The sequence below is a fragment of the Rathayibacter festucae DSM 15932 genome (genome assembly GCF_004011135.1).
Taxonomy (GTDB): domain Bacteria; phylum Actinomycetota; class Actinomycetes; order Actinomycetales; family Microbacteriaceae; genus Rathayibacter; species Rathayibacter festucae.
In genome coordinates this window covers 3,682,496-3,905,242 of record NZ_CP028137.1, presented here as the reverse complement: position 1 = coordinate 3,905,242, position 222,747 = coordinate 3,682,496, and the positions used below count along the sequence as shown (strand labels likewise).

Sequence of the window (222,747 nt, the reverse complement as noted above, 5' to 3'; positions counted from 1 at the left end):
ACCGCGCTCGCGGTCATCATCGACTGGAGCCTGCTGCACCTGTAGCGGGGCACGCGGAGGGATCCGCGCTCAGGGTTCGGGCAGGAACCGCACCGGCAGATCCGCGATGGACAGCCCGGACTCGCGCAGCGCCTCCTCGACGGCGGCGTGCTCGCTCTCGGGGGCGGTGACCTGGACCTTGTCGACGCCGTCCGTCTGCGTGCCGTCGCTGCTGTCGAAGAAGCCCGTCACGCCGTGCCGCCCCAGCAGCTCGGCGAGCAGGGCGGCGTAGCGCTCCTGCTCCCCGGGCCGGACCAGCGCGCTGATCCGGGAGCCGCTGATCTCGACCGGGCGGTCGCCGACGACCCCGGCGGCGGCGCGGAGGTCCTCGGCGTGCGCGACGAGCGGCAGGAGGGCGTCGGGGGCCTCGGGGTCCTCGATGGCCAGGAGCGAGAACCGGCCGGCCCGGCCGTCGGTGCCGTCCCAGACGGCGGCCTGCAGGTCGAGTCCGCTGACGACGCCGTCGAGGGGACCGAGGAGACCGGCGGGATCGACGTCGAGTTCGGGGCAGCGGCTCGCGCCCCCGGGGCCCTCCCACGGGCCGTGCACGGAGACCGCGTTGCCGCCGTCGGTCAGCACGCGGAACGACCAGGCGACGTGGTCGGCGTAGTCGGTGGAGCAGGCGGTCTCGAGCACCGCGGGGAGGCTCGCCTCGTCGACGTCGAGGACGAGGCGGGACGTCGGGTCGAGGAAGACCGGCGCCTCGACCCAGCGGGCGGACTCCCGCACCTCGACGCCGGGGACGCTCGCGACCTGCGCCGTCAGCCGGTCGAAGCCGGGGTCGGGGCGGTCGAACGGCGTCTCGCTGATCGTCCAGCTGAACAGGGTCGCCCCGCCGACCGCGAGACCGGTCGCGGCCACCGCCGCCAGGGAGAGCCACCATCGCCTCGTCATGCGACCAGGGTGCCTCGCCGGCGCCCGTCCCACCAGTGCTGAGGGCAGCGCTCGGGCGAACGCGGGGTGAACAGACGTCGCCGGGCACAATGGGAGGGTGCCGCCCACCCCCGCCGACCCGCGCTCGGATCCGCAGCCGGACCCCGCCGCCGACCCGCGCGACGACCTGCCCGGCGACGGCCGCGACGAGACCGAGAACGAGCGGCTCGACCGCAACTGGAGCGAGATCCTGCAGGAGCTGCGGGTCATCCAGACCGGGACGCAGATCCTGACCGGGTTCCTGCTGGCGATCGCCTTCCAGCAGCGCTTCGAGGACCTCGACCTCTTCCAGACCGACGTCTACCTGGTGCTGATCAGCGGCTCGGTGCTCGCGACCCTGCTCGGGCTCGCGCCGGTCAGCCTGCACCGCGAGCTGTTCCGCCGCCGGGCGAAGCGGACGCTGGTGCGCGCGGCCGACGTCCTGCTGCGGCTGACGCTGATGGCGGTGGCGCTGGTGCTCGTGGGGACGGTGCTGCTGATCTTCGACGTCGTCACGACGCGGCCGCTGGCGATCACGATGGCGTCGGTCACGGCGGTGCTCATCGTCGGCATCTGGCTGGCGCTGCCGTGGCGGATCCGGCGGCGCGGGTAGGCGCACGGAGCTGGGTCGGCCGGGGGATCTCGATACGCCCGCTGCGCGGGCTGCTCGATCAGCATGAAGGCGCGGATCTCCTTGGAAGAGACACCCGCAGGCATGCTGGTCGAGTAGCGCGCAGCGCGCATCGAGACCCCGCATCGGCGCAGGATGACGGACGCGCGGCGCGCGCCCCGCCCGGGCCGACCGCGCCGTCGCGCCAGTCGTCTGCGCATCCCCGCCAGCGCCGGGGCTTGCGCCCGCCGCTCCGCTCCGGCACGCCACCGCCTGGTCCGCCCCGCGCGGTGGCGGCTCGCCCGCCGCCGCTCCCCCGCGCCGACCGCGACGACACGTTGATCCCGCGGTCCGCCGCCACCACCCGCGCCCGCCCGCAGCGCGCCCGCCGCCCGGCCCGCGCGCCGCGGCCGCCGCGCGTCGCCACCGGCGACCACTCGCCGCTGAGCACAGCCTGCACACCGCCTGAGAGCACGTCACTGGATTGGACCCGCGCGTGCCCAGTCCGGGGGTCAAGGCGCCTCGACCCGAAACGTATCTTGATGCCTGCTCCACCCGGACCGCCCGCCGGAGCAGCCCGGAGGGATCGGATCATGACGGAGGTGCGCGCGCTCGCCCGCCACCGTCGCCCGACCCCGCAGACCCCGACCGGGGCAGCACCGCGCCCGCTCGCCCTGACGCTGATCCTCGTCCTGCTCGCCGCTGTGCTTGTCGTCCTCCCCGCCCCGCGCGCCGAGGCCGCCACCGTCCTGCTCCAGGAGGGCTTCGGCGGCACGAGCGTCGTCGACCCCGCCTGGCAGGCCCTCGACAGCGCCTGCATCACCCGCGCCACGGCGGCCCCGCCCGCCGGCACCTCGACCCTCGGCGTCTGCGCCAACCGCACGCAGGCTCCCGCCGCCGCGACCACCCCCGGCTTCCTCCAGCTCACCGACACCCGCACCAACGCCAAGGGCGGCGCGGTCTTCAACCGCCCGATCCCCGCGACCGGCGGCCTCGACGTCCAGTTCGACCAGTACCAGTACCAGGCGGTCCTCGGCCTGCAGGGCGCCGACGGCATCGGCTTCTTCCTCACCGACGGCTCGCGCAGCCTCACCGCGGCGGGCGCTCCCGGCGGCTCGCTCGGCTACGGCCAGTCCACGACGGTCGACGGCGTGAACGGCGGCTACCTCGGCATCGGCCTCGACGTCTTCGGCAACTTCTCCAGCACCGGCGGCGGTCTCGGCGCGGGCTGCGCCACCCCGCCCACTCCTCCGGGCACGACCGCCAACCGCATCGTCGCCCGCGGCCCCGGCCAGGGAAAGACCGGCTACTGCTACATCGCGGGCACCGCCCCGCCCGGAACGCTCGCCTCCCTCCGCCCGACCGTCAACCTCAGCGACACGAGCGCCCCCGGCACCGGCGCCGGACGCACCATCCGCGTCACCGTCTCGTCGGCCGCCTTCCCGGTGGTCACCGTCTACTACGGCGCCACCGCCGGCATGGCCGCCGCCTCGCTCACCCAGGCGCTGCAGTTCACGATGACCACCGCCGCCCCCTCCACCTACAAGCTCGGCTTCACCGCGTCGACCGGCGGATCGAGCGACACCCACCTGATCCGCAACGTCTCGGTCTCCTCCATCAACGACCTCGACGACATCTCGCTCGTCAAGCAGATCGACCGCACCACGACCCAGCCCGCCACCTACAACGAGGGCTCGGTCATCCCCTACCAGTTCGTCGTCACGAACGGCTCGGTCACCGGCACGCTCAGCGGCGTCGCCGTCTCGGACCCGAAGGTGCCGACCGTCACCTGCCCGACGACCACCCTCGCCCCACTCGCGTCGGTGATCTGCACCGGCTCGCACACCGTCACGGCGGCCGAGGCGGTCGCCGGGAACCTCGTCAACACGGCGACCGCCTCGGCCACCAAGACGGCTCCGGGCCAGACGACCGTCACCGTCACGAGCCGCACCGCGACCGTCACCGCCCCCATCACCACGCCCGCCCCCGCCATCACCCTGGTGAAGTCCGGCGCCCTCGCCGACACCAACGGCAACGCGCAGGCCGACGTCGGCGAGCAGATCGTCTACACCTTCCGCGCCACCAACACCGGCAACGTCACGCTGCAGAACGTCGCCGTCACCGACACGAAGGTCGCCTCGATCACCCCGGCGACCGCGACGATCGCCCCCACCGCGCAGGCCGTCTTCACCTCCGCCGCGTACACGGTGACCCAGGCCGACATCAACAGCGGCACCGCGATCCCGAACACGGCGACGGTCACCGGCCGCACCCTCGCGGCCAGCCCCACGATCGTCACGGCGACCTCGAGCACCACCACGCCCATCCGCTACGCCCCGGCCCTCGCGCTCACCAAGACCGGCGCGCTCAACGGCGCCGCCGCGGTCGGCTCGACGATCACCTACTCCTTCTCCCTCACGAACTCCGGCAACGTGCCGCTGACGTCCGTCGCGATCACCGACCCCAAGGCGACCGTGGTCTACGGAGCCTGGCCCGGCACCGCCGGCCAGCTCGGCATCGGCCAGACGGTCACCGCGACCGCGACCTACACGCTCACCCAGGCCGATGTCGACGCCGGCTCGGTCGTCAACACCGCCACCGCGACGGGCACCCCGCCCACCGGCGCCGCCGTCACCACCACCGCCACCCGGACGATCACGCTCACCCGCGCCGCCGACCTCGCCTTCACCAAGACCGCGAACCCGGCCTTCATCAGCACCGCCGGCACCGTCGTCACGTACACCTTCCGCGCCACCAACACCGGCAACACGACCCTGACGAGCGTCGGGATCACCGACCCCAAGTCCGGCCTCTCCGCCCTGACCTTCACCTGGCCCGGCACCGCCGGCCGGCTCACCCCCGGCCAGGTCGTCACCGCGACCGCCACCTACCCGACCACCGCGGCGGACGTGACGGCCGGCACGATCTCGAACACCGCGACCGCCACCGCGACCCCGCCGACCGGCTCCGCGATCACCCGCACCGCCTCCGTCACGATCTCAGTGATCCCCGACCCGCTGCCCGACGCGGCGACGGTCGTGCAGGGCGGCTCGGTCGTCGTCGACGTCCTCGCCAACGACGGCGCCGCGGCGACCGGTGCGACCTTCTCCCGGGCCCAGCTCTCGGCGACCCCCAAGGTGGTCGGAGGCGCCGCCACCCCGGCCCCCGCGACCCCGGTCTTCGGCTCGGTCACCTGCGTCGACAGCGGCGCCACCCGCGGGCAGTGCACCTACCGCCCGATCACCGCCTTCGTCGGCACCGACGTCTTCGACTACGCGCTCTCGGGCACCTACGGCACCTGGAACGTCCGCGTCACGATCACCGTGACCGCCCTCAGCCGCGCGCCGATCGCCCGCCCGGACCGCGCCGTCGCGACCGCCGGCGGCCCCGCCGTCACCGTCTCGCCGCTCGCCAACGACACCGACGAGGACGCCGGCACGACGCTGACCCTGAGCGCGGTCGGCAGCGCGAGCAGCGGCACCTTCTCCTGCACGGGCGCGACCTGCACGTACACGCCGGCGGCGGCCTTCACCGGCACCGTGCCGATCGCCTACACCGCGAGCGACGGTGCGCTCACCGCGAGCAGCACGATCACCGTGTTCGTCGATCCGGCACCGCTGGTCCCCCGCGGCTTCACCGACACCGACACGACGAGCGGAGCGATCGGCCTCGGCGCCTGGACCCGCTCCTCCGTCGTCGCCACCCCCGTCGCGAGCTGCACCGCGAACCGTCCGAGCACGCTCGTGAGCTGGTCCGCCGCGCCCGGCGCCACCGGCTGGACCCTCGAGCGACGCCTGGCCGGAGCGACGCCCGGCGCCTGGACCGTCGTCGCGACGCCCGCGGCGAGCGCCACCTCCTTCACCGACGACCGACTCGGCGAGGGCCGCAGCTACCAGTGGCGGGTCCGACCCGACCTGCAGCGCTGGCTCGGCGTCGCGTCGGCCCCCTCGACCGCCGTCGCGCAGCCGGCCGTCACCACCGCGAGGGGCTGCTGATGCCGCGGCCGCCTCGCCCCACGAACCCTCCCACCCGTCCTGCACACGCCCGCGTGAGGGAGACCAGGCCCGCACCGGGCACCCATCTGAAAGGAACCGTCATGACCGCCACAGCCTCCACCGAGAACGACTCCCGCAAGCGCGCCCCCTGGAAGAGGATCGCCCTCACCGGCGGTGTCCTCCTCGCCGCGGGCGCCCTCGCCGGCGCCGGCGCCTTCGCCGTCTTCACCGACTCCGGCACCGCGGTCGGCAACGTCGACGCCGGCCAGACCGACATCAACGTCACCGGCGGCTTCACCGTCACCGACATCGCGCCCGGCGACACGATCCAGCGCCCGCTGACCCTCGTGCTGCCCAACGCGACCAACGACGGCGACCTCGTCTCCACCGTGCGCTTCTACCAGGACGTCACCTCGGAGACCGCCGGCACCGACGACCCGCTGCTCGCCGGCCCCGGCGAGTCGCTCGTCACCGGCACGGACGGCCTCAACTACCGCCTGCTGACCTGCACGGTGGCGTGGACGACCGCCGCGACCGCCCCCGCGGTGAACGGCCCGTACACCTGCGCCGGAACCACGACGACGACCGGCAGCGGCAAGCTGTCGACCATCGGCGGAGTCGCCAACGCCGCGAACTTCACGCCGGCGAACTTCGGCCTCACCCCCACGGCGACCGGCACCTTCCCGTCGGACGCCGGCGACGTCTCGCTGAACACGCTGATCGAGCTCGTGCTGCCCACCGCGGCCGACAACGACTACGAGAACGCCGCCGCGCAGATCACCTTCACCGCCGCCGCCATCCAGCGCGCCGGCATCCAGAAGTAGCCGACCGCTCCCGCCCCGGCGCCGTGCCCGCCCGCACGCGCGGCCGGGGCGGGAGCTCCTCCTCCTCTTCCTCCCCTCTTCTCCCCCTCCCCTTCTTCCCCCCGGAGCCCCATGCCAGCCCTGCGCGCGATCGGCGCCGTCCTCGCGGCGGTCCTCCTCGCGCCTGCGGTGTCCGCGGCGTCGGTCGCTCCGCCCGCCGCCCTGCTCGACGTGCGCGAGCTGACGGCTCCCGCCGCCCTCACCGGCCTCGCCCCCGGCGACACGACCGAGTGGGCCGCCGAGGTCACCAACGTCGGCGCGTCGGCGCACCAGGTGTCGGTCGCCTTCGCGGTCGACGGCGGCGACGCGCTCGCCACGGACCCGCGTGCCGGGCTCCAGCTGGTCGTCGACCTCTGCCCCGCCGCCTTCACGATCGACGACGTCCTGGTCGTCGACGGCCGCTCCGTCGAGCGCTACCGCTGCCCCGAGGGCGTCGAGCCGATGGGCACCGGACCGGCCGCGTCGCTCGGCCGGCTCGACGGGTCCCGGGCGCTCGACCGCGGCGAGACCGTCGGCGTCCGCGTCCGGGTGAGCTTCCCGAGCGGATCGGGCAACGCGCTCGAGAGCACGTCGGCCGCCCTGCGCGTGCTCGTGCGCGAGACCGGGGCGATCGACGACTCCGGCGCTCCCGGGGGCGGCCCGTCCGGGAACGGCGCAGTCGGTGACGGAGCCGCCGGGAACGGCGCCCTCGGGAACGGCGGACCGGGGAACGGCCTCGCCGTCACCGGCCGCGACGTCGGCGCCGCGCTGCTCGGCGGCCTGCTCGCCCTCGGCGCCGGGCTGCTGCTCGCCGCCACCGGCCGCCGGCGGAAGGAGGCTCGATCGTGAGCAGCCCCGTTGCGAGCAGACCGGTCGTCACCGGCCTCCGCCGCCTCCTCGGCCTGGTCGTCGCGCTCGTCGCGATCGCGGGCGTCGCCGTCTTCGTCGCGTCCGCCCTCGGCGTCGTGCGCCTCGTGCCCGTGCTCTCGAACTCGATGGCGCCGGACATGCCCGTCGGCTCGCTCGCCGTCACCCTCCCCGTCGACCAGGCCGCGGTGCGCGCCGGCGACGTGATCGTCTTCACCGACCCCGACGTGCCCGAGCGCCGGGTGATCCACCGCGTCACGCTCGTCTACTCCGAGGCCGAAGCCGCCGAGCTGCGCGGCTGGTCGCCGGGGCTCCTCGCGCTGACCACCAAGGGCGACAACAACCCGCAGGCGGACCCGTGGATCGTCACCATCGCGGATCAGCGGATCTGGCGCGAGGAGTCGGTCGTGCCGCTGCTGGGCTGGCCGAGCATCGCGCTCGCGCAGCCCCAGGCGCGCTTCGCGTTCTTCGCGGTCGGCGGCGCGCTCGTCGTCGGCGCCGTGCTCGTCGTCATCTGGCGCCGGCCCGCGGAGGTGCGGTCGTGAGCGGCTCGGTCGTGAGCGGCTCGGTCGTGAGCGGCTCGGTCGTGAGCGGCTCGGTCGTGAGCGGCTCGGTCGTGAGCGGCACGCCCGCGACCCGCGCGCACGGCCGTCGGCGCGCGGTCCAGGCCCGCCGCCGCTCCCGCGCACCGCTCGCCCTCGCCGCGGCGATCGCGCTGGTGCTCGGCGCCGGCGCCTCCGCCTCCGCCCTGTTCCTCGACCGCGCGACCGCCGGCGCCCAGGTCGGCGCGGGCACCGTCGTCGCGGAGTTCGACGCCACGGGAGTCACCACGGTGCAGGTCCCCGTCGCCGATCTGCTGCCCGGCGGCACGGCCCGGCGCCTCGTCGACCTCACCAACGCCGGCACCGTCTCGATGGGCGCCCTGCAGCTCGAGTCCGCCGCCACGACCGTCGGCGCGAGCGCCTCCGACGGCCTGCAGCTCGCCCTCGAGCGCTGCTCGGTGGCCTGGTCGTCCGACGCCGCCACCTGCCCCGGCACCACGACCACCGTCGCGGCCGACCGCCCCGCCACGGCCCGCATCGACCTGCCCGCCTCCCCCGCCTTCGCCATCGGAGCGACGGATCACCTCCGCCTCACCCTCCGGCTCCCGGAGTCGTCCCCGTCCGCCGCGCAGAGCACCTCCGGCATCCTGACCCTCGCCGTCCTCGGCGTCCAGGCCCCGGGCAAGCACCGCTGACGCCGCCGCCGACCATGCTGGTCGAGCAGCCCCGACAGGGGCGCATCGAGACCCACCCTCCCCAGCACGGCGGGCCCGGCGACCCCACTCCAGGCGCCGCCGGATCTCGATACGCCCGCTCCGCGGGCTACTCGATCAGCATGGAGGGCACCGCGCCACCGACGGAGTCGCTCGCCAGCATGCTGGTCGAGTAGCCCCGCAGGGGCGTATCGAGACCCACCGTGTCCAGGACGGCGGACCTGACGACCCCACTTCAGGCGTCGCCGGATCTCGATACGCCCGCTCCGCGGGCTACTCGATCAGCATGGAGGGACGCGAGCACCGCACAACATCAGCTGAGAAGGGGTGCCCTCCGCTGACAGAGGAGGCCCACCCGTCTCAGCTGATGTTGTGCGACGCCCACCACCGCCTGCACGCCCCATGCCGGTCGAGTAGCCCCGACAGGGGCGTATCGAGACCCACCCTCCCAGCACGGCGGACCTGGCGACCCCACTCCAGGCGTCGCCGGATCTCGATACGCCCGCTCCGGGGGCTACTCGATCAGCATGGAGGGCACCGCGCCGCCGACAGGGCAGCCGCCCACCAGCATGCTGGTCGAGTAGCCCCGATAGGGGCGTATCGAGACCCACCGTGTCCCGGACGACAGGGCAGCCGCCCACCAGCATGCTGGTCGAGTAGCCCCGATAGGGGCGTATCGAGACCCACCGTGTCCCGGACGGCAGGCCTGCAGACCCCACCTCCAGGCGTCGCCGGATCTCGGTGCGCCCACTGCGCCGGCTGCTCGATCAGCAGGGGGGCTGCAGGGTCGCGAGTGCCTCGTCGAAGCTCTCCGCGGAGGCGAGCACGCCCTCCGGGCCGATCGCGATCCAGCGGCCGCGATCGCGCAGCAGGAGGCCGAGCTCCTCGGCCGGCCGGCGGCGGGTGCGGCGCAGCTCGAGGACGAACGCGCCTGGGCCGGTCTCGCGGATCTCCGGCGTCCGGCGGTCGGGCAGTCTCAGCGGTACACGCTCCACTCCTTCTTCATCACGCGGGTCTCCTGGCCGTCGACCGCGACGATCCAGGCGCCGTCGGTCTTCGCCAGCACGCGGCCGCGCAGGTACTGCGGCTCCCAGCCGTCGGCACGGTGCACCCACTTCACGAAGCGCGCGAACCGGCCCGGCATCACATCGTCTCTGGACATCTGGTCCTCCCCGTCGTCGGGGCCGCGCCCGCAGCCGTCGCGGGACGACGGAGTCTCCGGATGCGGCCGGATGACAGGACTGTAGGACGCGCTCAGCGGCCAGGAGGAGACCCTTGACGGATCCGCCGACGTGGGCAACAGCTGTCGGGGAGCGCCGCACTCAGCGCCCGAGCAGCCCCAGGACGCGCCGCTTGAGCGGGTGCAGCCGGTACGCCGTGTACCGCACCGCCGGGTGGGCCAGCGCGCGCAGCCGCCGCCGCAGCGTGCTCCGCGCGGCCACCGCCTCCGCGTAGATCGCCGCCTGGGTGCGCGCCGCCGCCGCGAGGCTGAAGCGCTCGACGACCACCCCGCGCCCGAGCGCGCCGAGCCGCTCCCGCAGCTCCGCGTCGGCCGCGAGAGGCGCGAGGATCCCGGCGAGGCGACCCGGCCCGTCGACGCCGTCGCCGAGCGAGTACCAGCCGCCGTCGAGGAAGAACGGCAGCGACTCCGGCGTCAGCAGCCGCCAGAAGGCCTTCTCGCCCTGCACGACCAGCGGCTTCGCGAACGCCATCCCCCGCAGCGCACTGCTGCCCATGCCGAGCACGATGTCGGCGACCGCGTAGGCGTCGCGCGGGTCGAGCATCTGCCCGGTCAGCGTCACCAGCTCGCGCGAGCGCCCGGCGTTCACCCGGTCCGCCGTGGCCTGCAGCTCGCCGCGGACCGGTCCGTCGCCGACGACGATCAGGCGCAGGCGGTGCTCGTCGCCGATCGCGCCGACCGCCTCGATCGCCGCCAGGATCCCCTCGCGCTTGAGGTCGACGACCAGCCGCGCCACCGTGACGACCGCGATCTCGCCGTCCTGCACGTCGAAGCGTTCCCGCAGCTCCGCCGTCCGCGCCGCGTCCGCGACCGGTGCGTTCAGCTCGGTGTCCACCGGCGGCTCGATCAGGTGCAGCGTCGGCCGGCGCCGCGACTCCTCCTCGAGCAGCTCGACCACGCCGACGATCATCGGGAAGGCCGCCGGCACGAAGTCCGGCACCTCGGGCGAGAGCACCGTGGTCACCACGGGCACGCCGTCGATCAGGTGCGGCCCGAAGGCGGCGTCCATCGTCGGCGCCCACTCGTAGGCGTGGATGAGATCGATCCGCCGCTCGCGGACGATGCGCCGCAGCCGCGCCATGCTCCGGAAGGACAGGCGGGGCCCCTTCTCGGGCGCCTCCTCCCAGTCCAGCCCGAGCTCGGCGACCAGCGGGCGCAGATCGCCGTCCGGCCCGTAGACCACCGCCTCGTGGCCGAGCGCGGCCATCCGCCCGGCGAGCTCGATCCCGTTGATCTGGCTGCCGCCGACCTCCATCGTGTGCAGGCAGGTGAGGATGCGCATCAGACGGCCGGAGCGGGAGACACGGCCGGGGTGGACGGGGCCGCCTGCGCCTGCGCCTGCGCCGCGACCTGGCGCCGGGCCTCGTCGATCGTCGCCAGCACCGAGACGACCTCGTGGTGCGGGTGCACCGGCGACTCCACGAGCCCCGCGGCGACGTAGGAGGCGAACGCCGTCGCCTGGAAGGACAGCGCGCCGTAGGGCCACGGCCCCTCGTCGGTCCAGACCTCCGAGTCCTGCCCCGAGCTCATGCTGCCGAGCGTCAGCGTCACGCCGCTCGGGCCGAAGAACGGGCTGTGCACCGCGAGCCGCCCCTCCGAGCCGAGGACCATCGCCTCGACCGGCAGTGAGGTCTGGAGCGAGGTCGACAGCAGCGCGCGGGCGCCGGAGGCGGTGGTCAGCAGCAGGTCGGCGCTCGCGTCGACGCCCGTGCCCGGGTCGACGGTCCCGGAGGCGACGACCGAGACGGGCGCGCCGAGCACCGAGGACGCGAACGAGATCGGGTACACCCCGGCGTCCAGCAGCGCGCCGCCGCCGAGCTCCTTCGCCCAGAGCCGCCCGGTCGGATCGACGGGGACGGAGAAGCCGAAGTCGGCGGTGACCAGGCGGAGCTCGCCGAGCACCCCGCTCTCGACGACCTGGCGGATGACGTCGGCCTGGGGCAGGTAGCGCGCCCACATCGCCTCCATCACCAGCAGGCCGGCGGCGCGGCCCGCGTCGGTGATCTCGCGCGCCTCGTCCGCGGACATCGCGATCGGCTTCTCGATCAGCACGTGCTTGCCGGCCGCGAGCGCGGCGAGCGCCTGCGCGCGGTGCAGCGGGTGCGGGGTCGCGATGTAGACGGCGTCGATCCCGGAGTCGGCGACCAGCTCCTCGACCGTCGCGTGCACCGTCGCGATGCCGTGCTTGTCCGCGAAGGCGCGGGTCTTCTCGGCGTCCCGGGCGGTGACGGCGACGGCGCGCTGCACCGAGCGCGAGTGGATCGCGGCGACGAAGGCGTCGGCGATGCCCGTGCCGATCACTCCCCAGCGCAGGGCGGGGACGGAGGCGGGGTCGATCGTTCGCGGAGCGGGGAGGGTCACGGGCACCGCTGCATCCTACGGGCGCGGCCCCGCGGGATCGAGGGACGGGGCGGCCCCCGAGGGCTCCGGCCACGGGATCCGCTCGAACAGGGCCCGCAGCCTCGCTCCGCGGCCGGGATGCACCGCGCTCACCCAGGCGATCCGGCCGAGGAGGTGCGCCCGGAGGTCGGGCACGCCCGCCCGGTTCTGCCCGGCCGGCCCGTGCACGGCGCAGTTGTGCAGGATCGCGTGCAGCCGGTCGACGTCGGCCCGCCGGACGGCCGGGTGCGCGTTGACCACGATCCCGGTCACGCTCTGCCGCGTCGAGGCGGGCCGCAGCCGCGTCTTCCGCGGGTTCACGGCGTAGCCCGCGTCCTCCACGATCCGCGCGGCCCCGCGGGCGAAGGCCTCCGCCCGCCGGGCGAAGCGCGCGTCGCCGCTGAAGGCGAGGTCGTCGGCGTAGCGGGTGTAGCGGGCGCCGGCCGCCTCGGCGTAGCCGGTCAGTCGCGCGTCGAGGCGACGCAGCGCCAGGTTCGCCAGCGCGGGCGAGGTCGGCGCGCCCTGCGGCAGGTGCGCGAGGGCGAGGGAGCGGCGGAGCGCGGCCCGCTCCTCCGGCGCGCCGCCGGCGGGCATCCGGTGGATCGCGGCGACCGGCACGGCGTGGGTGCACAGCCCGGTCAGCGCGAAGGCGACCGCCTCGGTCAGCCCCTCGCCGCGCAGCAGCCGGAAGACCCGCGCCGCGGTGACCTGCGCGAAGAAGCGCTGCAGATCGAGGGTGATCAGCATCGCCGAGCCCGCATGCACGGCCGCCCCGGTGATCGCGCTGCGCCCCGGGACGAAGCCGTGCGCGGCCGGATGCACGGGGGCGAGGCCGACGATCTCGTCGAGGACGCTCCGCTGCACCGCCCGCAGCCGCGAGCGCGGCACCTCGAGCAGCCGCGGTGCCCGGCCCGGCCGCTGCCGCCAGACGTGGTCGTAGTTCTGGAGAGCGCCGGGGTTGAGAGCACCGTGCGGCGTCCGGCGGTTCCACTGCCCGAGGTCGGCGAAACCGTCCAGCTGCGCCGGCGCGAGCCCGAGCAGCCGCGCGAGGTCGTCCCTTCCGTCGATCGCCGGCACCGGCGAGGAGGAGGGCACGGCCCGCGCGGGAACGGGCGCGAGGTGCGCGACCACCGGCTGCGCGCGCTCCGGGAGCAGCCCCGCGACCACCTGCGCGAGCTCGCGCGGCGCGTCGAGCGGCGGATGCGGGAAGGCGACGAGCACCGCGGTGACCAGCGGGCCGATCCAGCGGCGGCGGGCGCCGAGGGAGTCGGCGGCCGCGGCGCGCAGCCCGGCGGGGGTCCACTCCGCGCCGAGGAACGCGTGCGCGAGCGCCTCGACCACCGCGTCCCGTCCGTGCACGACGACCCCCCGCCTCGTGCGCTCCAGCCTAGGCTGGGCGGCACCGCCCCTCCGGGCGAGGCGGACGGGGCACGCGCTGCTCCGTCCTCTCCGGGGTCACCCCGGGGCACGTGGATCGACCAGGCATCACGCCGCAGGCACCCACCCGCGCTCCGCGCGGCACAGCGCCCGCACAGCTCGACAGGTCGCCCGGAGGGACGGCCTCGCCGCCCCCGACCGGAGTGGTCCCGAAAACGCACTCCCTCGATCCGGGGGTCGACGCGCGCGGGGGCCCGCTCTAGCCTTCAGGCACGTGCACGTCGTGACGACGCCGTGAACGATCACGGAAGGAGCCCGGATGGACACCTGGAGGCACCGTCTCCCGATCGAGGACTGGACCCCGCTGTTCTCCGGCCCCGTCGACTCCGTGCCCGCCGAGGCGCTCGACGCCGCGGCGCGCATCCTCCGCCTCCTCCCCGACATCGAGCGGCTCACCATCGGCACCCCCGACGGCCCGATCATCGCCGAGCGCGGCTCGTCGGCCTCGGCCTGGCAGGCGGCCGACCGGGTCGCGATGGCCCTGCTCGCCTCCTCCCCCGCGGTGACGGGCATCACCGCCTCCGCGTTCGACGCCCGCGACGGCGTCCGGCACGCCACCCCCGCCGACCCGTTCCTCACCCGCGAGGGCGGCCGGGCCGCGGCCCTGCGCGCCTCGATGGACCTCGGCGAGATCTCCGCCGAGGAGGCCGAGCGCCGGCACGCCGAGCTCCTGGCCGGCGAGGACGCGGACGACCCGCTCGAGGCCCTCTGGGACGCGGACTCCGCCTCGCGCCACTGACGCGCGCCGGCGGGGCCGGTCGCCCCGCCGCTCCGGACACCCCGCCGCTCAGGACAGCCCGCCGCTCAGGACCCGCGCCGCTCAGGACCCCCGGCGGTCGAGCCGGTCCAGCCGCGCGTTGTACGCCGCGAGCTCGGCCTCGCCGTCCCGGTCGGCCCGGCGGTCGTAGCGCTTGGCCGTCCGCTCCTCCGAGCGCACCCATTGCGCGACGACGACCAGCGCGATCAGCACCATCGGGATCTCGCCCGCCGACCAGGCGATCCCGCCGCCGACGCCCTGGTCCGCGAGCAGAGCCTCCGTGTCGGTGTACCCGAGCGCCGTCCACCAGGGCGCGGCGAGGACGGTGGTCTGCGACATGATCGCCAGGCCGAAGAACGCGTGGAAGGCCAGCGTCGCGAGCATCACCAGCAGCCGCAGCACGTGCCCCGGGCGGTCCGGCCCCGGGTCGACGCCGATCAGGACCCAGAAGAAGAGGTAGCCGGTCGCGAGGAAGTGCAGGGTCATCAGCACGTGGCCCTGGTGGCTGAACATCGCCCACTCGAACCAGCCGGTGTAGTAGAACGCGACGAGGCTGCCCGCGAAGAGCACGGCGGCGACCGGCGCCTTCGACAGCACGGCGAGGTAGCGCGAGTGCACGACCGCGAGGATCCACTCGCGCAGCCCCCGCCCGCCGTCGCGGCGCACCGGCAGCACCCGCAGCGCGAGCAGCACCGGCCCGCCGAGCACCAGCAGCGGCGGCACGACCATCATCAGCAGCATGTGCTGGATCATGTGCGTGCTGAAGTGCACCTGCCCGTACACGCCCGGCCCGCCGCTGGTCGTGTAGGCGAGCGCGGCGCAGCCCGCCACCCAGGCGAGCGTGCGGCCGAGCGGCCAGGCGTCGCCGCGGCGCCGGAGCTTCAGCACCGCGTGCACGTAGAGTGTGGCGCCGACGACGGCGATCCCGAGCCACACGGCGTCGAGATGCCACTGGTCGAGCATCCGCTCCGGCGTCACCTCGGGCGGGTAGCGGAAGCCGAGCAGGCTGCGCCGCGCGTCGCCACTCACCGGGTCCTGCGAGACCGGTGGCGCGCTGTTCGAGAGCGCCACCGAGACGCCGATCGTCAGCGCCATCACCAGCACCTCGCCGACCGCGACCGCGGTGAACGCGCGGCGATCGGCCGGGTCCGCGCGCAGCCGCGGGATCAGCCGCAGCCGGTGCCAGGCGCCCGCGCCACCGAGCGCGAGCAGCGCGACGGCCTTCACGATCAGCAGCTGCCCGTAGGGCGTGCCGAGGTCCTCGAGCCCCTCGATCCGGAGCGACGCGTTGACGAGCCCGGAGAAGGCGACCGCTCCGAACGCCCAGCCGGCCAGCACCGAGTAGCGCGCGACGACCGTGCCGATCTCGCCGCCGACGGTCCGCCGCAGCAGGATCACCGCGGCGAGCCCGCCCGCCCAGGCCGTCACTCCGATCAGGTGCACCGCGAGGCTGTTCACCGCGTTCGCGTGCTCGTCCGCGCCGGCCGCGTGCCCCGAGAGCGAGAGCGGCAGGAGCGCCAGCACGGCGATCGCGGTCGCGGCCGCCACCCAGCCGAGCCGCCGAGAGAAGAGGGTGAGCAGCAGCACCGCCGTCGCGCACGCCGTGGACGCCACGAGCGTCTGCCCCAGCTCGAGCTGCGTGGCGTAGAAGACGAGCTGGGTCCGGAAGCCCGGCGCGTCCAGCGGCTGCCCGATCGCGTTCGCCGCCGTGAAGACGAGCACGGCGAGCGCCGACGCCACCCAGACGGCCGCCGACCAGGTCGCCCAGCGCAGCGCCCGGTTCTGCGAGTACGAGACGATCCCGGGCGCGATCCGCTGCCCGGGCAGGAGGAAGGTCGCGGCCGTGAGCAAGCCGATCGTCAGCGACGCGGCGTTGTCGTGCACGACCCGCGCGATCGGCAGGCCGCGGGTGACCAGCTCGCCGGGGTCGATCAGGCGCGTCTCGGTCGAGAACGCGCCGGTGTACGTCAGCCCGGCGAGCGCGACGGCGACCGCCGCGGGGACGGCGAGCAGCAGGGTCGCCTCCGCCGTGCGGAGCGGAGCGGCGGCCGGCCGCCCGGGCGGGAGGAGGTCGTCGTCGGGGCCTTGACAGTCGGGGCCGCCGTGGCCGCCGGGGCCGTGGTCGTCGTGGCCGAGGGGTGTGGAGAACGGTGCGTGCGCCACTGCAGTGGCTCCCTTCGCGCGGCCGGTCCGGGGGGACGGGGCATCGCGCACAGACCCCGCCCGCGGGCAGGGGTCGATGAGGACGCGCAGCGCGCGTCGAGGATCAGGAGGCGGGGGCGGCGGGCGGTCCGCGGCGGGGCACGGCGTCGGCGAGCACGTCCGCCACGACCGGGAGGATCGCGCGCGGCGCGGACGACGAGCGGCGCCCGGTCGCCGACGCGAGGACCGGGACGGCCGGCACCCGCACGAGTCGCGCGGCCGCGTGGGCCGTCGTCGCGGCGACCGCGATCAGCAGCGCCTCGCCCCGGTGCAGGACGGCGATCGTGACGACCGCCGCGAGCAGGTGCGCGATCCCCATCGAGGAGTCGTGCCCGCCCGCGTGGGCCGTCGCGGCGCTGACGTCGATCGGGCCGCCGTGGGCGTGCGCCGCACCGGCCGGCCCCGTCGCGGCGCCGATCTCGAAGAGCGCGTGGAAGAGCAGCTGGCTCACTCCGACCGAGACCGCCAGGCGCGCGAGCGAGAGCCCGCGGCCGGCGAGCGCGACGCAGACCGGCACCGACAGCACGAGCGGCACCGCGAGTCCGAGGAGGCCCGGCACGTCGCCGCCGCCCGCGACGTGCGAGAACAGGGCCGTGAGGGTCGCCACCGTCGCCGCCACGACACCGCGGAGGGTGCGGAGTGAGCGGGAGGACGACACCTCTCCAGTGTCGCAGGCGGATCGGCGCGGGCACCCTTCGCATCCGAGCCGATATGTGCAAGAGTGTGCATACGACAATACGTCCGCGGTCGTCGCGGCGAGCGGAGCACGGCGAGTGGGGCACAGGGAGTCGCATGGGACACGACCACGGGCACGCCGGCTCCGCCGCCGCCCGCCACCGGCGCCCCCTCGTCATCGCCTTCGCCCTCACCGCCGCCTTCGCGGTCGTCGAGTTCGTCGTCGGCCTCACCACCGGCTCCCTCGCGCTGATCTCCGACGCCGCGCACATGGGCACCGACGTGATCGCGCTCGGGATGTCGATCGCCGCGATCTCGCTCGCCGCCCGCCCCGCCGCGAAGGCCCGCACCTACGGCTCCTACCGGCTCGAGGTGCTCGCCGCGCTCGCCAACGGCGTGCTGCTCTTCGGCGTCGCCGGCGTCGTGATCGTGGAGGCGGTCCGCCGCTTCGCCGAGCCGCCCGCGGTGCCCGGCGCGCCGCTCCTGATCACCGCGATCATCGGCCTGGCGGTCAACCTGGTCAGCCTGCGCCTGCTCTCGGCCGGCGCGAAGGAGAGCATCACCCTGCGCGGGGCCTCGCTCGAGGTCCTCGGTGACGCCCTCGGCTCGATCGGCGTGATCCTCGCCGCGATCGTGCTGCTGACCACCGGCTGGGCCTGGGCCGACCCGATCGTCGGCGTGCTGATCGGCCTGCTGATCCTGCCGCGCACCTGGTCGCTGACCCGCCAGGCCCTCGGGATACTGATGGAGTCGGCGCCCGCGCACGTCGACCTCGCCGCCGTCGAGCGCGACGTCCGCGCGGTCCCCGGCGTGCTCGCGCTGCACGACCTGCACGTCTGGACCATCACCTCCGGCATGGAGAGCGCCACCGGCCACATCGTCGTCGCCCCCGACGCAGACTACCGCGAGGCCCTCGCCGGCGTGCTCGCCGTCCTGCGCGAGGACCACGGCATCGACCACGCCACCATCCAGTGCGAGCCCGAGGCGTTCCCGGAGCGCCCGCACGCGATCTGAGCGCCGCCCCGCCGCCTCTCCGCCACTCCTCAGAAGTCGTCGTACTCGGAGCTCCAGTACGACGACTTCTGCGGAGTCGCGAGCACGCCGACCGCCCTTCCGCCTGTTGACGTCAACATGTACAGTCGGAGGCCACGGGCGTGTTCACGTGAACAGCTCCCCTTTCAGAGTTGAAAGAGAGACGCATCGATGTCGATGTCCACTGCTAGACGCACTCGCCGGAAGGCGGGCCGGATCGCCGCGCTCGCCACGAGCGCCGCCCTCGCCGCCGGAGCGCTGCTCGCGCTCCCCGCGGCCGCCGCCCCCGCGCAGGCCGCCGACGCCTTCCGCATCACCCCCAACCCCGCCGCGGCGGGCGAGTCGTTCGAGGGCTGGGGCACCAGCCTGGTCTGGTTCGCCAACGCCACCGGGAACTACCCCGAGGCCCTCCGCGAGGAGCTGTATCAGAAGGTCTTCGGCGACGACGGCCTCGACCTCAACATCGCCCGCTACAACATCGGCGGCGGCAACGCCTCCGACGTGAAGGACTACCTCCGCCCCGGCGGCGCGGTCGAGGGCTGGTGGAAGCAGAACCCGGCCGGCGACGCCGCGACCTACGGCGGCACGAGCACGAACTACGCCGACCGCGACGCTCTCCTGGCCAAGTGGAACGCCGGCGACGCCTCCTCCTACGACTGGACGAGCGACGAGACGCAGCGCTGGTGGGTCGAGAAGCTCGCCGAGGAGAAGCAGATCTCGCACTGGGAGGCGTTCGCCAACTCCGCCCCCTACTTCATGACCGAGAGCGGCTACGTCTCCGGCGGCTTCAACGCCTCGAGCGAGCAGCTGAAGCCCGCCGCGGAGGCGAAGTTCGCGCAGTACCTCGCGACCGTCACCGCGCACATGGAGGACGAGTACGGCATCGAGTTCGACACCCTCGACCCCTTCAACGAGCCGAACACCAACTACTGGGGCACGCAGCTCACCAACGGCGTGCCGACCGGCGGACGGCAGGAGGGCATGCACATGGGCCCGACCCGCCAGGCCGACCTGATCCCCGACGTCGCCGCCGCCCTCGCCGCCTCGTCGAGCGACGCCGGCATCGCCGCGATGGACGAGACCAACCCCAGCATCTTCAAGACCAACTGGGCCGCCTACTCCGCCGCCGTCCGCGCCGAGGTCGACCGGATGAACGTGCACACCTACGGCACCTCCGACCGCCTCGCCGTCCGCGACCTCGCCAAGCAGGCCGACAAGGACCTCTGGATGAGCGAGATCGAGGGCAACTGGGTCGCCGGCTACGACCCGGTCAACATCGAGAACGGCCTCGGCATCGCCGGCCGCATCAACGACGACCTGCGCGAGCTCGAGCCGAAGGCCTGGGTGCTCTGGCAGCCGGTCGAGGACCTCTACAACATGAGCCCGAAGGGCGAGAACCTCAACTGGGGCTCGATCTTCATCGACCTCGACTGCACGCCGTACCAGGAGGCCGGCGCCGAGGTCTGGAAGTCCGCGCGCCGCGTCGCGGACGCCGGCGGCGACTCCACCAAGGCCCCGGTCTGCGGCGTCGAGACGAACTCGAAGTTCAACACGATCCGCAACTTCACCAAGTTCGTCCACGAGGGCGACCACCTGATGCCCACGAACGACACCTCCTCCACCGCCGCCGTCCGCGGCGACGGCAGCGGCGCGACCGTGGTGCACACCAACACCGGCGCGACCGCGAAGACCGTCGTGCTCGACCTCTCCCGCTTCGGCAGCATCGCCGCCGGCGCGACGGTCACCCCCTACGTCACGACCCAGGCCGCCTCGGCCGCCGCGCCCACCGGCAACGCGCTCGTCGCGAAGCCCGCGGTCGCCATCGACCGGGAGTCGCGCACCGCGACCGTCACGGTGCCCGCCAAGTCGGTCACCTCCTTCTCGATCGACGGCGTCTCCGGCGTCGCCGACTCCGCCCCGGCGCTGCGCGACGGCCACCGCTACCAGCTGGTCGGCACGCAGAGCGGCAAGGCGCTGACCGGCAACCCCACCGGCGCCGCGACCACGATCACCACCCTCGCCACCGACTCCACCGCCGCCGCGAAGCAGAGCTGGACCGTCCGCGAGGTCGCCCCCGGCGAGCGCGAGGCCACCCGCCGCGTCGTGCTGCAGAACGCCGACGGCCGCGTGCTCGGCGCCACGAGCGCCGGCACCGACCTGCGCACGCTCTCGGTCGACGCCGCGAAGGCCGACGCCGCCACCCGCTGGATCGTCAGCACCACCGACGGAACCGCCTACACACTGGTCAACGAGTCGATCGGACTCTCGCTCGACGTCAACGGCCAGTCCAGCACCGAGAACACCACGGTCGGCGTCTACGGCTCGAACGGCGGAGCGAACCAGTCCTGGACGCTGCGCGACCTCGCCCCGTCCGCCGCGCAGACGGTCGCCGTCCGCACCACCGTCGGCGTCGCGCCGACCCTGCCCGCGTCGATCGCCCCGCAGTACGCCTGGGGCACCGGCGCACCGGTCGCCGTCACCTGGCAGCGCCCGGCCGACTCGGCCTACGCCGCCGCCGGCCGCGTCGAGGTGACCGGCACCGCGACCGACCTCTTCGGTCAGTCGATCCCCGTCACCGCGCTCGTCGACGTCGGCGGCCTCACCGCCACCGACCCGGCGTCCCTCACCGTCGCCGCCGGAGCCTCCGTCGCCGCGGTGCAGGCCGCGGCCCCCGCCACCGTGCCGGCCCGCGTCGGCGCCTCGACCAGCACCTTCGCGGTACCGGTCACCTGGGACTGGACGCCGCTGACCACCGCCTCGCTCGCGGCGCCCGGATCGGTGACGATCTCCGGCACCGCGACGGCCGACGGCCAGACCCTCCCCGCGACGCTCACGGTGCTGGTCACCGCGGGCACGCTGCGGAACTTCAACCCCGATGCGGGCATCGTCGCGACCGCGACCTCGTCGGAGTCGGGCTACGGACCGGAGCGCACCCGCAACGGGGTCGACGGCGACAAGGGCTGGTCCAACTGGACGAGCGGCACCAAGGCCGCGCAGAGCAGCCTGACCTACACCTTCCCCAGCACCCGCCAGGTGCAGCAGGTGTCGGTGCAGTTCCAGCGCGACGGCGGCACCAGCTGGGCGCAGAGCTACCAGCTGCAGTACCAGGGCGCCTCGAGCAGCACGTGGACCGCGGTTCCCGGCTACGAGTCCGCGGTCGCCCTGGCCGCGCCCGCCGACGGCACCGCGCCGACGCTGACCGCGACCTTCGCGCCGGTGACGGCCAAGGCCTTCCGCATCGTGATGAACGCCTACGCCAACACGCACCTGATCGTGTCGGAGACGAAGCTGTACGAGTCGGTGGCCTCGCCCGCCGCGGTCGCCACCCTCGGCGCCCTGCGCGTGAACGGAGTCGGCGTCGCCGGCTTCGAGCCGGCCCGCGGCTCCTACGCCGTGACCGTCGACGGCACGACGATGCCGGTGCTCACCGCGGTGGCCACCGACTCGGCGGCCCGCGTGCGCGTGACGCAGCCGACCACCGCGAACGGCGGAGTGGGCACCGTGGCGATCACCTCGGCCGACGGCACGGTCTCGCAGACGACGACCGTGACCGTGACACTGAAGGCGCCCGCCGCCCTCGCCGTCGCGGTGACGGCCACGACCCGCTGCATCGCCGGCAAGGTCACCCTGACGGTCACGGCGCAGAACAACGCGACCGTCCCCGTCTCGATGACCGTCGCCTCCGCCTACGGCTCGAAGGAGTTCACCGGCATCCTGCCCGGCAAGAACGCCTCCGCCGCCTTCTCGACGCGCGCCGCCTCGGTGCCCGCCGGCCAGGCCACCGTCACCGCGACCGCCACCGTCGACGGCGCCCCCGTCACCACGGTCGTCCCGGCCGCGTACGGAGCCCGCACCTGCTGACCCGCGTGCCGGCCCCCTGCATGCTGGTCGAGTAGCCGCGCAGCGGCGTATCGAGACCCACCCACCGAACACGTGGATCTCGATACGCCCGCTCCGCGGCCTACTCGATCAGCATGAAGACGCGGCCGCACGCGAACGCGGACCGCGCATGCTGGTCGAGTAGCCGCGCAGCGGCGTATCGAGACCCGCCGCGTCAAGGACGCCGGCCCGTCAGTCCGTCGCCGCGTCGTAGACCGCGAGCAGGCGGTCGAGGAAGGCCTGCACCGTCGCGCGCTCGGCCTCGTCGAGGTCGGCGACGACCGCCTCGACGCCCGCGATCAGCGGGGCGACCCGCTCCTGCGCGCGCCGCGCCGACTCCTCCGAGGCCGTGACGATCAGCTTCCGCCCGTCCGTCGGGTGGCGCTCGCGGCGGACGTGCCCGGCCGCCTCGAGGCGGTTCAGCACGAGGGTCGTCGCCGCCGTCGAGACGCCGAGGCGCCCCGCGAGCTCGGTCGGCGTCAGCGGCCCGCTCGACATCAGGTGCGTCATCGCGTCGAGCCCGACGGCGTCGACCGCGAGCGCGCGGGTCAGCGACTGCTCGAAGAGCCGCTGCCGCTCCGTCACCTGGCGCACGCGGGTCCGGATGCCGAGATCGGGCGCGCTGTCACTCATGCCTCCACGATAACGGTGTAGATTGCCAATCTCATTGATTATCAACGAAAGCGGCAACCATGACCCGTGTCCTGATCTCCGGCGCCAGCATCGCCGGGCCCGCCCTCGCGTTCTGGCTGCACCGCTACGGCGTCGAGACGACGATCGTCGAGCGCGCGCCCGCCCTGCGGCTCGGCGGGCAGAACGTCGACGTCCGCGGCGCCGGCCGCGAGGTCGCCCGCCGGATGGGCCTCGAGGACGACATCCGCGCCGCGACGACCGGCGAGGTCGGCACCCGCTTCGTCGGCCGCGGCGGACGCACCCTCGCCGAGTTCCCGGCCGGCACCACCGACAGCGGCGGCGCGACCGCCGAGCTCGAGATCCTCCGCGGCGACCTCGCGCGGCTCCTGGTCGACCGCACCGTCGAGCACACCGAGTACCGCTACGGCGACCGCATCACCGGCCTCGACGACCACAGCCACGACGACACCGGGAGCGGCGTCACCGTCTCCTTCGAGAACGCCCCCGACGAGCGCTTCGACCTCGTCGTCGCCGCCGACGGCATCGGCTCGAGCACCCGCCGCCTCGTCTTCGGCGACGAGCCGGAGATCCGCTCGCTCGGCCTCGAGACCTCCTACGCCACCATCCCGCGCACCGCGGCGGACGACGACTGGTGGCGCTGGTACAGCGCGGCCGGCGGACGCAGCATCACCCTCCGCCCGGACCCGCACGGCACGCTCCGCGTCGCGCTCTCCCAGGTGATCGACCGCCGCCTCGACCGCGCGAGCACCGAGCGCCGCTCGCTCGACGAGCAGCGCGCGCACCTCCGTGCAGTCTTCGGCGACGCCGGCTGGGAGGCGCAGCGCGTCCTCCGCGGGCTCGACGAGGCCGACGACCTGTATTACGAGCAGATCGGGCAGGTGCACGCCCCGCGCTGGTCGAGCGGACGGGTCGCGCTGGTCGGCGACGCCGCCTACTGCGCCTCCCCGGTCAGCGGGATGGGGACGAGCCTGTCGCTCGCGGGCGCGTACGTGCTCGCCGGCGAGCTCGCGGCGCACGTGGATCCGCGCGACGGCTTCGCGGGGTACGAGCGGATCATGCGGCCCTACGTGACGCAGGCGCAGGCGCTGCCGCCGGGCGTGCCGCGGGTCGCGAACCCGGTGTCGCGGCTCGGAGTGGCGGCGTTCGGGCTCGCGGTGAAGGTCGCGGCGACGCCGGTGATCGGGCGGACGATGGGGCGCTTCTTCACGCCGCCCGCGGATGCGATCGAGCTGCCGGAGTACTCGCACCTGGAGCGCTGAGGACGCGGGATCTCGATACGCCCCTGCGGGGCTACTCGATCACCATAGAGGTGCGCCCCAGCGGGGCTACTCGATCGACATGGAGATGCGCCCCAGCGGGGCTACTCGATCACCATGAGGAGGCTCGCGGGCCTCCTATGTTGGTCGAGTAGCCGCGGAGCGGCGTATCGAGACCCGGCGTCCTCAGCAGAGCAGGTCTGCAGACTCGACTTCTGAAGCCGGTGGATCTCGATACGCCCGCGGCGCGGGCTACTCGATCAGCATGCGGTGGTCAGTGGGCCTCGGCCGGCTCGCCGCGCTTCAGGACGCGGCGGACGCCCGTGACGGCGGCGACGACGATCAGGCCGAGCACGAGGCCGAAGATCATCGAGACGAAGGTGTCGGCGATCCAGACGACGACCGGGCCGGCGCCCTCCACCGCGTGGGTGACGACGTGCACGAGGTCGTACGGACCGTGCCAGAAGGTCTCGGCCAGGTTCGCGGTGACGAGGTGCCCGCCGACCCAGAGCATCGCGAGCGTGCCGATGATGCTGATGGTGCGGAAGACGGCCGGCATCGAGGCGACGATGCGCACGCCGAAGCGCCGGACGCCGCGAGCCGCGTTCTTCATCAGCCGCAGCCCGACGTCGTCGATCTTGACCAGCAGCGCGACCGCGCCGTAGACGAGCAGCGTCATGCCGAGGCCGACCACGGCGAGCGCGCCGAGCGTCCCGCCGAAGCCGAGGTCGGTGTCGAGCCCGTCGAGCGCGATCAGCATGATCTCGGTGCTGAGGATCAGGTCGGTCCGGACGGCGCCGAAGACGAGCTTCTTCTCGTCGCGCGCCTCCGTCTCGCCCGCCGCGTGGTGCACGCCGAACCACTCGAGCACCTTCTCCGCGCCCTCGAAGCAGAGGAAGGCGCCGCCGACGATCAGCAGGTACGGCAGCACCCAGGGCGCGAACGAGGAGAGCAGCAGCGCGATCGGGATGATGATCACGAACTTGTTGACGAGGCTGCCGAGCGCGATCCGCCCGACCACGGGCAGCTCGCGCGCCGGGGTCAGCCCCTGGACGTACTGCGGAGTGACGGCCGCGTCGTCGATGACGACACCGGCCGTCTTCGCGCTCGCCTTCAGGGCGGCGGTGAGGATGTCATCGACGACGGCGAGCAGGCCGACCGACATGGGTGCTCCTTAGCGAGGACGGGTGAGAAGCCTCACAGTATCGCCCGCAGCCGACACCTCCGAGCGGCCCGGGCGGCCCCGAGGGCCTCAGCGCGGCGCCGGCCCCGTGCTCTCGCGCACGACGAGCTCCGTCGGCGTCAGCGTCACGCCCGAGCGCTCGCCCGACTCCAGCTCGCGCAGCAGGATGTCGACCGAGCGGCGCCCGGTGTCGCCGAACGACTGATGCACGGTGGTCAGCGGCGGCCAGAAGCTCGCCGACTCCTCCATGTCGTCGAAGCCGACGACGCTGACCTCGCCCGGCACCGCCCGGCCCGCGTCGTGCAGGGCCCGCAGCACGCCGAGCGCCATCTGGTCGTTCGCGGCGAAGACCGCCGTCACAGCGGGATCCGCGGCCAGCTCCCGGCCGATCCGGTACCCCGACGCGCTCGACCAGTCGCCGACGAGCGCCTCGGGCACCGGGGCGCCCTGCGCGCGCAGCGTCGACTCCCACGCCTCCCGGCGCCGCTCGGCCGAGTAGGAGCGCTCCGGCCCGGCGATGTGGTGGACGGTGCGGTGGCCGAGCCCGAGCAGGTGCTCGACGGCCTGGCGCGCGCCGGAGACCTGGTCGGTGTCGACGACCGGGTAGCGGTCGCCGCCGGCCGAGTCGACGACCACGACGGGGAGATCCGGCGGCAGCACGATGTCGGCCTCGTCGAGCAGGTGCGCCTCCATCACGATGATGACGCCGTCGACCGCCTCCTCGCTCAGGCGGTGGAAGGCGACGGACACCTCGCCCTGGGTCGGGTGCGGGACGGGGATGAGGGTGATCGAGTACCCCGCGTCGGCCGCGGCGACCGCGATGGCGTCGAGGGTGCGCATGTTGCCGAAGGAGGAGAGCGTGAACATGATCACGCCGATGCTGTGGAAGCGGCCGGTGCGCAGGGCCCGCGCGGCGCTGTTGGGCCGGTAGCCGAGGGCGCGCATCGCCTCGAGCACGCGCTCGCGCGTCTCGGTGTCGACGTTCTGCTTCCCGTTGGACACCCGCGAGACGGTCTGCCCGGACACGTTCGCGCGTCGCGCGACGTCGGCCATCGACACGCTCCGTCGGCGTGGGACGGCGGTCGCCGCGTTCGTCTCGATGGCCATGCCGTCCCTCCACGAGTCCCGCGCCGGTGGCGGAACATCGTTTCCCCATCGAAACCTAACGGATCGTGCGCGTGTTGACGTGGCCATGCTACGGTGGCGTCCTGCCATGTTGACGTGAACATGTCGGAACCGACCCCGAACGGAATCTCCTCGATGACGACGACGTCTCCCCCTGTCCCGCTGCGCGAGGTCACCCCTCCGGCCGCACCCCTCGCCGTTCCGCGCAGTCGCGCGAAGAGCGAGTGGAAGGGCCTGGCCTTCGTGGCCCCCTTCCTCGTGGTGTTCCTGCTGGTCTTCATCGCGCCGGTGATCTACTCGATCTACCTCAGCCTCTTCCGCGAGCAGCTCATCGGCGGCAACGCCTTCGTGGGCTTCGAGAACTACCTCGCGATCTTCCGCGACCCGAACTTCTGGGAGGGCTTCGGCCGCGTCCTGCTGTTCCTGGTCGTCCAGGTCCCTGTGATGCTCGTGCTCGCGCTCGTCGCGGCCCTCGCGATCGACAGCGGCCGGCTGCACGGCACCGGCTTCTTCCGCATCGTCGTCTTCCTCCCCTATGCGGTCCCCGCGGTCGTCGCGGTCCTGATGTGGGGCTTCATCTACGGCGACAACTTCGGCCTCACCGCCAACGTCAACGACCTGCTCGGCTCCGACCTCATCGCGCCGTTCTCGCGCGACTGGATCCTGGTCTCGATCGGCAACATCGTCACGTGGGAGTTCGTCGGCTACAACATGCTGATCTTCTACTCCGCGCTGAAGACCATCCCCGGCGAGCTCTACGAGGCCGCCGAGATCGACGGCGCCGGCCCGCTGCGGGTCATCCGCTCGATCAAGCTGCCCGCCCTGCGCGGCGCGATCGTGATCGCCTCGATCTTCTCGATCATCGGCAGCTTCCAGCTGTTCAACGAGCCGAACATCCTCCGGACGCTCGCGCCGAACATCATCACCACCTACTTCACGCCGAACATGTACGCCTACAACCTGTCCTTCGCGGGTCAGCAGTACAACGCGTCGGCCACGGTCGCCATCGTCATGGGCGTGATCACCGCGGTGATCGCCTACGTCGTGCAGCTCCGCGGCGCGCGCAAGGAGAACTGATGGCCATCGCAACCGCACCCCGCCCCACGAAGGCCGCCCCGGCGAAGCGCCCCGCCCGCCGCGGCTCCTCGGTCGCCCCGAAGAAGTCGATCGCCTTCACCCTGCTGATGTCGGCGTTCATCCTCTACAGCCTCGTGCCGCTCGCCTGGCTCGTGATCAACGCGACCAAGACCCAGGCCGGCCTGTTCTCGAGCTTCGGCCTCTGGTTCGACGGCGACTTCGTCCTCTTCCAGAACATCGCCGAGACGCTCACCTACCGCGACGGCATCTTCCTCCGCTGGCTCGGCAACACGCTGCTCTACGTGGTGGTCGGCGCGGGCGGAGCGACCCTGCTCGCCACGCTCGCCGGCTACGGCCTCGCGAAGTTCCGCTTCGCCGGGCGCAAGGCGGTCTTCGCGGTCGTCCTCGGCGCGATCGCCGTCCCCGGCACCGCGCTCGCCGTCCCGACCTTCCTGATGTTCAGCCAGCTCGGCCTCACCAACACCCCGTGGGCGATCATCATCCCCTCGCTGATCAGCCCCTTCGGCCTGTACCTGGTCTGGGTCTACGCGGTCGAGTCGGTGCCCACGGAGCTGCTCGAGGCGGCGCGGATGGACGGCGCTGGCGAGTTCCGCACCTTCTTCACCATCTCGATCCGCCTGCTCGCCCCCGGCATCGTCACCGTGCTGCTGTTCTCGGTCGTCGCGACCTGGAACAACTACTTCCTCCCGCTGATCATGCTGAGCGATCCGCAGTGGTACCCGCTCACCGTCGGCCTCAACCAGTGGAACGCGCAGGCCACCGGCGTCAGCGCCCAGCCGATCTACAACCTGGTGATCACCGGCTCGCTGCTGACGATCATCCCGATCGTCGTCGCGTTCCTCGGCCTCCAGCGCTTCTGGCAGTCCGGCCTGAGCGCCGGCAGCGTCAAGGGCTAGGCCCTCCCCCGTACCCACTCCCCGGTCGGAGCGTCCTGCCCCGCACCACTCCACCCGCACCACCCCACAGCACGAAGAAGTGAAGGGAATCACCATGAAGATCGCCCACTCCGCCCTCCGGCGGACCCTGACGGTCGTCGCGGCCGCAGCACTCGCCGCGGGCTCGCTCGCCGCCTGCTCGTCCGGCGGCACCACCGGCGGCGGCACGACCGCCTCCGGCACCGCGGCCGACCTCGACGCCGCGCTCGAGACCGGCGGGAAGATCACCTACTGGAGCTGGACCCCCAGCGCCGAGGCCCAGGTCGCCGCGTTCGAGAAGGCATACCCGAAGGTCGACGTCGAGCTGGTCAACGCCGGCACGAACAAGGACGAGTACACCAAGCTCGAGAACGCGATCAAGGCCGGCTCGGGCGCCCCCGACGTCGTCCAGATCGAGTACTACGCCATGCCGCAGTTCGCGCTGTCGGACTCGCTGCTCGACCTCTCCCAGTACGGCATGGGCGACCTCGAGGACAAGTTCTCGGCCTCCACCTGGGGCAGCGTCAACATCGACGGCAAGCTCGTCGGCCTCCCGCAGGACTCGGGCCCCATGGCGATGTTCTACAACAAGACGGTCTTCGATCAGTACGGCATCGCCGTGCCGACCACCTGGGACGAGTACATCGCCGCGGCGAAGTCGCTCCAGGCGGCCGACCCGTCGAAGTTCATCACCGCCGACACCGGCGACGCCGGCTTCGCGACCAGCATGATCTGGCAGGCGGGCGGCGAGCCCTTCACGACCGACGGCACGAACGTCACCGTGAACCTCAAGGACGAAGGCACCGAGAAGTGGACCGGCGTCTGGAACCAGCTCGTCGAGGGCGGCCTCCTCTCCGACACCCCCGCGTGGGGCGACGAGTGGTACAAGGGCCTCGGCGACGGCTCGATCGCCTCGCTGATCACCGGCGCCTGGATGCCCGGCGTGCTCGAGTCCAGCGTCCCCGACGCCTCCGGTGACTGGGCCGTCGCGCCCATCCCGACCTACGACGGCACCGCCGTCAGCGCCGAGAACGGCGGCGGCGGCCAGTCCGTCACCAAGCAGAGCGAGAACCCGGCGCTGGCCGCTGCGTTCCTGCGCTGGCTGAACAGCGACGAGGCCTCGGTCGACGTCTTCCTCGAGAGCGGCGGATTCCCGTCGACCTCGGCCGACCTCAGCAGCCCGGACTTCACCGGCGCCGAGTCCGAGTACTTCGGCGGCCAGAAGATCAACGAGGTGCTGACCCAGGCCTCGACGGACGTCCGTCCCGGCTGGTCGTACCTGCCCTTCCAGGTCTACGCGAACAGCGTCTTCGGCGACACCGTCGGCCAGGCCTACGCCAACAAGTCGAGCCTCGACGACGGCATCGCCGCCTGGCAGAGCAAGCTCGTCGAGTACGGCAACGCTCAGGGCTTCACCGTCTCCGAGTAGCACTGTTCTCAAGCAGCACTGGCGGCGCTCGAGGCCGGTCGGATCGCTCCGGCCGGCCTCGACCCGTCCCACGATCCTGAGGGGGATCCCGCATGACCACCGCTCCCGACTCCGCCGCGCCGGCCGCCGTGCCGACCGGCGCGACCCAGAGCCGCTTCGCCATCGGCGCGACCGACTTCGAGCTCGACGGCAGGCCGCACCGCATCCTGTCGGGAGCGCTGCACTACTTCCGGATCCACCCGGACCTCTGGGCCGACCGGATCCGCAAGGCCCGCCTGATGGGCCTGAACACCATCGAGACCTACGTCGCCTGGAACGCGCACGAGCCGCAGCGCGGCGCCTGGCGCGAGGACGCCGGGCTCGACCTCGGCCGCTTCCTCGACCTGATCGCCGCCGAGGGCCTGCACGCGATCGTGCGCCCCGGCCCCTACATCTGCGCGGAGTGGGACAACGGCGGCCTGCCCGCCTGGCTGCTCCGCGACCCCGAGGTGGGCGTGCGCCGCTCCGAGCCGCACTACCTCGCCGCCGTCAGCGACTACCTCCGCCGGATCTCCGCGATCGTGGCGCCGCGCCAGATCGACAGCGGCGGCCCCGTCGTCCTCGTGCAGATCGAGAACGAGTACGGCGCGTACGGCTCCGACAAGGAGTACCTCGCCGAGCTGGTCCGGGTCACCCGCGACAGCGGCATCACGGTGCCGCTGACCACGATCGACCAGCCGACTCCGCAGATGCTCGCCGACGGCAGCCTGCCCGGCCTGCACCTGACCGGCTCGTTCGGCTCGCGGACGGCCGAGCGCCTCGCGACGCTGCGCGAGTTCCAGCCGACCGGCCCGCTGATGTGCATGGAGTTCTGGTGCGGCTGGTTCGACGACTGGGGCACCCAGCACCACACCACCGATGCGGCGGCGTCGGCGAGCGAGCTCGACGCGCTGCTCGCGGTCGGCGGCTCGGTCAACATCTACATGTTCCACGGCGGCACCAACTTCGGCCTGACCAGCGGCGCGAACGACAAGGGCCGCTACGCCGCCATCACCACGAGCTACGACTACGACGCCCCGCTGAACGAGAGCGGCGACCCGACGGCGAAGTACTGGGCCTTCCGCGAGGTCATCGCGCGCTACGCGCCGGTGCCGGAGGAGGTGCCCGCGGTGTCCCCGCCGGCTCCGGTGCTCACCGCGCCGCTCGTGCCCGGCCCCGCGCTGCTCGGGCTCGACGCGGTCTTCGGGCCGGCGACGCGCCTGGAGTCGATGGCGAGCTTCGACGACCTCGGGCTGGCCGGCGGGTTCGCGCTGTTCACGACCACGCTGGCGGCGGGCGACGCTCCCGCCCGGCTCGTCGTCGGCGAGGAGGTGCGCGACCGCGCCTGGGTGCTGCTCGACGGCGTCCCGGTCGGCGTGCTCGCGCGCGACGACCACGAGCGGGCGATCACCCTGCCCCGCGGCACCGGCGAGCTGGCGGTCCTGGTCGAGGACCAGGGCCGGGTGAACTACGGCGAGCGGATCGGCGAGCACAAGGGGCTGATCGGCGGCGTGCGGATCGACGGCGCGGAGCTTCGCGGCTGGGTCGCCCGGCCGCTCGCGCCGGAGTGCCTGCCCGAGTGCGGCCGGGTGCCCGGCAGCGGGGCGTTCGCGGCCGGACCGGGGCTCGCCTCCGGCTCCTTCGAGCTCGACGCGCAGGCCGACCTGCACCTCGACACGCTGCACTGGGGCAAGGGCCTGGTCTGGGTGAACGGCTTCCTGCTCGGCCGCTACTGGCGGCGCGGGCCGCAGCGCACGCTGATCGTGCCGTCGCCGGTCACCCGGGTGGGGCGCAACGAGGTGGTCGTGCTGGAGTTCGAGTCGATCGCGGAGCCGGAGATCCGGCTGCTCGCGCACGCGGACCTGGGGCACACGGAGATCTAGCGGGCGGGCGGTGGTGCGGCGGGAGTGTCCGAGGCCTCTGCTAGCCTCGGGCCGCTCCGCCCCGACGCACGGCGGGGCAGAGGGGGAACCACCATGACGCACACCACCGCCGCCCGAGCCGGAGTCGCCCTCGCGGGCGCCCTGCTGCTCGCGCTGACCGGCTGCACCGCCGCCGCCGAGCCGGAGCCGACCGCCGAGGCTCTGCCGCAGCACACCGACGCCGAGCTGGCGACGATCTTCGACGACATCCAGTTCGTGCCCGCGGAGTTCACCAGCACCGAGGAGATGCTCGGCTCGGTCTACCCGGGGCTCACCGCGACGGACGCCTCCTGCCTCGCGCCGTTCGGCGTCGGCTGGGACGCGGACGACACGCTCACCGACGCGGGCCTCGCCTACGGGACGAGCGCCGACCGCTCGATGACCTCGGTCGTCGCGAGCACCGGCGACGCGGACACCGCCTCCGCCCTCGTCGCCTCCGCCGAGGACGCGCTCGAGCGCTGCGCCGACGGCTCCGAGCTGTTCGCCCTGCAGGGCACCCCCGTGCAGACCACCGTCGAGCAGACCGAGCCGACGATCACCGGCACCGACGAGGCCGTCGGCTGGACCGTCACCGGCGACGTCGGCGGCGCCCCCTTCACCCTCGTCGGCATCACCACCCGCGTCGGCGGCGACGTCGTCGCCCTCGTCGGCTGGGACCCGTCGACGAACACCTCCTACGTCCCCCAGGCCACCCAGCTCTTCGTCGACGCCCTGTAGCAGCGCGGCTCAGTGGCGAGGGAGAGCGCTCGAGCGCTGCAGAACATCAGCTGAGAAGGGGTGGCCTCCGCTGTCAGACGAGGCCCCCTGCTCTCAGCTGATGTTGTGCGCATCCCTTCCGGTCGAGCAACGCGCAGCGCGTATCGAGCCGCGAAGCCGCTTCTCGTCTCGGTGGTGAGGGAAAGGACGCGGCGGCGCCGCGCCATGGTGGTCGAGTAGCCCCGCAGGGGCGTATCGATCAGCATGCTTTTCCCCATACGGACTGGGTGATCGTTCCTAGGAGACCCGCGTGGTCGGCGTCAGCTCAGCCAGGAGAGCCGGCCGCCGTGCGGCGCCGTGAAGGCGAGCGGCACCCCGTCCGCCGCGAGCAGGAACGGCGTGCGCTCCGGCGCTGTCAGCGAGGCGGCCTGCACCCGGAGCGACGGCAGCAGCGCCTCCGCCTCGAGCGTCACCAGGCTCGCGCCCGACTCGGCGACCGCCGCCAGCACGCGCTCCCGCGCGGCCCACGGCAGGTACACCAGCGTCCCGAGGGACACCACGACCGCGCGCAGCCCGCGCGGCACCGCGGCGAGCACCTCCGGCAGCGCCTGCGCCGCGTCGCCGGCGACGATCGCGGGCGGGTCCTCCCGCAGCGTCGCCACGGCGGCCCGGAGCCGCTCGGTGCGCTCCGGCCGGTCCGGCGGCAGCAGCGCCTCCAGCCAGGCACGGTCCTCGGCGGAGCCGACGTCGAGCGGACGCAGGTCCAGCCCGCGCCGCCAGGCCACGACGGGGAGCCGCGAGGGCGCCGCTCCCCCGGTCACCGCGCACTCGAGCACCGGCTCGCCCCGCCCCAGCCGAGTCGTCCCCTCCGCCCCCGCGAACACGTACGAGTACCGCTCCGGCGCCAGGCACAGCCCGGCCGAGGCGCCGATCTCGATCAGCGCGACCGGCTCCCCCGGCTCCGTGATCCGCTCCAGCGCCGCGACCAGCGGGGCGCAGCGCAGTGCCTCGTTCGTCTGGGTGAGCCGCTCCGCCGCCACCGGCGCGACCCGCGGCCACTCCCGCCGCAGCCACTCCGCGAAGCCCGAGCCGTCCACCGCGGGCACCCCGAGCAGCCGGGCCACCGAGAACAGCAGCGACGGCTGCCGGTGGGCGGGCGGCAGCTCGTCGATCAGCGCCAGCAGCGCCTCATCGCCGGCGACGGCGAGCGCCCACTCGACCTGCAGCTCGGAGGTCTGCGCCAGCTCGACGGCGGCGCGGCGGTAGCGGTCGGCGGTCGGCTCCATGCCTCCATCCTCCGCGATGCCCCGCGAACGGGATGCCCTCACCACGCACCCGCGCCGCTACGGTGAGCGGACATCCACCCCTCCGAGAGGACCCCGCCGTGCTCGACGCCGTCATCACCCTCGCCCAGACGTCCCTGCTCAGCCAGAACGACGTCCCCAGCGGCCTCAACGCCGCGACCTCGGTCGGCAGCTTCTTCGGCGGTCTGATCGGCTACGTGATCGCCGTCGTCGCGCTCTGGCCCGTCTTCACCAAGGCGGGCCGCCCGGGCTGGGGTGCGCTCATCCCGATCTACAACACCTACCTGCTGACCAAGATCGCCGGCTACCACGGAGCGACGGTGCTGCTCTTCCTCATCCCGTTCGTCAACGTGATCTGGGCGATCTTCATCGCCCTCGGGGTCGGCCGTTCGTTCGGCAAGGGCGCGCTGTTCAGCATCGTGCTGCTCTGGCTGCTGGCGATCATCGGCTACCTGGTCGTGGGCTACGGCTCCTCGCGCTACATCGGCGACGGCGGGAACCCCGCCCGCCGCCCGCGCTGACCTCAGCGCTCCAGGTGCGGCGGGTGGTCGCCGTGCCGGTGCACGATCCGCCAGCCCTGCCCGTCGATGCGGCGGTAGACGTGGGTGACCCGGATGATCAGCGGAGCCGTCTCGCGCCCGTCGATCCGCGTCGCGCCGATCTCGCGGCCGACCGTGTAGGCCAGATCGCCGGCGACGTGGATCAGGTCGTAGTGCGGCGTCAGCCCGCCGCCGGCGAAGCGGCCCGCGACCCAGCCGAGCGTCTCGTCGATCGCCGCGCGGCCCCGCTCGATCGTGCCGAACGCGCCGTAGAGCGTCGAGTCCGCGGTGTCGGCCCAGCAGCGGCGGTACGGCTCCGCATCGCCCGCGGCCATCGCGGCGAGCGCCTCGCCGACGGCCTCGAGGGCGAGCACGAAGTCGGGCGGCAGCTCGGTGACGGCGGCGGCGCCGATGGCGGAGGAGGCGGCGGCGTCCATGCGCGGGACTCTACTCCCGAGGACTGTCGGTGGTCGCCGGTAGAACGGACGCATGTCCGGCACCCGTCAGCGCACCCTCCTCGACGTCCGGCGCGGGAAGGCTCCTTCAGCGGCGTCGTCGATCGCGGCCGTCCGGTCGATGCGCCGCGCGAGCGAAGAGCCTGGCCGATCCGGATATTCGAATCACGATGCATGATCCGAAAAAACGGATCACAGAGAGTGATCTGAATTTCCGGATCGCTGCAGTGCTCCGGAACGAACGTGCACTGTCCCGGAACGAACCGACGAAGAGCGATCGTGGGGCCTTCCGGCCCTACCCGCAGAGTCCCGGCGGCTGGGGCGGTCCGGTCAGCCGCTGAGACCGTCGGACACCAGCAGGGACGATCGCTGTCGGTGGTCGCCGGTAGAACGGACGCATGTCCGGCATCCGTCAGCGCACCCTCCTCGACGTCCGGCGCATCTACGCCGAGCCGGCCGCGCTCGAGCTGCCCCGCGGGCAGGAGATCGTCGAGCGCTGGCCCGCGGCCGAGATCGTGCCGGTCGACTCGCACTGGAACATCCCGGAGGTGCACGGCGACGAGGCGAACGTCGCGCGCTGGGTGCGGATCAAGACGGAGGCGCTCGTCGTGGGCGTCAAGAAGTCGCTGGTGACCCGCCCCAACGGCCGCTCCGCCGACTTCATCGCCCCCTCCTCCGCCAACGGCTGCGCGATGGCGTGCGTCTACTGCTACGTGCCGCGGCGGAAGGGCTACAGCAACCCGATCACGGTCTTCGCCAACATCGAGCAGATCCAGCGGCACCTCGCCCGCCACATCGCGAAGCAGGGCGTGAAGGCCGAGGCGAACCAGTGCGACCCCGAGGCCTGGGTCTACGACATCGGCGAGAACAGCGACTGCTCGGTGGACGCGCTGCTGAGCGACAACGTCCGCGACCTCTGCGACCTGTTCCGGATGTCGCCGACCGCCAAGGCCTCGTTCGCCACCAAGTACGTCAACCGCGAGCTGCTCGAGTGGGACCCGCTCGGCCGCACCCGCGTCCGCTTCTCACTGATGCCCGCCGAGACGGCGAAGGTCACCGACGTGCGCACGTCGCCGATGGCCGAGCGGATCGCCGCGATCAACGACTTCGTCGACGCCGGCTACGAGGTGCACGTCAACTTCTCGCCGGTGATCCTCACCGAGACCTGGCAGCGCGACTGGACCGAGCTCTTCGAGCAGCTCGACGCGGCCCTGCACCCGCGGGCGAAGGCGCAGCTCGCCGCCGAGGTGATCCTGCTCACCCACAACGCGGGCCTGCACGAGGTCAACCTCGGCTGGCACCCGAAGGCCGAGGACCTGCTCTGGGCGCCCCGGATGCAGGAGTCGAAGGTCTCCGAGAACGGCGCCGTCAACATCCGCTACCGCCGCGACCTCAAGCGCGCCGCCCTCGACCGCTTCCTCGCCCTACTGGCCGAGCGCCTGCCCTACTGCCGCGTCCGCTACGCGTTCTGAGCACGCGGCATCGCGTTCCTGGGAGTCCGCCCGCGGCACCCGGGTGCCGCTTCGCAAAGCGGATAGCGGCCCCCGTTCCAGGGCCGCTCCCCGTACCTTCGGAGAACGGTCGTTCCTGCGACCACTCGCTCGACTCCCCCCTCCGCCCGGCACCCGGCAGAGGGAGTCGCCGCCAGGGCCCTCCGAGCCCGGCGGTGGGTCGGCCTCCTCCGACTCGCACGACGTCCCGGCGCTCCGCCGGTTCCCCCACGTCCCGTCGCGGCCGACACCGCGACTCCCACACAGAACGGCGGCTCCGCACATGGGCGCTCTCCTCTACGGCACTCCGGCCACCTCCCACGAGATCGACGACCGCGCGCTCGCGCACCTGCAGATCGTGATGATCAACAAGTTCCGCCGCAACGAGGCCTTCGCCTTCCAGCTGGACGCCTCGAGCGCGCACGGCACCGGCCGCCAGACGCTCTGGCTGCACCCGACCATCCCGCTGCAGTTCTCCTTCCACGGCAGCCGCGTCCCCGCCATCAACGCCGCCTGGGTGCGCGCGCTGATGGAGGAGGCCAACAGCGGCCGCGGGCTGCGCATCGTCCCCGAGCCGGCGCAGCAGCCGGACTCCGCCGTCGCCACCGCCGCGGCCTGATCCCGTCACGCAGCCGGGGGGCGGGGAGACGATGATGCACGGAACCGAGCACTGGGCCCCCGACTTCCTCCGGCTCGCCGGGCCGGCGCACCATGACGCGGACTTCGCCTGCTCGACCACGCTCGACGGCGTCACCGGCTCGCTCTGCGTCACCGAGGGACTGCTGGTCCTGGGCGGCACGCAGCCGACCGTCCGGCTGCGGGCGCTCGACATCCGCTCCTGGTGGGACACCTCGACGGGCGGCACGTTCTCCCTCGCCGTCGAATCCGGGGCCCGGCACTCGGTCGTGCTGCTCTCGCAGTTCCGCGGCGCCACGGTGGTCGCCATGACGCAGGCCTTCGGGCCGCGGAAGCGCCGCGCCGCCGCCTAGGTCGTCTCCGCAGGCCGTATCCGCCCAGCGAACTTCCGCGCCGCTGCTCTCGACGTCGATGCGCACGCATGCGACGCTGGTGGCGATGGACGACTCGAACGGCGAGGTCATCCGCTCCGACATCGGCGGGCGGGACTTCGAGCAGGCACGCGCACTGCTCGAGTCGGTGTACAACGGGCACCGCTTCTCGGTGGAGCCGGGCGAGGACTTCTCCTACCGCTACACCTCGGTCGGCGACAGCGACGTCACGCTCCGCGGCAGCCAGTTCGCCGGCTCGATCGAGGGCCGGATCCAGACCGACGGCGAGTACGTCGTCTCCTGGCTCACCGCGGGCGAGGGCGTCACCGACCTCGACCACGCGCCGATGCGCCAGATCTACGGCCGCCCCGCGATCTTCGTCACCGGCCGGCCGAACGCCTTCGAGTTCCACGACTACCGGCAGAACCTCATCCACTTCGACGGCGGCTACCTCGAGGGCGTCGCCCAGGAGGTGGAGGGCACGGCGGGCGGACCACTGCTGTTCGACACCACCGCGCGCCCCGAGGGCGAGGCGCTGCGCCGCTGGTCGGCCACGGTCGCCGCGGTCGCCCGGGTGATCTACGACGTCGACAGCTCCGCGCTCCTGCGCCAGGAGGCCGACCGCGCCGTCGCCGTGGCGCTGCTCGAGACGTTCCCGCACGAGTCGCTCGCTGCGCCGACCGACCTCGCCGTGCCGCGCAGCGGGCGCCTGCGCACCGCGATCGAGTTCATGTACGCGCACGCGCACGAGCCGATCCGCACCGAGACGATCGCCGAGGCCTGCGGCGTCGGCCTGCGGACCCTGCAGTCGGAGTTCCGCCGCGAGTTCGGCTTCACCGCCGTCGACTACCTGCGCCGCATCCGGCTCGACGCCGTGCGCAAGGAGCTGCGCGCCAAGGCCTCGGGCGAGGTCAGCGTGACCGAGGTGGCGCACCGCTGGGGCTTCGCGCACCTCGGCCGCTTCTCGGCGTCGTACGCGCACCGCTTCGGCGAGCGGCCGAGCACGACGCTCGAGAAGTGACGCGCGCCCGAGTGACCGGCGCCTAGAAGAAGTCCCCGCCGCTGTCGTGGTCCTCGCTGGCGCGGGCCTCCGTGGTGGGCCGGGCCGGCAGCAGCCGCCGCGTCTTGTCGCGCATGGACTCGACCGCCTCGTCGTCGTCGAGGTCGATCCCGCGGTCGAGTGCCGGGCTGGTGAAGAGCTGGCTCGCGGGCCCGAGCAGCAGGCGGGTCTCGCCGCGCAGCCCCTCGTCGGAGAGCCCCGGGACGACGACGAGGTCGGACTTCCCGACGTTCGCCAGGGCCTGGGCGTACTCGACGACCGCGGTGCACACCGCGTCCCCCAGCAGCACGAATCCGCTCGCGTAGTACAGCTTCTGCATCGTCTTCCCCTCTCGCGCGCACGACCGCGCCGAGATCCGACGCTAGAACGCGGCGCTGAGAGCTCCCACCCCCTTGACGGAGGGCCCGAGAACTCCCCTCCCCCTACTCCTCCGCGCCGCCGACGGGCGTGCGGTTGAGCGTGTAGGCCTGCTCGCTGCCGGCCACGCCGGCGACGATCACCGTGATCGGCGCCGTGTAGGTGCCGAGCGGCCAGGTCAGCAGCAGGTCGGCGGTCTGCTCCTGGGTGCGGCCGTCGACCGGGACCCAGGCGATGGTCTTGCGGTACGAGCCGTCGGCGAGGTCGCGGTTGGTGCGCAGCAGGAGCGTCTGCGAGCCGTCGGAGCCGACGCTCGAGGAGACGACCGAGAAGTTGGGGCCGTCGGCGGCGGTGATGCGCAGCGGAGTCGCGCGCGAGTCGCCGGAGCCGGAGCGGGTCATCCGCGGCGCGACGGTCAGCGTGACGAGCTCGCCGGCGGTGAGCTGCCCGGTGATCGCGATGGCGAGCGGGCGGTTCACGTTGATCTGCTCCTCGCGGAAGCTCTCGGCGGTGAAGGAGGTGTACTCGACCGAGCGGACCGACGGCGCGGGCGGCGGGGTGGTCGAGGCCGCGGCGAGCGGAGCGGCGGCGGCGACCGCGACGATCGGGACGCTCCAGGCGGCGGCGGTGGTGAGGGTGCGGCGGGGGATGGTGCGGGATGCGGTGGTGCGGCGGGAGGGGGCGGTGGTCATGTCGTCTCCAGACGTCGGCGCGGTGCGTCCCCCTTCCGGGGACACGCGCTCACGCTAACCGACACCTGATGGCCAGCCGAGTCCCTGCGAGCCCTCTCAGTCCGGATGCCACCCCTACGGGGGAGGCGGCGCCCGGGAGCCCCGCCGGGAGCGCTACTGCTCCGCCGCGCGCGCCACCGCCTCCAGGCGGGCGACGTGCTCCGGCCACCACTCGGCGGGGACCGGCGGCAGGTTGTCGCCCGGCGTGCGCAGCCCGACCCGGCCGTCGATCAGCTCGCGGACGATGTCGGCGTGCCCCGCGTGCCGGTGGGTCTCGGCGGTGAGGTGCACGAGGATCCGGTGCAGCGTCACGTCGCGGTTCGTCCACCACGGCACGACGCCCGGAGCGTCGAGGTCGAGCGCGGCGACCGTCGCGTCGGAGTGCGCCCAGACCCGGCGGTACTGCTCCACCACCTGCTCGCGCGACTCCTCCGCCGTCGCCCACATGTCGGAGTTCGGCTCGGACTCCTCCTCCATCCAGGGCATCGGCTCGGGGAACGGCCGGCCGAAGACGGCGCCGAGGTAGCCGGCCTCCGTCCCCGAGACGTGCTTCACCAGGCCGAGCAGGTTGGTGCCGGTGGGCACCAGCGGCCGGCGGAGGTCGTACTCGCCCAGGCCGTCGAGCTTCTGCAGGAGGGCGTCGCGGCCCTCCTGCAGGTAGCGGAGGAGAGTCTGCTTCTGATGGGCGCTGCTCTGATCGATGGGGCTCTGATCACTGCTCATCGCTCCAGCCTGGCCCGGCTGTCAGAGCACCGCCACCCGAGCGTCCTCGCGCACGACCTCGGTCAGCACGGTGCGCCGGGTCTCGGCGCCGACGGGCGACACCTCGCCGGTCAGCACGACCTCGGCCGTCGCCTCCTTCGAGGCGCAGTCCGGCCCGACCCAGAGCTCGACGAGCCCCGGCTCGACCGAGCGCACGCCGCGGCGGTCGGTGAAGGCGAGCCGCGCTGCGGGGACGTCGAAGCGCACCAGCGCCTCCTCCCCCGCCGCGAGCTCGACCCGCGCGTAGCCGAGCAGCTGCGCGACCGGCCGGGTCACCGAGGCGACCACGTCGCGGGCGTAGAGCTGCACGACGTCGACGCCGTCGCGCTCCCCCGTGTTGCGCACCCGCACGGTCGCGGTGAAGGCGCCGTCGGTGGGTGCCTCGCCTGTTCCGAGATCGGTCGACTCGAGCGCCAGCTCCGACCGGCTGAACGTCGTGTACGCCAGCCCGTGCCCGAACGGCAGCACGGGCGTGCTGTCGGCGCTGGTCACGTCGGAGGGCCCGCCGAGGATCGGGTGCAGGTAGGAGAACGGCTGCGCGCCGGCCGAGCGCGGCAGCGAGACCGGCAGTCGGCCGGACGGCGAGACGCGGCCCGAGAGGACGCCCGCGATCGCGCCGGCCCCCTCCTCCCCGGGGAAGAACGCCTGCAGCACCGCCGCGGGCGCGGAGTCGCCGCGGACCGCCCAGTCGATCGCGTAGGGGCGGCCGGTGAGCAGCACCAGGGCGACCGGCGTGCCGGTGGCGACGACCGCCTCGACCAGCTCGCGCTGGCGGCCGGGCAGCTCGAGGCTCTCGACGTCGTTGCCCTCGCCGACGGTGCCGCGGCCGAAGAGCCCGGCCCGGTCGCCGACGACGACCACGGCCACCTCGGCGCCGCGGGCGGCCTCGACGGCCTCGGCGATCCCTGCAGTGTCTCCGGCGGGGTCCTCGCCCTCCACCGAGCAGCCCTCGGCGAGGAGCAGCTCGCTCCCGGGGAACTCGGCGGCGAGCGCCTCCCGCACCGTGCGGATCTCGAAGCCGAGCGGCACGCCCTCGTGGTGCGCCAGCACGTGGTTGGCGAAGGAGTAGCAGCCCATCAGGGCGGGCGCGCTGTCGGCGTTCGGGCCGATCAGGGCGATCCGGCTCGGCTGGGCGAGCGGCAGTCGCCCGTCGTTCGTCAGCAGCACGAGCGACTCCTCGGCCAGACGGCGGGCGAGGTCGCGGTGCGCGGGCGAGTCGAGGTCGATCGACTCGGGCGCGTCGTCGAAGCGGGCGTCGAGCAGGCCGAGCCGCTCCTTCTGCGCGAGCACCCGCAGCAGCGCGCGGTCGACGATCGCCTCGTCGGCGCCGCCGGAGCGGATCCGCTCGGCGAGCGGCGCGAGGAAGGCGTCGCCGGTCGGCAGCTCCACGTCGATGCCGGCCTCGAGCGCGAGCTGGGCGGCCTCGCCGAGGTCGGCGGCGACGGCGTGCATCAGGTGCAGGAAGGCGACCGCGAAGTAGTCCGCCACGACCACGCCGTCGAAGCCCCAGCGCTCGCGGAGCACGCCGGTGAGGTAGGCCGGCGTCGCGCCGACCGGGTCGCCGTCGATCTCCGCGTAGGAGTTCATCACCGAGCGCGCCCCGCCGTCGCGGATCGCCATCTCGAACGGCGGGAGCAGCACGTCGGCGATCTCGCGCGGTCCGGCGTGCACCGGCGCGTGGTTGCGGCCGCCGCGCGAGGCGGAGTAGCCGATGAAGTGCTTGAGCGTCGCGTCGACGCCCGCCGACTGCAGCCCGCGCACGTAGGCGGTGCCGATCGTGCCGACCACGTACGGGTCCTCGGCGATGCACTCGTCCACCCGGCCCCAGCGGGGGTCGCGGATCACGTCGAGCACGGGGGCCAGGCCCTGGTGGATGCCGAGCTCGCGCATCGAGCCGCCGATGGCCGCGGCCATCTCCTCGACGAGCTCGGGGTCGAAGGAGGCGCCCCAGGCCAGCGGCGTCGGGAAGGTCGCGGCCTTCCACGCCGCCAGCCCGGTCAGGCACTCCTCGTGCACGATCGCCGGGATGCCCAGCCGGGTCTCCTCGACCAGCCGGCGCTGCTCGGCCCACAGCCACTGCGCGCGCTCGACCGGGTCGACCGGGCGGGTGCCGTAGACGCGGGTGAGCTGGCCGATGCCCTCGCGGGTCGCGTCGGCGTAGCCGGTGGAGGTGGCCATCTCGCCGGCCAGCGGCGCGACGACCTCGCCGCCCTGGTCGACCCAGTAGCCGACCAGCTGGGTCAGCTTCTCCTCCAGCGTCATCCGGCCGATCAGGTCGGCGACGCGCGCGGACGGGGCGGGAGTCTCGGTGGTCGGGCTCTCGTTCATGGGGGTCATCCCTTCACCGCTCCGGTGAGTCCGCCGACGATGCGGCGCTCGAAGACGCTGAAGAAGATCAGCGCCGGGATCATCGACAGCGACACGAAGGCGAGCACCTTCGCCGTGTCGACGGAGTACTGCGACGAGAAGGCCTGCACGCCCAGCGGCAGGGTGAAGCTCGACTCGTCGCTGAGGATGAACAGCGGCAGCAGGTAGCTGTTCCAGCTCGCGATGAAGGCGAGGATGCCCGTCGTGATCACGCCCGGCATCGCCAGGCGGACGACCATCCGCCAGAAGAAGCCGATCCGGCTGCAGCCGTCGATGAAGGCCGCCTCCTGGATCTCGTCGGGGATCGCCCGCAGGAACGGCACCAGGATGATGATCGTCGTCGGCAGGCCGAACGCGATCTGCGGGAGCACGACGCCGGCGAGCGAGTTCATCAGGCCGAGGCTCTTGATCACCAGGTAGAGCGGGGTGATCGCGACGGTCATCGGGAACATCAGTCCGGCCGCGAAGAGCGCGTAGAACACGCCGCGTCCGCTGAAGCTGTAGCGGGCGAGCACGTAGCTCGCCATCAGCCCCAGCACGACGACGCCGAGGGTGGTCGCTCCGGCCGCGATGGCGGAGTTGCCGACCTCGCGCCAGAAGATGCCGCCGGTGATCACGTCGAGGTAGTTCTGCACGTTCCACGGCGCGGGGAACCCGGACGGGTCCGTGGTGATCTGCGCGTTCGTGCGGAACCCGCCGATGATGATGTACGCCACCGGCGCCAGCATCAGGGCGATCACGACGATCGCGACGACGTAGGCGATGATCGTGCCGCGCCCCAGCGGGCGGCGGCGGGGCCTGGGCGGACGCGGCGAGAGCGGCGTGGTCGCGGTGGGCGGCTTGGTGCCCGGGGGCACCGCTGTCAGGGTCGTCATCTCTTGGCTCCGGCCTTCCTCGTGTCTCCCGTGAGGGCGCCTTCGGTGTCCCGCCGCAGCACGAAGCGCTGGTAGAGCAGCGCGACGATCAGCGAGACGAGGAACAGGACCACGGCGACCGCGTTGCCGTAGCCGTAGTTGCCGGCGTTGCGGCCGTTGGTGACGAGGTACGTCGCCATGGTCGAGGTGCCGGCGGTCGAGGACACGTACTGCCCCCAGATGATGTAGACGAGGTCGAACAGCTGCAGCGCGCCGATGATCGACAGGAACGCCCAGATCCGCAGGGTCGGGGCGAGCAGCGGCAGGGTGATCCGCCGCTGCACCTGCCAGTAGGACGCGCCGTCGATCGACGCGGCCTCGGACAGCTCCTCCGGGATGCCCTGGAGGCCCGCGAGGAAGAGGATCACGGCGAAGCCGATGTACTTCCACGTGATGATCAGCATCAGGGTCCAGATGGCGATCGAGGGGTCCGAGAGCCAGTCCTGCTTCAGTGCGCCGAGCCCGACCTTCTCGAGGAAGCCGTTGACGGCGCCGCTGGTCTGGAGCATGAGGCTCCAGCCGGTGCCGACGACGACCTCGGAGATCACGTAGGGCACGAAGATCAGCACGCGGATGATCGACTGCCCGCGGAGCTTGCGGTTGAGCAGCAGCGCGATCAGGATCGCGGCCGGCCCCTGCAGGACGAGCGAGAGCACCACGATCGTGCCGTTGTGGCTGAGCGCCTCGTGGAAGGTCGGGTCCTGCAGGATCGTCAGGTAGTTCTTGAACCCGACGAAGTCGGTCGGGACGCCGTAGCCCTGCCAGCTGAAGAAGCCGTAGTAGGCCGCCATCACGACCGGGAAGATCACGAAGGCGAGGAAGACGATCAGCGCCGGGCCGACGAGGATCGCGACCTCGAGGCGGCCCGACCAGCCGAGGCCCCGGCGGCGTCGCTTCGCCGCCGGGGCCTCGGGGCGCGCGTCCTCGCGGAGCGCAGTGGTCGTCACGGTCAGGCCTTGGCCGCGGCCGCGTCGACAGCCTCGACGAGCTGCTCCGGGTCGCTCTTGCCGGCGAGCAGGTCGACGACGGCGACGTTCAGCGCGTTGCCGACGTTCTGGCCGTAGACGGTGTCGAGCCACTGCGAGACGTAGGGCGCCGAGTTGTACGCGGCGAGGATGTCCTTCAGGTACGGCTCGGTGACGGCCTCCTGCGCGACGGTGTTCACCGGCGGCGCGTTGAAGGCGGCGTAGTACTCCTTCTGCACGTCGGAGGTGGCGAGGTAGTTCAGGAAGTCGACGCACTCGTCGGGCGCCGCGGTGGAGCAGGAGTAGCCGTCGACGCCGCCCATGATCGACCCGGGCGCGCCGGCGCCGCCGTCCACCTCGGGGAAGGGGAACCAGCCGAGGTCGGGCAGGGGCTTCTCGTCGGGGGTGAGCGAGGCGATGACGCCGGGGTTCCAGGCGCCCATCAGCTCCATGCCGGCCTGGTGGTTGGCCAGGAGTCCGGCGGAGGATCCGGCGCCCTGCTGGGCGGCGGTGGTGAGGAAGCCCTCGTTGAACGGCTCGGTGCCGGCGAAGGACTGCAGGTCCTCGCCCGCCTTCAGCCAGCAGTCGTCCGAGAAGTCCTTGGAGTCGGCCGCCTCGGCCATGGTGTCCGCGCTGCACTCGCGCAGGGCGAAGAAGTAGAACCAGTGCGCGGCGGGCCAGGCGTCCTTCGCGCCGAGCGCGATCGGCTGCGCTCCGGCGCTCTTGAGCGCGGTGACCGCGGAGTCGAGCTCGTCGAGGGTCTTCGGCGTCTCGGTGATCCCGGCCTCGGTGAAGAGGTCCTGGCTGTAGAAGAGGCCACCGGGGAGCACGGCCACGGGCATCGCCCAGACCTTGTCGTCGAGCGTGTTCGCCAGGAACGAGCCCTCGGGGATCTCGCTGCGCGCCTGGTCCGAGATGCCGCCGGTGAGGTCCTTGACCAGGCCGCCCGCGACCATCGCCGCGAGCTTGCCGCCGCCGCGCTGGAGGAAGATGTCCGGGGCGTCGCCCGAGTTGAGCGCCGTCTGCAGCTTGCCGTCCAGGTCCTCGTTCTGGATGGCCTGCGACTCGATGGTGACGCCCGGGTTGGCGGCCTCGAAGTCGGCGATCGTCTTCTCCCAGAACTCCTGGCCGGGGCCGGTGGTGGAGTTCTGCCACAGGGTCATCGCGACGGTGCCGTCGGAGGATCCCGCGTCCTGGGCGGAGCAGCCGCTGAGGGCCGCCGCCGCGCCGAGCAGGGCCACGCTGGCCACCGCCGTCTTCCTGAATGCTGTTCTCGTGAACTTCATCGTTCGAACCGTTCTCTTCGCTGAGAGGCGCCGCCAGGGAGAGCGGCGCCGAGGTGCACCCGTCCAGGACGGGCCCGATCAGTCTCAGAGCGGCCGAAAGGATCGGCAAACGTTTTCGAAACCATTTTCGAAGTGCCGGGTCAGGGATCCGGATCGCGCTCTCATCGGCGCGCTTCCGGGGTCTAGGGTCGACCGCATGTCTCTCCGCCCGACCATCCACGACGTCGCCGCCGCCGCCGGCGTCTCGGTCGCGACCGTGTCGAAGGCGATGAACGGCCGCTACGGCATCGCGCCCGCGACGGCGAACCGCGTGCTCGAGATCGTGCGCGAGCTCGGCTACGAGTCGAGCCTGGTGGCCAGCAGCATGCGCTCGCGGCGCACCGGGGTGATCGGCGTGCTGGTCGCCGGCTTCGAGCCGTTCAGCGCGGAGATCCTCAAGGGCGTCGGCTCGGTGCTGCGCCGGTCGCGCTTCGACCTGCTCGCCTACAGCGGCTCGCACGAGGGCGAGCAGGAGGGCTGGGAGCGGCGCTCGCTCAGCCGGCTCAGCGGCACCCTGATCGACGGCGCGATCGTGGTGACGCCCTCGGTGGTGAGCACGCCGTCGGACATCCCGCTGGTCGCCGTCGACCCGCACACGGGCCGCGCCGACGTGCCGACCGTCGAGTCCGACAGCTTCGGCGGCGCCCTCCAGGCCGTGCGGCACCTCGTCGCCCTCGGCCACCGGCGCATCGGCTTCGTCGCCGGCCGCGTCGACCTCCGCTCCGCCCGGCTGCGCGAGGCCGGCTACCGCGCCGGGCTCTCGGAGGCGGGGATCGCGTTCGACGAGCGGCTGCTCCGGGTGGGCAGCTACCACCACGACACGGCGCGGCTGCCGGCCTCGACGATGCTCTCGCTGGCCGACCGGCCGACCGCCGTCTTCGCCGCGAACGACGTCTCGGCCCTGGCGATCATCGAGACGGCCGCGCACCTCGGGCTCGACGTGCCGCGGGACCTCTCGGTGGTCGGCTTCGACGACGTGCCCGAGGCGGCCCGCTTCGACCCGCCGTTGACCACGATCCGGCAGCCGATGCAGACGCTCGGCGCGACGGCCGCCGAGATGCTGATCACGCTGATGGCGGGCGGCACCCCCGCCTCGCTGCACGTCCAGCTGCCGACCCAGCTGGTGCGGCGCGCGACGACCGCGCCGCCCTCGATGCGGAGGACACCCTGATGCCGGACGCCCTGACACGGGGCGAGGGCGGGGCCGAGCCCCGCGACGCGCACGACGAGCTCTTCGACGCGCTGGTGTTCGTCGACCTCCCCGTGCTCGACGCGCTGCTCGACACCCGATTCGTGATCGAGCACCCGACCGGGCTCGTGCAGTCGAAGCTCGACTGGATGGACGACATCGCCGAGGGCCTGAAGGAGTACCACGCCATCGACCACGTCGAGAGCGCGGTCTCCGGCACGGCCGCGCACCCGGTGCTCGTCTCGCGCACGCTGACCGAGGCGACGATCGGCTCGCTGCACGCCACCTGGCGCCTGCAGCTCACCAGCCGGCTGGTGCCGGTCGGTGACGAGTGGGTGATCACCCGCACGACCGTCACCACCTGGTGAGCAGGCAGCCTGGTGAGCGCTCGATCCGACGGGCCTCAGGCCTGCAGGATCACCGCGCCGTAGTGCGTGCCCGCGCCGGTGCCGACCAGCAGCACCGACTCGCCCTCCTGCAAGCGGGCGCGGTGCAGCGCGAGCGGGATCGCCGCGCCGATGGTGTTGCCGACCTCGGGGAGGGTGATCACCATCCGCTCGCGGCCCCAGAGCCGGGCCATGCCCTCGAGGCCGGCCTTGCTGGTCTGGTGCGGCACGACGCGGTCGATGCCCGGCAGGCCGGTGCCGAGACCGGGCCGCACCCGCTCGAGGAAGGCCGGGAAGTGCCGGAGCGCGTCCACGAGCAGCGCGCCGCCGTGCATGTCGAAGCGGAAGTCGTCGAGCCGCCCCGGGGCGTCCTCGATCCGGATGCGCGAGCCGAAGCCGCGGATCTCGGCGTGCCGGACGCCGCTCGGCCGGGTCTCGAAGCGCGAGGTGACGATGCCCTGGTCCGGCCGCTCGGCACGGCCGAGGACGACGGCGGCCGCCGCGTCGCCGAAGAGCAGCGCGCTCTCGGGCTGCCGGACGTCGATGCCGCGGCTGCCGCCCTCGGTCGAGACGACGAGCACCCGCTCGGCGCGGCCGGTCGCGAGCAGGAAGCCGGCCTCCTGCAGTGCGAAGAGGAACGAGAGGCAGGTCGCGTTCAGGCTGTAGGCCGAGACGTCCTCGAGGCCGAGGCCTGCGGCGATCAACGCCCCGCCGTCGGGGATCGCCTGCAGCTGGGTCCCGGAGGCGTTCAGCACGACGTCGACCTCGCGCGCGTCCATCCCCGCCGCGTCCAGCGCCCGCCGGGCGGCGAGCAGGCCGAGCTCCAGCGGATCCTCGTCGTCGGCGAGCCAGTGCCGGGTCAGCACTCCGGAGCGGCGCGCCGCCTCCTCCGCGTCGATGCCGCAGACCGCGGCGACCTCGGCGGTGGGCACGACACGCGACGGCAGGGCCTCGCCGGTGCCGAGGACACGGACGGGCAGGAGGAGCGGGAGCGCGTCGGCCACGGTCCTGTATAGCGCCGATGAGTCCGCGCCCGCTCGCGCTAGGCTCCGGCGGGACGGAAGGGGGGTCCGGCGTGACCGAGTCGACGAGTGGCGCGTTCTGGGTGGTCGTGCCCTTCTACGACGAGGAGAAGCTGCTCGGCGGCGCCCTCGACGCCCTCGCCGACCAGACCGATCCCGGCTTCACCCTGCTGCTCGTCGACAACGGCAGCACCGACCGCTCCCGCGCGGTGATCGACGCCTTCCGGGCCCGGCGGCCCGACCGCCCGGTCCTCGTGGTCGACGAGCCGCAGAAGGGCACCGGAGCCGCCTCGGACACCGGCTTCCGCCATGCCGTCGCGCACGGCGCCGCGACGGTCGCGCGCACCGACGCGGACTGCCTGCCCGCCCCGGACTGGGTGGCGCGCCTGAAGGCCGACGTCGCCGACGGGGTCCGCTTCATCGGCGGGAGGCTCGTGCCCCGCACCGACGAGCCGGTCTACCGCTGGTACGACGGCGTGATCGGCACCGCGATGATCCGCCTGATGGAGCACGCCCCGGGGATCTTCTACCGCCGGCCCGGCCAGCGCTACCGGATGTTCATGGCGGCCGGCTCGAACCTGGCGATCGACGCCGCGCTCTACCTCGAGGTCGGCGGCTTCCCGCGCTCGAGCATCGACGACACCGACGAGGACCTGGAGCTGCACCTGAAGGTCTGCCGGGTGATCCCGCGCTCGCAGGCGCGGCTCGACCGGAAGGCCGTGGTGCGGATGTCGATCCGCAAGGGCAAGGCGCTCGGCTACCTCGGGATCCTGCTCTGGTACTGGGGCCGCAAGCGCTGGGGCCGCGCGGGCGTCGCGGAGGTCGTCGATGTCCGCTGACGCCCGGGAGTCCGCTGACGCGCGGGAGCCCGCAGAGCTGCCCGGGCCCCGCCGCGTCCTGATCACCGGCGCGACCGGCTTCCTCGGCGGCCACGCGGTCGCCGAGTTCCTGGCCGCGGGCGACGAGGTGATCGCGACCGGCCGGAACGCCGACGCGCTCGCCCGCCTGCGCGCGACGGGCGCCGAGACGATCGCGGCCGACCTCGCCGAGCTCGCGACGCAGGACGTCCGCGCCGACGTGCTCGTGCACGCCGCCGCCCTCTCCAGCCCCTGGGGCCGCTGGCGCGAGTTCCACGCGGCGAACGTCGCGGGCACCGCGGCGATCATCGACCTCGCCGAGCGCTGCGGCATCCGCCGCCTCGTCTTCGTCTCCTCGCCGAGCATCTACTCGGCCCGGCGCCACCGGCTCGGCATCCGCGAGGAGGACGTCGACACCCGCAGCCGGATGAGCCTCTACATCCGCAGCAAGATCGCCGCCGAGCGGCTGCTGCAGGAGGCGCACGCCGCCGGGCGGATCCCGGAGCTGGTGATCCTGCGCCCGCGCGGGCTGATCGGCGTCGGCGACCCGAGCCTCATCCCGCGCTTCGTCGCCGCGAGCCGGCGCCGCGGCGTCCCGCTCTTCGACGGCGGCCGGAACCCGGTCGACATCACCTGCGTGGAGAACGCGGCCCTCGCGCTGCGCCTCGCCGCCGACGCCCCGGTGGCGACCGGCGGCGTCTACAACATCACCAACGGCGAGCCGGCCCCGCTCGGCGAGCTGCTCGACCGCTTCTTCGCCGCGATGGGCGAGGAGCCGCGCTACCTCACCGTGGATCTGCGGGTGCTCAGCGCGCTCGCGGCCGTCCTCGAGCGCGTGTACGCGGTGCTCCCCGGCGGCGCGGAGCCGCCGTTCACCCGCTACACGGTCGCCACCCTCGCCTACGCGCAGACGCTCGACATCTCGCGGGCGCGCGCCGAGCTCGGCTACGCGCCGCGGGTGCCGCTCGCGGAGGGCCTGCAGAGGGTCGGCGAGCACTACCGGGGGACTGCATGAGCGAGCACGGGCCGGCCCTCCAGGTCTTCGCCTGCGGCGAGACGAGCTTCCCGCTCTCCCGCGTCTTCCGCGGCGGGAGCCCCGCCCGCCGCACGTTCCCCTCCGCCGCCTTCCTCTACACGCACCCGAGCGGCCGGCGCGTGCTCTTCGACACCGGCTACCCGCCGACCCTGCGCGGGACGGGCGCCGTCGGCGCGCTCTACCGGCGGATCCTCCCGGCCCGCGTCGGCGCCGACGAGACGATCGACCGGCGGCTCGCGGGCATCGGCCTCGCGCCGTCCGACATCGGCACGGTCGTGCTCTCGCACCTGCACCCCGACCACGTCGGGGGCCTCCGCTGGTTCCCGGACGCGACGCTCGTGCTCTCGCGCGGCCAGCTCGAGACGATCGAGCGGAGCCGGATCACCGACGGCGTCTTCGCGGCGCTGATCCCGACCCGGGCGGACACGGCGACGCTCGTCGACGACCAGCCGGTGGCGACCACTCCCAGCGGCGTCGCCGGCTACGACCTCTTCGGCGACGGCCGCTTCGTGATCACCCCGCTGCCCGGGCACGCGAGCGGCCACCTCGGCGCACTGGTCGAGGGCCGCGTGCTGCTGGCCGGCGACGCGGCCTGGGGCCGCGAGTTCCTGACCTGGTCGGACCGGCTGCGCTTCCTCCCCCGGCTGATCAGCCACGACGCGGAGGCACACCACCGGACGTCGCGCGAGCTGGAGCGCCTCGAGGCCGCCGGGCTGACGCTGTGCTTCAGCCACGACCCCTACCCGGAGCGCGTGCTGCTGGCCTGAGCCGGCTGCACCCTCCCGCTCAGCTCGCGAACTCCTCCGGCCGGTCGTGCTCGGCCAGCGAGAGCCGGACCCGCTCGATGTCGGCGTCCGACGGCAGCTCCGAGGTGACCGCGGCGATCGCCGTGCCGACGTCGACGCGGCTGGCCGGCAGCCCGCCCTCGGCGGCCAGGCGCGTCGCGACCTCGGCGACCTCCTCGTCGGAGAGCCGGCGGCGCAGCAGCGCGATCAGCGGCACGAAGTCCTGCTCGGGCAGCCCCGCGGGGTAGCCGGCGCGCAGCCAGCGGACGACGCGGGTGACGAGTCCGGCGCGCTCCGAGGCCGGGCGCTCCGGCTCGGCGAGCTCCTCCGGCCGGGCGAGCGGCCAGCCCGCGCTCGCGAGCCGTGCCGAGACCCGGACGAGGTCCTCGGGCAGCGCGGGGCCGAGGAGCGTCTCCTCGATGCGCTGGCGCATCCTCGCGGCGGAGAACTCCTCGCCGGCCGCGTCGGCGCGCACCGCGTCGGACAGCAGCTGGCGGACGACCTGCTCCAGCTCGTCGCGGGTCAGGCTGCGCTGGAGGAGGCCGAGCAGCGGAACGTAGTCGGTCTCCGGCACTCCGGAGGGGTAGCCCGCGCGGAGCCAGCTGACCACCCGGGCGACGACGCCGTCCGCGGGAGCGGGAGCCGCCGCGTCGGGCGCCGCCGGGTCGGTCGCCGCCATGGTCAGCCCTTGGGGACGAACGTCGGGAAGACGTGCTCGAAGCTCACGGCCTGGCCGAGGCCGGTCGCGATGATGATGCTCAGGCCCACCGCCACGGCGGCGACCACGATCACGAAGCAGAGCACGCCGAGCGCGCGGAGCAGCGGCGCGGGGAGGCCGGGAGCCTGCGCGGTCGAGGCCGCGGTTCCACTGGCTCCGTCACCGCCGGCGAGGGCGAACGAGCGGACGCCGACGGCGAAGAGCACGGGCAGGCCCGCGCCGAGGAGCACGGCGATGAGCGCCACCTGGCCGGCGGCACTGAAGAAGAGGGAGAGCACGGGTCGGTCCTTTCGAGTCGGTGCGGAGGGATCCGGGCTAGACGCCGGCGGTCTGCTTCGCTGCGGTGCCCGCGTCCGACCACTCGTCGTTGACGTTGTGCGCACCGATGCTGTCGCGGCGCGAGCGGACGTAGATGAAGATCGCGACGGCGACGAGGACGGCGGTCATCAGGATGCCGCCCCCGGCCCCGCCGACCAGGTGGCCGATCCACCACATCACGGCGCCCATCAGCGCGGCGGCGGGGAGCGTGATCACCCAGGCGATCACCATCCGCAGCGCGACGCGCCAGCGGACCTGCGCGCCGGGGCGGCCGACGCCGGAGCCGAGGATGGAGCCGGTCGCGACGTGCGTGGTCGAGAGGGCGAAGCCGAGGTGGCTGGAGGCGAGGATGACCGCGGCGGAGGCGCTCTCGGCGGCCATGCCCTGCGGGGTGTCGATCTCGACGAGGCCCTTGCCGACGGTGCGGATGATCCGCCAGCCGCCGATGTAGGTGCCGAGCGAGATGGCGAGCGCGCAGCTGAGCTTGACCCAGAACGGGACGGACTCGGTGTCGCTCCAGCCGCCGGCCGCGATGAGCGCCAGCGTGATGACGCCCATGGTCTTCTGCGCGTCGTTGGTGCCGTGCGCGAGCGAGACGAGCGAGGCGCTGCCGATCTGGCCGATCCGGAAGCCGCGGTGGATGCGGCGATCGGCGAGGTTGCCGATCACGCGGAAGACGAGCCAGGTGCCGATCGCGGCGACCGCGCCGGCGAGCACCGGCGACATCAGCGCGGGCAGGATCACCTTGCCGACGACGCCGTCGAGCTTCGAGCCGTCGCCGGCCCAGTTGACGCCGTTGAGGCCGAGGCCGGCGAGCGCCGAGCCGATCAGGCCGCCGAAGAGGGCGTGCGACGAGCTGGAGGGCAGACCGAGCAGCCAGGTGAGGAGGTTCCAGACGATGCCGCCGATGAGGCCGGCGAGCACGATCAGCAGGAGCGCCGAGCCGCCGCCCTCGAGCAGCGCCGGGTCGGGCGCGCCGGTGGAGTCCTGGATCTTGACGACCGCGTTGGTGACGGTCAGCGCCACCTCGATGCTGAGGAACGCGCCGACCAGATTGAGGACGGCGGAGAGCGTGACGGCCACCTTCGGCTTCAACGCGCCGGTCGCGATGGACGTGGCCATCGCGTTCGCCGTGTCGTGGAAGCCGTTGGTGAAATCGAACGCCAGAGCGGTGACGATGACGAGCGCGAGAAGGATGAAGGGATCCACGGAGGAGATCCTCCCGCCCGCGCAGGCCGCTCGGAAGGGTTCGCCGGGGCGTTCACCGGCTGTTCACCTCTCCGAGCGGCGCGCCGGGCTACCCTGTGCAGTTTCTCAGGGTAGGGGCGTCCCGCGGGGCTCGCTCAGTGCGAGGAGTGCGGCAGCGGGGGCGTGAGGTCCGGCACGTGCTCGGGGTCGGCGTCGGGCTCGGGCTGCTCCTCGGCCTGCTGCTCCTGGGCCTGCCCCTCCGGAGCCTGCTCCTGGTCCTGCTCGTCGTGCGCCGCGCTCGGCAGCGGCGGCGTGAAGTCGGGCGTGACCGACGGGTCGGCCGCGCCGACGGCGACGTGCTCGCGCTCGACCACGTGCTTGGGCGCGGAGGGCGCGCTCCGCTTATCGGCCTGGGCGGCCTTCTTCGCGGCCTTCTCCTGCTGGCGCTTCAGCTTGTCGGTCTGCTCGGCGAGCTTGCGGGCCTTCTTGCGCAGCTTCTTGCTGGAGTCGCGGACGGCGTCGTGGGCCGCGCGGACCGACTTCTCCGCCTTGGCCAGAGCCTTCTTCGCGCGCTTCTGCGCGGCCTTGTCGTCGGTCTTCTGCGACGACTTCTTCGAATCGGACTTCTTCTTCTGCGCCATGCCGGCTCCTCACACTCGTCGACCCGATCGGTCGTGGGTCCACCGTAGCGAGCGGGCACCGCACGGGGCCTGGGCAGAACGGCCGGCCGGGGAGTACAACTGCCGCATGACCGATGCGATCTCCCCGCGCGACTTCCGCGCCGCCCCCGGCACCGCCGACTGGCGGGTCGTCGGCGACGGCGCCCGCGCCTACTTCCGCACCGGCGACCGCGGGGCCGGCTCCTTCGCCGCGGGCGCCGCCCTGGTCGCCGCGATCGCCGTCCTCGCCGAGCAGGCCGGCCACCACCCCGACGTCGATCTGCGCTACGGCGGCGTCGGCGTGCGCCTGATCAGCCACGACGTCGGCGACATCAGCGAGCGCGACCTGGCCCTCGCCCGCGAGATCTCGGCCACCGCCCGCGCGCTCGGCCTCCCCGCCGAGCCGGCCGCGGTGCAGAGCCTGCAGATCGCGATCGACGCCGTCGACGTCGCCGCGGTCCGCGCCTTCTGGCGGGCCGTGCTCGGCTACTCCCCCGTCGAGGACGCCGACCTCGCCGATCCGCGCGCCCTCGGCCCGAACGTCTGGATCCAGAGCATCGAGGAGCCGCGCCCCGAGCGCAACACGATCCACCTCGACCTCTACCTGCCGCGCGATGCCGTCGACACCCGCCTCGCCGCGGCCCTCGCCGCCGGCGGCCGCCTCGTCGACGACTCGAACGCCCCGGAGTGGTGGACTCTCGCGGACCCGGAGGGCAACGAGGTCGACCTCGCGCCCTGGCGGGACGACAGCGAGTGGAGCGCGTGAGGCCGTGACCCGGCGAGCCTGGTGAGGCAGGCTGGAGTCATGGTCTTCACTCCCAACCACGGCGGCTACTCCGGCAGGCACGGGCTGCGCCGCCCGATGCGCGGCCCCAAGCGCGACCGCTGGATGTGGTGGCGCCTCGGCTCCGGCGTCGCCGCGACCGTCGCCGGCCTGATCGCCCTGCTGGTCTTCACGAGCGGCCGGTACTGATCGTGTCGCGCGAGAGGGTCACGGGCATCGGCGGCTTCTTCTTCGCCGCGCGCGACCCGGAGGCGCTGGCGCACTGGTACGCCGAGCACCTCGGCATCGACGAGGTGCCGATGGAGTACGGCGCCCCGTCGTGGCGCCAGGACGCCGGCAGCACCGTCCTCGCCCCGATGCCGGCCGGCTCCGAGCCGCTCGGCCCCGCCGGCTGGACCCTGAACCTCCGCGTGCACTCGCTCGACGCGCTCGTCGCCCAGCTCCGCGCCGCGGGCATCACCGTCGAGATCGACCCCGAGACCTACCCGAACGGCCGCTTCGCCGACCTGCACGACCCCGAGGGCAACCGCCTCCAGCTCTGGCAGCCGGCGGGCGCGGACGCCTAGCGTCTCGCAGTCGCAGGTGCGTCAGGCGCGGTCGTGGAGGGTGATCAGGTAGCCGTCCGGGTCGGCGAAGGTGAAGGTCAGGCCGAAGGGGCCCTCGGCGGGGGCCGACGCGATCGGGACGCCGGCGGCGGCGAGGGAGTCGTGCAGGGCGGCGACCTCGGTGGCGTGCAGCCAGAGGGCGACGCCGCGGCCGGGCTCGGCGGGGAGCTCGGTGCTCGGCGTCACGTCGCGGATCGCGAAGGGGATCGGCGCGGTGTCGAAGACGACGGCGTGCGGCGGGCCGGGGCGGCGGGAGATGCCGAGGCGGGTCTCGTAGAACTCGCCGGAGCGCTCGAGGTCGCGGACCTGGAGGGAGAGGAAGTCGGGGCCGGTGATCGCCATGGGAGCGCCTTTCGTCGGGGTCGGTGTCAGTTTCCTTACATGGAGCGTATGTCAGACTACTGACATGAGTCAACAGGGCGAGAACACGGCACGGATCGAGTTGGACACCTCCGTCGGCTACGTGCTGAAGGAGGCGTCGAGCGCCCTGCGCGTCGCGATGGAGGCGGCGCTGCGGCCGCTCGGGATCACGGTCACGGCCTACTCCTGCCTGGAGCTGCTGGCGCACCGGCCGGGGCTGTCCAGCTCCGAGCTGGCGCGGGGCGCGTTCGTGACCCGGCAGTCGATGCACGTGCTGCTGCAGTCGCTCGAGCGCGACGGTCACCTGATCCGGGCCGAGACGGCGCCGAGCGGCCGGGCGCTGCCGATCCGGCTCACGGCGTCCGGCGAGGAGCTCCTCGGCGAGGCGAGCGCGGCCGTCCGGGCGGTCGAGGAGCGCATGCTGACGGGGCTGGACGGGGCGCGGATCCGCGAGCTGCACGCCCTGCTCCGCCACTGCGCGGAGGCGCTCGCCTGAGCTCGAGGCATCGATACCGTGCACCGCTCGGCATTCTCCCAGTGGCGTTCCGGAGCTGCGCAGGTACTCTGGAGGGTCGCCGCGCGGTCCCCTGAGCCCCGGCTGACACCCCCCTGAGCACCACCTGCTAAGCGCTGCCGAGCGCTCCGCCGCCCCGACCCGCCCTGCCGCGCCCCCGTTCCCCCGCGGCGAACGACCCGGAAAACCACGACTGCATGCACCACTCCGACCACGCCCCGGCCCCCGTCTCCGCCGCGACCGCGCAGGCCCTCCCGACCCGCCGGCAGCTGCGCGAGCAGCGCGAGGCCGAGCAGGTCGCCGCGCGCAGCGTCGCCCGCACCGCCGCCGCCCGCACCGCCGCCGCGCGCAGCACGGCCCGGAGCACCGCCGTCCGCCGCCCCTCGACGCGCCGCGTGTCTGCCTTCGCCGCGATGACCTTCGTGGTCGGCCTGGCCGTCACCTCGACGATGCCTGCCTTCGCCGTCGGCGACACCCCGGAGTCCGCCGTCGCGACCGACACCGCGAACGCCGTCGCCGCAGCCCGCCCGCAGAGCTTCGTCGCCGCGGGCGTCGTGCAGCAGAGCGTGACCCGCGACGCCTTCGCCGCCGAGGCCAAGCCCGAGGTCCTCGTGCCCACCGCCTCGCTCGACGCGATCACCGCCGGCGCGGGCGAGTCGACCGCCGCGGCCGCCGGGGTCTCCGGCACCTGGGTGCTCCCGATCGCCGGCCACATCAGCAGCAGCTACGGCCCCCGCCCCGACCAGCCGGTCGCCGGCGTGAACCTCTTCCACAAGGGCACCGACCTCGCCGGCGCCTGCGGGACCCCGGTCCTCGCGGCGGCGAGCGGCACCGTCGAGGAGGCGGCCTACTCCGGCAGCTACGGCAACTGGATCCTGCTCGACAACGGCGGCGGCATCGAGACCGGCTACGCGCACAACACCGACCTGCTCGTCGACGTCGGGGACACCGTCGTCGCGGGCGAGGTCATCGCGACCCGCGGCTCGACCGGCGCCTCCACCGGCTGCCACCTGCACTTCGAGACCCGCGTCGACGGCGAGGCGGTCGACGCCGTGCCGTTCATGGCCGCGCTGGGCGTGCCGCTGGGCTAGAGCCGAGCCGGACTGCGCGTCAGCCCAGCGGCACGGTGCGCGGGCCGGTCGAGACCGCGCCGGACCAGTGGGCGTCGGCGGGGTCGGTCGTCACGGTGATGCGCGCGTCCTGGTCGACGGCGATCTCCATCGAGCCGGTGTTGCCGCCGCCGTTGCTCGTCGTCCGGGTGGTGCCCGGGTCGTAGACGCAGGACGAGCCGGTGGTCATCAGGCCCTCGACCTCGACGGTCACCTCGGCGTCGGCGGTGTCGCAGACGACCGAGACGGTCACGTGCAGCGGCTCGCCGGTGAGGCGCACGGTCTGCGGCTCGACCGCGCCGGTCTCGTCGACCCACTCGACGGCGGCGGTCGCCCCCTCGGGCAGCCGGACGGGTCCGATCGGGCGGTCGCCCGGCGAGGCCGAGGCCGAGGAGGCCGCGGGCGCCTCCGAGACGGTCGGCGTCGCCTCCGCTCCGCTCTCCGCCGGGGCGGTGCAGGCGGCCAGCGCCAGCCCGGTGAGGGCCAGCGCGGCCCCCGTCGTCATCGTTCTTCTCCTGCTCTTCACGGCTCCCCCTGCTCGTGTCGGCGGTCGTGCCGGTCCCTCCGGTCTACCCGAGGCGGCCGCCGAGCGGGACGGTCTCTGCGGCGGTTGCCAGGGACGCGGAGCACCGGACGCGGCGGTTCCGGGCATCGGATCCACGGAGCCCGCGCCCAGATTCCCGAATACCACTCGGTATATAGTGCACCTATGGATATCAGCAGCACCCGCTTCACCGATCGCGTCGTCCTCATCACCGGCGGCGGCTCCGGCCTCGGCCGCGCCACCGCTGTCCGCCTCGCCGCGGAGGGCGCGAAGCTCGCCCTCGTCGACGTCTCCGAGCAGGGACTCGCCGCGACCGTCGAGGCGCTCCCCGAGGGCACCGAATCGCTCACCGTGATCGCGGACGTGTCGAAGGCGTCCGACGTCGACGACTACGTCGCGCAGACCCTCGCCCGCTTCGGCCGCATCGACGGCTTCTTCAACAACGCCGGCATCGAGGGCCGCCAGAACCGCACCGAGGACTTCACCGCCGACGAGTTCGACAAGGTCGTCGCGATCAACCTCCGCGGCGTGTTCCTCGGCCTCGAGAAGGTACTCAAGGTGATGCGCGAGCAGGGCTCGGGCATGGTCGTCAACACCGCGAGCGTCGGCGGCATCACCGGCATCGGCAACCAGTCCGGCTACGCGGCCGCGAAGCACGGCGTCGTCGGCCTCACGCGCAACTCCGGCATCGAGTACGGGCAGTACGGCATCCGCATCAACGCGATCGCCCCGGGCGCCATCTGGACGCCGATGGTCGAGAACTCGATGAAGCAGCTCGACGCCGAGAACCCGCGCAAGGCCGCCGAGGAGTTCATCCAGGTGAACCCGACCAAGCGCTACGGCGAGGCCGCCGAGATCGCCTCGGTCGTCGCCTTCCTGCTCTCGGACGACGCCTCCTACATCAACGCGGTCGTGCTGCCGATCGACGGCGGGCAGTCGATCAAGTACTGAGCCCTCACCTCGAAGCCGTCGCGGCGCGAGAGGATGGTCGGATGAACCCCACCGGGCGCCTCCGCGCCGCGCGCGACACCCTGCTCGAGCACCGCACCGACGCGGCGGCCGCCACGGACGCCTTCCGCTGGCCGGACGTCGGCCCGCACTTCAACTGGGCCGTCGACTGGTTCGACGAGATCGCCATCGGCAACGAGAAGACCGCCCTCCGGATCGTCGAGGAGGACGGCTCGGAGACGAAGGTCTCCTTCGACGAGATGCGCTGGCGCTCCGACGAGGTCGCCGCCTGGCTGCACTCCGTCGGCGTCGAGCAGGGCGACCACGTGATGCTCATGCTCGGCAACCGGCTCGAGCTGTGGGAGTCGATGCTCGCGATCATGAAGCTCGGCGCGGTCATCCTGCCCACCACGACGCTCCTCTCCCCCGCGGACCTCGCCGACCGGCTCGAGCGCGGCGAGGTCGCGCACGTGATCGCGGACGCGACCGAGACCGCGAAGTTCGAGGGCCTCACGGAGGACGTCGGGCTGATCGCGGTGGGCGGCGCGGCGGGCGTGCCGGACGGCTGGCTCGACTACGCCGACTCGATCGAGGCCCCCGGCATCGCGCCGAGGGTCGTCGTCGACAGCACCGACGCCTGCCTGATCTACTTCACCTCGGGGACCACCTCGAAGCCGAAGATGGTCGTGCACACCCACGAGTCCTACCCGGTCGGGCACCTCAGCACGATGTACTGGCTCGGCGTGCAGCCGGGCGACGTGCACTCCGCGATCAGCTCGCCGGGTTGGGGCAAGCACGCCTGGAGCTGCTTCTTCGCGCCGTGGAACGCCGAGGCGACGGTCTTCGTCTACAACTACTCCCGGTTCTCGCCGGTCGCGCTGCGCGAGCAGCTGGACCGCGCGGGCGTCACCACTTTCTGCGCGCCGCCGACGGTCTGGCGGATGCTGATCCAGTCCGACCTCGGTGCCCGGCCGCGCGCGCTCAGCGAGATCCTCTCGGCCGGCGAGCCGCTGAACCCCGAGGTGATCGCGAAGGTCGAGCGCGACTGGGGCCTCACCATCCGCGACGGCTACGGCCAGACCGAGACCACGGCGATCATCGCCAACCCGCCCGGCGCCGAGGTCGTCTCCGGAGCGATGGGCCGGCCGCTGCCGGGTGTCGCGATCGCGCTGATCGACCCGGTGACCGGCGAGTCCTCCTCCACCGGCGAGATCTGCCTCGACCTGTCCACCGAGCCGGTCAACCTGATGTCCGGCTACCACGGCGACGACGAGCGCACCTCGCGCGCGCGGGCCGACGGCTACTTCCACACCGGGGACGTCGCCGTCCGCGCCGTCGACGGCACCATCACCTTCCTCGGTCGCACCGACGACATCTTCAAGTCCTCCGACTTCAAGATCTCGCCCTTCGAGGTCGAGAGCGTGCTGCTGCAGCACCCGGCCGTCGCCGAGTCCGCGGTCGTCCCGGCGCCCGACCCGACCCGGCACAGCGTGGTCAAGGCCTACGTCGCGCTGGCGGACGGCTGGGAGCCGACCGCCGAGACCGCCGCGGCGATCTTCCGCCACACCGACGAGCTGCTCTCCTCCTTCGAGCGGGTGCGCCGGATCGAGTTCCACGAGCTGCCCAAGACCATCTCGGGCAAGATCCGCCGCGTCGAGCTGCGCGAGCGCGAGGAGCAGGCCTTCGCCCGCGGCGAGGAGCTCGCGGCGGAGTGGCGGAGCGACCGGCTCTAGCGCCGGTGCTGCGTGCTCAGTCCTCCGTCGGGCGGCGGCGCTGCTGCTTCGTGGCGGAGCGCTGCTGCTTGCTCGCGAGGTGGCGGCGGCCGGAGCCGCGGGTGGGGCGGGTCGGCCGGCGCGGGGCGGCGGGCGGGGCGAGGGCCGCGCCGACGAGGTCACGGAGGGTCGTGAGGGCGACCTCGCGGTTGCGCAGCTGCGAGCGCTCCTGCGAGACCGTGACGGTGATCGCTCCGGAGACCAGGCGCTGGGCGAGCCGCTGGAGGAGGCGCTCCCGCTGGTCGTCCGTGAGCGCGGCGGACTCCGCGACGCTCCAGGTGAGCTGCACGCGGCTGTCGGAGGTGTTGACGTGCTGCCCGCCCGGGCCGGAGGAGCGGGAGAACCGCCACTGCAGCTCGGACGCGGGGATCGTCAGGCGCGCGGACACCTCGAGATCCGCACCCACCTCGACAGCCATGCGGCAAGCCTGGCACGCCGAGCGCCGTCAGGCCGAGGGCGGACGTCCCCCGCCCGCGCCGCCGCCGCCGCCGCCCGAGGGCACCGACCCGCCGGTCGGCTCCGTCGTCGTGTCGACGCGGACCGTGAGGGCGAAACGGTAGCCGGAGGTGGCGTCGCCGGTCGCGGTCGGCAGCTGCAGCTCGCCGCCGTCGTCGCCGAAGACGTTGTCGTCGTCGAGGCTCACCTGGGCGAGGTTCTCGCTCGAGCCCTCGTATCCGCTGAGCGCGTAGACCGCGGTGCAGGCGTCCTCGGGGACGGCCAGCTGCGAGGTCGCGATCGCGTTGCCGGAGTCGCTGATCGAGTCGACGTCGGGGTAGACCTCGAAGTGGATGTGCGGCCAGCGGCCGGAGTAGCAGGCCGGGAAGATCGAGGTGTAAGTGACCTCGCCGTTCGCGTCGGCGACCTGCACGCCGCGGAGATAGGTCTCCTCGGTGATGCCGTCGGAGTACATCGAGTAGCCGCCGGACGCGTCGCAGTGCCAGACGTAGACGGCGGCGTTCTCGAACGGGACGCCGCCGTTCGCGGTGTCGAGGATCGTCAGGGTGAAGGCGAGCGGCAGGCCGGCCGCGGTGGCGCCGCCGTCGATGCTCGAGCGGATGTCGCTGCGGACGATGCCGGAGTCGCTCAGCACGTCGGGGCCGTTCGAGCCGTCGCCGGGATAGGGACCGGCGGTCTCGTCGGGGATCTCGCCGGTGGTCGCGGCGGCGCTGCTGCTCGCGCTGCTCGTCGCGGTTCCGGAGGCGCTGCCCGCGACGGCCGAGCACGCGGCCAGCGCCGTGGTGGCGGCGCCGACCCCGATCAGGCCGAGCACGCGGCGCCGATCGAGCATCCGGCGGCTCAGCAGGGTGCCGACGTCGAAGGAGAGGCCCTGGTCGACGACCTCGTCGTCGGGGCGGACGAGGGCGCGGCCCTCGTAGCGGAGGCCGTCGGGGGTGCGGTCGGGCTCGGGGATGCGGGACATCGGGGGATCCTTGTCACTCGGGGGCTCGGGGAACCCCAGAGTGACCGGCGCGGCAGGCGGGAGCCTTTGCGTCGCCTATGAGCCTCCGATGTCAGGAGCCTCCGATGTCCCGGCGCGAACGCCGCCAGAAGGCCTTGAGCCGGTCGACCTGCCGGTCGGTCCACGCGTTCGACAGAGCGAAGGCCGCGGCGGCGGGATCGCCTCCGCTGCTGATCCGCTGGATCGCCTCGAGCGCCTGCTGGGCGGGGTCGCGGTCGTCGGGGACTTCGGGATCGTGACGCGACTCGGTCACGATGCGCTCTCCGGGTACGGCGTGCTCGCCGCCGGCCAGTCCGAGGCCAGCAGCTCGCCGCGCAGCCGGTGGTACTGCTGCACGGCGCTGAGCGAGTCGGTGCGGAACGCGATCGCGACGGCGGCGTCGCGCCAGTAGCCGTCCCAGCCGCTGTACTGCGCGAAGACGCGGGAGCCGATGCTCTCCAGCAGCGCCCAGGCCCGGTCGGCGGTCAGGTAGCCGGCGACGTAGGCGTAGCGGATCGCTCCGATCGTGCGCTCGGCGTCGCCGGCGAGCAGCAGCACGGGCGGGCGGCCGCCGACCGGCTGCGCGCGCTCGAGGAGGTGGAACTCGCTCTCGCCGGTGAGGGCCGCGATCCGGGAGCGCATCCGCTCGGCGTCCTCCGAGGCGGAGACCTCGGCGAAGCGCGTCGACAGCGGACCACGGGAGAGGACGTCGGCGACGAACAGCTCGACGTCCTCGGCGGAGGCGATGCGGAAGTCGCGGTCGAGCGCGCCGCGCTGCTCGGTGAGCGCGGGCATCGGCAGCTCCGGCCAGGGCGAGCCCTTGGCGCCGTCGGCGTAGCGGGCGCGCAGCTCGGCGGGCAGCTCGGCCCAGGTGGGCTGGAAGGCGAGCGAGGAGTTCCAGCCGCCGAAGGAGAAGTCGCTGACGGCGTCGAGGGCGAGCAGCTGCTGCTGGCGCAGGGTCGGCGCGGGCGTCCGCGCCTCGGCGCGGTAGGCGAGCTGCTGCCGGCGGGGCGCTCCGGCGTCGTGGATCTGGAAGGCGATCGACGCGAGGGCCAGCCCGAGGACGAGGCCGATGCCGAACGTGAAGATCGGCAGTCCGGTGCTGCCGCCCGCGCTCGCGAGACCGAGCACGAAGCCGACGATCCCGAGCGGAGCGGCGACGGCCGTGACCAGCAGGGCGCGACGGCCGATCCCGCCGCCGGGAGCGCGCCGGTGGGCGTCCGCGGCACGCGCGTAGCGCAGGCGGGAGCGCACGGGGAACTCGACGTCTCCCGGGTGATTCTGCAGCGGCACGATCGGCAGCCTAGACGGGCAGCGAGGACGCCGCGCGTGTGGTTGCCTGGGGGCATGAAGCTTGCCGAAGCACTCCTCGAGCGGGCCGATCTGCAGAAGCGGATCGAGGCCCTCCAGTCGCGGATCGTCGCGAACGCCTCCTATCAGGAGGGCGAGGAGCCGACGGAGGACCCGTCGGAGCTGCTGGCCGAGTGCCTGCGCGCGCTGGACGCGCTGGAGCGGCTGGTGACCGCGGTCAATCTGACGAACACGACGGCGACCACGCCCGACGGCGTGCGGCTGACCGCGGCGCTCGCCCGGCGCGAGGCGCTCCGGTCGCAGCACAGCATCGTCGTGCGCGCGACCGACGCGGCGGCGGGCGACCGCGGCTACCGACAGCTGCGCAGCGAGCTGCGGCGGCTGCCGGCGCTGCCGGTGCGCGAGCTGCGCGCCCGGGCCGACGTGCTCGCCCGTGAGCTGCGCGACCTGGACGCGGCGATCCAGCGCACCAACTGGGAGGTCGATCTGCTGCAGGAGTGAGCCGGAGCGCCCTGTGGGGCGCAGTCGGGCGGTGAGTCGGTAGGCGCACCGGAGCGAGCACACACCGTCGGGCCGGCGGTCAATCCGGCCCACTGTCACGCGGTGGGCAGCGTACGGCTCCGGCCATCACTCACAGCCCAGCACCGACGACCGGTGACCGCGCAGACAGGACATCTCATCACCACGTGCTGGCCGGGGCGCCGAGGGCGGGTTCGGGGACCTCACCGCCTGTCCTGCGTCAGCGCGCGCAGCCGGGCTGCGAAGAAGGCGAGCGAGCGGTCGACCTCGGGCAGCGCGGGCGTGCGGTTGAGGTGGCCGTGCGGCATGCCCTGCGCGAGGTAGCCGGTCGCGGCGACGCCCGCCTCCGCGAGCTGCCGCATCAGGAGCTCGGCCGAGCCGCGGAGCTCGTCGAACTCGTTGACGAGGACCGAGGTCGGCGGCAGTCCGTGCAGCGGCGCCGCGCCGGGGAGCGCGTGCGGGGGCAGGTCGGAGATCCGGCCGACGTAGGTGCGGACCATGCCCTCGATGCCGGCGGTCGGGAAGCGCAGCAGCGGCGGGAGCGGCAGCAGCTCACGGATCACGGCGTCGTCGAGCGCCGGGTTGGGGAAGTGCGCGAACGGGTAGGCGAGCAGCACGTGGTCCGGGAGGCGGGTGCCGGCGTCGCGCTCGCGGAGCGTCGCGGCGAGCGCCAGGGCGGCGCCGGCGCTGGCGCCGCCGATGGCGACGGGCAGCGGGTCGGGGGTCTCGGCGCGGAGGCGGCGCCAGGCGGCCTGCACGTCGTCGAGCGGGACGGGGAAGCGGACGTCGGCGCTCGCGAGGCGGTAGCCGACCGAGACGACGCGAGCGCCGGCGCGGGCGGCGAGCTCGGCGGCGACGACGTGCGACTCGCGCATCTCGAGGTCGCCGGCCTGGAAGCCGCCGCCGTGCACCCAGAGCAGCGCGGAGGTAGCGGGCTCTGCGGGCGCGTAGACCCGGATCGGGATCGGGCCGTGCGGGCCGTCGATCGAGGCGTCGGAGACGGTGACGCCCTCGGGGAGCGACCACGGGCCGGGGTCCTCCTCGAACTCGGCGACCTTCGCCGCCTGCGCCGCGTCGAGCGGGTAGGCGACTCCGTCGAGCAGCGGCAGGCGGGCGGCGAGGTAGGGATCGAGCGGCAACGGTGCCTCCTGGAGGGTGCGGGGTACGGAGACCACGGTAGTCAGCGCTCTGCCGGGCGGTGGATCTCGATACGCCCTCTCCGAGGGCTACTCGATCAGCATGGATCGCTCCAGCCCGGTGTGCGCTGGGCGGAGCATGCTGGTCGAGTAGCGCGCAGCGCGTATCGAGACCCGCGTTCGTCAGAACGGCGGGACGTCCTCGAAGCGGGGGCCCGGCGGCGCTCCGGCCAGGGCGGGCGGGCGGATCGTGACGGTGCGGCCGGTCGGGGTGGTCCAGACGATGCCGCCGTCGGGGCGGGGGACGTATTTCCACCGGTCACCGTGGCGGACGTGGTGGTGGCTCACGCACAGCGAGACGAGGTTCTCGAGCGATGTCTCGCCGCCGTTGCGCCACTCGATCGTGTGGTCCGCCTCCGACCTCGATGCGGAGCGGGTGCAGCCCGGGAAGCGGCAGGTCTGGTCTCGGAGCTGCAGATGCAGGCGCATCTGCGGGGGCGGGACCCGGCAGGTGCGGCCGACGGAGACGACCGCGCGGGTGTCCGGATCCGTCAGAACGCGGGTGAAGGAGGCGCCGGTCTCGACCAGCGCGCGGGCGAGGTCGGCCGGGATGAGGCCGTAGCCGTCGAGGTCCGCTGGTGCGTCGTCGAGTCCCGCGGCGGTCGACGCGGCGAGGGTGAGCCGCACCTTGGCTCGGATCCCGGGGACGTACGACTCGGACACTCGAGGACCGTCGCTCGCGGGAGTGGTGCCGGCGATGTCGCCGTCGCGCAGCAGATCGGTGAGGGCATCGGCCCTCAGCTGAGCCAGGGTGCGCTCGTCGCCGCCCTCCCGGAGGGAGCGGGCGATGCGGTCGAGACGATCTCCGACGCCCATCGCGTCCGGTGCGGGGAGGAGCGCGCAGAGGGTGGCCATCCCGTCGATCTCGGGCGAGATCCACACGGCGCGGTCCTGGCGGGCGCGGGCGTGGCGCTGAGCGAACGGCTCCTCGTGCAGCTCGTCGCGGAGCCGGGCGACGATCCGCCTGAGCTGCGTCGGCGTCACGTCCGGCGCGACGCCCGCGGCGCGCTCGTCGAAGGCGGCGCGAGAGGCGGCGGGCAGAGTCGCGGCGGTCGCGCAGATCACCTCGCTCGACTCCCAGAGGAGGCGTCCGTCCGCCACCGCGGCGCGCGTGCACGGCAGCTCCTCGACCAGCAGGATCGCGTGATCGATCACCTTCGACGCCGCCCGCTCCGACAGGCGCAGCGCGACCGCGAACTGCGCCCGGATCGACCGCTCGACGAGGCTGCTGGCCTCGCTCCGGGACAGGCCGCCGCCCCGCGCGAACTCCTCGGGAGCGGTGAGCGCCGTGCGGTACGCCAGGTGCACGGCCTCGGCCCGCGTGAGCAGGAACCGCGCCGACGTGACACCGAGATCGGCGGCGACGCCGAGCACCGCGCCGACCGCGGCGACCGGCCCGGTCGGTTCCTCCGCGCTGCTCGCGCTGCTGATGTCATCCATACGGGTATCGAAGCAGGGACCGCCGACACCCGCGGGGCGGTGTCGATCAGCCCGAAGACAACTCCGCGAAAGAGCTCCTGTGGAGGAGCGACGGCACCGGCTCAGGCGCCTCAGCGCGCAGGCGCCGCGCGCTCGAGGAGGAGGACCCCGTCCAGGAGGACCGTGTCCTCGCCGTCGGGTCCGGTGGCCGTCCGCTCGCGGGTCTCGACGAGCCGGGGCGTCCACTCGGCCGGATCGAGGGCGAGGGCGGCGAGCTCCTCCTCGGGCGAGGCGAGGACGGGTCCGCCCTCGTGCCGGTGCGAGTGCGCGGACCAGGGCGGCGCGGCGGCGTGCGAGACGACCGCGAGGACTCCGCCGGGCGCCACGAGCTCGGCGGCGCGGCGCAGGATGGGGATCCGCGGCAGCTCCACCATCGAGTGCAGGAAGCTCGACGCGACCAGGTCGAAGACGCCCTCGACCGGCCAGTCGGCGCCGAGATCCGCCTGGCGGACGTCGATCACGAGCCCTCGGGCGAGCGCCTCGGCCCGGGCGCGCTCGAGTGCGGTCTCGGAGAGGTCGAGGCCGGTGACGGTCCAGCCCTGCGCCGCCAGCCAGAGGACGTCGCCGCCCTCGCCGCAGCCCAGGTCGAGGGCGCGGCCGGGGGTGACGTCGCCGACGAGCTCGACGAGGGTCGCGTTCGGCCGGCCCGACCAGACGCGGTCGGAGTCGGAGTAGCGCGCCTCCCAGTGCTCGCGGGCGGTGCCGGGCTCGGCGCCGTGCTCGGTGTCGTGCTCGTGCTCGCTGCTCATGTCGTTCCCTCCGGCGAGCGCGGCGCGTGCGTCCGGCTCCGCTCGAGGATGCCGGACCGCGCGCTCCGGAGCCAGCCGTCGTGCCGCTTCGGCACGGGCTCCTCCCCAGGCGCCGAGTCCGGGGCTCTCTCCACCGATCTCCGCGACCCCTTCCGCGACACCGCGGACGCCGATTAGCGTCGGCGGCATGAGCCTGAGCTTCGAAGAGATCATCGTCGACTGCACCGACTTCCGCGCCCTGGGGCACTGGTGGCAGGAGGCGCTCGGCTGGGACGTCGTCGACGAGGACGACGAGGGGATCGAGCTGCTGCCCGCGTCCGGCCGCGGCCCGAGCCTCCTCTTCCTCGACGTCCCGGAGCGGAAGACCGTGAAGAACCGCCTGCACCTCGACTTCGTGCCCGACGATCAGGCCGCGGAGGTCGACCGGCTGATCGCGCTGGGCGCCACCCGGATCGACGTCGGCCAGGGCGAGCAGTCGTGGGTGGTGCTCGCGGATCCGGAGGGGAACGAGTTCTGCATCCTCTCCGCGCGCGAGTGACGGAGGGCAAGGATGCGTATGTATCGATAATCGTCTGTGTATGTCAAGGGTAGAACGATCGTTCTCGACACCCCTAGCATCGGCTTCGACGCGAGCCCGGCTCGGCCGCGCAGAGACGAGGAGAGACCCGTGAGCGCGAACGCCCTGCCCTCGAAGGCCCAGCCCGCGAGCGCCCTGCCCGCGACGGCCCAGCCCGCGAGAGCGGAGAAGGCGCAGTCCCCCGCGCTGAACCGCACCGCCGGTCTCTACGCCTACGCCTACCGGCTCACGCTCTCGGAGTCGATGGCCACCGCCGCCCTGCACCAGGCCGCGGTCACCCTCCGCTCGGGATCACCGCGGGTCGCCGACGAGCAGTCGGCCCTCGAGATCGCACGGACGGAGATCGGCCGTCACAGCGTCGGCCGCCGCGCCGCGCTCGTTCCGGCGTCCGCTCCGGTCGGGCTCCGCGAGGACGACCTGCTCCGCTCCGCGTTCCACCGCCGCCTGCACGGCCTGCCCGCCCTCGAGCGCCAGTGCTGGCTGCTGCGCCACACCGGCGGGCACGACGTCGCGGTGATCGCCGACCTCCTCGAGATCAGCGCCGAGCAGGTGCGCTCGGCCCTCGGCAGCGCTGCAGCGATCCTCGTCGCGGGCGAGCTCGCCGACGCCGGCGCGGAGGACGCCGAGCCCACCGCCCTCTGACACGCGGATCGCAGCGGCGGGTGCACGGGAGGAGCCCGAGGGACGCCGGGTCCAGCCGGCGGCGCCCCTCAGGCGTCTGAGACCGCGCGGGCGGCGCTCCCTCGGGAGGCGTCCGGGCGGAGGTTCGGGGTCAGTCGAGGTAGTCGATGTCGTCCCACGGCTCCTGCAGGTCGCCGGTGTCGCGGTCGTCGTCGGGGACCTGGACCTCTTCGAAGATCACCGGCACGCCGGAGGAGATCAGCACGCTGACCTGGCGGTTGCCGACCACGACGAAGTCGATGAGTCCGCCGCCGGCCTGGGTCGCGCGGGTCGCGGACTCCTTGAGATCGTCGACGTCCGTCCCCTGGGAGAGTCCGTAGGTCTTGCCCTCGATGGTGACGGTGGTTCGGATCATCTGGCGCGCCTGCTCCTCGACTCGGGAGCCCTCACCCTACGAATCGCGCCGAAGTGCGGCCAGGCCTTGCGGAGGAGGCGGCGGACTGCCACGCGCGCTCGCGGACTCAGCGCGGGACACGCGCGGAACGGCCCCGCTCACGCTCTCCCCGCTCGCGTCAACGGGGGTCACGGCGGGCCGGGCGGACCGTAGCGTGGCCGACGCACGATCCGAACACCCGCGGGAGCAGGACCGACCGCGGAACGAGCAACGAGGAGGATCCCATGACGGACAAGAGCACCCCCGACACCGAGCCGGTCGAGCCCGACGAGGTCGACCCCGAGACGGCGACCGACCCCGAGGGCGACCCGGTCGAGAACCCGTCCGGCTGAACCGGGCGCGCGCCGCACGGCGCAGAGAAGGCTGAGAGCGCCGGACCCCCTGCTAGTCGGGGATCCGGCGCTCTCAGCCTGTGGTCTGCGGGTGCCGCGGTGCTGTCACCACGGCACCCGCCGGCCGGGAGGGGGAGGCTCGGCTCCCCCTCTCAGCGGCAGCGCCGCGTCGCGGTGATCAGCTGCGGTTGCGGCGTCGTGCTCGTCGCTGCTGGAGCAGCAGCAGTGCGCCGCCACCCAGGGCGAGGAACGCGAGCGACAGACCCGCACCGGTCTCGACTCCGGTCGAGGCGAGTCCGCTGGTCGGCGGCGTCCCGAACTTCGCCGGGATCACCGGCGGAGTGGAGGCCCGGGGCGTGGGCTGGACCGTGGGTGTGGGCGTCGGGGTCGGCGTCGGGGTCGGCGTGGGCGTCGGGGTCGGCGTGGGCGTCACGACGGGCGGGGTCGTCGGCGGCGTGGTCGGCGGGGTCGTCGGCGGCGTCGTGGGAGGCGTCGTGGGCGGGGTCGTCGGCGGCGTGGTCGGCGGCGTCGTGGGCGGGGTCGTCGGAGGGGTCGTCGGCGGCGTAGTCGGAGGCGTGGTCGGCGGCGTGGTCGGCGGCGTAGTCGGCGGCGTCGTCGGAGGCGTCGTGGGCGGCGTGGTCGGCGGCGTAGTCGGCGGCGTCGTCGGAGGGGTCGTCGGCGGCGTAGTCGGCGGCGTCGTGGGCGGCGTCGTCGGCGGCGTCGTCGGCGGCGTCGTCGGCGGAGTCGTCGGCGGCGTCGTCGGCGGCGTCGTCGTCGGCGGAGTCGTGGGCGGCGTGGTCGGAGGCGTCGTCGGCGGCGTGGTCGGCGGAGTCGTCGGCGGGGTCGTGGGCGGCGTCGTCGGCGGAGTCGTCGGCGGAGTCGTCGGCGGGGTCGTGGGCGGCGTCGTCGGCGGAGTCGTCGGCGGAGTCGTCGGCGGGGTCGTCGGAGGGGTCGTCGGAGGCGTCGTCGGAGGCGTCGTCGGAGGCGTCGTGGGCGGCGGCGTGGTCGGCGGCGTCGTCGGAGGCGTCGTCGGAGGCGTCGTCGGAGGCGTCGTGGGCGGCGGAGTCGTCGGCGGCGTCGTCGGCGGAGTCGTGGGCGGGGTCGTCGGCGGAGTCGTCGGCGGAGTCGTGGGCGGCGTGGTCGGCGGCGTGGTGGGCGGGGTCGTGGGCGGCGTCGTCGGCGGGGTCGTCGGCGGCGTCGTCGGCGGGGTCGTCGGCGGGGTGGTCGGCGGAGTCGTGGGCGGCGTGGTCGGCGGCGTCGTCGGCGGCGTGGTCGGCGGGGTCGTGGGCGGCGTAGTCGGAGGCGTCGTCGGCGGCGTGGTCGGCGGGGTAGTCGGAGGCGCCGTGGTCGGCGCGGTCGTCGGCGGGGCGGTGGTAGCCGGGGTGCAGGAGGACGAGACGAAGGTGTCGTCGTCGAGGGTCACGGCGCCGTTGCGGGCGAGGGCGCGGCCGTCGACGGTGACCGCGTTGGTCACGGTGATCGAGGTCAGCGCGAGGATCGAGCCCGCGAAGTCGGAGGAGGTGCCGAGGGTCGCGGAGCTGCCGACCTGCCAGAAGACGTTGCAGGCCTGCGCGCCGTTGGTCAGCACGATGCGGCTCCCGGGACCCGTGATGAGGGTCGAGGCGGCCTTGAAGACGAAGACGGCGCCGTTCGCACCCTCGGCGTCGAGGGTCACGGTGCCCGTGACTCCGATCGGGCCGGAGGCGGTGTAGACGCCGGGAGTGAAGGTGCGGCCGACGAGGTCGCCGGCGACGGACTCGGTGGTGGCCTGCGAGGTCAGCTGGTCGTACGCCTTGACCAGGTCGGACTGGGCGCCGATCGCGTCGGCGTCCGCGGCGTGCGTCGCGCCGAGGACCTCGCCGGGCGGGAAGCCGGTGATCGCGGTCCCGGGGCTCACGCCGAGGTCGAGCGGCAGGAGCGTGTCGCCGGTGTTGGTGACGGTCGAGCCGCCGAGGACCGAGAAGTTCCCGGCCCTCCCGAGGGTCGGCGCCGTGGCCGCCTGAGCGGCGGTGGCGGAGAGGAGCCCCGCGGACAGGAGCAGGATCCCGGTCGACGCCGCGATCCCCACCTTCCAACGGGCCCGGTCTCGTCGAACGTGGGAAGGAGTTCCGTGCGGCATCGTTGCGCAGCGTTCCGCCCACGACAGCGTGGGCTCGTGACACCCGAGGTGAGTGGAGTCGAACCGTAGCCCCGGGCCTGAGCAGGAGTACAGATCGCGATCATCGGTCCGACGCGGATCCCCCGGGAATCCGGGCGCGGATCGACGGAATGACACCCTAAGGGGGGACCCGGGACCGACGCGCCGGTGTCCCCGCCGTCGGGACGACGGACGCTTGCCCAGCCCCTCCGCGAGTGGGACCGTGGGCCGCAGCCGCCGACGCAGAGGAGCGCACCGTGGGAAGCATCGACATCGATCTGTTCAGCACGCTCGACGGGGTCGCGCAGGCACCCGGCGGACCCGAGGAGGATCCGGGCGGCGGCTTCGCGTTCGGCGGCTGGCAGGCGCCGCTGGTCGACGAGACGGTCGGCGAGCAGGTCCTGGACGGGATGGCCGGCATGGACGCGCTGCTGCTCGGCCGGCGCACCTACGAGATCTTCGCCGGCTACTGGCCGCAGCAGCGGGGGCCGATCGCGGAGCTGTTCGACCGGATCCCGAAGTACGTCGCCTCCCGGGGCACCCCGCCACTCCCTTGGTCCGGATCGGTGCAGCTCGGCGCCGACCTGCCGGCCGCCGTCCGCGAGGTGCGCGAGCGCCACTCCGCCGTGCACGTGATCGGCAGCCTCGACCTGGTGCAGACGCTGCTCGCGGAGCAGCTCTTCGACCGGCTCACCCTGTGGCTGCACCCGATCCTGCTCGGCTCCGGCAAGCCGGTCTTCGGCGGCGGTGCCGTGCCCACGAACCTGCGGCTCGACGGGCCGGCCGTCACCTCGCCGCGCGGAGTCGTGCGCCTGCAGTACCTGCGGGTCGACGGGACGCCCGGCACCGGGACGATGGGGCCCTGAGCCGCCGATCGACCCGCCGGCCTCGCGACCCTCCGGCATACTGACGGCGTGCAGGACGAGGACGACGAGCGCCAGGATCTCGAGCGTGCGCTCTACGCCCGCCCGACCGGGGACGACCGCGACGAGGCACTGCGGGCCGAGGCGCAGCGGGCCGAGGCGCAGCGGGCCGAGGCGCAGCGGGCCGAGGCACTGCGGGCCGAAGCGCAGCGCCGACACCTGGCCGCCGCCGCCCCGGAGGCGCAGCCCGCCCCACGAGCGGCGAGACCCGCGCGGACGACCGGCGAACCCTCGACCGCCGCACCCCCTACCCGGTCGCGCCTCGTCCTCCTCGGCGCCGGGCTGCTCGTCGGCGGCCTCGCGATCGGCGCGGCCACCGCCTCCGTCATCGGCGCGGCCGCCCCGCAGCCGTCCTCGAGAGGGCCCGCAACGGCGACCGGGACCCCGACCCCGCGCGCGACCGACCGCTTCGCCGCGATCGTCGAGGGCTGGGCCGTCACCACCGACATCCCCACCGGCCTCTCGCTGATCTCGGGCGACGCCGAGGTCTACAGCCCGACCTTCGAGACCACCCAGAACGACCGGCTGCTGCTCACGGCGCCCGACGCCACCCGGATCTGCCTCGCCCTCGAACGCCCCGACGGCTCGCTCTCGGCGGGCTGCACCGGCCTCGAGGCCTTCTTCGCCGGCGACGCCCTCGACGTGGTCGGCACGGCCACCGGCGACGACACCCCGGTCTACACGCGCGTCACCCTCCGCCCCGACGGCAGCATCGAGGGCGGCTTCCAGCTGGTCGCGACGCCGGGACCGGAGGCGTGAGCGGCGAATCCGCAGCTGCAACCCCTCACCGGGAGCTGCTCCTCCGCGCCCGGCGGTCCTGACGGCGCGAGCACCGAGCGCTGAACGCGCCTGTCAAGCCTGCGCGGGCGCTCAGAGAAACCGAGGGCGCGGGCGCCAGGATGCGGGGACATCCGCCCGCTCCGCCGAGCACCGACCTGAGAGGCCCCGCCGTGCCCGCCAGCACCGAGAACGCCACCACCGCCACCGACTCCGGCACCACCGCGCCCCAGGAGTACGACGTCGCCGTGATCGGCGCGGGCCCGGCCGGCACCGCCGCCGCCCTCCGCGCGGCCGAGCTCGGCGCCAAGGTGGTCGTGCTCGAGGCCGGCCGCGTCGGCGGCACCTGCGTCAACACCGGCTGCGTGCCCACCCGCGTGCTCGCGAAGACCGCGCGCATCGTCCGCGAGGCCCGCACCGCCGGCGACTACGGCGTCGACGTCGGCACGCCCGTCGTCGACTGGGCCGCGACCGTCCGCCACGTGCACGCGCGGGTCGACAAGGTCCGCTCGATCAAGCGCGAGGCGCAGCGCTTCGAGGAGGCGGGAGTCGAGCTGATCCACGAAGGCCGCGCGCGCTTCGTCGACGAGAGCACCCTCGTCCTGGACAGCGGCCGGCGGATCCGCGCCCGCTCGATCCTGATCTGCGTCGGTGGCCACTCGCGCCGCCTGCCGATCCCGGGCGCCGAGCTCGCCACCGTCCCCGAGGATGTGCTCGGCCTGCCCGCCCTCCCCCGCCGGGTCGCGGTCATCGGCGGCGGCAACACCGGCGCGCAGCTCGTCACGGTGTTCAACGCCTTCGGCTCGGAGGTGACGCTGCTCGACGTCGCGCCGCGGATCCTGACCACCTCGGACGCGAGCATCTCGGAGCACGTCGCCGGCGCCTTCGAGCGCCAGGGCGTGCGCGTGCACCTGGGCATCGAGACGATCGAGCGCCTCGAGCGCGCGGAGGACGGCTCGATCGACATCACCTGGCGCGAGGCCGGCTCAGCGCGCACCGAGGGCGTCGACGCCGTGATCATGGCGACCGGCTGGCCCGCCGACGTCGAGGACCTCGGCCTGGAGAACGCCGGCATCGAGGTCGTCCGCTCGGCGATCCCGGCCGATCAGTACTTCCGGACGGTCGTGCCGCACGTCTTCGCGGTCGGCGACGCGAACGGGCGCGACATGCTCGTGCAGGCGGCGCAGTTCGAGGCCGAGGCGGCGGCCGAGAACGCCGTGCTGGGCGCCAACCGGCGCACTCCGCAGTTCCTGCTGCCGGCCGGCGGCTTCACGGACCCGGACTACGCGGGAGTCGGCTTCACCCAGGAGCAGGCGCGCGAGCGCGACCCGCAGTGCATCGTCGCCTCGGTGCCGTTCTCGAGCGTCGACCGCGCCGTGATCGACGACCGCGAGGGCGGGTTCCTGACGCTGATCGCGGACCGGCGCCGCGAGCTGCTGCTCGGCGCGCACGCCGTCGGCGAGAACGCGATCGAGGTCGTGCAGTCGGTGACGACGGCGATGGCGGCCGGAGTCGACGTCGCGACCCTCGCGAACGTGCGCTTCGCCTACCCGACGTACAGCGCGGTGATCGGGATGGCGGCGCGCGCGCTGCTGGCCGAGCCGGCGCGGCCCGCCGAGCTGGAGTGAGCGGCTCTACCGGATCCCGGAGCGCGGCGCCAGCCCTCACCGGGTGCGGCGCCCGCTCCGAATCATGAAGGCAGGGCGACTTCGCCCTCCGCTCCCGAGAGGAACCCCCGTGCCGATCCCCGCTGTCGACTACGCCCACATCCGCCTGACCGTCCGCGACATCGCCGTGTCGCGCGCCTTCTACGACTCCGTCTTCGGCTTCGACGTCGCCTTCGAGGCGCCGCCCGCCGACGCCCCCGAGGAGCAGAAGGAGCAGCTCGCGTTCCTCTTCGGCGGCGTGATCTACCAGTTCCCGGGCGGGCTGCTGGGCCTGCGCCCGGTCGCCGACGCGGGCGACCGCTTCGACGAGGACCGCATCGGCCTCGACCACCTCAGCTTCGCCGTCGCCGACCTCGACGCCCTGAAGGCCGCCGCCGCCGCGCTCGACGAGCTCGGCATCGCGCACGAGCCGATCAAGGACGCCGGCGGCCAGAGCATCCTCGAGTTCCGCGACCCCGACAACATCGCGCTGGAGATCAGCTCGCCGAGCTGAGCGCAGCGCATGCCGGTCGAGTAGCCCCGCAGGGGCGTATCGAGACCCGGCGTCTCCAGGACGGTGGATCTCGATACGCCCTCTCCGAGGGCTACTCGATCAGCATGAGACGGGCCCACTGCTTCATCAGCAAGAAATGCCGCGCGGATCGCGCGTCCATGCTGGTCGAGTAGCCCCGGAGGGGCGTATCGAGACCCCACGTCTTGAGGACGGCGGATCTCGATACGCCCTCTCCGAGGGCTACTCGATCAGCATGTGCCTCTCACGGGCGGCGCCAGAGGTACGGGGTCGTCGTCGACACCTTCACGAGGCCCGAGCGCTCGAGGATCGGGCGGGAGTACTCCGTCGAGTCGCTGTGCACGAGGGTGCGGCCCGCCGCGAGCGCGGAGGCGGCGCGCGCGGCCGTCAGCGCGCGGTACAGGCCGCGGCCGCGGTACTCCTCGAGCACGGCGCCGCCCCAGACGCCGACGACGTCGGAGTCCGCGACCGGCTCGAGCCGGCCGCCGCCGACCATGCGGCCGTCGACCTCGGCGACCCACAGCTCCATGCCGTCGCCGCGAGCGAGCCGTGCGACCAGCGCGTCGGCGATGTCCGTGTCGACGTCCTCGCCGAAGGCGGCGTCGATCATCGCGCTGAACGCGCGGACGTCCGGCTCGTCGACGACGCGGCGCAGGGTCGCGCCGTCGGGCACCGGGGCGTCGCGGGTGAGCGCCTCGAGCGGGCCGATCATGATCGACTCCGTCTCCTCCGCGACGAAGCCGTGGCGCAGCAGCGCCTCGTGCAGCCCGGGCGCCCGGTCGTGGCCGCGGGTCTTCCACTCGACCTTCCGGATCTCCGCGTCGGCGTCGAAGTGCGCGCGGGCCGCGGCGACGAGGGCATCGATCGCCACCTCGTCCGCCCCGCCGAGGTCGCGGTAGGTGACGAAGCCGCGCCCGCCGGCGAAGGTGACCAGCCGGAGCGGCCCGGCGAGAGTCACCGCCACGGCGCTCGGCGTCTCGGCGTCGGTGCGGAGCTGCTCGTCGTAGACGCGCAGGTACTGCGCGCGGAGGTCGTCGGGGTGGGTGCTGGTGGTCATCCCGCCACGCTACGGCCGGACGGCGCAGATCGCCTCGGGGTGCCGATGCTGATCGAGTAGCCCGCGGAGCGGGCGTATCGAGATCCAGCGACGTCAGAACGTGAGTCTGCAGACCCGCCGCGCTGAGGACGGCGGGTCTCGATACGCCCCTGCGGGGCTACTCGACCAGCATGTTCGCCGGCGTCTCTTCCCTGTGGATCCACCGATGTCAGAACACGAGTCCGCAGAGCCGCCGAGCTGGTGGCGGCGGGTGTCGAGACGCCCCTGCGGGCTCCTCGACCGGCAGGGGTGCGCACAACATCAGCTGAGAGCAGGGGGCCTCCCCTGACAGCGGAGGCCACCCCTTCTCAGCTGATGTTCTGCAGCGCTCGAGCGCTCCACACCGTTCGAGCGGGCCCTCCGCTGGTCGCACAGCACGCGCAGCGGGCGTGTCGCGGTCCGCTCGCGTCGGGAGACGAGCCTGCAGACCGCCGTGCGGATGACGGTGGGTCTCGATACGCCCCTTCGGGGCTACTCGACCAGCATGAAAAAGGGCGGCCGCCGCGTCCACTCCCCATCGCGGAGGCTCGAAGCGGCTTCGCCTGCTCGAGCGGCGGGATGCGGAGCGGGGTCAGCCGGTGACGCGGGCGATCAGGTCCTGGATGAAGGGGATGACGTCGCCGGCCTGGTCGACGCTCGCGAAGGCGGTGGCGAGCAGCGGCCAGAGCGAGCCGACGAGGGTCGCTACGACGGCGGCGACCGCGGCGACCCAGGCGAGGGCGGCGTTGCGGGAGACGAACGCCAGCGCGAGGAACGCCAGGGCCACCAGGTAGCTGAGCACGATCGACAGGGTGATCGCGCCGACCGGGACGTCGAGGACCCCCGCGGTCGTCGCGTCGGCCGCGCCGATCAGGCCGAGCACGGGCAGCAGCACGCCGACGACGATCAGGAAGCTGACGACGACGCCGGTCGCGAGGGCGGCCCAGGCAGCGCGCGGCTTCCGGCGCGAGCCGTAGGAGCGGGTGCGCACGGCCTACTCCGACCCGCGGCGCTCGGCGTCGGCGACGTCGGAGCCGTCGGCAGAGGTGTCGGCGGCCGATGCAGCGTCGGCAGAGGCGGAGTCGTCCACCGGCTCGACCTCGACGCGGACGACGAACTCGGCGGCGGGAGCATCGGCGGTGACGACGACGGTCTCGACGGCGTCGGAGTCGGAGTCCGCGTCCGCGTCCGCGTCGGCGTCGCGCTCCACGCGGGCCGGCCGCGTCGCGACCTCGTCGGACAGCGAGTCCGCGGTGGCGTCCGACTCGGCGGCGCGGTCGGCGGCCTCGTCGAGGCGGTCCGAGGCGTCGTCGAGCGCGTCGGCGGTCCGCTCGCGGGCGGTGTCGAGCGCCGCGGCGCCCTTCTCCCGGGCGGAGTCGAGGGCGGCGCCGCCCTTCTCGCGAGCGGAGTCCATCGCGTCGCCGGCCTTCTCGACCAGCGAGGGGCCGTCCTCGCGCTCGGAGTCCGGCACCTCGATCGGGTCGAAGGGGCCGTGCACGTCGGTGACGTTGACGTTGACGACGACGCGCTCGTGGGTCAGCTGCGCGGCGGCCTTGCCGACCTGCTCGCGGACGGCGTCGATGACCTCCTGGACGGGGCGCGGGTACTCCGACACCAGGTCGAGGTCGAGGACGAGCGCGCCGTCGACGCGGGCGATGCTCACACCCGGGCTCGTGCTGGTGCCCAGGACGGCGCGGGTCGCGCGGTCGAGGGTGCGGGCGGCGGCGCCGCCGAGGTGGTGGACGCCGGTGACACCGGCGGTGGTCTCCGCGGCGGCGGTCGCGAGCAGTCGCTCGATCGACTCGTCCTCCGGGTGCGCGCCGTCGATGGCGCGGAGGTCGTTCGTTCCGACGGTGTCGGTCATGGGGTACTCCTCAGTGGTCTTCCGGCCCTCCCGAGCGGGAGGGCCGGATCGTCCGGTGCGGCGGGTGCGCGGCACGGGGCGGCGCGGACGCCGCTACTGCACGCGGGCGCTGCTGCTCATCCTGGTGCGGATTCCGCTGACGATCTGGATGACCACGGGGGTCTCCTCGCCCAGCACAGCGTCCCAGCTCTTCACCGCGTCGTCGATCGCGCGGCGGGTCCGCATCGGCGAGACGCCGCGGCGGGTGTGCGCGGTGACGCGGAGGACGGTGCGGTGCTTGACCTCGAAGGCGGTGACGTCGAGCGCGACGATCGAGGGATCGTGCGACAGCGCCTCCTCGAGGACGTGCTCGGCGACCTTCGCGTCGATGGTCACGGAGCCGCCGGTCGGCGTGCCCGCGCCCGAGCCGGAGCCCACGCGCAGCAGCGTCGACGTGCGTCCCCGGCCCTGGCGCACGATGAAGCGCACCAGCAGCAGGATCAGCACGAGGGCGACCACGGCCGTGACCCAGAGGATCCACGGCTGCCCGCCGGAGAGGGCGTCGCTGGTGGGCTGCGTCGCGTCCTCCGCGCCGGTGGAGACCGTCTGCTGGACGTCGGGGAACAGCGCTCCCGCCGCGACGGCACCGCCGGCGAGCAGGAGCACGAGGCCCACGACGAACAGGAGGAGGCGGTTGAGGAACCGGTTGGTGGTGGTCATCGGACCGTCCCCTTCTCGGACAGGCGCACGCGGGCCGTGAGCTTCGGGCTGATGTCGTAGCCGGCGAGCTCGGCGTCGACCGCCGCGCGGATGGTGCCGACGTCGAGGCTGCGCCCGGAGGTGCGGCCGACGGTGACTCCGGCCGTGCGTCCGCCGATCGAGACCGACACCTGGTCGGGGTCGACGTCGCCGGCGTAGGCGGCGGTGCGGGCGAGGCTCTGCGCGATCACGCGGTCGTCGATGACGGCCGCGGTGCGGTCGGCGGCGGCGCGGCGGCGGCCGCGACGACCCGGGGAGAAGGACACGACGATCAGGACGAGCCCGATCAGCGCGGCGACCGCTCCGCCGGCGACGATCAGCGGGACGGGAGCGCTCGCGGCGCCGAGCACCGCGGCCGCGCCGTCCTGCGGGGCGACGAGCAGCGCGGGCTGCCCGAGGGCGGCGAGCACCGCCTCCGTGCCGATCCACGCGAAGACGAGGATGAGCAGGACCGCGAGGACGATCGCCGAGGTGGAGCGGGACGAGGTGATCTCGCGCCGGACGAGCCGGGGGTACAGCGAACCCGTGGAGCGGGTCCCTGAGGCTGCGGGGGTCGTCACGAGACTCTCCTTCGCTCGCGCAGGTCGGCCCCGGTGATCCGGAGGTCGACGCGCCCGATGGTGGACCCGGTCAGCTCGAGGCAGCGGGTGCGGATGGTGGACTGGGCCGTGCTGAGACGGCTGAGGACCGTGCCGGAGCGGCGGTCCCCCTCGCCGAACGGACGGATGCGCAGGGGGGCCTGCGCGGTGACGTGCAGCTTCCCCCCGTCGTCGTCCAGCTCGACCGAGACGTCCGACGCGTCGACGTCGAGCGCCTCCGCGGTGACGGCCGACACGACCCTGCGCACGGCGCGCGAGGTGATCGTCGTGCGGCCGTGGCGGGCCTGGTCGGCCATCACCGCCGCGGTCACGAGGACCGCCGCCCGCGGAGGGTGTCGGCGAGCGAGCTCAGGTCGAGCTTGCCCTCGACGACGCGGCCGACGCCGTAGCCGACGGCCATGGCGAGGGCGACCCAGAGGAGTGCCCAGAAGCCGAAGACCAGGCCGGTGACGGCGAGGACGGCGCCCAGGATCAGGCCGAGGTGGGACGGAGTCACTTGACGCGGCTCTCGGTGTCCTCGTCCTTGTCGTCCGAGGGGATGTAGACGTCGGCGACGGTCACGTTGACCTCGGTGACCTCCATGCCGACGACCGAGGAGATGGCCTCGGAGACGGCGGAGCGGATGCTGTCGGCGAGCTTCTGCAGCGCGACGGGGTACTCGGCGACGACGGTGATGTCGGCGGCGACCTGCTTCTCGCCGACCTCGACGGAGATGCCCTGGCCGCGGTCCTGCGCGTTGATCGCGTTGCGGATGGCGCCGATGGCGCGGGCGGCTCCGCCACCGAGGTCGTGGACGCCGGCGACCTGGCGGGCGGCGATGCCGGCGACCTTCTCGACGACGCCGTCGGCGATCGTGTTCTTGCCGGTCGAGGTCTCGGTGCCGTGCTTGGCCGAGGTGGTGGCGAGGGTGCTGGGGGTGACGTTGGTCATGATGCTCTCCCTGTGTAGAAGGTGATGCGCGACTCGGTCGCGGTGACGACGATCCGTCGCACATGAATCAGACGTGCGGGGCTCCGGGATCGTCCCGCCGGATCAGCCAGTGCGCAGGAAACATCGAGCGACGACGCGCTCTGCGGCCAGCGCCGTCCACAGGCCGGGGAGATGCGCGGCAGCTGTCGGCGAAGCGGGCGTCCGTGCGAGCGTCCCTGCGAGCTCAGGGCGGACTTCGCGCGGTCCCGGGGTGGGCTCCGCACTGCCTTCAGACCCGTTTTGTATACAGCGGAAGCCGAATCACCGCACCGACAACCCCCTCTCGCCCGGTTCGACGCCCGTGTGCGCAGGTTGTAGCATCGTGGAAACCTGCCCGAAACGGTGTTTGGGATACAAAAGAGGAGTCCTCGCGGTGACCATCACTCTGGAGCCGCCTCACCCCTCGCCCTGCTGGGAGCTACACATGTCAGCTGTATCCCGCACCACCGCTCCGCCCGCCTCCGGACACACGGTCGCCTCCGTCCTCGACTCCATCGGCTTCACCCGCGCGCAGTTCTGGATCTTCCTGCTGATCCTCGCCGGGGAGTTCTTCAACACGCTCGAGCAGAACTCGGTGGGTGCCATGGGCAGCCACATCAAGGAGACGCTGCAGATCGGCGACATCCAGCTCACGACCATCAACACCGCCACGGTCATCGGCGGACTGATCGGCCGCCTGCTGGCCGGCTACCTCGCCGACCGCTACGGCCGCCGCTTCTCGCTCAGCCTGAACCTGCTGATCTACACGCTCGGCGGACTGCTCAGCGCCGTCGCGATGAACTACGAGATGCTGCTCGTCAGCCGCCTGATCGTCGGCATCGGCATCGGCGGCGAGTTCATGATCGGCCTGGTCATGCTCTCCGAGATGGTCTCCACCCGCTTCCGCGGCACCGCGATCGGCGCCGTCAACGTCGGCGCCGGCGGCCTCGGCAACTTCCTCTCCTACGGCCTGTTCCTGCTGCTGCTCGGCCCGCTGGAGACCCCGCTCGGCGGCCCCGACTCGGTGTGGCGCTGGTCGTTCGTGATCCTCGCCGTCCCCGCGCTGCTGGTCGTCTTCTACCGCCGCAAGCTGCCGGAGACGCCGCGCTGGCTGCTCTCGCAGGGCCGCACGGAGGAGGCGAACCGCTCGCTCGCGATCCTCGCCTCGAACTCGCTCACCCCCACCACCGACCGCCCGCCCGTCGAGCTCTCGCCGGACGACCTGCCGCCCGTGCGGATGTCCGCCTCCCCCGCCGCGGTCTTCAGCCGCCCGGTGATCCGCCGCACCGCCGCCCTCGGCGTCGCGTCCTGGATGGCCTTCGGCTCGCAGGTCACGCTGAACTTCCTGATGCCGACCCTGCTGGTCGAGCGCGGCTACTCCGTCTCGGAGAGCCTGCTCTACACGATGATCATGAACATCGGCTCGCTCCTCGGAGCGACGACCGCGGCCCTGATCGCCGGTCGCGTCGGCCGCCGCACCGCCGTCGGCGCCGCCGGAGTCCTCGGCTGCCTCACCGCGCTCGCCTTCGCCGGCTTCGGCAACGGCACCGGGGCGATCCTCGTGCTCGGCGCTCTCTTCCAGTTCTTCACGATGGTCACCAACACGACCCTCGCCACCTGGACCGCCGAGATCTTCCCGACCGCGATCCGCGCCTCCGGAGCCTCGATCGTCAACGGCATCGGCAACATCGCCGGAGCAGTCATGCCGTTCCTCGCCGTCGCGCTCTACGGCTCGTTCGCCTTCGCCGGCGTCTTCGGCCTCGCCGCCGTGATGTACGCGGTGCTCGTCGTCGCCTCCCGCTTCGCCCCGGAGACCCGGGGACGCTCGCTCGAGGACGTCAACGAGAACGCGATCGCCGCCGCCGCCCACTGACCCACCCACGCCCCCGGCGCTCCAGCGCCGGGGGCGCGACCCGCCACCGGACAGCACCACAAGGAGCACCATGGACACCCTCACCGTCTCGGCCACCGCCAACGGACTCAACTACCTCCCCGAGTACGTCGCCGACGTCGGCGGCCTGTTCGCCGAGCGCGGCCTCGCCGTCACCGCCACCGCCTGCGACCCCTGGACCGGCGTCCTCGACGACCTCGACTCCGGCGCCGCCGACCTCGCCCTCGGCGGGCTCTGGGTCCCCGGCATGTACGCCGGGACGAGCCGCGAGCTGACCGTCGTCGGCCAGCTCAACCACCGCTTCCCGATGACGATCGTGGCCCGCGACGGCTCCGGACCGGTCGGCCTGGACTGGCTGGCCGGCAAGGTCGTGCTCGCCCCGGGCGCCGGCGGCAGCGCGCCGTTCGAGTTCACCGCGGGCCTGATCCGCGAGGCCGGCCTCGACGTCTCCGCCACCCGCTGGGCGCGCGACCTGTCCACGGCGATGATGCTCGAGCTCTACCGCGACGGCCTCGGCGACGCGATCGTGCTCGACCTGCTCTCGGCGAAGGAGCTCGTCGCGGCCGGCGGCGGGCAGATCGTCTTCCGCCACCTCGACGCGGGCGTGATGCCCAACAGCGTCTACTACACCCGCACCGAGCGGGTCGAGGAGCTCGCCGACCGCACCGAGCGCTTCGTCGACGCGATCGAGACGGCGATGCAGCGGATCACGGCGGGCGAGGCCGGTGCCGAGATCGACGCGGTGCTCGCCGCGCGCTGGCCCGACCGCGACCCGGTGCTGCTGCACGAGGCCGCCGACGAGATGGCCGCCGGCGGGGTCTGGGACACGACCGTGATCGACGAGGCCGCCTCCGACCGCTGGATGCGGATCCTCGCCGAGGCCGGGCTCGTCACCAGCGCCCCCTCGCTCGCCGAGCTGACCGGCCGCACGACGGTCGGCGCGCGCTGATGACGCTCGTCCTCGCCTCCGAGCAGATCGCCGGGCTGCTCCCCGACGTCGACGTGCTCGGCGCGGTCGAGCAGGTGTTCGCGGACCTCGGCTCCGGGGCGCTGCACCAGGGTGCGCCGACGGCCCTCGCGGGCGAGGACGACGGGCTGATCCTGCCGATGGCGGTCCGCTCCGACGCCCTGGGCCTGGCCGCCGTGAAGCTGATGGCCGACCTGCCCGGCAACGCGGCGCGCGGGCTGCCGACGCAGCGCTCGACGATCCTGGTCACCTCGCTGCTCACCGGGGAGTGCGTGGCCGTCCTGGACGGAGCGCTGATCACCCGGGCCCGCACCGCCGCCGCCTCCGCGGTCGCCACCCGGCACCTCGCGCGGGCGGACAGCCGGGTGCTCGGGCTGATCGGCGCCGGCAACCTCGCCGTCGCGCACGTCCGCGCGCTGCAGGCGGTGCGCGACCTGGACGAGATCGTGGTCTGGTCGCGGTCGGACGCGACGCTCGACCGGTTCGAGGAGGCGGTGGGGCGCCCCGTGACCCGCGCCGCGGATCCGCGGGCCGTCGCCGAGCGCTCCGACGTGCTCTGCACGCTGACGCCGTCGGTCGAGCCGATCGTGCGCGGGGCCTGGCTGCACGCCGGCCAGCACGTGAACGCCGTGGGCGCCCGCCCGCGGCCGGAGCACCGCGAGCTCGACTCGGCGGCGATGGCGATCGGCACGCTCGTCGTCGACAGCGCGGCCACCGCGCGGGCGAAGTCCGGCGATCTCGTCCTCGCGATCGCGGAGGGCGCGCTCGACGCCGCGGCCGGGCTGCTCGAGCTCGGCGACGTCGTGGCCGGCACCGCTCCCGGCCGCACGCGCGACGACGAGATCACCGTCTTCGACTCCGTCGGCCTCGCCGCGCAGGACATCGCGGTCGCCGCCGCGCTGATCGACCTGGCGCGGCTGCGGGACGCGGGCAGCGCTGTCCGGCTGTCCGGGGTCCCCGCGGCGGCGGGCCGCTGATGCGCATCGCCGTCGTCAACTGCAACACGACCGAGTCGATGACCGAGACCGCCGCCGCCCGCGCCCGGCTCGCCGTCGGGCCGGGCACCGAGATCGTCGCGATCACGCCGAGCTGGGGCGTCGCCTCGGCCGAGGGCTGGTACGACAGCTTCCTCAGCGCCGCCGCCGTCCTGCACACCCTGGAGCGGATGCCGGCCGGCATCGACGGCGTCGTGATGGCCGGCTTCGGCGAGCACGGCCGCGAGGGCGCCCGCGAGCTGCTCGACGTCCCCGTCGTCGACATCACGGAGGCGTCCGCGCACCTCGCGATGCTGCTCGGCCGCCGCTACGGGGTGGTCACCACGGTCCGCCGCGCGGTCGGCCAGATCGAGGACAGCCTCACCACCGCGGGCCTGATCGCGCACTGCGCCGCGATCGAGGACACCGGGCTCGGCGTCCTCGAGCTGGAGGAGGATCCGCAGGCCACCCTCGACGCGTTCGTCGCCGCCGGCGAGCGCGCGATCGCCCGCGGCGCCGAGGTGATCTGCCTCGGCTGCGCGGGCATGGCGGGACTCGAGGAGCACGTCGGCGCGCGGCTGCCGGTGCCGGTCGTCGACGGGGTCGCCGCGGCGGCCGCCCTCGTCGAGACCCTCGTCCGCCAGCGGCTCGGCACCAGCCGGATCGACAGCTACGCCCGGCCGCTGCCGAAGGAGCGCAGCTGGCCCGGCGGCTGAGCGCCTCCGGACGGCGAGCGCACCGGGTCGGCCGAGAGTGTTGAATGGTCGCACCGGCGTCGCGAGGAGGACCGTCATGACACTCGCCAGCACCGAGGAGTCGCTCGCCAGCCAGACCTACCGGACGCTGCGCCGGCAGATCATCCTCGGCCAGCACCCGCAGGGGTCGCGGCTCGTCGAGGCCTCGCTGGCCGCCGAGCTGCACGTCTCGCGGCTGCCGGTGCGCGAGGCCGTGCCGCAGCTCGCGAACGAGGGCTTCGTGCGGATGCTGCCCCGTCGCTCCACCCGCGTCGCGCAGTGGAGCGTCGAGGACGTGGTCGAGCTCTTCGACGTCCGGCTGAGCCTCGAGACGCTCGCCGCGCGCCTCGCCGCGCAGGCCGTCGCCCGCGGCGCCTCCCTCGCTCCGCTGCTCGACGCGATCGACGCCGAGCACCGCGCCCTCGACAGCGAGGACTGGCTGGAGGTCGCCGAGACCTCGACCGTCGTGCACGAGGCGATCGTCGAGGTGGCCGGCAGCGCGCTCCTCTCCTCGCTGATGCGCGCCGTCACGGGCCGGATGACCTGGCTGTTCTACCTGACCAGCGCCCGCGACCAGCGCCAGCAGTCCGACGAGCACCACGGCCTTCTCGACGCGATCCGCGCGGGCAACGACCGCCTCGCCGAGTCGATCGCCTTCACCCACATCGAGAAGGGCCGCGCGCCGTCGCTCGCGATGATCGGGGAGTAACCGATCCGGGCACGCAGAGCGCGCCGACCCCGGCACGCTGAGGCGTCCTCCTCCTACGATGGACGGCACGCACGCCGAGGAACGGGGAGAGTCGATGAGCGTCCGGATCCCCGTCAGCGCCGAGGTCCTGCGGTGGGCCGCGGAGCGCGCCGGCTGGTCCGAGACCACGGTCCGCGAGCGCTTCCCCCGCTTCGACCGGTGGCTCGTCTCCGACCCGCCGCCGACGCTCCCGCAGCTGCGGAGCTTCGCCCGCGCGGCCCGTCTCCCGTTCGGCTACCTCCTCCTCCCGACGCCGCCCGAGGAGACAGCGGGGATCCCCGATCGCCGGACGCGCGGCGGCGCGCAGAGGCGGGAGCTCTCGCCGGATCTCCGGGACACCCTCTCCACGTGCCAGCGCCGTCAGGGGTGGTACCGCGACTTCGCCCTCGCTCACGGCCTCGTCGAGATCGCCCTCGTCGGGTCCGCCTCCCTCGACGAGCCCGTGGAGATCGTCGCCGACCGCATCAGCACGATGATCGGCTTCGACAGGGAGCGACGCGGTCGCTTCCCGAGCTGGGACGCGGCGTTCCGACGGCTCATCGATCTCGTCGAGAGTGCCGGTGTGCTCGTGTCCGTCAGCGGCGTGGTGGGCTCGGACACCCATCGGGTGCTCGACCCGCAGGAGTTCGGCGGGTTCGCGCTCGTCGACGACTACGCGCCGCTCGTCTTCGTGAACGCCGCCGACACCAAGGCGGCGCAGATCTTCACCCTCGTGCACGAGCTGGGGCACATCGTCGCCGGGGAGTCCGCGCTCTCCGAGGTCGGATCGACCGGATCCGCGCGCGACGAGCACGAGCGCTGGTGCGATCGGATCGCGGCGGAGATGCTCGTCCCCCGCGCGACCCTGCCCGGTGAGTTCCGGGGCACGACCGACGCCGAGGAGCTCGACCGCCTGGCGGCGCTCTACCGGGTGAGCACGCTGGTCGTCCTCCGTCGCCTCGTCGACATCGGCCTGATCGACGAGGACGAGTACTGGTCCCGCTCCGGCGACGAGGCGGCTCGCGTGCGGGAGGCGGCCCGCGGGGCCCGCCGGAGCGGTGGGAGCTTCTACCGGACCCAGCCGCTCCGCCTCGGGAGACGCTTCGCTCGAGCGGTGATCTCGGACGCGCGGAGCGGTGGGACGACCTACGGCGAGGCCTACCGGCTCCTCGGCACCACGAAGGCCGAGACCTTCCGGAAGCTGGCCGACGAGCTGGGCGTCGCGTGAGGTACCTGCTCGACACGAACGTGCTGATCGAGGCCAAGAACCGCTACTACGCCTTCGATCTCGCCCCGGGCTTCTGGGAGTGGCTCGAGAGGGACGCGGCCGCCGGCGTCATCGGGAGCGTCGAGCAGGTGCAGGAGGAGATCGTCGCCGTCGAGGACGAGCTCGCCGTCTGGGCGCGCGATCATCGAGAGCTCTTCTCACGGGTGGATGCCCGGACGGCCGGCGCGCTCGCCGATCTCGCGCTCTGGGCCTCAGCGGGGCGCTTCACGCGAGCGGCGGTCGACGAGTTCCTGAACGTCGCCGACTGCTTCCTGGTCGCCCACGCCGCTGCCCACGGGCACACGGTCGTCACCCACGAGGGGTTCCAGGCGGACGCGCGGCGCCGGATCCTGATCCCGAACGCCTGCCGAGCGCTCGACGTGCCCTACTGCGACACCTTCACCCTGCTGCGCGCTCGAGACGTCCGGCTCGGTCTCGCGGCCTGACTGCGCCGGGCTCCGCCCCTCAGCGCCCGGCTCCACCGCGGTCGGCGGCGCAGCGGTCGGCGACGCAGCGCCTAGTGGCGCAGCGTGTGGCTCGGCAGCTCCTGGAAGCGGGTCTGGTAGGCGCTCGCGAAGCGGCCGAGGTTGCCGAAGCCCCAGTCGCGGGCGACGGCGGCGACGGTCGTCGAGCAGGGGTCGCCCTCGACGAGGTCGTGGTGGGCGCGGTCGAGGCGGACGTCGCGGAGGTAGACCGACGGCGAGACGCCGAGGTGGCGCTGGGTGGCCTGCTGCAGGGTGCGAGTGTGCAGGCCGGCGGCGCGGGCGGCGTCGGCCGGGGTGATCGGCTCGTGCGCGTGGTGCTGCAGGAAGTCGAGGGCGACGCGGGTGCGCGAGGCGGAGGGACGGCGGAGCACGGCGGGGACGTCCCAGGCGCGCCACGGGAAGAGCAGCAGCAGCGCGCGGGCCAGGTTGAGCTCGGCGGTGAAGCGCACCAGCGGGGCGATCGCGGCGCTCGCGAGCGCGGCCGTCGCGTCGGTCACGGCGGTCCGCCAGCGGGCGAGCACGCCGGGGTCGGCGTCGGCCTCGTGGTCGAAGGAGACGGGCTGGCGGGGGCCGGAGTGCGACTCGGTCGCGACGTCCTCGAGGAAGCCGGGCGCGAAGTGCACGAGGTTCTGGCGGTGCGGCTGGTAGGCCAGGCCGAACTGGCGCTCGGCGGGCAGCAGGAACGGCGCGGACGCGGCTCCGGTGCGGGTGAAGGGGCGGAGGTTGAGCTGGCCGCCGCCGGCTCGGAACCAGCCGACGACGTACTCGCGCAGATGCGCGATCTCGCCGGTCAGCGCGCCCGCGCAGTCGGAGGTGCGGAGGGTGACCCGCTCGCTCCCGCGGTAGGCGTAGCGGAAGGAGAAGCCGCGCGAGCCCGGCTCCACGCGGAACGAGCCGCCGCCGTACGCCTCGGCGTAGACCGCGGACGCCTCGGCGGGGTCGCCTCCGGCGGCCTCGAAGCGCCGCTCGGTGCCGCCGGAGAGGTCGCCGGCGGAGGCGAAGGGGCTGCCCATCGTGAAGGTCGAGCCGGGGGTCGCGGTCGAACCGTGGACGGCCGGGCGTGCCGTCGGTGGCGGGGAGGTGTGCATGGTCGGGCTTCTCTCGGGGTCTGGGAGATCAGAGGCGGACGGGGGTGGGCCTCGGGGCTCTACAGATACAGACGGGTCGACGGCCGGAAACGTCACGGATCCGGGGCGTGCTCGCAATCCGGCCAGCGGATTCGCCGGAGAGGGTGGAGGCTGATAGGCATTCGGAGCGGCGCCTGCGGAGAACGCCCGCAGGCGCGGAACGACGGCGGAACGGCGGGAGGTGGCGATCGTGGCGGAGGCACTGCCCGCGGCGCAGCCCGACGACGCGCGGCCCGACGACGCGCTGCCGGACGACGCCCGGCCCGACGACGCCCGGCCCGACGATCCGCTGCTCCGCGCCTCCGACGCCACGCTCGCCTCGCGGGCCGTGGACGGCGACGTCGCCGCGTTCGAGCAGCTCGCCCGGCGCCACGGCGCGCTGATGCGGGTGTACGCGGCCAAGCTGCTCGGCTCCGAGGCGGAGTCCGACGACATCGTGCAGGAGGCGTTCCTCACCGGCTGGCGCCGCCTCGGCGACCTGGACAGCCCCGCGCACATCCGGAACTGGCTGATGCGGATCGTCTCGCACAAGGCGATCGACCGGATCCGCGTCCGGCGCCGGCACGACGACATCGACGACTGGGACCCGCCCGCGCCCGCCGAGCACTCGCCCGAGCGGATCGTCGAGGCGCGGCTCCAGCTGGACGCCGTCTGGGAGGCACTGGACCGATTGCCCCCCGATCAGCGACGCTGTTGGCTGCTCCGCGAGACCGCCGGCTACAGCTACCAGGAGATCGCCGACGCTCTCGAACTCCCCGTCTCGACGGTCCGCGGCCTGCTCGCCCGAGCCCGCCGCTTCCTGCTCCACGAACTGGAGGCATGGCGATGACCACCGACGACATGCCCGACGAGACCCCCGGCGCCGTGCCGGACGACATGCCCGAGACGCTGCCCGGGAACGACGTGCCCGACGACGACCTCGACGGCCACACGCTCGAGGAGCTGGGCGAGTACCTCGACCGCGGGCGCAGCCCCGTCGATCCCTCGATCGAGGGCTCCGCGGCCTGCCGGCTCGCGCTCGCGAACCTCACCCGCTTGAACGAGCTGTCGGCCACCGCGCTGCGCCGCCGCGCCGACGCGGAGCCGGACCGCGACGAGGTCTGGATCGCCGGGCTGCTCGACGCGATCCGGTCCGAGGTGCGCTCCGGGCGCGACGTGCCGATCCGCCACCCCGACCCGACGCTGCGGCTCGCGCTGACCGAGGCGGCCGTGCGCGGGATGATCCGGCGCGCGGGCGACACGATGGGCGGCGTCATCATGGGCCGCTGCACGCTCGACGGCGACGTCGGGACCCCGGGCGCGGTGATCCGGGTCGACGTCACCTTCGCGCTCGAGTTCGGCGTGCCGGTCGCGACCGCCGCGGACCGCCTGCGCGAGCGGATCCGCTACGCCCTCGAGCGGCACACCGAGCTCGTCGTCGGCGCGATCGACGTGACCGTGGACGACGTGTACCCGAGCAGGGAGGACCAGCCGTGACCGACAGCACTGCGACCGACAGCACCGGGACCGACGACAGCACACTCGACGGCAGCGCTCTCGACGACAGCACCCTCGGCGACTCGGCCCACGACGACACGGCCCGCGACGACACCGCGCTCTCGCAGCGCCTCACCGCGGCGATCCGCGACTCCGAGGGGGTCACCGGCGTCTATCCGGCGCAGCCGATCCTCGAGGCGGCCGCCGACGCGCTCGCGGTGACGCTCGCCCTGCGGCAGCCCGACGTGCTCGTCGACATCGACCGCTCGGACGGCTTCACCACGGTGAGCGCGCACATCGCGGCGACCGCGGCGCTGCCCGCGCCCGAGACCCTGCGCGCGGTCGGCGAGGAGCTGCGGCGCCTGCTCGACGCGGAGCCGTCGGTGACCGGCCCGCTCGCCGTGAACGTGAAGGTCCGGCTGATCGAGGACTCGGGCCGCGCCGCGGAGTGACGGAGGTCAGGCGTCGATCGTGCGCTGCGCGCCGGGGCTGGGGCTCGCCCCCGCATCGGCCGGCCCCGTGTCGGCGTGCCCCGTGTCGGTCACCGTCACGTCGGTCGCTCCCACGTCGCTCGACGCGAGGCTGATCCGGCGCGGCTTCGCCTTCGCGGCGATCGGGATGCGCAGCGTCAGCACGCCCGCCGTGTAGTCGGCGTGCACGCTCTCGGTGTCGAGGGAGTCGCCGAGGACGAGCTGGCGGCTGAAGACGCCCCACTGCCGCTCGGCGGCGACGGGGTCGGCGCCCTCGGGGAGGTGGCCGGCGCGCTCGGCGCGCACGGTCAGCACGTTCCGCTCGACGTCGATGTCGATCCGCTCGGGCCGGACGCCGGGCAGGTCGAGCTCGACGACGAAGTCGTCGCCCTCGCGCCAGGCGTCCAGGGGCATCACGGTCGGTCGGGCGGCCGTGCCGAAGACCTGCCGGCTGAAGCGGTCGAGGTCGCGGAACGGGTCCTGCTGCAGAAGCATGATGGTCTCCTCACGTGTTCTGAAATGCCTCGCCACCGGGCCTTTCGCCAGTGACACACAAGTATTTACAACGGCGGGAGCGTCATCGCAAGGGCGTCTCAGCGAACCTCGAGGAAGCCCCGCCGGGCGGGCTGAACGGGGTCGCGGGCGTGCACAACTAAGCCTGAACGCCTCGAATCGGAGCGAAATCGCCGGATTCGGGGCATCCAGCCTGAGTTGTGCACGGGATCCGCTGGAGACGCGCGATTCAGCGCTGCCAGGCGGGCCAGCCGGGGTCGTGACCGGGCCAGACCTCGACGCCGGGCTGCGCCGCGAGGTCCGCGAGGCGGTCGATCGAGCGCTGCGCCTCCTCCGCGTCGCCGGGGCGCGCCGTCCAGCCGCAGGCGGTGCGCTCGTCGAGGTTGCGGCGGAGGTCCGCCGCGTCGCAGGCGAGCACGATCGAGCGGTCGGCGAGGTCGATCCGGAACGACTGGTGGCCCGGGGTGTGCCCGCGGGTGTCGAGGGCGGTGACGCCAGGGGCGAGCTCGGTGTCGCCGTCGAGGAGCAGCACCCGGACGTCGGCGTCGAGCAGGTCCTGCGGGACGACGGTCTCGCGGCGGCCGAGGCCCTCGCCGAGCCACTCCCACTCCCGCCGCTGCAGGGCGACCGGGGTGCCGGCGGGAGCGAGGCGCAGCCCGCCCGTGTGGTCGAGGTGCAGGTGCGAGAGGGCGACGAGGGCGAGGTCCTCCCAGCGCAGGCCGGCCGCCGCGATCTGCTCGGCGAGCGCGTCGCCGGGCGGGACGACGGCGGTGTAGCTCTCGTAGTCGTAGTGCGCGGCACGCTGGGCGGGGTCGCGGACCCGGTCGAGGTGGAAGCCGCCGTCGATCAGGATCCAGGAGTCACCGAGGTCGATCGCGGCGCCGGTCACCGGCTCGAGGAGGAAGCGCGCCGAGTCGCCGCCGCGGAGCGAGATCGACTCGGCGATCGGCTCGTGGCCGAGCACGAGCGGGACGAGACGGCGGGGGCGGGACAGCGGGAAGGCGCCCGGCCAGTCGTCGGCGATCATGCGAGCCTCCTGGAGCACTTCGGATTGGATCCAATATAGTCGTGAATGAATCCACTGATCCACTCCCGCACGAGACGAGGGCTCGCATGACCGGCGCCATCCCGATCAACATCCCGATCACCACCGAGATGCTCCACTGGGGCCGCCGGCCGACCTACGAGATGGTCGAGCAGATCGTGGACGGCTACCCCTCCGACGTCTCGCGCTGGCTGATCGGCGCGCACACCGGGACGCACGTCGACGCGCCGTCGCACTTCGTGCCGGGCGGCGCGACCGTCGACGAGATCGCGCTGGAGAGCGTGGTCGGGCCGGTCCGGGTGCTCGACCTGCGGCACGTCGTGGAGGAGATCACGGACGAGGACCTCGTCGCGGCCGGTGCCGAGGGGGCCGTGCGCGTGCTGTTCCGCACCCGCAACTCGACCGACGCGCTGACCCGCGCGGTGAAGTCGGAGACCTGGGTCGGCCTCGCGCCGAGCGGTGCGCGCTGGCTGGTCGAGCACGGCGTGCTCTTCGCGGGCCTGGACTACATGACGATGGAGGCGCCCGCGCACACCGAGGAGTGGCCGACCCACGTGATCCTCTGCGGCGCCGGCGTCGTGATCCTCGAGAACGCGGACCTCGCGCAGGTCGAGCCCGGCGACTACCTGATGGTCTGCCAGCCTGTCGCCTTCGAGGGCCGCGAGGCCGCCCCCGCCCCGACGGTCCTGCTCCCCCTCCCGTGACCCCCTCCCCGCGAGATGCCACTTGTGAGCGCGACACGCCGTGGAAAGCGCTCATAAGTGGCATTTCGCGGCAGAACGCAGACTCGCGGGGAGGGTCAGACTCGCGGCGGGGGTCAGACTCCTGCGGGCTCCAGGGCGCCCTGCTGCTCGCGGTCGAGCTCGGTGCGGACCGAGCGCTCGCCGGCGAGCTCGCGCGGGGTGCGCGGGGCGAGGAGGCCGACCACGATGAACGTGCCGAAGCCGATCGCGGCGGCGACGAGGGTGGCGTAGCCGTCGAAGTCGGCGCCGATCAGGTCGTTCGGGACGTAGAGGATGTCGTTCGGCACGCCGTAGAGGGTCGGGGTGAGCGCGAGGAAGACCAGGCGGACGACCAGCCCGACGCCCGCGGCGGTGAGCGCGGCGACGACTCCGGGGCGCTTCCAGAACACCCCGAGCAGGAACGGCGCGGCGAGGCAGGCGAGCATAATGTCGAAGGCCAGCGTCAGCAGGATGCCGGTCTGGCTGACCCGGATCGCGAGGAACGAGCCGAGGATCACGATCGGCACCATGGCGACGCGGGTCCAGCGCAGCAGCGGGTCCGGGCCGCTGCCGGAGTGGCGGCGGACCGAGAGCACGTTGCGGACGACGATCGCCGAGGTGGCGAGGATGGCGCCGGACGCGGTCGAGAACGACGCGGCGACGACTCCGGAGAGCACCAGGATCGCGATGACCGGCGGCGCGTAGTCGTCGAGCAGCGTGAACAGGACCGGGCCGTCGGCGGCCGAGAGGCCCAGGACGGCGGTGGCGCTGAGCGCGACGATCGCGAAGATCGAGCCGATCGCCGCGGTGCCGACGGCGGCGGCGTAGCAGGCGCGGCGGGCGACCTCGGGCGACTTGGCGCCGAAGATCCGCTGCATGAAGTCGATCGCGACGAGGTCGCCGATGCCGAGCGCGACGAGGGTGGCCCAGTTGACGGGGGCGCCCATCGCCGGGTCGGTGAGCTGCTCGAAGTCGAACGGCCCCATGCCCTCGGGGATGACGATGCCGTAGGCGAGCGCGACCCAGACCAGCAGCGAGATCGCCGCGACGACCGTGATCACGGTCTGGATGGCCGCGGTGTACGCGTCGGAGAAGAGGCCGCCGGCGATCGTGTAGCTGAGCACGAGGGCGACCGAGAGGATCACGCCCCAGGCGTACGGGATGCCGGCGAAGCGCTCGAGCAGGAAGCCGCAGGCGACCAGGTTGCCGGCCAGCAGGATCGTGAAGGAGAAGACCATGATCACCGAGGCGACGACCTCGGTGGTGCGGTCGTAGCGCATCCGGAAGAAGTCGGCGAGGGTGAAGAGCTTCATCGCGTTCATCGGCTTGGCGAGGAAGAGGCCCGTGATCAGGAGGCAGATCGCCAGGCCGATCGCGAGCGAGGCGCCCGCCCAGAAGCCGAACTGCGAGGTGAGGTCGGTGTTGCCGACGGTGGCGTTCGAGTCGACCGCGGCGGCCGTCAGGCTCACGGCGACGAGCGGGATGCCGAGGCGGCGTCCGGCGACGAGGTAGTTGGCGCTGTCGCCGTCGATCTTGCGGGCGACCGCGATGCCGACGGCGAGGATCACCACGACGGTGATCCCCACTCCGAGGATGATCATGCGTGCTCCGAGCTGCTGGGTGGTGCGGCGGGGTGTTTCTATCGGTTGATAGACACGGATCCTGCCGCGCGCTCGGTCGCGGTTCTTTTCGGGCGTGGGTCGATCCTGTTAACTCCGGCGCGCGTCGCCCTCGGCGAGAACTCGAAAGTTGCGGTAGTCGACGCCGAGTACCGCAACTTCTGGACGATGGGCGGGGGCTCGGGGCGTGCGGCAGGCCGGACGGGCGGGGCGTCAGCGCAGGTGGGCGAGCAGGGCGGGGCCCGCGGCGAGCGCCTCGGCGACGGCGGGGCGCGGGAGGTCGAGGACGCGGAGGGCCGCGAGGGCGACCGCCTCCGCGGAGGGGCCGGGCTCGGCGGGCTGCCGGCGGCGCTGGAGGATGACGTTCTCGACGAGGGCGAGCACGAGGGAGGCGCCGGTCGCGGGGTCGGCGGCGCCGCAGGCCGCGACGAGGGTGCGGTACGCGGTCTCCAGCTCGGAGCGGCGGTCGCGGAACACGGCGAAGCGCTCGTCGCCGAGCTCGGGCAGCAGGTAGAGCGCGCCGACGTTGTGCTCGCCGGCCGCGAGCAGGCGGGCGTCGGAGACGCAGAGCGCCCAGAGGCGCGCGGCCGGCGGCTCGTCGCGGGTGAGGAGCACCGCGGCGGCGTCGAGCGAGGGCTGCACCGTGCCGAGCAGCAGCTCGAGCAGCACCGCGTGCTTGCCGCCGAAGTGGTGGTAGAGCGAGGCCTGGCGGATGCCGGCCGCCGCCGCGATGGCGTGCGTGCTGGTGCCGCCGAACCCCTCCGTGCAGAAGAGCGCCGCACTCGCCGCGAGGATGTCGGCCCGCGTGCCCAGCCCGGTGAGCGACGCCCCGGAGGCGCGCGGCCGTCCGGGGGGTGCGCTCGCCATGCGCTCGACCGTAGCAGCGCTCCCGACCCGCGCCGATTCTCCAAAAGTTGCGGTAGTGGCGCGCGACTACCGCAACTTTTGAGGAGTGGAGAGGTGGGCGACGGCGTGGGGCGGGCGCGGGCGGCGGTGCGGGCGGGCGCGAGCGGGCGCCGAAACACGATCGCAACGTCGGGGTCACAGCGGCGACACGGGGGCGCGGTTGACTTCCTGTCGAGTGATAGAAACCCCGGCAGCGACCGGACCAGCAGACGGAGCAGGCGCAGCATGACGACATCAGGCACCTCGACCACGGCGGGTGCGCGCGAGCACGCCCGCGCCCAGGAGGCGGCGGCGGCGAGCACGCGCCCCGACGCGCCGGAGGGCGTCGCCCCGGCGGACCTGCGCTGGTCCGAGCGGATCGAGGGCGGCGGCTACGGCCACCGCGTCCTCGCCCGCGGGACGCACCTCCGCCTGACCGACGTCACCGGCGACGCCTGCGTCTCGCTCCTGGTGTACAACTCGCTGGAGCCGCACGAGCGGCTGAACGTCGCGGACACCGTCAAGGTGCAGTGGCAGGTCTACGCCGGCGCCGGCCAGCTGCTGCTCAGCGACCAGGGCCGGGTGCTCGCGAGCGTCGTCGCCGACGACTCCGGCCGCCACGACACGATCTACGGCACGACCGCGCTGGCGCGGAACGTCGAGCGCTACGGCGACGGCTCACCGCAGGGCCCGTCGCCGGCCGGGCGCGAGCTGCTGCTGCTCGGCGCGGCCAAGCACGGGCTGGGCCGGCGCGATCTGCCGCCGAGCGTCTCGTACTTCCAGGGGGTGCGGATCCGCGAGGACGGCAGCCCGGAGTGGCTCGGCGGCGCCGGGCCCGGCCGCTCGGTGACGCTGCGGCTGGAGATGCCGGCGATCGTCCTGCTGGCGAACACCGCGCATCCGCTCGACCCGCGGCCGGAGTTCACGGTCGGCGCGGTCGACGTGCACGCCTGGGCGGGCGAGCCGGCGAGCGCCGACGAGCGCGACGCCACTCCGGAGGGCCGCCGCGCCTTCCTGCAGACCGACGAGTACCTGAGCGCGAGGGGCATCGCATGAGCACCACCGGCACCGACACGAGCACGACCAGCACGGACACGACCACCGCCTACGGCACCGAGACCCACCGCGAGACGGTCGCCGCCTGCGCCCCCTGGTCGCGCCTCCTGAAGCGCGGCGAGTTCCTGACCATCGTCGACGTCGACGGCAACCAGGCCGTCGACTTCCTCGCCTACGACGCGGAGGACCGCACCGCCTACTCCGCCGCCGCGACCCTGCAGGCGCAGGAGACGGTGTACCTGGTCACCGGCTCGGTGCTCCGCGACGCCGAGCACCGCCCACTGCTCACCGTCGTGGCGACCGACGTCGAGCGCCACGACACCCTCGGCGGCGCCTGCTCGAAGGAGAGCAACGCGCTCCGCTACGGCTTCCACACCACGGCGCAGCACGCCTGCGCCGAGAACTTCGTCGCCGAGCTCTCCCGGCACGGGATGGGCAAGCGCGACCAGGTCTCGAACGTGAACTGGTTCATGAACGTGCCGGTGGACCCGGACGGCGCCCTCGGGATCGTCGACGGGATCTCCTCCCCCGGGCTCAGCGTCGTGCTGCGGGCCGAGCGGGACACCCTCGTCGTCGTCTCGAACTGCCCGCAGATCAACAACCCGTGCAACGGCTTCGACCCGTCGCGCGCCGAGATGATCGTGCACAGCGGCGAGAACGCGGGAACGGGCAGCGCATGACCTTCGACACCCTCCTCGTCGCCAACCGCGGCGAGATCGCGGTCCGCATCCTCCGCACCGCGAAGGCGATGGGCCTGCGCACGGTGGCCGTCTACTCCGACGCCGACCTCGGCGCCGCGCATGTCGCGCTCGCCGACGAGGCGGTGCGCCTCGGGCCGGCCCCCGCCGCCGACAGCTACCTGCGGATCGACCGGATCCTCGCGGCGGCCGCGCAGACCGGCGCCGGCGCGATCCACCCGGGCTACGGCTTCCTCAGCGAGAACGCCGAGTTCGCGCGCGCCTGCGCGGCGGCCGGCATCGTCTTCGTCGGCCCCACTCCCGAGCAGCTGGAGGTGTTCGGCGCCAAGCACACCGCGCGCGACGCCGCCGAGCGCGCGGGCGTGCCACTGCTGGCCGGCACCGGGCTGCTCGACGACGCCGACCACGCGGCCCGCGAAGCCGGCCGGATCGGCTACCCGGTGATGCTCAAGGCGACGGCGGGTGGCGGCGGCATCGGCATGCGCGCCTGCCGCGACGAGGCCGAGCTGCGCGCCGCCTGGCGCGAGGTGCGGCGCCTGGCCGAGGCCGGCTTCTCCTCCGCCGGCGTGTTCCTGGAGCGGCTGGTCGAGCGCGCCCGGCACGTCGAGGTGCAGGTCTTCGGCGACGGCGCGGGCCGCGTCGTGTCGCTCGGCGACCGCGACTGCTCGCTCCAGCGCCGCAACCAGAAGGTGGTCGAGGAGAGCCCCGCCCCCGATCTGCCGGACGCCGTGCGCGAGCGCATCGCGGAGGCGTCGCGCCGGCTCTGCGCCGAGGCCGGCTACCGCAGCGCGGGCACGGTCGAGTACATCTACGACCCGGTCCGGCAGGAGGCGGCGTTCCTCGAGGTGAACACCCGCCTCCAGGTCGAGCACCCGGTGACGGAGTCGCGCTACGGCATCGACCTGGTCGAGTGGATGCTGCGCCTGGCGCAGGGCGAGACGGCGTTCCTCGACGCGATCCCGGAGCCGAGCGGCGCGGCCGTCGAGGCGCGGGTCTACGCGGAGAACCCGGACCTCGGCAACGCGCCGAGCTCGGGCACCATCACGGGGCTGTCGTTCCCGGACGACGTCCGCGTCGACGGCTGGATCCGCCCCGGAAGCGAGGTCTCCACCTCCTACGACCCGCTGCTCGCGAAGGTGATCGTCAGCGGCGCGACCCGCGAGGAGGCCTGGGCCGCGCTCGGGCGGGCGCTCGCCGCCACCCGCGTCGACGGCATCGCGACCAACGTCGGCCTGCTGCGGGCGATCGCGGCCGAGCCCTCGGTGCTCGCGGCCGAGCACTCCACCGCGACCCTCGACGACCTGCGCGACGCGAGCCCGCGGGTCGAGGTGCTGAAGGGCGGGATGCTGACCACCGTGCAGGACGCGACCGGGCGCCTGGGCTACTGGCCGGTCGGCGTGCCGCCGTCGGGACCGATGGATGCGCTGTCGTTCCGGCTCGGCAACACGGCGCTCGGCAACCCCGAGGACGCGCCGGGACTCGAGATCACGATGACCGGGCCGACCCTCCGCTTCCACACCGCCACCCGCGTCGTGCTGACCGGGGCGCCCGCGCCAGCCACCCTCGACGGCGCGCCGATCGCGCAGTGGGAGCCGATCGCGGTGCCGGCCGGCGGCGTCCTCGCCATCGGCACGGCCGAGAGCGGCATGCGCATGTACCTGCTGGTCGAGGGCGGGCTCGACATCCCGCTCGTGCTCGGCTCGGCCAGCACCTTCGACCTCGGCGCGATCGGCGGGCACGCGGGGCGCGCGCTCGCCCCGGGCGACGTGCTCGGGCTGCGGACGCCGAGCGTCCCGAACACCGTGGCGATCGTGCCGGAGGAGGAGCGCCCCGCGTTCCCGCACGCCTGGACGCTCGCCGCGCTCGAGGGCCCGCACGCCGCTCCGGAGTTCTTCACCGAGGACGACATGGCCGTCTTCTACGCCACCGCCTGGGAGGTGCACTTCAACTCGGCGCGCACCGGCGTCCGCCTGCTCGGCCCGAAGCCGCACTGGGCCCGCGAGGACGGCGGCGAGGCCGGGCTGCACCCCTCCAACATCCACGACACCCCGTACGCGGTCGGCGCCGTCGACTACACCGGCGACCTGCCGATCCTGCTCGGACCCGACGGCCCGAGCCTCGGCGGCTTCACCTGCCCGGCGAGCGTCGCGACCGGCCACCTCTGGCGGCTCGGGCAGCTCCGCCCCGGAGACACGGTGCGCTTCGTGCCGGTCACCGCGGCGCAGGCGACCGGGCTGCTCGACGCTCCGCTCGACGAGCCCGCGGCGGGCCGGGCCGCGGTCGACGACCACGGCGTGCTGCACCGGCGGCCCGCGCACGACGGCGATCCGTCGCTGGTGCTGCGCCGCAGCGGCGACGCGAACCTGCTCGTCGAGATCGGCGAGATGAGTCTCGACCTCGCCTCGCGGATGCGCGTGCACGCCATCGCCGAGACGCTGGAGCAGGCGGCGCTGCCCGGCGTGATCGAGCTGACCCCGGGCATCCGCTCGCTGCAGGTGCACTTCGATCCGCGGACGACTTCGACCGACGCGGTCGCCGAGGCGGTGCTCGCGGCCGAGGCGCTGCTGCCCGCGACGGCCGATCTGCGCGTGCCGAGCCGCACCGTGCACCTGCCGCTGGCCTGGGACGACCCGTCGACGCGCGAGGCGATCCGCCGCTACATGGCGGGCGTCCGCGACGACGCGCCCTGGTGCCCGTGGAACATCGAGTTCATCCGCCGGATCAACGGCCTGGACAGCGTCGACGAGGTCTACCGCACGGTGTTCGAAGCGGAGTACCTGGTGCTCGGGCTCGGCGACGTCTACCTCGGCGCGCCGGTCGCGACTCCGCTCGACCCTCGGCACCGCCTGGTGACCACCAAGTACAACCCGGCGCGCACCTGGACGCCGCAGAACGCCGTCGGCATCGGCGGCGCCTACCTCTGCATCTACGGGATGGAGGGGCCGGGCGGCTACCAGTTCGTCGGCCGCACGGTGCCGATCTGGTCGACGCACCACCAGGCCGGAGCGTTCGAGACCGGCGTGCCGTGGCTGCTGCGGTTCTTCGACCGCATCCGCTGGTACCCGGTGGAGCCGGACGAGCTGCTCGAGCTGCGCTCCGAGATGGCCGCGGGGCGGCTGCCGCTGCGGATCGAGGAGGGCGAGTTCGGGCTCGCGGAGTACCAGGAGTTCCTCGCGGAGAACGCGGAGTCGATCGCGGACTTCCGCGCGGTGCAGGCCGGGGCCTTCGGCGCCGAGCGCGCCGCCTGGGAGGCGTCGGGCGAGTTCGACCGCGTGGAGGCGGTGCCCGCGCCGCCCGCGTCCTCGGCCGTGGAGATCCCGGACGGCTGCGAGGGCGTCGAGGCGCCGTTCGTGGCGACGGTGTTCCGGATCGACGTGGCCGTGGGGGATGCGGTCGCCGCCGGGCAGACGCTGGTCGCCCTCGAGGCGATGAAGATGGAGGCGCCCGTGACGGCTCCGGCGGCCGGGCGCGTGGTCGCCGTGGTCGCCGAGGTCGGGGCGCACGTGGCCGCGGGCAGGGTGCTCGTGGTGCTGGAGACGAGGGCCGAGCAGGCCGAGGAAGAGGACGCAGCATGATGGACAGCCCCGCGCTGGACCCCGCGCTTCAGGACCCCGCGGCGCACGTCGCCGAGCGCTACCGGCGGCTGGCCGCGCGGCCCGAGGCGTTCATCGCCCTGCGGCCCGAGGCCGAGGTGGCCGCGGAGCTGGCCGCCGTCGATCCGGCGCTCCCGCTCGCCGGGCTGCTGTTCGCGGTGAAGGGCAACATCGACGTCGCGGGTCTGGAGACGACCGCGGCCTGCCCGGCGTTCGCGTACGCGCCCGCCGAGGACGCGACCGTCGTGGCGCGGCTGCGTGCGGCGGGAGCCGTGGTGCTCGGCTCGGCCAACCTCGACCAGTTCGCGACCGGCCTCGTCGGCACCCGGTCGCCGTACGGCGCGGTGCGGCACGCGGTGGACCCGTCGCGCATCTCCGGCGGCTCGTCGTCCGGCTCCGCGGTCGCGGTGGCGCTCGGCGGCGCCGACTTCGCGCTCGGGACCGACACCGCGGGCTCCGGGCGGGTGCCGGCCGCGTTCCACGGGCTGGTCGGGCTGAAGCCGACCAGGGGCTGGGTCAGCGCCGCCGGCGTGGTGCCGGCCTGCCGGAGCCTCGACGTGGTGACGGTGATGGCGGCGGATCCGGCGATCGCCCGGCGCGCGCTCGACGTGATGGCGGGGCCGGACTCACGCGACCCGCTCAGCCGCAGCGGAGTCGCCGAGCCGTTCGCCTCGACGGCGCGGATCGGCGTCCCGCGGCCCGGGCAGCTCGGCGAGCTCGCGCCCGGCTGGGCCGAGGCCTTCGACGCCGAGGTGGCCCGCTGGAGCGAGGCGGGGGCGACGCTGGTCGAGCTCGACATCGAGGTGTTCCTCGAGACCGCGCGGATGCTCTACGACGGCGCCTTCGTGGCCGAGCGCTACGCGGCGGTCGGCGCGTTCGTCGACGCGCATCCCGACGAGGTGGACCCGGTGGTCGGCGGCATCGTCTCGCGGTCGCGGGAGCTGCCGGCCTGGAAGCTGTTCCAGGACCAGGAGCGGCTCGACCGGGCGCGGGTGGTGTCGGACGCCGTGTTCGAGCGGATCGACGCGCTGCTGCTGCCGACGACGACCGAGCACCCGACGCTCGCGGCCGTCGCCGCCGACCCGATCGGCGTCAACTCGCGGCTCGGGCGCTTCACCAACTTCGCGAACCTGCTCGACTTCGCGGCCGTCGCCTACCCCGCGGGAGTCGTCGACGGGCTGCCGTTCGGCGTGCAGCTGATCGGCCCCGCGTTCACCGACCACCAGCTCGCCGATCTCGTCTGGAGCCGCTCATGAGCACCGCCGCCGCGAGCACCGTCCTCCTCGCCGTCGCCGGAGCGCACCTGCGCGACCAGCCGCTGCACCACCAGCTCGCGGACCGCGACGCGGAGCTCGTCGAGGCGACGACGACGAGCGCCGACTACCGCCTCTACGCGCTGTCGACCGTGCCGCCGAAGCCCGGCGTCGTGCGGGTCGCCGAGGGCGGCGCGGCGCTCGAGGTCGAGGTGTACCGGCTGACGGAGGCCGCGTTCGGCTCCTTCGTCGCGGCGCTCCCCCAGCCGATGGCCATCGGCTCCGTCGCGTTGGCCGACGGCTCCCTCGTCAGCGGCTTCCTCGTCGAGCCGATCGCCCTCCCCGGCGCGGACGACATCACCGCCTTCGGCGGCTGGCGCGCCTACCTCGCCCGCTGACCGACGCCGGATCTCGATACGCCCGCTCCGCGGGCTACTCGATCAGCATGCAATGCGTCCCCCGCGTGTCGCGCAGCGTGCAGCGTGCACTGCAGTGCTGGACGCGCAGCGCGTCCGTTCCATGCTGGTCGAGTAGCGCGCAGCGCGTATCGAGACCCGCCCACCGGACGACGATGGATCTCGATACGCCCGCTCCGCGGGCTACTCGATCAACATGGAATGCGCCCGCTCCACGGGCTCCTCTTTCCACCTGGAGGGGCGCGCCCCATGCTGGTCGAGTAGCGCGCAGCGCGTATCGAGACCTCATGCTGGTCGAGTAGCCCCGCAGCGGCGTATCGAGACCCGCCCACCGGACGACGGTGGATCTCGATACGCCCGCTCCGCGGGCTACTCGATCAACATGGAATGCGCCCGCTCCGCGGGCTCCTCGATCAGCACGGAGTGCCGCCTGCCGGGCGCAGGCCCGCCGTCACTCCGGCGCCGGGCGCTCGAGCTCGTGCGCGAGGGCGGCGAGCTCGGCGCCGCCCGCCATCAGGCCGGTCAGCTCGCCGAGGCCGATGTCGCTCTTCTCGAAGGTGCCGAGGCTGGTGCCGCGGTTGAGGAGCAGGAAGCGGTCGCCGATCGGGTAGGCGTGGTGCGGGTTGTGGGTGATGAAGACCACGCCCAGCCCGGCGTCGCGGGCCCGGGCGATGTAGGTCAGCACCACGCCCGACTGCTTGACGCCGAGGGCCGCGGTCGGCTCGTCGAGGATCAGCACGCGGGCGCCGAAGTGCACCGCGCGGGCGATCGCGACGCTCTGGCGCTCGCCTCCGGAGAGCGTGCCGATCGGCTGGTCGACGTCGCGCAGGTCGATGCCCATCCGCGCCAGCTCGCTCCGGGTGATCTCCTTCATCCGCTGCACGTCGAGGCGGCGCAGCGGCCCGCGCCCGCGGGTCAGCTCGGAGCCGAGGAAGAAGTTGCGCCAGACGGGCATCAGCGGCACGACCGCGAGGTCCTGGTAGACGGTCGCGATCCCCGCCTGCAGCGCGGCGCGCGGCGACGAGAAGACGACCGGCGCCCCGTCCAGGAGCAGCTCGCCCGAGGAGGGGGCCTCGGCGCCGGCGAGCATCGCGATGAGCGTCGACTTGCCGGCGCCGTTGTCGCCGAGGACGCAGGTGACCCTCCCGGCGTCGACCGTGGTCGACACTCCGGTGAGCGCGTCGACAGCTCCGTAGCTCTTGCCGAGATCGCGGACCTCGAGGATCGTCGTGCCCACCGGGGTGCGCGGTGCCGCGCCGCCGGCGGTCGTGCCGGGGCTCATCGCCGGCCTCCCGCGCGGGTCCGGACGGCGTTGTTGAGCAGCACCGCGGCGAGCAGCATCCCGCCGAGGACGGTGCGCAGCCAGTCGGTGTCCCACTGGGCGAAGGTGATGCCCTGGAAGACCATGCCGTAGATGAGGGCGCCGAGAGCCGCGCCGATCGCCGAGCCGTAGCCACCGGTCAGCAGGCAGCCGCCGACGACCGCGCAGATGATGTAGATGAACTCCTGGCCGACCCCGGTGTTCGCCTGCACGGTCGAGGTGCGGAAGAGCGAGATCATGCCGACGAGCCAGGCGGCGCCGGCGGTCCCCATGAAGAGGCCGATCTTCGTCTTCAGCACGGGCACGCCGACCTGGCGCGCGGAGGCCTGCGCCCCGCCGACCGCGAAGATCCAGTTGCCGGCGCGGGTGCGCAGCAGGATCCAGGTGGCGACGGCCGTCACCGCGAACCACCACAGCACCGAGACGTAGAAGGTGCCGCCGCCGAGGCCCGCGGACGCGCCGAACAGCGGCTGGATGCCGTCGTAGCCGGGGACCTTCGCCATCCCCTGGATCGCGACCTGGCCGGTGATCAGCTTCGTCACCGCCAGGTCGATGCCGGCGAGGGCGAAGAAGGTGCCGAGCGTCACGATGAAGCTCGGCAGTCCGGTCTTCATCACCAGGACGCCGTTCAGGGCGCCGACGCCGAGGCAGACGACGAGCGAGACGACGACCGCCACCCAGACGCTGAGCCCGTAGTGGGTCGTCAGGATCCCGACGATGAGGGCGGAGAAGCCGGTCATCACGCCCGCGGAGAGGTCGAACTCGCCGCCGATCATCAGCAGCGCGACGGCGACGGCCATGATCCCGAAGGTCGACGCCGACTCCAGCCACACTCCGGCGCCGGCCAGGCTCAGGAACTGCGGGGCGAAGAGGGAGAAGAACACGAGCACGGCGAGGGCGGCGGCGAGCGCACCGGTCTCGGGGCGCGCGAGGAGCGTGCGGAGCGGGCGCCGCTCGCGGCGCGGGCTCGACGCGGTCGTCGCGGTGTCGGTGGTCGTCACGGGTGGCTCCTGTCGGGGGCGGGCTGCACGCTAGCGCGTGCCGTTCGCGGCGAACTCGGCGACCTCGGCCGCGTTCTCCTTCGTGACGAAGGCGGGTCCGGAGTAGACGGGCTGGCCGCCGCCGATGACGTTGCCGTTCGTGGAGTACAGCGACAGCGCCGTGATGCCGAGGAAGCCCTGCACGTAGGGCTGCTGGTCGACGGCGAAGACGATCGAGCCGTCCTCGATCGCGGTGACGACGTCCTCGGAGAGGTCGAAGGTGCCGACCTGGGCCGAGCTGCCCGACTCCGACACGGCGCCGACGGCGTCGATCGCGTACTGGCCGCCGAGGGTGAGCACGCCGTCGATGGACGGGTCGGCCTGGAGCTTGGACTTGATGGTCGCCTTGACGTCCGCGTCGTTGGTGCCGTCCACCTGCAGGTTGCTCATGCCGCCGCCGAAGGTCGACGCCGCGGCCTTGCAGCGCTCCTCGAGACCGACGTTGCCGGCCTCCTGGATCACGCAGAGCGCCTTCGTGGCGCCCGCCTCGGCGAGCTTCGTGCCGACCGCCTCGCCGGCGACCGTCTCGCTCTGGCCGATGTGGGTGAGGGCGCCGAACTCGGCGGAGCGCTCGATGCCGGAGTTGATGGTGACGACGGGGATGCCGGCGGCGACCGCCTTCTCGACGCTGTCCTTCACACCGTCGGGGTTGGCCATCGAGACGACGATGCCGTCGACCTGCTGGGCGACCGCGTTGTCGATCAGCTGCGACTGCCGCGCCGGATCGGAGTCGGCCGTGTAGGTGATCGTCGCGCCGTAGTCGGCGCCGGCCGCCTCGGCGCCCGACTTCACGCGGTCCCAGAAGGCGTCGCCGGGGCCGGAGTGGGTGACGACCGCGTAGGTGTAGTCACCGCCGGCGCCGGACGCGCCGCCGCCCGAGGTCGCGGCGGGCTCCTGGCCGGTGCCCGTGCACGCGCTCAGCAGCAGAGCGGCCGAGGCGGCGAGGCCCAGGCCGGCGAGGAGGCGCGGGCGGGCGGGGAAGCGCGGGCCGGCGGGGGATCGCTTCGTCATGGGAGCTCCTTCTCTGCGGACGGCGTCGTCTCTGCCGGTCCGGAACGTCGTTGTCGGGCCGAGGAGGGGATCCTGGGCGGGAATGTCGGGGGGGCGTCGGGGCGGCGCCGGGCGCGGAGGCGCCCGCGCGGGGTCCTCGACGCCGCCGTGGACGTCGGCACGGCCGACATCGATCCTGGCACGCGTTCGAGTCCCGAGGTCGACGTCGGCTCAGCCCGCCTCGGCGGCGACGCGCGAGGCCCGCCCCGAGTCCAGCACGAAAGGGGCGCCGCTGGTGAGGGAGAGGACGCGCCGCGCCCCTTCTCATGCTGGTCGAGTAGCCCCGCAGGGGCGTATCGAGACCCACCGTCTCCAACAGGGCGGGTCTGCAGACTCGCGTTCTGACGATGGTGGATCTCGATACGCCCGCTGCGCGGGCTACTCGATCAGCATGAGACGAACGCCCTCTGCGAGGACTGCTCGATCAGCATGATCTGGCCCGAGCGCACCCTGCATGCTGGTCGAGTAGCGCGCAGCGCGTATCGAGACCCCGCTGGCGGGAGCGCTCAGTGCCCGTCGCGGCGGAGGCGGGCCTCGCGGCCGGCGATGTGCACGCCGAGGCCGGTGATGCCGGCGGTGAACGCGACGATCACGCCGAGCATCCCGTAGATGCTCCCCGCACCTGCGGCGAACGCGCCGATGAGGAGCGCGATCGAGGCCAGCACGATCAGGACGGCGCCGGCGATCTCGCCGCCGCTGGATCTCCTCAGCACGTCTCGCATGCCTCCAGACTGCGGCGGGCGCCACCCCCGCCGCAAGGCCTCCGAGGTGAACGGAGCACAGAGATCCGGCCGCCCGCTAGACGCCCGCCCGCACCCGCCGCAACCCCGAGAGATCCGGATCCGCCCCGGCGAGACTGGAGACATGCAGCAGCTGACCTACGCCTCCAAGAGCATCGTCACCACCGACGCCGTCACCGAGGCCCTCCTCGACCTCGTGACCGCGATCGACCGGCAGGAGCACTCGGAGGCCGTCAGCGTCCCCGCCTTCACCGACGAGGGCGTGCTCATCGAGGCGAAGATGACCCTCGACGCGAGCAGCGAGCTCGTCGTCGTGCCGGTGGAGCAGTCCGTCGACGACGAGGCCGCGACCGAGGAGGCCGTCGCCAAGGCCGTCGAGGACATCCGCTCGCGCATCAAGGACAACCGCCGCACGATCGCGCGCCCGGTGATCGAGCCGGACCCGGAGCCGTACAACTACGAAGAGTTCTGATCCGCCGCTGACCTCGAGCGTCTAGCCCAGCCGCCCGTCGAGGTCCTTCACCACGCGGCCCGACTGCAGGACCGCGCGCACCGCCGCTGGATCGCCCAGCGTCGCGATGTCGGCCAGCGGATCGACCTCGGTCAGCACCAGGTCGGCGAGCTTGCCCGGCTCGACCGAGCCGAGCTGCGCGTCGAGGCCCAGCAGGCGGGCGCCGCCGAGGGTGCCGGCGCTCAATGCCTCGAGCGGGGTGAGCCCGACGGCGACCAGCTGCGCCAGCTCGGCGAGGTTCCGGCCGTGCGGGTGCACGCCGGCGTCGGTGCCGAGCGCGAGCGGGATCCCCGCCGCGACGGCCCGGCGCACCGAGTCGAGACCGCGCTCGCGCAGCAGCTCGCGCTGCCGGAGCCGCTCTGCGGTCGTCGTCGCCGGGTCGAACGCGCGCACCAGGATGCTCAGGGTCGGCACGAGCGTCGTCCCGCGCTCGCGCATCAGCGCGAGGGTCTCGTCGGAGAGGTCGTAGCCGTGCTCGATGCTCGTCGCGCCGCCCAGCACGGCGGCGCGCGCGGCGTCGTCGGAGAGGGCGTGCGCGGTGATCGGCCGGCCGCCGCGCTCGGCGAGCAGCTCCGCGATCAGGGCGACCTGCTTCTGCGTGATCCCGACGTCGCGGGCGTCGTCGTTCGGTGAGCCGAGCCCGCCCGAGGTGGCGACCTTGATCACGTCGGCGCCGGTGCGGACGAGGGTGCGGACCATCCGGACCACGTCCTCGTCCGTGTCGACGAGTCCGGGCGCGGGCATGCCCGGGCGCACGGCCCAGGCCGGCAGGCTGCCGTTGCGGTGGTGCGGATCGGCGTGGCCGCCGGTCGGCGAGAGCATGGCGATCGCGAGGTGCAGGCGCGGGCCGTCGACCGCTCCGCGCGCGACGGCCTCGCGGTAGCCCGGCGAGAGCCCGTCGAGGTCGCGGGCGGTGGTGACGCCGGCGTCGAGCGTGCGGCGCAGGAGCCCGGCGATCTCGAGGACGTCCTCCTCCGGGAAGCGCTCGCGCGCCGCCTCCGGGGCGACGGGCACCATCGCGAGGTGCACGTGGACGTCGACGAAGCCCGGCAGCAGGAACGCGCCGGACACGTCGACCGCGCGACCCTCGAGCACCGGAACCGCGCGGCGCGGCCCCGCGTAGGCGATCACGCCGTCGCGGATCTCGACCTCGGAGTCCTCGAGCGGAGCCGCACCGGTGCCGTCGACGAGCGTCGCGCCGACGAGCCGGAGCACGCCCTCGGCCATGGGGGTGAGGGGCAGCCGGGCGGTCATGCGCTCTCCTTCGCGGGGACCGACGCCGCTCCGGAGAGGCTGAAGCCGGGCGAGCCCGGGTCGGCGTCGAGCAGGCGGCGGGTGTACCAGTGCTGGGGGTCGGCGTAGATCCGCTCGACCGGGCCGGCCTCGACGACCTCGCCGCGGTAGAGCACCACGACCTCGTCGCTGACGCGCTGGACGACGGCGAGATTGTGCGAGATGAACATCATCGTCAGGCCGAGCGACTCCTTGATCCCGGCGAGCAGATCGAGGATCTGGCCCTGCACCGAGACGTCGAGGGCGGAGGTGATCTCGTCGGCGATCACGAAGGTCGGGTCGATGATCAGCCCGCGGGCGATCGCGACGCGCTGGCGCTGCCCGCCGGAGAACTCGTGCGGGAACCGGTGCCGCATGTCGGCGCTGAGGCCGACGCGCTCCAGCCAGGCGACGATCAGCTCCTCGTTCCGGCCGACGCGGGCGCGGACCGGGTCGATCGCCTCGGCGAGGGTCTGCGCGATGGTGCGCCGCGGCGAGAGCGAGGAGTACGGGTCCTGCGGGATCATCTGCGTGCGCCGGCGGTAGGCGTGCATCGCCGAGCGGTTGGCGGCGACGATGTCGACGCCGTCGACGCTCGCCGTGCCGGCCGCCGCGCGGACCGAGCCGACCAGCACCTTGGCGAGGGTCGACTTGCCGGAGCCGGACTCGCCGACCACGCCGACGGTGCGGCCGCGCTCGACCCGCAGGTCGACGCCGTGCAGGACCTTCGCGTGCCCGAAGACCACGTCGAGACCGCGGACGTCGACCATCGCGGACGACGCGGCGGCTCCGGGGGCCGAAGCGGCGGCGGCGCTCACGAGCGCACCTCCGGCGGCGTCGGCACGGTCACGACCGGCGTTGCGGCGAGCAACTGCCGCGTGTACGGATGCGTCACGGTCTCCTCCGAGAGGTGGGCGATGTCCTCGATCCGCTCGACGATGCGGCCGTCCTTCATCACGAGGACGCGGTCGCAGAGCGCCCGGACGACGCCGAGGTCGTGCGAGATGAAGAGCACGGCGGCGCCGGAGTCCTCGTTCATGCGCTTGAGCACCGAGAGCACCTCGCGCTGCACCGTCACGTCGAGCGCGGTGGTCGGCTCGTCGGCGATCAGCAGGTCGGGCTTCGCGCTCATCGCCGAGGCGATCATCGCGCGCTGCTTCATGCCGCCGGAGAGCTGGTGCGGGTACTGCCGCAGCCGCCCCTCCGGGTCGGAGAGCATCACCGAGCGGAAGCCGCGCAGGAGCAGGTCGAGCGCGTCGCGGCGGGAGTGGCGCAGGCGGATCCGCAGCACGTCGGACAGCTGGGTGCCGAGGACCATGGCGGGGTTCAGCGCGGTGCCCGGGTCCTGGTAGATCAGCCCGATCTTCGCGGCGAGCACCCGGTCCGGGACGGGGTCGAGCAGGTCGGTGCCGCCGAGCTCGAGCCGGCGCGCGGAGGCCTCGAGACCCTCGCCCAGCAGCTTCGCGACGACCGAGGCGGTCAGCGACTTGCCCGAGCCGGACTCGCCGACGATACCGAGCACCTCGCCGCGCCGGACGGTGAAGGAGAGGTCGGAGACGAGCTCGCGGCCGGTCGCGCCGTGGCGGACGGTGATGCCGTCGGCGACGAGCACGGCGTCGGCCGGGGCGGGCGCGGCGGTCGAGGAGTCGGTGGCCCTCGTCATCCGGGCCCGCGTCGTGTTCGAGCGCGGGTTCGCCGCCGCTGCCAGCCCGTCGCCGACCAGCAGCGCCGCGAAGGAGGCGACCGTGAGCGCGAGCGCCGGGCCGAGGATGACGACCGGGTTCACCGAGATGCGGCTCAGTCCGTCGTTGAGGAGCGTGCCCCAGTCGAAGGCGGGCGTCTGCGCACCGAGGCCGATGAAGGAGAGGCCCGAGATCTCGACGAGCGCGCCGGAGAAGGCGCCGGCGACGAGGATCAGCGTCGGCTCGGCCATGTTCGGCAGCACGTGCCGCAGCGCGACGAGGTGCGTCGGCACTCCGGTCAGCCGGGCGGTCGTGACGTACTCGCTCGCCGCGATCTTGGAGGCGAGGTTGGCGGTCAGCCGCGCGAAGCCGGCGATGTTGGCGACCGCGATGGCGACCACCACCTGGACGACGCCCTGGCCGAGGATGGCGGCGACGATGATCGCGACGAGCATCGTCGGGTAGCTGACGGCCAGCTCGATCGCGCGCAGCCCCAGCTCGCGGACCCGGCGCGGCGCGAGCCAGACGCCGATGCCGACCGCGATGCCGACGATCGCCGAGAGCACGGTCGCGGCGAGCGCCATCAGCACGGTCGAGCGGGTGGCGACGAGGGTGCGGGCGAGCATGTCGCGGCCGAGGGTGTCGGTGCCGAGCGGGTGCTCGGCGGTCGAGCCGAGGCTGGGGCTGCCGCCGAGGCCGGTGGCCTGGCCCTCGAGCGCGATCGGGGCGATCAGCGCGGTGAGGGCGATCACGCCGAGGAGGCCGAGCCCGATCACGAGCCCGGGGTTCCAGGCGAAGGTGCGCGCGCCGGCGGGCTTCAGGCCGCGGACGGCGGGGAGGGACTCAGCCACGCTGCTCTCCGAGGGTGCGCGGGTCGATCAGACCCAGGATGACGTCGATCACGAGGGTGATCACGAGGGAGATGAGCCCGATCACGAAGACGGCCGCCCGGATCACCGGGTAGTCCTTGTCGATCGCGATCGCCTGCACGATCACGCCGCCGAGACCCGGCCAGGCGAAGACCGCCTCCGTGATCAGCGCGGAGCCGAGCAGGGCGGTGAGGATGATGCCCGAGAGCGTCAGCGCCGTGGTGAGCAGGTTGGGCAGCATGTGCTTGGCGTAGAGGGTGAGCGCGGGCAGCCGCCAGCCGCGGGCGGTGCGCATGTAGTCCTGTTCGAGGATCACCGCGGTCTCGCGGCGGACGATCCTCGCGACGGAGCAGGTGCCGCCGACGGTGAGCGAGGCGATCGGCAGGATCGCGGCGGTGCCGAAGTCGTAGGCCGGCGAGTACGCGGGCGGCAGCACCTTCAGCAGCACCGCGAAGACGACGACGAAGCCGGTCGCCAGCACGTAGGTGGGGACCGAGGAGATCAGCCCGGTGACGGTGCTGAACACCGCGTCGAGCCAGCGGCGGCGGTCGCCGCGGGTCGCGACTCCGACCGCCATGCCCAGCGCGATGCCGAGGACGAGCAGGAGCAGCACCGCGGAGATCGTGATGGTCAGCGTGTACGGGACGGCCGTCATCACGAGGTCCATCGCCGGGATGGAGTAGCGGTAGGAGGCGCCGAAGTCGCCCTGCAGCACGCCGAGGAGGTAGGTCCAGAGCTGCGCGGGCAGCGGCTGGTCGAGGCCGAGCTGGGTGCGGACCAGCTCGACCTGGTCGAGCGAGGCCGCCTCCCCCGCGATGGCGATCGCCGGGTCGCCGGGGATGAGCTGCACGATCAGGAAGGTGACCAGCACGAGCAGCGCGAGGTTGACGAGCAGGCCGAGGGCCCGGCGGAGGAGGAACCTCCGCCAGGCCCCGCCGAGGGTGCCGGCGCGGACGGCGCCCGGGCCGGGGCCTGGGCCTGCCGCGCCGGACGACGCAAGGGTGGTGGCGGTCGTGGTGCTCATCGCGTCGTCTCCTCGTGTCGTCCCGCTCGGGTGGGCTGCTCAGCGGTGCTGATCAGCGGATCAGGACAGGATCCGCATGGCCGAGATGTCCCAGTAGCCCGAGAACACCGAGGTCGCGAAGCCGGAGCGGGCCACGTAGCGGTGCGTGTCGGTGATCAGCGGCGTCATGTCGACGCGCTCGAGGATCGTCTTCTGGGCGGCGAGCAGGTTCTCGCACTGCGTCTCGGTGTCCGAGGCGGCCATCGCGGCCTCGTAGTAGGCGACGCCCTCGGGGTTGTCGCTGGAGGAGACGTTCGTGCCGCCGTCGGCGTAGGTCGGTCCGAGGTAGCGGGCGATCGTGGTGTGGATGAGGCCGGGGCCGGCGTTCTCCGCGGCGATCGCGACGTCCCAGGTGGCGGGCTCGGTGCGCATGGCCTTCGACCAGTCGGCCGGGTCGAGCGCCGAGACGGTGACGGTGGCGCCCGCGGCGCGGAGCGACTCGGCCAGGTAGTCGGCGGCCGGGTCCCAGTTCGACATCATCAGCAGGCGGATCGACTGACCGGTGAGCTCGGGCGTCGCGGCGGCGGGGTCGTACTTCTGCACCAGCGACTCGTCGTCCAGGGCGCAGCGGTAGCTCGCCGCGTTGACGGTGTACTGCGGCACGCCGAGGCCGTCGAGGCCGGCCGAGTTGAAGCCCTGGGTGTCGATCGCCTGGGCGACCGCGGCGCGGCGCTCCTCGTTCCCCTCGAAGATCGAGCCGGAGCCGGGGGCCTCGTTGAAGACGAGGTTGTAGGCCGAGCTGGCGAAGGTGACGGTCGTGTAGGCCGGGTCGTCCTCGAAGCGCAGCGCGTTGGAGTCGTAGAAGCGGGCGAGGTCCACGCCGCCGGACTCGAGCAGGTTGGCGCTCGTGTTGGAGTCGGACTGCACGGTCAGGTTGATCGTCTTCGCGGGCTCGCCCTCGACGTCCTGCCAGTCGGGCCAGGCGTCGTAGTCGTCGCGCAGCGTGTAGGCGGCGCTGACACCGGCCGAGAGGTTCGAGAGCATGTACGGGCCGGACCAGGCGCCGTCGACGGTGCCCGCGGCGAGGCCCTCGGTGTCGGCGAGGCCGGCGGGGCAGATGATGCCGGTGCCGGGGCGGGTGACGCCGCCGAGCAGCTGCGAGTAGGGCTGACTGAGCGAGATCGTCAGCGTGCCGGCCGCGTCGTCGGGGGTGAAGGTCGGGTCGCCGGAGCCGAAGGCCTGGTTCTTCCAGGTCAGCGCGCCCGAGTCGTCGAGGCCGGTGAGGTACGTGAAGGAGTCGGCGACGACGGTCGGCGTGATCGCGGTGCCGTCGGCGCAGGTGGCGCCGTCGCGGAGGGTGAACGTGTACTCGGACGCCGAGACGGCGTTCCACTCGGTGGCGAGGCCGCCGATGTAGCCCTCGGTCTCGCCCTGGCGGAGCAGGGTGTCGAAGCCGAGGCGCGCGACGGTCACGTCGGCGTCGGCGGAGGCCTTCGCGGGGTCGAAGGTGGACGGCGCGTACCAGAGCTCCGCGTTGATGGTGTCGGTGGTGCCGGCGGTGCCGGTGGCGCTCTGCGGGGCGCTGGTGGTCCCGCAGGCGGTGAGCGCGAGGCTCGCGACGGCCGCCAGTGCGACGCCGGCGAGCAAGCTCTTCCTGACCATGGTGCTGTCCTCCAAGGGGTACGGGTGGTGCATCGGGGGCGGGGCGGAGTTGCTCGGGGGGCCGCTCAACTTGGATCCAATCTAAGGCAATGCGGATCCCATTGTGTTTCGGCGGGATTACATCTGGTCGGCGTCCTCCGCCGCGGGCCCGTGCACCGTCCGCCCGCCGACCACCGTGCGCAGCACCTGCGCCCCGGCGAACTCCTCCGCCGAGCACTCCCCCGGGTCGACCGAGAGCAGCACCAGGTCGGCGAGGAAGCCGGCGCGGAGCATCCCGCGGCGGTCCTCCGCGAAGGCCGCGTGCGCCGCTCCCCGGGTGTAGCCCTCGACGACCTCGAGCACCGTGAGCGCCTGCTCCGGACCGAGCGGGTCGGGCAGGCGGCGCATCCGGCGGCTCACCGCGGTCGCGACGACCCGCCGCGGGTCGAACGGGAAGTAGGGGGCGTCGGAGCCGAGCGCGATCACCACGCCGGAGTCGCGCCAGTCGCGCATCGGGTTGACCGGGTCGGCCCGCGCGCCGAGCCGCTCCGTCAGTCCCGCCGCGTTGCTCCAGGCGATCGAGGGCTGCAGCGATGCGACGACGCCGAGCCGGGCCGCGCGCTCGCGGCTCTCGGCGGAGGGCTCGAGGTAGGCGTGGATCAGCTGGCAGCGCAGGGCGGCGATCCGCTCGGGCGGGCCCGCCCCCTCGAGGGCGTCGAGCACCTCGGCGACCGCGCGGCTGCCGACCGCGTGCACGCCCAGGCCCCAGCCGCGCTGGACGCACTCCGCGGCGAGCCGCGCGAACTCGGCGGTCGCGATCCGCTGCACGCCGTGGCTTCCGCCGGGCCAGGGCTGCTCGAGGAGCGCCTGGCCCTTCATCCCCTCGCCGTCGTAGTAGACCTTGATCGGGCCGAGGCGGAGCAGCTCGTCGCCGTCGCCGGTGGTGCCGTCGACGGTGTCGAGCAGGGCGAGCGCCTCGTCGACGCCCGGGACCGCTTCCGTGCCGAGCTCGGGGTAGGGCATCGCGACGACCCGCAGCGACAGCTCGCCGCGCTCGTGGGCCGCGCGGTAGGCGGCGATCTCGTCGAGCGTGACGGCCGGGTCGATGACGCCGGTGAAGCCCAGCTCGTGCAGCAGCGGCTGGATGCGGAGGAGGGCCGCGCGGCGGTCCGCGGGGGTGGGCGGGGTGTCGCCGAGCCAGTCCGGGGCGTCCGGATCGGCGTCCGCGTCGGCGAGCATCGCGGCCGAGAAGGCGTCGGCGCCGGCGCCCGCGTCGAGCAGCTGCAAGGCCTTCAGGCCCGCGCGCTGGGCGTGCGAGTGCGCGTCGATGAAGCCGGGGAGGAGGGTGCCGTCGAGGTGCTCCTCGGGGGTGCCGGCCGGGGCGGCGGCGCGGACCTCCTGCAGGGTGCCGACCGCGGCGATCCGGTCGCCGTCGATCAGGAGCGCCTCGGCGAGCGGGTTCTCGGGGTCCATCGTGCGGATGCGGGCGACGAGGAGGCGGGGGGCGGTGCCGTTCCGCGGCTCAGGCATCGATCGTCTCCCGGCGGTCGAGCCAGTCGTGCACGTCGGCGGCGGTGACGAGGGCGTCGCGCTGGAGGTACTCGATCGCCTCCAGCGTGGCGGCGTGCGCGCGCTCGCTCGAGCCGGCGACGCAGTCGGTGAGCACCCGGACGGCGTAGTCGTGCTGGTGCGCGTCCGCCGCCGTGTAGTGGATGCAGACGTCGGTGAGGCCGCCGACCAGCAGCAGGGTGCCGGCGCGATAGGCCTTCAGCACGATCTCGAGCTCGGTGCCGAAGAAGGCGGAGTAGCGGCGCTTGCGGATCACGAACTCCTCCGGTCGCGGCTCGAGCCAGGACGCCAGCTCGGTGCCCGGGTCGCCCTCGAGGCAGTGCGGGCCCTCGGCGCCGTCGAGCTCGCGGCCGATGTCGATCAGGTCGCGCTTGTGCACCTCCTGCACGAAGACGACCGGCACGCCGGCACTGCGGCAGTGCGCGATCAGGTCGCGCACCCGGGGCGCGCGCTCCGCCCGGCCGCTCATCACGGGGATGCCGGGGGTCGGCAGGCCCGAGGCGGCCCCGCCCTGGATGTCGACGACGAGGAGGACGGGAGTGCCGGAGACGGCGAGCATGCGGGTGGATCCTTCCGGGTGGTGCGCGGGTCGGGTGAGGTGCCCCCACGACCCCGGCGGTGCGAGGGCCGGGGCCCGTCGTCCGCCCGGCAAGTCTGGCCAGGCGATCGTTCGGGCGGGGGTCGGCCGTGTTTCCCCGGGGTAAAACCTCGGGCTGCTCGGCTTGTGGAGGAGAGTCGGGCGCGGGCCGGCCCATCCGCGCCCCCTGATTCCTCAAAAGTTGCGGTAGTCGCGCTCGACTACCGCAACTTCTGGAGATTCGGCGAGCGGCGGAGGCGGAGCGCGGCGGGCCTGTGGAGAACGCCGCACTCCCCCGCGTGTGGAGGAGCCTGACCGGCCGCCATTCCTCAGAAGTTGCGGTAGTCGCGCGCCACTACCGCAACTTCTGGAGAGTCGGCGCGGAGGCAGGCGGCCCGGGCGAGCGCCGAGGTCGCCACTCCTCGAAAGTTGCGGTAGTCGGACGCCATTACCGCAACTTCTGGAGAGTGGCCCGCGTGTGGAGGAGCGTGGCCGGACGTCATTCCTCAGAAGTTGCGGTAGTCGCGCTCGACTACCGCAACTTCTGGAGAGTCGGGGGGCGGCCGCGGGCTAGACCGGGCGGGCGGCCCGGCGGCGGCGGTGCGGGAGCAGGGTGGCGACGGGGACCGGGGAGTAGGTGTCGGCGACGGCGACCCAGACGGACGCGTCGGGGGCGTGGTCGCCGAGGAGCTCGGCGCAGACGCCGCACGGCTCGATGAGGTGGCGGGAGCCGGCCGGGCGCTGCAGCACTCCGACGATCGCGACGACCGGGGAGCCGGCGACGACGGCGGCGCTCAGGGCGGCGGACTCGGCGCAGACGGAGGCCCGGCCGGCGCTCGCCTCGACGTGCAGGCCGGTCACGATCCGCCCGTCCGTGAGCCGGAGGGCGGCCGCGACCTCGTGGACGCCGGTCCGGTAGCGGGCGTCGAGGATCGCCGAGGCCACCTCGAGCAGCTCGCGGTCCGGCGCGGACATCCCCGCGGGAGGCCCGTCGAGCACCGGACGATCGAGCACCGGGCGATCGAGCACCGGGCTCTCCGGCACCGAAGGCCCCGACTCCGCCCCCTCGGTCACGACCAGCCCAGGATCCGCGCCATGTTGCCGCCCTCGACCAGCGCGCGGTCGGCCTCGTCCGGGATCGCCTTGGCGATCTTCATCCGCTCGAGGTCGAAGTCGCTGCCCGGCCACTCCGAGCCGAGCAGGATCTTCTCGGCGCCGAGCCGGGCGTAGGCGCGCTTGACGTCGGACATCAGCGTCGCCGAGGTCTCGAGGTAGATGTGCGGGTTGCGCTCGGCGACGATGATCGCCTCGGGCACGTTCCAGACCGCGCCCATGTGGGCGATGATCGTCGGCACGCCGGGGAAGCCCTTGGCGATCTCCTCGATGGCGAACGGTGCGCAGAACGCGTCATCGAGGGCGTTGATCAGCACGGGCAGCCCGAGCTCGTCGCAGACCGCGAACAGCGGGTCGAGCAGACCGTGGTCGGCGACGTGGTAGCCGTGCAGGCTGGGGTGCAGCTTGAGTCCGACCAGGCCGGCGTCGGCGAAGCGGCGGATCTCGTCGGTCGCGTTCTCCCACTGCGGCATGACCTGGCCGAAGCCGAAGAGGCGGTCGGGGTGCGCCTTCACGAGGTCGATCAGGAAGTCGTTCTCGATGCCCTGCGCGAGGGAGCAGACCATCGCGCGGTCGACGCCGGCGGCGTCCATCCGGTCGAGGATGCGCTTCGGGTCGAACGGGGTGTAGGCCGGGGGCTGCTCGCCGGGGCGGACCCCGCTGAGGTAGTCGCTGCGGCCTCGGCGGTCCTGCGTGGTGTTGTACGCGTCGATGATCATGCGGCGTCTCCTTCTTCCGGTGTGGTGCGGGTGGGGTGTCGTTCGGGGGCGGGGCGGGCTGCTCAGCCGACCGCGGCCATCGCGCCCATGGCGACGAGCGCGGCGAGGGAGGCGAGCCTCCGGGTGGTGTCGAGGCGGCCGGGGCGGCCGGCGAGGGCGACGCGGAGCGTGCACGCCGCGTAGACGGCGACGGCGGCGCCCAGGGGCAGGGCGAGTCCGCCGCCGTGCGCGTGGCCGGCGCCCGCGAGCGGACCGGCACCCGCGGTGGGCGCGGCGTCGGCGAGGAGCACGAGGACGGCGGCGAGCAGCATCCCGACGGCGTGCAGTGCGTCGGCACTGTGCCGCCGGACGCCGCGGCCGCGGCGCACCCGGTCGACGAGGGCGGCGACGAGCGCGCAGCCCGCGAGCAGCGCGGACCAGAGCGGCGCGGGCAGGAGGTGCAGGGCGGGCAGGTGCACGTCGAGCATCGCGGCGAGCATGGCCGCCTCGGCGACGAGCCAGCCGCGGCCCACTCCCCGCCAGCCGGCGAGACCGAGCGCGAGGGAGGCGGCGGCGCCCGCGAGCATCACGACCAGCAGCACGTCCACGCCGGCCTCCTGACCTCGAGCGGTCGCCACGGCTGGCAACATTGGATCCAATGTAGAGCCGGTCGTATCCATGGTCAAGCCGACAGGCTCCCCCGAAGGCGCCTCCGGCGTCCCGCGGGGCCTTGCGAGCGGATCCGCGTGCGCAACTAAGGCTGAATATCCGCGAATCGCGGATTTTGAGAACCGAATCGGTCATCCAGCCTTAGTTGTGTACCGCGCAGAATGCCGAGTGCGCCAGGAGTCGTCCCCGCGGCGGTCGGGATCCAATGCCTGCCATGATTGGATCCCGGCCGACCTGGCCGCTGATCGGAGGGGATCATCGCGTGACGACCCAGGGCGACAACGCACTCGTGGACGATCTGGCCGCCCGCATCCGGGCGAAGATCATGTCCGGCGAGATCCCGATCGGCGCCCCGCTGCGCCAGGCCGAGCTCGCGACGCAGTTCGGCATCAGCCGCACCCCGGTCCGCGAGGCGCTGCGCCAGCTGCAGACCGGCGGGCTGATCGAGGTCGTGCCCAACCGCGGCGCCGTCGTCCGCGTTCCGGTGCCGTGGGAGGTGCGCGAGGCCTACGAGGTGCGCGCCGAGCTGGAGTCGCTCGCCGCCCGCCGCGCGGTCGACCGCCTGGACGATGCGACGATCGCCGAGCTCCGCTCCGTCAACACCGCCATGTACGAGCGCTCGCTCGCCGTCGCCGCCGGCACCGCGGCCGAGCGCGACGGCAGCGCCAACGACCAGTTCCACGGGCTGATCTACCAGGCCTCGGGCAACACCCGCCTCAGCAGGATGCTGATCGAGATCAACGACGCCTTCCCCCGGAACGTCTCGGGCCTGGTGCTCCGCGAGAACTCGCGCCACCGCGAGGAGAACTTCCGCGAGCACGAGCAGATCGTCGAGGCCTTCGTCGCCGGCGACCGCGAGCGCGCCGCCGCGATCATGCGCGAGCACGTCCTCCGCGCCGGCGAGCACCTCGCGCACTGGTACGAGCGCCGCTCCTCGACGGTGTTCACGGGCTGAGGCGCGGAGTCGGCCGCACAACATCAGCTGAGAAGGGTGGGCCTCCTCCCACAGAGGAGGCCGGGTGCTCTCAGCTGATGTTGTGCGGCGGAGTCAGCTCCGCGGCACCGTCGACCCGCGGATCAGCAGCTCCGTCGGCAGCAGCGTCGCCCGGGGGACGTCGTCGCCGGCCAGCAGCCGGACCAGGACCTCGGCCATCGCGTCGCCGAGGCCGGCGGCCGGCTGGCGGACGGTCGTGATCGGCGGCTCGGCCGCCTCCGAGGAGTAATGGCCGTCGAAGCCGGCCAGCGCCACGTCGCCGGGCACGCTCAGGCCGCGCTCGCGCAGCACCGCCAGGGCGCCGGAGGCCATCTGGTCGTTGGAGGCGAAGACCGCGTCGATCGGGCGGCCGGAGTCGAGCAGCCGCCGCATCGCCTCGGCGCCGTCGCGCGGCGAGTAGTCGCCGATCTCGACGAGCGAGGCGTCCAGGCCCGCCGCCTCGACGGTCGCGCGCCAGCCCGCCAGCCGGTCGATCGCGCCGGGCATGTCCTGGCGGCTCGCGATCATCGCCGGGGCGCGCCTCCCGAGGCCCAGCAGGTGCTCGGTGACCTGGCGCGCCGCTCCGACGTTGTCGACGTCGACGAAGTGGCTGTCGTGATCGTCGAGGCTGAGCGGGCGGCCGCCGAAGACGAGGGGCACGCTCGCGCCGATCCGGGCGTAGGAGTGATCGCCGCTGTGGTGCGACACCACGAGCGCACCGTCGACGTTGCCGCCGAGGAGGTAGCGGCGGGTCTTGTCGGGCGTCGCCTCGGAGGCGATCACGATGTTGAGCATGTAGTCGGTCGTGGCGAGGCGGGTGGCCGCCCCCTGCACGACGGCCGCGAGGAACGGGTCGCCGAAGACCTTGCCGATCGACTCGGGCACCAGCAGGGCGAGTACCTGGGTCCGCCGGCTGGCGAGCGAGCGCGCCGCGCGGTTGGGCACGTAGCCGAGCTGCTCGATCGCGAGGCGGACCGCGGCCTGCGCCTCGGCCTTCACCTTCGGCGAGTCGTTGACGACCCGGCTGACCGTCGCCCGGGACACTCCGGCGAGCGCGGCGACGGCCTCGAGCGTGGGTGCGGCCGGTGCGGTGTCGTGACTCATGCGTGCCTCTCGAGCGGTGGTCCCCCGGGCCCGAGAGTAGCCGAGCGGGCGCGTGCCCTTCGAGACACCCCTGCGGGGGCGCTCGCTCACCGGCCATGGCGACCGGTTGGCGTCAGGAGACGAGTCTGCAGGTCCGCCCTTCTGGGGACGGTGGGTCTCGATACGCCCCTGCGGGGCTACTCGACCAGCATGGATGGCTGCGCCGGCCACGTCCGGCACGCGGAAACAGCTCCGGCACGCGAGAACCGGCCGATTCCGCGAGCCCGAGGTGGAACCGCGAGCCGGACCTCCGTCCCAGCCACCTCCGGCACGCGGAATCAGGTCCGGCACGCCGGAACCAGCCGAATCCACGAGCCCGAGACGGAACCGCGAGCCGGACCTCCGTCCCGGCCACCTCCGGCACGCGGAAACAGCTCCGGCGCGCGGAAACCAGCTGGTTCCGCGTGCCGGAGCTGTTCTCGCGAGCCGGAGGTCCAGCCGGGCGTCCGATGCGCAAGGGGTCAGCCCTTGACCGCGCCGCCCATGATGCCGGCGATCAGCTGCTTTCCCGCCAGCACGAACAGCACCAGCAGCGGGATGATCGACAGCACCGCGCCGGCCAGCACGATCGAGTAGTCGACGTAGTAGCCCGACTGCAGCTGCGACAGGGCGGTCTGCAGCGTGGGGTTCGTCGGGCTCAGCACGATCAGCGGCCAGAGGAAGTCGGTCCACGCCATCATGAACGTGAACAGCGCGAGGATCGCCATCGCGGGCCGCGCGGCCGGCACCGCGACGGTCAGGAACGTCCGGAACTGGTTCGCTCCGTCGACCCGCGCCGCCTCGATCAGCTCGTCCGGGATCACGTCCACCAGGTACTGCCGCATGAAGAACACGCCGAACGCGGTGACCAGTGTCGGCACGATGACGGCGCCGAGGGTGCCGGTCCAGCCGAGCTGCCGCATCAGGATGAACAGCGGGATGATGCCCAGCTGGGTCGGGATCGCCATCGTCGCGATCACGGTGATCATCAGCCCGTCCCGCCCGCGGAAGCGCAGCTTCGCGAAGGCGTAGCCGGCCAGGGTCGAGAACGACACGACCGAGAGCGTGATGATCCCCGAGACGACCACGCTGTTCAGCAGCGCCGTCCAGAACGGGATCGCCGTGAACACCTGCGCCGCGTTGGCGAGGAAGTTGCCGCCCGGGATCAGCGGCAGCGTCTCGCCGCGGGTCGCGTTGCTCCCGCTGGCCACCACGAACGACCACCACAGCGGGTAGGTCGAGCCGAGGATGAAGGCGCTGAGCAGGCCGTAGGTGAGGAAGCCGGGTCGGTCGACGCGGCCGGCGCCGGAGGAGCGCGGGCGCCGGGCGCGACGCTCGGGCTCGGCCGCGACGGGCACGGCGGCGGGAGCGGTGGGGATCGTCGCGGTCATCGGTCGCTCACCTTCTGCGCCGGTCGGCGCGTGCGCGTTCGCACGCGGTTCTCGACGGACGCGATCCGTCGCGAGATCGCGAAGTTCACCAGTCCGATCAGCACGATCAGCAGGAACAGCAGCCAGGCGACCGCCGCCGCCTCGCCGAAGTTCTGCCGGAAGAACGCCATCTCCCAGAGATAGAGGACGGTGGTCTGGAACTGGCGGTCCGAGCCGCCGATGCCGCCGGCGTTCGAGACGTCGAACAGGCGCGGCTCGGCGAAGATCTGCAGCCCGCCGATGGTGGCCGTGATGATCACGAAGATCAGGGTCGGCCGGATGCTCGGGATCGTGATCGAAGTGAAGCGGCGGAACGAGCCCGCCCCGTCGAGCGCGGCCGACTCGTGCAGATCGCGCGGCACGGCCTGCATCGCGGCGAGCAGGATGAGCGCGTTGTAGCCGGTCCAGCGCCAGTTGACCATCGAGGCGATCGCGATGTGGCTGGCGAGACGGTCGTTGGTCCAGTCGATCGGGGCGATGCCGACCAGGCCGAGCAAGTTGTTCGCCAGGCCCTCCTGGTCGCCGAAGATGCTCGAGAAGATCAGCGCCACCGCGACGGGCGAGACGACGTAGGGCAGCAGCACGCTCATCCGCCAGAAGGTGCGGGCGCGCAGCGACTGGTCGAGCACCGCCGCGAGCACCAGGGCGACGGCGAGCTGCGGGATCGTGGAGAGCAGGAAGATGCTCAGCGTGTTGCCGATCGAGTTCCAGAAGAAGCGGTCGCCGAGCACCGCGGCGAAGTTGCCGAGGCCGACGAAGTCGCCCTGGCCCTGCAGCAGCTGCCAGTCGTAGAGCGAGACCACCAGCGTGTAGACGAGGGGGAACGCTCCCGTGATCGCGAAGAGCAGGAAGAACGGCGAGATGTAGAGGTAGGGCGACGCCTTGACGTCGAAGCGGCTCATCCGCTGCCGCGCGGTCAGCGGCAGTCGGGGCGCGGGGCGGCGGCCGGGAGGCGGCGCGGCCGACGCGGTCGGCGGGGTCAGGGTGCTCGTCATGGGTCGCTCTCGTCGGTCGCTCTCGTGGGGGACGCGTTCGTGGGACGCGTTCGTCGGACGCGTCGTCGGACGCGTCATGGGAAGGGGAGGGAGGGCCCCCGCCCGGCCTGCTACCGGACGGGGGCCCTGTCAGCGGGAGCGGGTCAGTCGACCAGCTCGTCGAGGAGCGAGAGCGCCTCGTTCCAGCCCTTGTCGCCGTCGAGCTCGCCGCGGTCGACCTTCTGCAGCACCGGGCCGAAGACGTTCTCCTGGATCAGCGAGTCGTCCGGACCCTTGTACTGGGCGACGACGCCCTGGGCGCGCTCGGCGAGGATCGCGCCGGTCGGCGAGCCGTTCAGCGCCGGGTCGGGCGCGGCGGCGGAGGCGAGCTGCTCCTGGGCGGAGACGGTGCTCGGGAACGGACCGGTCGCGTCGAACGCGGCGATCTGCTGCTCCGGCTCGCTCAGCCACGAGGCGAGCTCCGCGGCCTCGGCGGGGTGCTTCGACTGCGTCGGGACGGAGAGGAACGAGCCGCCCCAGTTGGCCGCGCCGCCGGGGAAGACGTCGGCGAAGTCCCAGCCGGTGGCCTCGGGATCGCCGCCACCGGCCTCGACCTGCGCCTTCACCTGGCCGAGCATCCAGCCCGGGCAGACGAACGTCGCGAAGGTGCCGTCGTTGAACGACTTGCCCTTGTTCCAGTCCCAGGCCTTCTGCGCGGCCGAGAGTCCGGAGGCGGCGCCGTCGGTGATCCAGCCCCAGCGCTCCTGCAGCTCGGCGTTGCCGTCGATGTTCAGCTCGCCGTCGGCGGTGTAGTAGCCCTCGGGGAGCTGGTTGACCATCGCGTTCCAGACGAAGCCGGACTGGTCGTACCAGGCCTTGCCGGTGGCGTCGTGGTACTGCTTCCCGGCCGCGAGGTAGTCCTCCCAGGTCGCGTCCGCGCCGCCGAGCAGCTCCGCGACGGCGGCGCGATCGGTGGGCAGGCCCGCGGCCTCGAAGGCGGCGGTGCTGTAGCAGAGGCCCTCGGGGCCGATGTCGGTGCCGTAGCCGATGACGCGCCCGTCGGGGTCGACGGCCTGCTCGTACTTCCAGTCGACCCAGTCGGCCTTGCGGTCCTCGATGCCGTGGTCGCGCAGGTCGACGAACTGGTCGGAGACCTCCATGATCGAGCCGAGCCAGCCCTCCTCGATGGCGACGACGTCGGCGAGGCCGGAGCCCGCGGCGAGCTTGGTGAACGCGTCGGTCCGGGCGTTGCCGCCGGTGTCGATGTTGTTCGGGACGATCGTGACGCCCGGGTGGGCCTCCTCGTACTCGGCGTAGAGGTCGTCGAACCCCATGGCGCCGAACGTGGTCACGGTCAGTTCGATGTCGCCGTCCTCGGCCGCGCCGGATCCGGACGAGCAGCCGGAGACGAGCAGGGCCAGGGTGGCGGCGCCGGCGATCGCCGTGGCGATCCTGGCGCGTCGTGATTCGAGCACGGTCACTCCTTCGTGATGGGTGTCAGGGCACCCCTGGGGGCGCTCCCACGGTGCTGTGCTGCCGTGTGTGAGAGCGCTCTCACGAGGTGTGAGGCGAGCATACGGAGCGGGCCGCGGGGAGGTCAAGACTTTTGTGAGAGCGCTCTCTTCGGGCGGTCGCGGCGGGTGCTGGTGGAGGTTCGGCTCGCGGAATCGGCCTCGGCTCGTGGAATCGGGACGGAGCCGCGAGCCGGAGGTGCTTCCGCGAGCCGGAGGTGCCGCCGGGTGATCTCCGGCACGTGGAACCACCCTCGGCTCGTGGAAACGAGGCGGAGTCGCGAACCGGAGCCGCTCCCGCGAGCCGGGGGTGACGCCGGGCGATCTCCGGCACGCGGAACGGCGCTGGGCTCGTGGAAACCGCACGAAACAACGTGCCGGAGCGGATTCCGCGAGCCGGAGATGTGCGAGCTCGCGGTCCGCCGGGACCTCGAGCGGCGCCGGACGGTTCCGGCACACGCCCGGCACGGTTCCGGCACGCGGAACGACCTTCGGCACGCGGAAATCCGGCAGGACTGCGAGCCGGAGACGATCGCGCGAGCCGGAGACGATCGCGCGAGCCGGAAGTGGCCCGGGGTTCCTCCGGCACGCGAAATCACCCTCGGCACGGGGAAACCCGCGGAAACGACGAGCCGGAGCCGACCTGGCGAGCCGCAGGTGACTCCGGAGCAACGCCGGCTCGTGGAACCACCTCCGGCACGCGGAAACCGGCCGAAACTGCGAGCCGGAGCGGATCTCGCGAGCCGCGAACTTACTCCGGGCAGCTCCGGCTCGCCGAATCGCCTCCGGCACGCAGAAACCGGATGAAACAGCGAGCCGGAGTCGATCGCGCGAGTCGGAGGTGCCTCCGCAGCAAGTCGGGCTCGTGGAATCACCTTCGGCACGCGGAAACCGGGCGGAGCAGCGAGCCGAAGGTCGTTTCACGAGCCGAAGGTCGCGGCTCACGAGCCGGAGGCGGCTCCCCGGTCGAAGGCAGCTCGCGCCTGCCTCTTGACTCGCCACTTGTTTTTCACAAGCATGAGCGCAGACGCCGCAGTCCGCGGCTCCGCCGAGAAGGAGAGACCGCCATGCCCTCGATGTTCGTCAACCTGCCCGTCACCGATCTGGAGCGCGCGAAGGCGTTCTACGTCGCGCTGGGCTTCTCGATCAATCCGGCGTTCTCCGACCACAACGCGGCCTGCGTCGTGGTGGAGGAGGACCACAACTACTTCATGATCCTGGTGCGCGAGTACTTCCAGACCTTCAGCGACCTGCCGATCGGCGACCCGGCCGTGAACCCCTCCGTCTCGACCGCGATCTTCCTCGACACCCGCGAGGCCGTCGACGCCACCGTGACCGCCGGGCTCGCGGCGGGCGGCTCCGAGTCGCGGCCCGCCTCCGACTACGGCTTCATGTACCAGCGCCAGGTCTCCGACCCCGACGGCAACCTGCTCGAGTTCGGCTGGATGGACCCGGTCGCCGCGGCGCAGGGCCCGGAGGCGTTCACCGGCGAGCAGGCCTGAGGGCGATGGCGGCACGCGACTACGGGCAGTACTCGGCGCTCACCCGCGCGGTCGAGCTGGTCGGCGAGCGCTGGGCGCTGCTGATCGTCCGGGATCTCCTGGTCGGGCCGCGCCGGTACAGCGAGCTCGCGCAGGGCCTCGCGCGGATCCCGAGCAACGTGCTGGCCGGCCGGCTGAAGGAGCTGCAGGCGGCCGGGATCATCCGGCGAGCGCCGCGCTCGCGCATCATCGTCTACGAGCTGACGCCCTACGGCCGCGAGCTCGAGCCGATCGTGCTCGCGCTCGGCGCCTGGGGGTTCAAGGCGCTGGGCGATCCGCGCGAGGAGCAGGTGATCACCCCCGAGTCGATGACGGTGGATCTGCGCACCGCGTTCCGGCCGCAGGTCGCGGCCGAGCTGCCGGCGACGGTGTACGCGGCGCAGGTCGGACCGGCCGGGCTGCTGATCCGCGTCGACGGGGCGGCGCTGGACGTGTCGCGCGGCGAGGTGGCGGGCGGCGAGGCTCCCGTGGACCTCGCGTTCTCGACCGGTGCGGACATCCGGCTGCTGCTGTCGGGCGAGCTCGCGCCGGAGCGGGCGATCGCGACCGGCGCGGTCACGGTGCTCCGCGGGCGGGACGCGCTGCTCGGGCGGTTCGCGAGCACGTTCCACCTCGCGGCGTGAGGCGCTGCACCGCGGTCGCGCACCCTCGGAGCGGGCCCCTGCATGCTGATCGAGTAGGCCGCGCAGCGGACGTATCGAGATCCGACGTGTTGCAAACGGTGGGTCTCGATACGCCCCTCCGGGGCTACTCGACCAGCATGCAAGGGACCCTCCGGGCTACGCGACCAGCATGCAAGGGTGACGCCCTGCTCAGCGCGGCCCCCTGCATGTTGATCGAGTAGTCCGCGCAGCGGACGTATCGAGATCCACGCCGGTTCGGAGGGTGGGTCTCGATACGCCCCTCCGGGGCTACTCGACCAGCATGCAAGGGACCCTCCGGGCTACGCGACCAGCATGCAAGGGTGACGCCCCGCTCAGCGCGGCCCCCTGCATGTTGATCGAGTAGTCCGCGCAGCGGACGTATCGAGATCCACGCCGGTTCGGAGGGTGGGTCTCGATACGCCCCTGCGGGGCTACTCGACCAGCATGCAGGGGCCCCTGCGGGGCTACTCGACCAGCATGTAGGGCGCCCTCAGGGGCTGCTCGACCAGCATGTCGGGGGCTGCTCGGCCGGCATGCAGGCGGAAGGGCTGGCCGCTGAGCGAGGGGCGGGTGGCCGCGCAGGGCGCCTCCGGGGCCGCGCGGCCGGGAGCCGACTGGGCGCGCGCCTCCCCTGGCGCCCGCGGGTGCTGGAGTGGCCGTTGCCCTCGCGCGCCGCGGGGCCGTCCACGACCCGCGGAGGAACCCCCATGCCGTCATCGAAGCCCGCCAGCCGCACCACGAGTGAGCAGCGGAAGGAGCACGCCGAGCAGTACTCCGCCGCCGCGCGCTACGCCTCCGAGGCGTTCGGCACCTTCCTGCTCGTCGCGGGCGGCGTCGGCACGGCGGTCTTCGCCTCCGCCTTCCCGGACAGCGGCAACGCGCTCGGCGTCGGCTTCCTCGGCGTCGCGCTCGCCTTCGGGCTCACGCTGGTCGCCGGGATCTACGCCGTCGGCCACATCTCGGGCGGGCACTTCAACCCGGCCGTCTCGATCGGCTTCGCCCTCGCGGGGCGGACGGAGTGGCGGCACATCCCCGGCTACATCGTCGCCCAGCTCGTCGGCGGCATCGCCGGCGCCGGAGTCGTCGCGCTGATCGCGGCCGACGGGCCGGCCGGCTACTTCGACGCCGCCCGCGCCTCGGGCTTCGCCTCGAACGGCTACGGCGCCGCCTCCCCCGGCGGCTTCGGGCTCGGCGCGGTCATCCTGGCCGAGGTCGTGCTGACGGCCGTCTTCGTCGGCGTGATCCTCTCCGTCACCTCGAAGAGCGAGTACAAGTCCGTCGCCCCGATCGCGATCGGCCTCACGCTGACCCTCGTGCACCTGATCAGCATCCCGATCAGCAACACCTCGGTGAACCCGGCCCGCTCGATCGCGGCCGCCGTCTTCGCCGGCCCCGACGCGCTCGGCCAGGTATGGGTGTTCCTGCTGGCGCCGGTGCTCGGCGCGGCAATCGCCGGCCTCGCCTCGAAGACGCTGCACCGCAGCCGCTGACGCGCGGCGCCCGCCGACCGCCGCGTCGAGAACGCAGAAGTCGCGGTAGTCGAGTGCGACTACCGCAACTTTCGAGGAGTGGGGGCCGCCCGGTGGGCGGGGCGAGCAGCAGGACGGAGGCGGGCTCCGGACTGGAGCGCTCCGGCCGTGCAGAACATGAGCTGAGGGGGCCGCTCGACCGCGATGGGCGATGAGTGCGCCTCTCAGCTGATGTTGTGCTGCACAGATCGCGCGGGATCTCGATACGCCCGCAAGCGGGCTACTCGATCAACATGTCGGCGGGGCGGTCGCCGGAAGCATGCTGGTCGAGTAGCCCCGGAGAGGCGTATCGAGACCAGACGTGCTCACGACGGTGGATCTCGATACGCCCGCAAGCGGGCTACTCGATCAGCATGCTGCTGCGAGCAGCTTCACCGGGGAGGGCGGGCCACTCGATCTGCATGCTCGTGTGGCTGTCATGAGGCACTTGCTGGTCGAGTAGCCCCGGAGGGGCGTATCGAGACCACACGTGCAGGACGGTGGATCTCGATACGCCCGCGAGCGGGCTACTCGATCAACATGGCGCGTCAGCCGACGAGCATCGCGAAGCCCTGGGCGGGGAGGGTGACCGGGGTCGCACCCGTGGCGGGCGACTCGCTGACGAGGGTGCCGTCCTGCGCGTAGACGCGGAGGGTGCCGGTGCCGTCGACGGTGGTCGGCTGGGGCGTCGCGGTCGAGTTGCGGACCAGCTCGGTGCGGCCGGTGTCGCCGACGAGCACCAGGCGCGAGACGACGGGGCGCACCAGCAGGGCGTCGAGCTTCGTCTCGCCGGAGAGGGCGCGGACCTCGACGGTGGTCGAGCTCGCGGGGAGCGTGCGCCGCAGCTTCTGCGGGAGCAGGATGCCGGACGCCTCGGTGACGCCCTGCGCGCCGACGGTGCTGGTGAGCACGTCGAGCGGGCGGCGGCCCGAGTTCCAGAGGCTGATCGGGGTCTTCTCGGTGCCGCGCTCGGCGGCGAAGATCACGGCCTCGACCAGGCGGTCCTGGGTCGCGGAGCCGACAGGGATCGTCGCTGCGCGGCGCCAGTTCGTGAGCGACAGGTAGGAGCCGCTCCAGCCGGACTCGCCGGTCCACGCCGACTCCGGGGTGACGACCGTGCCGCCGCGAGCCGACTCGGCCTCGACGAGGCGGAGGCCGTCGCGGCTCGCCTGGGTGATGACCGCGGTCGCGCGGGCGGCGACCGACGGGTGCGCGTCGAGCGCGAGCATCGACAGCAGCCCGTGGATGGTGCTCTCGGCGCCGCTGTTGCGGTTGACGCTGCCGTCGGCCTGGACGCCGTCGTAGGTGACTCCGGTCGCCGGGTCGTAGACGGGGGCGCCGCTGAGGTTGAGGCCGAAGAACCAGGCGCCCTGCACGCCCGCGAGGTCGAGGTAGGCGCTGGGACCGGTCGCGCTGGATCCGGTCGCGTCGGCGAGGGCGAGCGAGTTCTGCAGCCGGGAGTCGGCGCCGTAGGCGATCTGCACGCGGTCGGTCGGCGTCGGGTTCCAGCCGTTGTCGGGGCCGCCGGCGGTCAGCAGCTCGGGGGCGAAGCGCGCGGCGTCGACGACGGCCGGCTCGAGGAGCGACGCGTCGCCGAGCGCGACGGACGAGGCGGCCAGGCCGCCCGCCATCTGCGAGGACCAGGAGTGCCAGAGCGAGCGCGACTTCGTCCAGGGCAGGATCGCGCCGTACGGCCAGGAGGTGGTGTCCGCCTCCGTCGTCGTGCGGGCGTAGGCGGCGACGCCCTCGGCGAGCTTCGCGGTGCTGGCGCGCACGGCGGCGTCGTCGGGTGCGGCCTCGACGTAGGCGGAGAGGCCGAGCAGGGCCTCCGCGGTGGCGTCGGCGCCGTCGACGATCAGCCAGGCGGGCACGTCGACGCCGTCGGCGACCGCGTACTCGCCGTAGCGGGTGAGCACCTCGCGGTCGACGGCGCTGACGCCGAGGCGCAGGCGCTCCTGCAGGAACGCGGCGAAGTCGGGGTTCTCGTCCTGGAACGCGGCGTAGCCCTCGCCGAGCGCCCAGAGGGTGCGGGCGAGCCAGTAGCTGTCCTCGGAGTCGCTCGGGTCGGGCAGCTCGACGGGCTCGGCGCTGGGGTTCAGGTCGCCGTCGGGCTGCATCCAGAGGACGACGTTGCCGGCGTCGTCGCCGGTCGTGGTCTGGAAGTAGGCGAGCGAGCGGAGGGTCTCGTAGGCCTTGTCGCGGCTCGCCGGCGAGCCGGTCTGCTGCCAGTGCCGGAGGTAGACGACGGCGGCGCGGGAGACGTCGTCGGTGTTGTAGGCGCCCTGCGCCCAGTCGCCGGTCGCCGGGTCGAGGGGGCCGCCGCCGACGCGCTCGAAGGTGCCGCCGTCGCGGGCGTCGGCGTAGGTCCACGGGAGCACGAGGTCGGGCTCCTCGGCGAGGCGGTAGGTGCTGTGGCCGGGCTGGGGCTCCGGCGTGGCGGTGTCGAGCAGGAAGTCGAGGTGCGCGGTGTTGGTCAGCGGCTCGGCGGCCTGCGCGGGGGCCGCGCCGACGGCGAGACCTCCGGCGGCGAGGGCGGTCGCGGCCAGGACGGCGGCGGCGCGGGGTCTGAAGTTCGTCATTGAACTCTCTCCTTGAAGGGGGGTGGTGGCTGGGGGTGGGGGATCTCGATACGCCCGCGAGGCGGGCTACTCGATCAGCATGGAAGGACGCCCGCGGCGCGGAATCGGAGGCATGGTGCCCGCTCTGCGGGCTCGGAGGGGCGACTGCATGCTGGTCGAGTAGCCCCGGAGGGGCGTATCGAGACCCGGCGCCTGCAGGACGGTGGATCTCGATACGCCCGCGAGCGGGCTACTCGATCAGCATGGGACGACGCCCGCGGCGCGGGCTCGGCAGGAGGGCGCCCGCTCTGCGGGCTCGGTGGGGCGCCCGCCGCGCGGGCTCGGAGGCGCTACTCGTCCGTGCGGAGCAGGCGGGCCGCGCCGATCTTGGAGTCGGCCATGCCGTAGAAGACGTAGTGGCGGCCGTCGATCTCCTCGATGGCGGTGGGGAAGACGACGTTCGGGACGATGCCGCTGCGCTCCTCCTCCGTCTCGGCCTCGAGCAGGGGCTCGGAGGTGCGGGCGATCACCTTCGAGGGGTCGTCGGCGTCGAGGAGGATCGCACCGGCCGCGTAGTTGACGTGCTGCTGCTGCGAGAAGGCGCTGTCGATGGTGCCGGTGACGCCGTGGTGCAGCAGCAGCCAGCCCTCGGGCACCCGCAGCGGCGCGGGGCCACCGCCGATCTTCAGCTCCTCGTAGGCGAACTCGGGGCCCGCGACGAAGCGGTGCCGGGTCCAGCGGGTCAGGTTCGCCAGGTCGCGGTCCACCTCGTCGACCGGCACGTAGCTGATCCAGATGCTCTGCCGCGGGTCGTCGACGCCGGCGGGCAGCCGCACGCCCTCCCCCGGCCGGGTCTCGCCGAGGTCCCACATCGGCCGGTGCAGCACCGCGAAGCAGCGCGTTCCGTCCGGCGCCGCCACGATCTCGGGGAAGAACACCGTGTCCTTGTTGTGGAAGAGCCCGAGGTCGATGTCGAGGTCCTCGTCGTAGGCGAAGGTCACCGGGCCGAGGCGCCGCCACTCGCGCAGGTCCTCCGAGACGGCGAGCGCCGTCCGCGGCCCGAGCGGCCCGTACGCCACATAGGTCATCACGTGCAGACCGAGCGCCTCGATGAAGGTGACCCGCGGATCCTCGACGCCGGAGTGCGTCGCCCCGCGCTCGAAGCCGCGGTCGGGCGCCAGCACGACGCCCTGGCGCTCGACGCCGACGGGCACGCCGTCCTCGACGAGCACCCGGGCCAGGCCGATCCGGGAGACGTTGCCGGCGGCGACCATCCGGGGCAGGAGGTACAGCTCGCCGTCGGGTCCGCGTCCGCTGCCGGGGTTGAGCACCCCCTCGGCCTCGAGCGGCTCGCCGGGCAGCGGCTCCATCACGACGCCGACGCGCTCGAGGCGGTAGGGGACGGCGGTGCGGGTGGTGGCAGCGGTGGTGGTGCCGGGGGTGGGAGTCATGGTCATCCTTTCACTCCGGATCCGAGATCCGTCGAGACGAAGTAGCGCTGGAACACGATGAAGAGCACGACGACGGGGGCGGCCAGCACGACGGCGCCCGCGAGGATCGCGCCGAACGGGTTGTCGGTCGACGACGCGACGTTGGAGATGTAGTTGGCGAGGGACACGGCGAGCGGCTGCAGCGACGCGTCCTTCGTGATCAGGAACGGCCAGAGGAACTCGTTCCAGGGGCCGATGAAGGTGAGCAGCACGGCCGTGACGAGCGCGGGGCGCACGAGCGGCAGCGCGATGTTCCACAGCAGCTTGATCTCGCCGGCCCCGTCGATCCGCGCGGCCTCGAACAGCTCCTTGGGGAGCTGCAGGAAGTACTGCCGGAAGATGATCACCGCCGTCGAGTTGATCGCGAACGGCAGGATCATGCCCAGGTGGCTGTCCGCGAGTCCGTAGTCGCGGGCGATCAGCACGTAGAGCGGGATCTGCAGCAGCTGGAACGGGATGACCTGCACCAGCAGCGCGAGCGCGAACACCGCGTTGCGGCCGCGCCACTCGAGCATGGCGAGTGCGTAGCCCGCCAGCACCCCGAAGACGATCGTGCAGAGCAGCACGCCGCCGGTGAAGATCCCGGAGTTGATCAGGCCGGTGAGCAGGTCGATCCGCTCGTTCACGTTGACGTAGTTGTCGAGGGTGAGGTTGCCCGCCTCGGGGATGGCCCCGGCCAGGGTGGGGTCGGGGTCGGTCTGCAGCGAGCCGATCACCATGTAGTAGAAGGGGAACAGGAAGACGATCGCGCCGAGCGCGAGCACCACGCCGCGGAGGATCACGGCCGATCGGCTCGAGGCCGGGCGCTTCCGCCGAGTCGGCGGGGCGGCGGCGGCGGCGGGGACCGCGGAGGTCGCGCCTCCGGCACTGGCGAGCGTGCTCATGAGTTCCTCTCCCCGGCAAAGCGGTTCTGCAGGTAGGCGATGACGAGCACGAGCAGCACCAGCACGACGCCGATGGCCGAGGCCACGTCGGGCTGCCCCTGCTGGATGCCGAGCTGGTACATCAGCAGCACGGGCGAGGCGGAGGCGCCGTTGGGCCCGCCGCCGCCGGTGAGCAGGTAGGGCTCGGTGAAGAGGTTCGCGCCGGTCACGGTGGAGACGAGCAGCACCAGCAGCGTCGCCGGCCGCACGCTCGGCACGGTCACCGACCAGAACTGCCGGATGCGGCCCGCGCCGTCGGTCGACGCCGACTCGTAGAGCTCCTTCGGCACGTTCTGCAGCGCCGCCAGGTACAGCAGGATGTAGAAGCCGAGCTGCTTCCAGGTGACGTAGAGCGCGATGATCGGCATCGCCAGCTTGTCGTTGATCAGCCAGGACGGGTCCGGCGCGAGCGGCCCGAGCAGGCTGTTCACGAGTCCGTTGCCGTTGAAGAGGAACAGCCAGACGCCGACGACCGCGACGCTCGCCGTGACGTAGGGCACGTAGAAGCTGACCCGGAGGAACGTGCGCAGGTGCACGACCTTGTCCAGCGCCGAGGCGAGCAGCAGCGAGAGCACCACCGTCAGCGGCACGTTGATCACCAGGAAGATCCCGATGTTGCCGAAGGAGCGGATGACCTGCGGGCTCGAGAACGCGGTGACGAAGTTGTCGAAGCCGACGAACGGGCGCTCGACCTGCACGCCGGGGGCCGCGAAGAAGAAGTCGTGGAAGGCGATGTAGACGGAGTAGCCGACCGGGAACGCGAAGACCGCGAGCACGAACAGCAGGTAGGGGCTGCCGAGCAGCAGCCCGAACGGCTGCGGACCGAGGACGCGGCGGAGCAGGCTCCGCTTGTCCTGCGGCCGCGGGGCTCCGGCGCCCTGCGACGCCGGAGCCTTCGGGGCGAGAGTCGTCATCTCACTGCCGTCCGGCGGGTCACTGCTGGCCGGCGAGCCCGGTGACGGTCTCCGCCGCCCCGTCGAGCGCCGACTGCACGTCGCCGTCGCCGAAGATCACGGTCTTGCCCCAGGCGTCGCGGATCGCCTGCAGCATCTGCACGGTGTTCGGGCCGGAGGGCACCTCGATGGTGCGGCTGGCCTGGTCGCCGAAGCGCTGGTAGGCGGGGTTGGCCTCGAAGTAGTCGGCGTAGGTGGTCTGCAGGTCGGTGCGCAGCGGCATCTGGCCGGTGGTCTCCAGCAGCGAGCGGTCCTGCTCCTCGCTGGTGGCGAACTTCAGGACGTCCCAGGCGGTGCCCTTGTTCTCGCAGGCGGAGTAGAGGCCGACGTTCTTCGCGTCGCTGAAGGTCCAGGTGTCCTCGGCGGGCGTGCCGTCGGGGGTGGGCACGGAGACGGAGCCCCAGTTCAGGTCGTCGTAGACCGAGACCGCCCACGGGCCGACGATCGACATCGCGGCCTGGCCGTCGGCGAACGCGTCGCCCTGGTACTGCTCGCGGCCGGCGAGGCCCTGATCGTAGAGGCTCTTCCAGAAGTCGGCGACCTGGTAGCCGGCGTCGTCGGCGAAGGTGGCCTTGCCGTCCTCGACCAGCCCCGTCCCTCCGGTCGCCGCGGCGTAGAGCGGCATGAAGTCGAACTGGGTCTGGAAGAACTCGCTGGTCGGCGCGGGCTGGATCGCGGCGGGCGCGGCTCCGGACTCGACGAGGGTCTTCGCGGTGGCGGTGAACTCGTCGTAGGTGGCGAGCGAGGGGTTCTCCGGGTCGAGGCCGGCCGCGGTGAAGATGTCCTTGTTGTAGAAGATGACGACCGGGTTGCTCTTCCACGGCATCTGGAAGTACTCGCCGTCGGCGTTCTGGTACTGCTCGGCGAGGTCGCCGCTGCGGGTCTCGATGTAGTCGACGCCGTCCTCGAACTCGGACAGGTTCACGAGTCCGCCCTGGCGCTCGAACTGGCCGACCGCGCTGGGCGCCGTGTTGAAGACGAGGCAGGGCGCGTTGCCGGCGGTGATCGCGGCGCCGATGACCTCCTCGCTGCTCTTGCCGGCCGGGATCTCCTGGCCGGTGATCTGCTCGTCGGGGTGGTCGGCGTTCCAGGCGTCGACCATGGACTTGCCCCACTGCACCTCCTGCTCGTTGTTCGAGTACCAGATGGTGATCGGACCGGTCGCGGTCAGGTCGGTGGAGGCGCCTCCCCCGCCGCCGCTGCAGGCAGTCAGTCCGAGGGTCGCGAGCGAGGCGATGCCCACTCCGGTCAGCCAGCGTCTCTTCATCGAGGCCATGGTGTTCTCCTTGTTCTGCGCGTGCGCGGCGGTGCGCAGGCGCGTCAGTGGATCGGGTTCAGAGGATCAGGTTCAGGGGGTCGGGATCGGGATTCGGGACCGCGGTGGCGCGGTCGAGTGGCGGACCACGAGTCCGGCGGGCTCGAGGTCGACGTCGGGGGCGGTGCCGTTCTCGATCAGGTCGAGGAGGGTCCGCGCGGCCGCCTCGCCCCAGCGCGCGGGGCGCGTGCGGGCGGAGGTGAGCGACGGGTAGACGTGCGCGGCGATCTCGGAGTCGTCGAAGCCGGTGATCGAGAGGTCGTCCGGCAGGCGCAGCCCGCGGGTGTGCGCGACGCCGAGGCCGGCGATGGCCATCGGGTCGTTGGCGAAGACGATCGCGGTGGGCGGCACGGCGGAGTCGAGGAGGGTCTCGGTGGCGCTCGCGCCCTGGCCGGCGCTGAAGTCGGTGACGATGACGGGGCCCGGCTCAAGGCCGGCGTCGGCGCAGGCGCGCTCGAACGCCTCGCGGCGGCGGAGGGAGTGCAGCAGGTGGCCGGAGCCGGCGACGTGCGCGATGCGGCGGTGGCCCAGTGCGGCGAGGTGCTGCACGGCGCCGGTGATGCCGGCGGTGTCGTCCATCACGACCGCGGGCGAGGCCGAGCCGTCGAGCCGGCCGAGGGTGACCGCGGGCAGGCCGAGCTCGGCGAGCAGGGCGGGCCGGGCGTCGGCCTCGCGCAGGTCGCTGAGGAAGACGCCGTCGACGCGGCGGTCGGCCGCGAGCGTGCGGTAGACCGCCTCCTCGGAGGCGCCCAGGTCGACGACGCTGAGCACCAGCACCCGGCCGTGCTCGGCGAGCACCCGCTCGACCCCGGAGATGAAGGCGGGGAAGAACGGATCGGCCGCGATGACCTCGGGGTCGCGGGCGACCACGAGCCCGACCGCGAAGGAGACGCTCGTGGAGAGCGAGCGTGCCGTGAGGCTGGGGCGGTAGCCGAGCTCGCCGGCGACGCGGAGGATCCGCTCGCGCGACTCCGGCGAGACGCCCGGCCGGTCGTTCAGCGCGAAGGAGACGAGCGCCTTGCTGACGCCGGCCGCGCGGGCGACGTCGAGGATCGTCGGTCGTGCCGCCATGGCCGCGCCTCCTGCTCGTCGTCGAGTCCGGATCTGAACCGGTTTACTTAACCGGTTCAGGCACCGTAGCAGCCGCGTGCGGGCGGAGGGAAGCACCGGCGCCGCGCTGACCCCCGGATCGAGACCTGCGCGGATCCGCTGAGGCGTCCCGTTGCGGTCGAGGCGTCCAGCAGCACCGGGACGCCTCGACCACTCCGGGACGCCTCGGCGCGCACCGTCATGCTGGTCGAGTAGCCCCGCAGGGGCGTATCGAGACCCGACGTCGCCAGCGGGGCGGGACTGCAGACTCGCCTTCCGGCGGTGGTCGATCTCGATACGCCCGCTCCGCGGGCTACTCGATCAGCGTGGAGAGCGCCCGAGCCGCCGGCCCGTCGAAAACCCGACGATTGCCGGAGAAGGTCTATGCATACGCATGCAGGGTGTGAGACAGTCGGTTGTCGCGACACGCAACCCGAAACTGCCGTCGTGACGAAGACCTGAGTGGCACGGGCATCCCGAGCGGCGCACCTCGCGTGCGGCGCTGCCCCGCCGCTCTCACGCCCGCCGCCGGCCCGCCTCCTTCCGGAGCGCCCGGGCCCGCGCTCCTCACCCCCAAGGACACCCTGATGAACGACACCCGCCTGCGCCCCGCTCTGCCCACTCTGCCCACCTCGCCCGCCCTCCCCCGACGCAGCGTCCTCTCCGGCGCCGCCTGGTCGGTCCCGGTGATCGCCGTCGCGATCGCCACGCCGGCCGCCGCCGCCTCGACCGCCCCCGAGGCCGACAAGGGCCCGATCACCGGCACCATCGCCTTCACGCCCGTGCAGTACCGCGGCACCCGCGCCGGCGACCGGGTCGAGTTCCCGGTGCTGACCGGCGTCGTCACGATCTCCCGCGGCCCGCTGCCGACCAAGATCTTCCTCAACTTCTCCGAGGTCAGCGCCGGTCGCGTCGACCTGCGCCGCGACGCCGGCCGCTACGTCGCGGTCGACCCGGCGACCGGCCGCTTCGAGGTCCGCGGCGTCTACAACGCGATCGTCGGCGGCGACAACCCGTTCGGCTTCGTCTACGCGGGCGTCGAGGCGGAGGACGCCGACGGCGCGCTCTTCGGCTACACCGTGGCCGAGCTGATCGGCTGACCCGCCGACGATCCCGCGAGGTCGGCGCGCGTCACCGGGCGAGGGCGGCCAGCTCCGCCCGGTTGCGCGCGCCGGCCTTGCGCAGCAGGTTCGACACGTGGAACTTCGCGGTGTTGCCGCTGATGCCGAGGTCGTCCGCGATCCGCTGGTTCGACGCGCCGAGCGTTATGAGGTTCAGCACCTCGCGCTCGCGGGCGCTCAGCTCGGCGACGTCGAGCCCGTCCGGCTGAGCCGGCGGGTCCAGCGGCAGGCGGATCGACAGGGTCGAGCCCCAGCCCGCCGTCGACGCGATCGACAGCTCGCCGTCGAGACCGCGCACGCGCTCCGCGATCGGGCGCAGCGCCTCGTCGCGGGTGGTCAGCTCGCCGCGGCCGTCGTCGCGGATCTCGACCAGCAGGTTCAGCCCGTCGCAGTCCCACTGGATCCGCACCCGGCGCGTCTGCTCCGACTCCACGAACGCCAGCACGGCGCTCCGCACGATCGCACGCGCCGCGTGCGCGACCTCGCCGGGCAGCGCGCGACCGGTCGCCGGCGGCTCGACGAACTGCACGTCCAGGTCGCCGAAGCGCACCAGCGGGCTCAGGTCGCGCCGCAGCCGGGCGAAGGCGCCGACGACGGGCTCGAGCATCGCACTGCGCTGCTCGTCGGAGGCGGTGCGCAGCTCGACCAGCGCGTTCGCCGCGATGTCGATCGCGACGGTGCGGGCCGCCCGATCGTCCAGGCGCTCGGCGCGCAGGGCGGCGAGCACCGACTCCAGCGCCACCGCGTGCCGGTCGGCCTGCTCGGCGACGGTGCGGGCGTGCTGCTGCAGCAGCGAGCGGGAGGCGGGGGTCTCGTCGGGTGTCTCGGCTGCGGTCTCGGCGGGCTCCATCCCTCGAACCTACCCGGCCTACCCGCGCACGGCGCCACCCACCCGATCGGGTAGGCGGACCCGTTCCAACGGGTGGTGGGAGCCGGAGCCCTCCGCGCGCAGGCTGGCCACATGCCCGGAACCGACGACCCCACCACCGACGTCACCACCGACCCCGCCCAGGCCCTCGCCGCGATCGTCGCCGAGGTCTCGAAGGCGACCGCCGCGCTCACGACCGACCGCCTCGAGCCCGTCGCCGAGCTGCTCGCGGACGCCGAGCGCGTCTTCGTGCACGGCGCCGGCCGCTCCGGCCTCGCCCTGCGGATGACCGCCATGCGCCTGATGCACCTCGGTCTCGTCGTGCACGTGGTCGGCGACGTCACCACCCCCGCGATCCGCGAGGGCGACGTGCTGCTCACCGCGAGCGGCTCCGGCACCACCGGCGGAATCGTGCGCGCCGCGCAGTCCGCCGTCGACGCCGGAGCGCGGGTCGCCGCGATCACCACCGCCGCCGGATCCCCGCTGGCCGAGCTCGCCTCCGCCGTCGTGATCGTGCCGGCCGCCGACAAGCTCGACCGCTCGGGCGCCGCCTCGGCGCAGTACTCCGGCGGCCTCTTCGAGCAGGTCGTCGTGCTCACCGGCGACGCCCTGTTCCACGCGCTCTGGAAGCGCGGCGGCGCGAGCGCCGACGAGCTCTGGCCGCGCCACGCGAACCTCGAATGACGACCGGCCCCACCCTCCTCACCATCCCCACCTCGACAGGAAGAAGCACCCCGTGAAGCTCCAGTTCGCCATGGACACCCTCAGCACCGACGCCGCCCTCGAGCTCGCCGCCGCGGCCGCCCCGCACGTCGACATCCTCGAGCTCGGCACCCCGCTGATCAAGAGCGCCGGCCTCTCGGCCATCACCGCCATCAAGGAGGCGCACCCCGACAAGACGGTCTTCGCCGACCTCAAGACGATGGACGCCGGCGAGCTCGAGGCCGACATGGCCTTCAAGGCGGGCGCCGACCTCGTCACCGTCCTCGGCGTCGCCGGCGACAGCACCATCGCCGGCGCGATCGCCGCCGGCAAGAAGCACGGCAAGGGCGTGGTCGTCGACCTCATCGGCGTCCCCGACAAGGCCGCCCGCGCCCGCGAGGTCGTCGCGCTCGGCGCCGAGTTCGTCGAGATGCACGCCGGCCTCGACGAGCAGGCCGAGGAGGGCTTCACCTTCGAGACGCTCCTGCGCGACGGCGAGGCCTCGGGCGTCCCGTTCTCGGTCGCGGGCGGCGTCAGCACCGCCACCATCGAGTCGGTGCAGCGCGCGGGCGCCGTGGTCGCCGTCGCGGGCGGCGCGATCTACGGGGCGCCCGACGTGGGTGCGGCCGCTGCCGCCCTGCGCGCCGCGATCGCGTGATCACCGCCATCGCCTGATCACACGGGGCGGCGCCGCGCTCACGCGCAGCGCCGCCCTTCTTCCTGCCACCCTCCGATTCCAGCCCGCCACCCTTGAGGCGGCCGGCCTCGGGTCGCGGATCCGGGACAATTGCGGGATGACTGGACGCGACGTCGAGCTGCCGACCGGCTACGAGCCGTTCTTGCGTTCGCTGGCGTCGCGCGTTCAGGATGCGCAACTGCGCGCTCAGCGCACCGTGAACGCGCAGCTCGTCAGCCTGTACTGGGAGCTCGGCCGCGCGATCCTCGACCAGCAGGCCAAGGAGCCGTGGGGCACCCGGGTCCTCGACCGGCTCGCTGAAGACCTGCGCCGGGAGTTCCCGGCGATGACGGGTCTGTCTCGCAGCAACCTCTTCTACATGCGCGCTTTCGCCGCCGCCTGGCCCGATCGGGAGAAAGTCCCACAGGCTGTGGGACATCTGCCCTGGGGCCACGTCCGCCTGCTCCTCGACAAGCTCTCCACCCCCGATGTGCGCGCGGCGTACGCCGTCGCTGCGGCCGAGAACTCGTGGACGCGGTCGATGCTGCTCACCCACGTGAAGAACCAGACCCTGGAGCGGTCCGGTCGGGCACCGTCGAACTACGTCGACCGGCTCGCGCCCGCCGACTCGGCTCTCGCTCGGGAGATCGCCAAGGACCCCTACGTCTTCGACTTCCTGAACCTCACCGAGGACGCTGCCGAGCGCGACATGGAGAACGCCCTCCTCGACCGCATCGCAGAGACGCTGCAGGAGCTCGGAACCGGGTTCACCTTCGCCGGCCGCCAAGTGCACTTCGAGGTCAGCGGCCGGGACTTCTCCCTCGACCTGCTCTTCTTCCACACCGAGCAGCTCCGGTACGTCGTCGTCGAACTCAAGAAGGGCGACTTCGAGCCCGCGTTCACCGGCCAGCTCGGGTTCTACATCGCCCTCGTCGACGAACGACTCCGGCGGCCGAGCCACGCCCCGACCATCGGCATCCTCATCTGCGGCGACAAGGACGAGCACATCGTCCGCTACGCCCTCAGCCAGGCGGCCTCACCCATCGCCGTCGCGACCTACACCTACGACGCGCTGCCCGACGCCGAGCGTCTCGCGCTTCCCGACGAGCAGCGCATCATCGCCGCCATCGACGCCAGCGGGGTCGTCGACGAATAGTCCCACAGCCTGTGGGACTATCGATCATTCCTCACGACGATCGATGCGGGCGAGCTCGGAGCCGGCGCGATCGCCGCCGGGAAGAAGCACGGCAAATGCCTCCTGCCGGGCCGTTCTTGCGAGGAGGCGCGCGAACACGATGCCCCAACGGCGCCGTGGAAGCTTCGCGATCCTCGATGAGGGAGAGGACATAAGCTCGCACGCATGGCAGCCGGCGCAGTGATGTACAACTTCGCGATACAGCTGGCTGATGTGGACCGCGGCGTCTACGAGGACATCACGCTGCGGGCCGCTCGGCACCCTTCCGAGACCGACGCGTTCATGATGACGCGCGTGCTCGCGTACTGCCTCGAATACGTGGAGGGGATCAGCTTCAGCGAGGGGATCTCGTCGACGGCGACCGAGCCGGCGGTGCTGGTCCGCGATCTCACCGGCAGGTTGACCACGTGGATCGAGGTGGGCGCGCCGGATGCCGAGCGACTGCACTTCGGGAGCAGGCTGGCCGACCGCACGACGGTCTACACGCATCGCAACCCGGAGAAGGTGATCGCGGCGTGGTCCGGCAAGCGAGTCCACCAGCTCGAGCAGATCACCGTGCAGAGCTTCGACCACGGGTTCCTGGATGCCGCGGTCGCGGTACTCGAGCGCCGCAACTCGCTGACCGTGTCGGTCGTCGAGGGGCAGCTGTATCTCGAGTTCAACGGCGTGACGTCGAGCAGCGACATCCACGTGCATCAGCCGGGCTGAGCGTCGGCACCCTCGACGCGAACGGAAGGACCGAGTCGCGTCCTGTTGCACGTCGACGTCCGTCGACTACTGCATTCCAGGCGGAGGCACGGCCGTCACGACGGGCCGGGTGCAGTGTTCGTCGGTCTGCTGCTCGCGTAAGAGGCGGTGCTGGAGGCGTTGATCGCGCCGACGCCGTGGTCGCGGGGGTGACGAGGGAAGTCGATACACCGCACCGCGGGTCGGCGGCCAGCAGAATCATGTCTTCGAACGAGGCAGAGAGCATCTGGTTCCCCGGTGCAGCCGACTCACTGGGGCACCGGGGCTCTCAGCGACGCCGAGCCGGGCGGTCTTCTTGAACGCCTCAGTGCGCAATGCGCGGTCGCCGCCGCCGTCGCCGAGCCACCGTCGCCTGATCCCCGCGGCGCTGCGCGCCCTTCCTCAGGAACATCGCCCTCCTCCAGCGCCACCCCTCCGACTTGACCCCTCCCGCCCGGCCCTCCATACTCGTCAAAACGAACTTTGAGTTCACCTAGTGAACTCCGCATCCCTCAACGACGAGCGGAAGGAACACCCCATGGGGTTGGCTGTCTGGGCCCTCATCGCGTACATCGCGGTCATCGTGATCTGGAGCGTCGCGCTCAAGCGCGGCATCGGCGAGGCCATGGTGGTCGGCTTCCTGGTCGTCTGCGCCTTCGGCGGCGGCGACTTCCTCCGCCTGGTCCTGGTCGGCATGCAGGCCGCCTTCGACCAGGAGATCGTGTTCGCCGCGCTGGCCTTCACCTTCATCGGCTTCCTGCTCGCCTCCACCGGCGTCATCGACCGGCAGGTCGACCTGCTGAACTCGCTGCTCGGCCGCCTCCGCGGCGGGGCCGGCTACGTCGCCACCGTCGGCTCGGCGCTGTTCGGCGCAGTCGCGCACTCCGGATCCGCCAACGCGGCGACCATGGGCTCGGTCGCGATCCCGTGGATGAAGCGGTCGAACTGGCCGCCGCACGTGGCCGCGACGCTGATCGCCGGGAACGCGGGCAACGGCACCGTCATCCCGCCGAGCGCCTCGTTCTTCATCCTGATCGGCACCGCCACGGTCGCGCCGTACATCTCGATCGACCAGCTGCTGCTCGCGATGTTCGCCGCCGCCGCCTGGTGCATCCTCTGGCGCCTGATCGTCGTCTTCTACTTCGTCCGCAAGTACAAGATCGGCCGGGTCGCCGCCGCCGACATCCTGCCGTTCGCGAAGTCGTTCCGCCGCGGCTGGACCTCGCTGCTGGTCTTCCTCGGCATCATCATCCCCGTCGTCGTCACCCTCGGCCCCACCGGCGAGGCGCTGACCGGCGTGCTCGGCGCGGACGTGATGGACACGATCAGCATCATCGTCTGGATCCCCGTGCTGCTCGGCCTCTTCGCCGCCGCGCTGGGCTGGCGCGGCCTGCCGAAGTCGGGCCGGGAGTGGTACGGCTTCGTCGCGAAGACGGCGCCCCGCTACCGCGACATCGGCGCCACGCTCGTCTTCGCCTTCGCCGGCGGCGCGGTGCTCACCGAGCTCGGGCTCGCCGAGCAGCTCTCCAGCGTGCTGAACGGGCTGAACGCCTCGCCCGTCGTGATGTCGGTGATCGTCGCCGTGATGGTCGTCCTGGTCGCCGGGCCGCTGAGCTCGACCGCGACCATCGCCACGATCGGCGGCATCGGCTTCAGCGTCCTCGTCGCCTCGGGCGTCGACCCCGTGCTCGCCGCGTGCGTCGTCCTCGTCGCCGCCTCCACCGAGGGCGCCTCGCCGCCCGGCGCCGCCGCGATCTACATCGCGACCGGCATCGCGCAGGTGAACCCGGTGAAGACGTTCGTCCCGCTGATCGTGCTCTACGTCCTCCCGATCCTGCTCATCGCCGCCCTCATCGGGCCGGGCTGGCTGCCGGTGCCGCACTGATGCGCGCCCGCGTCCGCCCCGCCGCCGTTTTCCCGCCCTCGTCCTGGAGACACTGATGTCCGAAGAAACCGCCCCCCGCGACTCCCCGCACGGCCCCGGCCGTCAGCGCGTCATCTCGCTGATGACCACCGTCTTCGTGGTCCTCCTCGTCACGATGCTCGTGCTCGGCACGATCCTCGTCCTGCTGCAGATCATCGGTCTGATCGTCGTGAACGGCACCCTCATCGCCGGCGCCTCCGCCGCGCTCAGCCCGTGGACGTTCGGCGTCGCCGGCGTGCTCGGCATCTGGACGCTCCTCCTCTCCTACGCCCACGGCTGGAAGCCCGCCGACTAGGCGGCGCCCCCTCGACACGGAACGAGAACGACATGACCGAGAACGAGCCCTCCCAGAACGCCGCGGTAGCGAAGACCCTCCTCATGCGCTTCGCCGCCCTCCCCGTCGCCAACGTCGGCGACTCGATGGACCGCCTCGGCGTCGTCGACGCCGCGATCCGCCCCGTCTGGCGCGGCGCCCGACTGGCCGGCCCCGCCTTCACGGTGGAGGTCGCCGGCGGCGACAACGCCGGCATCCACGAGGCGATCGGCCGGCTCAGCCCCGGCGACGTCCTCGTCGTCAACGGCCACGGCGTGCAGGACCGCGCGCTCGTCGGCGAGCTGATCGGCGAGCGGCTGCGCAAGGTCGGCTGCATCGGCATCGTGATCGACGGGGCGCTCCGCGACGTCGACAACCTCGAGGAGATGGGCTTCCCGGCGTTCGCCCGCGCGGTCAGCCCGGCCGGCCCCTACAAGAACGGACCGTTCCGGCTGGGCGTGCCCGTCGCGATCGGCTCGGTCGTGGTCTCCCCCGGCGACCTCGTGCTCGGTGACTCCGACGGCCTCGCGGTCGTCCCGGCCGGCGAGGCGGAGGCCGTGCTGGAGCGGGCGGAGGCCAAGCACGCCACGGAGACCGCGACTCGGAAGAGCATCCTGGCGGGGCCGTGACCGGGGACGGGACCGCCGCCGGGGACGTCGAGGCCGCGGCCCGGGACAATGGTGGCCATGGCCCAGACTCCCGCGGACGCGTCCACCTCGACCGTGCGCAGCGTCGACCGCGCGCTCGACCTGCTCGAGCTCCTCGAGCGCAGCGACTCGCCGCTGCGGCTGGTCGAGCTGAGCCGCGGCTCCGGCCTGCAGAACGCGACCGTGCTGAGGATCCTCGGCTCGCTCCAGCACCGCGGCCTCGTCGCCACCGAGAACGGGCTCTACCGGCTGGGGCCGGCGGCGCTCGGGATGGGGCACAGCTACCTCGCGACCGACCCGCTGATCGCCCGGGCCCGGCCGGTGCTGCAGCAGCTGGCGGTCAGCACCGGCCTGACCGCCTCGCTTTACGCGCGGATCGGCGACTCGCGGATCCTCACCGTGCGCGTCGACGGGCAGGACCCGCTGCGCTACCAGCTCCCACTCGGCCGCCGGCTCCCGCTGCACGTCGGCGCCGGGAAGAACATCCTGGCCGCCCTGCCGGAGGACGAGCGCGACCGGATCCTCGAGGGGCTCGGCGACACCGACACCGCGGCCGGCGAGCGGGTCACGGCCCGGGAGCTGCGCGAGCAGCTCGAGCAGGTCCGCCGCGACGGCTTCCACATCTCCATCAACGAACGCGAGACCGGCGTCGCCGCCGTGAGCGTGCCCCTCGGGGGCGCTGCCGGTGACGTGATCGCCGCGATCTCGGCCTCGGGCCCCCTCGAGACCACCCCCCGCGCCCACCTCGAGGCGCAGGTGCCAGAACTGCGCCGAGCGGCGAACGCCCTCCAGCGCTGATCAGCCGGAGCGCGAGCGTCCGGCGAAGGAAGGACGCGCGATGCGCATCGGATTCATCGGACTCGGCGAGGCCGGAGCCCTCTACGCGGCGGCCGCCGCCGCCCACGGCGACACGGTCTCGGGCTATGACCCGGCCGCTCCCGGCACTCCCGAGGGGGTGGAGCGGACGGCGGACCTGGCGGGTGCCGTCTCCTCCGCCGACCTCGTCGTCGTGCTGACGGCGGCGTCGCTGAGCGAGCGGATCGCGGCCGACGCCGCCCCGCACCTGCGCGCGGGCGCCGTCTACGCCGACTTCACCACCGCCTCCCCCGCCACGATGGAGGCGGTCGAGCGGGTGATCGACGCCGCGGGCGGCCGCTTCGCCGACGTCGCGATCCTGGGCCCGGTGCCCGCGAAGGGCGCGCGGACCGAGACCATCGTCAGCGGCGCCGCCGCGGCGGACGTCGAGGCCTGGCTGTCGGCGCTCGGCGCCGAGGTCGAGCGGATCGACGGCCCGGCCGGCGTCGCGACCTCGCGCAAGCTGCTCCGGAGCGTGCTGATGAAGAGCCTCGCCGCGGTCGTCGTCGAGGCCGTCACCGCCGGTCGCGCCGCCGGCTGCGAGCCGTGGATCCGCGAGCAGATCGCCGCCCAGCTCTCCGGCGACGTCGAGGCTAAGATCGACCGCTACGAGACCGGCAGCCGCAAGCACGCCGTCCGCCGCAGCCACGAGATGACCTCCGTCGTCGAGTACCTCACCGCCCTCGAGGTCCCGTCCGAGATGTCCGCGGCCTCGGAGCGCGTCCTGCAGCGCCTCGCGGACGAGGAGGCGGGCGGCGCATCGCGGGCGTGAGCAGCGAGCGCTCCCTGCTGGTCGAGTAGCCCCGCAGGGGCGTATCGCGACCCACCGTCGTCAGCAGGGCGAGTCTGCAGACCCGTCTTCTGACACCGGTGGATCTCGATACGCCCGCTCCGCGGACTACTCGATCAGCATGGACTTCCCCGGAGGGTAAGGAAGCAGGGCCGACCCCTCCCTGCTGGTCGAGTAGCTCCGCAGGGGCGTATCGAGACCCACCGCCCTCAGAAGGGCGAGTCGGCAGACCCGTCTTCTGACCCCGTTGGATCTCGAGACGCCCGGTGCGCGGGCTACTCGATCAGCACGGGCTGTCAACGCCCTGATGCGCGCTGGGTGGGGCGTCCTACCTTCGTCGGATCCGGGTGAGCGCCCGGTCAGGGACGAGCAGGAGGCAGCATGAGCGGGTACACGGGCGGGCGGCGGCGCGGGGGCCCGAGCCTTCACCGGCACGAGGTCGAGGGGGTGCATCGGATCGAGCACGCCTTCACCAACGTGTTCCTGCTGGAGGAGGGCGGGCGGCTGACCGTCGTCGACGCGGGACTGCCCGGGACCTGGCCGCACCTCCTCCGGACGCTGAACGTCCTCGGCCGCGGGCTCAGCGACATCGACGCGCTGGTGCTCACGCACGCGCACTTCGACCACCTCGGCTTCGCGCGGCGGCTGCGCGAGCGCGGCGTGCCGGTGTGGCTGCACACCGCCGACGCCCGGCTCGCCGCGCATCCCTACTCCTACCGCCGGCAGCGCACGCCGCTGCTGTACCCGCTGCGCCACCCGTCGGCCGTTCCGGTGCTGGGCGCGATGGCGCGGGCGGGGGCACTGCGAGTCCCTCCGCTCACCGGCACGACGCCGCTGGAGCCGGGTGCCGTGCTCGACGTGCCCGGCTCGCCCGCCGTGCTGGCGACGCCCGGGCACACCGACGGGCACGTCTCGCTGCACCTGCCCGAGCGCGGGGCGGTGATCGGCGGTGACGCCCTGGTGACGCTCGACCCGTACTCGGCCCGGACAGGTCCGCACCTGGTCGCCCGGGCGGCGACCGCGGACACGGCGGTCTCGCTCGCGTCGCTCGAGGTGCTGGCGGCGACCGGGGCGGACGTGCTGCTGCCGGGGCACGGGGTGCCGTGGCGGTCCGGAGTCGCGCAGGCCGCCGAGGTCGCCGCGCGCCGGCCGATCGCCTGAGCTCAGTCCTGCGCCCAGCTCGCGAGGTAGGGCAGCCGCCGCTCGAGCGCGAAGACGCGGGCGACCTCGGCGGCGTCGGCGCGGCGGCGGGCGGACTCCTCGTCGGTGCCCGACCAGGCGTAGGGGTAGGGGAACGGGTCGGTGAGGTGCGCCATCAGGTGCAGCACCATCTCGTCGTCGTCCTCGGCGGTGAAGTCCGGACTCGCGGTGCCGCGCTCGTTCCACTCGGCGCTCCAACGGCCGGCGGAGTCTCGGCGGGCGGACCAGCGCGGGTCGCCGTCGTAGGCGAGGCGGTCCTCCCGCACGACCGACCAGTGCCGGTCCCGCGACGGCAGCAGCTCGTGCGCGGCCTCGACGACGGAGACGGGCGTCCAACCGGCGGGGAAGAAGGTGCGCAGCGCAGTCGCGAGCACGAGCGGAGTCGGGAGCGCCGACGCATCCGCACGGCCGGCGCTCACCAGGGCGCACACCGCGAGGGTCTCCGGGTGCGGTCCCCCGGAGGCGCGGCCGAGCTCGGCCAGGTGGATCGCGAGGGAGCGGTGGAAGGCGGCCGAAGCCTCCGCGTCGGTGAACGGCGGGGCGGGGATGCGGCGGTCGAGCCGGATCCGGGGGATGTGGCGCACGACGGCTCCTCTGGTCGGTCGGGTCTCAGGTCACGGCTGCCGAGCGGCGCGCGGCCGCAGGCCGTCGAGCAGCACGTCGAGCAGCACGGCCCGGTCGGCGGGAGAGCCGAGGCGGACCGCGTGCTCGATGCCGCAGACGAGGTACTCGAGGTGATCGATCGTGAGGTCGGGGCGGACGGCGCCCGCGGTGCGCGCCGCCGCGAGCACTGTCGCGAAGGACTCGAAGATCTCGCGCTTGGCCGCACGGACGGACTCGGCCTCGTCCTCCTGCGAGAGCAGCACCGCCTGGAGACCGCCGTCGGACAGCTGGAGGTCGAGCGCCTCGCGGAGGTAGACGGCGAGGGCGGCGCCGGGGTCGGGCAGCGCGGCGGCGCGGCGCGAGACGGCGAGCATCGCCCCGAGGGTGTCGGCGGAGAGGGCCTCGACGAGGGCGTGGACGGTCGGGAAGTGCCGGTAGACGGTGGCGACGCCGACCCCGGCCTCGCGGGCGACCTCGTTCAGCCGGAGCGTGCTGCGGTCGTGGGTGCGCGCGACCTCGAGGATGCGCGCGCGGCTCCGCGCGGCGTCGGATCGGAGGACTGCCATGCGCCCCATCCTACGCAAGCGGATGAGTCATCCGTTTCGTGCTAGCGTCCGATGCGGATAGATCATCCGCTTCGAGAGACGAGGACCGCACGATGGGCGAGCAACCGATCTGGGACGCCGCACGACTCCCCGACCAGACCGGGCGCACCGTCGTCGCGACCGGCGCGACGGCCGGGATCGGCTACTTCGCCGCCGAGCAGCTCGCGGGCGCTGGCGCGGACGTCGTCCTGGCGTCCCGCTCGGCGGGCAAGCTCCGGCGGGCGGCGAACACCCTCCGCGGCGTGGTCCCGCGCGCCCGGGTCCGGACGGTCGTGCTCGAGCTCGGCTCGTCCGCCTCCGTCGACCGGGCCGCCGCGGAGCTGGCCGCGCTGCCGCGCCTCGACGGGATCCTGCTCAACGGCGGCGCGATGAGCATGGACCCGCGCGCGGTCACCGAGGACGGGCTGCCGCTGCTGCTCGGCACGCACGTCGCCGCCAGTGCGCGACTGGTCGCGCGGCTGCTGCCCGCACTCGCGGCGACCGCGGCCGAGCACGGCGGCCGGAGCCGGATCGTGCACACGTCGACGGGCTTCGTGCAGCAGTTCCCGATGCGGGTGGACGACCTGCGCCGGGTCCCGCGGGTGGGCATCAGCGCCTACACGAAGGCCAAGACGGCGACCGAGATCTGGGCTTTCGAGCTCGACCGCCGGCTGCGCGCCGCGGGCGTCCCGGTCGCGTCGATCGTCACGCGGCCCGGAGTGGGCGTCGACGCGAAGACCCCGGAGCGCGCGGGGATCCGCGACGCGACGACCCCTCACCAGCGCAATCCGTACACGCCGTGGGCGCAGGGCAAGGACACCGCCGCCTGGTCGGCCGTGCGGGCGCTCACCGATCCGCAGCTGCAGGGCGGCGAGTACGTCTCCCCGCGGGGCCGACTGCGGGGAGCGCCCGTCCTCGTCGCGCCGCCGACCCGGACCGCCGCTCCCCCGGCGGACGCGGCCGGCCGGCTCTGGCGCCAGGTCGAGGAGCTCGCGGGGGTCGGCGTCGACTTCTGAGACGCGACATCCGCAGACGCCGAATCGTCCCACGCGGCGGCCGCGGTCGCTCCCTCGACGATCGTGGCCCGCACAACATCAGCTGAGAGAGGAGGGCCTCCGCTGTCAGGGGAGGCCGGTGCGTTCTGGCTGATGTTGTGCGCGCCGATCCCCTCGCCGGTCGCGGCGGGTCGCCGCCCGGCCCCCGCGACTCTCCGGAAGTCACGGTAGTGGCGCGCGACTACCGCAACTTCTGGAGAGTGGCGGGCGCGCGGGCGATCCAGCCCGTCGCCTCCTCCAGGGCGCGGGTCACGGCCAGCAGCTGGGCCTCGCGGCCGTGGCGGCCGACGACCTGGACGCCGACGGGGAGGCCGTCGGGGGTGAAGCCGGCCGAGGTGACGACGACCGGGTGGGCGGTGAGCGTCAGGCGGTTGGCGAGCATCTGCCAGGTGAAGTAGCGGTCGAAGTCGTGGCCGTCGACGGACGGCACCCACTCGAGCTCCGCGGGCGGCGCGACGACGGGGGTCGCGGGCAGGATCAGCACGTCGTGCGTCTCGAGGACGCGGGCGGTGTCGCGGAAGAGGCGGGTGCGGCGCTCGTAGGCGTCGGCGAGCTGCGTCGCCGACATCGCTCGGCCCTGCTCGACGTTGCGGACGTAGTCGGGGCGGAAGCCGGTGGCGCCCGCGTCGACGGCGTGCCGGCCGCCGAGGAAGAACTCGAAGGTCTCGATGGTCTCCCAGGCCTCGTCGGCGCCCGCGAAGTCGGGCTCGTCCGCGTCGAGCACGGCGCCGAGTCCGGAGAGCTGCGCGGCGAACGCGGCGTGCACGGCGCGCACGTCGGGGTCGATCGGCAGCCCGCCGGCGTCGTCGCTCCACGCGATCCGCAGGCCGTCGACCGCGACCGGGCGCGCGGCGCGCACCGGCAGCGACGACAGCGGCCAGACGCTCTTCTCGACCGAGAGCGCGTCGAGGAAGAGGGCGGCGTCGGCGGAGTCGCGGGCCATGGGCCCGGTCACGCCGTGCGGGGTCCAGGCGTTGCCGGTGCGCCCGCTGGCCACGCGCCCGGGGCTCGGCCGCACGCCGACGACGTTGCAGAACGCGGCCGGGTAGCGCAGGCTGCCGCCGCTGTCGGAGCCGTCGGCGATCGGCAGCATCCGCGCGGCGAGGGCGGCGGCCGCGCCTCCGCTCGACCCGCCGGCGTGCCGCGAGAGGTCCCACGGGTTCACGGTGGTGCCGAAGACCGGGTTGAAGGTCAGCACCCCCTGGCCCATCTCGGGCGTGTTGGTCTTGCCGATGATCAGGGCGCCGGACTCGCGGAGCAGCGTCGCGAGCACGCTGTCGTGCGCGGCGGGCGCGGCGTCGGCGAAGGCGGCGGAGCCGTTCGTCGTCGGGAACCCGGCGACGTCCATCAGATCCTTCACCGCGGTCGGCAGGCCGTGCAGCGGTGGCAGCGGCTCGCCGGACACGAGCGCCTCGGCGGTGCGCCGGTCGGCGGCCTCCGCGGCGGCGAGCGAGACCGAGTCGGGCTGCTGCGAGACGACGGCGCGGATCGCGGGGTTCCGCTCCTCGATCCGCTCCAGGTGCGCGCGCATCACCTCGACGGCCGAGACCTCGCGGGAGGCGACGGCCGCGGCGAGCGCGACGGCGCTGCTGTCCGCGAGGTGCGCGGCGAGGCCCGCCATCAGCGCCCGCCCTCGTGCCCGTGCTGCTGCTCCGCGTGCTCGTGCCCGGCGTGGGCGTCCGACGCGGCGTCCGTGTGGCACGCGTGCGCCTCACCGGAGCCCCCCGGCGCGCAGTGCGCCGACTCCGACGCCGGCACGTCCAGCGACGGGTTGCGGTCGAAGAACCCGTCCGGCTCCAGCCGCAGGCTGATCCGGTCGACGGGCATGATCGGCCACTGCTCCGGGCGCGGGAAGTGGTGCACGCCGAGGACCGGCCAGAGCACGAGGCGCTCGTTCTCGAGCGAGCGGTCGGCCTGCTGCCAGACGTGCACGCCGTCGTCGCCGAGCTCGCCCTGGTTGGGGTACTCGCCGGCGATGAAGCGCTGCTCCGGGTCGAAGGCGCTCGCCCAGAGGTGCTGCCCGACGAAGGGCGCCTTCCGCTCGACGACGCTGCCCGGGCGGGCGTAGAGCTGCGCGGTGTTCTGCAGCGCGAGGCGGTAGGCGGTCGCCTCGCCGTAGCGGTTCTGCGCCGACTCGCTCTCGATCCGCCAGTGCAGCGCGCGCGACGGGTCGGCGCGGCGGGCGGCCACCGACTCCGAGGCCAGCGGCGTCTCGACGGCGAGGCAGGCGTTGCCGTACGGGTTGGTCGTCTCGTCGGGGTCGGCCTCGGCGTGCACCTCGACCAGGCGGTTGAGCGGGCCGTCGATCGCGGTGTCGAGGCGCACCGCGAAGTAGTGCTGGTGGATCGGCGCCTGCACGTTCGGCGCGACCATCCGCCCCGAGCGCGGCGACTCGCCGTCGGCGATGCCGCTCACCGACATCAGCCCGGTCAGCTTCACCTCGAGCTCGACCGAGCCGTCCTGGTACAGCGACCAGTAGAAGCCGTAGTCGTAGTTCGCGACGGTCGCGAAGCTCGAGATCACCAGGCGGCGGCTGCGGCGCACCTCGGCGCTACCGGTGCGGGTGTTCACGTGCTTCCAGAGGATCGAGTCGTCCTCCTCGTGCAGGCAGATGCCGTTGACGATGGTCTGCGGCTCGCCGTGGCCGTCGAGGTAGTCGACGTCGAAGTAGCGGATCTCGCCGAGGCAGTCGCAGCCGAGCTCGAGGCTCGCGGTGAGCGGGCCGGCGCCGTACTCGCCCCAGTCGAAGAAGTTCTTGCGGTAGGCGGTCGGGTCGCTGTCGAGGTACGGCACGTACATCTCGTTGACGGCGGCGCGCGCCAGCACCGGTCGCTCGACGTCGCCGTCGCGGTAGGTCAGCTCGTGCAGCACGAGGCCCTCGCGGTGGCTGAAGCCGACCCGGAACGACCAGTTCTGCCACTCGACGCGGTGCCCCTCGATCGCGAACCCGGGGCCGTCGGCCTGCACGATGTCGAGCTTCGACACCTCGCGGTCGGGGCCCCAGGTGCCGGCGGTGTAGACGCCGGTCTCGCTCGCCATCGGGATCACACCGTGGTCCTCGATCCGGATCACCTCGAGGGTGTCGAGGTCGAGGATCGGCACGAGGCCGGCGACCGGGCGGGCGTAGCCGTTGTCCTCGGGGAACTCGCGGTACCAGACCGTGCCCCAGCTGAGGCGGCGGTCGGCGAGGTCGTCGGGGACGAAGCCGGTGATCGACTCCGGGTCGACCCAGACCAGCGAGGTGTCGGTGATGCCGCGGAGGGCGAGCGCCTCCTTCAGGAGCGGGGAGTTGCGGGCGGCCTGGGCGATCAGGCGCGCCTCGTCGCTGGAGACGCCGGGGCGGCGGTGGTCGACGTCGGTCCAGACCTCGACGATCGCGGGGCTGTCGGGGCCGGCGGTCCAGCCGCGCACCTCCCAGGCGGCGCGGGCGTCCGGGTCGAGCACGACCAGGCGCACGGGGCGGGCGCCGCCGGGCGCGATGCCGCGGGCCTTCTCCTCGTCGAGGCTGATGCCCCAGAAGCGCGGGCGGGCGCCGATGCGGTCGCTCGCGCGGACGGCCGCGACGAAGGACGCGATCTCGGCGGCGGCGAGGGGGTCGAGCACGTGCGAGTGAGTGGTGAGGGTGCTGGTGGTGGAGCTCATGGCGGTCCTTCGGATCGGGGCGTCAGAGGTGCAGAAGGAGGGGGACTTCAGAGGGAGGAAGAGAGGAGCGGAGTGACGGGGCCGGTCCGTCGAGGCGGGCGCGGTTCCCGGCCGCGACGGCAGAGAGCGGTCAGCCCGCCCCCGCGACGATCGCGCGGCCGTCGGCCCGCGGATCGCTGGCGGCATCCAGCCGCCCGTCGCGGTGCAGCCGCACGAGCTGCACGTGCCCGGCCTCGTCGATCGGGCCGGACGATTCAGCGACCGGAAGCCCGAGCTCTCCCGCCGCAGCGACCGCAGCGGGAACCCCCGGCTCCGCCACGAGCGTCAGCTCCTCGTGCCCGAGATCCCGCGCCCCGACGACGAAGCGCGGCCGCTCGAGCACGGCGGCCGGATCCGCGGCGGGATCGAGCAGCTCGCGGACGAGCTGGGCGAGGATCCACGGCTGGGCGCTGCCGCCCTGGCAGCCGAGCCCGAGCAGCAGCCCGTCGCTCTCGGCGATCACCGGCAGCAGGGTGTGCGGCGGGCGCAGGCCCGGGCCGACCCGGCCGGGGTGCGCGGGGTCGGTGCTGAAGGCGGAGCCGCGGTTGTGCAGGACGATGCCGGTGCCCGGGTCGAGGATTCCCGAGCCGAAGAGCTGGTAGACGCTCTGGATCAGGGTGACGACCGTGCCGTCGGTGTCGGCCGCGGTGACCGCGACCGTGTCGCCGAGCGCGCGGCCGGCCCGCGGCAAGGAGCCGCGCGAGAGGGAGCGGGGGTCGAGCATGGCGGCGACGTCGATCGCTCCGCCGCGCGGGTCGCCGAGCGCGGACTGCCGCACGAGCGCCGCGTCGCGGACCGCCTCGACGAGCTGCGCCGTGTCGCCGGAGAGCGCCTCGGGCAGGACGCCGAGCAACACCACGCCCTGGCTGGGCGGCGGGGCCACCCACCAGCGCACGCCGCCCTCGCGGGAGACGGCGGGCTCGACCAGCTCGGCCTCGTGCGCCGCGAAGTCGGCGGGGGTGTGCGCGCCGCCGAGGGCGGCCAGGCGCGCGGCGAGGGAGTCGGCGATCCGGCCGCGGTAGAACGCTCCGGGGTCGTCGACCAGCTCTGCCAGCGAGGCGGCCAGCGCGGGCTGCACCAGCAGGTCGCCCTCGCCGAGGAGCCCGCCGTCGCCGTCGCCGAAGACGCCGCGCATGCCCTCGTCGGCCAGCAGCTCCTCGCGGCGCAGGGCGATCGCGCGGCCGAGTCCGGCGGAGATCGGGAAGCCCTCGGCGGCCAGCTCCGCGGCCCGGCGCAGGGGCGTGTCCAGGCCCAGGCGGCCGCCGAGACCCGCGATCGCGCGCCAGCCGGCGACCGCGCCGGGGATCGTGACGGTCTGCGCGCCCTGGCGCGGCATCCGCTCCTCGCGGGAGAGCGCGGCGACGTCGATGCCGGCGGGCGCCGCTCCGGCCGAGAGCACCGCGACGACGTCCTCGCCGGGGCGGCGGACCAGCGCGATCAGGTCGCCGCCGAGCCCGCACTGGTGCGGGTACACGACGGTGAGCGCGGTCGCGGCGGCCAGCGCGGCGTCGATCGCGTCGCCGCCGTCGGCGATGGCGCGGGCCGCGGCGTCGAGTGCGGCGGGGTGCGGCGCCGCGACGGCGACGCGGGCGGGAGGCGGGGAGGAGGTCATGCGGTCACCGTCCGGTCCGGGCTGAGGAAGTCGAGGTCGGGGCGGTCGACGCCGTCGACGAGATCGGCGAGCGCCTCGCCGATCGCGGGGCCGAACTTGAAGCCGTGGCCGGAGCAGGCCGCGGCGACCAGCACCTCGGGCCGACCGGGCAGCGCGCCGACGACGAAGCGCTTGTCGGGGGTCATCGTGTAGAGGCAGGCGACCGCCTCGCCGCCGGCGGTGTCGATCCCGGGGACGAAGCGACGGAGCAGGCTCTCGAGGTGCGCGATCTCGGCCGCGGTCGGCGGGGCGACGGGGACGGCCGGGTCCCAGACCGGCCCCGCGTCGACGCCGATCTTGGCGCCGGAGCCGGCCGCCTCGGGCAGGCCGAAGACGAGACCGTCCGGCAGATCGACGGAGAAGCAGCCGAGCGCCGGCGGCTGCGCGACGCGCTGACCGGCCGGGACGGTGAGGGTGAGGATCCGCTGCACCTCGAAGAAGCCGGCGGTCTCGGGCAGCAGCCGCTCGACCCAGGCGCCGCCGGAGACGACGAGGCGGCGCGCACGCAGCTCGCCCGCGGAGGTGCGGACGGTGACGACGCCGGCGCTGTCGTCGATGCTCCAGTCGAGCACCTCCTCGTCGAAGCGCAGCTCGGCGCCGGCGGCGGTCGCGGCGGACTGCGCGAAGGCCAGCGCGCGGGCGGCCTCGACGACGCCGGCGTCGGGGTCGTGGACGACGCCGTAGTCGGCGGGCGGAGCGAAGGACGTGTCGGGCACGGGCACCGGCCGGCTGCGCCCGCCCTGCAGCGCCGCCTCGCCGCGGTGCGCGTAGAGGCCGCCGGTCGGGTGCACGAACGGCGCCCCGGCCGCGGCCGCCCAGCGGTCCCAGCCGCGGAAGGCGCGGTCGACCAGGTCGTTCCAGACCGGGCTCGGGTAGGCGCGACGGATCATCCGGGTCGCGCCGTGCGACGAGCCGCGGACGTGACCGGGGCCGAACTGCTCGATCCCCACCACACTGCGCCCGCGCACGGCGAGCTCGAAGGCGGTGGCGGAGCCGTGGATCCCGAGGCCGACGACGATCGCGTCGTGCACGGTGTCGTCGGAGACCGTCATGAGCTCACTCCCGCGACTGCCGTCAGCAGCGCCTCGACGTCCGACTCGTCGGTGTAGACGTGCGGCGACACCCGGACGACGCTCGCGAGGCCGCGCGCGCCGAGGTCCCACTGCGCGTGCGAGGCGGGCACCGCGAGCGAGTCGACGGCCGCCTCGCGCAGCCGCGCCGAGACGGTCTTGCCGGGGACGCCGTCGACGGTGAAGGTGACGATGCCGGACGGCGACACGGGCGGATCCGCCACGGTGACGCCGCCGATCGCGGACAGCTCGGTGCGCAGCCGGGCGCCGAGCGCCACCAGGTGCGCCTCGGTCGCCGCCGTGCCGCGCTCGTGCGCCTCGCGCAGCGCCTCGCCGAGTCCGAGGCGGAGGGCCACCGACGACTCCCAGGTCTCGAGGGCTCTCGCCGTGCCGTCCATCGTCCACTCCTGCTCGCTCGTCCACTGCGAGCCTCGCACGTCGGGCGCCCAGGCCCCGATGCCGTCGAGCAGGCCGCGGCGGAGGAAGACCAGCCCGGTCCCGCGCGGCCCGCGGAGGAACTTGCGGCCGGTGGTGACGAGGGCGTCGCAGCCGATCGCGCGGACGTCGATGTCGAGCTGGCCGACCGACTGGGTCGCGTCGAGCACCGTGATCGCGCCGTAGCGGCGGGCCAGCGCGCCGATCGCGGCGACGGGCTCGACGAGTCCGGAGGAGGTGGGGACGTGCACGGCGCTGATCACGGTGCGGCCGCTCGCGGTGGCGAGGGCGCTCTCGAGCGCCTCGACGTCGAGGCCGCCGCTGGAGTCGTTGGGGAGGAGCGTCAGCCGGACGCCGTCGTAGCGCTCGAGCGCGAGCAGCCGCAGCGCCTGGCTGACGTAGCTCGAGCGCGGGGCGAGCACGGTGTCGCCGGCGCCGAGGCGGAGGGCGTCGAAGATCGCGCGGAGGCCGCTGGTCGCGCTGTCGAAGAAGGCGATCTCGTCGGCGTCGGCGCCGAGCAGCGCGGCGGCGGCGACGTAGGCGGCGTCGACCCTGTCGGCGACCGCGTTCGCGGCCTCGTAGCCACCGATCCGCTGCTCGAGGCGGAGGTGCGCGATCACCGTCTCGAGGACCGAGTCGGTCATCAGGCCCGCGCCGGCCGCGTTGAAGTAGTGCCGGCCGGCGGTTCCGGCGGTGCGCGCGCGCTCGGCGGCCACATCGATGGACGTCCGGGCGGGGGCGCCACCGGTGAGGCCGATCGTCATCTGCAGGTCCCTTCTCGCGGTCGCCGTACCGCCGACCCCTTAATGGATCCCATCGTACGCAGGTTGTATCCATTCTGGCTACCGCCGGATACGCTGGCGGAATGAGCCACCCCGCCGTTGAGCACTCCGCCGAGCAGCACTCCCCCGAGCAGCGTGCCCGCGAGCTCGGCCTCGCGATCCCCGACTACCTCGACCCTCCCTACGGCGGGCGCTACGGCGGCAGCACCCTGCGGGCGTTCCACCGCACCGGCGACCTGCTCGAGCTCAGCGGCATCACCCCGGAGTCGCGTGACGGCGCCCTGCTGCACCCGGGCGCGGTCGGCGTCGACATCACCCTCGAGCAGGCGCGGGAGGCGGCCCGCTACACCGCCGTCAACGCACTCGGCATGATCCGCGCGGCCCTCGGCTCGCTCGACGAGGTCGTCGCCCTCTCGCGCGGGCTCTGCTTCGTGCTCTGCCCGCCCGGCTTCGAGCGCCTCAACGAGGTCTCGAACGCCGCGAGCGACCTCCTCCTCGACGTCTTCGGCCCCGACGCCGGCCGCATGGGCCGCGCCTCCATCGGCGCCACCGCCCTCTCCCGCAGCGCCTGCTTCGAGCTCTGGCTCAGCCTGGAGTGCCGCCCCCGCTGACGCCCCCCCCCTCCCGGCACTCCAGGTCCCCGCCGGGGGCCGCAGGCGGCCGCCCTAAGCTCGAGGGCGTCGGTGGTCGGTGCAGCCCAGCAGGAGGACGAGTCGTGGACGTGGTTCTCGGAGTCGACGTCGGCACGTCCAGCACGAAGGCGATCCTCGTCGGCCTCGACGGGCGGGTCGTCGCCGAGGCGGCCCGCGCGCACGTCGTCGACCGGCCGCGGCAGGGCTGGGTCGAGATGGACTCCGGCGTCTGGTGGGCCGAGTTCCGCAGCCTCGTCGCCGAGCTGACCGCCGCCGCGCCGCACGGGGTCGTCGTCGCGGTCGGCGTCAGCGGCATGGGCCCGTGCGTGCTCCTCACCGACGCGGCCGGCGACGAGCTCCGCCCCGCGATCCTCTACGGCGTCGACACCCGCAGCGTCGGGATGCTCGACGAGGTCACCGCGCTGCTCGGCGGCGAGGAGGCGATGCGCGCCCGCACCGGCTCCGGGCTCTCGGCGCAGGCCGCGGGCGTCAAGCTCGCCTGGGTCGCCCGCCACGAGCCGGAGCTCTGGCGCCGCGCCGCCCGCTTCACGATGCCGTCCTCGCGGATCGTCGAGCTGCTCACCGGCGAGTACGTGCTCGACCACCACTCCGCCAGCCAGTGCACGCCGCTCTACGACGTCGCCCGCGAGGAGTGGATCGACGAGTGGGCCGCCCTGCTCGCCCCCGGCCTGCCGCTCCCCCGCCTCGGCTGGCCCGGCGAGACCGCCGGCCGCATCACTCCCGAGGCCGCCGCCGCGACGGGGCTGCCGACCGGCGTGCCGGTGGTCTTCGGCACCATCGACGCCTGGGCCGAGAGCCTCAGCGCCGGTCGCCGCCGACCGGGCCGGGTGTTCCTCCAGTACGGCACGACGATGTTCCTGGTCGCGCCGATGGCCGCCCCGACCCCGCTCGGCGGAATGTGGACGACGGTCGGCGCCGCCCCGGGCGAGCCGACCGCGGCCGGCGGCATGGCCACCTCGGGCGCCGTGACCGACTGGCTGCGCCGGCTGACCGGCGCCTCCTGGGCCGAGCTGCTCGACGAGGCCGCGCGGTCCGGACCGGGCGCCGGCGGGCTGCTCGTGCTGCCCTACTTCGCGGGCGAGCGCTCGCCGTTCGCCGACTCCGACGCGCGCGGCGTGATCGCCGGGCTCGGCGTCGGCTCCACCCGCGGCGACCTCTACCGCGCGGTCCTCGAGGCCACGGCCTTCGCCGTCCGGCACCATCTCGAGGTGCTCGGCGAGCACGGCGTGCGCGTCGAGGCGCTGGTCGGCGCGGGCGGCGGGGTCGCCGCCGAGCTCTGGCCGCAGATCGTCAGCGACGTCTGCGGCCTGGAGCAGGTGATCCCCACGGTCTCGGTCGGCGCGGCCTACGGCTCGGCCGTGCTCGCGGCGGGCCTGGTCACCGAGGTCGACATCGAGGAGTGGAACCCCGCGGCGACGACCCTCGTTCCCGATCCGGCCGTCGCCGCGCTCTACGACGGGCTGTACGCCGACTTCCGCCGGCTCTACCCCGAGACCCGCGCCACCGTGCACCGCCTGGCGCAGCGGAGCCGGGACCTCGGGGCAGGCGGCTGATCTCTAGGCGTCCACGCCCGCCGGCGCGCTCCCGTCGTACCCGCAGATCGCCGCGACCTTGCCCGCCGACGCGCTCGACGGGTCGAACTCGTAGCCGAGCCACTCCCGCGCCATCCGCCGCGCCACCTCGAGCCCGACCACGCGCTGGCCCAGGCAGAGCACCTGCGCGTTGTTCGACAGCACCGACCGCTCCACCGAGTAGGAGTCGTGCGCCGTCACCGCGCGCACCCCCGGCACCTTGTTCGCCGCGATCGCGACGCCCAGGCCCGTGCCGCAGACCAGGATCGCGCGGTCCGCGGACCCGTCGGCGATCATCCGTGCGGCCGTGACCGCGATGTCGGGATAGTCGGTGTGGCTGTCGGCGTCGACGCCGACGTCGGTGACCAGCGAGACGCGGTCGTCCTTCAGCAGGTCGGCCTTCAGCGCCTCCTTGTAGTCGTGGCCCGCGTCGTCCGATCCGACGACGACCCGATAGGTGGTGGTCATGCTGCTCCTCCTTCTGCAGTGGCTTGCGCTTCTGTGGCTGCATCCGCACCGGTGCGCTCCGCGAGGACGTCGCCGACCGCGGTCAGGATCATCCCCATCGACGTCGCGCCCGCGTCCGGTGTGCCCAGGCTCTTCTCGGCCAGGGGTCGTGCGCGGCCGACCTTCGGCCGCAGGTCCGCCGTCGCCGCGGCGCGCTCGACGGCGACGCCCGCCGCCTCCCGCCACGCCTCGACCAGCGACGAGCCGACCGCCACCCGCTCCCGCAGCACGCGCGCGAACGGCAGCAGCGCGTCGAGCATCGTCTTGTCGCCCTCGCTCGCGCGCCCGAGATCGACGATCGACTCCGCGAAGGCGTCGACCCCGGCCACGACGTCCGCCGCCGAGTACTCCTCGCGCCCGTCGGTGAGTGACGCGCCGAGCGCCTCGAGCGCCGCGCCCCAGAGCACCCCGGAGGTGCCGCCGGCCTGCTCCGCCCAGGACTGCCCCGCGCGGGACAGCAGCCAGGCACCGCCCGCGCGCTCCTCGATCCGGTCGAGGCGCCGGGTCGCCGCGCCGATGCCCTTGAGCATCCCGCGGCCGTGATCGCCGTCGCCGGCCACCGCGTCGATCCGCCCGAGGGTCTCCTCCTCGCGCTGCAGCAGCTCGTGCATCCGCTCGAGCGCCGCGCGGACCGTCCTGCCCAGCCCCACCGCGGCGTCGGTGGCGGAAGGAGCGGACTCCTCCTCACCCGCCGCCGCGTCCTCGCCCGAGTGCGCCAGCAGCGCCGCCACCGGCGCCGCGACCCGGCGGTAGGCCGGCGTGTAGGCGTCGGCGCGCCAGAAGCGCTCGAGCTCGTCGTCGAGCCACTGCAGTGTCAGCGAGACGCCGCCCATGTCGAGGCTGGTGACCAGCTCGCCGACCTCGGGCTCGACCGTCTGCAGCCCCGCCTCCTCCAGCCGGCGCGCGACGTGGCGCCAGAGCAGGAAGAGCTCCTCGTACTTCGTGGTGCCGAGCCCGTTCAGGATCGGGGCGACGCGCGTCGTGCCGCCCTCCGCCCTCGCACCCTCGGGAACGTCCGCGAGCAGCCGGTCGACGAGCAGGTCCGCCAGCTCCGCCGCGCGCAGCAGCTCGATGTCCCGGATGCCGGGCTCGCCGTGGATCCCGAGCCCGAGACCCAGGTGCCCCTCGGGCACGCTGAACAGCGGCTCCGCGGCACCGGGCATCGTGCAGCCCGAGAACGCGACGCCGAGCGTGCGGGTCGCCGCGTTGCTCGCGTTCCCGACCCGCTCGACCTCGTCGAGGGTCAGCCCCTCGGCGGCGGCCGCTCCCATCGCCTTGAACACCGGGAAGTCGCCCGCGATCCCGCGGCGCTTCCCGATCTCCTCCGCCGAGGCGATGTCGTCCGTGACGACGACGATCCGGGTGTCGATCCCCTCCTTGCGCAGCCGTTCGGCCGCGATGCCGAAGTTCATCGTGTCGCCGGCGTAGTTGCCGAAGCTGAACACCACTCCGCGGCCCTGATCGGCCGCCTTCGCCACCGAGTACGCCTGCGCCGCCGAGGGCGAGGTGAAGATGTTGCCCACCACCGCTCCGGTCGCGAGGCCCGGCCCGACCGTGCCGCTGAACGCCGGGTAGTGCCCGGAGCCGCCGCCGATGACGACCGCCACCTGCGGCGACGCGCCCGCGGTGCGGTGCGCGACCACTCCGCCCGGCACGCCGCGCAGGCGGTCCGCGTAGAGGGAGAGGAAGCCGGCGAGCTGATCCTCGGCGAACTCGTCGGGGTCGTCGTAGATCGTCGTCATGCCGGTCAGCTCCGAGCGTCGGCCGCGACGACCGCCTCGGTCAGCGACGGGACGATCGAGACCTTGACCGAGCCGCCCTGGCTGTCGGCGACGAGGTCGAGCGCCTCCTGGAACTGCTCGAGCGGGAACTGGTGCGTGCAGATCTCGTCCATCGGCAGGACGCCGCTCTCGAGCAGCTTGATCGCGGCCGGCCAGCAGTTCGGGCCGAGGTGGGCGCCGAGGACGTTGAGCTCCTTGTCGTCGCTGATGATCGACCAGTCGACCGAGGCGTTCGAGCCGAAGACGGAGTACTCGACGTAGGTGCCGAGCTTGCGCAGGATGTTGAGGCCCTGCGAGACCGCGGACGGGTGACCGGTGGCCTCGATGTAGACGTCGGCGCCGTAGCCGCCGGTGAGCTCCTTGACGACGGCGACCGCGTCCTGCTTCGTGATGTTGATGACGAGGTCGGCGCCGGCCTTGGTGGCGAGCGCGAGCTTCTCGTCGCTCATGTCGAGCGCGATGACCATCTTCGGGTTCTTCTGGCGGGTGCCCGCGATCGCGCCGAGGCCGATCGGGCCGGCACCCGCGATGACCACGACGTCGTCGAACTGGATGCTGCCGCGCTCGACCGCGTGCATGGCGCAGGACAGCGGCTCGCTGAACGCGGCGACCTGCGGGGCCAGGTCGCGGCTGACGGGGTGGGTGAGCGCGCGGGTCGGGACCAGCACGTACTCGGCCATCGCGCCGTCGAAGCCCTTGAAGCCGAACATGTCGTGCGGTCCGCACATCCAGTAGGCGCCCATCAGGCAGTAGCGGCACTCCCAGCACGGCACGATCTGCTCGCAGGCGATGCGGTCGCCCAGCGCGACGCCGCGCTTGGCGAGCGCCGCGTCGTCGCCGGCCACGACGGTGCCGACGAACTCGTGGCCCGCGATGCGGTCGCGCTCGGCCCAGGCGGGGCGGTTCTCGTCGCCCCAGAACTTGGCGGCGCCGTGGTAGCACTTCAGGTCGCTCGCGCAGACGCCGACCGCGTCGACGCGCAGCAGCAGCTCGCCGGCGGCGGGGACCGGCACGGGCACGGTCTCGAGGCGGTAGTCCTCCGGGCCGTGCACGACGACGGCGCGCATGGACTCGGGCACGTGGGAGCCGTCGGAGTGCCGCGACTGCGGGGCCGTCTGCGGGGAAGGAGTGGTGATGGTCATGGGAAGCCTCCGAGGGGTTCGCGGGGCCGCTTCGTCGCGGCCTTCCCGAACCTACCCCGTCCAGAACACTTGTCAAGAACAGAATTTCTGTTCTCTGCGGGACGTGGCCGATCTGCCGCCAATTCCGTCGCGGCCCTTGCGGAAATTCTGTGTTGAACATAATTTCTTCTCCGGAGGCGGGTTCGCCCACCTCTCGCAGCGACGGAGCCGCCCCCGGGGGACGCCGTCACGAGCACCACCACGACCAGCACTCCCGACCAGCGAACGGACACCGCGATGACGCGTGCACTCCCTCCCACCACGAGCAGGCCCCCGATCGGCGCCTCCCGGAAGCGCCTGATCCTCGCCGCGGTCGTCGTGGTCGTCCTCGCCGCGATGGCGTTCAGCACCAAGGTCGTCGGCGCCGACTCCGACCTGGGCGCCGGACCCGCCGAGTTCTCGGCCGAGTCCTGGGCCGCCGAGAACTTCCCCGTGATCCAGGAGGGCATCGCCGACCGCGCGGTCGACGCCGCCACCCTCGCCACCGCGATCGCCGCCGACAGCGCGGGGGCCGCGACCGAGTACGGCGTCCCCGGCGGCACCGGCCCCGAGTTCGCCACCACCTTCACCGGCACCGTCGGCGCCGGCCAGAACGGCATCTATCCCGTGACCGTCGAGGGCGTCCCCGGCGACGTCCTGATCCGCGTGCAGACCGGCCCCGCGATCAACGGCACCGACCTCCGCGACGCCACCGGCACCGTCGAGTTCGGCCAGTTCACCAACCAGATCGACTACCAGGACGCGGCGAGCGCCCTCAACGAGCAGCTGAAGACCACCGTGCTCGGCGCGGTCGACACCACCGCGCTCGAGGGGAAGACGATCCAGGTCACCGGCGCGTTCCAGCTGATCAACCCGGCCGGCTGGCTCGTCACGCCGTCCGAGCTGGTGGTCCAGTGAGCACCGCCGAGGCCCCGGTCGCCGGCATCGGCGAGGTCGTCCTCGAGGCCGTCGACGTGGTCAAGACCTACGGCGCCACCCGCGCGCTCAAGGGCGTCGGCTTCTCGGTGCACCGCGGCCAGGTCACCACGCTCTTCGGCGAGAACGGCGCCGGCAAGTCGACGCTGATGAAGATCCTGTCCGGCGTCGAGCAGCCCACCTCGGGCGAGATCGTGCTGAACGGCACCGCGGTCGCCTTCGAGGACACCGTCGACGCCCGCGAGCACGGCGTCTCGATCATCCACCAGGAGCTGAGCCTCGCCCCGAACCTCTCGGTGCGCGACAACATCTTCCTCGGCCGCGAGATCACCGGCCCCTCCGGCGTCGACTACGCCGAGGAGGCGCGCCAGGCCCGCGCGGTGCTCGAGGAGCTCGGCGAGGACATCGACCCGCTGACCCTCGTCGCCGACCTGCGGCTCGGCCAGCAGCAGCTGATCGAGATCGCCCGCGCCCTCTCCGTCGACGCGCGGATCCTGATCATGGACGAGCCGACCAGCGCGCTCAGCGCCGCGGAGGTCGAGGTGCTCTTCACCGTCATCCACGACCTCACCGCCCGCGGCGTCTCCATCGTCTACATCTCGCACCACCTCGAGGAGGCGCTGGAGATCACCGACCACGCCGTCGTCCTCCGCGACGGCTCGGTCACCGCGACCGCCGTCGCCGCCGACATCGACCTCGCCTGGGTCGTCCGCGCGATGGTCGGCGAGGGCTTCGACCTCGGCTCGCCGCCCACCGGCTACCCGTTCGGCGACGTCGCCCTCTCGGTGCGCGGCGTGAGCGTCGCGGACCCGTCGATCCCCGGTCGCGACGTGGTCGACCGCATCGACCTCGACGTCCGCGAGGGCGAGATCGTCTGCCTCTACGGGCTGATGGGCGCCGGCCGCACCGAGCTGCTCGAGGCGATCGCCGGCCGCACCGCCGTCACCGCCGGCACGATCTCGAAGAGCGGCCGGGACCTGGCCGGGATGTCGATCGCCGAGCGGATCGGCGCGGGCCTCGGCCTCGTCCCCGAGGACCGCCAGCGCGACGGCCTGGTGCAGACCATGACCGTCGGCCGGAACCTCTCGCTCGCGAGCATCGGCTCCTTCGTGAAGGGGCTGTTCCTCTCCCCCCGCCGCGAGGTCGACCTCGTCACCGACTCGATCCGCACCGTGCACGTGAAGACCGCCGGCGGCGAGGCGATGATCGGCTCGCTCTCCGGCGGCAACCAGCAGAAGGTCGTCATCGGCAAGATGCTGGCCACGCAGCCCGACGTGATCCTCCTCGACGAGCCCAGCCGCGGCATCGACATCGGCGCCAAGGCCGAGGTCTTCCGGCTGCTCTCCGAGCGCGCCCGCGACGGCCTGGCCGTCGTCTACACGACCTCCGAGGTCGGCGAGTGCCTCAGCATCGCCCACCGCATCATCGTGCTGAGCCGAGGCCGGATCGCGGCCGAGTTCGGCTCGGACGTCTCCAAAGAAGACATCATGGCCGCCTCCGGTGAGGCCGTGATCTCGTGACCACTACGGAACGGAAGCCCTCAATGACCTCCACCGCGACCGGGCAGCGACGCCCCGCGCTCTTCAAGGACGGTTTCGACCTCGGCCGCCTGCTGCTGCAGGGGCGCGCGTTCTTCGCGCTGATCGCGATCATCGTCGTGTTCTCGATCCTCTCGCCCAACTACTTCACCGTCGGCAACATCCTCACGATGTCCTCGCACGTGGCGGTCTACGCGATCCTCGCGATCGGCATGCTGCTGGTGATCCTCAACGGCGGCATCGACCTCTCGGTCGGCTCGACGCTGGGCTTCTCGGGAGTGATCGCGGGCTTCCTGATGCAGGGCGTGCAGATCGGCGGGAGCACCCTCTACCCCGCGCTCTGGGTCGTGGTCGTGCTCTCCTGCGCGGCCGGCGCGCTGATCGGCCTGATCAACGGGATCCTGGTCGCCCGGTTCAAGGTCGCCCCGTTCGTCGCGACCCTCGGCATGCTCTACGTCGTCCGCGGCGTCGGGCTGCTGATGACGAACGGCCTCACCTACAACGACCTCGCGGGGCAGCCCGAGCTCGGCAACACCGGCTTCGACTGGCTCGGCTTCAACCGCCTGCTCGGCCTGCCGATCGGCGTCGTGATCATGATCGTCGTCGCGATCGTGGTCAGCCTCCTGCTCAACCGCACCGTGTTCGGCCGCTGGCTCTACGCCTCGGGCGGCAACGAGCGCGCCTCGGAGCTCTCCGGCGTGCCGGTGAAGCGGGTCAAGGTCCGCGTCTACGTGCTCTCGGGCCTGTTCGCCTCGATCGCCGGCCTCATCCTCTCCTCCGAGCTCACCAGCGCCAGCCCCACCGCCGGCAGCTCCTACGAGCTCACCGCGATCGCCGCCGTCGTCATCGGCGGCGCGGCCCTCACCGGCGGAGTCGGCACCGTCCGCGGCACGCTGCTCGGCGCGTTCGTCATCGGCTTCCTCTCCGACGGCCTCGTCATCATCGGCGTCTCGTCGTACTGGCAGACCGTCTTCACCGGCGCGGTGATCGTCTTCGCGGTCCTGCTGAACGCGGTGCAGTACCGCGGGAAGCCGCGCAAGGGCGTGAGCGGCTCCGGCCCGCGGCCCGCCTCCGACGCGGGCGCTCCGGCGCCCGTCCCCCAGACATCGGGCGCCCCGGCCGCCTAGGCCGGCCTCCCGAGAGAAGACCTCGGTCGGCCACCGCCGATCGGACCACAGTGAAAGGAACAGACCAATGAACCGCAAGCTGGCAACGGTGCTCGCCGCGGGCGCGGGGCTCACCCTCGTCCTGTCCGGATGCTCCTCCGACGCGGGGACCGCGGGAGAGGCCGCCGGCACCCCCGGCGCCTCCGAGGGCGGCCTCATCTCGATCATCGTCAACGACCCGGCCAACCCCTACTGGCAGACCGAGGGCGACGTCGCGTCGGCCGAGGCCGAGGCGCTCGGCTACACCGCCAACGTGGGCGCCTCGAAGGGCGACACCAACACCGAGAGCACCCTGATCGACACCGCGATCACCAACAAGTCGGTCGCGATCATCCTCGACCCGGCCAACGCCTCCGGCTCGGTCGGCGCCGTCAAGAAGGCCGACGCGGCGGGCATCCCCGTGATCCTGGTCAACGCCGAGATCAACGAGACCGGCCTCGCGAAGGCGCAGCTCGTCTCCAACAACGCCCAGGGCGCGGCCCTCGGCGCGCAGCAGTGGGTCGCCGACGTCGGCGACACCGCGAACTACGCGGAGCTGTTCGGATCCCCCTCCGACAACAACGCGCAGACCCGCTCCAACGGCTACGCGACCGTGATCTCGCAGTACCCCGGCCTCGTCGAGGTCGCGAACCAGGTCGGCAACTGGAACCGGACCGAGGGCCACGACAAGATGCAGTCGATCCTGCAGGCCAACCCGGACGTCACCGGCGTCATCTCCGGCAACGACGAGATGGCGCTCGGCGCGATCGCGGCGCTGAAGGAGGCCGGCAAGCTCGAGCAGGTCAAGGTCGGCGGCTTCGACGGCTCGCCCGACGCGGTCGACGCCATCAAGGCCGGCGAGCTGCAGTACACCGTGCTCCAGCCCGTCGCGACCTTCGCCAAGGAGGCCGTCCAGCAGGCCGACTCCTTCATTCGCACCGGCGAGACCGGCGCCTCGGAGGAGAAGCAGGCCTTCGACTGCATCCTCATCACGAAGGACAACGTCGACAAGATGACGGCCCCCTTCACCCTCTCCGAGTAACCCGCCCGTCCCTCCCCCCTCCGCGAGATGCCACTTATGACCGCCTTTCACGGCGTGTCGCGCTCACAAGTGGCATCTCGCGGAGGGGGAGGGGACCTGCACGACGCCGAGGAAGAGGGCACAATGACGCACGTGACTCCGCCGCCCAGCGCCCCCCGGCGCTCCGACACCGTCAGGTTCCCCCTCGACGTCGTCTATCAGGCGGCGCGGATGTACTACCTCGAGGACGCGACCCAGGTCGAGATCGCCGCGCGGCTCGACGTCTCGCGGCCCACGGTCAGCCGCCTGATCGCCGAGGCCCGGCGCCTGGGCCTCGTCCAGATCAGCGTGATCGACCCCTTCGTCGACGAGAACACCGGTCTCGCCGACGCCCTCCGCGAGGCGCTCGGCCTGAACGCCGTGCACCTCGCCCCCGTGACGCACGCCGCCACCCTCGGCCGCGACCTCGCGGTCCCGGTCGCCGCCGCCCTCCCCGACATGCAGCTCGGCGTCGGCGACGCCCTGCTGATGTCGCTCGGCCGCACCGTGCACGACCTGGCCAGCTCGGGGATGCTGCCGCCGCTGCCCGGAGTGACGATCGTCCCCGCCGTCGGCGGCCAGGCCGAGCCGCAGTCCTGGTTCCAGACCAACGAGATCACCCGGATGGCCGCCGCCGCGACCGGCGCCCGCTCCAGCTTCCTCTTCGCGCAGGCCCTGCCCAGCCCGGCGATGCGCTCCGGCCTCGAGGCCGACCCCGCGTTCCTCCAGGTGATGGACCTCTGGAGCAGCGCCAAGGGCGCCCTGCTCGGCATCGGCGCCCCGACCGCCACCCGCCACGAGCTCTCCTCCGGCCTCCCCAGCGACCGGCACCTCTTCGACGAGGCCGCCGGCGACGTCTGCCTCAACTTCTTCCGCGCCGACGGCTCCGCCGTCGAGTTCCCCGGCAGCGAGCGCATGGTCCGCGTCTCCCGCGCCGACCTCGCCGCCCTCCCCCACGCGGTCGGCGTCGCCGTCGGCGTCGACAAGGCCCCGAGCATCCTCGGCGCGGTCCGCGGCTCCCTGATCAACGCGCTGGTCACCGACGCGGTGACGGCCCGCGCGGTCCTCGCGGCGGTCTGACGCCTGCCGCGGGCGCGGGTCAGGCCAGCGTCGTGGGCTCCAGCGTCACGGGGTAGGACAGCGGCGGGAGGTCGACCGCGGTCGGGCAGAAGGACGTCGAGCCGAGATCGACCTGCGTGGTGCCCGGAGCGCCGGGGACCGCGAGCACCATGACGGTCGCGGCCGTCGGCGCGCACGAGCCGGTGGTGTCGGTGAGGAACGTGAGGTAGGCGTGCCCGCCCGGCTCGACCGTGACCGGCTCCCCCGAGAACTGCTCGCCGGAACTCGCCTGGACCACGGTGTCCACCGGGGCGCCGGCGTCGTCGAAGAAGGTCACCTCCGGAGTGCCCTGCAGCACGCAGGCGCCGGTGCCCGCGTCGGTCAGCTCCACGATCACCGTCACCGTGTCCTGCACCTCGAAGGTGGACGTGGGGGCGAGCGCGCACTCCTCGGCGACCGCCGAGGGCGTGGTCGTCGCGCTCGCGGTGCCGCTCGGAACGGGGCCGGCGGACGCGGTGCCGCCGGCAGCGGTGCCGTCCGGAGCGGTGCCCTCCGGACTCGACGCCGTGCAGCCCGCGATCCCGACGGCGAGGAGGACGGCCACCCCGCCGAGAGCGCACGCACGACCGGGCTTCATCGCGGACCTCGCACGATCATCGGACGCTCCTTCGCAGCACGGCCCCGCCGGAGGCCGCTTCACCGTGCCGGCTCTCCGCGAGCCTCCTCCCAGTGTGCGGGCACGAAGGGAGGAGCGGTAGTGGCCCGCTGACGCAAAACGACAGATGGCGAATAACGCGCCGGAAACCTACTGTGGAGGGGCGGTCGAGGAGTGGGGGCTCCGGCGACGCCGCGGGGCGGACCGACACGGACGTCGGTGCCGAGGTGCTCTCGGCCGCATCGGGGGACTGCGGCCGGGAGCACCAGCCCTCGCCCCCGGGGATCGACCCGCGGGCCCGCTCCGCCCTACGCTTCGACGATGACACGCACTGACGCGCCGGGTCGTCCTCGCAACACGGTCGGGCTGATCGGCTTCCTGCTCGCGGTCGTCCAGACGCTGACGCAGATCCTGCTCGCCGGGGTCACCACCGCGATACCGGTGCTCGCCTACGGCAACGGCATCGACGCGACGAGCATCGGCGCGCTGTTCACGGGCATCGCCCTCGTTCAGCTGCTCCTCGCCGCCGCCACCACCGGGCTCGGCGTCGCCGGCGTGGTCCGCTCGGGACGCCCGCGGATCCTCGCTGCGATCGCCCTGGGCGTCGGGGCGCACGGCGTCCTCGTGGGCCTGGCGACCCTGGTGCTGCCCCCGCTGGTCGGACTCGTCCTGCAGTGATCGCGCTGCGGTCTCCAACGGCCGCCGCGTCACCGCACAGCCGGATCACGACCGCCCCTCGCCGACCGCCGGTCGTCCGATTCCGGACATGACCGCTAGAGGACGTTGCCTCCGCGACCCGGAGCCTGCCACTGTCGCAGGGCGACCGACGACGGTCCACGACTCGAAGGACCGGAGTTCACCGATGAGCGATTCCCTGTCGACCGACCACCCCACGAGCGAGATGACGCCCGAGGTGCTGGCGGCGTTCAGCGACGCCTGGTCCCGCCACGACCTCGAGGAACTGATGAGCCACGTCACCGACGACTGCGTCTACGGCGCGTCCGTCGGCCCCGAGCCCGGCCGGACCTGGTCCGGGAAGGAGCAGGTCCGCGAGGGCTTCGCGCTGATGCTCGCCTTCGACACCGGCCAGGAGCGGCACGAGGAGGGCGAACCCCTCATCGCCGGCACGCGCGGCGCCGCCACCTGGTCCTTCACCGGGACCGGCCCCGACGGCGAGCCCCAGGTCACCCGCGGCTGCGACATCTACGAGTTCCGCGGCGGCAGGATCGCCCGCAAGGACGCGTTCCGGAAGGTGTACAAGGCCGACGCGCCGGAGTGACCCTCGAGGAGCTCTGGCCCCTCGCACAACGGCATCGTCCTCGCTCTCGATGTCTGCGAGACACCTCTTCGAGCGGCCTTCTTCTCGGCGCGGACGTCTCGCGACAGATCGGGACGATGCTCCCCTGCAGGCCTGCTCGCCCGAGCCACTGACAGGTACACTCATGGCAGCCCGGGCCGATGAGTCCCGGGAAGTGAACCCGAGACCCGTCCGGAATGGACGCGGCGCTCGGGTTTCGCGCTTTCAGGACCTGAGGTCGATCACCTCGCCGATCATCGGCTGAGCGCGACGCCGCCAGTCGCCACCGCGAGCCCACGCCCAACCCACAGCATCCGGAATCGCGAGCAGTGGCTCGCTGGCAGCAGACTCGTGCCAGTACTCGAGCGTGCCGGCATTGCCCTCGCGGCGTGTCGCCTCGATCAGGCACTGCTTGTCCCGAGCGACGAGCGTCTCATCACGCTCGAGACAGAGCCTGCCTCCGGCCACTCCGACGACGCTGACGAGCTCCTCCAGGCAGCGTCGGCGTCGAACGACCTCACTGCCGAGACCGCGAGGAGCCCGGAAGATCGTCACTGTGATCTCGAGCGCGCTGAAGGTGTCGAGGAGGAGCCGTTTGCGCGACTCGTTCTCCTGCTTCATGTGGAGGCGATGCTGTCCGGGAAGGAGCAGCGAGCGGACCGCGCGCCGAGATCCGGCGACGCGAGGCGGGTCGATCGCCACTGCGATCAGCACGTAGTCCTTCGCCTTGGATTCGTCGACGAAGACGAATGCAGCGCTCACGCACCATCCCCCGCTGCCCGGTTGTTGTCGATGAAGTCGGCTTTGCCGGATTCACTGCGCGCTCTGCCCGACAGCTGGACGGTCGAGCGCCCGGACTCGTGCCGGTCGACAGCAGACTCGCCGCCGAAGCGCGCCGCGATCGCAAGGGTCACCATGTTCCTCGATTCTGGGCAGCGTGAGGAGCGGCCGTGTCGGTCGACGTCATGGCGAATCGGCCGCGCGGGACGAGCCGCACCAGCCGACGAGGCGGCAGGCGGACTCGTTACTCCATCACAGCTCGAAGCCCGGGCGCCGTCCGCCGTCGCGAAAGCCCCGACGCACGGCATCGAAGTCAGGAGCGCGGCTCACGACCCAGCCGCGACGGCGCACACCGATCCGCGAAGAATCTCGCGGCGCGGATGAACGCTCACGCGGTCCGCGCAGTACCCCTCTTCGAGTCGCCGATCTGCGGCGACCGGAAGTCTCGAGGAGTTCATGATGAGCAGGACCTTGAAAGTCGGCATCACCGCTGTCGCCGTCGCGAGCGTGATGGCCGTCGCCCCCGTGCTGGCCGGCGCGAGCACTGTCGCTCCCGCCGCCGCGACCAGCGATGCCAGCAGCGCTCTGGTCAGCGCCGCCCGCTCGGTGGCCGCCAAGCTGCGCGTCGTCGGTCTCGCCGACGAGGGCACGACGCTCGTGCAGTTCAACCCCCTCAAGCCCGGCACGGTCTCCGGCAGCGTCGCCGTCACCGGTCTGACCGGCGGCGACACCGCGCTCGTCGGCATCGACTACCGCGTCCAGGACGGCAAGCTCTACGGCGTCGGGAACACCGCGGCGAGCGCCGGCGTCTACTCCATCGACGCGACCACCGGCGTGGCCACCCCGGTCACCCGCCTGACCGTGGCGCTGAGCGGCACCGCCTTCGGCGTCGACTTCAACCCGGCCGCCAACGCCCTCCGCGTGATCAGCGACACCGGCCAGAACCTCCGCCAGCCGTTCGCCACTCCGGGTGCCGCGACCGTGGCCGACGGCGCGCTCAGCTACGCCGCGCCCGCCGTCGCCACCGGCGTCAACGGAGCCGCGTACACGAACAACGATCTCGACCCGAACACGGCGACGACCCTCTTCGTCCTCGACACGGCGCTCGACCAGATCGCGATCCAGTCCCCCGCCAACGCCGGCACGCTGGCGCCGACCGGGAAGCTCGGCGTCGACGCCGCCGGTGTCACCGGCTTCGACATCTACTCCGTCCTCCGCAACGGCGGCTCGATCGGCTCGATCGGCCTGGCCGCGGTGAACGGCTCGCTCTACGAGGTGGGCGTGCTCAACGGCACGGCCACCCGCCTCGGCACGATCGGCGCGGACGTCACCGACATCGCGATCCCGCTCGTCCAGCGCTGACCCGACCGGTCAGGAACGGCACCGACGCCGGCCGGCGCTCCACGGGGAGTGCCGGCCGGCGTCGTGCTCGGCATCGACGTCACTGCTCCGAGGGCGAGGTGCGCGCCCGGAGGACACCGAGGGCGACGAGCGCCGCAGCGAGGCCGGCCATGACGAGCCCGGCGACGCCGACCGCGCCGGAGAGCTGCTCGGCCCCGGCCGCCGTCGCCCGGGCGCTCGTGATGCTGCCGGCGACGAGCGCGCTGAGGATCGTGCCGCCGGCGGCGATGCCGACCGCGGTCGCGAGCTCGCTCGCGGTGTCCACGAGGGCCGCGCCGACGGAGGTGCGCTCGGCCGGGAGCCCCCGGAGCACGTTCGTCCCGGCGACGACGCCGACCACGCGCATCCCCGCCGCGACGAGCACGAGGGCGATCAGCACCCAGCCGTAGCCGAGGCGCCCGAGCAGCCCGAACACGGCGAGCCCGGCGACCACGGCGCCGGCGCTCAGCGCGGCGGCGCGCTCGAAGCCGACCCGCGTGACGAAGGGGCCGACGAAGCGACCGCCGGCGAGGAGGACGACGACCTGCGGGAGCAGGCCGAGCGCCGCGGCGGCCGGGCTCCAGCCCCAGGCGAGCTGCAGCTGGATTGTGACCAGGTAGGAGAGCCCGCCGACGGCGAGACCGGTCGCGGCCTTGAACGCCAGTCCGCTGGAGACGAGCGGCAGGGCCACGAGGCGCAGGTCCAGCAGCGGATGCCGGGCGCTGCGCTGGCGGAGCACGAAGCCGGCTCCCGCGAGGACCGCCGTCGCCACAGCCGCCCACGGCGCCCACGGTCCGGTCCCGGTCCCGGCGCCGTCGGTGCCCGTGGATCCGGTGCCGACGAACAGCGTCGGCGCGACGAGGGCGGCGGCGATCGTCACTGTGCCCAGCAGCGCTCCGACCACGTCGATCGGGTCGCGGTGGAGGTCGCCCGGGGCATCGGCGGGCACGCCCAGGCGGATGCCGATCAGCGCGAGCACCGCGATCGGCACGTTCGCGAGCAGGAGCACCTGCCACGGCGCGACCGCCAGCACGAGACCACCGGCGGTGGGGCCGACCGCGAGACCGACGAGCCCGGCGGTCGAGACGACGGTCAGCGCCCGGACCCGGAGGTCGTCGGTGCCGAACAAGCGGAACGCGAGCGCCATCGATCCGGGCGTCGTCATCGCCGCCGCGACGCCCATCACGGCCCGGACCGCGATGAGCTGCTCCGTCGTCGTCACGGCCGCGGTCGCCAGGCTCGCGGCGGCGAGCAGCACCAGGCCGGCGAGCATCACCCTGCGGCGTCCGAAGCGGTCGGCGATCGCGCCGAAGAGGAGCATGAGGCCGCCGAACGCGACCGAGTAGGCGCCGGTCACCCACTGCAGGCCCGCGGTCGACGCGTGCAGCTCGCGACCGAGCGTCGGCAGGGCGACGTTCAGGACCGAGTTGTCGAGCATCTCGAACAGGAAGACGGCCGAGAGGCCGGCGAGGGCGATCCAGGCGTCGCGCAAGCGGCGGGGAGCCGTGTCTCGCGGGGCGGATCGAGGGGTGTCGAGCACCATGGGCGCACTCCTTCACAGGGAAGAAGTGGCGGATCTCTCGATCCCGCGTGCGCGTGCAGACCGGCACGGCCTGCCTTTTACCTCAGATGCGACGACGGTACACCTGACACGGGGGTGCGCGCGACGAACGCCCCGCGGCACCGTCCGCCGAGGACCGGAAGGCGCCCGGGCGGGGATACCGTCGTGAGCGGGCCGAGCGGGTGGCGCTCGGCGAGACGAGGAGCGACCGCATGCTCACCAGCCATCGGGACCGCGAGCCCGTGATCCATCCGACCGCGTCCGTCGCGTCGACCGCCGTGATCGTCGGCGCCGTCCGCCTCGGGCCGGGCGCTCGCGTCCTCCACGGAGCGGTGCTCTCGGCGGAGGACGGCGAGATCGTCGTCGGCGAGGACACGATCGTGATGGAGAACGCTCTGATCCGCGCCCGGGCGGGCCACCCGGTGAGCATCGGGCGGCCGTCATGATCGGCCCGCACGCGCACGTGAACGGCAGCACCGTCGAGGACGAGGCGTTCATCGCCACGGGTGCGTCGCTCTTCCCCGGAAGCCGCATCGGCGCCGGAGCCGAGGTCCGGATCAACGCGGTCGTGCAGGTGAACACCGACCTCGAGCCCGGCTCCGTGGTCCCGATCGGCTGGGTCGCGGTGGGGACGCCGGCGACGATCCTCCCGCCGGAGCGCCACGACGAGATCTGGGCGATCCAGCGCGGGCTCGACTTCGTCGGGACCGTCTACGGCGTCGGCCCTGGAGTGTCGATGCGCGAGCTCATGCGGCAGCAGTCGGAGTTCTACAGCGCCCACCTCGGCGATCAGGAGATCGACGGCCGCGAGCGCTGAGGGCCCGGTCCTCCCACGGGCGGATCTCGATACGCCCGCGGTGCGGGCTACTCGATCAGCAGGAGAGGGCCCCGCGCGGCCGTGAAGGCGACCGCGGCGTCCGCGTCAGTGCGCCGCGTCGTACGCGGCCTGCACGTCCGAGGGCACCCGGCCGGAGCGCGGGACCTCGTAGCCGTGCCGTCGCGCCCAGTGCCGGATCGCGGCGAGCATCTCGGGGCTCTTGCGCCCGGCGCTCGCGGCGATCGACGTCACCCGGGAGCGGGACGGCGCCTCGGACAGCGGCCGGGCCGCGTCCACGAACGGCGCGAGCGCGCGGTGCAGGTGCCCGATGTTCGCCGCGGACAGGTCGATCTCGTACGCGTCGTCCCCGACGGAGAAGGACACCGTCCCGCCTCGCCCGGCGGCGATGGGCGCACCGGTGAGATCGTCCACGAGCACGACCTGGGAGACCACGGATCCGACGACCTTTCACGGGAGGAGCAGTGCGACCGGACGGACGCACGCGCACGTCCATGGAACCAGATGCGGGCCCACGGCGGGGCCCGGCGCGGTCCGACGAGGGGACGGCGGCCGGCGGAAGAGCCGTCGAAAGCTACTAAGAACAGCCTTCGAGTAGCACCTTTAGCGGATTTCTGTGCGATTCGCCCCCGCCGCCGCCGGGTCGCCACGGCGCCCTCCGAAGCAGTGGTCGGGGCGAGCGGTGGCTGGGACGCGTGAAGTCAACTAAGTTGACTTCACTGCTCGACCACCCTGAAGGAGGACGCATGTCCACGACCGCCCCACTCACCGCCCAGAGCTCGATCGGGGAATGGCTGAACCACCCCGAGGGCTCCGCACTCATCCGCGACGTGCTCGGCGGCGCCGCCGGCGGCTTCGACGAGGCGAAGCTGGCGCCGGTGCGCTCGCTGCCGCTGCAGCAGCTGGTCGCGCTGAGCCAGGGACAGCTCCCGCAGAGCGTCGTCGACGATCTGGTGCTGCGGGCGAACGGCGGCGTCATGCCCGAGGCCGTGGAGAGCACGGGCTGGCGCGAGAGCGTCGTCGCCGGCCGCTTCGCGGGGAGGACCGTGATCGTGACCGGCGCGGCGTCCGGGATCGGCCGCGCGACCGCCTCCCGCATCGCCCGCGAAGGCGGCCGGGTCGTCGCCGTGGACATCTCGGCCGAGCGGCTCCAGGAGTTCGCGGCCTCGCTGCCGGACGCCGAGATCGTGCCCGTCGCCGGCGACATCACGAAGCAGGACGACATCGACGCGATCGTCGCGGCGGCCGGCGAGCGCATCGACGGCCTCGCGAACATCGCCGGGATCAACGACGACTTCTCCCCCGCCCACGAGACCTCGGACGCGGTGTGGGACCGGGTGATCGCCATCAATCTCACTGGCGGCTTCAAGCTCTCCCGAGCCGTGCTCCCCGCGATGCTCGCGGCCGCGGCCGGATCGATCGTCAACGTCGCCTCCGAGGCGGGCCTGCGCGGCAACGCGTCCGGCAACGCCTACACGGTCTCCAAGCACGGCGTCGTCGGTCTCACCAGGAGCGCCGCGTTCATGTACGCGGGCAGCGGGATCCGCGTGAACGCCGTCGCGCCCGGCGGCGTCGCCACCGGCATCCCCTTCCCGCCGAACGTCTCCGAGACCGGCAGCGCCCGGCTCGCCCCGTTCCAGAGCGCGATCCCCTCCGTCGCCTCCGCGGAGCAGCTGGCGGCGTCGATCACCTTCCTGCTCAGCGACGACGGCGTGAACATCAACGGGGCGATCCTGCCCAGCGACGGCGGCTGGTCCGTGCAGTAGTCAGGCGGACGCCGGCGGGCCGGACCGGTCCGCGGGAGTGAGCAGTCCCTGCAGCGCGTCGCCGTAGCGCTCGACGATCTGTTCGTGGTCGGTGGCGAGGAGCACCTCGTCGCCGACCACCCACATCGAGTGCAGCAGTCCGCCGACGAGCGCCGCGGCCAGGCGTGCGCGCAGGTCCGCGTCCGGCCCCGTCATGCGGGCCCGCAGCGGAGCCACGAACGCCTCCTCGTGCACGGCGTGCAGCCGGGCGCCGATCGCCGGCTCGCTCCCCCCGCGCACCAGCGCGAGGAAGACGGACTGCGTGTCGCGCTCGTCCGCGAGCAGGGAGGCGACGAAGCTGCGCCCGAAGTCCCGCAGCGGCACGTCCAGCTCCGGGCGGTCCTGGATGCTCACCTGCATCACGTCGAGGAACAGCGCCTCCTTCGACCCGAACCGGCGGACGACGACGGCGGGATCCACCTGCGCCTCCGCCGCGATCTCGCGGACGGTGACCCGCGAGTAGCCGCGCTCCCGGAACAGCCGCTCCCCCGCCGCGCGGATGCTCGCGCTGAGGGCGGCGGGGGAACGGCGAGGCACGGTGCTCGATCGTATCCGAACGGCTGCACCGGCCCTTCGGCGACGACAGCCGCTCCCGCACGGCTCCCCTCGCCGGCGGAGCAGCTCGACCGTGTCGTCCCCGAGGCTTTCGAAGGTGACGGCACCGCGCGACTCCAGGTGGTGGCCCGGCGTCACCGGGAAGGGTGGGTGTCCTGGGAAGAGACGCCCGCTCACATGCTGGTCGAGTACCCCCGAAGGGGCGCATCGAGACCCACCCACCCCGAGGACGTCGGTCTCTTCATGTCCTGCGCCGGCGCCGAGGCACCCCTCCCGCTCAGGGTCGCCTCAGCGCGCCAGCAGCCCGAACGACCCGATGACGACCGGCACCACCGCGACCGCCAGCAGGAGGTAGGACAGCACGAGCCCCACCGTCGACTCGCGGCGAGGGCCCTCGCGTCGTCGCGCCACGTGACCGACGACGACGCCGGCCAGCGGGAGGACGTACTGCAGCGTCGTCGCGATCCCGATCACCAGGGGATCGCCCCGCCACAGGTGAGCCACCGCCAGGTATCCGATCGCGTACGACACGACGGCGAGAACGCCCAGCACGAGCGACGCCCGTGTCCACCCGCGTCCGGTCCGTCGTGCGGTGCCCGTCTCCTTCATCACACTCATGCCTCCACTGTACGAACCGACCCTCGCGTTCGGCGGGCTCGGACCCGCACGAGGGGGAGGCGGAGGCGCGACGGCTCCCTCACTCGAGCCAGCCGGTGACAGCGCCGACCACGCGGTCGAGATCGGACTCGAGCAGGAAGTGCCCGCCGTCGACGAGCTCGACCTGCGCGTGGGGCGCGTCGCGCGTGAAGGCCTGGGCGCCGGCCGCGGCGAAGATCTCGTCGTTCCGTCCCCAGACGGCGAGGACCGGGACCCGGGACGTGCGGAGCCAGGCCTGCACGGCGGGGTACAGCTCGCGGTTGGCGGCGTAGTCGCGGAAGAGGGCCAGCTGCACGTCGTCCTGCCCGGGGCGGGCGAGGAGCGCGAGGTCGTGCTCCCAGGCGTCCGGGTCGACGGTGCTGGCGTCGGGAACTCCGTGGGTGTACTGCCACTCGACGGCCTCGCGGCCGAGAGCCGGCCTGAGGGCGTCCCTCGTCGCGTCGGTCCGCTCGGCGGCGTCGGCCCAGATCGGGTCCCAGAAGCCGGGGACGAACCCCTCCTCGTAGGCGTTGCCGTTCTGCGAGATCACGGCGACGACCGCGGCGGGGTCGGCCAGGGCGAGCCGCCAGCCGACGGGGGCGCCGTAGTCCTGGACGTAGATCGTGTACCGGGACACCCCGATGGTCTCGAGGAAGCGGCCGGTCGTCTCGGCCAGAGCCGCGAAGGTGTAGTCGAAGTCGTCGACGGAGGGCGCGGACGAGCGTCCGAAGCCGATGAGGTCCGGGGCTATGACGCGGTAGCGCCCCGCGAGGGCCGGGATCAGGTGACGGAACATGTGCGAGCTGCTCGGGTAGCCGTGCAGCAGCAGGAGGACGGGGGCGTCGACGGGCCCGGCCTCCCGCCAGAAGACGTCGAGCCCTCCCGCGGAGACGGTGCGGTGGTGGACGGTGACCATGACTAACCCTTTCAAGTTTATTTAATGGTTAGCAGGACGCTAGCATGGACGGACGAGCCACTCGGCGCGGGAGAGCGGGGAGCGATGGACCGGGACGAGGAGCTGCTCCTGGCAGTGCTGAACAGCGCGCCCGTGGTCGACGGCCGGCCGACGGACGACCTCGGTGACGCGTCCGGGCGGGAGCTCGCGCGACGGTGGGGCGGCGTCGGCACCGAGCACGAGCTCGAGCGGCTGCGCGGTGCGCGCGACGCGCTCCAGGTCGTCGTGCGCTCGGGCGCACCCTCGGCGGTGGCGGAGCTCTCGGGCGTGATCGCCGACGCCGTGCGCACCCCGCGCGTCACCGCTGAGGGCGTCGAGTGGGAGCTGAGCGCTCCCGAGGCCGATCGCCTCGCGGTGGAGGCGGTCCTCGCCTGGTCGAGCGTCAGCGCCCGGTTCCCGGGGCGGCTCCGCGCGTGCGCGAACGACGAGTGCAACCTCTTCCTCCTGGACCACAGCCGGCCCGGCACCGCGAAGTGGTGCTCGATGGCGACGTGCGGCAACCGGATGAAGGCCCGCGCGCACGCGAGCCGGTCGCGGGGCTGACGGCGCCCGCCCGAACCCCACCGCTACCGGTCCGCGCAGTGCCGACCGGGCGGCCTCGCCGACGCAGCGGCCTCACCCGGCGGTGAGGCCGTCAGGACGAGGACGCCCCAGCTCCCTGGCGAAGAAGCCGGTGATCCGGTCGAGCGCCTCGATGACCACGGCCCGATCGCGCCCGGCGAGGAGATCGTGGTCCGAGCCGACGAAGACGTGGTGCTCCGTGCGCACGCCCCCGCTCCGGAGCCGCGCGGCGAGCTCGGCGCCCTCGGGGGCGAGCGTGTCGTCCCCTCCGGTCAGCACGAGCGTCGGCGGCATCGCCGCTGGCAGCGCGAGGTCGCGGGACGGCGACGCGAGAGGCTCCTGCTGGCGCGGGACGTCCGGGAAGTACGCCCAGCCGACGAAGCGCTGCACGAACGGGCTGATCGCCGGACGACGGACGCCCGACGTCCGGTCCGTCCGGATCACGTCCGTCACCGGGACGACGAGCGCGACGGCCAGCGGAGCCGGCAGCGACGCCGCGTGCAGCTGCTGGCAGATGTTGATCGCGAGCTTCGCCCCGGCGCTGACGCCGCCGAGCAGGAGCCGGTCCCCGGACCATCCGGCGCCGGTCTCCGCCTGGAGCCAGCGGGCGATGTCGCAGGCCTCCTCCTCCGCGACCGGATACTGCACGCGCGGCCCGGTGTCGTAGTCCGGCAGCACCACGACGGCACCGAGTCGATCGGCCATCGCCCGCGCGATGTGCAGGTCCTGCTCGGGGTAGCGGTTGACGAAGCCGCCGCCGTGCAGCTGCAGCACGACCGGAGCGTCCGGGTCGTCGACGGCGGGACGCTGCACCACCGCGCGGACGACGCCGTGCCGGGTCGGGATCCGCAGGCCGGTCGGGGCGGGCAGTCGGGTGCTCGGCTCCGGGAGACCGCGGGGCGCTCCGACGCGGACCCGCGACCCGATCTGCGCGAGGGCCCAGAACAGCGGGCTGAGGGGACGGCGGATGGTCACGCCTCCACCGTAGGCCGCGGGCCTCCCGCCTCCAGGACCTCCGCGCCTGGTTCCTCGAGCAGGTCGGGCCGTCGTTCCGCTTCGACGCCGCGATGCGCCGGCATCTCGCGGCCGGTGGGGGGACGCTCGCCGACGCCGTCGCCTTCTGGCACGCCTCGCGATCGAGCGAGCCGCGGCCGATCGATCCGCAGTTCGAGCTCAACCGCTTCACCCGCGCGTGGCACGCCGGGCACCCGGACGGCGACCGCGCCGGGCTCCGCGCCGCCTGGCAGGAGTACCGGGCGCTGCCCGCCGACGCCCGCCCCCGCGCCTGAGGGTCGTGGTCGGACGGGCGCTGCGGTCGACCCGGCACGCGCTTGACTCTGACGCTGCGTCAACCCGTAGCGTCGCTTCCATCGCCCCGGGATCCGCCCTGGAGGCGGGAACGGAGGCCGCGGTGGAGCACGAAGGGCCGACGCGCGAGTGGTCCGCGCACGAGGTGGCGCGGCTGGCCGGCACGACCAGCCGGACGCTGCGGCACTACGGCGCCGAGGGGCTGCTGCCGCCGAGCCGGCTGGGCGCGAACGGGTACCGCTACTACGACGCGGCCGCGCTGGTGACGCTGCAGCGGATCCTGCTGCTGCGCGACCTCGGTGTCGGGCTGTCCGAGATCGGGCGGATCCTGCGCCGCGACACCGAGCCGGCGGTCGCCCTCGAGCGGCACCTCGACGTGCTGCGGGAGGAGCGCCGGCGGCTCGACCGCCGCATCCGCGCGGTCACCGGGACCGTCGCGGCGATGAGAGAAGGGAACGGGCCGATGGCCGAGGAGATGTTCGACGGGTTCGACCACGCGGAGCACCGCGAGGAGGTGGAGCGCCGCTGGGGCGCGCCGGCCTACGCCGACGGCGACCGCTGGTGGCGCTCGATGACCGCGGAGGAGCGGGAGCAGTGGCTCCGGCGGCAGGCGGACCTCGCCGGCGCCTGGACCGCCGCGGCGGCGAGCGGCGCGGACCCGGCCGGCGAGGAGGCGCTCGCGCTCGCCGAGCGGCAGCGCGCGTGGCTCGCCGACGTGCCGGGCACGCCCCGCGACGCGTCCGGCGCGCCGAGCGACGAGTACCTGCTCGGCCTCGGCGAGCTGTACGTCGCCGACGAGCGCTTCGCCGCGCACTACGGCGGAGTGGCCGGCGCCCGCTTCGTCCGCGACGCACTGCGGGCGCTGGTCGAGCGGGGCTGACCCGTCAGCACTCCCGGCGGCGCACCTCCGGCTCGCCGAATCCCCTCCGGCACGTCCTTCCGCGCGTTTCCAGCGAGCCCGAGAGCATTCCACGAGCCGGAGCACACCCGCCACCACCTCGGGCACGCCATTAGCCCTCCGGCACGTCGATCCGCCCGAATCCCGCGAGCCCGAGCGCACTCCACGAGCCGGAGCACACCCGCCGCCACCTCGGGCACGCGATTAGCCCTCCGGCACGTCGTTCCGCGCATTTCCAGCGAGCCCAAGCACACTCCACGAGCCGGAGTACGCCCCCACAGGGGACCTGCGGACCTGCACTCTCCACAACGGGTCCTCGATGCGCGCCACGGCCTTGGCAGGACGACGGCCGCCGAGTTGGATGGCAGGATGCTGACTCTCCTTCCGCCGATCTCGGAGCCCTGGACGGTCACGGGTCTGGGCCGCACCGACGACGGTCCGCTCGACGAGGTGCTGATCGCCGTCGACCGGGGAACGCAGGAGCACCGCTTCACGATCCGCACGATGCGACGCACCGGCACCCGGCTGGGACCTCGGGGCTCCGTCCACGGGACGGTGACGGACTCGGTCGCGACCGCGAGCCTGGCCGTCGGCTGCCTGCTCCTGGACGTGCTGCCCACCGACCTGCCGACGCAGGAGGCGCGCGCAGCGATGAGGGCGACGGAGGAACGAGCCCAGGCTCTCGCCCGCGACCGGGACGGGTGGGACGTCACTGCGCTCCCCCTCGACGGCGTCGGCTACGCCCTGTTCACCCGCAGCATCCCCGAGGGAACCGTCGCCCACTCCGACCTCGGCTGGGCCACCGTCGCGATGTGGAGCCGCGGCCCTCTCCTTGACGGCCCCTTCCGGCTGGCGGACGTCGAGCCGGGCGACGACCTCGGCGAGCACTGACGCGGCCGATCCCCGTTCGCAACGGCGCGGCGCTACTGTTCGGGCATGATCTCCCCCGAGCACTTCCTGGCGTTCGCGCTCGCGTCGGTGGCCCTGATCGTGGTCCCCGGGCCGAGCGTCCTCTTCACGATCAGCCGGTCGATCGCCTACGGCCGCCGGGCGGGGGTGCTGAGCCTGCTCGGGAACGCGCTCGGGATCATGCCGGCCATCTTCGCCGTGGCCTTCGGGGTGGGCGCCGTCGTCGCGGCGTCGGTCGTCGCCTTCACCGTCCTCAAGCTCGCGGGAGCCGTCTACCTGGTGTGGCTCGGCGTGCAGGCGATCCGCCACCGCCACGCGCACGCCGGCACGGCCGCCACCGCCCCGGCGTCGTCGTGGACCCTCCTGCGCCAGGGCTTCGTCGTCGGCCTCACGAACCCCAAGACGGTCGCCTTCTTCGTCGCCGTCCTCCCCCAGTTCGTGGACCCGGCCGCCGGCCCCGTCTGGGCGCAGCTGCTGCTGCTCGGCTTCACCTTCCAGGCCCTCGCGCTGATCTGCGACAGCGTCTGGGCCCTGGCCGCGGGCACCGCGCGCTCGTGGTTCGCGTCGTCCCCGAAACGGATGTCGACCGTCACCGGCACCGGCGGCGTCATGATGATCGGCCTCGGCGGCACGCTCGCGCTGACCGGCTCGAAGAGCTGACCCGATCCACACCCCGACCGAGAGGAACACTCACACCCCCCCCGCCCTCCGAACACTCTCACTCGGTGACGTCCGCGGCGCCGCTTTCGTCTCACCCGAATGCGACAGCCCTCGGGCGACTGCGGACGGAGTCGTAGGGTTCCCGCCATGGAGCAGCCCCCTTCTCACGACCGTCCGGTGGACCGCGCCGAGCGGGGAAGCCGCTTCGCGACGCGGCGGTGAGGGAGAGGATGCCGCGGCCTCTGCTCATGCTGGTCGAGTAGCCCCGCAGGGGCGTATCGAGACCCACCGTCCCCAGCAGGGCGGGCTGCGGACTCGTCCTCACGACGCCGGTGGATCTCGATACGCCCGCTGCGCGGGCTACTCGATCAGCAGGGGTCTCCCTCCTACCGACGAGGTGATCCCTCTCAGGACCCCGCCGCCTGGGAGGACGCGTTCTGGCGGCGGATCCGAGCGCGACACGAGGACGACCAGCGCGCACGACTCCGCGGGGAGGCGTGATCGCGGCCGAGGTGGTGTGCCGCCCGCCGCCGGACGACACTGGATCGATGACTCCTCCTTCGCACCCGACGCGACGCCCTCCTCGTCGTCGCGGTGAGACGAAGGCGCTGCGCGTCGGGGCGTCGGTCGTCGCTCTCGGCGTCGGGCTGTGGGTGCTCGCGAACGACGCCGAGGTGTGGGCCGAGGCAGCGCCCGCCGCTACGGCGCCCGCCGTCGAGCCGACGTTCTCTCCGGCCGGCGCGGTCTACCGCCACGGGTACTGGGGGCCCATCGAGGATCCGACGACGGCGCTGCCGATCCAGTGGCGGGACGGCGGTCGCTCGTTCGTGATCACCACCGGAGGGAGCGGGCAGTGCCTGAACGAGCCGGTGCTGCTCGAGGCGCTCGCTCCCGACCGGCTGCGCATCGAGACGAGACTGCAGTCGGATCCGGAGGGGATCGGCTGCAGGGAGAGCTTCGTCCTCGCGAGCTACGTCATCGACACGCCGGCCGGGATCGACCCGGCGCGGACCGTCGAGTTCGAGCGGACGAGCGCCGACCGGGCCGGCACGTCGAGCCTCCACCTCGATCCGCTCCCCTGAGAGAGCCGGGACGGAGCGAGCCGGGACTGAAGCCGCTTCTCCAGCAGAGGCGCCCGACGCGGTCGACCGCTGCGAGCGATCGGAGGGTGCACGGCCGCGATCGCGTCCGGACGGACCGCCGCGGGCGTCGCGGGCGCGACGGCCCGGCGCCTAGGCTCGCGGAATGGCGAAGCGGAGGGTGTCGGAGCGCGCGCAGGCGCTGCTCCTCGCCCGGCCGTGGACGCTGGCGGTGCTCAGCGGCGTGTTCGTGGCGATGATCGTCGTGCTCGCCGCCGACGTGGGCTGGGACCCGGCCGCGGTCGTCGGCGGGGGGCGCCGGCACGCTCCGCTGTGGCTGGTGGCGGGGATCGGGCTGCCGTTCTTCGGCACCGGAGTCGTGGTGGGAGTCGTCAAGCAGATCGGTCTCGTCCGGCGGCGGCGGCGCGCGCCCGTGTCGCCGAGCCCGGAGGTCGAGCGGCTGCGACGGGAAGGCCCCGGCTGGCTGAGCCGCCGGGAGGACGAGGCGCGCTCGCGTCGACGCGCGCCCTAGCCTTCACGCCCCCTGCCGAGGAGGCCTCTACCCGAGCAGCCGCCCCGCCGCTCGTCGAGCCGCCGCCGCCCACGGGCGCGCGGGGTCCGCCTGGGCGCCGGCCATCGCGCCGTCGTAGAGGAGGCACAGCTCGAGGGCGGCGGCGTCCGCGTCCTCGACACCGGCGTCGCGCAGGAGTCCCGTGAACAGATCGCGGACCCACTCGCGGTGGCGCAGCGTCACGGCGTGCGAGACGTGGCCCTCGCCGTATTCCGCCTCCGCGTTGATGAAGGGGCAGCCGTGATAGCCGGGCTCGGAGAACCACTCGCCGAGCAGGTCGAACACGGCGAGCAGGCGCTCCGAGGCCGTCCGTCCGCGCCCGGGCAGCTCGGTCGCCACGTGCGCCTGCCAGGCGGCGCTCCGCCCGCCGAGGTAGGCGACCACCAGGTCGTCCTTGGTGCGGAAGTGCGTGTACAGGCTCGCCTTCGAGATGCCCGCCTCGGCGGCGATCAGGTCGACGCCGACCCCGTGGATCCCCTGCTCGTAGAAGAGGCGGTCGGCCGTCGCGACGGCGCGCTCGCGGGCCGGTCGGCGGCGGACCTTCGGGGACGGAGTCGAGCTCATGGGTTGGACTTTACCAAACAGATCTGTACAGTCACATCTCGTAGCCGAACAGATCGGTTCAGATAGGGATGATCATGACCGACCAGCAGAAGACCGACCAGCAGAAGACCGCCCTCGTCACCGGCGCCACCAGCGGCATCGGCCGCGCCGCCGCCGAGCAGCTCGCCTCGCGGGGCCTGCACGTCCTCGTCTCGGGCCGCAGCGCCGAGCGCGGCGAGGCCGTCGTCCAGGGGATCCGCTCGGCGGGCGGCACCGCCGACTTCCTGCTCGCCGACCTGCGCGACGAGGCGAGCGCCCGCGACCTCGCCGGCCGGGCGACCGCGGTCACGGGGCGCGTCGACGTCCTCGTCAACAGCGCCGGCGTGTTCCCCTTCGGGCCGACCGCCGAGACCACGGAGGAGGGCTTCGACGACGTCTTCGCCCTCAACGTGAAGGCGCCCTACTTCCTCGTCGCCGCCCTCGCGCCGGCGATGGCGGAGCGGGGCGAGGGCGCGGTCGTCAACGTGACGACCATGGTCGCCGAGTTCGGCGCCGCGGGGATGGCGCTCTACGGAGCGAGCAAGGCGGCGCTCGTCCTTCTCACGAAGTCCTGGGCCGCGGAGTTCGGCTCGGCCGGCGTCCGGGTCAACGCGGTGAGCCCCGGCCCGACCCGCACCGAGGGCACCGCCGCGATGGGCGAGGCGCTCGATCAGCTCGCCGCCGCCGGCCCCGCCGGTCGCCCGGGCAAGGCGTCCGAGGTCGCCGAAGCCATCGTCTTCCTCGCCACCGACGCCGCCTCGTTCGTGCACGGCGCGGTGCTCCCGGTCGACGGCGGCCGGATCGCCGTCTGAGTCCGGAGCCCGCGGTCAACCGGCACGCGGGGCGAGAGGGACAGCCGGAACGGCACGCCGTGCGAGGCGAAGAGCGGGTCCGCGATGAAGCAGCCCCAGAGGAGCACGGGGCGTCTCGAGCGGAGAGGGCGCCTTCGGCGCCAGCGCAGGGCGGGGAAGAGGCCGATGTCCTTGGGGTGGGCAGGTCTCGATACGCCCCTGCGGGGCTACTCGACCAGCATGTCTGCGGGCGTCTCTTCCAGGCAGATCCACTGTCCTCCGGAGCCGGGTCTCGATACGCCCTTCGGGCTACTCGACCAGCATGACGGGGCCTGCGGCCTCCTCGATCGGCAGGAAGCGCCCCTCCGCCTGCTCGACCGGCAGGCAGCGCCCCTCGGCCCCCTCGATCGGCAGGCAGCGCCCTGCGAGCTCCTCGACCCCGGCGGCGCCCCGTGAGAGGCTCGCCCGGTGGACGGCGGGGACGATCAGCGCGACGGCGCGGAGCCGAGCCCGGTCGAGACGACCGAGCGGCTCCTGCTCCACCGACCCGCCGAGACGGACCTGGACGAGCTCTTCGCCCTCTACTCGGATCCCCGGCTGGCCGAGGGCGATCCCCTCCTCCTGCACCCCACCCGCGCGCACACCCGCGCGGTGCTCGACCGGCGGCGGGAGCAGTGGGCGCGCGACGGCCTCAGCAGCTGGGTGGTCCGCGAGCGGAACCCGCGCGGCGGCGGCGGCCTGATCGGCGTCGGCGGATGCTCGCTCCTCGCGGGCACCGCGTGGAACGTGGCGTTCACCCTCCACCCGGACCACTGGGACAAGGGCTACGCGCAGGAGATCGCCACCGCGGGCATCGGCCGGGCGCGACTCCTCCGCCCGGAGCTGCCGATCACCGCGGTCGTCGTGGAGCAGAACCGGCGCTCCCACCGCGCCGTCGAGCGCCTCGGCCTCGTGCGGGCGTGGGCGGGCACCGACGCGCACAGCCCGGACCCGACGGCCCGGGTCGTCCTCTACGCCGACCGCCCGCTCTCGGCGGAGCGGATCGACCGGCTGACGAGCTGACGCCTCCTGTGATTGGGTTGCCGCACCGACGACACCCGGAGGACGACGATGCCCGACCACGACGAGACCTGCGCCGCCGAGCCCCGCGGCCGAGCAGCGGCGGTCCCGGCATGAACGGCGTCGGCCCGCTCGACGTCGCCTTCACCGCGCCGATCGGCGTCACCGTGAAGGGCGACCTCTGGTCGTGCGTGGAGGTGCCGGACTCCGCCGCGCTGTTCGGCACGGGCAAGGCCGTGAAGGTCGTCGCGACCGTCGACGGCGAGCCGCTCACCGCCGGCCTGATGCCCACCGGCGCCGGCGGTCACATGCTCTCGATCAGCGCCAAGCTCCGCAAGAAGCTCGGCAAGGACCTCGGCGACGAGGTCGCCGTCCACCTGACGGAGCGCCTGACCTGACGGCGGGACCGCGGACCGACGGCGGATCTCGATACGCCCGCGGAGCGGGCTACTCGATCAGCATGCACTTCCCGCCCGGCGAGCGGCCACCCTCCCATGCTGGTCGAGTAGCCCCGAAGGGGCGTATCGAGACCACACGTTCTGCAGAGCGGTGGATCTCGATACGCCCGCAATGCGGGCTACTCGATCAGCAAGGGACACACCTCACGGCAGCACGCCGTCCGGGCTCCGCCACTCCGGATGCCGCGCCTCCACGTTGTCGGCGGTGGCGTACTGCGTGCCCGTCGTCAGCGCGAACGGGCTCTGAATGTCGATCTGCACGTAGTCGAGGCGGTCCCAGACGGAGACGTGCCAGTCGCCCGGGGAGTCGCCGTCCCAGGTCGCGGTGCCCTCGGCGCCCGGCCGAGTGAACCACAGCTCGGCGCCCTCGCCGGTCTCCGCGGCGTCGCGCGCCAGCTCGTCCGGAACCCAGCCGTCGGCGAGCAGCTCGCTCTCGATCGCCTCCTGGATCTCCCCACTCGCCCCGGGCCCCGTCCCCTGCGGTACCAGGCGGAGGAACAGCTCCACCCAGCGCTCGTCGTCGTGCCGAGCCGAGGGCTTGCCGCCGCGCACCGACACCCGGAGGTCCGCGCCGATCAGCACCGGGTGCAGCGACTCCGCGGCACCCACCGCCGCGTCGCCGAGCTCCTCCGCCCCGAGGATCTGCTCGTCGACTCCAGCCGTCGGCCCCGTCGCGCACCCGGTCAGCAGCCCGAGCAGCACGGCGCCCGCGACCGCCGCCCGCCTCGATCTCATCCGCCCACCGTATCGACAGGTGCGGTCGGGCCCCGCGAGAGCTAAGATCCGCGAGACGCGACCCGACGCGGATGGACGGATCCTGGCCGGCCACGATCGTCGGTGCGCCCGCATTCGGAGACCCCTTGGACGCTCGACGACGCCTGCTGGTGGGGGCCGGAGCGGTCGCCCTGCTGCTGGTCGCGGGGGCCCTCGTGCTCGACGCGACCGCCGGCGGCCCCGGCGACGGCAGCCCGATCAGCGCGGGCGCGACCGGCTCCGCGGGCAGCTCCTCCCCCGGCGCACCCTCCTCCGGCACCACCTCCTCCCCCGGCGCCGCCGCGACCCCGGGCGCGACCTCCGCCGCCACCGTCACCCCGCCCGACCCGTCGAACCCCGCCGCCGTCGCCGACCCCTCCGCCCCGCTCGAGGTCTCCGGCCCCGCCCCCGTCGACACCGGCCTGCCCGACTCCACACCGCGCGCCGCCCTCGTCTCCCTCCCGCTGCCGGCCGCCGCGAGCGCCACCCGCGCGCTGGTCGCCGGCTACCCCTCCGCCGTCGTCGCCCCGCTGCCCGACTCGGTCGTCGCCTCGAGCTCGGTCGAGCCCGCCGGCGGCGCGCTGCGCTCGGGCCTCACCGCGACCGTCGCTCTCGACGCCGAGCAGATCGTCGAGAGCTACCGCCGCTCGCTGGCCGCGCAGGGCTTCACCTCCGCCGCCGTCGACGCGCCCGCCGACGGCGCCGCGATGGTCTTCACCGCGGGCGCGGACAGCGTCAGCCTCTCCGTCACGCCGACCGGCACCCCGCGGATGAGCTACTCGCTGATCGCCGTCCTGCACCCGAGCGGCGGCTAGACGTGTACATCTCCCTGTCCGACCGGCCCGAGGGCGCCGCGGAGCAGCCGGCGCGCGGCACCGGCCCGTCGCGCATCGCCCCCGCCGTCATCGCCCTCGGCATCGTCAGCCTCTTCACCGACATCTCCTCGGAGTCGACCGCCGCGATCCTCCCCTTCTACATCACCGCCGCGCTCGGCATGTCGACGCTCGCGTACGGCTTCCTCGACGGCCTCTATCAGGGCGTCAGCGCGTTCGTCCGGATCGGCGCCGGCTGGACCGCCGACCGCACCGACCGGCCCAAGCTCGTCGCCCTCGCCGGCTACGGCCTGTCGATGCTCGCGCGCCTGGGCCTGCTGGCCGGCAGCGGCCCGGCCGCGCTCACCGCCGTCGTCACCGTCGACCGCCTCGGCAAGGGCATCCGCACCGCGCCCCGCGACGCGATGATCTCCGCCTCGTCCGAGCCGGCGTCGCTCGCCCGCTCCTTCGGCGTGCACCGGATGCTCGACACCGTCGGCGCGACGATCGGGCCGCTCCTGGCCTTCGTCGTGCTGCTGCTCGTGCCGGACGGCTACTCGACGGTATTCGTGCTGTCGGCCGCCTTCGCGACGCTCGGCGTGGTCGTGCTGCTGCTGTTCGTGCCGGACGTGCGGACGCGCATCGTCGGCGGCGCGGCGCGAACGACGCTGCCGTGGCGCCGCCTCTGGGACCGGCGCCCGCGCTGCCTCCTGCTCGCCGCCGGTCTGCTCGGGCTGCTCACGGTGGGCGACGGCTTCGTCTACCTGGTGCTGCAGAGCCGCAGCGGCTTCGCGGCGCAGTGGTTCCCGCTGCTGTACGTCGGGACGAACGCCGCCTACCTCGCGCTCGCGATCCCGTTCGGCCGCCTCGCCGACCGCTGGGGCCGCGCGCGGATGTTCGCCGCCGGCCATGTGCTGCTGCTCGCCGTCTACGTGCTCGCGGCGTCGCCCGCCTCCGGGCTCGCGGTGACCATCGCCTGCCTGCTGCTGCTCGGCGCCTTCTACGCCGCGACCGACGGCGTGCTCGCGGCCGTCGCCGGGGCGAGCGTGCCCGCCGAGATCCGGGCGAGCGGGATCGCCGCGGCCCAGACGGTCGTCGCGGTCGCGCGGCTGTTCGCCTCGGTCGGCTTCGGAGCGCTGTGGCTGTGGCTCGGCCGGGAGGGCGCGATGATCGCCGTCGCCGTCGGCCTCGCGGCGGCCCTCCCCGTGGCGGCGCTGCTGCTGCGCGAGCGCTTCGCGGAGAAGAAGGAATGACGGCCGGGTCCCGCCGTCTCTCGGACCGCGCGCGCTGGATCATCGCCGTGGTGGCCGCCGTCGCCCTGCTCGGCGGCGCGGCTGTCTACGGAGCGGGCGCCTGGGCGCGGTACCAGGCGCGCGCCTCCGCCGACTCGGCCGTCGCCGTCTCGACCGACGCCCCCGCCGACGGCGACCGGATCGTCTTCCGCAACACCGCGAGCGGCCAGGGCTACGGGCTGGTCGCCTCCGTGCCGCTGGCCGACCCGGGCGCGGCGCGCACCCTCACCGACCGCGCCTGCGACCGCGTGGCCGCGACCGAGTCGATGGAGCTCTGCCTGCGCACCGACCGGGGCGTGCTGACCACCTTCGAGGCCGTGCTGACCGGCGCCGACGGCGAGACCCTGCAGACGTGGCCGCTGCCCGGCATCCCCAGCCGCGCCCGCATCGGCGACGGGATGCTGAGCACCACCGCGTTCGTGACCGGGCACTCGTACGCGCCGACCACGTTCTCCACGCAGACCGTCATCCGCTCGCTCGACCCGGCGGTGCCGGACCCGGGGGATCTGGAGTCCTTCGCGCTGAGCGTCGCCGGAGCGCCGCTGACGGCCGCCGACCGGAACCTCTGGGGGGTCACCTTCGCGAACGACGGGGACACCTTCTACGCGACCGCGGCGTCGGGGTCGCGGACGTGGCTGGTGCGCGGGAGCATGTCGGCGCGGACGATGACGGCGATCCACGACACGGCGGAGTGCCCGTCGCTGTCGCCGGACGAGACGCGGGTGGCATACAAGAAGGACGTCGGCAACGGGGTGCCGGACTGGCGGATCGCGGTGCTGGATCTGGCGACAGGGGTCGAAACCGTCCTCCCCGAGGAGCGCAGCGTCGACGACCAGGTCGCCTGGCTCGACGACGACACCCTCCTGTACGGCCTCCCCCGCGAGAGCGCCGCGGGAGACACCGACGTCTGGTCGATCTCGGCAGACGGCACGGGCGACCCGAAGCTGTACCTCGAACACGCTTGGTCCCCGTCAGTTGTGCGGCGCTGAAGAATAAGGCGGGCCTGCGCCAGGGTAAGCCGTTTAGGTGCCGACCGCGCGACGGGACGGACAGGCCGCTACCGAAGTGCAACCACTACTTCACAAAGCCGAACCATTCGCCGAACCGTATTTGATGACTAATGACCCTTATCGTTCAAGTGATACTCGATTGAGGCACTAGAGCATTATGGCCAACACCGCGACAAATCACTCCAACACTGTGATAGAACGAGGTGCTTCAACTTTTTCTTTCAACAGGACTTTCCGCAACTCGTCCTCGAAGCTATTCATGGCCTTGTTCTTCGCGGTCACGCCGCCAGCAAAGCTATACCGGATATCGATCGATTCGCGCAGAAATTCCCGAATACTCCCACGGTCCTCGTCCGATAAGCGTTCGTCAGATACGTATGCGTACCGTGCTATCGAAGATAGGAAAGACGCCGAGAACCAAGACTTCTTGGCTCGCAAGCTGAGGCTACCCAGCGACTTGACCCAGCCGAGCGAACCCGAGGCATAGAGGGCCAGAGTTCGCACAATTGCCGAGTACTCAGTTGGGTCTTCATCCGCAATTTCAACCTGCTCGAGCAATGGCGTAAGGCTGGGGCCCGCGAGACAGTACGTTATTCCGCTAAAAGTCAAGTAGCTTGGCGCAACTTTCAGGACGGAAGCTTTCATTCTCGCTACGTCGTCCTCATCGAAGTCTTTTCCCTCTTTGAAGAAGAGCGAGCGAATCGCATTGTCGAATTCTGGATGCACCCGAAGGTCGTTTTCATACAAGTCAAGAAAACGCACCCATCCCACTAGGACCTTCTTTAGCAGATCTCCCTTCAAGCGCTGATCACGTATCTCGTCAGTGTCGCGGAGAACGCGCGATGCTAGATCAATCACCAATGCCGCGACCCTTCCCGGCGTCAAGTCCTCGATGCGCGCGGTCAAGAAAGCGGGAACATCACGGTCGTCCGTTACATCGTAGTAGCGCTTTTCCTGAAGAGTTGCAGGCGCCGCCATTGGTTCAGTCTCACCGCGTGTAGGCGACTCGGCAGCGTCACTGAACAACCTGTCTGTCGCCGGCAATTGCCGGACACTGGCGAATACAGAGCCTGATAATGAATCGTCCACGATCAGATCCAACTGCTCGTCCATCAGGTGCAGTACTTCAGCGCTCGTCCGACTCATCGCGGCATAAGTTCGGACGATTGACGCAAGCTCAAGAGGCGAATCAAACACTAGTTGACGGAAGGAAGAATCTTCCTGAGCGGCTATACCCGCCATAAGTTCGAGATACGCGGAACGCTGGAAATGCACTGTGTTATCAGTACCCTTTCCCAGCACGCGCCTTTTGATGAGGTCATTCAAGCAACCTAAAGCATCGTATGGCCAATTCAACTCCGCAAAAAGCTGCTCGATCCAGCTAATGAAGTCGGACTGCGGCGCGCGATCCTCCTTTCGCTCTACAAGCTTCCGGGCAAGAGTCACTAGGACAAGACGCTTATTTCTGAGCGTCAGCTCGTCTCGTCCTAGATTCCTGAAGAAATCTCCGACCAGCAGTAAATCAACATATTTGTCTAGAACAGCGATCTCCGACTCCTCATCCTTTAGCGCCGATCCATTTCGGATTAGCTCGAGAAGCAAGGTGATGGTAAACGGATTACGAGGAAGTCGCTTTTCGCGAATGACGATCATAACGGATTGAACAAGCTTGCCCTCGCTACCAGGAGACAAGCGCTTAGCAAGCTCTCGTGCTTCAATGTTACTGAATCGCCCGAGATATACGATCTCGACCTTGGAGACGCCCGCCTCGGTCAAGCTACTCGCAACGTCGAGAGCATCCTGTTGCCTCACACCGATCAAAGTATGCTTTGTCAGAAGCGAGGAGACCTCCCTTACGACACGCTTATATTTATCCGACTTCTCAAAGCGAAGATTATCGACCGCCAGGACGGACTGGCCAGTCTGGTCGTGCCATTCCTCGATATTTGCCGCCTTATAGAAGCGATCAAGTTTTTTAGAGATTGGGCTTAATCCCGCGATAATCGGCTCGTCAATGATCACTGAGTGCAATCCCACGTCTTGCGTTAGGATTCGGTTTACGGCCCAGAGAAGAGCGGTCGTCACTCCCGAATTTTCTTCCCCCGCAACCAAGATGACACGATGGTCCTCAAGTAAGTCAATAATATCGATAGGCTCGATATTTGCCTTTTCCTTTTCTACCACGGAAGACTGCGCGTATTGATCGTGAGGCTCTGGAAGAAAAATAGGCTCGACAATCAGCTCCGCGACACTCTTATCTTCGAGGGAATCTGTATCTCTCCATAAGGTGGAGTTATCCCGCACCCTCGACTGAATATCGGCGAATGAGGTAGTGCGCAGGTCTACTGCTGCTCGCACATCCTGATCGGGGACCAGGGTTGCCAGGAAGTTGGGTAGATCTGCGAAGTCATCACCGTATGCAAGATCAACTACGGCATCAAGGTCCGAGTCGGCGTGAACATCAGACGACTTGCAGAGTCTGTAATGCGCTCCCGCGGTGCCGCCGAACGACTTATCAAAGTTGTCCACCATCAACTTAAAATTTGGGTCGTCAGTGCCGGCACCAAAACCGATAAAAAGGAAAGTTTTCATTGTAAATGCGGAGTTCTGCAGATTTTGAGCAGAAGTATTGCTAATGACACGAGCGTAGTCCTGCTCGCTGAATATGACATTATCGCCATCGGAGTAGATGCCATGCAAATGACCAATTGCCTCGCCGCCGGTCGCAATAATTCGCATCTGATCGGGCTGGGTCCAGCTCGCGGAGGAGCGGCCAAGAGCCTGCTCGAGCAAAGTATCGTAATTTGTCGTGAAAATCGGCGATCGAAGAGCGGCAATGGCGTTCGCGAGCGTGTGGTCGATAGGTGCAAGGGCTCCGACTGACCTCGTCAGCCACCGGTTGAATCGTTGCGCATCATTCAAGGCAAATTCTTACCTTAGCTCGGTGGCGAGGTTTGTAAGGTCGGAGATGCGCGCCTTGCCCGGAGCTGCGTCTACGTACGCGTCGAGGCGCATGCGAAGGAGCGCGCCACGATCTGAATCGATCCGCTCGACTCGCTTCACACCATCGTCGAGTAGACCAACCCAGGTCGCGGTAGGTGCTCGGTCGCTGATGGCTGCCGACACTCCCGTTCCGGTGACGATGATGACCTGGTTGCGAGCCAGGGCGTCGCGGAGGGTGTCGCTGTTCACTAATTCTCCCGAGGGTAATCGGCGCCCGACCGAAAGGCCTTCGCTCTCCCCTAGATGCTATGTCCTAAAAGCCATGAGCAGTGCAACAAGTCGTCGGGTTCACCGGCCGCGATCGCAGTAGCCAACTGACGAGGGGGCGATCGTCCGAACCCGACGGTCCGTAGAGCCAGAGAAGCTTCAAGCAGGCATCGAAATCTATCTACTACGTGAGGTAATTTCTTGTTTTCGAGCGTCAGGCTGGTGTAGATGAACGAACAAGGCGTGAAGGGTATGTTGACATATTCTCCACTCGTCCGCGGCGCCCTGTCTGTCAGGCCCGCGGGTGGATCGCGTCTCACCCAGCCACACCACTTGGTGCGTCTGGCCTCGATCGGGCTACTTCCCCGGTGACTTTGCCGTGGCGGCCGCTATGCACCGTCACCTCGGCCGTAACACTCCATCCGACGACCACCCCTCAGATTTATATCTCGTTGCCCTAGCCAGGGTGCCGCTCGAGGGAGCCGCTCGAGTGACGCCATGGACATCGCAGTCCCTGCCCATCTCCCACACAAGGACCCCACAGACATGAGCATGGAAGGCGTCGCCTGGAGCTCCCTCTACCGGATCTGCTCCGCCTAGAGCGGCAAGCACGGCGTTTCCCGTGAGTCCGTGCGCCGCACTGTGACGTTCGTGGTCCCCTACGGCGCCCGCCTGCTCCTCTTCATCGGCATCTCCGTGTCGGCGCGATCCTCGCTGTCGCGACGCCGGTGCTCGCCCGCCGCGTGGTCGACACCATCGTCGTCCGGGGCGCCGTCGGCACCATTGTGCAGCTCGCCGTGGTCATCGCCGTAGTCGCCGCGGCCGACGCCGGCGTCTCACGCGTCACGCGCTGGTACTCCGCGCGCATTGGCGAGGGCGTCATCCTCGACCTGCGCACCGCCGTCTGCAACCACGTTGAGAAGATGCCGATCGCGTTCTTCCCCGCACCCTCACGGGCAAACTCGCCAGCCGAAGGAGAGAGCGGACCGGCGGAGCGAGAAGGAAGTGGAACTCCCTTGCGGTGGCGCTCCCGCTGCAGCCAGCGAGCTAGAAAATAGAGGTCACTCAAGCGAGACCGTCGAGCGGCCCGGCTGCTCGACGGCCCGGTCCATGCCGCCGCTCCCCGTTCCTCGTTGCGAGAGCCAATGGTTTTGCGAGGTAGGACCGGTCAGGATTTAATTGGGCACTCATCGAACCGAGGGGGCGTGTCGTGGGTACTCACTACGGTAGATCGCAGCATTTGTGTCAGGAAAGTGTGGTCGGTGATGGTTGAGCAGCCGGGTTTCCGGAAGGCGAAGGACAACGTGGCGAGGGCGGCTGACGACGTCAGCAAACTCGCGAGGGACGCCTCGTCGCACCTCAAGGAGCAGACCGGGGACCTCCGGGAAGCGGCAGTCGACATGCTGCGAGCGCGACACCTCGCCTCCTACGAGGAGCTCACTGCTGAGTACAACGCTGCATTCACTGAGATGAGTGACAAGGGGCTCTCGCTCCTCCGCCAGCGTGAGCGCTCGACAGATCTCATCGGGTTGGTCGAGCTGCTGGTGAACAGCATCGTCAACACCCCGAAGTCCTTCAACGCCGACTTCGAAGAGATCGACATGCACAAGGCTCGCTTCCTCGACGCCGAGGAGTTCGCCCGGCGGGATCTCGCCGCTGCGCGGAGATCAGCGGCAGGCGCCGGGGCAGGAGTGACTGCTGGGGCTGCGCTCGCCAGCGTCGCACCGACGGCGGCAATGTGGGTCGCCACCACGTTCGGGACGGCGTCGACAGGAACCGCGATCTCGACTCTGTCCGGTGCGGCAGCGAGCCAGGCTGCTTTGGCATGGCTCGGGGGCGGCGCCATCGCAGCCGGCGGAGGGGGAACCGCAGTCGGCGGCGCCCTGCTCGCTCTCGCCGGCCCTGTCGGTTGGACCCTCGCCGGAGCAGCGCTCCTCACATCGATCGCCCTGTTCGCCCGGAAGAGGTTCGAAACACAGGAGACGAAGCGAACGACGCTGGCGGCGATCATGCAGAACGTTGCCGAAGTGAAGGCGATTGATGCGCAGATAGGCGCCCTTCTCGACCGCACCGCTTCCACACGTGAGTTGCTCATGAAGGTATACAGCGAAGCCGTGCCGTACGTCGGCTGTGACTTTCGAGCCGCAACCGCCCAGCAACAAGCTCAACTCATCGCGCTTGTCAACACGGCGAAGGCCGGCGCAGCCTTGCTGAGTACCCGCATCGAGAAAGACTCCGACGATGAATGATCTTGCTGATCTCGCGAAGAGCAATCAGGAGCAGGCTGTCGCGGCATGGTTGGGCTACCTCGACCGCCTCAGAGCTGAGCGCCTGCTGAGCGCTTTGCACGGCCAGGACCAGAACCTGATCGATGCCCTCGATCATGTCGATGCCGCGCTGCAGATGATCGGCGACGTCGTGGCCTCGAATCGCGGAGGGGTGAAGGGCATGCACGGTTTCATCGCGGAGGTTGCAGAGGTTGGGATCGGCAATGCCCGAACCGCGATCCGTGGCGAGGACACCAGCTACGCATGGGTGAACAACAACGGCCCCACGGATCTCTTGCGCGCCGGAGTTCAGATCCAGCAGAAGTTCGTCGCGGCCGGCGGCCGACTCGGGCTCGGCGCGATAGCCGAGCACCTCGACAGATACCCCGACTTCGTCGCGAACGGCGGAAAGTACCAGATCCCGAACGATCACTTCGAGACGATTCAGAAGCTCTACGCGATGACTGCGGAGGACGCCGGCAAGCTTCTGTCTCGCAGCGGCGACGGCCCCTCTCTCACCGACTGGAAGCGCGTTCAGACCTTCTTCTCAACCGACTCCATCGGACTCGAATCTGTCGAGGCCTCCCATCTGGGATACGCGGATGTACAACGCGACGCCTACGGGGTCACGTTGGAGGCGGAGAAGGAAACACTGCGCGCCACCGACGCGAACCTGCGCGAGAAGACTCGTCAGGAAAATCGGCCAACGGTCGGTCAAGGCGCGAGAGCCACCCTCGTGGCCGCAGGAGTCGAGGGCGGAACAACCTTCGTACTCTCCCTGGTCGACAAGCGTCGCCAAGGAAAGAAGCTCAAGGACCTCACGACCGACGACTGGACGGAGATCGCGGGCGACACGGCTATCGGCGCAGCAAGGGGCGGGGTTCGGGGCCTCAGCATCTACTCGCTCATCAACCTCACCATGACATCCGCCGCCGTCGCAAACATGATGGCGGCCGCTGCGTTCGGCGTCGCGGACCAGGCCAACAAGTTCCGTCGGGGGGAGATCTCCGAAGTGACGTTCATTGAGAACGCCGAACTCGTCTGCCTTGAGGTCGGCGTATGCGCCCTGTCTTCCGCTGTGGGGCAAGCGATCATCCCCATTCCCATCCTCGGCGCCGTCATCGGGAACACCGTCGGCACCATCATGTACAACGCCGCTTCATCCTCACTCTCTGCACGCGAGACTGCACTCGTCAACAGCTACCTCGATGACCAGCGCGTGCTCGACGAGAAACTCGCTGTCGAGCACGACGCTCTTATCGGGAAGCTGGAAGCGAGCATGAGCGGTTATGTGACGGCGCTCGATCGGGCATTCTCCCCCGACATCGAGGTTGCGCTACTCGGCTCGATCGAGCTCGCACGCGAAGTCGGCGTGCCCTCCGAAGACATATTGGACACCGACGAAAAGGTGCACGAATACTTTCTGGACTAGTGACTCGAGACCGATGGAGCGCTCAGCGCTGACAGCAGAAGAAGTACGACGTGCCGCGCCTGGCTAACGGCAAGAGGTCGAGTGAAGGGTTCAGTACACTCCGGCGAAGACGTAGGGGTCTCCCGCTGCGTCCGACACGAGCGACGCTTCAACGTCTGGGAGGAGATCGGGGCAGTTGTCTCGGACCGAGTAGTACAGGGCGGCCCCCGCGATCTCGTACGCCTGAGCGCGGGGTACGAAGTCGATCGCGTAGCTGCTGATGGTCGTACTTTGCAACAGACCGCTGTAGTACGGCGGGGGAGTCTGTCGGAAAACCGCGCAGAAACTCGCCCCATCCTTGCCCGCAAGGATCTTCGCGTAGCCGTCGATGAGCACATCGCTCCACGGGGTCGGTTCGGGTGTGGGCAGCGCTAGAGCAGAGGTCGGGGTGGGCGTCGGCGTCTCCCTCATCGGGGTCGGCGTGACGCTTTCGCTTTGACTTGGGGACGCCGTCTGGGCCGCCTGGCCTTCCGACGACGTACAACCGGCCGATCCCAAGGGCACGATGAGGAGAACCACTATGGGCATCAATAGTTGGGCGCGCACACTACGAAACATAGCAGCGCATTGGCAATATTGGTCGCTTCGCCTGCCGTAGACAGAAATGGCCTGATCCCTTGTCGCACAACCCACCCGATCTTCCGAATTCAAGAAACATCGACTCCGACCCTTGCGCCTATCGCACCGTCCACGCGGCCGTCAGGGTCGGATATCGATCAGTCGTCGTTTCGGATCACCTGCCGTCCTGAGCCAGTGAAGCCCTCGAGCGACATCAACCCCGGATGCCGACCCAGAGCATCCTCGCCATGGGTCATCCTGACCGTCAGCACCGCCGCGGCGGGCACATCGACTCCGAGAAGCATCAGCGGCTCGGCCGAATCGAACTGCGTGACGAGGGTCCAGGAGTCGACCTCGGGATAGACCGCCGTCATGGCGCTGTAGTGGAAGCTGAGCCAGCGGCCACCGCTCACCTGACAGACGAGCCGCTGATTCGACACGAGCAGGCGGACCTGCTGACGATCGCGCCACTGGGCCTGCGCCTGAGCGTGCGCGACCGAGGCGTTGACCGTGTTGCTGACGGCGTTGGCGAAGAGGCCCGCCGCAACGAATGCCGGTCGCCCCGCGTAGAAGCGTGACGTGCGGGTGTAGGAGACGTCCCGGCCGTAGTACCGGAAGTAGTCGGCCCGGGTGTCCGGGAAGATGACCTCGCCCGGTCCGGGGACGACGTCCCACACTCCGATCTCGGCGGGCAGCCGCCTCGCCGGCAGCAGCGCGCGCAGGTCGACGGCTGCGCGCCGCCCGCGGTCCGACGCTTCCCGCGCGTCGATCGTCGCCCGCTCCGTCGCGGTGAAGCGCCCCTTCGCCCGCCGCGCGCGCCCGTGGACGATGACGGCCTGGACGATCGCCACGATCACGGCGGCGACCGGCACGAGGAACGCGGCAGCCAGCAGGGCGAGCTGCAGAAGCAAGGACTGCAGGTCCCCCTCGGCGGACGAGAGCGATACGAGATACTGAGACCAGCCGAATCCGACGAACGCCACGGGTGCTGACACCAGCGGAACGATCCATCGCAGGTGCGACCGCTTCCGGTACGGCCACCCACCGAGCTGCTCCGCCACCACTCCCCCGCTGCCCAGCTGCTCCGCGCTCGTCTGCCCAGTTTGCCGCGAATCCGCGATCCCGAGACGGGGCGTCGCTCGATCGAGGCGCACACTGCATCAGTCGCGAACCCCACGGAATCCGCCCCTCGCCCCACCCCCACAGAAGGACCCCACACACATGAGCATGGAAGGCGTCGCCTGGAGCTCCCTCTACCGGATCTCCTCCGCCCAGGGCGGCAAGCACGGCATCTCCCGCGAGTCCGTGCGCCGCATCATGACCTTCGCGGTCCCCTACCGCGCCCGCCTCCTCCTCTTCATCGGGCTCTCCGTCGTCGGGGCGTTCCTCGCCGTCGCGACGCCGGTGCTCGCCGGGCGGGTGGTCGACACCATCGTCGCCCGGGGCGCCGTCGGCACGATCGTGCAGCTCGCGGTCGTCATCGCCGCAGTCGCCGTCGCCGACGCCGGGGTCTCGCTCGTCACGCGCTGGTACTCGGCGCGCATCGGCGAGGGCGTCATCCTCGACCTGCGCACCGCCGTCTTCAACCACGTGCAGAAGATGCCGATCGCGTTCTTCACCCGCACCCGCACGGGCGCCCTCGTCAGCCGGCTCAACAACGACGTCATCGGCGCGCAGCAGGCCTTCAGCGGCACGCTCTCCGGCGTCGTCACGAACGTCGTGGCGCTGGTCCTCACCCTGATCGTCATGCTCAGCACGTCCTGGCTGGTCACCGTCCTCGCGGTGATCATGCTCCCGATCTTCCTCATCCCCGCGCGCCGGATGGGCAGCCGCCTCGCCGCGCTCCGTCGCGAGGCCGCGGACCACAACTCCGCGATGAGCACGCAGATGACCGAGCGCTTCTCCGCGCCCGGCGCCACCCTGGTCAAGCTGTTCGGCCGGCCCGACGAGGAGGCGGAGGAGTTCCGCGTCCGGGCCGCCCGCGTCCGCGACATCGGGGTCCGCACGGCGATGCTGCAGCTGGTCTTCGTCACCGCGCTGACGCTCGTCTCCGCGCTCGCCCTCGCGCTCGTCTACGGGCTCGGCGGCGTCCTCGCGCTCGGCGGGCAGCTCGACACCGGCGCGGTGGTCACCCTGGCCCTCCTCCTCACCCGCCTCTACGCGCCGCTGACCAGCCTCGCGAACGCGCGCGTCGAGATCATGAGCGCGGTCGTCAGCTTCGAGCGCGTCTTCGAGGTGCTCGACCTCCAGCCGCTCATCCAGGAGAAGCCCGACGCGGGCACCGTCCCCGAGGGCCCGGTGTCGGTCGAGTTCGACGACGTCCGCTTCGCCTACCCGTCCGCGGACAAGGTGTCGCTCGCCTCCCTCGAGGAGGTCGCCGTCCTCGACACCCGCGGCGGCGAGGAGGTGCTGCACGGCCTCTCCTTCCGGATCGAGCCGGGGCAGACCGTCGCCCTCGTCGGCACGTCCGGGGCCGGCAAGTCGACGATCGCGCAGCTGCTCTCGCGCCTCTACGACGTCGACAGCGGCGCGGTGCGCCTGGCCGGCACCGATGTCCGCGATGTGACCTTCGCCTCGATGCGGCACACCCTGGGCATGGTGACGCAGGACGGCCACCTCTTCCACGAGACGATCCTGTCCAACCTGCGCCTGGCCCGGCCGGAGTCGACCGACGACGAGGTGTGGGACGCCCTCCGCCGTGCGCGACTCGAGCCGCTCATCCGCTCGCTGCCCGACCAGCTCGACACCCTCGTCGGCGAGCGCGGCTACCGGCTCTCCGGCGGCGAGCGCCAGCGGCTGACCATCGCGCGGCTCCTGCTCGCCCAGCCGCGCGTCGTCATCCTCGACGAGGCGACGGCGGCGCTCGACTCCACCTCGGAGGCCGCGGTGCAGGCCGCCCTCAGCGAGGCCCTCGAGGGCCGGACCGCGATGGTGATCGCCCACCGCCTCTCCACCATCCGCAGCGCCGACCTGATCCTCGTGATCGAGGACGGCACGATCGTCGAGCGCGGCACCCACGAGGAGCTGCTGGCGGCGGCCGGGCGCTACGAGGAGCTGCACCGGACGCAGTTCGCGGTGCAGAAGGACGTGGCGGCGGAGGAGGAGGCGCTCAGCGGGTCCTGCGCACCGCAGCGCCGTCAATCCGGCTCGGGGTTATTGAATTATTCCCGTCAGAAGGAGCAGCGGTCGGGAAACTCGGAGGGAACGTTGCGCTTCGCGCTAGACGACCCGAAGTGAGCCACGCCACCTTCTGGCTCGGGTCTCTCTTACCCCTGCTTGCGTAGTCGGTGGTATTTAGGACGGAAACAGACAGGTGTGAACAAACATTCAGTATGCTGCAAAGATGATGAAAGCGAATTTTGAGCGCCCTTCCACTCGCATACTTGTCTGGGCCCAAAAGGACCTCGGTTCAAAATTAATGGGGATCGACCAGGAACTGGTGCACATGAGCACACTAGGAAAACGACCTGGATTTGAAGTCAAAATTTGTCTAAACATGGTTTGGGAAGATCTTTCCGCGGTCATAAGTGAATTCGAGCCGAATGTTTTTCACTTTATCGGTCACGGTGAAGCTGGATCGCTGGTTGCCTACCGCCTCGAAGATGGGATTCCCGCAGAGGCGCGGATCTCTCCCTTCAGGCTGACGCAATCACTCTTATTCCCGCATTCCTCAATATGTGGAATATTCCTCAACGGATGTGAGACCTCGAACTGGGCGCCGCACCTGATTCCGAGAAATGGATGGTTCATCGGCGCAAATAGAGAGGTTCACGATGATTCAGCCGTACTTTTCGCGGAGTTTTTCTACGAGGAGATCGCGCTAGGAAGGAAAACCGACGTTGCGTATACGAAAGCCATCAATCGGGTTTCGGCTCTTCCGGGACATTCTGGGCTGGCCGCCGTTCACTGGAAGTGGGACACGGAGCCCGCTGTATTCCTATGGCACATCTTTGACAGGGCCGCGTTCCGCGATCCTGTTAGGTTAGAAGGGCCGCTGCGGGAAGTTCAAATTGCACTATCGGACGTCCGGTCGTCACTTCGCGATGGAAGACTATATACACGGCATGACCTTGGGCACCCTGGCGTAATACGATGTACCGGAGCGCTAGACAAATCGCACGTCAAACGAATATTGGTACTTCTCAGTGTCGTCAATCACGACCTGAAAACGATATTGACTGCATTTCCCCTTCTTCTCGATGAAGGTTATAACAGCCGCTCCGTCCCGATGAATTCAGAACCTCAATTCCAGGAGCTTGCAGACCTTCTCGACGCTTCACGGAACACAGTAATAGAGGAAGTTAATTCCCATCTTGACTTCCATCTATGGCTCGACCCGGTGAAATGACCCGTTAGCCCGCAGAAGCGCTACCTGCGGAGCTGGCGGAGGAGTTCGCCCTCACCCCCCGCCGAGGACAGGGACGCTGGGCAAGAGGTCACCGCAGGGAGGAAATCTCGTGTCAGCGAGGGCCGCAGCGCGATAGTGATCGCCCACCGCCTTTCCACCATCCGCAGCGCCGACCTGATCCTCGTGATCGAGGACGGCACGATCGTCGAGCGCGGCACGCACGACGAGCTCCTCGCCGCGGCCGGCCGCTACGAGGAGCTGCACCGGACGCAGTTCGCGGTGCAGAAGGACGTGGCGGAGGAGGAGGCGGAGGAGGCGCTCAGCGGGTCCTGAGCGCCACCGACGTCGCTGGGGTGGGTGGGTCTCGATACGTGCCTGCGGGGCTACTCGACCAGCATGTGTGCGGGCGTCTCGAGCAAGACCCACCGTCGTCTGCAGGGCTGGTCTGCACACTCGCTTTCGACAGCGACCGCGACGGACGCACCAGGAGCCCTGCTTCAGCGGCTCTCGGCTCGGCCCCGCCCGTCCTCCTCCCCGCCTCCCGGGCGGCCACTGCCCTATCGTTACCGCTAACACGGGATCAGGCGGCGGGGGACGAGCATGGCCGACAGGCAGCAGCGCGCGGCGACCATCTACGACGTCGCCCGGGCGGCGGGGGTCTCGCATCAGACGGTGTCGCGGTTCCTGACGGGGACCGGCGGCATCCGCCCGGCGAACCGGGTCCGGGTCGAGGAGGCGCTGCGGACGCTGAACTACCGGACCAACGCCACCGCCCGCTCGCTCGCCACCCGGCGCACGCACCGGCTCGGGGCACTGGTGCACGAGCTGTCCGGGACCGGTCCGGGCAAGACGATGCAGGGGGCGAGCGACGCCGCCCGCCGGGCCGGCTACTCGCTGGACATCATCAGCCTCGACACCTCGGACGACGTCGAGCTCGCCGACGCTCTGGACGCGCTCGGCAGCCGGGACCTGGAGGGCATCCTCGCCACGGCACCCACCGACGAGGTCGATGCGGCGCTGCGCACGCTCGACCTGCCGATCCCGATCCACATCGACCGCGGCGGCGAGCGGACGGACGGCTCGTCGGTGGTCGGCACGCGGCTCGCCGTCTCGCACCTGCTGGAGCTCGGCCACCAGCGCATCGCGCACCTCGCCGGCCCCGAGCGCTGGATCTCCGCGCAGGACCGCGCGCGCACCTACCAGCAGTGCATGGCCGAGGCGGCGCTGCCCACCCGTCCGCTCGTGCACGGCGACTGGTCCTCCCGCTCCGGCTACGCGGCCGCTCCGCAGCTCTTCGCGGAGGCCGGCGTCACGGCGGTCGTCGCGGCGAACGACCGGATGGCGCTCGGGCTGCTGCTCTGGCTGCACGACAACGGCCGGCGGATCCCCGAGGACGTCAGCGTCGTCGGCTTCGACGACATCGCCGAGGCGGAGTTCTTCCACCCGCCGCTGACGACCGTCCGCCAGGACTTCACGGCGATGGGCCGCGCCTCCGCGCTGGCGCTGATCGCCCTGGTCGAGGAGTCCGACCGGGCGGGCACCGTCGACTACCCGGCGCCGGAGCTCGTCGTGCGCGCGTCGACCGCCCCTCCCGCCTGAGGGATCCGCGAGCCCGCGGAACCTCGACCGCTGACCCTCCGATCCCCGAATCGTGACCGGTAACGATTCACCCTTGCGGAGTCGCGGACGGCGCTCTACGGTGATCCTGTCGCACAGTTCGTTACCGGTAACGAAACCCGGATCCACGACGCGACGCGCCTTCTGCAGAGCAGCAGAGGATTCACGCAGGGATGAAGACACCGATGAGAACGACGAAGTTCCGCAGGCCGCTCGCGGCCGTGACCGCCCTCGCCGCCGCCGCCCTCCTGTCGGGCTGCACCGGCGCGACCAGCCCGGCCGCGACAGGCGACGCCGACGGCCCCGTCACCCTCGAGTACTGGTCGTGGGCCCCCAACATCGAGAAGATCGTCGACGTCTGGAACCAGGCGAACCCCGACATCCAGGTGGAGGTCAACACCTCGACCGGCGGCGCGGAGATCGTCGCGAAGCTCAGCGCGGCGAAGCAGGCCGGCACCCTGCCGGACCTCTCGAACACCACCTACGAGAACCTGCCGAACCTGATCACGAGCGAGATCGCCTCCGACGTCACCTCGATCATGGGCGACCGGGAGGCGGAGACGGCCGGCCCCGCCTGGGAGCTGACGACGTTCGACGACGTGAACTACGCCGTTCCGCAGGGCACCGCGCCGATGTTCCTTTACTACCGCTCCGACATCTTCGAGGCCAACGGCCTGGCCGTCCCGACCACCTGGGACGAGTACGCCGACGCCGCCCGGGCCCTGCACGCCGCGGACCCGACGAAGTACCTCGCGACCTTCCCCGCGAATGACGCGCAGCTGTTCGCCGGGCTCAGCCAGCAGGCCGGCGCCGAGTGGTGGAGCCAGGAGGACGGCACCTGGACGGTCGCGATCGACGACCCCGCCTCGCAGAAGGTCGCCGACTACTGGCAGGGCCTGGTCGACGACGGCAGCCTCGCGACCTTCAAGACCTTCACTCCGGAGTGGCAGGCCGCGCTCGCCGACGGCACGCTGGCCAGCTGGCTCGGCGCGGTCTGGACTCCCCCGCTGCTGCAGAACAACGCGCCCGACACGATCGGGAAGTGGGCCGCGGTGCCGATCCCGCAGTGGACCCCGTCCGACCCGAGCTCGGGAGTCCTGGGCGGCAGCGGCACGATCGTGACCACCGGCTCCGACCACCCGGAGCAGGCGCGCGAGTTCGCGCTCTGGCTGAACACCTCGACCGAGGCCCTCGAGGCGTACATCGAGTACGCCAGCATCTGGCCCGCCGCGCTCTCCGGCCGCGAGCTGCCCGAGCTGCAGCAGGCCCCGGCGCTGCTGCCCGAGCAGACCGACTTCTACGCCACCGCCGACGAGATCGACCAGATGACGGCCTCGGTGACCTGGGGGCCGAACGTCTCGGTCGCCTACGACGCCTTCAACAACGCCTTCAGCGCCGCCGTCAACGAGAAGGGCAGCTTCGCGGAGGCCCTCGCGAGCGTGCAGGAGGCGACCGTCGCGGACCTCGAGAAGTCCGGCTACGACGTCGCCGGGCAGTGAGGCTCCCGTGACGACCACCGCCGCGCCCCGGACCGGGCGCCCCTCGACCCTCGCCCCGCGCGCGGCACCCTGGTTCTTCGTCGCCCCCGCGGTCCTGCTCGCCGTCGCTCTCCTCGCCCTCCCGCTGCTCTACACGGTCTGGCTCAGCTTCCGCGGCAACACCGTCAGCGGGAGCGGGCTGGGCGTGAAGAAGGAGACGTTCGTCGGCTTCGACAACTACGCGCGCACCCTCGCGGACCCCGCGCTCTGGGCCGGCTTCGGCCGGATGCTGACCTACGCGCTGCTCTCGGTGCCGGTCACGATGATCCTCGCGCTGGTGTTCGCGCTCCTGCTCGACAACCTCTCCACCCGCTTCGGCCGGTTCTCGCGGATCGCGATCTTCGTGCCCTACGCGGTCCCGGGCGTGATCGCCGCGCTGATGTGGGGGTTCCTCTACCTGCCGGGCGTCAGCCCCTTCGTCGACGCGGCGACCGCTCTGGGGCTGCCCGCTCCGGTCTTCCTCGGACCGGACTCGGTGTTCCTCTCGGTCGCGAACATCGCGATCTGGGGCTCGGTCGGCTTCAACATGGTGATCCTCTACACCTCGCTGCGCGGTCTGCCGTCCGAGATCTACGACGCCGCCCGCATCGACGGCTGCTCCGAGCGCCAGCTCGCGCTGCGCATCAAGCTGCCGCTGATCGTGCCGGGAGTGATCATGACCGGGCTCTTCTCCGTCATCGGCGCACTGCAGGTCTTCTCGGAGCCGAACACGCTCGTGACGCTCACCACGGTGATCGGCTCGGACTGGGTGCCGATGATGCTGATCTACCGCGACGCCTTCGTGACCAACGACCTGTTCTCCGCTTCGGCGACCTCGGTCGTGGTCACCCTCCTCACCCTCATCGCCTCGCTCGGCCTGCTGCGGTTCCTGCAGTCGCGCGCCTTCGGAGAAGACTGACCATGACCGACACCCTCACGAAGCTCCCGCCCGTCCTCGAGGACCCGCGCCGGGCCGCGCAGTCGGTCCGCTCCCGCCGCCGGGGCCCCACGATCACCCGGCCGCGGGCCGCGTTCTGGCCCACCGCGGTCCTGCTCGTCGGGGCCGTCTACTGTCTCCTGCCCGTCTTCTGGCTCTTCACGGCCGCGACCAAGCGCTCGGGCGAGCTGTTCACCACCTTCTCGCTCTGGCCGAGCTTCACCGGCGGGTTCCAGGAGAACTTCGCCCTGCTGCTCGGGGTCGGCAACGGCGCGTTCTGGTCCTGGTGCCTGAACAGCCTGATCTTCGCCGGCGGCGGCGGACTGCTCGGCACCGCCGTCTCCGCCCTCGCCGGCTACGGCCTCGCGAAGTACTCCTTCCGCGGGAAGAAGCTCGTCTTCAACTTCCTGCTGATCGGAGTGCTCATCCCCGGGGTCATCCTCGCGATCCCGCAGTACCTGCTGCTCTCCTCCGTCGGGATCGCCGGCACCTACTGGTCGGTGCTGCTGCCCTGCATGATCAGCCCGTTCAGCATCTACCTCTGCCGCATCTACGCCACCGCGGTGGTGCCCACCGAGATGCTCGAGGCCGGGCGGATCGACGGGGCGAGCGAGTGGCGGATCTTCTCGCGGATCGCCGTCTACCCGATGGTGCCGGGGCTGATCACCGTGTTCCTGCTGCACTTCGTCGGCATCTGGAACAACTTCCTGCTCCCCTTCATCATGCTCTCGCGCACCGACATGTTCCCGCTGACGGTCGGCTTCTACTCGCTGATGAACCAGGGCAACGACCAGCCCAACACCTACAACGTCGTGATCATGGGCTGCCTCGTCTCGACCATCCCGCTGATCGCGCTCTTCCTCTTCCTGCAGCGCTACTGGCGCCTCGACCTCGTCAGCGGATCGCTCAAGGGCTGACCGCCCGGTTCCGCCGACCTCGCCGACCGCTCCGCCCGACCGCTTCTCCGCGCCGACCACCTCTCTCACACCGAAGGATCGACATGACCACCACCGAGACCGCCACCGCCCCGACGGCGACCGGCAGCACCCTCCCCGACGGCGGCTGGCCCGTCATGCTCACCCCGTTCCGCGAGGACCGATCGCTCGACTTCGAGCAGGTCGACGCCCTCACGGACTGGCTGATCGACAACGGCGCCGCCGGCATCTTCACCGTCGCGCTCTCCAGCGAGATGTACGACCTCACCGAGGAGGAGCGCCTCGCCCTCGCGACGCGGGTCGTCGCCCGCTCCGCCGGCCGCGTCCCGGTGGTCGCCTCCTCCGTCTCCTCGGGCACCCCGGACGAGCAGGCCGCGTCCGCTGCCGCGATGGCCGCGACCGGGGTCGACGCGGTCGTGCTGATCTCCTCGCTGGTCGGCGGGCTCACCACCACCGAGGAGGAGTGGCGCGCGACGGTGCAGCACATCCTCGACACCGTGCCGGGGGTCGACTTCGGGATCTACGAGTGCCCGGTGCCGTTCAAGCGCCTGCCCTCGACCGAGAACGTCGCCTGGATGGCCGGGACCGGCCGCTTCGTCTTCTACAAGGACACCTCGCACTCGCTCGAGACCATGCAGGAGCGACTCGCCGCGATCGCGGGCACCCGCCTGAAGCTCTACAACGCGCAGATCTCCTCCCTCACCGACTCGCTCCGCGCGGGCGCCGCGGGCCTCAGCGGCTACGCCGCGAACATCTACCCGGAGCACGTCGCCTGGCTCTGCGAGCACTACGACGACGAGCCCACCGAGACGGCCGTCGCCGTGCAGCGCCTGCTGACGGTCGCCGAGCACACGATCAACTCCCGCTATCCGACCTCGGCGAAGTACTACCTCCGGCACAGCTCGCGTCTGGCGATCGAGCCGATCAGCCGCTGGAAGCCCGAGGGCATCGGCGCGCACGAGGGCGCACCGCTGCTGGAGCTCGCCGCCTACATCCGCGACCTGCGCCTCCCCGGGGCGGCGCGGGTCGACGGCGCCCGCTAGATGCTCGTCGGGGCGTACCCGTCACTGCCGGAGCACGCGCGACGCGACGCCGTCGCCTTCGACGCCTTCCACGAGCGGATCGCGCTCGTCACCGGGTGCTCGGGGTTCGAGATCCCGTTCGGCAGCGCCTTCGTGCCCGACGAGGCGGAGCTGCTGCGGCTGCTGCGCCGCGGGGGGACGCACGTGCTCACCCTGCTGCCGGCGGTGCTCGAGCGCGGGGTCGGGCTGGCGGATCCGGTCGAGGAGCGCCGGGCGGCCGCGGGCGCCCTGGTGCGGTGGGCTGTCGCTGCCGCAGTATCGGTGAACGAGAGCGAGCGTCGCGCGGTCGTCGACGCGGTGCTGCTCCACTCGGCGCCGCGGATGACGCGTGCGACGGCGGACGCCGCTCGCGCGGCGTTCTCGCGGAGTCTCGCCGAGATCGCCGGCTGGGACGCGCACGGCGTGCAGTTCGTGATCGAGCACTGCGACTCCTTCGAGGGGCCCGGCCCGGCGAAGGGCTTCCTCGACCTGCCGACCGAACTCGACCTCGCCTCCCGCCACGGCTTCGGCACCGCGATCAACTGGGGCCGCTCCTACCTCGAGACCCGCCGCCTCGACGGCCCGCTCGAGCACGCGCGGGCCGCGCGCGACGCCGGCACCCTGGCGATGCTCGGCGTCTCGGGAGTGAGCGACACGGCGACGACGCTCGGCCCCGCGTTCAGCGACAGCCACGCCTCCGTCCGCACCGACGACACCGTCCCGAGCCTGCTCGATCCCGACACCCTGCAGCGCTTCCTCGAGGTGGATCCCGGAGCGCGTGTCGTCACCAAGGTCGCGGGCGGACCGCACGCACTCGCCGCCTCCGCCCACGCCGCCCGCCGGCCCTTCCTGCCGGCCGAGCAGCCCCGCAGGCCCCACATGCTGGTCGAGTAGCCCCGCAGGGGCGTATCGAGACCCACCGTCTCCGACGGTTCCGCCCTGAAGACACGACGCCGACCACCTCACCGCTCTCTGGAGACACGCCATGACCCACCACCCCGCCGACACCCGCTACGACCGGATGACCTACCACCGCTCCGGCCGCAGCGGCCTGAAGCTGCCCGCCCTCTCGCTGGGCCTGTGGCACAACTTCGGCGAGACGAAGCCGATCGAGACCCAGCGCGCGATCGTCCGCCGCGCCTTCGACCTCGGGATCACCCACTTCGACCTCGCCAACAACTACGGCCCGCCCTACGGCTCCGCCGAGACGGCGTTCGGCCGGATCCTCGCGGAGGACCTGCGCCCGTACCGCGACGAGCTGGTCCTCTCCACGAAGGCCGGCTACGACATGTGGCCCGGCCCCTACGGCGATCACGGCTCGCGCAAGTACCTGCTGTCCTCGCTCGACCAGAGCCTCGGCCGGCTCGGCGTCGACTACGTCGACGTCTTCTACTCGCACCGCCCCGACCCGGAGACCCCGATCGAGGAGACGATGGGCGCGCTGGCGAGTGCGATCCAGCAGGGCAAGGCCCTCTACGCGGGTGTCTCGAACTACTCGCCCGAGCAGACGATCGCCGCCCGCGACGCGCTCGCCGCGCACGGGGTGCCGCTGCTGATCCACCAGCCCCGCTACTCGATGCTCGACCGCCGGCCCGAGGAGTCGGGCCTGCTCGACCTCGTCGAGCGGGAGGGCATCGGCGCCATCGTCTTCTCCCCGCTGGAGCAGGGCCTGCTCACCGACCGCTACCTCTCCGGCGAGATCCCGCCGGACTCTCGCGCCGCGGTCGGGCAGTTCCTCAAGCCCGGAGCCCTCGAGGGCGACTACCAGCGGCTGATCCAAGGCCTGAAGGAGATCGCGGACGGGCGCGGCCAGAGCATCGCCCAGCTCGCCCTGAACTGGGTGCTGCGCTCCTCCGCCGTCACCTCGGCGATCATCGGCGCCTCGAGCGTGCAGCAGCTGGAGCAGAACACGGCGGCCCTCGACGCGCCGCCCCTGACCGGCGCCGATCTCGAGGCGATCGAGACGGCCCTGCCGAACTGACGGAGCCCGCCCTGCGACGCCTGCGCTCGCGATGCTCGCCGGGCGCTGCGGCGGCCGATCCGGCCGCGGACCGATGGCCTAGATTCGAGGCATGGTGAGCGCAGCAGGGTCGGCACCCGGGCCGAGTCAGCTGCTCGTCCTCTCCAAGATCACGGACATCCTCGATGCGTTCACGCTCGAGGCGCCCGCCCTCACGCTCACGCAGATCCGCGAGGCGACGGGGCTGCCCGTGTCGACCACGCAGCGGCTGGTCGTCAACCTGGTCGCGCAGGGCTTCCTCGACCGCGACGGCGACCGGTTCCGGATCGGGCTGCGGATGGCGTACTGGGCGGCGCCGGCCGTCCGCGGGATCCGCGCGGTCGACGTCGTCGCGCCCCTGCTGCAGGAGCTGCGCGACGCGACCGGCGAGACGGCCAGCCTCTTCCGCTCGGAGGAGGACTACCGGGTCTGCATCGGGCTCGAGGAGACGCACCACGAGCTGCGGCAGGACAGCTACGTGGGCAAGGTCGCCCCGCTGACGGTCGGCTCCGCGGGCCGCGTGCTGCTGGCGTGGAACGACGAGCTGCGCGCGCAGGTGCTGGGCCGGCCGATCCCGGACCTGGCGCACCGGACCATCACCGACCCGGCGGCCCTCGCCGCAGCGGTCGCCGAGACGGCGCGGCGGGGCTACGCGATCACCGGCAACGAGCGCGTGGACGGGCTCACCGGCGTCGCCGCCCCGGTCTTCGACCCCGACGGCCGCGTCCGGATGGCGATCAGCGTCAGCGGCCCGGTCGCCCGCATCTCGCCCGACGACCTCGACCGCTGGACGCCCCTCGTGCGCGAGGCCGCCGACCAGGCGACGCGGCGGCTCGGCGGGCGCGCGCCGGCGCCGGTCAGCTGACCTCAGCCGGGACCGCCCAGGGGAACGCCTCCGCCGTCGACCGCGCACCCTGGCGCGCCTTCGACCGGTTCGGCTCGCCGAGGTCCGCGAGCAGGCTCTCCGACTCGCGCACGAGGTGCGCGAACGCCTCGGTGTCGAGCCACTCGGGCCGCATCGCGAAGAGGAGGTCCTCGGAGGCGGTGTTGCCGCTCGCACCCGGCGCGAAGGGGCAGCCGCCCAGCCCGCCGAGGGCGCCGTCGACGACCGACGCCCCGGCCTGCACGGCGGTCAGCGCGTTGACGACCCCGGCTCCCCAGGTGTCGTGCCCGTGGAAGACGATCTCGCGCGGGGGCGTCTCCGCGGCGACGCGCGAGACGAGCGACGCGACCTGACCGGGATGCGCCTGCCCGAGGGTGTCGCAGATCACGATGTCCTCCGCGCCCTCGGCCCGCGGGTCGTTCGCGATCGCGAGCACCCGCTCCTCCGGGACCATGCCCTCGAACGGGCAGGTGAAGGAGGTCGCGATGCACAGCTGGATCCGCCCGCCGACCCCGTGCGCCAGCGCGACCGCGTCGGGCATGGCGTCCAGGCTCGCCTCGGTGGGCCGGCCGATGTTCGCCCGGTTGTGCGAGTCGGAGGCCGAGAAGCAGTACTGGAAGTTGCGGGCCCCGGCCGCCGCGGCCTTCTCGATGTGCCGGGGAGTGGCGACCCAGACCCAGCTCCTCTCGAGCTCCTCGGGCGTCAGCGCCTCGATCACCTCGAGGGTGTTCGCCATCGGCGGCACCACGTCGCCGCGCGCCATCGAGCCGATCTCCAGCTCCGGCACTCCCGCGGCGAACAGGGCTCGGGCGAGGCGCACCTTGCGCTCCGTCGACAGCATCCGGCCGGTGAGCTGGAGGCCGTCGCGCAGGGTGACGTCGCGCAGACGCGCCGCGGAGATGGTCGGGGCCGCGGCGGTCATCGGGCGTCCGCCTCGGTGGCGCGGGTGGTCGGGGTGCCGGCCTGGAGCATCGCCAGGACCTCCTCGGTGTCGTGCCCCAGTGCCGGGGCGAGGGTGCGGAGCGGAAGGGAGCGGCCGCCGAGCACAGGGACGACGCCGGGGAAGCCGACGTCCTCGATCGTGCCGGCGCCGGTGTCGACGTCGAACTTCTGGATCATGTCGCGCGCGGCGTACTGCTCGCTGGAGCTGATGTCGGCGGCGGTGTAGATGGGGCCGGAGGGGACGCCGCACTCGTCGAGGATCGCGAGCGCCTCCTCGGAGGTCCTCGCCGCGGTCCACGCGCCGATCGCCGCGTCGAGCTCGTCGCGGCGCTTCCAGCGCAGGTCGTTCGTGGCCAGCCCCTCGTCGGCGGCGAGGTCCTCCCGCCCGATGATCCCCATGAAGCGCTGGAAGATGGCGTCGCCGTTGCCCGCGACGACGATGCTCGACCCGTCGGAGCAGGTGTACGCGTTGGTGGGCGCGATGCCCTCCATCCGGCCGCCGACCCGCTCGCGGACGATGCCGTGCGCCTGGTAGTCGGGGATCAGCGACTCCATCATCGAGAACATCGCCTCGTTGAGGGCGACGTCGACGACGCGCTCCTCGAGCGGCGCCGGCCCCAGGCCCGCCGCGCGCCGCGTCTGCCGCTGGAACAGCGCCATCATCACTCCGTAGCCGGCGTAGAGCCCGGCGATCGAGTCGCCGATCGAGATCCCCACGCGCACGGGCGTCCGGTCGGGGTCGCCGACCAGCTCGCGGAACCCGCCCATGGCCTCGGCGACGGCGGCGAAGCCCGGCCGCTCGGAGAGGGGCCCGGTCTGCCCGAAGGCCGAGATCCGGCCGATGACGATGTCCGGGTTCGCCTCGTTCAGCACGTCCGGTCCGATCCCCCACTTCTCGAGGGTGCCCGGGCGGAAGTTCTCGAGCACGACGTCGCACTCCGCGGCGAGGCGGCGCACGGCGTCGCGCCCCTCCTCGGTGCGGAGGTCGAGGGTGATCGACTTTTTGTTGCGGTTGATCGTGTGGAAGAGCATCGAGGTCGTCGAGCCGGGGTGCAGGCGCCACTTCCGCAGCTCGTCGCCGGTGCCGGGCCGCTCGACCTTGATCACCTCGGCGCCGAAGTCGGCGAGCAGCCGGCCGGCGGTGGGCGCGGCGATGAAGTTGCCGAGCTCGAGCACGCGGAGCCCGTCGAGCGGGGCGATGCCGGCTGCGCCGGGGGACGCGGCGGGGTGCGCCGTGGGAGGTGCGGTGGTCATGATCTGCCTTCCGATCGGGTCAGATGAAGATGCTGAGGAGGAGGGTGACGCCCAGCGCCACGACCGAGGCGACCGAGACGCCGATGGTGCAGGTCTTGAGCGTGCCCCGCGTCGTCTGGCCGAGGAGCGACTGGAGCAGCCAGAACGTGTTGCTGGTGACGTGGACCGCGAAGAGCGAGCCCGCGCCGGCGGCGAGGGCGATCAGGATCGGGTCGAGCCCGATCACCGGGGCGATGGGGGCGAGGATGCCCGCCGCCGTGATCGCCGAGATCGTCACGGAGCCGACCGCCACGTGCAGCACGGCCGCGATCGCCCAGACGATGAGCAACGGCGCGAAGCTGTTGGCGCTGAAGGCCTGCCCGAGGATGTCGCCGAGCCCGGTCGCGGCGACGACCGCCGCGAGCGAGCCGCCGACGCCGGTCAGGATCAGGATCTGCCCGCTCTCCCGGAATCCGGCGACCACCGACTTCTCCACCCGCGGCCGCCCGACGGTGAAGCGCCCGACCGCGCTGGTCCCCAGCACGGCGAGGAGGAGCGCGACCACCGGCTCGGTCACCAGATCGAGCGGAGCGATCGACACCTCGGCGATCTGCAGGATCGCGCCGGTGGCGATGAGGACCAGGCAGAGCAGGAGCGGGGCGAAGAGGAGGATCAGCCGGGGCTCGGTCCGCACGGCCTCGCGCTGCGCCACCGCGATCCCCCGCGGCACTCCGCCGACCTTGCTGAGCCGCTCGGAGACGGGCAGCGAGGACGTGTCGAGCGGCACGGGCTCGGGGGCGGTCTCCTCCTCGAAGGGCGCCTCGTCCTTCTCCGGGTTCCAGAACCCGAGGCGGAACAGGGTGCTCATGATCAGGATCGAGATCAGGATCGTGGGCACGACGACGATCAGCCCGAAGAGCAGCATCGTCCCCAGCGGGACGCCGAGGACACCGGCGAGGGCGAGCGCGGCGACTCCGGGGACCATCAGCACGATGCCGCACTCGAGGCTGATGGCCATCGCCGTGGCGATCCGCGGGACTCCGTGCCTGCCGATGTGCGGCGCCATCCTGCGGGCCAGCGGCGCGGAGATGACGAGGAGCACGTCGAGGAAGATCGACTGCAGCAGCGTGCCGATCGTGAGCCCCATGGCGTAGGGCAGGCCCTTGGCGCCGAAGATCCGGAGCAGGTGGGACACCAGCCGCTGGATGGCGTTCATCTCGCTGAGCATCGAGCCCAGCAGCACGCCGAAGGTGATGAGCAGGCCCACCTCGGTCATGATCGAGCCGAAGCCCCCGGTGACGGTGCTGATCGTCTCGGCCGGGCCCAGGCCGATCGCGAGGCCCAGGAAGACCGAGCCGAGGACCAGCGCCACGACGGGGTTGAGGCGGAAGCGGGTGATCAGCACGACGACGCCGAGGATGGCGACCGCCGTGATCACGAGGGTGAAGGTGTCTGACGTCATCGTCGTCCCATCAGGTGAGTGCTCCCGTTCCTGCGCTGTCGCGCCGGGAAGCAATTCCTAGATTATGGACATGAACCCACGATGTAGGCAAGGCTGTGGCGCATGACGCGCTCTCCCCTCTCGGTCTCGGTCCCGAGCCGCGACCTGCTCGACGCCCTCCGACCGACTGCTCTTCAGCCGGCCGACGGCTCCTACGAGCTCGACCTCTGGGACCTCACCGGTCCGCCTCCCCGCGCGGCTTACGACATGGTCGTGCTCCCCTATCAGGGCGACCCCGCGCTGCTCGACGCGCTGGGGACGGTGAGCTGCCGGCTCGTGCAGGCGCAGACGATCGGCTTCGAGGGCGTTCTGGCCGCTCTGCCGCCCGGTGCGCTGCTCGCCAACGCGAGCTCGGTGCACGAGTCGTCCACCGCTGAGCTCGCCGTGGGTCTGGCGATCGCGTCGCTGAGGAGGATCGACAGCTACGTGCGCGCGGCGGAGACGGCGACCTGGCAGCAGGTCCCCGGCGAGAGCCTCGCCGACCGGAGGGTCGCGATCATCGGCTCCGGCGGCGTGGGGCGCGCGATCGAGCGGCGCCTGCAGGGCTTCGAGGTCGACGTCCTGCGCTTCGCCCGGACGTCGCGGGAGGACCCCGAGCGGCCGGTGCACGCGATCGCCGCGTTCGCGTCCTTCGCCGCCGAGGTCGAGGTCGTCTTCCTCGCCGTCCCCCTCGACGCGTCGACGCACCACCTGGTCGACGACGCCTTCCTCTCCGCGCTCCCGCCGGGCGCACTGCTCGTGAACGTCTCGCGAGGCGCGGTCGTCGACACGGACGCCCTCGTCGAGCATCTCCGGCGGGGACGGGTGCGGGCGGCGCTGGACGTCGTCGACCCCGAGCCGCTCCCGCCCGCGCATCCGCTCTGGAGCACCCCGAACACGATCCTCACGCCGCACGTCGGCGGGGCGTCCTCGGCCATGACGCCGCGGATCCTCGCGCTGCTCCGCCGGCAGATCGAGGCGCTGCTGCGCTCGGAGCGGCCCGCGAACGTCGTCGGGGAGGGGTGAGGGCGGGTTCGTCCGCGGTGCGGGAGGAGTCGGCGGGGGAGGCGCTCAGCGGGTCGTGAGCGCTCCTCCCCCGCCGCTCAGAACAGCCGCACTGCGTCCTGCGGTTCGTCCAGCCCGCGGACCAGCGTCGGGATCCGCTTCTTGAAGGCGAAGAATCCGCGGGAGGCCGAGGGCCAGGCGGTGCCGTCCCAGCGGCGGCGCACGGTGACGAGCGCGATGCCCTCCTGGGCGAGGGCCGAGCGGAGCGCGTCCAGCCGCTCCTGCACGGGACCGACCGGCGCGTACGGGACCACCACGGTGTCGAGCCGCTCGGACGCCGCCCACTCGACCACCGTCGCAGGGAGAGCATCGGCCAGCACCCGCGCCGGCCGACCGCCCTTGTCCGGCGTGTGCTCCGCGGCGTCCGCGATCGCCGCGGCCGTGAAGTCCTGCACCGCCTCGGAGACCGCGAACGGTGAGCGCTCCCCCGGGTCGGCGACGACCGCGGTCGCGATCAGCCGCTCCGCCAGCCCGGGCTGCTCGGCGAGGAGGCTCGCCGCGTCGAGGTCCTCCTCGTGCAGCAGGAGGCCGGGGCGGGTGCCGAGGGTGCCGACGACGTCGTCCGGCTCGATCGGCGTGCGGGGCGGGAAGTGCTCCTCGCTGAGCGCGGGCGCCGAGCCGGCGAGGCCCTGCGGCGAGAAGCGGCCCTCGGTGTACTTCGCGATGTTGGACGCGGTCGCGAGGTACGTCTTGCCCGGGGTCTGCAGGCCGGCGACCCAGCGCCAGGACAGGGTGTTGGAGGCGGCGTCGCCGTCGAGCAGGTGCCGGTAGAAGAAGTCGGCGCCGAGCTGCCAGGGCAGGCCGAGCGTGAAGATCCAGATGCTCGCGAACCACATGCGCGTGTGATTGTGCAGGTACCCGGTCTCGACGAGCTCCTGCACCCAGGCGTCCATCGCGTCGATGCCGCTCCGGCCCTCGATCGCGTCGTGGTAGCCGGTCGGGAAGTGCCCCTCGAAGTCGCTCACCTCGCGGCGGTAGCGGCGCCACACCTCGGGGTTCTGCTCGAGCCAGCCCTTCCAGTAGGTGCGCCAGAGCACCTCCTGGACGAATTTCTCCGCGGCGGTCAGCGTGTGGCGGGCGAGGACCGCGGCGACGACCTCCCGCTCGGTGACGAGCCGGTGGCGGAGGTACGGGGAGAGCCCGGAGACGTTGCTCCGGGACGGTCCGTGGTCGTGATTGCGCTCGCGCGTGTAGGCGGAGCCGGCGCGCGCGACGAAGTCGTCGAGCGCCTCGAGACCGGCGGCTCGGGTCGGGATGAACATCCCGCCATCATGCGACGCGCTCCGGGGCGGGGGCTGACAGCGCCGGATCGCCTCGTCGCCCGGGACCGCGCGCACCCGCGGCCGTCGGTCATGCTGGGGAGGTGGAGAGCGTCGCGGAGTGGCCGACCGGCGAGTGGGTCGTGGACCCGGTGACGCAGGTCGAGTGGCCGGTGCCGGAGGGGATCACCCCCGAGCGGGTCGTCGAGCACGCGCGCCGCGCCGACGCTGGTGAGCTCATCGACCTCCGCTTCTTCCTGGGGCCCGGGCACGACGGCGCGCTGTGGGACGACGAGGGCCCCCAGGAGCCGAGTCACTTCGAATTGTCCTCCGCCTTCACGACCGATCTGCAGGCTTGGATCCAGATCTGGCTCACGCACCGCGACGTCTTCGACGGGTGGGACGGGAGCGTCGACACCGCGGAGTGGCTGCACGAGGGCGCCCGGCTCGCCCGCCGGCTCCAGCGGGAGCTCTACGACGTCGCCCGCGTGCTGTCGTCGTACGGGCCGTGAGACCTCGTCGTCCTGTCGCTCTCCTGCGCAGCTCTCCTGCGACGACACCGATGCCGAGCGCCAGGACGCCGCTCGAAGCGCCATCGGAACGTCGGGGAATTCACCCGTCTCGGCGGCCGATCCTCGCGCGTCAGCGGCGCGGGAGGCCGACTAATCCGCATGAGACCGCGGAGGGCGGTGCAGGTCGACCATCCGTGGCCCGTGCGCTGATCGCGGAGACCTCAGCCGGTGACGAGAGGCTCGACCAGGGGGCGGCGTCCGGTGCTGATCTCGCCCGGAACAACGGTAGACAGGATCTGCTCGTTACTCGTGTGAGAGCCCCGCATGTTGTGGGGCTTTTGCAGTTTCCTGGGGCAGCGATGTCGCAAAGGCCGCTTGCCGCGATCCTGTTCATCGGGCCCAGCTGCGACGGAACCGTGACGCTCGAAGTCTTCGCGCATCTGAATCTGCGCGCTCAGGACGTCTTGATCTTCCACGTCCTGCCTCTGCGTCGCTCGACTCTCGAGCGAGTACGAGAGACCACCGAGGAACGGAGGAACCCGACATGAACAGCACCCCACAGACGAACCCGCTGATCGGCGGACCGGTGAGCGACGACGAGCAGCGCGCCTACTCCGCCTGGGCGAAGCGGATCGAAGCCGGACGGTACGAGCCCGCCGCTGACGGCGAGGTCTTCGAGGGAGCGGCAGCGGCCGAGAACGCGACCGAGCTGCTGGAGTCCCTCATCGGCGCCGACTCGCTCAGCGAGGCGATCGGACGGGGACGGCCCGGACTCGAAGGACGGGCCGGCGGCGGCCCCTCCGTCACGCGCCAGGTGCGGCTTTCTCAGGATCTCGATGCTCGGCTCGCCGCCCGCGCTGCAGGGGAGGACGTCGAGCTCAGCGTCAATGTTTGCCGCGCGCTCGACGACTACCTCCGCCCGACGGCATGACGCTCCGAGTCGTACCGAGGGACGCCGTTCGCCCCGGAAGCCGTGGTCAGCGCGCCGTTCGTGACCGGCGACGCGAACCCGCCGCCCGTCGCCGTGGAGGACCCGTGTCAGAACACCCTGACCCTGAATCGCTCTGAGGCGCGGATGAGGTGCTCGTCCGTGGCGAGGATGTCCTCGCCGCTGAGGCTCCTCAGATCGGTGCTCCACTCGTCCTCGTCGCCGGGGAGCCAGACGGCTCGGCACCAGCCGCCGCCCCACTTGCTGCCGAAGTGGATCCCCTGGGGGACGGACCCGTCGTCGACGGTGATGCGGCGGAGGCTCAGGGCGATGGCCGTCGTCACGATGCGGTCGTCGCCGCGCAGGACCGCGGTCGTCAGAGCCCGGATACCGTGGCGGGCGAGCACCCCCTCGACTCGAGGCTCGATCGCGGCGATCGAATCAGGATGCTCGACATCGATCCACGTGCCGCTTCCTGCCGTCTCGACCCGGAACATCCTGCGCTCGGTCCGCCACTGGCGCGGGACGGCGCCGATGCCCATGCACGACGACTCCTGCCACTCCGCCGCCGCGATCTCGAGGAACTCCTCACGAGTGAGACCGAGGGCCGCGGCGTCCTTCTCGACAGGGTCGGCCGCGCCGAGTCGGCGCTTGAACACCGACAGCACCTCGGCGAAAGCGGTCTCCTCGTCACTGGCGAGGTACAGAGTCCGGCCGTACGAGTCGTAGCGGCCCCACCGCCGACGTGCGGAGCGACCGCTGCGCAGAGGTGCGGAGAGCGGCCCGTACTTCGGCTTCGCGACGCGGAACGTCTGCTCGCCGGCATCTGGGAGCAGACGCAGACCGGTCTCGGAGCAGGTTCGCACTGTCGCCACCGTCGTCAGACGTCCGGATCGCCGCGGAGGAAGGACTCGACGGCCTCGATGACCTCGCTGCCTCGGTCTTCACGGATGGCGGTGATGGGCGTGTCCTCGTGGAGTACTGGGTTCCCGCCGAGGAACCACTGGCGCGCGACGTGCTCCGACTCCGACTCCGACAGCGCGACCCAGACGCGATGGCCGAGCTGCAGCCGGCGCGTGAAGTCCGCGGACGGGCGCGGGCCGTCGGGTTTGGCCCATTTGCTCGGCAGCTTCCGGTCCTTCGAGCCCGTCATCGCCGCGACGAGGGTCGGCCCCAGACCCTGGACGAGCACGGCAGCGACCTCGTGGACGTCCATCCGCGCGGTTCTCGCGTGCTGACCTGTCGTCACTGCAGTGGGCATGGCACCCTCCTCGGGAGCATCGTTACCCCTACTTTACCCCCGGGTTCTCCGACGGCGGCGGTGTGACGAGGCCCTCCCGCCGTCGCCGCGCAGTTACCCCTTCGCCTGGAAGTACACGTCCACGAAGTAGTTCGTGGAGTTGTACGACGACGACGGCACGACTCCGCCGGATCCGTAGCGGTAGACGCCGTTGTCGCCGGAGGCCGACGTCAGTGCGCCGTTCGTGACCGGCGAGGCGAGCCCGGCTCCTGTGGCGGCGTAGTAGCCCGCGGGCGCGAGGTACGACACCGTGTAGCGGGCGCCCGGCACGAGCTCGACCGGTGTCGCGAAGGCGGCGCTCTGCCAGCCGGTCGCGGTCTCGCCGGTGAAGGTCACCTGCGCGATCCGCATGCCGGAGGCGTCCCACAGCGAGCCGACGTGGGTTCCGGTGTTGCGGGAGCCCTTGTAGAAGGCGATGCCGGTGGCGCTGCCCGCGGTCGACGCGGTGAAGGCCATTCCGACCTCGACCGAGGACGAGTCCTCGGCGGAGGCGGTCGCGGGCGTCGCGTCGGCGAACAGGCGCGTGCCCGCTGGGGTGGCCGGCGTCGGGGTCGGAGTGGGCGTGGGCGCCGCCGACGGCGTGAAGGAGACGTCGACCAGGTAGTTCGTGGTCGAGCGCTGCCCCGCGAAGCCGCCGGAGTAGGTGTAGGCGCCGGAGTCGCTCGCGGTGACGAGCGGGCCGCGCGTGGATCCGGAGCCGAAGCCGTTGATCGTGGCGGAGTAGTTGCCGGTGGTCGTCGTGTAGGCGGCGACGTAGTCGGTGCCGCCGGTCACGGCCACCGGAGTGGCGAACGTCACCTGCTGCCAGCCGGCCGTGCTCTCGGCGGTGAAGGTCGCCCGGCCGATCTCGGCGCCGGTGTCGGCGTTCGAGAGCGTGCCCACGTGGGTGCCGGTGTTGCCGGGGCCCTTGTAGAAGCGGAGCGACGTGATCGTGCCGTCCACCAGCGGCGCGAAGCGCGTGCCCAGGGTGACGGGCGTGCCCTCGGCGACCTGCGCGATGCCCGGGGTCGTCGAGTCGTCGAAGAGCCGGCAGGGGCAGGCTCCCGCGACGGTGTCCGGCGCCTGGGTGGTGAAGGTCCAGCTGCCGCCCGCGGTGACGGTGCCGCCGCCGGTCGCGGTGCCGGCGAGCGTCGCGGTGTACCCGGTCGACGCGGCGAGCGGGGCGGTGGGCGTGAACACGGCGGTGCGGGTGGTGGCGTTGTACGAGGTGCTGCCTGCGACGCTCGCGCCGGCGGCGGTCTTCAGCGTCATCGCGACCGTGCTCGCCGTCACCGCCTTCGAGAAGACGGCCGAGACCTTCGTCGACGGTGCGACGCTCGAGGAGCCGGCCAGCGGGGTCTGCGACCCGACGCTCAGCGGCGTGGCGTCGACCGTGCTGTAGACGGCGTCCACGTAGTAGTTGTTCGCGCGGTAGCTGTCGGTCGGGAAGCCGCCGGTCGTGCTGTAGACCCCGGCGGGCGTCGCTCCGAAGCCGCCGGCGACCGTCAGCGGGGCGGCGGCGTAGCCGGTGCTCGACCAGAACCAGTCCGCGGCCGAGTAGTGGCCGATCGTGGTCGTGTACGAGACGACGTAGGTGGTGCCGGCGGTGACGGCGACGGGCGCGCCGAACGTGGCGGTCTGCCAGCCGCTC

At 72.6% G+C, this 222,747-nt stretch carries 222 protein-coding genes and 1 pseudogene (2 of these 223 only partly in view); 116 read left to right on the top strand and 107 right to left on the bottom strand.

Annotated elements, in window-relative coordinates:
• On the top strand, positions 1-45 hold the end of the coding sequence (locus C1I64_RS17840) for a hypothetical protein (RefSeq protein WP_127888148.1). The gene continues 381 nt to the left of window position 1, outside the view; the window shows 45 of its 426 coding nt (coding positions 382-426); its start codon lies beyond the left edge, outside the window; it ends in the stop codon at positions 43-45.
• Between the two features lie 24 nt (positions 46-69).
• Here the strand turns inward: C1I64_RS17840 and C1I64_RS17835 are convergent, their stop codons facing one another.
• A complete protein-coding gene (locus C1I64_RS17835; protein ID WP_127888147.1) occupies positions 70-933 on the bottom strand; it encodes a hypothetical protein in 864 nt (287 codons plus the stop codon).
• A gap of 97 nt (positions 934-1,030) precedes the next feature.
• Between C1I64_RS17835 and C1I64_RS17830 the strand changes: the two genes are divergently transcribed.
• The 6 genes from C1I64_RS17830 (at position 1,031) to C1I64_RS20795 (ending at position 8,502) form a co-directional block, all read left to right on the top strand.
• A complete protein-coding gene (locus tag C1I64_RS17830) occupies positions 1,031-1,564 on the top strand; it encodes a DUF6328 family protein (RefSeq protein ID WP_341867841.1) in 534 nt (177 codons plus the stop codon).
• Between the two features lie 590 nt (positions 1,565-2,154).
• A complete protein-coding gene (locus C1I64_RS17825; protein ID WP_127888146.1) occupies positions 2,155-5,556 on the top strand; it encodes a DUF7507 domain-containing protein in 3,402 nt (1,133 codons plus the stop codon).
• 101 nt (positions 5,557-5,657) lie between these two features.
• Positions 5,658-6,380 (top strand): TasA family protein, encoded by a 723-nt coding sequence (locus C1I64_RS17820; protein ID WP_123731715.1) that lies wholly within the window; start codon positions 5,658-5,660, stop codon positions 6,378-6,380.
• 111 nt (positions 6,381-6,491) lie between these two features.
• Entirely contained in the window at positions 6,492-7,247 is a 756-nt protein-coding gene (locus C1I64_RS17815) for a sortase (protein WP_127888145.1), read from the top strand.
• Positions 7,244-7,810 (top strand): signal peptidase I, encoded by a 567-nt coding sequence (locus C1I64_RS17810; RefSeq protein ID WP_164874587.1) that lies wholly within the window; start codon positions 7,244-7,246, stop codon positions 7,808-7,810. Before C1I64_RS17815 ends, C1I64_RS17810 begins: the two co-directional genes overlap by 4 nt.
• Positions 7,807-8,502 carry a peptidase gene (locus tag C1I64_RS20795; protein ID WP_127888143.1) on the top strand — a complete coding sequence of 232 codons (696 nt, stop codon included), beginning with the start codon at positions 7,807-7,809 and terminating at the stop codon, positions 8,500-8,502. Before C1I64_RS17810 ends, C1I64_RS20795 begins: the two co-directional genes overlap by 4 nt.
• A gap of 785 nt (positions 8,503-9,287) precedes the next feature.
• On the opposite strand, the gene C1I64_RS17800 is transcribed toward C1I64_RS20795, so the two are convergent.
• The 5 genes from C1I64_RS17800 to C1I64_RS17780 all read right to left on the bottom strand — a co-directional run bounded on the left by C1I64_RS17800 (position 9,288) and on the right by C1I64_RS17780 (position 13,498).
• The gene (locus C1I64_RS17800) at positions 9,288-9,515 is read right to left on the bottom strand and encodes a hypothetical protein (RefSeq protein WP_123731711.1); all 228 of its coding nucleotides are present in this window, start codon (positions 9,513-9,515) and stop codon (positions 9,288-9,290) included.
• Positions 9,497-9,682, bottom strand: coding sequence for a hypothetical protein (locus C1I64_RS17795; protein WP_123734602.1), 186 nt, complete (start codon positions 9,680-9,682; stop codon positions 9,497-9,499). The genes C1I64_RS17800 and C1I64_RS17795 overlap by 19 nt, the downstream gene beginning before the upstream one ends.
• Positions 9,683-9,842: 160 nt before the next feature.
• Positions 9,843-11,042 (bottom strand): glycosyltransferase, encoded by a 1,200-nt coding sequence (locus C1I64_RS17790; protein WP_127888142.1) that lies wholly within the window; start codon positions 11,040-11,042, stop codon positions 9,843-9,845.
• A complete protein-coding gene (locus C1I64_RS17785; RefSeq protein WP_127888141.1) occupies positions 11,042-12,127 on the bottom strand; it encodes a Gfo/Idh/MocA family protein in 1,086 nt (361 codons plus the stop codon). Before C1I64_RS17785 ends, C1I64_RS17790 begins: the two co-directional genes overlap by 1 nt.
• Before the next feature lie 9 nt (positions 12,128-12,136).
• Positions 12,137-13,498: a reverse transcriptase family protein gene (locus C1I64_RS17780; protein ID WP_164874586.1), complete on the bottom strand. Its 1,362-nt coding sequence runs from the start codon at positions 13,496-13,498 to the stop codon at positions 12,137-12,139.
• Positions 13,499-13,835: 337 nt separating this feature from the next.
• On the opposite strand from C1I64_RS17780, the gene C1I64_RS17775 reads away from it, so the two are divergent.
• The gene (locus tag C1I64_RS17775; protein WP_127888139.1) at positions 13,836-14,315 is read left to right on the top strand and encodes a hypothetical protein; all 480 of its coding nucleotides are present in this window, start codon (positions 13,836-13,838) and stop codon (positions 14,313-14,315) included.
• A gap of 81 nt (positions 14,316-14,396) precedes the next feature.
• Here the strand turns inward: C1I64_RS17775 and C1I64_RS17770 are convergent, their stop codons facing one another.
• On the bottom strand, positions 14,397-16,496 hold the full coding sequence (locus C1I64_RS17770; protein ID WP_127888138.1) for a bifunctional copper resistance protein CopD/cytochrome c oxidase assembly protein: 2,100 nt from the start codon (positions 16,494-16,496) through the stop codon (positions 14,397-14,399).
• A 103-nt stretch (positions 16,497-16,599) separates the two neighbouring features.
• Entirely contained in the window at positions 16,600-17,193 is a 594-nt protein-coding gene (locus tag C1I64_RS17765) for a hypothetical protein (RefSeq protein ID WP_127888137.1), read from the bottom strand.
• Between the two features lie 134 nt (positions 17,194-17,327).
• Between C1I64_RS17765 and C1I64_RS17760 the strand changes: the two genes are divergently transcribed.
• Positions 17,328-18,224 carry a cation diffusion facilitator family transporter gene (locus C1I64_RS17760; RefSeq protein WP_127888136.1) on the top strand — a complete coding sequence of 299 codons (897 nt, stop codon included), beginning with the start codon at positions 17,328-17,330 and terminating at the stop codon, positions 18,222-18,224.
• A gap of 189 nt (positions 18,225-18,413) precedes the next feature.
• Positions 18,414-22,103: a discoidin domain-containing protein gene (locus tag C1I64_RS17755; protein ID WP_127888135.1), complete on the top strand. Its 3,690-nt coding sequence runs from the start codon at positions 18,414-18,416 to the stop codon at positions 22,101-22,103.
• A gap of 210 nt (positions 22,104-22,313) precedes the next feature.
• On the opposite strand, the gene C1I64_RS17750 is transcribed toward C1I64_RS17755, so the two are convergent.
• Complete coding sequence (locus tag C1I64_RS17750; RefSeq protein ID WP_127888134.1) at positions 22,314-22,754, bottom strand: MarR family winged helix-turn-helix transcriptional regulator; 441 nt, start codon at positions 22,752-22,754, stop codon at positions 22,314-22,316.
• A 59-nt stretch (positions 22,755-22,813) separates the two neighbouring features.
• On the opposite strand from C1I64_RS17750, the gene C1I64_RS17745 reads away from it, so the two are divergent.
• Positions 22,814-24,034, top strand: a complete 1,221-nt coding sequence (locus C1I64_RS17745) for an FAD-dependent monooxygenase (protein ID WP_127888133.1) — start codon at positions 22,814-22,816, stop codon at positions 24,032-24,034.
• A gap of 271 nt (positions 24,035-24,305) precedes the next feature.
• Here C1I64_RS17745 and C1I64_RS17740 read toward each other — a convergent pair whose 3' ends face one another.
• Together C1I64_RS17740 and C1I64_RS17735 are read right to left on the bottom strand one after the other, a co-directional pair.
• On the bottom strand, positions 24,306-25,196 hold the full coding sequence (locus C1I64_RS17740) for a DUF808 domain-containing protein (protein WP_123731701.1): 891 nt from the start codon (positions 25,194-25,196) through the stop codon (positions 24,306-24,308).
• An 87-nt stretch (positions 25,197-25,283) separates the two neighbouring features.
• The gene (locus C1I64_RS17735; protein ID WP_127888132.1) at positions 25,284-26,321 is read right to left on the bottom strand and encodes a LacI family DNA-binding transcriptional regulator; all 1,038 of its coding nucleotides are present in this window, start codon (positions 26,319-26,321) and stop codon (positions 25,284-25,286) included.
• 153 nt (positions 26,322-26,474) lie between these two features.
• Here C1I64_RS17735 and C1I64_RS17730 point away from each other — a divergent pair, with 153 nt between their 5' ends.
• The 5 genes from C1I64_RS17730 to C1I64_RS17710 all read left to right on the top strand — a co-directional run bounded on the left by C1I64_RS17730 (position 26,475) and on the right by C1I64_RS17710 (position 32,437).
• Entirely contained in the window at positions 26,475-27,416 is a 942-nt protein-coding gene (locus tag C1I64_RS17730; RefSeq protein WP_123444496.1) for a carbohydrate ABC transporter permease, read from the top strand.
• Complete coding sequence (locus tag C1I64_RS17725; RefSeq protein WP_123444435.1) at positions 27,416-28,333, top strand: carbohydrate ABC transporter permease; 918 nt, start codon at positions 27,416-27,418, stop codon at positions 28,331-28,333. Before C1I64_RS17730 ends, C1I64_RS17725 begins: the two co-directional genes overlap by 1 nt.
• Positions 28,334-28,427: 94 nt before the next feature.
• The gene (locus tag C1I64_RS17720; protein ID WP_123444434.1) at positions 28,428-29,780 is read left to right on the top strand and encodes an ABC transporter substrate-binding protein; all 1,353 of its coding nucleotides are present in this window, start codon (positions 28,428-28,430) and stop codon (positions 29,778-29,780) included.
• A gap of 92 nt (positions 29,781-29,872) precedes the next feature.
• On the top strand, positions 29,873-31,681 hold the full coding sequence (locus C1I64_RS17715; RefSeq protein ID WP_127888131.1) for a glycoside hydrolase family 35 protein: 1,809 nt from the start codon (positions 29,873-29,875) through the stop codon (positions 31,679-31,681).
• A gap of 93 nt (positions 31,682-31,774) precedes the next feature.
• On the top strand, positions 31,775-32,437 hold the full coding sequence (locus C1I64_RS17710; protein ID WP_127888130.1) for a hypothetical protein: 663 nt from the start codon (positions 31,775-31,777) through the stop codon (positions 32,435-32,437).
• Between the two features lie 299 nt (positions 32,438-32,736).
• Here the strand turns inward: C1I64_RS17710 and C1I64_RS17705 are convergent, their stop codons facing one another.
• Entirely contained in the window at positions 32,737-33,702 is a 966-nt protein-coding gene (locus tag C1I64_RS17705; protein ID WP_127888129.1) for a DUF2332 domain-containing protein, read from the bottom strand.
• Positions 33,703-33,800: 98 nt separating this feature from the next.
• Here C1I64_RS17705 and C1I64_RS17700 point away from each other — a divergent pair, with 98 nt between their 5' ends.
• Positions 33,801-34,241 (top strand): DUF5684 domain-containing protein, encoded by a 441-nt coding sequence (locus tag C1I64_RS17700; RefSeq protein ID WP_208645160.1) that lies wholly within the window; start codon positions 33,801-33,803, stop codon positions 34,239-34,241.
• A gap of 2 nt (positions 34,242-34,243) precedes the next feature.
• Here the strand turns inward: C1I64_RS17700 and C1I64_RS17695 are convergent, their stop codons facing one another.
• Positions 34,244-34,696 carry a YybH family protein gene (locus tag C1I64_RS17695; protein ID WP_164874585.1) on the bottom strand — a complete coding sequence of 151 codons (453 nt, stop codon included), beginning with the start codon at positions 34,694-34,696 and terminating at the stop codon, positions 34,244-34,246.
• A 416-nt stretch (positions 34,697-35,112) separates the two neighbouring features.
• Here C1I64_RS17695 and C1I64_RS17690 point away from each other — a divergent pair, with 416 nt between their 5' ends.
• The 4 genes from C1I64_RS17690 (at position 35,113) to C1I64_RS17675 (ending at position 38,232) form a co-directional block, all read left to right on the top strand.
• Positions 35,113-36,186, top strand: coding sequence for a spore photoproduct lyase family protein (locus C1I64_RS17690; protein ID WP_127888127.1), 1,074 nt, complete (start codon positions 35,113-35,115; stop codon positions 36,184-36,186).
• 301 nt (positions 36,187-36,487) lie between these two features.
• On the top strand, positions 36,488-36,823 hold the full coding sequence (locus C1I64_RS17685; RefSeq protein WP_123447516.1) for a DUF7882 family protein: 336 nt from the start codon (positions 36,488-36,490) through the stop codon (positions 36,821-36,823).
• A gap of 34 nt (positions 36,824-36,857) precedes the next feature.
• Positions 36,858-37,193 (top strand): hypothetical protein, encoded by a 336-nt coding sequence (locus C1I64_RS17680; RefSeq protein WP_133672107.1) that lies wholly within the window; start codon positions 36,858-36,860, stop codon positions 37,191-37,193.
• Between the two features lie 85 nt (positions 37,194-37,278).
• Positions 37,279-38,232: a helix-turn-helix transcriptional regulator gene (locus tag C1I64_RS17675; protein ID WP_159423744.1), complete on the top strand. Its 954-nt coding sequence runs from the start codon at positions 37,279-37,281 to the stop codon at positions 38,230-38,232.
• Between the two features lie 22 nt (positions 38,233-38,254).
• Here the strand turns inward: C1I64_RS17675 and C1I64_RS17670 are convergent, their stop codons facing one another.
• The 7 genes from C1I64_RS17670 to C1I64_RS17640 form a co-directional block, all read right to left on the bottom strand.
• Positions 38,255-38,590, bottom strand: coding sequence for a hypothetical protein (locus tag C1I64_RS17670; RefSeq protein ID WP_123447513.1), 336 nt, complete (start codon positions 38,588-38,590; stop codon positions 38,255-38,257).
• Positions 38,591-38,693: 103 nt separating this feature from the next.
• Entirely contained in the window at positions 38,694-39,320 is a 627-nt protein-coding gene (locus tag C1I64_RS17665; RefSeq protein WP_127888126.1) for a hypothetical protein, read from the bottom strand.
• A 153-nt stretch (positions 39,321-39,473) separates the two neighbouring features.
• Positions 39,474-40,082, bottom strand: coding sequence for a DinB family protein (locus tag C1I64_RS17660; RefSeq protein ID WP_127888125.1), 609 nt, complete (start codon positions 40,080-40,082; stop codon positions 39,474-39,476).
• 21 nt (positions 40,083-40,103) lie between these two features.
• On the bottom strand, positions 40,104-42,449 hold the full coding sequence (locus tag C1I64_RS17655) for a beta-xylosidase/alpha-l-arabinosidase (RefSeq protein ID WP_127888124.1): 2,346 nt from the start codon (positions 42,447-42,449) through the stop codon (positions 40,104-40,106).
• A gap of 5 nt (positions 42,450-42,454) precedes the next feature.
• Positions 42,455-43,363: a carbohydrate ABC transporter permease gene (locus C1I64_RS17650; RefSeq protein ID WP_127888123.1), complete on the bottom strand. Its 909-nt coding sequence runs from the start codon at positions 43,361-43,363 to the stop codon at positions 42,455-42,457.
• Positions 43,360-44,349, bottom strand: a complete 990-nt coding sequence (locus tag C1I64_RS17645; protein ID WP_244209521.1) for a carbohydrate ABC transporter permease — start codon at positions 44,347-44,349, stop codon at positions 43,360-43,362. Before C1I64_RS17645 ends, C1I64_RS17650 begins: the two co-directional genes overlap by 4 nt.
• A 2-nt stretch (positions 44,350-44,351) precedes the next feature.
• Entirely contained in the window at positions 44,352-45,653 is a 1,302-nt protein-coding gene (locus tag C1I64_RS17640; RefSeq protein WP_127888122.1) for an extracellular solute-binding protein, read from the bottom strand.
• A 196-nt stretch (positions 45,654-45,849) separates the two neighbouring features.
• On the opposite strand from C1I64_RS17640, the gene C1I64_RS17635 reads away from it, so the two are divergent.
• Both C1I64_RS17635 and C1I64_RS17630 read left to right on the top strand, forming a co-directional pair.
• The gene (locus tag C1I64_RS17635) at positions 45,850-46,863 is read left to right on the top strand and encodes a LacI family DNA-binding transcriptional regulator (protein WP_123705810.1); all 1,014 of its coding nucleotides are present in this window, start codon (positions 45,850-45,852) and stop codon (positions 46,861-46,863) included.
• Positions 46,863-47,249, top strand: coding sequence for a nuclear transport factor 2 family protein (locus C1I64_RS17630; protein WP_127888121.1), 387 nt, complete (start codon positions 46,863-46,865; stop codon positions 47,247-47,249). Before C1I64_RS17635 ends, C1I64_RS17630 begins: the two co-directional genes overlap by 1 nt.
• Positions 47,250-47,284: 35 nt before the next feature.
• On the opposite strand, the gene C1I64_RS17625 is transcribed toward C1I64_RS17630, so the two are convergent.
• Positions 47,285-48,271 (bottom strand): 3-oxoacyl-ACP synthase III family protein, encoded by a 987-nt coding sequence (locus tag C1I64_RS17625; RefSeq protein WP_127888120.1) that lies wholly within the window; start codon positions 48,269-48,271, stop codon positions 47,285-47,287.
• A gap of 71 nt (positions 48,272-48,342) precedes the next feature.
• On the opposite strand from C1I64_RS17625, the gene C1I64_RS17620 reads away from it, so the two are divergent.
• Genes C1I64_RS17620 through C1I64_RS17610 form a run of 3 tightly spaced genes read left to right on the top strand, consistent with a single transcriptional unit; the run spans position 48,343 to position 50,949 of the window.
• Complete coding sequence (locus C1I64_RS17620; RefSeq protein ID WP_164874584.1) at positions 48,343-49,128, top strand: glycosyltransferase family A protein; 786 nt, start codon at positions 48,343-48,345, stop codon at positions 49,126-49,128.
• On the top strand, positions 49,118-50,161 hold the full coding sequence (locus C1I64_RS17615) for an NAD-dependent epimerase/dehydratase family protein (RefSeq protein ID WP_127888118.1): 1,044 nt from the start codon (positions 49,118-49,120) through the stop codon (positions 50,159-50,161). Before C1I64_RS17620 ends, C1I64_RS17615 begins: the two co-directional genes overlap by 11 nt.
• Entirely contained in the window at positions 50,158-50,949 is a 792-nt protein-coding gene (locus tag C1I64_RS17610) for an MBL fold metallo-hydrolase (RefSeq protein ID WP_127888117.1), read from the top strand. The genes C1I64_RS17615 and C1I64_RS17610 overlap by 4 nt, the downstream gene beginning before the upstream one ends.
• Positions 50,950-50,968: 19 nt before the next feature.
• Here C1I64_RS17610 and C1I64_RS17605 read toward each other — a convergent pair whose 3' ends face one another.
• From C1I64_RS17605 to C1I64_RS20415, 4 genes are all read right to left on the bottom strand, one after another.
• On the bottom strand, positions 50,969-51,646 hold the full coding sequence (locus tag C1I64_RS17605) for a DUF3349 domain-containing protein (protein WP_127888116.1): 678 nt from the start codon (positions 51,644-51,646) through the stop codon (positions 50,969-50,971).
• Positions 51,647-51,648: 2 nt separating this feature from the next.
• Complete coding sequence (locus C1I64_RS17600; RefSeq protein ID WP_123447502.1) at positions 51,649-51,963, bottom strand: hypothetical protein; 315 nt, start codon at positions 51,961-51,963, stop codon at positions 51,649-51,651.
• Positions 51,964-52,000: 37 nt separating this feature from the next.
• Positions 52,001-53,212, bottom strand: a complete 1,212-nt coding sequence (locus tag C1I64_RS17595; protein ID WP_127888115.1) for an inorganic phosphate transporter — start codon at positions 53,210-53,212, stop codon at positions 52,001-52,003.
• 134 nt (positions 53,213-53,346) lie between these two features.
• Complete coding sequence (locus C1I64_RS20415) at positions 53,347-53,832, bottom strand: hypothetical protein (RefSeq protein ID WP_208645159.1); 486 nt, start codon at positions 53,830-53,832, stop codon at positions 53,347-53,349.
• Between the two features lie 106 nt (positions 53,833-53,938).
• Between C1I64_RS20415 and C1I64_RS17585 the strand changes: the two genes are divergently transcribed.
• Genes C1I64_RS17585 through C1I64_RS17580 form a run of 3 tightly spaced genes read left to right on the top strand, consistent with a single transcriptional unit; the run spans position 53,939 to position 55,200 of the window.
• Positions 53,939-54,616, top strand: coding sequence for a VOC family protein (locus C1I64_RS17585; protein ID WP_127888114.1), 678 nt, complete (start codon positions 53,939-53,941; stop codon positions 54,614-54,616).
• Positions 54,617-54,655: 39 nt separating this feature from the next.
• Entirely contained in the window at positions 54,656-54,823 is a 168-nt protein-coding gene (locus C1I64_RS20230; protein ID WP_164874583.1) for a hypothetical protein, read from the top strand.
• Positions 54,824-54,825: 2 nt separating this feature from the next.
• A complete protein-coding gene (locus C1I64_RS17580) occupies positions 54,826-55,200 on the top strand; it encodes a VOC family protein (RefSeq protein WP_127888113.1) in 375 nt (124 codons plus the stop codon).
• Positions 55,201-55,221: 21 nt separating this feature from the next.
• On the opposite strand, the gene C1I64_RS17575 is transcribed toward C1I64_RS17580, so the two are convergent.
• Positions 55,222-55,581 (bottom strand): VOC family protein, encoded by a 360-nt coding sequence (locus C1I64_RS17575; RefSeq protein ID WP_127888112.1) that lies wholly within the window; start codon positions 55,579-55,581, stop codon positions 55,222-55,224.
• Between the two features lie 64 nt (positions 55,582-55,645).
• Here C1I64_RS17575 and C1I64_RS17570 point away from each other — a divergent pair, with 64 nt between their 5' ends.
• Positions 55,646-56,095, top strand: a complete 450-nt coding sequence (locus C1I64_RS17570; protein WP_127888111.1) for a MarR family winged helix-turn-helix transcriptional regulator — start codon at positions 55,646-55,648, stop codon at positions 56,093-56,095.
• 215 nt (positions 56,096-56,310) lie between these two features.
• Positions 56,311-57,204, top strand: coding sequence for a M23 family metallopeptidase (locus C1I64_RS17565; protein WP_123447495.1), 894 nt, complete (start codon positions 56,311-56,313; stop codon positions 57,202-57,204).
• 19 nt (positions 57,205-57,223) lie between these two features.
• On the opposite strand, the gene C1I64_RS17560 is transcribed toward C1I64_RS17565, so the two are convergent.
• Positions 57,224-57,727 (bottom strand): hypothetical protein, encoded by a 504-nt coding sequence (locus C1I64_RS17560; RefSeq protein ID WP_127888110.1) that lies wholly within the window; start codon positions 57,725-57,727, stop codon positions 57,224-57,226.
• A 204-nt stretch (positions 57,728-57,931) separates the two neighbouring features.
• Between C1I64_RS17560 and C1I64_RS17555 the strand changes: the two genes are divergently transcribed.
• Both C1I64_RS17555 and C1I64_RS17550 read left to right on the top strand, forming a co-directional pair.
• Positions 57,932-58,717 carry a glucose 1-dehydrogenase gene (locus C1I64_RS17555; protein WP_123734567.1) on the top strand — a complete coding sequence of 262 codons (786 nt, stop codon included), beginning with the start codon at positions 57,932-57,934 and terminating at the stop codon, positions 58,715-58,717.
• 41 nt (positions 58,718-58,758) lie between these two features.
• Positions 58,759-60,447 carry an AMP-binding protein gene (locus tag C1I64_RS17550; protein ID WP_127888109.1) on the top strand — a complete coding sequence of 563 codons (1,689 nt, stop codon included), beginning with the start codon at positions 58,759-58,761 and terminating at the stop codon, positions 60,445-60,447.
• Between the two features lie 16 nt (positions 60,448-60,463).
• Here the strand turns inward: C1I64_RS17550 and arfB are convergent, their stop codons facing one another.
• From arfB to C1I64_RS17530, 4 genes are all read right to left on the bottom strand, one after another.
• The gene (arfB, locus tag C1I64_RS17545) at positions 60,464-60,904 is read right to left on the bottom strand and encodes an alternative ribosome rescue aminoacyl-tRNA hydrolase ArfB (protein WP_127888108.1); all 441 of its coding nucleotides are present in this window, start codon (positions 60,902-60,904) and stop codon (positions 60,464-60,466) included.
• Positions 60,905-60,931: 27 nt separating this feature from the next.
• Complete coding sequence (locus tag C1I64_RS17540; RefSeq protein WP_127888107.1) at positions 60,932-61,906, bottom strand: intradiol ring-cleavage dioxygenase; 975 nt, start codon at positions 61,904-61,906, stop codon at positions 60,932-60,934.
• 91 nt (positions 61,907-61,997) lie between these two features.
• Positions 61,998-62,198 (bottom strand): hypothetical protein, encoded by a 201-nt coding sequence (locus C1I64_RS17535; protein WP_127888106.1) that lies wholly within the window; start codon positions 62,196-62,198, stop codon positions 61,998-62,000.
• Positions 62,195-63,217, bottom strand: coding sequence for a DUF1266 domain-containing protein (locus C1I64_RS17530; RefSeq protein ID WP_127888105.1), 1,023 nt, complete (start codon positions 63,215-63,217; stop codon positions 62,195-62,197). The genes C1I64_RS17535 and C1I64_RS17530 overlap by 4 nt, the downstream gene beginning before the upstream one ends.
• 54 nt (positions 63,218-63,271) lie before the next feature.
• On the opposite strand from C1I64_RS17530, the gene C1I64_RS17525 reads away from it, so the two are divergent.
• A complete protein-coding gene (locus C1I64_RS17525) occupies positions 63,272-63,736 on the top strand; it encodes a DIP1984 family protein (protein WP_127888104.1) in 465 nt (154 codons plus the stop codon).
• A 221-nt stretch (positions 63,737-63,957) separates the two neighbouring features.
• Here the strand turns inward: C1I64_RS17525 and C1I64_RS17520 are convergent, their stop codons facing one another.
• The 3 genes from C1I64_RS17520 to C1I64_RS17510 all read right to left on the bottom strand — a co-directional run bounded on the left by C1I64_RS17520 (position 63,958) and on the right by C1I64_RS17510 (position 67,178).
• Positions 63,958-64,893 (bottom strand): alpha/beta hydrolase, encoded by a 936-nt coding sequence (locus C1I64_RS17520; RefSeq protein ID WP_127888103.1) that lies wholly within the window; start codon positions 64,891-64,893, stop codon positions 63,958-63,960.
• Between the two features lie 180 nt (positions 64,894-65,073).
• Positions 65,074-66,390, bottom strand: coding sequence for an HNH endonuclease signature motif containing protein (locus tag C1I64_RS17515; RefSeq protein WP_127888102.1), 1,317 nt, complete (start codon positions 66,388-66,390; stop codon positions 65,074-65,076).
• Positions 66,391-66,500: 110 nt separating this feature from the next.
• Entirely contained in the window at positions 66,501-67,178 is a 678-nt protein-coding gene (locus C1I64_RS17510) for an SAM-dependent methyltransferase (RefSeq protein WP_127888101.1), read from the bottom strand.
• A gap of 187 nt (positions 67,179-67,365) precedes the next feature.
• Here C1I64_RS17510 and C1I64_RS17505 point away from each other — a divergent pair, with 187 nt between their 5' ends.
• Positions 67,366-67,716: a VOC family protein gene (locus tag C1I64_RS17505; RefSeq protein ID WP_127888100.1), complete on the top strand. Its 351-nt coding sequence runs from the start codon at positions 67,366-67,368 to the stop codon at positions 67,714-67,716.
• A 129-nt stretch (positions 67,717-67,845) separates the two neighbouring features.
• Positions 67,846-68,397, top strand: coding sequence for an RNA polymerase sigma factor (locus tag C1I64_RS17500; protein ID WP_127888099.1), 552 nt, complete (start codon positions 67,846-67,848; stop codon positions 68,395-68,397).
• A gap of 130 nt (positions 68,398-68,527) precedes the next feature.
• Here C1I64_RS17500 and C1I64_RS17495 read toward each other — a convergent pair whose 3' ends face one another.
• Entirely contained in the window at positions 68,528-68,791 is a 264-nt protein-coding gene (locus C1I64_RS17495) for a hypothetical protein (protein ID WP_123447479.1), read from the bottom strand.
• 549 nt (positions 68,792-69,340) lie between these two features.
• Complete coding sequence (locus tag C1I64_RS17490; protein ID WP_244209520.1) at positions 69,341-71,230, bottom strand: ice-binding family protein; 1,890 nt, start codon at positions 71,228-71,230, stop codon at positions 69,341-69,343.
• Positions 71,231-71,556: 326 nt separating this feature from the next.
• On the opposite strand from C1I64_RS17490, the gene C1I64_RS17485 reads away from it, so the two are divergent.
• From C1I64_RS17485 to C1I64_RS17470, 4 genes are all read left to right on the top strand, one after another.
• Positions 71,557-72,165: a dihydrofolate reductase family protein gene (locus C1I64_RS17485; RefSeq protein WP_127888097.1), complete on the top strand. Its 609-nt coding sequence runs from the start codon at positions 71,557-71,559 to the stop codon at positions 72,163-72,165.
• A 48-nt stretch (positions 72,166-72,213) separates the two neighbouring features.
• A complete protein-coding gene (locus C1I64_RS17480) occupies positions 72,214-72,981 on the top strand; it encodes a hypothetical protein (RefSeq protein WP_127888096.1) in 768 nt (255 codons plus the stop codon).
• 191 nt (positions 72,982-73,172) lie between these two features.
• Complete coding sequence (locus tag C1I64_RS17475) at positions 73,173-74,627, top strand: dihydrolipoyl dehydrogenase family protein (protein WP_244209519.1); 1,455 nt, start codon at positions 73,173-73,175, stop codon at positions 74,625-74,627.
• 109 nt (positions 74,628-74,736) lie between these two features.
• Positions 74,737-75,159 carry a VOC family protein gene (locus C1I64_RS17470; RefSeq protein ID WP_123447474.1) on the top strand — a complete coding sequence of 141 codons (423 nt, stop codon included), beginning with the start codon at positions 74,737-74,739 and terminating at the stop codon, positions 75,157-75,159.
• 262 nt (positions 75,160-75,421) lie between these two features.
• On the opposite strand, the gene C1I64_RS17465 is transcribed toward C1I64_RS17470, so the two are convergent.
• The 8 genes from C1I64_RS17465 to C1I64_RS17430 all read right to left on the bottom strand — a co-directional run bounded on the left by C1I64_RS17465 (position 75,422) and on the right by C1I64_RS17430 (position 80,383).
• Positions 75,422-76,234: a GNAT family N-acetyltransferase gene (locus C1I64_RS17465; protein ID WP_127888094.1), complete on the bottom strand. Its 813-nt coding sequence runs from the start codon at positions 76,232-76,234 to the stop codon at positions 75,422-75,424.
• Between the two features lie 610 nt (positions 76,235-76,844).
• Positions 76,845-77,243 carry a hypothetical protein gene (locus tag C1I64_RS17460; protein ID WP_127888093.1) on the bottom strand — a complete coding sequence of 133 codons (399 nt, stop codon included), beginning with the start codon at positions 77,241-77,243 and terminating at the stop codon, positions 76,845-76,847.
• Between the two features lie 3 nt (positions 77,244-77,246).
• Positions 77,247-78,116, bottom strand: a complete 870-nt coding sequence (locus C1I64_RS17455; RefSeq protein WP_127888092.1) for an Asp23/Gls24 family envelope stress response protein — start codon at positions 78,114-78,116, stop codon at positions 77,247-77,249.
• A 93-nt stretch (positions 78,117-78,209) separates the two neighbouring features.
• On the bottom strand, positions 78,210-78,815 hold the full coding sequence (locus tag C1I64_RS17450; protein ID WP_127888091.1) for a hypothetical protein: 606 nt from the start codon (positions 78,813-78,815) through the stop codon (positions 78,210-78,212).
• A complete protein-coding gene (locus tag C1I64_RS17445; protein WP_123447469.1) occupies positions 78,812-79,414 on the bottom strand; it encodes an Asp23/Gls24 family envelope stress response protein in 603 nt (200 codons plus the stop codon). The genes C1I64_RS17450 and C1I64_RS17445 overlap by 4 nt, the downstream gene beginning before the upstream one ends.
• Positions 79,411-79,764: a hypothetical protein gene (locus tag C1I64_RS17440; RefSeq protein ID WP_244209518.1), complete on the bottom strand. Its 354-nt coding sequence runs from the start codon at positions 79,762-79,764 to the stop codon at positions 79,411-79,413. The genes C1I64_RS17445 and C1I64_RS17440 overlap by 4 nt, the downstream gene beginning before the upstream one ends.
• The gene (locus C1I64_RS17435; RefSeq protein ID WP_123447468.1) at positions 79,761-79,949 is read right to left on the bottom strand and encodes a DUF2273 domain-containing protein; all 189 of its coding nucleotides are present in this window, start codon (positions 79,947-79,949) and stop codon (positions 79,761-79,763) included. Before C1I64_RS17435 ends, C1I64_RS17440 begins: the two co-directional genes overlap by 4 nt.
• A complete protein-coding gene (locus C1I64_RS17430; RefSeq protein ID WP_127888090.1) occupies positions 79,946-80,383 on the bottom strand; it encodes an Asp23/Gls24 family envelope stress response protein in 438 nt (145 codons plus the stop codon). Before C1I64_RS17430 ends, C1I64_RS17435 begins: the two co-directional genes overlap by 4 nt.
• Positions 80,384-80,846: 463 nt before the next feature.
• Between C1I64_RS17430 and C1I64_RS17425 the strand changes: the two genes are divergently transcribed.
• From C1I64_RS17425 to C1I64_RS17395, 7 genes are all read left to right on the top strand, one after another.
• On the top strand, positions 80,847-82,274 hold the full coding sequence (locus C1I64_RS17425) for an MFS transporter (protein WP_243585858.1): 1,428 nt from the start codon (positions 80,847-80,849) through the stop codon (positions 82,272-82,274).
• Positions 82,275-82,344: 70 nt separating this feature from the next.
• Positions 82,345-83,241 carry an ABC transporter substrate-binding protein gene (locus tag C1I64_RS17420; RefSeq protein WP_127888089.1) on the top strand — a complete coding sequence of 299 codons (897 nt, stop codon included), beginning with the start codon at positions 82,345-82,347 and terminating at the stop codon, positions 83,239-83,241.
• Positions 83,241-84,236 (top strand): ornithine cyclodeaminase family protein, encoded by a 996-nt coding sequence (locus C1I64_RS17415; RefSeq protein WP_127888088.1) that lies wholly within the window; start codon positions 83,241-83,243, stop codon positions 84,234-84,236. Before C1I64_RS17420 ends, C1I64_RS17415 begins: the two co-directional genes overlap by 1 nt.
• A complete protein-coding gene (locus tag C1I64_RS17410; protein WP_127888087.1) occupies positions 84,236-84,949 on the top strand; it encodes an aspartate/glutamate racemase family protein in 714 nt (237 codons plus the stop codon). The genes C1I64_RS17415 and C1I64_RS17410 overlap by 1 nt, the downstream gene beginning before the upstream one ends.
• A gap of 76 nt (positions 84,950-85,025) precedes the next feature.
• Complete coding sequence (locus tag C1I64_RS17405) at positions 85,026-85,676, top strand: GntR family transcriptional regulator (protein WP_123447463.1); 651 nt, start codon at positions 85,026-85,028, stop codon at positions 85,674-85,676.
• Positions 85,677-85,770: 94 nt separating this feature from the next.
• Complete coding sequence (locus tag C1I64_RS17400; protein WP_127888086.1) at positions 85,771-86,922, top strand: ImmA/IrrE family metallo-endopeptidase; 1,152 nt, start codon at positions 85,771-85,773, stop codon at positions 86,920-86,922.
• Entirely contained in the window at positions 86,919-87,407 is a 489-nt protein-coding gene (locus C1I64_RS17395; RefSeq protein ID WP_127888085.1) for a DUF4411 family protein, read from the top strand. The genes C1I64_RS17400 and C1I64_RS17395 overlap by 4 nt, the downstream gene beginning before the upstream one ends.
• Before the next feature lie 71 nt (positions 87,408-87,478).
• On the opposite strand, the gene C1I64_RS20790 is transcribed toward C1I64_RS17395, so the two are convergent.
• Positions 87,479-88,534 carry an AraC family transcriptional regulator gene (locus C1I64_RS20790; protein WP_127888084.1) on the bottom strand — a complete coding sequence of 352 codons (1,056 nt, stop codon included), beginning with the start codon at positions 88,532-88,534 and terminating at the stop codon, positions 87,479-87,481.
• Positions 88,535-88,763: 229 nt separating this feature from the next.
• On the opposite strand from C1I64_RS20790, the gene C1I64_RS17385 reads away from it, so the two are divergent.
• Genes C1I64_RS17385 through C1I64_RS17375 form a run of 3 tightly spaced genes read left to right on the top strand, consistent with a single transcriptional unit; the run spans position 88,764 to position 90,501 of the window.
• A complete protein-coding gene (locus tag C1I64_RS17385) occupies positions 88,764-89,402 on the top strand; it encodes an RNA polymerase sigma factor (protein ID WP_341867840.1) in 639 nt (212 codons plus the stop codon).
• A complete protein-coding gene (locus C1I64_RS17380; protein WP_127888083.1) occupies positions 89,399-90,049 on the top strand; it encodes an Asp23/Gls24 family envelope stress response protein in 651 nt (216 codons plus the stop codon). Before C1I64_RS17385 ends, C1I64_RS17380 begins: the two co-directional genes overlap by 4 nt.
• Positions 90,046-90,501 (top strand): hypothetical protein, encoded by a 456-nt coding sequence (locus C1I64_RS17375; protein WP_127888082.1) that lies wholly within the window; start codon positions 90,046-90,048, stop codon positions 90,499-90,501. The genes C1I64_RS17380 and C1I64_RS17375 overlap by 4 nt, the downstream gene beginning before the upstream one ends.
• A 6-nt stretch (positions 90,502-90,507) precedes the next feature.
• Here the strand turns inward: C1I64_RS17375 and C1I64_RS17370 are convergent, their stop codons facing one another.
• Positions 90,508-91,014 (bottom strand): Hsp20/alpha crystallin family protein, encoded by a 507-nt coding sequence (locus C1I64_RS17370; protein WP_127888081.1) that lies wholly within the window; start codon positions 91,012-91,014, stop codon positions 90,508-90,510.
• Between the two features lie 247 nt (positions 91,015-91,261).
• Positions 91,262-92,059, bottom strand: coding sequence for an N-acyl homoserine lactonase family protein (locus C1I64_RS17365; RefSeq protein ID WP_127888080.1), 798 nt, complete (start codon positions 92,057-92,059; stop codon positions 91,262-91,264).
• 86 nt (positions 92,060-92,145) lie between these two features.
• Between C1I64_RS17365 and C1I64_RS17360 the strand changes: the two genes are divergently transcribed.
• The gene (locus tag C1I64_RS17360) at positions 92,146-92,781 is read left to right on the top strand and encodes a cyclase family protein (protein ID WP_127888079.1); all 636 of its coding nucleotides are present in this window, start codon (positions 92,146-92,148) and stop codon (positions 92,779-92,781) included.
• Between the two features lie 113 nt (positions 92,782-92,894).
• Here C1I64_RS17360 and C1I64_RS17355 read toward each other — a convergent pair whose 3' ends face one another.
• Both C1I64_RS17355 and C1I64_RS17350 read right to left on the bottom strand, forming a co-directional pair.
• A complete protein-coding gene (locus C1I64_RS17355; RefSeq protein WP_127888078.1) occupies positions 92,895-94,400 on the bottom strand; it encodes a high affinity choline transporter 1 in 1,506 nt (501 codons plus the stop codon).
• 231 nt (positions 94,401-94,631) lie between these two features.
• On the bottom strand, positions 94,632-95,285 hold the full coding sequence (locus C1I64_RS17350; RefSeq protein WP_127888077.1) for a TetR/AcrR family transcriptional regulator: 654 nt from the start codon (positions 95,283-95,285) through the stop codon (positions 94,632-94,634).
• Positions 95,286-95,549: 264 nt separating this feature from the next.
• On the opposite strand from C1I64_RS17350, the gene C1I64_RS17345 reads away from it, so the two are divergent.
• Genes C1I64_RS17345 through C1I64_RS20410 form a run of 5 tightly spaced genes read left to right on the top strand, consistent with a single transcriptional unit; the run spans position 95,550 to position 102,301 of the window.
• Positions 95,550-96,359 (top strand): urea amidolyase associated protein UAAP1, encoded by an 810-nt coding sequence (locus C1I64_RS17345; RefSeq protein ID WP_127888076.1) that lies wholly within the window; start codon positions 95,550-95,552, stop codon positions 96,357-96,359.
• Positions 96,356-97,039, top strand: a complete 684-nt coding sequence (locus C1I64_RS17340; RefSeq protein ID WP_127888075.1) for an urea amidolyase associated protein UAAP2 — start codon at positions 96,356-96,358, stop codon at positions 97,037-97,039. Before C1I64_RS17345 ends, C1I64_RS17340 begins: the two co-directional genes overlap by 4 nt.
• The gene (gene uca, locus C1I64_RS17335; RefSeq protein ID WP_127888074.1) at positions 97,036-100,632 is read left to right on the top strand and encodes an urea carboxylase; all 3,597 of its coding nucleotides are present in this window, start codon (positions 97,036-97,038) and stop codon (positions 100,630-100,632) included. Before C1I64_RS17340 ends, uca begins: the two co-directional genes overlap by 4 nt.
• Positions 100,629-101,906 carry an allophanate hydrolase gene (gene atzF, locus C1I64_RS17330; RefSeq protein WP_208645158.1) on the top strand — a complete coding sequence of 426 codons (1,278 nt, stop codon included), beginning with the start codon at positions 100,629-100,631 and terminating at the stop codon, positions 101,904-101,906. The genes uca and atzF overlap by 4 nt, the downstream gene beginning before the upstream one ends.
• The gene (locus C1I64_RS20410; RefSeq protein ID WP_208645157.1) at positions 101,903-102,301 is read left to right on the top strand and encodes an allophanate hydrolase-related protein; all 399 of its coding nucleotides are present in this window, start codon (positions 101,903-101,905) and stop codon (positions 102,299-102,301) included. Before atzF ends, C1I64_RS20410 begins: the two co-directional genes overlap by 4 nt.
• 469 nt (positions 102,302-102,770) lie before the next feature.
• Here C1I64_RS20410 and C1I64_RS17325 read toward each other — a convergent pair whose 3' ends face one another.
• The 4 genes from C1I64_RS17325 to C1I64_RS17310 form a co-directional block, all read right to left on the bottom strand.
• Positions 102,771-103,601, bottom strand: a complete 831-nt coding sequence (locus tag C1I64_RS17325) for an ATP-binding cassette domain-containing protein (protein WP_127888073.1) — start codon at positions 103,599-103,601, stop codon at positions 102,771-102,773.
• Positions 103,598-104,641 (bottom strand): ABC transporter permease, encoded by a 1,044-nt coding sequence (locus C1I64_RS17320; protein ID WP_127888072.1) that lies wholly within the window; start codon positions 104,639-104,641, stop codon positions 103,598-103,600. The genes C1I64_RS17325 and C1I64_RS17320 overlap by 4 nt, the downstream gene beginning before the upstream one ends.
• Positions 104,642-104,671: 30 nt before the next feature.
• Positions 104,672-105,691 (bottom strand): sugar ABC transporter substrate-binding protein, encoded by a 1,020-nt coding sequence (locus tag C1I64_RS17315; protein WP_127888071.1) that lies wholly within the window; start codon positions 105,689-105,691, stop codon positions 104,672-104,674.
• 545 nt (positions 105,692-106,236) lie between these two features.
• Positions 106,237-106,452: a hypothetical protein gene (locus C1I64_RS17310; RefSeq protein WP_123447448.1), complete on the bottom strand. Its 216-nt coding sequence runs from the start codon at positions 106,450-106,452 to the stop codon at positions 106,237-106,239.
• 142 nt (positions 106,453-106,594) lie between these two features.
• On the opposite strand from C1I64_RS17310, the gene C1I64_RS17305 reads away from it, so the two are divergent.
• Positions 106,595-106,942 carry a hypothetical protein gene (locus tag C1I64_RS17305; RefSeq protein WP_123447447.1) on the top strand — a complete coding sequence of 116 codons (348 nt, stop codon included), beginning with the start codon at positions 106,595-106,597 and terminating at the stop codon, positions 106,940-106,942.
• Positions 106,943-106,963: 21 nt separating this feature from the next.
• Here the strand turns inward: C1I64_RS17305 and C1I64_RS17300 are convergent, their stop codons facing one another.
• The 10 genes from C1I64_RS17300 to C1I64_RS20225 form a co-directional block, all read right to left on the bottom strand.
• Complete coding sequence (locus C1I64_RS17300) at positions 106,964-108,235, bottom strand: amidohydrolase family protein (protein ID WP_127888070.1); 1,272 nt, start codon at positions 108,233-108,235, stop codon at positions 106,964-106,966.
• Complete coding sequence (locus tag C1I64_RS17295) at positions 108,232-109,071, bottom strand: ABC transporter ATP-binding protein (RefSeq protein WP_244209517.1); 840 nt, start codon at positions 109,069-109,071, stop codon at positions 108,232-108,234. Before C1I64_RS17295 ends, C1I64_RS17300 begins: the two co-directional genes overlap by 4 nt.
• Positions 109,068-110,786, bottom strand: coding sequence for a dipeptide/oligopeptide/nickel ABC transporter permease/ATP-binding protein (locus C1I64_RS17290; RefSeq protein WP_244209516.1), 1,719 nt, complete (start codon positions 110,784-110,786; stop codon positions 109,068-109,070). The genes C1I64_RS17295 and C1I64_RS17290 overlap by 4 nt, the downstream gene beginning before the upstream one ends.
• A complete protein-coding gene (locus C1I64_RS17285) occupies positions 110,779-111,828 on the bottom strand; it encodes an ABC transporter permease (protein ID WP_127888069.1) in 1,050 nt (349 codons plus the stop codon). The genes C1I64_RS17290 and C1I64_RS17285 overlap by 8 nt, the downstream gene beginning before the upstream one ends.
• A 60-nt stretch (positions 111,829-111,888) precedes the next feature.
• Positions 111,889-113,469 (bottom strand): ABC transporter substrate-binding protein, encoded by a 1,581-nt coding sequence (locus C1I64_RS17280; protein ID WP_164874581.1) that lies wholly within the window; start codon positions 113,467-113,469, stop codon positions 111,889-111,891.
• A 117-nt stretch (positions 113,470-113,586) separates the two neighbouring features.
• Positions 113,587-114,978 carry an amidohydrolase gene (locus tag C1I64_RS17275; RefSeq protein ID WP_127888067.1) on the bottom strand — a complete coding sequence of 464 codons (1,392 nt, stop codon included), beginning with the start codon at positions 114,976-114,978 and terminating at the stop codon, positions 113,587-113,589.
• Entirely contained in the window at positions 114,971-115,576 is a 606-nt protein-coding gene (locus tag C1I64_RS17270; protein ID WP_123731621.1) for a cysteine hydrolase family protein, read from the bottom strand. The genes C1I64_RS17275 and C1I64_RS17270 overlap by 8 nt, the downstream gene beginning before the upstream one ends.
• A 588-nt stretch (positions 115,577-116,164) precedes the next feature.
• A complete protein-coding gene (locus C1I64_RS17260; protein WP_164874580.1) occupies positions 116,165-116,623 on the bottom strand; it encodes a cytidine/deoxycytidylate deaminase family protein in 459 nt (152 codons plus the stop codon).
• A 41-nt stretch (positions 116,624-116,664) separates the two neighbouring features.
• Positions 116,665-117,426: an amidohydrolase family protein gene (locus C1I64_RS17255; RefSeq protein ID WP_123731620.1), complete on the bottom strand. Its 762-nt coding sequence runs from the start codon at positions 117,424-117,426 to the stop codon at positions 116,665-116,667.
• A gap of 62 nt (positions 117,427-117,488) precedes the next feature.
• Positions 117,489-118,043, bottom strand: coding sequence for a hypothetical protein (locus C1I64_RS20225; protein WP_164874579.1), 555 nt, complete (start codon positions 118,041-118,043; stop codon positions 117,489-117,491).
• Between the two features lie 293 nt (positions 118,044-118,336).
• Here C1I64_RS20225 and C1I64_RS17245 point away from each other — a divergent pair, with 293 nt between their 5' ends.
• Positions 118,337-119,029 (top strand): GntR family transcriptional regulator, encoded by a 693-nt coding sequence (locus C1I64_RS17245; protein WP_207901612.1) that lies wholly within the window; start codon positions 118,337-118,339, stop codon positions 119,027-119,029.
• Positions 119,030-119,122: 93 nt separating this feature from the next.
• Here C1I64_RS17245 and C1I64_RS17240 read toward each other — a convergent pair whose 3' ends face one another.
• From C1I64_RS17240 to C1I64_RS17225, 4 genes are all read right to left on the bottom strand, one after another.
• Complete coding sequence (locus tag C1I64_RS17240) at positions 119,123-120,151, bottom strand: LacI family DNA-binding transcriptional regulator (protein ID WP_127888064.1); 1,029 nt, start codon at positions 120,149-120,151, stop codon at positions 119,123-119,125.
• Between the two features lie 500 nt (positions 120,152-120,651).
• Positions 120,652-121,560 carry a carbohydrate ABC transporter permease gene (locus C1I64_RS17235; protein WP_127888063.1) on the bottom strand — a complete coding sequence of 303 codons (909 nt, stop codon included), beginning with the start codon at positions 121,558-121,560 and terminating at the stop codon, positions 120,652-120,654.
• Positions 121,557-122,594, bottom strand: a complete 1,038-nt coding sequence (locus C1I64_RS17230) for a carbohydrate ABC transporter permease (RefSeq protein ID WP_123705887.1) — start codon at positions 122,592-122,594, stop codon at positions 121,557-121,559. The genes C1I64_RS17235 and C1I64_RS17230 overlap by 4 nt, the downstream gene beginning before the upstream one ends.
• Positions 122,595-122,737: 143 nt before the next feature.
• A complete protein-coding gene (locus tag C1I64_RS17225; RefSeq protein WP_127888062.1) occupies positions 122,738-124,048 on the bottom strand; it encodes an ABC transporter substrate-binding protein in 1,311 nt (436 codons plus the stop codon).
• Between the two features lie 1,103 nt (positions 124,049-125,151).
• On the opposite strand from C1I64_RS17225, the gene C1I64_RS17220 reads away from it, so the two are divergent.
• The 3 genes from C1I64_RS17220 (at position 125,152) to aqpZ (ending at position 127,759) form a co-directional block, all read left to right on the top strand.
• On the top strand, positions 125,152-125,586 hold the full coding sequence (locus tag C1I64_RS17220; RefSeq protein WP_123734511.1) for a VOC family protein: 435 nt from the start codon (positions 125,152-125,154) through the stop codon (positions 125,584-125,586).
• A gap of 5 nt (positions 125,587-125,591) precedes the next feature.
• Positions 125,592-126,248, top strand: a complete 657-nt coding sequence (locus tag C1I64_RS17215) for a winged helix-turn-helix transcriptional regulator (RefSeq protein WP_127888061.1) — start codon at positions 125,592-125,594, stop codon at positions 126,246-126,248.
• Positions 126,249-126,976: 728 nt separating this feature from the next.
• Positions 126,977-127,759 carry an aquaporin Z gene (gene aqpZ, locus C1I64_RS17210; protein WP_127888060.1) on the top strand — a complete coding sequence of 261 codons (783 nt, stop codon included), beginning with the start codon at positions 126,977-126,979 and terminating at the stop codon, positions 127,757-127,759.
• Positions 127,760-128,325: 566 nt separating this feature from the next.
• On the opposite strand, the gene C1I64_RS17205 is transcribed toward aqpZ, so the two are convergent.
• The 6 genes from C1I64_RS17205 to C1I64_RS17180 form a co-directional block, all read right to left on the bottom strand.
• Complete coding sequence (locus C1I64_RS17205) at positions 128,326-130,356, bottom strand: hypothetical protein (RefSeq protein WP_127888059.1); 2,031 nt, start codon at positions 130,354-130,356, stop codon at positions 128,326-128,328.
• Positions 130,357-130,685: 329 nt separating this feature from the next.
• The gene (locus tag C1I64_RS17200) at positions 130,686-131,786 is read right to left on the bottom strand and encodes a glycoside hydrolase family 130 protein (protein ID WP_127888058.1); all 1,101 of its coding nucleotides are present in this window, start codon (positions 131,784-131,786) and stop codon (positions 130,686-130,688) included.
• 2 nt (positions 131,787-131,788) lie between these two features.
• Positions 131,789-132,709 (bottom strand): carbohydrate ABC transporter permease, encoded by a 921-nt coding sequence (locus tag C1I64_RS17195; protein ID WP_127888057.1) that lies wholly within the window; start codon positions 132,707-132,709, stop codon positions 131,789-131,791.
• Positions 132,706-133,662, bottom strand: a complete 957-nt coding sequence (locus C1I64_RS17190) for a carbohydrate ABC transporter permease (protein ID WP_123447429.1) — start codon at positions 133,660-133,662, stop codon at positions 132,706-132,708. The genes C1I64_RS17195 and C1I64_RS17190 overlap by 4 nt, the downstream gene beginning before the upstream one ends.
• A gap of 19 nt (positions 133,663-133,681) precedes the next feature.
• Positions 133,682-134,977 carry an extracellular solute-binding protein gene (locus tag C1I64_RS17185; protein ID WP_243585829.1) on the bottom strand — a complete coding sequence of 432 codons (1,296 nt, stop codon included), beginning with the start codon at positions 134,975-134,977 and terminating at the stop codon, positions 133,682-133,684.
• 72 nt (positions 134,978-135,049) lie between these two features.
• Positions 135,050-136,087: a LacI family DNA-binding transcriptional regulator gene (locus C1I64_RS17180; protein ID WP_127888056.1), complete on the bottom strand. Its 1,038-nt coding sequence runs from the start codon at positions 136,085-136,087 to the stop codon at positions 135,050-135,052.
• Positions 136,088-136,692: 605 nt separating this feature from the next.
• On the opposite strand from C1I64_RS17180, the gene C1I64_RS17175 reads away from it, so the two are divergent.
• Positions 136,693-137,205 carry a hypothetical protein gene (locus C1I64_RS17175; protein ID WP_127888055.1) on the top strand — a complete coding sequence of 171 codons (513 nt, stop codon included), beginning with the start codon at positions 136,693-136,695 and terminating at the stop codon, positions 137,203-137,205.
• A 31-nt stretch (positions 137,206-137,236) separates the two neighbouring features.
• Here C1I64_RS17175 and C1I64_RS17170 read toward each other — a convergent pair whose 3' ends face one another.
• A complete protein-coding gene (locus C1I64_RS17170; RefSeq protein ID WP_127888054.1) occupies positions 137,237-138,076 on the bottom strand; it encodes a helix-turn-helix transcriptional regulator in 840 nt (279 codons plus the stop codon).
• Between the two features lie 111 nt (positions 138,077-138,187).
• Here C1I64_RS17170 and hxlB point away from each other — a divergent pair, with 111 nt between their 5' ends.
• From hxlB to C1I64_RS17120, 10 genes are all read left to right on the top strand, one after another.
• On the top strand, positions 138,188-138,778 hold the full coding sequence (gene hxlB, locus C1I64_RS17165; RefSeq protein WP_127888053.1) for a 6-phospho-3-hexuloisomerase: 591 nt from the start codon (positions 138,188-138,190) through the stop codon (positions 138,776-138,778).
• Between the two features lie 52 nt (positions 138,779-138,830).
• Positions 138,831-139,454: a 3-hexulose-6-phosphate synthase gene (gene hxlA / locus C1I64_RS17160; protein WP_127888052.1), complete on the top strand. Its 624-nt coding sequence runs from the start codon at positions 138,831-138,833 to the stop codon at positions 139,452-139,454.
• Positions 139,417-140,628: a PDDEXK nuclease domain-containing protein gene (locus C1I64_RS17155; RefSeq protein WP_341867839.1), complete on the top strand. Its 1,212-nt coding sequence runs from the start codon at positions 139,417-139,419 to the stop codon at positions 140,626-140,628. The genes hxlA and C1I64_RS17155 overlap by 38 nt, the downstream gene beginning before the upstream one ends.
• Positions 140,629-140,832: 204 nt before the next feature.
• Positions 140,833-141,375, top strand: a complete 543-nt coding sequence (locus C1I64_RS17150; RefSeq protein ID WP_127888051.1) for a YaeQ family protein — start codon at positions 140,833-140,835, stop codon at positions 141,373-141,375.
• A 556-nt stretch (positions 141,376-141,931) separates the two neighbouring features.
• Positions 141,932-143,278, top strand: coding sequence for a TRAP transporter large permease subunit (locus C1I64_RS17145; RefSeq protein ID WP_127888050.1), 1,347 nt, complete (start codon positions 141,932-141,934; stop codon positions 143,276-143,278).
• A gap of 55 nt (positions 143,279-143,333) precedes the next feature.
• Positions 143,334-143,612, top strand: a complete 279-nt coding sequence (locus C1I64_RS17140) for a hypothetical protein (RefSeq protein WP_127888049.1) — start codon at positions 143,334-143,336, stop codon at positions 143,610-143,612.
• Between the two features lie 32 nt (positions 143,613-143,644).
• Positions 143,645-144,259 (top strand): RraA family protein, encoded by a 615-nt coding sequence (locus C1I64_RS17135; protein ID WP_127888048.1) that lies wholly within the window; start codon positions 143,645-143,647, stop codon positions 144,257-144,259.
• A 57-nt stretch (positions 144,260-144,316) separates the two neighbouring features.
• Positions 144,317-145,075 (top strand): IclR family transcriptional regulator, encoded by a 759-nt coding sequence (locus C1I64_RS17130; RefSeq protein ID WP_127888047.1) that lies wholly within the window; start codon positions 144,317-144,319, stop codon positions 145,073-145,075.
• Positions 145,076-145,115: 40 nt separating this feature from the next.
• Positions 145,116-145,904, top strand: a complete 789-nt coding sequence (locus tag C1I64_RS17125) for an NAD(P)-dependent oxidoreductase (protein WP_127888046.1) — start codon at positions 145,116-145,118, stop codon at positions 145,902-145,904.
• A gap of 399 nt (positions 145,905-146,303) precedes the next feature.
• The gene (locus C1I64_RS17120) at positions 146,304-147,083 is read left to right on the top strand and encodes an MBL fold metallo-hydrolase (protein ID WP_127888045.1); all 780 of its coding nucleotides are present in this window, start codon (positions 146,304-146,306) and stop codon (positions 147,081-147,083) included.
• Positions 147,084-147,085: 2 nt separating this feature from the next.
• Here C1I64_RS17120 and C1I64_RS17115 read toward each other — a convergent pair whose 3' ends face one another.
• Both C1I64_RS17115 and C1I64_RS17110 read right to left on the bottom strand, forming a co-directional pair.
• The gene (locus tag C1I64_RS17115) at positions 147,086-147,706 is read right to left on the bottom strand and encodes a hypothetical protein (protein ID WP_127888044.1); all 621 of its coding nucleotides are present in this window, start codon (positions 147,704-147,706) and stop codon (positions 147,086-147,088) included.
• A 30-nt stretch (positions 147,707-147,736) separates the two neighbouring features.
• Positions 147,737-148,291 carry a TetR/AcrR family transcriptional regulator gene (locus C1I64_RS17110; RefSeq protein ID WP_127888043.1) on the bottom strand — a complete coding sequence of 185 codons (555 nt, stop codon included), beginning with the start codon at positions 148,289-148,291 and terminating at the stop codon, positions 147,737-147,739.
• A 92-nt stretch (positions 148,292-148,383) separates the two neighbouring features.
• Here C1I64_RS17110 and C1I64_RS17105 point away from each other — a divergent pair, with 92 nt between their 5' ends.
• Positions 148,384-149,325 (top strand): SDR family NAD(P)-dependent oxidoreductase, encoded by a 942-nt coding sequence (locus C1I64_RS17105; protein WP_127888042.1) that lies wholly within the window; start codon positions 148,384-148,386, stop codon positions 149,323-149,325.
• 220 nt (positions 149,326-149,545) lie between these two features.
• Here the strand turns inward: C1I64_RS17105 and C1I64_RS17100 are convergent, their stop codons facing one another.
• From C1I64_RS17100 to C1I64_RS20400, 5 genes are all read right to left on the bottom strand, one after another.
• Positions 149,546-150,985 (bottom strand): amidase, encoded by a 1,440-nt coding sequence (locus C1I64_RS17100; protein ID WP_127888041.1) that lies wholly within the window; start codon positions 150,983-150,985, stop codon positions 149,546-149,548.
• A complete protein-coding gene (locus tag C1I64_RS17095) occupies positions 150,985-153,006 on the bottom strand; it encodes a primary-amine oxidase (protein WP_127888040.1) in 2,022 nt (673 codons plus the stop codon). The genes C1I64_RS17100 and C1I64_RS17095 overlap by 1 nt, the downstream gene beginning before the upstream one ends.
• A gap of 130 nt (positions 153,007-153,136) precedes the next feature.
• The gene (locus C1I64_RS17090) at positions 153,137-154,657 is read right to left on the bottom strand and encodes a gamma-glutamyltransferase (RefSeq protein WP_127888039.1); all 1,521 of its coding nucleotides are present in this window, start codon (positions 154,655-154,657) and stop codon (positions 153,137-153,139) included.
• Positions 154,654-155,748 (bottom strand): FAD-dependent oxidoreductase, encoded by a 1,095-nt coding sequence (locus C1I64_RS20405; RefSeq protein ID WP_208645156.1) that lies wholly within the window; start codon positions 155,746-155,748, stop codon positions 154,654-154,656. The genes C1I64_RS17090 and C1I64_RS20405 overlap by 4 nt, the downstream gene beginning before the upstream one ends.
• Positions 155,745-156,965 carry an aminotransferase class V-fold PLP-dependent enzyme gene (locus tag C1I64_RS20400; protein ID WP_208645155.1) on the bottom strand — a complete coding sequence of 407 codons (1,221 nt, stop codon included), beginning with the start codon at positions 156,963-156,965 and terminating at the stop codon, positions 155,745-155,747. Before C1I64_RS20400 ends, C1I64_RS20405 begins: the two co-directional genes overlap by 4 nt.
• 101 nt (positions 156,966-157,066) lie before the next feature.
• Here C1I64_RS20400 and C1I64_RS17080 point away from each other — a divergent pair, with 101 nt between their 5' ends.
• Positions 157,067-157,594, top strand: coding sequence for a RidA family protein (locus tag C1I64_RS17080; protein WP_127888038.1), 528 nt, complete (start codon positions 157,067-157,069; stop codon positions 157,592-157,594).
• A 104-nt stretch (positions 157,595-157,698) separates the two neighbouring features.
• Entirely contained in the window at positions 157,699-159,189 is a 1,491-nt protein-coding gene (locus tag C1I64_RS17075; protein ID WP_127888037.1) for an FGGY-family carbohydrate kinase, read from the top strand.
• Between the two features lie 3 nt (positions 159,190-159,192).
• Here C1I64_RS17075 and C1I64_RS17070 read toward each other — a convergent pair whose 3' ends face one another.
• From C1I64_RS17070 to C1I64_RS17060, 3 genes are read right to left on the bottom strand one after another with little or no spacing between them, the layout of a single operon-like run.
• Entirely contained in the window at positions 159,193-159,675 is a 483-nt protein-coding gene (locus C1I64_RS17070; RefSeq protein ID WP_127888036.1) for a ribose-5-phosphate isomerase, read from the bottom strand.
• Positions 159,672-161,456, bottom strand: a complete 1,785-nt coding sequence (locus C1I64_RS17065; RefSeq protein ID WP_127888035.1) for a dihydroxyacetone kinase family protein — start codon at positions 161,454-161,456, stop codon at positions 159,672-159,674. Before C1I64_RS17065 ends, C1I64_RS17070 begins: the two co-directional genes overlap by 4 nt.
• 5 nt (positions 161,457-161,461) lie before the next feature.
• The gene (locus C1I64_RS17060; protein WP_127888034.1) at positions 161,462-162,637 is read right to left on the bottom strand and encodes a zinc-binding dehydrogenase; all 1,176 of its coding nucleotides are present in this window, start codon (positions 162,635-162,637) and stop codon (positions 161,462-161,464) included.
• 276 nt (positions 162,638-162,913) lie between these two features.
• Between C1I64_RS17060 and C1I64_RS17055 the strand changes: the two genes are divergently transcribed.
• The 5 genes from C1I64_RS17055 to C1I64_RS17035 all read left to right on the top strand — a co-directional run bounded on the left by C1I64_RS17055 (position 162,914) and on the right by C1I64_RS17035 (position 168,414).
• Positions 162,914-163,573, top strand: coding sequence for a DUF2291 family protein (locus C1I64_RS17055; protein WP_123705917.1), 660 nt, complete (start codon positions 162,914-162,916; stop codon positions 163,571-163,573).
• Positions 163,570-165,111: a sugar ABC transporter ATP-binding protein gene (locus C1I64_RS17050; RefSeq protein WP_123447406.1), complete on the top strand. Its 1,542-nt coding sequence runs from the start codon at positions 163,570-163,572 to the stop codon at positions 165,109-165,111. Before C1I64_RS17055 ends, C1I64_RS17050 begins: the two co-directional genes overlap by 4 nt.
• Positions 165,112-165,134: 23 nt before the next feature.
• The gene (locus C1I64_RS17045; protein WP_127888033.1) at positions 165,135-166,256 is read left to right on the top strand and encodes an ABC transporter permease; all 1,122 of its coding nucleotides are present in this window, start codon (positions 165,135-165,137) and stop codon (positions 166,254-166,256) included.
• Between the two features lie 67 nt (positions 166,257-166,323).
• On the top strand, positions 166,324-167,316 hold the full coding sequence (locus C1I64_RS17040; protein WP_123447404.1) for a D-ribose ABC transporter substrate-binding protein: 993 nt from the start codon (positions 166,324-166,326) through the stop codon (positions 167,314-167,316).
• 132 nt (positions 167,317-167,448) lie between these two features.
• Positions 167,449-168,414: a sugar-binding transcriptional regulator gene (locus C1I64_RS17035; protein WP_208645154.1), complete on the top strand. Its 966-nt coding sequence runs from the start codon at positions 167,449-167,451 to the stop codon at positions 168,412-168,414.
• A gap of 19 nt (positions 168,415-168,433) precedes the next feature.
• Here the strand turns inward: C1I64_RS17035 and C1I64_RS17030 are convergent, their stop codons facing one another.
• A complete protein-coding gene (locus C1I64_RS17030; protein ID WP_127888031.1) occupies positions 168,434-169,030 on the bottom strand; it encodes a DUF4232 domain-containing protein in 597 nt (198 codons plus the stop codon).
• Positions 169,031-169,369: 339 nt separating this feature from the next.
• Here C1I64_RS17030 and C1I64_RS17025 point away from each other — a divergent pair, with 339 nt between their 5' ends.
• Together C1I64_RS17025 and C1I64_RS17020 are read left to right on the top strand one after the other, a co-directional pair.
• A complete protein-coding gene (locus C1I64_RS17025) occupies positions 169,370-169,726 on the top strand; it encodes a hypothetical protein (RefSeq protein WP_127888030.1) in 357 nt (118 codons plus the stop codon).
• 184 nt (positions 169,727-169,910) lie between these two features.
• Positions 169,911-170,327: a nuclear transport factor 2 family protein gene (locus C1I64_RS17020; RefSeq protein WP_164874578.1), complete on the top strand. Its 417-nt coding sequence runs from the start codon at positions 169,911-169,913 to the stop codon at positions 170,325-170,327.
• 243 nt (positions 170,328-170,570) lie between these two features.
• Here C1I64_RS17020 and C1I64_RS17015 read toward each other — a convergent pair whose 3' ends face one another.
• Positions 170,571-171,107: a hypothetical protein gene (locus C1I64_RS17015; protein ID WP_127888028.1), complete on the bottom strand. Its 537-nt coding sequence runs from the start codon at positions 171,105-171,107 to the stop codon at positions 170,571-170,573.
• Positions 171,104-171,262 (bottom strand): hypothetical protein, encoded by a 159-nt coding sequence (locus C1I64_RS20220; RefSeq protein WP_164874577.1) that lies wholly within the window; start codon positions 171,260-171,262, stop codon positions 171,104-171,106. The genes C1I64_RS17015 and C1I64_RS20220 overlap by 4 nt, the downstream gene beginning before the upstream one ends.
• Before the next feature lie 322 nt (positions 171,263-171,584).
• On the opposite strand from C1I64_RS20220, the gene C1I64_RS17010 reads away from it, so the two are divergent.
• On the top strand, positions 171,585-172,487 hold the full coding sequence (locus C1I64_RS17010) for a DUF4394 domain-containing protein (protein ID WP_208645153.1): 903 nt from the start codon (positions 171,585-171,587) through the stop codon (positions 172,485-172,487).
• A 79-nt stretch (positions 172,488-172,566) separates the two neighbouring features.
• Here the strand turns inward: C1I64_RS17010 and C1I64_RS17005 are convergent, their stop codons facing one another.
• Positions 172,567-174,048 (bottom strand): MFS transporter, encoded by a 1,482-nt coding sequence (locus C1I64_RS17005; protein WP_127888027.1) that lies wholly within the window; start codon positions 174,046-174,048, stop codon positions 172,567-172,569.
• Positions 174,049-174,278: 230 nt separating this feature from the next.
• Between C1I64_RS17005 and C1I64_RS20650 the strand changes: the two genes are divergently transcribed.
• Positions 174,279-174,512, top strand: a complete 234-nt coding sequence (locus C1I64_RS20650) for a hypothetical protein (protein WP_244209515.1) — start codon at positions 174,279-174,281, stop codon at positions 174,510-174,512.
• Entirely contained in the window at positions 174,509-174,883 is a 375-nt protein-coding gene (locus tag C1I64_RS20645) for a hypothetical protein (RefSeq protein ID WP_244209514.1), read from the top strand. The genes C1I64_RS20650 and C1I64_RS20645 overlap by 4 nt, the downstream gene beginning before the upstream one ends.
• A gap of 105 nt (positions 174,884-174,988) precedes the next feature.
• Here the strand turns inward: C1I64_RS20645 and C1I64_RS16995 are convergent, their stop codons facing one another.
• Complete coding sequence (locus C1I64_RS16995) at positions 174,989-175,336, bottom strand: histone-like nucleoid-structuring protein Lsr2 (protein WP_127888026.1); 348 nt, start codon at positions 175,334-175,336, stop codon at positions 174,989-174,991.
• 311 nt (positions 175,337-175,647) lie between these two features.
• On the opposite strand from C1I64_RS16995, the gene C1I64_RS16990 reads away from it, so the two are divergent.
• Positions 175,648-176,667 (top strand): SDR family NAD(P)-dependent oxidoreductase, encoded by a 1,020-nt coding sequence (locus C1I64_RS16990; protein ID WP_127888025.1) that lies wholly within the window; start codon positions 175,648-175,650, stop codon positions 176,665-176,667.
• Here the strand turns inward: C1I64_RS16990 and C1I64_RS16985 are convergent, their stop codons facing one another.
• The 3 genes from C1I64_RS16985 to C1I64_RS16975 all read right to left on the bottom strand — a co-directional run bounded on the left by C1I64_RS16985 (position 176,668) and on the right by C1I64_RS16975 (position 178,813).
• Complete coding sequence (locus C1I64_RS16985) at positions 176,668-177,243, bottom strand: TetR/AcrR family transcriptional regulator (RefSeq protein WP_127888024.1); 576 nt, start codon at positions 177,241-177,243, stop codon at positions 176,668-176,670.
• A 306-nt stretch (positions 177,244-177,549) separates the two neighbouring features.
• Positions 177,550-177,879, bottom strand: coding sequence for a hypothetical protein (locus tag C1I64_RS16980; RefSeq protein WP_127888023.1), 330 nt, complete (start codon positions 177,877-177,879; stop codon positions 177,550-177,552).
• A gap of 79 nt (positions 177,880-177,958) precedes the next feature.
• A complete protein-coding gene (locus C1I64_RS16975) occupies positions 177,959-178,813 on the bottom strand; it encodes an alpha/beta fold hydrolase (RefSeq protein ID WP_127888022.1) in 855 nt (284 codons plus the stop codon).
• Positions 178,814-178,897: 84 nt separating this feature from the next.
• Here C1I64_RS16975 and C1I64_RS16970 point away from each other — a divergent pair, with 84 nt between their 5' ends.
• The gene (locus tag C1I64_RS16970) at positions 178,898-179,395 is read left to right on the top strand and encodes a CGNR zinc finger domain-containing protein (protein WP_127888021.1); all 498 of its coding nucleotides are present in this window, start codon (positions 178,898-178,900) and stop codon (positions 179,393-179,395) included.
• Positions 179,396-179,467: 72 nt separating this feature from the next.
• Here C1I64_RS16970 and C1I64_RS16965 read toward each other — a convergent pair whose 3' ends face one another.
• Positions 179,468-180,388, bottom strand: coding sequence for an alpha/beta hydrolase (locus C1I64_RS16965; protein ID WP_127888020.1), 921 nt, complete (start codon positions 180,386-180,388; stop codon positions 179,468-179,470).
• Between the two features lie 92 nt (positions 180,389-180,480).
• Between C1I64_RS16965 and C1I64_RS16960 the strand changes: the two genes are divergently transcribed.
• The 6 genes from C1I64_RS16960 to C1I64_RS16935 all read left to right on the top strand — a co-directional run bounded on the left by C1I64_RS16960 (position 180,481) and on the right by C1I64_RS16935 (position 184,799).
• Positions 180,481-180,702, top strand: coding sequence for a hypothetical protein (locus tag C1I64_RS16960; RefSeq protein ID WP_127888019.1), 222 nt, complete (start codon positions 180,481-180,483; stop codon positions 180,700-180,702).
• A 122-nt stretch (positions 180,703-180,824) separates the two neighbouring features.
• On the top strand, positions 180,825-181,601 hold the full coding sequence (locus C1I64_RS16955) for a MerR family transcriptional regulator (RefSeq protein WP_127888018.1): 777 nt from the start codon (positions 180,825-180,827) through the stop codon (positions 181,599-181,601).
• 387 nt (positions 181,602-181,988) lie between these two features.
• Positions 181,989-182,510 carry a hypothetical protein gene (locus C1I64_RS16950; protein WP_127888017.1) on the top strand — a complete coding sequence of 174 codons (522 nt, stop codon included), beginning with the start codon at positions 181,989-181,991 and terminating at the stop codon, positions 182,508-182,510.
• 45 nt (positions 182,511-182,555) lie between these two features.
• The gene (locus tag C1I64_RS16945; RefSeq protein WP_127888016.1) at positions 182,556-183,188 is read left to right on the top strand and encodes a LysE family translocator; all 633 of its coding nucleotides are present in this window, start codon (positions 182,556-182,558) and stop codon (positions 183,186-183,188) included.
• Positions 183,189-183,736: 548 nt separating this feature from the next.
• Positions 183,737-184,270 carry a hypothetical protein gene (locus C1I64_RS16940; RefSeq protein ID WP_127888015.1) on the top strand — a complete coding sequence of 178 codons (534 nt, stop codon included), beginning with the start codon at positions 183,737-183,739 and terminating at the stop codon, positions 184,268-184,270.
• A 163-nt stretch (positions 184,271-184,433) separates the two neighbouring features.
• Positions 184,434-184,799: a hypothetical protein gene (locus C1I64_RS16935; RefSeq protein WP_127888014.1), complete on the top strand. Its 366-nt coding sequence runs from the start codon at positions 184,434-184,436 to the stop codon at positions 184,797-184,799.
• 27 nt (positions 184,800-184,826) lie between these two features.
• On the opposite strand, the gene C1I64_RS16930 is transcribed toward C1I64_RS16935, so the two are convergent.
• Positions 184,827-185,402 (bottom strand): TetR/AcrR family transcriptional regulator, encoded by a 576-nt coding sequence (locus C1I64_RS16930; RefSeq protein WP_127888013.1) that lies wholly within the window; start codon positions 185,400-185,402, stop codon positions 184,827-184,829.
• Between the two features lie 74 nt (positions 185,403-185,476).
• Here C1I64_RS16930 and C1I64_RS16925 point away from each other — a divergent pair, with 74 nt between their 5' ends.
• The 3 genes from C1I64_RS16925 (at position 185,477) to C1I64_RS16915 (ending at position 187,668) form a co-directional block, all read left to right on the top strand.
• The gene (locus C1I64_RS16925) at positions 185,477-186,232 is read left to right on the top strand and encodes an SDR family NAD(P)-dependent oxidoreductase (protein WP_127888012.1); all 756 of its coding nucleotides are present in this window, start codon (positions 185,477-185,479) and stop codon (positions 186,230-186,232) included.
• Positions 186,233-186,679: 447 nt separating this feature from the next.
• Positions 186,680-187,273, top strand: a complete 594-nt coding sequence (locus tag C1I64_RS16920; RefSeq protein WP_127888011.1) for a GNAT family N-acetyltransferase — start codon at positions 186,680-186,682, stop codon at positions 187,271-187,273.
• 110 nt (positions 187,274-187,383) lie between these two features.
• A complete protein-coding gene (locus C1I64_RS16915) occupies positions 187,384-187,668 on the top strand; it encodes a DUF1905 domain-containing protein (RefSeq protein ID WP_127888010.1) in 285 nt (94 codons plus the stop codon).
• Between the two features lie 204 nt (positions 187,669-187,872).
• Here C1I64_RS16915 and C1I64_RS16910 read toward each other — a convergent pair whose 3' ends face one another.
• Positions 187,873-188,463, bottom strand: coding sequence for a hypothetical protein (locus C1I64_RS16910; RefSeq protein WP_127888009.1), 591 nt, complete (start codon positions 188,461-188,463; stop codon positions 187,873-187,875).
• 125 nt (positions 188,464-188,588) lie between these two features.
• On the opposite strand from C1I64_RS16910, the gene C1I64_RS16905 reads away from it, so the two are divergent.
• Genes C1I64_RS16905 through C1I64_RS16895 form a run of 3 tightly spaced genes read left to right on the top strand, consistent with a single transcriptional unit; the run spans position 188,589 to position 191,574 of the window.
• Entirely contained in the window at positions 188,589-189,296 is a 708-nt protein-coding gene (locus C1I64_RS16905) for a hypothetical protein (RefSeq protein WP_127888008.1), read from the top strand.
• A gap of 2 nt (positions 189,297-189,298) precedes the next feature.
• Positions 189,299-190,546, top strand: coding sequence for an MFS transporter (locus tag C1I64_RS16900; protein ID WP_127888007.1), 1,248 nt, complete (start codon positions 189,299-189,301; stop codon positions 190,544-190,546).
• Positions 190,543-191,574: a TolB-like translocation protein gene (locus tag C1I64_RS16895; protein ID WP_127888006.1), complete on the top strand. Its 1,032-nt coding sequence runs from the start codon at positions 190,543-190,545 to the stop codon at positions 191,572-191,574. Before C1I64_RS16900 ends, C1I64_RS16895 begins: the two co-directional genes overlap by 4 nt.
• Positions 191,575-191,772: 198 nt before the next feature.
• Here C1I64_RS16895 and C1I64_RS16890 read toward each other — a convergent pair whose 3' ends face one another.
• Together C1I64_RS16890 and C1I64_RS16885 are read right to left on the bottom strand one after the other, a co-directional pair.
• Positions 191,773-194,517: an SIR2 family NAD-dependent protein deacylase gene (locus tag C1I64_RS16890; RefSeq protein ID WP_127888005.1), complete on the bottom strand. Its 2,745-nt coding sequence runs from the start codon at positions 194,515-194,517 to the stop codon at positions 191,773-191,775.
• 9 nt (positions 194,518-194,526) lie between these two features.
• Positions 194,527-194,787 carry a hypothetical protein gene (locus tag C1I64_RS16885; protein ID WP_127888004.1) on the bottom strand — a complete coding sequence of 87 codons (261 nt, stop codon included), beginning with the start codon at positions 194,785-194,787 and terminating at the stop codon, positions 194,527-194,529.
• 761 nt (positions 194,788-195,548) lie between these two features.
• Here C1I64_RS16885 and C1I64_RS20640 point away from each other — a divergent pair.
• The 3 genes from C1I64_RS20640 (at position 195,549) to C1I64_RS16870 (ending at position 198,504) form a co-directional block, all read left to right on the top strand.
• Entirely contained in the window at positions 195,549-195,863 is a 315-nt protein-coding gene (locus C1I64_RS20640; RefSeq protein ID WP_244209513.1) for a hypothetical protein, read from the top strand.
• Between the two features lie 207 nt (positions 195,864-196,070).
• Positions 196,071-197,054 (top strand): hypothetical protein, encoded by a 984-nt coding sequence (locus C1I64_RS16875; protein WP_127888003.1) that lies wholly within the window; start codon positions 196,071-196,073, stop codon positions 197,052-197,054.
• Entirely contained in the window at positions 197,047-198,504 is a 1,458-nt protein-coding gene (locus C1I64_RS16870) for a hypothetical protein (protein WP_127888002.1), read from the top strand. The genes C1I64_RS16875 and C1I64_RS16870 overlap by 8 nt, the downstream gene beginning before the upstream one ends.
• A gap of 90 nt (positions 198,505-198,594) precedes the next feature.
• Here the strand turns inward: C1I64_RS16870 and C1I64_RS16865 are convergent, their stop codons facing one another.
• Both C1I64_RS16865 and C1I64_RS16860 read right to left on the bottom strand, forming a co-directional pair.
• Positions 198,595-199,062: a hypothetical protein gene (locus C1I64_RS16865; protein ID WP_127888001.1), complete on the bottom strand. Its 468-nt coding sequence runs from the start codon at positions 199,060-199,062 to the stop codon at positions 198,595-198,597.
• A gap of 197 nt (positions 199,063-199,259) precedes the next feature.
• Positions 199,260-200,096 (bottom strand): hypothetical protein, encoded by an 837-nt coding sequence (locus C1I64_RS16860; RefSeq protein WP_127888000.1) that lies wholly within the window; start codon positions 200,094-200,096, stop codon positions 199,260-199,262.
• A 226-nt stretch (positions 200,097-200,322) separates the two neighbouring features.
• On the opposite strand from C1I64_RS16860, the gene C1I64_RS16855 reads away from it, so the two are divergent.
• The 11 genes and pseudogenes from C1I64_RS16855 to C1I64_RS16805 all read left to right on the top strand — a co-directional run bounded on the left by C1I64_RS16855 (position 200,323) and on the right by C1I64_RS16805 (position 212,380).
• Positions 200,323-202,338 carry an ABC transporter ATP-binding protein gene (locus C1I64_RS16855; protein ID WP_244209512.1) on the top strand — a complete coding sequence of 672 codons (2,016 nt, stop codon included), beginning with the start codon at positions 200,323-200,325 and terminating at the stop codon, positions 202,336-202,338.
• Positions 202,339-202,444: 106 nt separating this feature from the next.
• Positions 202,445-203,449 carry a CHAT domain-containing protein gene (locus C1I64_RS16850; protein WP_127887999.1) on the top strand — a complete coding sequence of 335 codons (1,005 nt, stop codon included), beginning with the start codon at positions 202,445-202,447 and terminating at the stop codon, positions 203,447-203,449.
• A gap of 117 nt (positions 203,450-203,566) precedes the next feature.
• Positions 203,567-203,782, top strand: a pseudogene (locus C1I64_RS16845) (ABC transporter ATP-binding protein); the annotation flags it as partial.
• A gap of 267 nt (positions 203,783-204,049) precedes the next feature.
• Positions 204,050-205,048: a LacI family DNA-binding transcriptional regulator gene (locus C1I64_RS16840; protein WP_127887998.1), complete on the top strand. Its 999-nt coding sequence runs from the start codon at positions 204,050-204,052 to the stop codon at positions 205,046-205,048.
• A 203-nt stretch (positions 205,049-205,251) separates the two neighbouring features.
• Positions 205,252-206,565, top strand: coding sequence for an ABC transporter substrate-binding protein (locus C1I64_RS16835; protein WP_164874576.1), 1,314 nt, complete (start codon positions 205,252-205,254; stop codon positions 206,563-206,565).
• Between the two features lie 7 nt (positions 206,566-206,572).
• Positions 206,573-207,502 (top strand): carbohydrate ABC transporter permease, encoded by a 930-nt coding sequence (locus tag C1I64_RS16830; protein ID WP_127887996.1) that lies wholly within the window; start codon positions 206,573-206,575, stop codon positions 207,500-207,502.
• Positions 207,503-207,504: 2 nt separating this feature from the next.
• A complete protein-coding gene (locus C1I64_RS16825) occupies positions 207,505-208,437 on the top strand; it encodes a carbohydrate ABC transporter permease (RefSeq protein ID WP_123447367.1) in 933 nt (310 codons plus the stop codon).
• Positions 208,438-208,520: 83 nt separating this feature from the next.
• Positions 208,521-209,498: a dihydrodipicolinate synthase family protein gene (locus C1I64_RS16820; RefSeq protein WP_127887995.1), complete on the top strand. Its 978-nt coding sequence runs from the start codon at positions 208,521-208,523 to the stop codon at positions 209,496-209,498.
• Positions 209,499-210,410, top strand: coding sequence for a DUF4862 family protein (locus C1I64_RS16815; RefSeq protein ID WP_127887994.1), 912 nt, complete (start codon positions 209,499-209,501; stop codon positions 210,408-210,410).
• A gap of 91 nt (positions 210,411-210,501) precedes the next feature.
• Complete coding sequence (locus C1I64_RS16810) at positions 210,502-211,497, top strand: aldo/keto reductase (protein WP_127887993.1); 996 nt, start codon at positions 210,502-210,504, stop codon at positions 211,495-211,497.
• 91 nt (positions 211,498-211,588) lie between these two features.
• On the top strand, positions 211,589-212,380 hold the full coding sequence (locus tag C1I64_RS16805; RefSeq protein WP_127887992.1) for an IclR family transcriptional regulator: 792 nt from the start codon (positions 211,589-211,591) through the stop codon (positions 212,378-212,380).
• Here the strand turns inward: C1I64_RS16805 and C1I64_RS16800 are convergent.
• The 3 genes from C1I64_RS16800 to C1I64_RS16790 are packed head-to-tail and all read right to left on the bottom strand — an operon-like array spanning position 212,373 to position 216,035.
• Positions 212,373-213,320 carry a beta/alpha barrel domain-containing protein gene (locus C1I64_RS16800; RefSeq protein ID WP_127887991.1) on the bottom strand — a complete coding sequence of 316 codons (948 nt, stop codon included), beginning with the start codon at positions 213,318-213,320 and terminating at the stop codon, positions 212,373-212,375. The genes C1I64_RS16805 and C1I64_RS16800 overlap by 8 nt on opposite strands.
• Positions 213,317-214,594, bottom strand: a complete 1,278-nt coding sequence (locus C1I64_RS16795; RefSeq protein ID WP_127887990.1) for a CaiB/BaiF CoA transferase family protein — start codon at positions 214,592-214,594, stop codon at positions 213,317-213,319. The genes C1I64_RS16800 and C1I64_RS16795 overlap by 4 nt, the downstream gene beginning before the upstream one ends.
• A 19-nt stretch (positions 214,595-214,613) precedes the next feature.
• The gene (locus C1I64_RS16790; RefSeq protein WP_127887989.1) at positions 214,614-216,035 is read right to left on the bottom strand and encodes a GntP family permease; all 1,422 of its coding nucleotides are present in this window, start codon (positions 216,033-216,035) and stop codon (positions 214,614-214,616) included.
• A 102-nt stretch (positions 216,036-216,137) separates the two neighbouring features.
• Between C1I64_RS16790 and C1I64_RS16785 the strand changes: the two genes are divergently transcribed.
• A complete protein-coding gene (locus tag C1I64_RS16785) occupies positions 216,138-217,079 on the top strand; it encodes a 2-hydroxyacid dehydrogenase (RefSeq protein ID WP_127887988.1) in 942 nt (313 codons plus the stop codon).
• 77 nt (positions 217,080-217,156) lie between these two features.
• On the opposite strand, the gene C1I64_RS16780 is transcribed toward C1I64_RS16785, so the two are convergent.
• Positions 217,157-218,380: an FAD-binding domain-containing protein gene (locus C1I64_RS16780; RefSeq protein ID WP_127887987.1), complete on the bottom strand. Its 1,224-nt coding sequence runs from the start codon at positions 218,378-218,380 to the stop codon at positions 217,157-217,159.
• Between the two features lie 101 nt (positions 218,381-218,481).
• Here C1I64_RS16780 and C1I64_RS16775 point away from each other — a divergent pair, with 101 nt between their 5' ends.
• Complete coding sequence (locus C1I64_RS16775; RefSeq protein WP_127887986.1) at positions 218,482-218,889, top strand: hypothetical protein; 408 nt, start codon at positions 218,482-218,484, stop codon at positions 218,887-218,889.
• Positions 218,890-219,110: 221 nt separating this feature from the next.
• Here the strand turns inward: C1I64_RS16775 and C1I64_RS16770 are convergent, their stop codons facing one another.
• On the bottom strand, positions 219,111-219,365 hold the full coding sequence (locus C1I64_RS16770) for a hypothetical protein (RefSeq protein WP_127887985.1): 255 nt from the start codon (positions 219,363-219,365) through the stop codon (positions 219,111-219,113).
• Positions 219,366-219,433: 68 nt separating this feature from the next.
• Here C1I64_RS16770 and C1I64_RS16765 point away from each other — a divergent pair, with 68 nt between their 5' ends.
• Positions 219,434-219,820, top strand: a complete 387-nt coding sequence (locus C1I64_RS16765) for a hypothetical protein (protein ID WP_127887984.1) — start codon at positions 219,434-219,436, stop codon at positions 219,818-219,820.
• Positions 219,821-219,927: 107 nt separating this feature from the next.
• Here C1I64_RS16765 and C1I64_RS16760 read toward each other — a convergent pair whose 3' ends face one another.
• The 3 genes from C1I64_RS16760 to C1I64_RS16750 all read right to left on the bottom strand — a co-directional run.
• Positions 219,928-220,683 (bottom strand): RES domain-containing protein, encoded by a 756-nt coding sequence (locus C1I64_RS16760; RefSeq protein WP_164874575.1) that lies wholly within the window; start codon positions 220,681-220,683, stop codon positions 219,928-219,930.
• 14 nt (positions 220,684-220,697) lie between these two features.
• Positions 220,698-221,078 carry a hypothetical protein gene (locus tag C1I64_RS16755; RefSeq protein WP_123447545.1) on the bottom strand — a complete coding sequence of 127 codons (381 nt, stop codon included), beginning with the start codon at positions 221,076-221,078 and terminating at the stop codon, positions 220,698-220,700.
• A gap of 93 nt (positions 221,079-221,171) precedes the next feature.
• A protein-coding gene (locus tag C1I64_RS16750) for a DUF4082 domain-containing protein (RefSeq protein WP_127887982.1) crosses the window boundary here: on the bottom strand, positions 221,172-222,747 show its end. Its footprint extends 2,183 nt past the window's final position; only the last 1,576 of its 3,759 coding nucleotides appear in the window; its start codon lies beyond the right edge, outside the window; it ends in the stop codon at positions 221,172-221,174.

Coding starts and splice junctions, on each gene's coding strand:
- C1I64_RS17835 (WP_127888147.1), bottom strand. CDS start 933: ATGACGAGGCGATGGTGGCTCTCCCTGGCGGCGGTGGCCGCGACCGGT.
- C1I64_RS17825 (WP_127888146.1), top strand. CDS start 2,155: ATGACGGAGGTGCGCGCGCTCGCCCGCCACCGTCGCCCGACCCCGCAG.
- C1I64_RS17820 (WP_123731715.1), top strand. CDS start 5,658: ATGACCGCCACAGCCTCCACCGAGAACGACTCCCGCAAGCGCGCCCCC.
- C1I64_RS17815 (WP_127888145.1), top strand. CDS start 6,492: ATGCCAGCCCTGCGCGCGATCGGCGCCGTCCTCGCGGCGGTCCTCCTC.
- C1I64_RS17795 (WP_123734602.1), bottom strand. CDS start 9,682: ATGTCCAGAGACGATGTGATGCCGGGCCGGTTCGCGCGCTTCGTGAAG.
- C1I64_RS17790 (WP_127888142.1), bottom strand. CDS start 11,042: ATGCGCATCCTCACCTGCCTGCACACGATGGAGGTCGGCGGCAGCCAG.
- C1I64_RS17775 (WP_127888139.1), top strand. CDS start 13,836: ATGGACACCTGGAGGCACCGTCTCCCGATCGAGGACTGGACCCCGCTG.
- C1I64_RS17760 (WP_127888136.1), top strand. CDS start 17,328: ATGGGACACGACCACGGGCACGCCGGCTCCGCCGCCGCCCGCCACCGG.
- C1I64_RS17755 (WP_127888135.1), top strand. CDS start 18,414: ATGTCGATGTCCACTGCTAGACGCACTCGCCGGAAGGCGGGCCGGATC.
- C1I64_RS17750 (WP_127888134.1), bottom strand. CDS start 22,754: ATGAGTGACAGCGCGCCCGATCTCGGCATCCGGACCCGCGTGCGCCAG.
- C1I64_RS17745 (WP_127888133.1), top strand. CDS start 22,814: ATGACCCGTGTCCTGATCTCCGGCGCCAGCATCGCCGGGCCCGCCCTC.
- C1I64_RS17740 (WP_123731701.1), bottom strand. CDS start 25,196: ATGTCGGTCGGCCTGCTCGCCGTCGTCGATGACATCCTCACCGCCGCC.
- C1I64_RS17735 (WP_127888132.1), bottom strand. CDS start 26,321: ATGGCCATCGAGACGAACGCGGCGACCGCCGTCCCACGCCGACGGAGC.
- C1I64_RS17730 (WP_123444496.1), top strand. CDS start 26,475: ATGACGACGACGTCTCCCCCTGTCCCGCTGCGCGAGGTCACCCCTCCG.
- C1I64_RS17725 (WP_123444435.1), top strand. CDS start 27,416: ATGGCCATCGCAACCGCACCCCGCCCCACGAAGGCCGCCCCGGCGAAG.
- C1I64_RS17720 (WP_123444434.1), top strand. CDS start 28,428: ATGAAGATCGCCCACTCCGCCCTCCGGCGGACCCTGACGGTCGTCGCG.
- C1I64_RS17715 (WP_127888131.1), top strand. CDS start 29,873: ATGACCACCGCTCCCGACTCCGCCGCGCCGGCCGCCGTGCCGACCGGC.
- C1I64_RS17710 (WP_127888130.1), top strand. CDS start 31,775: ATGACGCACACCACCGCCGCCCGAGCCGGAGTCGCCCTCGCGGGCGCC.
- C1I64_RS17705 (WP_127888129.1), bottom strand. CDS start 33,702: ATGGAGCCGACCGCCGACCGCTACCGCCGCGCCGCCGTCGAGCTGGCG.
- C1I64_RS17695 (WP_164874585.1), bottom strand. CDS start 34,696: ATGGACGCCGCCGCCTCCTCCGCCATCGGCGCCGCCGCCGTCACCGAG.
- C1I64_RS17690 (WP_127888127.1), top strand. CDS start 35,113: ATGTCCGGCATCCGTCAGCGCACCCTCCTCGACGTCCGGCGCATCTAC.
- C1I64_RS17685 (WP_123447516.1), top strand. CDS start 36,488: ATGGGCGCTCTCCTCTACGGCACTCCGGCCACCTCCCACGAGATCGAC.
- C1I64_RS17680 (WP_133672107.1), top strand. CDS start 36,858: ATGCACGGAACCGAGCACTGGGCCCCCGACTTCCTCCGGCTCGCCGGG.
- C1I64_RS17675 (WP_159423744.1), top strand. CDS start 37,279: ATGGACGACTCGAACGGCGAGGTCATCCGCTCCGACATCGGCGGGCGG.
- C1I64_RS17670 (WP_123447513.1), bottom strand. CDS start 38,590: ATGCAGAAGCTGTACTACGCGAGCGGATTCGTGCTGCTGGGGGACGCG.
- C1I64_RS17665 (WP_127888126.1), bottom strand. CDS start 39,320: ATGACCACCGCCCCCTCCCGCCGCACCACCGCATCCCGCACCATCCCC.
- C1I64_RS17660 (WP_127888125.1), bottom strand. CDS start 40,082: ATGAGCAGTGATCAGAGCCCCATCGATCAGAGCAGCGCCCATCAGAAG.
- C1I64_RS17655 (WP_127888124.1), bottom strand. CDS start 42,449: ATGAACGAGAGCCCGACCACCGAGACTCCCGCCCCGTCCGCGCGCGTC.
- C1I64_RS17650 (WP_127888123.1), bottom strand. CDS start 43,363: ATGACGACCCTGACAGCGGTGCCCCCGGGCACCAAGCCGCCCACCGCG.
- C1I64_RS17640 (WP_127888122.1), bottom strand. CDS start 45,653: ATGAAGTTCACGAGAACAGCATTCAGGAAGACGGCGGTGGCCAGCGTG.
- C1I64_RS17635 (WP_123705810.1), top strand. CDS start 45,850: ATGTCTCTCCGCCCGACCATCCACGACGTCGCCGCCGCCGCCGGCGTC.
- C1I64_RS17630 (WP_127888121.1), top strand. CDS start 46,863: ATGCCGGACGCCCTGACACGGGGCGAGGGCGGGGCCGAGCCCCGCGAC.
- C1I64_RS17615 (WP_127888118.1), top strand. CDS start 49,118: ATGTCCGCTGACGCCCGGGAGTCCGCTGACGCGCGGGAGCCCGCAGAG.
- C1I64_RS17610 (WP_127888117.1), top strand. CDS start 50,158: ATGAGCGAGCACGGGCCGGCCCTCCAGGTCTTCGCCTGCGGCGAGACG.
- C1I64_RS17605 (WP_127888116.1), bottom strand. CDS start 51,646: ATGGCGGCGACCGACCCGGCGGCGCCCGACGCGGCGGCTCCCGCTCCC.
- C1I64_RS20415 (WP_208645159.1), bottom strand. CDS start 53,832: ATGGCGCAGAAGAAGAAGTCCGATTCGAAGAAGTCGTCGCAGAAGACC.
- C1I64_RS17585 (WP_127888114.1), top strand. CDS start 53,939: ATGACCGATGCGATCTCCCCGCGCGACTTCCGCGCCGCCCCCGGCACC.
- C1I64_RS20230 (WP_164874583.1), top strand. CDS start 54,656: ATGGTCTTCACTCCCAACCACGGCGGCTACTCCGGCAGGCACGGGCTG.
- C1I64_RS17575 (WP_127888112.1), bottom strand. CDS start 55,581: ATGGCGATCACCGGCCCCGACTTCCTCTCCCTCCAGGTCCGCGACCTC.
- C1I64_RS17570 (WP_127888111.1), top strand. CDS start 55,646: ATGAGTCAACAGGGCGAGAACACGGCACGGATCGAGTTGGACACCTCC.
- C1I64_RS17565 (WP_123447495.1), top strand. CDS start 56,311: ATGCACCACTCCGACCACGCCCCGGCCCCCGTCTCCGCCGCGACCGCG.
- C1I64_RS17560 (WP_127888110.1), bottom strand. CDS start 57,727: ATGACGACGGGGGCCGCGCTGGCCCTCACCGGGCTGGCGCTGGCCGCC.
- C1I64_RS17555 (WP_123734567.1), top strand. CDS start 57,932: ATGGATATCAGCAGCACCCGCTTCACCGATCGCGTCGTCCTCATCACC.
- C1I64_RS17550 (WP_127888109.1), top strand. CDS start 58,759: ATGAACCCCACCGGGCGCCTCCGCGCCGCGCGCGACACCCTGCTCGAG.
- arfB (WP_127888108.1), bottom strand. CDS start 60,904: ATGGCTGTCGAGGTGGGTGCGGATCTCGAGGTGTCCGCGCGCCTGACG.
- C1I64_RS17540 (WP_127888107.1), bottom strand. CDS start 61,906: ATGTCCCGCATCCCCGAGCCCGACCGCACCCCCGACGGCCTCCGCTAC.
- C1I64_RS17525 (WP_127888104.1), top strand. CDS start 63,272: ATGAAGCTTGCCGAAGCACTCCTCGAGCGGGCCGATCTGCAGAAGCGG.
- C1I64_RS17515 (WP_127888102.1), bottom strand. CDS start 66,390: ATGGATGACATCAGCAGCGCGAGCAGCGCGGAGGAACCGACCGGGCCG.
- C1I64_RS17510 (WP_127888101.1), bottom strand. CDS start 67,178: ATGAGCAGCGAGCACGAGCACGACACCGAGCACGGCGCCGAGCCCGGC.
- C1I64_RS17505 (WP_127888100.1), top strand. CDS start 67,366: ATGAGCCTGAGCTTCGAAGAGATCATCGTCGACTGCACCGACTTCCGC.
- C1I64_RS17495 (WP_123447479.1), bottom strand. CDS start 68,791: ATGATCCGAACCACCGTCACCATCGAGGGCAAGACCTACGGACTCTCC.
- C1I64_RS17465 (WP_127888094.1), bottom strand. CDS start 76,234: ATGACCACCAGCACCCACCCCGACGACCTCCGCGCGCAGTACCTGCGC.
- C1I64_RS17455 (WP_127888092.1), bottom strand. CDS start 78,116: ATGACCGACACCGTCGGAACGAACGACCTCCGCGCCATCGACGGCGCG.
- C1I64_RS17450 (WP_127888091.1), bottom strand. CDS start 78,815: ATGACCACCACCAACCGGTTCCTCAACCGCCTCCTCCTGTTCGTCGTG.
- C1I64_RS17430 (WP_127888090.1), bottom strand. CDS start 80,383: ATGACCAACGTCACCCCCAGCACCCTCGCCACCACCTCGGCCAAGCAC.
- C1I64_RS17425 (WP_243585858.1), top strand. CDS start 80,847: ATGTCAGCTGTATCCCGCACCACCGCTCCGCCCGCCTCCGGACACACG.
- C1I64_RS17420 (WP_127888089.1), top strand. CDS start 82,345: ATGGACACCCTCACCGTCTCGGCCACCGCCAACGGACTCAACTACCTC.
- C1I64_RS17415 (WP_127888088.1), top strand. CDS start 83,241: ATGACGCTCGTCCTCGCCTCCGAGCAGATCGCCGGGCTGCTCCCCGAC.
- C1I64_RS17410 (WP_127888087.1), top strand. CDS start 84,236: ATGCGCATCGCCGTCGTCAACTGCAACACGACCGAGTCGATGACCGAG.
- C1I64_RS17405 (WP_123447463.1), top strand. CDS start 85,026: ATGACACTCGCCAGCACCGAGGAGTCGCTCGCCAGCCAGACCTACCGG.
- C1I64_RS17400 (WP_127888086.1), top strand. CDS start 85,771: ATGAGCGTCCGGATCCCCGTCAGCGCCGAGGTCCTGCGGTGGGCCGCG.
- C1I64_RS20790 (WP_127888084.1), bottom strand. CDS start 88,534: ATGCACACCTCCCCGCCACCGACGGCACGCCCGGCCGTCCACGGTTCG.
- C1I64_RS17380 (WP_127888083.1), top strand. CDS start 89,399: ATGACCACCGACGACATGCCCGACGAGACCCCCGGCGCCGTGCCGGAC.
- C1I64_RS17370 (WP_127888081.1), bottom strand. CDS start 91,014: ATGCTTCTGCAGCAGGACCCGTTCCGCGACCTCGACCGCTTCAGCCGG.
- C1I64_RS17365 (WP_127888080.1), bottom strand. CDS start 92,059: ATGATCGCCGACGACTGGCCGGGCGCCTTCCCGCTGTCCCGCCCCCGC.
- C1I64_RS17360 (WP_127888079.1), top strand. CDS start 92,146: ATGACCGGCGCCATCCCGATCAACATCCCGATCACCACCGAGATGCTC.
- C1I64_RS17355 (WP_127888078.1), bottom strand. CDS start 94,400: ATGATCATCCTCGGAGTGGGGATCACCGTCGTGGTGATCCTCGCCGTC.
- C1I64_RS17350 (WP_127888077.1), bottom strand. CDS start 95,285: ATGGCGAGCGCACCCCCCGGACGGCCGCGCGCCTCCGGGGCGTCGCTC.
- C1I64_RS17345 (WP_127888076.1), top strand. CDS start 95,550: ATGACGACATCAGGCACCTCGACCACGGCGGGTGCGCGCGAGCACGCC.
- C1I64_RS17340 (WP_127888075.1), top strand. CDS start 96,356: ATGAGCACCACCGGCACCGACACGAGCACGACCAGCACGGACACGACC.
- uca (WP_127888074.1), top strand. CDS start 97,036: ATGACCTTCGACACCCTCCTCGTCGCCAACCGCGGCGAGATCGCGGTC.
- atzF (WP_208645158.1), top strand. CDS start 100,629: ATGATGGACAGCCCCGCGCTGGACCCCGCGCTTCAGGACCCCGCGGCG.
- C1I64_RS20410 (WP_208645157.1), top strand. CDS start 101,903: ATGAGCACCGCCGCCGCGAGCACCGTCCTCCTCGCCGTCGCCGGAGCG.
- C1I64_RS17325 (WP_127888073.1), bottom strand. CDS start 103,601: ATGAGCCCCGGCACGACCGCCGGCGGCGCGGCACCGCGCACCCCGGTG.
- C1I64_RS17315 (WP_127888071.1), bottom strand. CDS start 105,691: ATGACGAAGCGATCCCCCGCCGGCCCGCGCTTCCCCGCCCGCCCGCGC.
- C1I64_RS17310 (WP_123447448.1), bottom strand. CDS start 106,452: ATGCGAGACGTGCTGAGGAGATCCAGCGGCGGCGAGATCGCCGGCGCC.
- C1I64_RS17305 (WP_123447447.1), top strand. CDS start 106,595: ATGCAGCAGCTGACCTACGCCTCCAAGAGCATCGTCACCACCGACGCC.
- C1I64_RS17300 (WP_127888070.1), bottom strand. CDS start 108,235: ATGACCGCCCGGCTGCCCCTCACCCCCATGGCCGAGGGCGTGCTCCGG.
- C1I64_RS17285 (WP_127888069.1), bottom strand. CDS start 111,828: ATGAGCACCACGACCGCCACCACCCTTGCGTCGTCCGGCGCGGCAGGC.
- C1I64_RS17280 (WP_164874581.1), bottom strand. CDS start 113,469: ATGGTCAGGAAGAGCTTGCTCGCCGGCGTCGCACTGGCGGCCGTCGCG.
- C1I64_RS17275 (WP_127888067.1), bottom strand. CDS start 114,978: ATGCCTGAGCCGCGGAACGGCACCGCCCCCCGCCTCCTCGTCGCCCGC.
- C1I64_RS17270 (WP_123731621.1), bottom strand. CDS start 115,576: ATGCTCGCCGTCTCCGGCACTCCCGTCCTCCTCGTCGTCGACATCCAG.
- C1I64_RS17255 (WP_123731620.1), bottom strand. CDS start 117,426: ATGATCATCGACGCGTACAACACCACGCAGGACCGCCGAGGCCGCAGC.
- C1I64_RS17240 (WP_127888064.1), bottom strand. CDS start 120,151: ATGAGTCACGACACCGCACCGGCCGCACCCACGCTCGAGGCCGTCGCC.
- C1I64_RS17235 (WP_127888063.1), bottom strand. CDS start 121,560: ATGACCGCGACGATCCCCACCGCTCCCGCCGCCGTGCCCGTCGCGGCC.
- C1I64_RS17230 (WP_123705887.1), bottom strand. CDS start 122,594: ATGACGAGCACCCTGACCCCGCCGACCGCGTCGGCCGCGCCGCCTCCC.
- C1I64_RS17220 (WP_123734511.1), top strand. CDS start 125,152: ATGCCCTCGATGTTCGTCAACCTGCCCGTCACCGATCTGGAGCGCGCG.
- C1I64_RS17215 (WP_127888061.1), top strand. CDS start 125,592: ATGGCGGCACGCGACTACGGGCAGTACTCGGCGCTCACCCGCGCGGTC.
- aqpZ (WP_127888060.1), top strand. CDS start 126,977: ATGCCGTCATCGAAGCCCGCCAGCCGCACCACGAGTGAGCAGCGGAAG.
- C1I64_RS17205 (WP_127888059.1), bottom strand. CDS start 130,356: ATGACGAACTTCAGACCCCGCGCCGCCGCCGTCCTGGCCGCGACCGCC.
- C1I64_RS17200 (WP_127888058.1), bottom strand. CDS start 131,786: ATGACTCCCACCCCCGGCACCACCACCGCTGCCACCACCCGCACCGCC.
- C1I64_RS17195 (WP_127888057.1), bottom strand. CDS start 132,709: ATGAGCACGCTCGCCAGTGCCGGAGGCGCGACCTCCGCGGTCCCCGCC.
- C1I64_RS17190 (WP_123447429.1), bottom strand. CDS start 133,662: ATGACGACTCTCGCCCCGAAGGCTCCGGCGTCGCAGGGCGCCGGAGCC.
- C1I64_RS17185 (WP_243585829.1), bottom strand. CDS start 134,977: ATGGCCTCGATGAAGAGACGCTGGCTGACCGGAGTGGGCATCGCCTCG.
- C1I64_RS17180 (WP_127888056.1), bottom strand. CDS start 136,087: ATGGCGGCACGACCGACGATCCTCGACGTCGCCCGCGCGGCCGGCGTC.
- C1I64_RS17175 (WP_127888055.1), top strand. CDS start 136,693: ATGAACGACACCCGCCTGCGCCCCGCTCTGCCCACTCTGCCCACCTCG.
- C1I64_RS17170 (WP_127888054.1), bottom strand. CDS start 138,076: ATGGAGCCCGCCGAGACCGCAGCCGAGACACCCGACGAGACCCCCGCC.
- hxlB (WP_127888053.1), top strand. CDS start 138,188: ATGCCCGGAACCGACGACCCCACCACCGACGTCACCACCGACCCCGCC.
- C1I64_RS17150 (WP_127888051.1), top strand. CDS start 140,833: ATGGCAGCCGGCGCAGTGATGTACAACTTCGCGATACAGCTGGCTGAT.
- C1I64_RS17145 (WP_127888050.1), top strand. CDS start 141,932: ATGGGGTTGGCTGTCTGGGCCCTCATCGCGTACATCGCGGTCATCGTG.
- C1I64_RS17140 (WP_127888049.1), top strand. CDS start 143,334: ATGTCCGAAGAAACCGCCCCCCGCGACTCCCCGCACGGCCCCGGCCGT.
- C1I64_RS17135 (WP_127888048.1), top strand. CDS start 143,645: ATGACCGAGAACGAGCCCTCCCAGAACGCCGCGGTAGCGAAGACCCTC.
- C1I64_RS17130 (WP_127888047.1), top strand. CDS start 144,317: ATGGCCCAGACTCCCGCGGACGCGTCCACCTCGACCGTGCGCAGCGTC.
- C1I64_RS17125 (WP_127888046.1), top strand. CDS start 145,116: ATGCGCATCGGATTCATCGGACTCGGCGAGGCCGGAGCCCTCTACGCG.
- C1I64_RS17120 (WP_127888045.1), top strand. CDS start 146,304: ATGAGCGGGTACACGGGCGGGCGGCGGCGCGGGGGCCCGAGCCTTCAC.
- C1I64_RS17110 (WP_127888043.1), bottom strand. CDS start 148,291: ATGGCAGTCCTCCGATCCGACGCCGCGCGGAGCCGCGCGCGCATCCTC.
- C1I64_RS17105 (WP_127888042.1), top strand. CDS start 148,384: ATGGGCGAGCAACCGATCTGGGACGCCGCACGACTCCCCGACCAGACC.
- C1I64_RS17100 (WP_127888041.1), bottom strand. CDS start 150,985: ATGGCGGGCCTCGCCGCGCACCTCGCGGACAGCAGCGCCGTCGCGCTC.
- C1I64_RS17095 (WP_127888040.1), bottom strand. CDS start 153,006: ATGAGCTCCACCACCAGCACCCTCACCACTCACTCGCACGTGCTCGAC.
- C1I64_RS17090 (WP_127888039.1), bottom strand. CDS start 154,657: ATGACCTCCTCCCCGCCTCCCGCCCGCGTCGCCGTCGCGGCGCCGCAC.
- C1I64_RS20405 (WP_208645156.1), bottom strand. CDS start 155,748: ATGACGGTCTCCGACGACACCGTGCACGACGCGATCGTCGTCGGCCTC.
- C1I64_RS20400 (WP_208645155.1), bottom strand. CDS start 156,965: ATGACGATCGGCCTCACCGGTGGCGCCCCCGCCCGGACGTCCATCGAT.
- C1I64_RS17080 (WP_127888038.1), top strand. CDS start 157,067: ATGAGCCACCCCGCCGTTGAGCACTCCGCCGAGCAGCACTCCCCCGAG.
- C1I64_RS17070 (WP_127888036.1), bottom strand. CDS start 159,675: ATGACCACCACCTATCGGGTCGTCGTCGGATCGGACGACGCGGGCCAC.
- C1I64_RS17065 (WP_127888035.1), bottom strand. CDS start 161,456: ATGACGACGATCTACGACGACCCCGACGAGTTCGCCGAGGATCAGCTC.
- C1I64_RS17060 (WP_127888034.1), bottom strand. CDS start 162,637: ATGACCATCACCACTCCTTCCCCGCAGACGGCCCCGCAGTCGCGGCAC.
- C1I64_RS17055 (WP_123705917.1), top strand. CDS start 162,914: ATGACGCGTGCACTCCCTCCCACCACGAGCAGGCCCCCGATCGGCGCC.
- C1I64_RS17045 (WP_127888033.1), top strand. CDS start 165,135: ATGACCTCCACCGCGACCGGGCAGCGACGCCCCGCGCTCTTCAAGGAC.
- C1I64_RS17040 (WP_123447404.1), top strand. CDS start 166,324: ATGAACCGCAAGCTGGCAACGGTGCTCGCCGCGGGCGCGGGGCTCACC.
- C1I64_RS17030 (WP_127888031.1), bottom strand. CDS start 169,030: ATGAAGCCCGGTCGTGCGTGCGCTCTCGGCGGGGTGGCCGTCCTCCTC.
- C1I64_RS17025 (WP_127888030.1), top strand. CDS start 169,370: ATGACACGCACTGACGCGCCGGGTCGTCCTCGCAACACGGTCGGGCTG.
- C1I64_RS17020 (WP_164874578.1), top strand. CDS start 169,911: ATGAGCGATTCCCTGTCGACCGACCACCCCACGAGCGAGATGACGCCC.
- C1I64_RS20220 (WP_164874577.1), bottom strand. CDS start 171,262: ATGGTGACCCTTGCGATCGCGGCGCGCTTCGGCGGCGAGTCTGCTGTC.
- C1I64_RS17010 (WP_208645153.1), top strand. CDS start 171,585: ATGAGCAGGACCTTGAAAGTCGGCATCACCGCTGTCGCCGTCGCGAGC.
- C1I64_RS17005 (WP_127888027.1), bottom strand. CDS start 174,048: ATGGTGCTCGACACCCCTCGATCCGCCCCGCGAGACACGGCTCCCCGC.
- C1I64_RS20650 (WP_244209515.1), top strand. CDS start 174,279: ATGCTCACCAGCCATCGGGACCGCGAGCCCGTGATCCATCCGACCGCG.
- C1I64_RS20645 (WP_244209514.1), top strand. CDS start 174,509: ATGATCGGCCCGCACGCGCACGTGAACGGCAGCACCGTCGAGGACGAG.
- C1I64_RS16990 (WP_127888025.1), top strand. CDS start 175,648: ATGTCCACGACCGCCCCACTCACCGCCCAGAGCTCGATCGGGGAATGG.
- C1I64_RS16980 (WP_127888023.1), bottom strand. CDS start 177,879: ATGAGTGTGATGAAGGAGACGGGCACCGCACGACGGACCGGACGCGGG.
- C1I64_RS16975 (WP_127888022.1), bottom strand. CDS start 178,813: ATGGTCACCGTCCACCACCGCACCGTCTCCGCGGGAGGGCTCGACGTC.
- C1I64_RS16970 (WP_127888021.1), top strand. CDS start 178,898: ATGGACCGGGACGAGGAGCTGCTCCTGGCAGTGCTGAACAGCGCGCCC.
- C1I64_RS16960 (WP_127888019.1), top strand. CDS start 180,481: ATGCGCCGGCATCTCGCGGCCGGTGGGGGGACGCTCGCCGACGCCGTC.
- C1I64_RS16950 (WP_127888017.1), top strand. CDS start 181,989: ATGCTGACTCTCCTTCCGCCGATCTCGGAGCCCTGGACGGTCACGGGT.
- C1I64_RS16945 (WP_127888016.1), top strand. CDS start 182,556: ATGATCTCCCCCGAGCACTTCCTGGCGTTCGCGCTCGCGTCGGTGGCC.
- C1I64_RS16940 (WP_127888015.1), top strand. CDS start 183,737: ATGACTCCTCCTTCGCACCCGACGCGACGCCCTCCTCGTCGTCGCGGT.
- C1I64_RS16935 (WP_127888014.1), top strand. CDS start 184,434: ATGGCGAAGCGGAGGGTGTCGGAGCGCGCGCAGGCGCTGCTCCTCGCC.
- C1I64_RS16930 (WP_127888013.1), bottom strand. CDS start 185,402: ATGAGCTCGACTCCGTCCCCGAAGGTCCGCCGCCGACCGGCCCGCGAG.
- C1I64_RS16925 (WP_127888012.1), top strand. CDS start 185,477: ATGACCGACCAGCAGAAGACCGACCAGCAGAAGACCGCCCTCGTCACC.
- C1I64_RS16915 (WP_127888010.1), top strand. CDS start 187,384: ATGAACGGCGTCGGCCCGCTCGACGTCGCCTTCACCGCGCCGATCGGC.
- C1I64_RS16910 (WP_127888009.1), bottom strand. CDS start 188,463: ATGAGATCGAGGCGGGCGGCGGTCGCGGGCGCCGTGCTGCTCGGGCTG.
- C1I64_RS16895 (WP_127888006.1), top strand. CDS start 190,543: ATGACGGCCGGGTCCCGCCGTCTCTCGGACCGCGCGCGCTGGATCATC.
- C1I64_RS16875 (WP_127888003.1), top strand. CDS start 196,071: ATGGTTGAGCAGCCGGGTTTCCGGAAGGCGAAGGACAACGTGGCGAGG.
- C1I64_RS16870 (WP_127888002.1), top strand. CDS start 197,047: ATGAATGATCTTGCTGATCTCGCGAAGAGCAATCAGGAGCAGGCTGTC.
- C1I64_RS16855 (WP_244209512.1), top strand. CDS start 200,323: ATGAGCATGGAAGGCGTCGCCTGGAGCTCCCTCTACCGGATCTCCTCC.
- C1I64_RS16850 (WP_127887999.1), top strand. CDS start 202,445: ATGATGAAAGCGAATTTTGAGCGCCCTTCCACTCGCATACTTGTCTGG.
- C1I64_RS16840 (WP_127887998.1), top strand. CDS start 204,050: ATGGCCGACAGGCAGCAGCGCGCGGCGACCATCTACGACGTCGCCCGG.
- C1I64_RS16835 (WP_164874576.1), top strand. CDS start 205,252: ATGAGAACGACGAAGTTCCGCAGGCCGCTCGCGGCCGTGACCGCCCTC.
- C1I64_RS16825 (WP_123447367.1), top strand. CDS start 207,505: ATGACCGACACCCTCACGAAGCTCCCGCCCGTCCTCGAGGACCCGCGC.
- C1I64_RS16820 (WP_127887995.1), top strand. CDS start 208,521: ATGACCACCACCGAGACCGCCACCGCCCCGACGGCGACCGGCAGCACC.
- C1I64_RS16815 (WP_127887994.1), top strand. CDS start 209,499: ATGCTCGTCGGGGCGTACCCGTCACTGCCGGAGCACGCGCGACGCGAC.
- C1I64_RS16810 (WP_127887993.1), top strand. CDS start 210,502: ATGACCCACCACCCCGCCGACACCCGCTACGACCGGATGACCTACCAC.
- C1I64_RS16805 (WP_127887992.1), top strand. CDS start 211,589: ATGGTGAGCGCAGCAGGGTCGGCACCCGGGCCGAGTCAGCTGCTCGTC.
- C1I64_RS16800 (WP_127887991.1), bottom strand. CDS start 213,320: ATGACCGCCGCGGCCCCGACCATCTCCGCGGCGCGTCTGCGCGACGTC.
- C1I64_RS16795 (WP_127887990.1), bottom strand. CDS start 214,594: ATGACCACCGCACCTCCCACGGCGCACCCCGCCGCGTCCCCCGGCGCA.
- C1I64_RS16790 (WP_127887989.1), bottom strand. CDS start 216,035: ATGACGTCAGACACCTTCACCCTCGTGATCACGGCGGTCGCCATCCTC.
- C1I64_RS16785 (WP_127887988.1), top strand. CDS start 216,138: ATGACGCGCTCTCCCCTCTCGGTCTCGGTCCCGAGCCGCGACCTGCTC.
- C1I64_RS16780 (WP_127887987.1), bottom strand. CDS start 218,380: ATGTTCATCCCGACCCGAGCCGCCGGTCTCGAGGCGCTCGACGACTTC.
- C1I64_RS16765 (WP_127887984.1), top strand. CDS start 219,434: ATGAACAGCACCCCACAGACGAACCCGCTGATCGGCGGACCGGTGAGC.
- C1I64_RS16755 (WP_123447545.1), bottom strand. CDS start 221,078: ATGCCCACTGCAGTGACGACAGGTCAGCACGCGAGAACCGCGCGGATG.